This is a genomic window from Pseudomonas sp. MDT1-17, assembly GCF_054898105.1.
This window is the reverse complement of record NZ_JBUBVM010000001.1, coordinates 5372619-5603304: the sequence shown is the minus strand read 5'-3', so window position 1 is coordinate 5603304 and position 230686 is coordinate 5372619. Positions and strand designations below refer to the sequence as shown.

At 58.0% G+C, this 230686-nt stretch carries 200 protein-coding genes, 1 tRNA gene and 8 pseudogenes (2 of these 209 only partly in view); 109 read left to right on the top strand and 100 right to left on the bottom strand.

Going from position 1 to position 230686, the window contains the following annotated elements:
- From ACYZTX_RS25915 to algW, 3 genes are all read right to left on the bottom strand, one after another.
- Nucleotides 1-504 carry the 5' portion of a DUF4198 domain-containing protein gene (locus ACYZTX_RS25915; RefSeq protein WP_462036435.1) on the bottom strand. 216 nt of this gene lie to the left of the window's left edge, so only the first 504 of its 720 coding nucleotides appear in the window; the start codon lies at nt 502-504; its stop codon lies off the left edge, out of view.
- 12 nt (nt 505-516) lie between these two features.
- Nucleotides 517-2622 carry a TonB-dependent siderophore receptor gene (locus ACYZTX_RS25910; protein WP_462036434.1) on the bottom strand — a complete coding sequence of 702 codons (2106 nt, stop codon included), beginning with the start codon at nt 2620-2622 and terminating at the stop codon, nt 517-519.
- A gap of 86 nt (nt 2623-2708) precedes the next feature.
- On the bottom strand, nt 2709-3875 hold the full coding sequence (gene algW, locus ACYZTX_RS25905) for a Do family serine endopeptidase AlgW (protein ID WP_462036433.1): 1167 nt from the start codon (nt 3873-3875) through the stop codon (nt 2709-2711).
- Between the two features lie 102 nt (nt 3876-3977).
- Between algW and ACYZTX_RS25900 the strand changes: the two genes are divergently transcribed.
- The 3 genes from ACYZTX_RS25900 to cysN all read left to right on the top strand — a co-directional run bounded on the left by ACYZTX_RS25900 (nt 3978) and on the right by cysN (nt 7696).
- On the top strand, nt 3978-4736 hold the full coding sequence (locus ACYZTX_RS25900) for a Nif3-like dinuclear metal center hexameric protein (protein ID WP_462036432.1): 759 nt from the start codon (nt 3978-3980) through the stop codon (nt 4734-4736).
- Nucleotides 4737-4870: 134 nt separating this feature from the next.
- Complete coding sequence (cysD, locus tag ACYZTX_RS25895; protein ID WP_283182974.1) at nt 4871-5788, top strand: sulfate adenylyltransferase subunit CysD; 918 nt, start codon at nt 4871-4873, stop codon at nt 5786-5788.
- A 9-nt stretch (nt 5789-5797) separates the two neighbouring features.
- On the top strand, nt 5798-7696 hold the full coding sequence (gene cysN, locus ACYZTX_RS25890) for a sulfate adenylyltransferase subunit CysN (protein ID WP_462036431.1): 1899 nt from the start codon (nt 5798-5800) through the stop codon (nt 7694-7696).
- A 182-nt stretch (nt 7697-7878) separates the two neighbouring features.
- Here the strand turns inward: cysN and ACYZTX_RS25885 are convergent, their stop codons facing one another.
- Genes ACYZTX_RS25885 through ACYZTX_RS25875 form a run of 3 tightly spaced genes read right to left on the bottom strand, consistent with a single transcriptional unit; the run spans nt 7879 to nt 11283 of the window.
- On the bottom strand, nt 7879-8784 hold the full coding sequence (locus ACYZTX_RS25885; RefSeq protein WP_462036430.1) for an acyltransferase: 906 nt from the start codon (nt 8782-8784) through the stop codon (nt 7879-7881).
- On the bottom strand, nt 8785-10884 hold the full coding sequence (gene pta, locus ACYZTX_RS25880) for a phosphate acetyltransferase (RefSeq protein WP_462036429.1): 2100 nt from the start codon (nt 10882-10884) through the stop codon (nt 8785-8787). It abuts the gene before it with no gap.
- Between the two features lie 60 nt (nt 10885-10944).
- The gene (locus ACYZTX_RS25875; protein ID WP_462036428.1) at nt 10945-11283 is read right to left on the bottom strand and encodes a DUF3565 domain-containing protein; all 339 of its coding nucleotides are present in this window, start codon (nt 11281-11283) and stop codon (nt 10945-10947) included.
- On the opposite strand from ACYZTX_RS25875, the gene ACYZTX_RS25870 reads away from it, so the two are divergent.
- The 3 genes from ACYZTX_RS25870 (at nt 11252) to ACYZTX_RS25860 (ending at nt 13649) form a co-directional block, all read left to right on the top strand.
- Nucleotides 11252-11737: an FKBP-type peptidyl-prolyl cis-trans isomerase gene (locus tag ACYZTX_RS25870; protein ID WP_008150718.1), complete on the top strand. Its 486-nt coding sequence runs from the start codon at nt 11252-11254 to the stop codon at nt 11735-11737. The genes ACYZTX_RS25875 and ACYZTX_RS25870 overlap by 32 nt on opposite strands.
- A 122-nt stretch (nt 11738-11859) precedes the next feature.
- Complete coding sequence (locus ACYZTX_RS25865; protein ID WP_462036427.1) at nt 11860-12342, top strand: glutathione peroxidase; 483 nt, start codon at nt 11860-11862, stop codon at nt 12340-12342.
- A gap of 203 nt (nt 12343-12545) precedes the next feature.
- Nucleotides 12546-13649, top strand: a complete 1104-nt coding sequence (locus ACYZTX_RS25860; RefSeq protein WP_462036426.1) for an NADH:flavin oxidoreductase — start codon at nt 12546-12548, stop codon at nt 13647-13649.
- A gap of 138 nt (nt 13650-13787) precedes the next feature.
- Here the strand turns inward: ACYZTX_RS25860 and ACYZTX_RS25855 are convergent, their stop codons facing one another.
- Together ACYZTX_RS25855 and cysZ are read right to left on the bottom strand one after the other, a co-directional pair.
- Nucleotides 13788-14987, bottom strand: a complete 1200-nt coding sequence (locus ACYZTX_RS25855) for a glycosyltransferase family 4 protein (protein WP_462036425.1) — start codon at nt 14985-14987, stop codon at nt 13788-13790.
- Nucleotides 14988-15027: 40 nt separating this feature from the next.
- Nucleotides 15028-15780: a sulfate transporter CysZ gene (cysZ, locus tag ACYZTX_RS25850; protein WP_462036424.1), complete on the bottom strand. Its 753-nt coding sequence runs from the start codon at nt 15778-15780 to the stop codon at nt 15028-15030.
- Nucleotides 15781-16095: 315 nt separating this feature from the next.
- Between cysZ and trxB the strand changes: the two genes are divergently transcribed.
- The gene (gene trxB, locus ACYZTX_RS25845; protein ID WP_462036423.1) at nt 16096-17058 is read left to right on the top strand and encodes a thioredoxin-disulfide reductase; all 963 of its coding nucleotides are present in this window, start codon (nt 16096-16098) and stop codon (nt 17056-17058) included.
- A 192-nt stretch (nt 17059-17250) separates the two neighbouring features.
- Here trxB and ACYZTX_RS25840 read toward each other — a convergent pair whose 3' ends face one another.
- The 11 genes from ACYZTX_RS25840 to ACYZTX_RS25790 all read right to left on the bottom strand — a co-directional run bounded on the left by ACYZTX_RS25840 (nt 17251) and on the right by ACYZTX_RS25790 (nt 25833).
- Entirely contained in the window at nt 17251-18534 is a 1284-nt protein-coding gene (locus tag ACYZTX_RS25840) for an NAD(P)/FAD-dependent oxidoreductase (RefSeq protein ID WP_462036422.1), read from the bottom strand.
- 128 nt (nt 18535-18662) lie between these two features.
- Nucleotides 18663-19490, bottom strand: coding sequence for a transporter substrate-binding domain-containing protein (locus tag ACYZTX_RS25835; RefSeq protein ID WP_462036421.1), 828 nt, complete (start codon nt 19488-19490; stop codon nt 18663-18665).
- Nucleotides 19491-19536: 46 nt separating this feature from the next.
- Nucleotides 19537-20265 (bottom strand): amino acid ABC transporter ATP-binding protein, encoded by a 729-nt coding sequence (locus tag ACYZTX_RS25830; RefSeq protein WP_462037109.1) that lies wholly within the window; start codon nt 20263-20265, stop codon nt 19537-19539.
- Between the two features lie 60 nt (nt 20266-20325).
- Nucleotides 20326-21300 carry an amino acid ABC transporter permease gene (locus ACYZTX_RS25825; protein WP_149630575.1) on the bottom strand — a complete coding sequence of 325 codons (975 nt, stop codon included), beginning with the start codon at nt 21298-21300 and terminating at the stop codon, nt 20326-20328.
- A gap of 130 nt (nt 21301-21430) precedes the next feature.
- Nucleotides 21431-22681 carry a 2-aminoadipate transaminase gene (locus ACYZTX_RS25820; RefSeq protein ID WP_462036420.1) on the bottom strand — a complete coding sequence of 417 codons (1251 nt, stop codon included), beginning with the start codon at nt 22679-22681 and terminating at the stop codon, nt 21431-21433.
- 132 nt (nt 22682-22813) lie between these two features.
- The gene (locus ACYZTX_RS25815) at nt 22814-23152 is read right to left on the bottom strand and encodes a HopJ type III effector protein (protein ID WP_462036419.1); all 339 of its coding nucleotides are present in this window, start codon (nt 23150-23152) and stop codon (nt 22814-22816) included.
- Nucleotides 23145-23441, bottom strand: a complete 297-nt coding sequence (locus ACYZTX_RS25810; protein ID WP_462036418.1) for a DUF1244 domain-containing protein — start codon at nt 23439-23441, stop codon at nt 23145-23147. The genes ACYZTX_RS25815 and ACYZTX_RS25810 overlap by 8 nt, the downstream gene beginning before the upstream one ends.
- Before the next feature lie 69 nt (nt 23442-23510).
- Entirely contained in the window at nt 23511-23882 is a 372-nt protein-coding gene (gene folX, locus ACYZTX_RS25805; protein WP_462036417.1) for a dihydroneopterin triphosphate 2'-epimerase, read from the bottom strand.
- A 2-nt stretch (nt 23883-23884) separates the two neighbouring features.
- Nucleotides 23885-24460: a GTP cyclohydrolase I FolE gene (gene folE / locus ACYZTX_RS25800; protein ID WP_462036416.1), complete on the bottom strand. Its 576-nt coding sequence runs from the start codon at nt 24458-24460 to the stop codon at nt 23885-23887.
- A gap of 21 nt (nt 24461-24481) precedes the next feature.
- A complete protein-coding gene (gene folM, locus ACYZTX_RS25795) occupies nt 24482-25192 on the bottom strand; it encodes a dihydromonapterin reductase (RefSeq protein WP_462036415.1) in 711 nt (236 codons plus the stop codon).
- A gap of 71 nt (nt 25193-25263) precedes the next feature.
- Nucleotides 25264-25833, bottom strand: coding sequence for an antibiotic biosynthesis monooxygenase (locus tag ACYZTX_RS25790; protein ID WP_462036414.1), 570 nt, complete (start codon nt 25831-25833; stop codon nt 25264-25266).
- Between the two features lie 211 nt (nt 25834-26044).
- Between ACYZTX_RS25790 and ACYZTX_RS25785 the strand changes: the two genes are divergently transcribed.
- Nucleotides 26045-27004: a MerR family transcriptional regulator gene (locus tag ACYZTX_RS25785; RefSeq protein WP_462036413.1), complete on the top strand. Its 960-nt coding sequence runs from the start codon at nt 26045-26047 to the stop codon at nt 27002-27004.
- Nucleotide 27005: 1 nt separating this feature from the next.
- On the opposite strand, the gene ACYZTX_RS25780 is transcribed toward ACYZTX_RS25785, so the two are convergent.
- Complete coding sequence (locus ACYZTX_RS25780; protein ID WP_462036411.1) at nt 27006-27611, bottom strand: hypothetical protein; 606 nt, start codon at nt 27609-27611, stop codon at nt 27006-27008.
- Between the two features lie 54 nt (nt 27612-27665).
- Nucleotides 27666-28142 (bottom strand): PAS domain-containing protein, encoded by a 477-nt coding sequence (locus ACYZTX_RS25775; protein WP_462036410.1) that lies wholly within the window; start codon nt 28140-28142, stop codon nt 27666-27668.
- Between the two features lie 153 nt (nt 28143-28295).
- Here ACYZTX_RS25775 and ACYZTX_RS25770 point away from each other — a divergent pair, with 153 nt between their 5' ends.
- From ACYZTX_RS25770 to ACYZTX_RS25750, 5 genes and pseudogenes are all read left to right on the top strand, one after another.
- Complete coding sequence (locus ACYZTX_RS25770; RefSeq protein WP_462036409.1) at nt 28296-28751, top strand: flavodoxin; 456 nt, start codon at nt 28296-28298, stop codon at nt 28749-28751.
- Between the two features lie 210 nt (nt 28752-28961).
- Nucleotides 28962-29078 (top strand): annotated as a pseudogene (locus tag ACYZTX_RS25765) (LrgB family protein); the annotation flags it as partial.
- 147 nt (nt 29079-29225) lie between these two features.
- A complete protein-coding gene (locus tag ACYZTX_RS25760; protein WP_462036408.1) occupies nt 29226-30008 on the top strand; it encodes a class II aldolase/adducin family protein in 783 nt (260 codons plus the stop codon).
- Nucleotides 30008-30910 (top strand): alpha/beta fold hydrolase, encoded by a 903-nt coding sequence (locus tag ACYZTX_RS25755; protein ID WP_462036407.1) that lies wholly within the window; start codon nt 30008-30010, stop codon nt 30908-30910. The genes ACYZTX_RS25760 and ACYZTX_RS25755 overlap by 1 nt, the downstream gene beginning before the upstream one ends.
- A gap of 112 nt (nt 30911-31022) precedes the next feature.
- Entirely contained in the window at nt 31023-31934 is a 912-nt protein-coding gene (locus ACYZTX_RS25750; RefSeq protein WP_462036406.1) for an SDR family oxidoreductase, read from the top strand.
- A gap of 77 nt (nt 31935-32011) precedes the next feature.
- Here the strand turns inward: ACYZTX_RS25750 and ACYZTX_RS25745 are convergent.
- The 3 genes and pseudogenes from ACYZTX_RS25745 to ACYZTX_RS25735 form a co-directional block, all read right to left on the bottom strand.
- Nucleotides 32012-32715: pseudogene (locus ACYZTX_RS25745) on the bottom strand (N-acetylmuramoyl-L-alanine amidase).
- 149 nt (nt 32716-32864) lie between these two features.
- On the bottom strand, nt 32865-33077 hold the full coding sequence (locus ACYZTX_RS25740) for a hypothetical protein (RefSeq protein ID WP_462036405.1): 213 nt from the start codon (nt 33075-33077) through the stop codon (nt 32865-32867).
- Between the two features lie 320 nt (nt 33078-33397).
- The gene (locus tag ACYZTX_RS25735) at nt 33398-34456 is read right to left on the bottom strand and encodes an IS110 family RNA-guided transposase (protein WP_461972970.1); all 1059 of its coding nucleotides are present in this window, start codon (nt 34454-34456) and stop codon (nt 33398-33400) included.
- A 321-nt stretch (nt 34457-34777) separates the two neighbouring features.
- Between ACYZTX_RS25735 and ACYZTX_RS25730 the strand changes: the two genes are divergently transcribed.
- The 3 genes from ACYZTX_RS25730 (at nt 34778) to ACYZTX_RS25720 (ending at nt 40656) form a co-directional block, all read left to right on the top strand.
- Nucleotides 34778-36571 carry a DUF1302 domain-containing protein gene (locus ACYZTX_RS25730; protein WP_462036404.1) on the top strand — a complete coding sequence of 598 codons (1794 nt, stop codon included), beginning with the start codon at nt 34778-34780 and terminating at the stop codon, nt 36569-36571.
- A 23-nt stretch (nt 36572-36594) separates the two neighbouring features.
- Complete coding sequence (locus ACYZTX_RS25725) at nt 36595-37962, top strand: DUF1329 domain-containing protein (protein WP_462036403.1); 1368 nt, start codon at nt 36595-36597, stop codon at nt 37960-37962.
- A 141-nt stretch (nt 37963-38103) separates the two neighbouring features.
- Complete coding sequence (locus ACYZTX_RS25720; RefSeq protein WP_462036402.1) at nt 38104-40656, top strand: LuxR C-terminal-related transcriptional regulator; 2553 nt, start codon at nt 38104-38106, stop codon at nt 40654-40656.
- Here the strand turns inward: ACYZTX_RS25720 and ACYZTX_RS25715 are convergent.
- Nucleotides 40645-41448, bottom strand: coding sequence for an IclR family transcriptional regulator (locus tag ACYZTX_RS25715; RefSeq protein ID WP_462036401.1), 804 nt, complete (start codon nt 41446-41448; stop codon nt 40645-40647). The two genes, ACYZTX_RS25720 and ACYZTX_RS25715, sit on opposite strands and share 12 nt — an antisense overlap.
- 165 nt (nt 41449-41613) lie before the next feature.
- Between ACYZTX_RS25715 and hmgA the strand changes: the two genes are divergently transcribed.
- From hmgA to maiA, 3 genes are read left to right on the top strand one after another with little or no spacing between them, the layout of a single operon-like run.
- Complete coding sequence (gene hmgA / locus ACYZTX_RS25710; protein WP_462036400.1) at nt 41614-42918, top strand: homogentisate 1,2-dioxygenase; 1305 nt, start codon at nt 41614-41616, stop codon at nt 42916-42918.
- Between the two features lie 3 nt (nt 42919-42921).
- Nucleotides 42922-44226, top strand: coding sequence for a fumarylacetoacetase (gene fahA / locus ACYZTX_RS25705; RefSeq protein ID WP_462036399.1), 1305 nt, complete (start codon nt 42922-42924; stop codon nt 44224-44226).
- A 12-nt stretch (nt 44227-44238) separates the two neighbouring features.
- Nucleotides 44239-44874 (top strand): maleylacetoacetate isomerase, encoded by a 636-nt coding sequence (maiA, locus tag ACYZTX_RS25700; RefSeq protein WP_462036398.1) that lies wholly within the window; start codon nt 44239-44241, stop codon nt 44872-44874.
- Nucleotides 44875-44981: 107 nt separating this feature from the next.
- Here maiA and ACYZTX_RS25695 read toward each other — a convergent pair whose 3' ends face one another.
- Nucleotides 44982-45785, bottom strand: a complete 804-nt coding sequence (locus ACYZTX_RS25695; protein ID WP_462036397.1) for a SirB1 family protein — start codon at nt 45783-45785, stop codon at nt 44982-44984.
- Between the two features lie 183 nt (nt 45786-45968).
- Here ACYZTX_RS25695 and ACYZTX_RS25690 point away from each other — a divergent pair, with 183 nt between their 5' ends.
- From ACYZTX_RS25690 to ACYZTX_RS25675, 4 genes are all read left to right on the top strand, one after another.
- Nucleotides 45969-46988, top strand: a complete 1020-nt coding sequence (locus ACYZTX_RS25690; RefSeq protein ID WP_462036396.1) for a Glu/Leu/Phe/Val dehydrogenase family protein — start codon at nt 45969-45971, stop codon at nt 46986-46988.
- A gap of 114 nt (nt 46989-47102) precedes the next feature.
- Nucleotides 47103-48197, top strand: a complete 1095-nt coding sequence (gene pdhA, locus ACYZTX_RS25685) for a pyruvate dehydrogenase (acetyl-transferring) E1 component subunit alpha (RefSeq protein WP_462036395.1) — start codon at nt 47103-47105, stop codon at nt 48195-48197.
- Entirely contained in the window at nt 48190-49176 is a 987-nt protein-coding gene (locus ACYZTX_RS25680) for an alpha-ketoacid dehydrogenase subunit beta (protein ID WP_462036394.1), read from the top strand. The genes pdhA and ACYZTX_RS25680 overlap by 8 nt, the downstream gene beginning before the upstream one ends.
- A 21-nt stretch (nt 49177-49197) precedes the next feature.
- Nucleotides 49198-50307: a dihydrolipoamide acetyltransferase family protein gene (locus tag ACYZTX_RS25675; RefSeq protein ID WP_462036392.1), complete on the top strand. Its 1110-nt coding sequence runs from the start codon at nt 49198-49200 to the stop codon at nt 50305-50307.
- Nucleotides 50308-50475: 168 nt separating this feature from the next.
- Here ACYZTX_RS25675 and ACYZTX_RS25670 read toward each other — a convergent pair.
- Nucleotides 50476-50730, bottom strand: a pseudogene (locus ACYZTX_RS25670) (YebG family protein); the annotation flags it as partial.
- Between the two features lie 290 nt (nt 50731-51020).
- Here ACYZTX_RS25670 and ACYZTX_RS25665 point away from each other — a divergent pair.
- Complete coding sequence (locus tag ACYZTX_RS25665) at nt 51021-51521, top strand: phosphate-starvation-inducible protein PsiE (protein ID WP_462036391.1); 501 nt, start codon at nt 51021-51023, stop codon at nt 51519-51521.
- Here ACYZTX_RS25665 and ACYZTX_RS25660 read toward each other — a convergent pair.
- The 3 genes from ACYZTX_RS25660 to ACYZTX_RS25650 form a co-directional block, all read right to left on the bottom strand.
- On the bottom strand, nt 51518-51835 hold the full coding sequence (locus tag ACYZTX_RS25660; RefSeq protein WP_462036390.1) for a DUF3509 domain-containing protein: 318 nt from the start codon (nt 51833-51835) through the stop codon (nt 51518-51520). The genes ACYZTX_RS25665 and ACYZTX_RS25660 overlap by 4 nt on opposite strands.
- A gap of 289 nt (nt 51836-52124) precedes the next feature.
- On the bottom strand, nt 52125-53426 hold the full coding sequence (locus ACYZTX_RS25655; protein ID WP_462036389.1) for a serine/threonine transporter: 1302 nt from the start codon (nt 53424-53426) through the stop codon (nt 52125-52127).
- A gap of 60 nt (nt 53427-53486) precedes the next feature.
- The gene (locus tag ACYZTX_RS25650; protein WP_462036388.1) at nt 53487-54863 is read right to left on the bottom strand and encodes an L-serine ammonia-lyase; all 1377 of its coding nucleotides are present in this window, start codon (nt 54861-54863) and stop codon (nt 53487-53489) included.
- Nucleotides 54864-54998: 135 nt separating this feature from the next.
- Here ACYZTX_RS25650 and ACYZTX_RS25645 point away from each other — a divergent pair, with 135 nt between their 5' ends.
- From ACYZTX_RS25645 to ACYZTX_RS25610, 8 genes are all read left to right on the top strand, one after another.
- Nucleotides 54999-55946, top strand: a complete 948-nt coding sequence (locus tag ACYZTX_RS25645) for a LysR substrate-binding domain-containing protein (RefSeq protein WP_123365330.1) — start codon at nt 54999-55001, stop codon at nt 55944-55946.
- Nucleotides 55947-56160: 214 nt separating this feature from the next.
- Complete coding sequence (locus ACYZTX_RS25640) at nt 56161-56568, top strand: HPF/RaiA family ribosome-associated protein (RefSeq protein WP_462036387.1); 408 nt, start codon at nt 56161-56163, stop codon at nt 56566-56568.
- 210 nt (nt 56569-56778) lie between these two features.
- Nucleotides 56779-57084 carry a DUF3649 domain-containing protein gene (locus ACYZTX_RS25635; RefSeq protein WP_462036386.1) on the top strand — a complete coding sequence of 102 codons (306 nt, stop codon included), beginning with the start codon at nt 56779-56781 and terminating at the stop codon, nt 57082-57084.
- Nucleotides 57081-58661 (top strand): PepSY-associated TM helix domain-containing protein, encoded by a 1581-nt coding sequence (locus tag ACYZTX_RS25630; protein ID WP_462036385.1) that lies wholly within the window; start codon nt 57081-57083, stop codon nt 58659-58661. Before ACYZTX_RS25635 ends, ACYZTX_RS25630 begins: the two co-directional genes overlap by 4 nt.
- Nucleotides 58662-58988, top strand: coding sequence for a DUF3325 domain-containing protein (locus tag ACYZTX_RS25625; RefSeq protein ID WP_462036384.1), 327 nt, complete (start codon nt 58662-58664; stop codon nt 58986-58988).
- A 4-nt stretch (nt 58989-58992) separates the two neighbouring features.
- Complete coding sequence (locus tag ACYZTX_RS25620) at nt 58993-59556, top strand: RNA polymerase sigma factor (protein ID WP_462036383.1); 564 nt, start codon at nt 58993-58995, stop codon at nt 59554-59556.
- Nucleotides 59553-60542, top strand: coding sequence for a FecR family protein (locus tag ACYZTX_RS25615; RefSeq protein ID WP_462036382.1), 990 nt, complete (start codon nt 59553-59555; stop codon nt 60540-60542). Before ACYZTX_RS25620 ends, ACYZTX_RS25615 begins: the two co-directional genes overlap by 4 nt.
- Before the next feature lie 231 nt (nt 60543-60773).
- Nucleotides 60774-63203, top strand: coding sequence for a TonB-dependent siderophore receptor (locus ACYZTX_RS25610; protein ID WP_462036381.1), 2430 nt, complete (start codon nt 60774-60776; stop codon nt 63201-63203).
- 93 nt (nt 63204-63296) lie between these two features.
- Here ACYZTX_RS25610 and ACYZTX_RS25605 read toward each other — a convergent pair whose 3' ends face one another.
- A complete protein-coding gene (locus tag ACYZTX_RS25605) occupies nt 63297-64172 on the bottom strand; it encodes a helix-turn-helix domain-containing protein (RefSeq protein WP_462036380.1) in 876 nt (291 codons plus the stop codon).
- A 138-nt stretch (nt 64173-64310) separates the two neighbouring features.
- On the opposite strand from ACYZTX_RS25605, the gene ACYZTX_RS25600 reads away from it, so the two are divergent.
- Nucleotides 64311-65213, top strand: a complete 903-nt coding sequence (locus tag ACYZTX_RS25600) for a DMT family transporter (RefSeq protein ID WP_462036379.1) — start codon at nt 64311-64313, stop codon at nt 65211-65213.
- 29 nt (nt 65214-65242) lie between these two features.
- Here ACYZTX_RS25600 and ACYZTX_RS25595 read toward each other — a convergent pair whose 3' ends face one another.
- From ACYZTX_RS25595 to ACYZTX_RS25580, 4 genes and pseudogenes are all read right to left on the bottom strand, one after another.
- Entirely contained in the window at nt 65243-65752 is a 510-nt protein-coding gene (locus tag ACYZTX_RS25595; protein WP_462036378.1) for a DUF2165 family protein, read from the bottom strand.
- Between the two features lie 140 nt (nt 65753-65892).
- Nucleotides 65893-66867: a 2-hydroxyacid dehydrogenase gene (locus ACYZTX_RS25590; protein WP_462036377.1), complete on the bottom strand. Its 975-nt coding sequence runs from the start codon at nt 66865-66867 to the stop codon at nt 65893-65895.
- Nucleotides 66868-67039: 172 nt separating this feature from the next.
- Nucleotides 67040-68450: pseudogene (locus ACYZTX_RS25585) on the bottom strand (IS3 family transposase).
- Nucleotides 68451-68973: 523 nt separating this feature from the next.
- Nucleotides 68974-69351 carry a DUF6124 family protein gene (locus tag ACYZTX_RS25580; protein WP_462036376.1) on the bottom strand — a complete coding sequence of 126 codons (378 nt, stop codon included), beginning with the start codon at nt 69349-69351 and terminating at the stop codon, nt 68974-68976.
- Between the two features lie 460 nt (nt 69352-69811).
- Between ACYZTX_RS25580 and ACYZTX_RS25575 the strand changes: the two genes are divergently transcribed.
- Both ACYZTX_RS25575 and ACYZTX_RS25570 read left to right on the top strand, forming a co-directional pair.
- On the top strand, nt 69812-71155 hold the full coding sequence (locus ACYZTX_RS25575; RefSeq protein ID WP_462036375.1) for a hypothetical protein: 1344 nt from the start codon (nt 69812-69814) through the stop codon (nt 71153-71155).
- The gene (locus tag ACYZTX_RS25570; RefSeq protein ID WP_462036374.1) at nt 71152-71940 is read left to right on the top strand and encodes a hypothetical protein; all 789 of its coding nucleotides are present in this window, start codon (nt 71152-71154) and stop codon (nt 71938-71940) included. Before ACYZTX_RS25575 ends, ACYZTX_RS25570 begins: the two co-directional genes overlap by 4 nt.
- Nucleotides 71941-71957: 17 nt before the next feature.
- Here the strand turns inward: ACYZTX_RS25570 and ACYZTX_RS25565 are convergent, their stop codons facing one another.
- The gene (locus tag ACYZTX_RS25565; protein ID WP_462036373.1) at nt 71958-72926 is read right to left on the bottom strand and encodes a LysR family transcriptional regulator; all 969 of its coding nucleotides are present in this window, start codon (nt 72924-72926) and stop codon (nt 71958-71960) included.
- Nucleotides 72927-73209: 283 nt separating this feature from the next.
- Here ACYZTX_RS25565 and ACYZTX_RS25560 point away from each other — a divergent pair, with 283 nt between their 5' ends.
- The 4 genes from ACYZTX_RS25560 to ACYZTX_RS25545 all read left to right on the top strand — a co-directional run bounded on the left by ACYZTX_RS25560 (nt 73210) and on the right by ACYZTX_RS25545 (nt 78137).
- A complete protein-coding gene (locus ACYZTX_RS25560; RefSeq protein WP_462036372.1) occupies nt 73210-74721 on the top strand; it encodes an efflux transporter outer membrane subunit in 1512 nt (503 codons plus the stop codon).
- Between the two features lie 162 nt (nt 74722-74883).
- Nucleotides 74884-77088, top strand: coding sequence for an FUSC family protein (locus ACYZTX_RS25555; RefSeq protein ID WP_462036371.1), 2205 nt, complete (start codon nt 74884-74886; stop codon nt 77086-77088).
- A complete protein-coding gene (locus ACYZTX_RS25550; RefSeq protein WP_024617598.1) occupies nt 77078-77278 on the top strand; it encodes a DUF1656 domain-containing protein in 201 nt (66 codons plus the stop codon). The genes ACYZTX_RS25555 and ACYZTX_RS25550 overlap by 11 nt, the downstream gene beginning before the upstream one ends.
- Nucleotides 77279-77288: 10 nt before the next feature.
- Nucleotides 77289-78137: an efflux RND transporter periplasmic adaptor subunit gene (locus ACYZTX_RS25545; RefSeq protein WP_462036370.1), complete on the top strand. Its 849-nt coding sequence runs from the start codon at nt 77289-77291 to the stop codon at nt 78135-78137.
- 21 nt (nt 78138-78158) lie between these two features.
- Here the strand turns inward: ACYZTX_RS25545 and ACYZTX_RS25540 are convergent, their stop codons facing one another.
- The 16 genes from ACYZTX_RS25540 to yaaA form a co-directional block, all read right to left on the bottom strand.
- Nucleotides 78159-78557, bottom strand: coding sequence for a DUF4440 domain-containing protein (locus tag ACYZTX_RS25540; protein ID WP_462036369.1), 399 nt, complete (start codon nt 78555-78557; stop codon nt 78159-78161).
- Nucleotides 78554-79381: an SDR family oxidoreductase gene (locus ACYZTX_RS25535; RefSeq protein ID WP_462036368.1), complete on the bottom strand. Its 828-nt coding sequence runs from the start codon at nt 79379-79381 to the stop codon at nt 78554-78556. Before ACYZTX_RS25535 ends, ACYZTX_RS25540 begins: the two co-directional genes overlap by 4 nt.
- Before the next feature lie 34 nt (nt 79382-79415).
- Nucleotides 79416-79880: a multidrug transporter gene (locus ACYZTX_RS25530; protein WP_462036367.1), complete on the bottom strand. Its 465-nt coding sequence runs from the start codon at nt 79878-79880 to the stop codon at nt 79416-79418.
- Between the two features lie 278 nt (nt 79881-80158).
- On the bottom strand, nt 80159-81610 hold the full coding sequence (locus ACYZTX_RS25525) for a mannose-1-phosphate guanylyltransferase/mannose-6-phosphate isomerase (protein WP_462036366.1): 1452 nt from the start codon (nt 81608-81610) through the stop codon (nt 80159-80161).
- A 259-nt stretch (nt 81611-81869) separates the two neighbouring features.
- Nucleotides 81870-82535 carry an alginate O-acetyltransferase AlgF gene (locus ACYZTX_RS25520; protein WP_462036365.1) on the bottom strand — a complete coding sequence of 222 codons (666 nt, stop codon included), beginning with the start codon at nt 82533-82535 and terminating at the stop codon, nt 81870-81872.
- 14 nt (nt 82536-82549) lie between these two features.
- Nucleotides 82550-83725, bottom strand: a complete 1176-nt coding sequence (locus ACYZTX_RS25515; protein WP_462036364.1) for an alginate O-acetyltransferase — start codon at nt 83723-83725, stop codon at nt 82550-82552.
- Between the two features lie 11 nt (nt 83726-83736).
- On the bottom strand, nt 83737-85302 hold the full coding sequence (locus ACYZTX_RS25510) for an MBOAT family O-acyltransferase (protein ID WP_462036363.1): 1566 nt from the start codon (nt 85300-85302) through the stop codon (nt 83737-83739).
- Between the two features lie 212 nt (nt 85303-85514).
- On the bottom strand, nt 85515-86639 hold the full coding sequence (locus tag ACYZTX_RS25505) for a mannuronate-specific alginate lyase (RefSeq protein WP_462036362.1): 1125 nt from the start codon (nt 86637-86639) through the stop codon (nt 85515-85517).
- A 7-nt stretch (nt 86640-86646) separates the two neighbouring features.
- A complete protein-coding gene (locus tag ACYZTX_RS25500) occupies nt 86647-88107 on the bottom strand; it encodes an alginate O-acetyltransferase (RefSeq protein ID WP_462036361.1) in 1461 nt (486 codons plus the stop codon).
- 10 nt (nt 88108-88117) lie between these two features.
- The gene (algG, locus tag ACYZTX_RS25495) at nt 88118-89707 is read right to left on the bottom strand and encodes a mannuronan 5-epimerase AlgG (RefSeq protein ID WP_462036360.1); all 1590 of its coding nucleotides are present in this window, start codon (nt 89705-89707) and stop codon (nt 88118-88120) included.
- Between the two features lie 26 nt (nt 89708-89733).
- On the bottom strand, nt 89734-91221 hold the full coding sequence (locus ACYZTX_RS25490; protein ID WP_462036359.1) for an alginate export family protein: 1488 nt from the start codon (nt 91219-91221) through the stop codon (nt 89734-89736).
- Complete coding sequence (gene algK / locus ACYZTX_RS25485; RefSeq protein WP_462036358.1) at nt 91218-92624, bottom strand: alginate biosynthesis TPR repeat lipoprotein AlgK; 1407 nt, start codon at nt 92622-92624, stop codon at nt 91218-91220. The genes ACYZTX_RS25490 and algK overlap by 4 nt, the downstream gene beginning before the upstream one ends.
- Nucleotides 92625-92635: 11 nt before the next feature.
- Nucleotides 92636-93805: a PilZ domain-containing protein gene (locus ACYZTX_RS25480; RefSeq protein WP_462036357.1), complete on the bottom strand. Its 1170-nt coding sequence runs from the start codon at nt 93803-93805 to the stop codon at nt 92636-92638.
- Between the two features lie 35 nt (nt 93806-93840).
- The gene (gene alg8 / locus ACYZTX_RS25475) at nt 93841-95322 is read right to left on the bottom strand and encodes a mannuronan synthase (RefSeq protein ID WP_462036356.1); all 1482 of its coding nucleotides are present in this window, start codon (nt 95320-95322) and stop codon (nt 93841-93843) included.
- A 210-nt stretch (nt 95323-95532) separates the two neighbouring features.
- Nucleotides 95533-96849 carry a nucleotide sugar dehydrogenase gene (locus ACYZTX_RS25470; protein WP_462036355.1) on the bottom strand — a complete coding sequence of 439 codons (1317 nt, stop codon included), beginning with the start codon at nt 96847-96849 and terminating at the stop codon, nt 95533-95535.
- An 809-nt stretch (nt 96850-97658) separates the two neighbouring features.
- A complete protein-coding gene (gene yaaA / locus ACYZTX_RS25465) occupies nt 97659-98438 on the bottom strand; it encodes a peroxide stress protein YaaA (RefSeq protein WP_462036354.1) in 780 nt (259 codons plus the stop codon).
- A 232-nt stretch (nt 98439-98670) separates the two neighbouring features.
- Here yaaA and ACYZTX_RS25460 point away from each other — a divergent pair, with 232 nt between their 5' ends.
- Both ACYZTX_RS25460 and ACYZTX_RS25455 read left to right on the top strand, forming a co-directional pair.
- Nucleotides 98671-99795 (top strand): polysaccharide deacetylase family protein, encoded by a 1125-nt coding sequence (locus ACYZTX_RS25460; protein ID WP_462036353.1) that lies wholly within the window; start codon nt 98671-98673, stop codon nt 99793-99795.
- A 338-nt stretch (nt 99796-100133) separates the two neighbouring features.
- A complete protein-coding gene (locus tag ACYZTX_RS25455; protein WP_462036352.1) occupies nt 100134-101528 on the top strand; it encodes a PhoH family protein in 1395 nt (464 codons plus the stop codon).
- Between the two features lie 194 nt (nt 101529-101722).
- Here ACYZTX_RS25455 and ACYZTX_RS25450 read toward each other — a convergent pair whose 3' ends face one another.
- The 4 genes from ACYZTX_RS25450 to ACYZTX_RS25435 are packed head-to-tail and all read right to left on the bottom strand — an operon-like array spanning nt 101723 to nt 107471.
- A complete protein-coding gene (locus tag ACYZTX_RS25450) occupies nt 101723-102946 on the bottom strand; it encodes an MFS transporter (protein WP_282375217.1) in 1224 nt (407 codons plus the stop codon).
- On the bottom strand, nt 102943-104505 hold the full coding sequence (locus tag ACYZTX_RS25445) for a carbamoyltransferase C-terminal domain-containing protein (RefSeq protein ID WP_462036351.1): 1563 nt from the start codon (nt 104503-104505) through the stop codon (nt 102943-102945). The genes ACYZTX_RS25450 and ACYZTX_RS25445 overlap by 4 nt, the downstream gene beginning before the upstream one ends.
- A gap of 2 nt (nt 104506-104507) precedes the next feature.
- Nucleotides 104508-106334 carry a class I SAM-dependent methyltransferase gene (locus ACYZTX_RS25440; protein ID WP_462036350.1) on the bottom strand — a complete coding sequence of 609 codons (1827 nt, stop codon included), beginning with the start codon at nt 106332-106334 and terminating at the stop codon, nt 104508-104510.
- Between the two features lie 24 nt (nt 106335-106358).
- On the bottom strand, nt 106359-107471 hold the full coding sequence (locus ACYZTX_RS25435; RefSeq protein ID WP_462036349.1) for a SagB/ThcOx family dehydrogenase: 1113 nt from the start codon (nt 107469-107471) through the stop codon (nt 106359-106361).
- Between the two features lie 473 nt (nt 107472-107944).
- Between ACYZTX_RS25435 and ACYZTX_RS25430 the strand changes: the two are divergent.
- The 12 genes and pseudogenes from ACYZTX_RS25430 to ACYZTX_RS25375 all read left to right on the top strand — a co-directional run.
- Nucleotides 107945-108193, top strand: a pseudogene (locus ACYZTX_RS25430) (PhoH family protein); the annotation flags it as partial.
- Between the two features lie 103 nt (nt 108194-108296).
- Nucleotides 108297-108770: a cyclic pyranopterin monophosphate synthase MoaC gene (gene moaC / locus ACYZTX_RS25425; protein ID WP_462036348.1), complete on the top strand. Its 474-nt coding sequence runs from the start codon at nt 108297-108299 to the stop codon at nt 108768-108770.
- Complete coding sequence (locus ACYZTX_RS25420) at nt 108767-109009, top strand: MoaD/ThiS family protein (protein ID WP_462036347.1); 243 nt, start codon at nt 108767-108769, stop codon at nt 109007-109009. Before moaC ends, ACYZTX_RS25420 begins: the two co-directional genes overlap by 4 nt.
- A 3-nt stretch (nt 109010-109012) precedes the next feature.
- The gene (gene moaE, locus ACYZTX_RS25415) at nt 109013-109465 is read left to right on the top strand and encodes a molybdopterin synthase catalytic subunit MoaE (protein ID WP_462036345.1); all 453 of its coding nucleotides are present in this window, start codon (nt 109013-109015) and stop codon (nt 109463-109465) included.
- Nucleotides 109466-109773: 308 nt separating this feature from the next.
- Nucleotides 109774-110550, top strand: coding sequence for an ABC transporter substrate-binding protein (locus tag ACYZTX_RS25410; protein WP_462036344.1), 777 nt, complete (start codon nt 109774-109776; stop codon nt 110548-110550).
- Between the two features lie 190 nt (nt 110551-110740).
- A complete protein-coding gene (locus ACYZTX_RS25405; protein ID WP_462036343.1) occupies nt 110741-111250 on the top strand; it encodes a disulfide bond formation protein B in 510 nt (169 codons plus the stop codon).
- Between the two features lie 817 nt (nt 111251-112067).
- A complete protein-coding gene (gene cyoA / locus ACYZTX_RS25400; protein ID WP_462036342.1) occupies nt 112068-113012 on the top strand; it encodes a ubiquinol oxidase subunit II in 945 nt (314 codons plus the stop codon).
- 3 nt (nt 113013-113015) lie between these two features.
- Nucleotides 113016-115046: a cytochrome o ubiquinol oxidase subunit I gene (gene cyoB / locus ACYZTX_RS25395; protein WP_462036341.1), complete on the top strand. Its 2031-nt coding sequence runs from the start codon at nt 113016-113018 to the stop codon at nt 115044-115046.
- Nucleotides 115047-115049: 3 nt separating this feature from the next.
- Nucleotides 115050-115676, top strand: coding sequence for a cytochrome o ubiquinol oxidase subunit III (locus tag ACYZTX_RS25390; protein ID WP_462036340.1), 627 nt, complete (start codon nt 115050-115052; stop codon nt 115674-115676).
- Nucleotides 115677-116012 (top strand): cytochrome o ubiquinol oxidase subunit IV, encoded by a 336-nt coding sequence (cyoD, locus tag ACYZTX_RS25385; protein ID WP_462036339.1) that lies wholly within the window; start codon nt 115677-115679, stop codon nt 116010-116012.
- Nucleotides 116013-116023: 11 nt separating this feature from the next.
- Nucleotides 116024-116911, top strand: a complete 888-nt coding sequence (gene cyoE / locus ACYZTX_RS25380) for a heme o synthase (protein WP_095132943.1) — start codon at nt 116024-116026, stop codon at nt 116909-116911.
- A 166-nt stretch (nt 116912-117077) separates the two neighbouring features.
- Entirely contained in the window at nt 117078-117572 is a 495-nt protein-coding gene (locus tag ACYZTX_RS25375; RefSeq protein WP_462036338.1) for a RidA family protein, read from the top strand.
- A gap of 76 nt (nt 117573-117648) precedes the next feature.
- Here ACYZTX_RS25375 and ACYZTX_RS25370 read toward each other — a convergent pair whose 3' ends face one another.
- From ACYZTX_RS25370 to ACYZTX_RS25360, 3 genes are all read right to left on the bottom strand, one after another.
- Nucleotides 117649-118353, bottom strand: a complete 705-nt coding sequence (locus ACYZTX_RS25370) for a hypothetical protein (RefSeq protein WP_462036337.1) — start codon at nt 118351-118353, stop codon at nt 117649-117651.
- Between the two features lie 90 nt (nt 118354-118443).
- Nucleotides 118444-119964 carry a sensor histidine kinase gene (locus ACYZTX_RS25365; protein ID WP_462036336.1) on the bottom strand — a complete coding sequence of 507 codons (1521 nt, stop codon included), beginning with the start codon at nt 119962-119964 and terminating at the stop codon, nt 118444-118446.
- Nucleotides 119961-120677: a response regulator transcription factor gene (locus tag ACYZTX_RS25360; protein ID WP_462036335.1), complete on the bottom strand. Its 717-nt coding sequence runs from the start codon at nt 120675-120677 to the stop codon at nt 119961-119963. The genes ACYZTX_RS25365 and ACYZTX_RS25360 overlap by 4 nt, the downstream gene beginning before the upstream one ends.
- Nucleotides 120678-120828: 151 nt before the next feature.
- Between ACYZTX_RS25360 and msrB the strand changes: the two genes are divergently transcribed.
- Nucleotides 120829-121347, top strand: a complete 519-nt coding sequence (msrB, locus tag ACYZTX_RS25355; RefSeq protein ID WP_462036334.1) for a peptide-methionine (R)-S-oxide reductase MsrB — start codon at nt 120829-120831, stop codon at nt 121345-121347.
- Between the two features lie 68 nt (nt 121348-121415).
- The gene (gene msrA, locus ACYZTX_RS25350) at nt 121416-122120 is read left to right on the top strand and encodes a peptide-methionine (S)-S-oxide reductase MsrA (RefSeq protein ID WP_462036333.1); all 705 of its coding nucleotides are present in this window, start codon (nt 121416-121418) and stop codon (nt 122118-122120) included.
- Nucleotides 122121-122139: 19 nt separating this feature from the next.
- On the opposite strand, the gene ACYZTX_RS25345 is transcribed toward msrA, so the two are convergent.
- Together ACYZTX_RS25345 and ACYZTX_RS25340 are read right to left on the bottom strand one after the other, a co-directional pair.
- On the bottom strand, nt 122140-123153 hold the full coding sequence (locus ACYZTX_RS25345) for a sensor domain-containing diguanylate cyclase (protein ID WP_462036332.1): 1014 nt from the start codon (nt 123151-123153) through the stop codon (nt 122140-122142).
- 75 nt (nt 123154-123228) lie between these two features.
- Nucleotides 123229-123459: pseudogene (locus ACYZTX_RS25340) on the bottom strand (LysR substrate-binding domain-containing protein); the annotation flags it as partial.
- Nucleotides 123460-123522: 63 nt separating this feature from the next.
- Here ACYZTX_RS25340 and ACYZTX_RS25335 point away from each other — a divergent pair.
- A pseudogene (locus ACYZTX_RS25335) lies at nt 123523-124131 on the top strand (aminotransferase class III-fold pyridoxal phosphate-dependent enzyme); the annotation flags it as partial.
- Here the strand turns inward: ACYZTX_RS25335 and ACYZTX_RS25330 are convergent.
- The 17 genes from ACYZTX_RS25330 to ACYZTX_RS25250 all read right to left on the bottom strand — a co-directional run bounded on the left by ACYZTX_RS25330 (nt 124125) and on the right by ACYZTX_RS25250 (nt 142778).
- On the bottom strand, nt 124125-124379 hold the full coding sequence (locus ACYZTX_RS25330) for a Txe/YoeB family addiction module toxin (protein ID WP_462036331.1): 255 nt from the start codon (nt 124377-124379) through the stop codon (nt 124125-124127). The pseudogene ACYZTX_RS25335 and the gene ACYZTX_RS25330 overlap by 7 nt on opposite strands.
- Nucleotides 124376-124630 (bottom strand): type II toxin-antitoxin system prevent-host-death family antitoxin, encoded by a 255-nt coding sequence (locus tag ACYZTX_RS25325; RefSeq protein WP_462036330.1) that lies wholly within the window; start codon nt 124628-124630, stop codon nt 124376-124378. Before ACYZTX_RS25325 ends, ACYZTX_RS25330 begins: the two co-directional genes overlap by 4 nt.
- Before the next feature lie 259 nt (nt 124631-124889).
- A complete protein-coding gene (locus ACYZTX_RS25320) occupies nt 124890-125390 on the bottom strand; it encodes a P-loop NTPase family protein (protein WP_462036329.1) in 501 nt (166 codons plus the stop codon).
- 14 nt (nt 125391-125404) lie between these two features.
- Complete coding sequence (locus tag ACYZTX_RS25315) at nt 125405-127339, bottom strand: alkaline phosphatase D family protein (protein ID WP_462036328.1); 1935 nt, start codon at nt 127337-127339, stop codon at nt 125405-125407.
- Between the two features lie 988 nt (nt 127340-128327).
- Nucleotides 128328-128549: a formate dehydrogenase subunit delta gene (locus ACYZTX_RS25310; RefSeq protein WP_462036327.1), complete on the bottom strand. Its 222-nt coding sequence runs from the start codon at nt 128547-128549 to the stop codon at nt 128328-128330.
- The gene (fdhF, locus tag ACYZTX_RS25305) at nt 128546-131428 is read right to left on the bottom strand and encodes a formate dehydrogenase subunit alpha (RefSeq protein ID WP_462036326.1); all 2883 of its coding nucleotides are present in this window, start codon (nt 131426-131428) and stop codon (nt 128546-128548) included. The genes ACYZTX_RS25310 and fdhF overlap by 4 nt, the downstream gene beginning before the upstream one ends.
- Nucleotides 131425-132981, bottom strand: a complete 1557-nt coding sequence (locus tag ACYZTX_RS25300; RefSeq protein WP_462036325.1) for a formate dehydrogenase beta subunit — start codon at nt 132979-132981, stop codon at nt 131425-131427. The genes fdhF and ACYZTX_RS25300 overlap by 4 nt, the downstream gene beginning before the upstream one ends.
- Complete coding sequence (locus tag ACYZTX_RS25295) at nt 132978-133454, bottom strand: formate dehydrogenase subunit gamma (RefSeq protein WP_461977244.1); 477 nt, start codon at nt 133452-133454, stop codon at nt 132978-132980. Before ACYZTX_RS25295 ends, ACYZTX_RS25300 begins: the two co-directional genes overlap by 4 nt.
- Before the next feature lie 680 nt (nt 133455-134134).
- Entirely contained in the window at nt 134135-135688 is a 1554-nt protein-coding gene (tnpC, locus tag ACYZTX_RS25290) for an IS66 family transposase (RefSeq protein WP_462033115.1), read from the bottom strand.
- Between the two features lie 17 nt (nt 135689-135705).
- Nucleotides 135706-136065, bottom strand: coding sequence for an IS66 family insertion sequence element accessory protein TnpB (gene tnpB, locus ACYZTX_RS25285; protein ID WP_412041168.1), 360 nt, complete (start codon nt 136063-136065; stop codon nt 135706-135708).
- A gap of 167 nt (nt 136066-136232) precedes the next feature.
- On the bottom strand, nt 136233-136544 hold the full coding sequence (locus ACYZTX_RS25280; protein WP_462036324.1) for a DUF3077 domain-containing protein: 312 nt from the start codon (nt 136542-136544) through the stop codon (nt 136233-136235).
- A gap of 406 nt (nt 136545-136950) precedes the next feature.
- Nucleotides 136951-138900, bottom strand: coding sequence for a hypothetical protein (locus ACYZTX_RS25275; RefSeq protein WP_462036323.1), 1950 nt, complete (start codon nt 138898-138900; stop codon nt 136951-136953).
- Between the two features lie 32 nt (nt 138901-138932).
- A complete protein-coding gene (locus ACYZTX_RS25270; RefSeq protein WP_462036322.1) occupies nt 138933-139784 on the bottom strand; it encodes a hypothetical protein in 852 nt (283 codons plus the stop codon).
- 163 nt (nt 139785-139947) lie between these two features.
- Nucleotides 139948-140448: a DUF3916 domain-containing protein gene (locus ACYZTX_RS25265; protein ID WP_462036321.1), complete on the bottom strand. Its 501-nt coding sequence runs from the start codon at nt 140446-140448 to the stop codon at nt 139948-139950.
- Between the two features lie 148 nt (nt 140449-140596).
- Nucleotides 140597-140926 carry a hypothetical protein gene (locus ACYZTX_RS25260; RefSeq protein ID WP_462036320.1) on the bottom strand — a complete coding sequence of 110 codons (330 nt, stop codon included), beginning with the start codon at nt 140924-140926 and terminating at the stop codon, nt 140597-140599.
- 587 nt (nt 140927-141513) lie between these two features.
- Nucleotides 141514-142386 carry a GTP pyrophosphokinase gene (locus ACYZTX_RS25255; RefSeq protein WP_462036319.1) on the bottom strand — a complete coding sequence of 291 codons (873 nt, stop codon included), beginning with the start codon at nt 142384-142386 and terminating at the stop codon, nt 141514-141516.
- Between the two features lie 307 nt (nt 142387-142693).
- A tRNA-Leu gene (locus ACYZTX_RS25250) sits at nt 142694-142778 on the bottom strand.
- A gap of 107 nt (nt 142779-142885) precedes the next feature.
- Between ACYZTX_RS25250 and queA the strand changes: the two genes are divergently transcribed.
- The 6 genes from queA (at nt 142886) to ACYZTX_RS25220 (ending at nt 148976) form a co-directional block, all read left to right on the top strand.
- On the top strand, nt 142886-143950 hold the full coding sequence (queA, locus tag ACYZTX_RS25245) for a tRNA preQ1(34) S-adenosylmethionine ribosyltransferase-isomerase QueA (protein WP_462036318.1): 1065 nt from the start codon (nt 142886-142888) through the stop codon (nt 143948-143950).
- Nucleotides 143951-143955: 5 nt separating this feature from the next.
- On the top strand, nt 143956-145071 hold the full coding sequence (gene tgt / locus ACYZTX_RS25240; RefSeq protein ID WP_282375333.1) for a tRNA guanosine(34) transglycosylase Tgt: 1116 nt from the start codon (nt 143956-143958) through the stop codon (nt 145069-145071).
- 43 nt (nt 145072-145114) lie between these two features.
- Nucleotides 145115-145450 (top strand): preprotein translocase subunit YajC, encoded by a 336-nt coding sequence (gene yajC, locus ACYZTX_RS25235; protein WP_046046023.1) that lies wholly within the window; start codon nt 145115-145117, stop codon nt 145448-145450.
- 63 nt (nt 145451-145513) lie between these two features.
- Nucleotides 145514-147382: a protein translocase subunit SecD gene (secD, locus tag ACYZTX_RS25230; protein ID WP_462036317.1), complete on the top strand. Its 1869-nt coding sequence runs from the start codon at nt 145514-145516 to the stop codon at nt 147380-147382.
- 9 nt (nt 147383-147391) lie between these two features.
- Nucleotides 147392-148306 (top strand): protein translocase subunit SecF, encoded by a 915-nt coding sequence (secF, locus tag ACYZTX_RS25225; RefSeq protein WP_462036316.1) that lies wholly within the window; start codon nt 147392-147394, stop codon nt 148304-148306.
- A 121-nt stretch (nt 148307-148427) separates the two neighbouring features.
- Entirely contained in the window at nt 148428-148976 is a 549-nt protein-coding gene (locus ACYZTX_RS25220) for a glycine zipper 2TM domain-containing protein (protein WP_462036315.1), read from the top strand.
- A 253-nt stretch (nt 148977-149229) separates the two neighbouring features.
- On the opposite strand, the gene suhB is transcribed toward ACYZTX_RS25220, so the two are convergent.
- Nucleotides 149230-150045, bottom strand: a complete 816-nt coding sequence (gene suhB, locus ACYZTX_RS25215; RefSeq protein WP_008147729.1) for a type III secretion system regulator SuhB — start codon at nt 150043-150045, stop codon at nt 149230-149232.
- A gap of 146 nt (nt 150046-150191) precedes the next feature.
- Here suhB and trmJ point away from each other — a divergent pair, with 146 nt between their 5' ends.
- From trmJ to ACYZTX_RS25110, 21 genes are all read left to right on the top strand, one after another.
- Nucleotides 150192-150962: a tRNA (cytosine(32)/uridine(32)-2'-O)-methyltransferase TrmJ gene (gene trmJ, locus ACYZTX_RS25210; RefSeq protein ID WP_462036314.1), complete on the top strand. Its 771-nt coding sequence runs from the start codon at nt 150192-150194 to the stop codon at nt 150960-150962.
- 2 nt (nt 150963-150964) lie between these two features.
- Nucleotides 150965-151741, top strand: coding sequence for a serine O-acetyltransferase (gene cysE, locus ACYZTX_RS25205; RefSeq protein WP_462036313.1), 777 nt, complete (start codon nt 150965-150967; stop codon nt 151739-151741).
- Between the two features lie 237 nt (nt 151742-151978).
- Entirely contained in the window at nt 151979-152470 is a 492-nt protein-coding gene (iscR, locus tag ACYZTX_RS25200) for a Fe-S cluster assembly transcriptional regulator IscR (RefSeq protein ID WP_008042436.1), read from the top strand.
- Between the two features lie 50 nt (nt 152471-152520).
- A complete protein-coding gene (locus tag ACYZTX_RS25195; RefSeq protein ID WP_462036312.1) occupies nt 152521-153735 on the top strand; it encodes an IscS subfamily cysteine desulfurase in 1215 nt (404 codons plus the stop codon).
- An 84-nt stretch (nt 153736-153819) separates the two neighbouring features.
- Entirely contained in the window at nt 153820-154206 is a 387-nt protein-coding gene (gene iscU / locus ACYZTX_RS25190; RefSeq protein WP_003443374.1) for a Fe-S cluster assembly scaffold IscU, read from the top strand.
- A gap of 34 nt (nt 154207-154240) precedes the next feature.
- Complete coding sequence (iscA, locus tag ACYZTX_RS25185) at nt 154241-154564, top strand: iron-sulfur cluster assembly protein IscA (RefSeq protein ID WP_093426158.1); 324 nt, start codon at nt 154241-154243, stop codon at nt 154562-154564.
- Between the two features lie 8 nt (nt 154565-154572).
- A complete protein-coding gene (hscB, locus tag ACYZTX_RS25180) occupies nt 154573-155094 on the top strand; it encodes a co-chaperone HscB (protein WP_462037108.1) in 522 nt (173 codons plus the stop codon).
- A gap of 51 nt (nt 155095-155145) precedes the next feature.
- On the top strand, nt 155146-157008 hold the full coding sequence (gene hscA, locus ACYZTX_RS25175; RefSeq protein WP_462036311.1) for a Fe-S protein assembly chaperone HscA: 1863 nt from the start codon (nt 155146-155148) through the stop codon (nt 157006-157008).
- A gap of 2 nt (nt 157009-157010) precedes the next feature.
- Entirely contained in the window at nt 157011-157352 is a 342-nt protein-coding gene (gene fdx / locus ACYZTX_RS25170; RefSeq protein WP_462036310.1) for an ISC system 2Fe-2S type ferredoxin, read from the top strand.
- A 14-nt stretch (nt 157353-157366) separates the two neighbouring features.
- Nucleotides 157367-157567, top strand: coding sequence for a Fe-S cluster assembly protein IscX (gene iscX, locus ACYZTX_RS25165; protein WP_201193717.1), 201 nt, complete (start codon nt 157367-157369; stop codon nt 157565-157567).
- A 195-nt stretch (nt 157568-157762) separates the two neighbouring features.
- The gene (gene ndk / locus ACYZTX_RS25160; RefSeq protein WP_007916882.1) at nt 157763-158188 is read left to right on the top strand and encodes a nucleoside-diphosphate kinase; all 426 of its coding nucleotides are present in this window, start codon (nt 157763-157765) and stop codon (nt 158186-158188) included.
- A gap of 28 nt (nt 158189-158216) precedes the next feature.
- Complete coding sequence (gene rlmN / locus ACYZTX_RS25155; protein WP_033061468.1) at nt 158217-159365, top strand: dual-specificity RNA methyltransferase RlmN; 1149 nt, start codon at nt 158217-158219, stop codon at nt 159363-159365.
- 12 nt (nt 159366-159377) lie between these two features.
- Complete coding sequence (gene pilW / locus ACYZTX_RS25150; protein ID WP_462036309.1) at nt 159378-160136, top strand: type IV pilus biogenesis/stability protein PilW; 759 nt, start codon at nt 159378-159380, stop codon at nt 160134-160136.
- On the top strand, nt 160136-161167 hold the full coding sequence (locus ACYZTX_RS25145) for a RodZ domain-containing protein (protein WP_462036308.1): 1032 nt from the start codon (nt 160136-160138) through the stop codon (nt 161165-161167). Before pilW ends, ACYZTX_RS25145 begins: the two co-directional genes overlap by 1 nt.
- A 3-nt stretch (nt 161168-161170) precedes the next feature.
- On the top strand, nt 161171-162280 hold the full coding sequence (ispG, locus tag ACYZTX_RS25140; RefSeq protein ID WP_008147751.1) for a flavodoxin-dependent (E)-4-hydroxy-3-methylbut-2-enyl-diphosphate synthase: 1110 nt from the start codon (nt 161171-161173) through the stop codon (nt 162278-162280).
- Nucleotides 162281-162303: 23 nt separating this feature from the next.
- On the top strand, nt 162304-163593 hold the full coding sequence (gene hisS / locus ACYZTX_RS25135; protein WP_436274722.1) for a histidine--tRNA ligase: 1290 nt from the start codon (nt 162304-162306) through the stop codon (nt 163591-163593).
- A gap of 42 nt (nt 163594-163635) precedes the next feature.
- Nucleotides 163636-164277 carry a tetratricopeptide repeat protein gene (locus ACYZTX_RS25130; protein ID WP_462036306.1) on the top strand — a complete coding sequence of 214 codons (642 nt, stop codon included), beginning with the start codon at nt 163636-163638 and terminating at the stop codon, nt 164275-164277.
- Nucleotides 164270-165421, top strand: coding sequence for an outer membrane protein assembly factor BamB (gene bamB / locus ACYZTX_RS25125; RefSeq protein ID WP_462036305.1), 1152 nt, complete (start codon nt 164270-164272; stop codon nt 165419-165421). The genes ACYZTX_RS25130 and bamB overlap by 8 nt, the downstream gene beginning before the upstream one ends.
- A 140-nt stretch (nt 165422-165561) precedes the next feature.
- Nucleotides 165562-167031 (top strand): ribosome biogenesis GTPase Der, encoded by a 1470-nt coding sequence (gene der / locus ACYZTX_RS25120; RefSeq protein WP_462036304.1) that lies wholly within the window; start codon nt 165562-165564, stop codon nt 167029-167031.
- A gap of 120 nt (nt 167032-167151) precedes the next feature.
- Nucleotides 167152-168300 carry a pyridoxal phosphate-dependent aminotransferase gene (locus tag ACYZTX_RS25115; RefSeq protein ID WP_462036303.1) on the top strand — a complete coding sequence of 383 codons (1149 nt, stop codon included), beginning with the start codon at nt 167152-167154 and terminating at the stop codon, nt 168298-168300.
- Nucleotides 168288-169079, top strand: coding sequence for an amidohydrolase (locus ACYZTX_RS25110; protein WP_462036302.1), 792 nt, complete (start codon nt 168288-168290; stop codon nt 169077-169079). Before ACYZTX_RS25115 ends, ACYZTX_RS25110 begins: the two co-directional genes overlap by 13 nt.
- A 205-nt stretch (nt 169080-169284) precedes the next feature.
- Here the strand turns inward: ACYZTX_RS25110 and leuA are convergent, their stop codons facing one another.
- Entirely contained in the window at nt 169285-170964 is a 1680-nt protein-coding gene (gene leuA / locus ACYZTX_RS25105; RefSeq protein ID WP_462036301.1) for a 2-isopropylmalate synthase, read from the bottom strand.
- Between leuA and ACYZTX_RS25100 the strand changes: the two genes are divergently transcribed.
- Together ACYZTX_RS25100 and ACYZTX_RS25095 are read left to right on the top strand one after the other, a co-directional pair.
- Nucleotides 170957-171187: a hypothetical protein gene (locus ACYZTX_RS25100; RefSeq protein WP_462036300.1), complete on the top strand. Its 231-nt coding sequence runs from the start codon at nt 170957-170959 to the stop codon at nt 171185-171187. The two genes, leuA and ACYZTX_RS25100, sit on opposite strands and share 8 nt — an antisense overlap.
- 174 nt (nt 171188-171361) lie before the next feature.
- The gene (locus ACYZTX_RS25095; RefSeq protein ID WP_462036299.1) at nt 171362-171718 is read left to right on the top strand and encodes a hypothetical protein; all 357 of its coding nucleotides are present in this window, start codon (nt 171362-171364) and stop codon (nt 171716-171718) included.
- Nucleotides 171719-171838: 120 nt separating this feature from the next.
- On the opposite strand, the gene ACYZTX_RS25090 is transcribed toward ACYZTX_RS25095, so the two are convergent.
- Both ACYZTX_RS25090 and xseA read right to left on the bottom strand, forming a co-directional pair.
- Nucleotides 171839-172660 (bottom strand): peptidoglycan DD-metalloendopeptidase family protein, encoded by an 822-nt coding sequence (locus tag ACYZTX_RS25090; protein ID WP_462036298.1) that lies wholly within the window; start codon nt 172658-172660, stop codon nt 171839-171841.
- A 3-nt stretch (nt 172661-172663) separates the two neighbouring features.
- A complete protein-coding gene (xseA, locus tag ACYZTX_RS25085; protein ID WP_462037107.1) occupies nt 172664-174043 on the bottom strand; it encodes an exodeoxyribonuclease VII large subunit in 1380 nt (459 codons plus the stop codon).
- Between the two features lie 155 nt (nt 174044-174198).
- Here xseA and ACYZTX_RS25080 point away from each other — a divergent pair, with 155 nt between their 5' ends.
- From ACYZTX_RS25080 to guaA, 4 genes are all read left to right on the top strand, one after another.
- Nucleotides 174199-174966, top strand: a complete 768-nt coding sequence (locus tag ACYZTX_RS25080) for a sulfite exporter TauE/SafE family protein (protein ID WP_462036297.1) — start codon at nt 174199-174201, stop codon at nt 174964-174966.
- A 60-nt stretch (nt 174967-175026) separates the two neighbouring features.
- Nucleotides 175027-175575, top strand: a complete 549-nt coding sequence (locus ACYZTX_RS25075; RefSeq protein WP_462036296.1) for a sugar ABC transporter ATPase — start codon at nt 175027-175029, stop codon at nt 175573-175575.
- Nucleotides 175576-175692: 117 nt separating this feature from the next.
- The gene (gene guaB, locus ACYZTX_RS25070) at nt 175693-177162 is read left to right on the top strand and encodes an IMP dehydrogenase (RefSeq protein WP_053123503.1); all 1470 of its coding nucleotides are present in this window, start codon (nt 175693-175695) and stop codon (nt 177160-177162) included.
- Between the two features lie 100 nt (nt 177163-177262).
- A complete protein-coding gene (gene guaA / locus ACYZTX_RS25065) occupies nt 177263-178840 on the top strand; it encodes a glutamine-hydrolyzing GMP synthase (RefSeq protein WP_462036295.1) in 1578 nt (525 codons plus the stop codon).
- 74 nt (nt 178841-178914) lie between these two features.
- On the opposite strand, the gene ACYZTX_RS25060 is transcribed toward guaA, so the two are convergent.
- Entirely contained in the window at nt 178915-181881 is a 2967-nt protein-coding gene (locus tag ACYZTX_RS25060; RefSeq protein WP_462036294.1) for a membrane-targeted effector domain-containing toxin, read from the bottom strand.
- A 101-nt stretch (nt 181882-181982) separates the two neighbouring features.
- Nucleotides 181983-182687 carry a trehalose operon repressor gene (gene treR / locus ACYZTX_RS25055; RefSeq protein ID WP_462036293.1) on the bottom strand — a complete coding sequence of 235 codons (705 nt, stop codon included), beginning with the start codon at nt 182685-182687 and terminating at the stop codon, nt 181983-181985.
- Nucleotides 182688-182924: 237 nt separating this feature from the next.
- Between treR and treP the strand changes: the two are divergent.
- The 7 genes and pseudogenes from treP to tadA all read left to right on the top strand — a co-directional run bounded on the left by treP (nt 182925) and on the right by tadA (nt 192346).
- Nucleotides 182925-184365, top strand: a pseudogene (gene treP, locus ACYZTX_RS25050) (PTS system trehalose-specific EIIBC component).
- 34 nt (nt 184366-184399) lie between these two features.
- The gene (gene treC, locus ACYZTX_RS25045; RefSeq protein ID WP_462036292.1) at nt 184400-186046 is read left to right on the top strand and encodes an alpha,alpha-phosphotrehalase; all 1647 of its coding nucleotides are present in this window, start codon (nt 184400-184402) and stop codon (nt 186044-186046) included.
- A 106-nt stretch (nt 186047-186152) separates the two neighbouring features.
- Nucleotides 186153-187376, top strand: a complete 1224-nt coding sequence (locus ACYZTX_RS25040; protein ID WP_462036291.1) for a carbohydrate porin — start codon at nt 186153-186155, stop codon at nt 187374-187376.
- 62 nt (nt 187377-187438) lie between these two features.
- On the top strand, nt 187439-189967 hold the full coding sequence (ptsP, locus tag ACYZTX_RS25035) for a phosphoenolpyruvate--protein phosphotransferase (protein WP_462036290.1): 2529 nt from the start codon (nt 187439-187441) through the stop codon (nt 189965-189967).
- A gap of 2 nt (nt 189968-189969) precedes the next feature.
- The gene (locus ACYZTX_RS25030; protein ID WP_462036289.1) at nt 189970-190260 is read left to right on the top strand and encodes a PTS transporter subunit EIIB; all 291 of its coding nucleotides are present in this window, start codon (nt 189970-189972) and stop codon (nt 190258-190260) included.
- A 212-nt stretch (nt 190261-190472) separates the two neighbouring features.
- Nucleotides 190473-191849: a multicopper oxidase family protein gene (locus ACYZTX_RS25025; RefSeq protein WP_462036288.1), complete on the top strand. Its 1377-nt coding sequence runs from the start codon at nt 190473-190475 to the stop codon at nt 191847-191849.
- A complete protein-coding gene (gene tadA, locus ACYZTX_RS25020) occupies nt 191849-192346 on the top strand; it encodes a tRNA adenosine(34) deaminase TadA (protein ID WP_462036287.1) in 498 nt (165 codons plus the stop codon). The genes ACYZTX_RS25025 and tadA overlap by 1 nt, the downstream gene beginning before the upstream one ends.
- Before the next feature lie 132 nt (nt 192347-192478).
- Here the strand turns inward: tadA and cmoB are convergent, their stop codons facing one another.
- The 9 genes from cmoB to ACYZTX_RS24975 form a co-directional block, all read right to left on the bottom strand.
- Nucleotides 192479-193435 carry a tRNA 5-methoxyuridine(34)/uridine 5-oxyacetic acid(34) synthase CmoB gene (gene cmoB / locus ACYZTX_RS25015; protein WP_462036286.1) on the bottom strand — a complete coding sequence of 319 codons (957 nt, stop codon included), beginning with the start codon at nt 193433-193435 and terminating at the stop codon, nt 192479-192481.
- Nucleotides 193432-194211 carry a carboxy-S-adenosyl-L-methionine synthase CmoA gene (gene cmoA / locus ACYZTX_RS25010; protein WP_462036285.1) on the bottom strand — a complete coding sequence of 260 codons (780 nt, stop codon included), beginning with the start codon at nt 194209-194211 and terminating at the stop codon, nt 193432-193434. The genes cmoB and cmoA overlap by 4 nt, the downstream gene beginning before the upstream one ends.
- A 153-nt stretch (nt 194212-194364) precedes the next feature.
- Complete coding sequence (locus tag ACYZTX_RS25005; RefSeq protein WP_462036284.1) at nt 194365-195000, bottom strand: lysoplasmalogenase; 636 nt, start codon at nt 194998-195000, stop codon at nt 194365-194367.
- 2 nt (nt 195001-195002) lie between these two features.
- Nucleotides 195003-195395: a protease inhibitor I42 family protein gene (locus ACYZTX_RS25000; protein ID WP_462036283.1), complete on the bottom strand. Its 393-nt coding sequence runs from the start codon at nt 195393-195395 to the stop codon at nt 195003-195005.
- 159 nt (nt 195396-195554) lie between these two features.
- Nucleotides 195555-196016, bottom strand: a complete 462-nt coding sequence (locus ACYZTX_RS24995) for a hypothetical protein (protein WP_462036282.1) — start codon at nt 196014-196016, stop codon at nt 195555-195557.
- Nucleotides 196017-196195: 179 nt separating this feature from the next.
- Nucleotides 196196-198613: an endopeptidase La gene (gene lon / locus ACYZTX_RS24990; RefSeq protein WP_462036281.1), complete on the bottom strand. Its 2418-nt coding sequence runs from the start codon at nt 198611-198613 to the stop codon at nt 196196-196198.
- 664 nt (nt 198614-199277) lie between these two features.
- On the bottom strand, nt 199278-199655 hold the full coding sequence (locus ACYZTX_RS24985; RefSeq protein ID WP_462036280.1) for a DUF6124 family protein: 378 nt from the start codon (nt 199653-199655) through the stop codon (nt 199278-199280).
- 502 nt (nt 199656-200157) lie between these two features.
- Nucleotides 200158-202569, bottom strand: coding sequence for a glucose/quinate/shikimate family membrane-bound PQQ-dependent dehydrogenase (locus ACYZTX_RS24980; protein ID WP_462036279.1), 2412 nt, complete (start codon nt 202567-202569; stop codon nt 200158-200160).
- A gap of 90 nt (nt 202570-202659) precedes the next feature.
- Nucleotides 202660-204042 carry a carbohydrate porin gene (locus ACYZTX_RS24975; RefSeq protein WP_462036278.1) on the bottom strand — a complete coding sequence of 461 codons (1383 nt, stop codon included), beginning with the start codon at nt 204040-204042 and terminating at the stop codon, nt 202660-202662.
- A 366-nt stretch (nt 204043-204408) separates the two neighbouring features.
- Between ACYZTX_RS24975 and ACYZTX_RS24970 the strand changes: the two genes are divergently transcribed.
- The gene (locus ACYZTX_RS24970) at nt 204409-204639 is read left to right on the top strand and encodes a VF530 family protein (protein WP_282375289.1); all 231 of its coding nucleotides are present in this window, start codon (nt 204409-204411) and stop codon (nt 204637-204639) included.
- 2 nt (nt 204640-204641) lie between these two features.
- The gene (locus ACYZTX_RS24965) at nt 204642-205316 is read left to right on the top strand and encodes a Pr6Pr family membrane protein (protein WP_462036277.1); all 675 of its coding nucleotides are present in this window, start codon (nt 204642-204644) and stop codon (nt 205314-205316) included.
- On the opposite strand, the gene ACYZTX_RS24960 is transcribed toward ACYZTX_RS24965, so the two are convergent.
- Both ACYZTX_RS24960 and ACYZTX_RS24955 read right to left on the bottom strand, forming a co-directional pair.
- Nucleotides 205317-206102, bottom strand: a complete 786-nt coding sequence (locus ACYZTX_RS24960; RefSeq protein WP_462036276.1) for a siderophore-interacting protein — start codon at nt 206100-206102, stop codon at nt 205317-205319.
- Nucleotides 206099-206674: a PadR family transcriptional regulator gene (locus ACYZTX_RS24955; RefSeq protein WP_462036275.1), complete on the bottom strand. Its 576-nt coding sequence runs from the start codon at nt 206672-206674 to the stop codon at nt 206099-206101. Before ACYZTX_RS24955 ends, ACYZTX_RS24960 begins: the two co-directional genes overlap by 4 nt.
- A 505-nt stretch (nt 206675-207179) precedes the next feature.
- Between ACYZTX_RS24955 and ACYZTX_RS24950 the strand changes: the two genes are divergently transcribed.
- The 5 genes from ACYZTX_RS24950 to ACYZTX_RS24930 all read left to right on the top strand — a co-directional run bounded on the left by ACYZTX_RS24950 (nt 207180) and on the right by ACYZTX_RS24930 (nt 212956).
- A complete protein-coding gene (locus tag ACYZTX_RS24950) occupies nt 207180-207671 on the top strand; it encodes a CS1 type fimbrial major subunit (protein WP_462036274.1) in 492 nt (163 codons plus the stop codon).
- Between the two features lie 111 nt (nt 207672-207782).
- Nucleotides 207783-210308 carry a CS1-pili formation C-terminal domain-containing protein gene (locus tag ACYZTX_RS24945; protein ID WP_462036273.1) on the top strand — a complete coding sequence of 842 codons (2526 nt, stop codon included), beginning with the start codon at nt 207783-207785 and terminating at the stop codon, nt 210306-210308.
- 97 nt (nt 210309-210405) lie between these two features.
- On the top strand, nt 210406-211149 hold the full coding sequence (locus tag ACYZTX_RS24940; RefSeq protein ID WP_462036272.1) for a molecular chaperone: 744 nt from the start codon (nt 210406-210408) through the stop codon (nt 211147-211149).
- 33 nt (nt 211150-211182) lie between these two features.
- Nucleotides 211183-211683 (top strand): CS1 type fimbrial major subunit, encoded by a 501-nt coding sequence (locus tag ACYZTX_RS24935; RefSeq protein WP_462036271.1) that lies wholly within the window; start codon nt 211183-211185, stop codon nt 211681-211683.
- A gap of 46 nt (nt 211684-211729) precedes the next feature.
- Nucleotides 211730-212956: a hypothetical protein gene (locus tag ACYZTX_RS24930; protein ID WP_462036270.1), complete on the top strand. Its 1227-nt coding sequence runs from the start codon at nt 211730-211732 to the stop codon at nt 212954-212956.
- Nucleotides 212957-213041: 85 nt separating this feature from the next.
- Here the strand turns inward: ACYZTX_RS24930 and ACYZTX_RS24925 are convergent, their stop codons facing one another.
- The gene (locus ACYZTX_RS24925) at nt 213042-218168 is read right to left on the bottom strand and encodes an NEL-type E3 ubiquitin ligase domain-containing protein (protein WP_462036269.1); all 5127 of its coding nucleotides are present in this window, start codon (nt 218166-218168) and stop codon (nt 213042-213044) included.
- A gap of 156 nt (nt 218169-218324) precedes the next feature.
- A complete protein-coding gene (locus ACYZTX_RS24920; RefSeq protein WP_462036268.1) occupies nt 218325-221468 on the bottom strand; it encodes a transglycosylase domain-containing protein in 3144 nt (1047 codons plus the stop codon).
- 101 nt (nt 221469-221569) lie between these two features.
- Here ACYZTX_RS24920 and ACYZTX_RS24915 point away from each other — a divergent pair, with 101 nt between their 5' ends.
- Nucleotides 221570-221911, top strand: coding sequence for a hypothetical protein (locus ACYZTX_RS24915; RefSeq protein WP_462036267.1), 342 nt, complete (start codon nt 221570-221572; stop codon nt 221909-221911).
- A 130-nt stretch (nt 221912-222041) separates the two neighbouring features.
- On the top strand, nt 222042-223463 hold the full coding sequence (locus ACYZTX_RS24910) for an amino acid permease (protein WP_462036266.1): 1422 nt from the start codon (nt 222042-222044) through the stop codon (nt 223461-223463).
- Nucleotides 223464-223656: 193 nt separating this feature from the next.
- On the opposite strand, the gene ACYZTX_RS24905 is transcribed toward ACYZTX_RS24910, so the two are convergent.
- Nucleotides 223657-224781, bottom strand: a complete 1125-nt coding sequence (locus ACYZTX_RS24905) for an OpgC family protein (protein WP_462036265.1) — start codon at nt 224779-224781, stop codon at nt 223657-223659.
- A 258-nt stretch (nt 224782-225039) separates the two neighbouring features.
- Here ACYZTX_RS24905 and ACYZTX_RS24900 point away from each other — a divergent pair, with 258 nt between their 5' ends.
- The 3 genes from ACYZTX_RS24900 to ACYZTX_RS24890 are packed head-to-tail and all read left to right on the top strand — an operon-like array spanning nt 225040 to nt 227862.
- On the top strand, nt 225040-225414 hold the full coding sequence (locus ACYZTX_RS24900; protein WP_462036264.1) for a GtrA family protein: 375 nt from the start codon (nt 225040-225042) through the stop codon (nt 225412-225414).
- On the top strand, nt 225411-226352 hold the full coding sequence (locus tag ACYZTX_RS24895) for a glycosyltransferase family 2 protein (protein WP_462036263.1): 942 nt from the start codon (nt 225411-225413) through the stop codon (nt 226350-226352). The genes ACYZTX_RS24900 and ACYZTX_RS24895 overlap by 4 nt, the downstream gene beginning before the upstream one ends.
- A gap of 1 nt (nt 226353) precedes the next feature.
- Nucleotides 226354-227862: a glucosyltransferase domain-containing protein gene (locus tag ACYZTX_RS24890; RefSeq protein WP_462036262.1), complete on the top strand. Its 1509-nt coding sequence runs from the start codon at nt 226354-226356 to the stop codon at nt 227860-227862.
- A 24-nt stretch (nt 227863-227886) separates the two neighbouring features.
- On the opposite strand, the gene ACYZTX_RS24885 is transcribed toward ACYZTX_RS24890, so the two are convergent.
- A complete protein-coding gene (locus ACYZTX_RS24885; RefSeq protein WP_462036261.1) occupies nt 227887-229506 on the bottom strand; it encodes an FMN-binding glutamate synthase family protein in 1620 nt (539 codons plus the stop codon).
- 175 nt (nt 229507-229681) lie between these two features.
- Nucleotides 229682-230482: a helix-turn-helix transcriptional regulator gene (locus ACYZTX_RS24880; RefSeq protein ID WP_462036260.1), complete on the bottom strand. Its 801-nt coding sequence runs from the start codon at nt 230480-230482 to the stop codon at nt 229682-229684.
- Nucleotides 230483-230605: 123 nt separating this feature from the next.
- Here ACYZTX_RS24880 and ACYZTX_RS24875 point away from each other — a divergent pair, with 123 nt between their 5' ends.
- A protein-coding gene (locus ACYZTX_RS24875; protein ID WP_462036259.1) for a carbon-nitrogen hydrolase family protein crosses the window boundary here: on the top strand, nt 230606-230686 show its 5' end (the start). 741 nt of this gene lie beyond the right edge of the window; only the first 81 of its 822 coding nucleotides appear in the window; its start codon is at nt 230606-230608; its stop codon lies beyond the right edge, outside the window.

Below are 230686 nucleotides of genomic sequence, written 5' to 3'. Positions count from 1 at the left end.
CGGTTTCCCATCCAGTAGCACCCGCACTGGCAGCAACTTGCCCGGCCCGACCGTCAGCGGATCAATCTCCGGCAGAATTAGCAGTTTCATCTGATCAAGCTTCGGCAACTTCGCCCCCGGCTGATAAATCGCCAGGCTGTACTTGAAGGTCTGGGTCGACTCGATCGCTCCCGGCACTTTGCTGCGTCCCTCGTTGATCCATTTTTTGTCGGTGGTCTGCGACCACATGCCGTTATCCAGTGCCACCGCCAATACAGCTGGCGGTTTCAACGGTTGCAGGCGTGCGTGGTCGGCCAGGCGCTGCACGGTCACCGGGATCATTTTACCGTTGACGTCATAAGCCCAGGCGCCGCTGATTTTCTGCGCCTTGAAGGCGTTGTCTTCGGCACCGTGGCCGTAAATCACTTCGATATTGCCGCGACGTTGTTCGGTCCAGAGGCCATGGGCTGAGACCTGGGTGGCGAAAAACAGGCCGAACAGTGCCAGAGGTTTGAGGTGTTGCATGGGAACTTCCTTTTACAGATTGAGTGTCAGGCTGACGGTGAAATTGCGCGGCTCGCCGGGGTTGACCCAGTAGTTGCTGTAGGAGCGCTCGTAGTATTTCTCGTCGAAAAGGTTGTTCAGATTCAGGCCCACGGTGACATTTTCGCTGGCCTTGTAATGGGCCAGCAGGTCGACGGTGTGGTAAGCCGGCAATTCGAATTCGCCGCCGGCTTCACCCGAACGATCGCCGACATAAGTGAAGGAGGCACCGACGTCCGAGCCGCGCAAACGACCATCCTGGAACTCATAAACTCCCAGCAGACTGCCGCTGCGTTTGGCCACGCCGAGGATTCGGCTGCCAGCTGGAATGACCTTGTCGCCCTCGGTGACTTCGGCATCGATGTAGGCGAAGGCACCGATCACCCGCGCGGCGTCAGTCACTTGCCCGGTGACTTGCAGGTCGAATCCCTGGCTGCGGGCCTTGCCCATGGCGCGACTGCTGTCCGTGCCCGGGTCGAGTGCGAGGACGTTTTCCTTTTCGATATGAAAGGCGGCGAGGGTGGTGCTCAAGCGGTCGTCGAACAGCTCGCTCTTGATCCCGACTTCATAGCCGACACCTTCTTCCGGGTCGAAGGATTTACCGGCGAAGTCCAGGCCGTTGTTCGGTTTGAACGAGGTGGAGGCGTTGGCGAATACCCCGACCTCAGGCGTCAGTTGGTAGAGCAGGCCGGCGCGTTGAGTCAGGGCTTCGTGGCGCTGGCGGCTGGTGGAGCCACGGTTGTGATCGTCGATGCGTTGCTCAAAATGTTCGAAGCGCGCACCGAGCATGCCTCGCAGCTTGTCGGTGAAGACGATCTGGTCCTGCAGGTTCAGCGCGTGGCTTTCGAGGTGTTCAAAGAAATCACTGCCCGAGCGCGCACCATTGGGTTTCGGTTGGCCGTAGACCGGCTGATAAATATCGATGGCGTAGGGGCCGCCGGCAATGGTCGTGACCCGTTCGTTTTTGCGGAAGCTCTCGTACTCGCTGCCAATCAGCAGTTCGTGTTGCCAGCTACCGAGGTCGAACAGACCGCGCAATTCGAGTTGGGTGATGCTGTCGTGCCAATTGGTATCGCGCTCGCGATATCGTCGATTGACGGTGCGACCGTCGGCATTCAGCGGGCGATTTTCCGAGGCGTAACCCCAGAGTTGGCCTTCCTTGTAATGGCTGGCCAGACGCAATTTCCAGCTGTCGTTGAGATGATGTTCGAGCGCAGCTTGCAGACTGTTGTTGTGGTTATCAATGTCGCCATCGTTAGGTTCGCCTAGGAAAGTCGAGCGAGAAACGCCACTCCATTTATTGTTAGGCGCGACGATGCCGCGATCGAACGTGGAACTGTGACGCACGAATTCGCTCTCCACCAAGAGGCTGGTGTCCGGGTTCAGTTGCCAACTGAAGGAGGGCGCGACGAACACTCGCTGGCTGTTCACATGATCACGAAAGCTGTGGTTGTCCTCGACGGCCAGGTTGATTCGAGACAACACGTTGGCGTCGTCATCCAGCGGCGTGTTGATGTCCAGCGCAGTGCGATAACGATCCCAACTGCCGGCGCTGGTTTGCAGGGTGGTGAAGGCTTCGGGCTGGGGTTTCTTGGTGACGATGTTTACCGTGCCGCCCGGATCGCCACGTCCATAGAGACTGGCGGCGGGGCCTTTGAGCACTTCGATGCGCTCGATGTTGGCCACGTCCGGCGTACTCGGGTAACCACGGTTGGCGCTGAAGCCATCCTTGTAGAACTCCGACGTGGTGAAGCCGCGCACGCTGTATTCATAAAGCGTCAGGCCGCCGAAGTTGTTCTGCTTCGACACACCGCCGGCAAAATCGAGGGCACGCTCGACGCTGGTGCTGCCTAGATCGTTAAGCACGCTGACGGGAATGACGCTGATGGATTGCGGTATATCGCGGATCGCGGTGTCGGTTTTGGTCGCGCTGGAAGAGCGCGTAGCGCGGTAACCCTTGACCGGGCCGGTGGGCGATTCGTAGTCGGAGGTGACGCTGATGGCGTCCAGTTCGAGGGTGCCGGACTCTTCGGCGAAGACCGGATCCCCCAGCAGGCCGAGGGCAATACTTGCCACGGAAGCCATTGTTCGAGACGACATGTTATGTTGTTCCAATTTAGATATTGAAACAATATAACATGTCTAATGAGAATGTCTGCTGTTAGCCCGAGAGTCTCGGGCCAGCGTTAGTCTTCTTCTTTCTCTTTGGCCTGCACTGGCGCAGGTGGCGGACGCAAACCGATCTCGGCGGTCAGCTTGAGCTCTTTGCCGTTGCGCATCACCTGGATCGTGACCTTGTCGGTCGGTTTGATCCGCGCGACCTGGTTCATCGAGCGGCGACCATCGCCAGCCGGCTCGCCGTCGATGCTGAGGATCACGTCACCCAATTGCAGACCGGCCTTCTGCGCCGGACCGTCGCGGAAAATTCCCGCGACCACAATGCCCGGACGCCCCGACAGACCAAACGATTCCGCCAGTTCCTGAGTCAACGGCTGCACTTCGATACCGAGCCAGCCACGAATGACCTGGCCGTGTTCGATGATCGACTTCATCACTTCCATGGCCAGTTTCACCGGGATCGCGAAACCGATGCCCTGGGAGCCGCCGGACTTGGAGAAGATCGCCGTGTTGATGCCTGTCAGGTTGCCGTTGGCATCCACCAGCGCACCGCCGGAGTTGCCTGGGTTGATCGCGGCGTCGGTCTGGATGAAGTCTTCGTAGTTGTTCAGGCCCAGCTGATTGCGCCCGGTGGCACTGATGATGCCCATGGTCACGGTCTGGCCGACGCCGAACGGGTTACCAATGGCCAGGGCGACGTCGCCGATGCGGATGTTGTCGGAACGCCCGACCGTGATCGATGGCAAGTTCTTCAGATCAATTTTCAATACGGCAAGGTCGGTTTCCGGGTCGCTGCCGATTACACGGGCGAGGGTTTCACGACCGTCCTTGAGCGCCACCACGATCTGGTCGGCGCCGCTGGTCACATGGTTATTGGTCAGCAGGTAACCTTCCGGGCTCATGATCACGCCGGAGCCGAGGCTCGATTCCATGCGCTTCTGTTTGGGCGAGTTGTCGCCGAAGAAGCGGCGGAACTGCGGGTCCTCGAACAATGGATGGTTCGGTTTGTTGATGACTTTGGTGGTGTACAGGTTGACCACCGACGGCGCCGCCGTGGTCACCGCGTCGGCATAGGACACGGGGCCCTGTTGCATGGTGGTTGTTTGCGGGGCTTGCTGCATGTTGACGTCGAGGCTCGGAAGCCCGACCCACTCCGGGTAACGCTGGATTATCAATAGAGCGATAAGCACGCCGGCCAATAGCGGCCAGCCGGAAAAACGCAGCGCCTTGAGCATTAAGCACGTCCTGAGAGGTTGCAGGCGGTATGAGACCGCCCATAATGTCGCGCATTATACGAGGCGAAGCATGCCTCTGAACGGGATATTTAGGAGTCTTTTATGGCCGTCGCCTTGAGCACCCTGGTCGAAGAAGCCGACCGTTACCTTAACAGTGCAAAGATTGCCGACTACTGCCCCAACGGGTTGCAGGTCGAAGGCCGGCCGCAGGTGATGCGCATCGTCAGTGGCGTCACCGCCAGCCAGGCGTTGCTCGACGCTGCTGTGGAAGCCAACGCCGACCTGGTGCTGGTGCATCACGGCTATTTCTGGAAGGGCGAGAATCCGTGCATCACCGGCATGAAGCAGCGTCGGTTGAAAACCCTGCTCAAGCACGATATCAGCCTGTTGTCCTACCATCTGCCGCTGGATCTGCACCCAGAAGTCGGCAATAACGTGCAGCTGGCACGTCAGTTGGACATCACCGTTGAAGGCCCGCTGGACCCGGACAACCTCAAAGTGGTCGGCCTGGTCGGTTCATTGAGCGAGCCAGTGACGCCCCGCGATTTTGCCCGTCGCGTGCAAGAAGTCATGGGACGCGAGCCGTTGCTGATTGAAGGCAGCGAGATGATCCGCCGTGTTGGCTGGTGTACCGGTGGCGGTCAGGGCTATATCGATCAGGCCGTGCTGGCTGGCGTTGACTTGTACCTCAGCGGTGAGGCGTCCGAGCAGACCTTCCACAGCGCCCGGGAAAACAACATCAGCTTCATCGCCGCCGGCCACCACGCCACCGAGCGCTATGGTGTTCAGGCGCTGGGGGATTATCTGGCGCGGCGTTTTGCCCTTGAACACATCTTCATCGATTGCCCGAACCCCATCTGAGGGCCAAACGAGGGGGTATATTCATATACCCTTTCGATCTAGTCGGTGTCCTGATTAGAAGAGGTCGCTGTGCTAGGATTCCCCGCTCGAACACGGCCCGCTGGCCGTCCATAAGATCGTTTTCGTGAGTAGCCATGGTCGACAAACTGACGCATCTGAAACAGCTGGAGGCCGAAAGCATCCACATCATCCGCGAGGTCGCCGCCGAGTTCGATAACCCGGTGATGCTGTACTCCGTCGGTAAAGACTCCGCCGTGATGCTGCACCTTGCGCGCAAAGCATTCTTCCCGGGCAAACTGCCGTTCCCGGTGATGCACGTCGACACCCGGTGGAAGTTCAAGGAAATGTACGCGTTCCGCGACCGCATGGTCGAAGAACTCGGCCTGGACCTGATCGTGCACGTGAACCCCGATGGCGTCGCGCAGGGCATCAACCCGCTGACCCACGGCAGCGCCAAGCACACCGACATCATGAAAACCGAAGGCCTCAAGCAGGCCCTCGACAAGTATGGTTTCGATGCCGCTTTCGGTGGTGCCCGTCGTGACGAAGAGAAATCCCGTGCCAAAGAGCGCGTGTATTCCTTCCGCGACACCAAGCACCGCTGGGACCCGAAAAACCAGCGTCCCGAGTTGTGGAACGTCTACAACGGCAAGGTCAACAAGGGCGAATCGATCCGCGTGTTCCCTTTGTCGAACTGGACCGAACTGGACATCTGGCAGTACATCTACCTCGAAGGCATCCCGATTGTGCCGCTGTATTTCGCCGCCGAGCGCGACGTCATCGAGATGAATGGCACCTGGATCATGATTGACGACGAACGTCTGCTCAATCACCTGAGCGATGAAGACAAGGCGCGTATCGTCAAGAAGAAGGTCCGTTTCCGTACACTCGGCGACTACCCGTTGACCGGTGCGGTCGAGTCCGAGGCCATCAGCCTGACCGACATCATTCAGGAAATGCTCCTGACGCGAACTTCCGAACGCCAGGGCCGGGTCATCGATCACGATGGCGCCGGCTCGATGGAAGAAAAGAAACGTCAGGGTTATTTCTAAGGGGTTGTCATGTCGCATCAATCTGAGTTGATCAGCGAGGACATCCTCGCCTATCTGGGCCAGCACGAACGCAAGGAAATGCTGCGCTTTCTTACCTGTGGCAACGTCGACGACGGCAAGAGCACCCTGATCGGGCGCCTGCTGCACGACTCCAAAATGATCTACGAAGATCACCTGGAAGCCATTACCCGCGACTCGAAAAAAGTCGGCACCACTGGCGATGACATCGACCTGGCATTACTGGTCGACGGCCTGCAGGCCGAGCGGGAGCAGGGCATCACCATCGATGTCGCTTACCGTTATTTCTCCACCGCCAAGCGCAAATTCATCATCGCCGACACCCCTGGCCATGAGCAGTACACGCGCAACATGGCCACCGGTGCGTCCACCTGTGACCTGGCGATCATCCTGGTCGATGCCCGTTACGGCGTGCAGACCCAGACCCGTCGCCACAGCTTCATTGCCTCGTTGCTCGGCATCAAACACATCGTTGTCGCCATCAACAAGATGGACCTCAACGGCTTCGACGAAACCGTCTTCGAGTCGATCAAGGCCGATTACCTGAAGTTCGCCGAAGGCATCGCGTTCAAGCCGACCACCATGGCGTTCGTGCCGATGTCTGCCCTCAAGGGTGACAACGTGGTGAACAAGTCCGAGCGCTCGCCGTGGTACACCGGCCAGTCGCTGATGGAAATTCTTGAAACCGTCGAAATCGCCAACGACCGCAACTACACCGACCTGCGTTTCCCGGTGCAGTACGTCAACCGCCCGAACCTGAACTTCCGTGGTTTTGCCGGTACCCTGGCCAGCGGCGTCGTGCACAAAGGTGACGAAGTCGTTGTGCTGCCGTCGGGCAAGAGCAGCCGCGTGAAATCCATCGTCACCTTCGAAGGTGAGCTGGAGCACGCCGGCCCAGGTCAGGCTGTCACGCTGACCATGGAAGACGAGATCGACATCTCTCGCGGCGACTTGCTGGTGCACGCCGATAACCAGCCGCAAGTGACTGACGCGTTTGACGCCATGCTGGTGTGGATGGCTGAAGAGCCGATGCTGCCGGGCAAGAAATACGACATCAAACGCGCCACCACTTATGTGCCGGGTTCGATCACCAGCATCGTCAACCGCGTTGACGTGAACACCCTGGAAGAAGGTGCGGCCAGTTCGTTGCATCTGAACGAGATCGGTCGGGTCAAGATCAGCCTCGACGCGGCCATCGCGCTGGACGGTTACGCGAGCAACCGCACCACCGGTTCGTTCATCGTCATCGATCGTTTGACCAATGGCACCGTTGCGGCCGGCATGATCATCGCTCAGCCGTTGAGCCATGGCACCCGCACGCATCACGGTAAACTGGCTCACGTTGCCACCGAAGAACGTGCCCAGCGCTTCGGCCAGCAACCGGCCACCGTGTTGTTCAGCGGTTTGTCGGGCGCGGGCAAAAGCACCCTGGCTTACGCGGTTGAACGCAAGCTGTTCGACATGGGCCGTGCGGTGTTTGTACTCGATGGTCAGAACTTGCGTCACGACCTGAACAAAGGTCTGCCACAGGACCGCGCCGGGCGTACCGAGAACTGGCGTCGCGCGGCGCACGTTGCGCGTCAGTTCAACGAAGCCGGTCTGCTGACCTTGGCAGCCTTCGTTGCTCCGAGTGCCGAAGGTCGTGAGCAAGCCAGGGAGCTGATCGGCAAGGAGCGTCTGCTGACGGTCTACGTCCAGGCCTCTCCGACGGTCTGTGCCGAGCGTGATCCGCAAGGCTTGTACGCAGCGGCCGGGGATAACATCCCGGGCGATTCCTTCCCGTACGACGTGCCGCTGGACGCCGACCTTGTGGTCGACACCCAGTCGCTGTCGCTGGAAGAAAGCGTCAAGCAAGTGCTGGATCTGCTGCGTCAACGTGGCGCGATCTAAGCGTTAGCCGTTAATAAAAAACCCGCCGATGAGTGATCATCGGCGGGTTTTTTTGTGTCCTTGAAACCGCCTTCGCGAGCAGGCTCGCTCCCACAGGATTTATGTCAGTCACAGAGTTTGTGTACCAACCAGATCACTGTGGGAGCGAGCCTGCTCGCGAAGGGGCCGGTACAGTCACCTGATTACTTGCCTGGATACTCGCGATGCATCTGCGCAAGCAGCGCATCCTTGTCTTCCCACAACTGATTGATCCAGCCCTGAAACTGCAGTCGGTATTCCCCATCCTGATCGTAGTTCTTGCCAATGAACTGCGGCGGAATCTTCAGTTCCTGAAAGTGCACCACCACATCCTTCACATTCCCGCAGAGCAGATCCCAGTAACCGGGACGCCCGGCCGGATAGTGAATGGTCACGTTGACGATGGCTTCCAGCTGCTCACCCATGGCATCCAGCACAAACGCAATACCGCCCGCTTTCGGTTTGAGCAAGTGGCGCAATGGTGATTTCTGCTGGGCATGCTTGCCTTTGGTGAAGCGTGTGCCTTCGACGAAGTTGAAAATCCCCACCGGGTTATTGCGGAACTTGTCGCAGGTCTTGCGGGTGGTTTCCAGGTCTTTGCCTTTCTTCTCCGGGTGCTTTTCCAGGTAGGCCTTGGAGTAGCGCTTCATGAACGGAAAACCGAGCGCCCACCACGCCAGGCCAATCACCGGCACCCAGATCAGTTCCTGTTTGAGGAAGAACTTCAGCGGGCGAATTTTCCGGTTCAGCACGTACTGCAGCACCATGATGTCGACCCAGCTCTGGTGGTTGCTGGTGATCAAATACGAGTGCTGATAGTCCAGGCCTTCGAGGCCGCTGAGCGTCCAGCGCGTGTGCCCCAGCAAGTCCATCCAGGCTTTGTTGTTGCTGATCCAGGCTTCGTGGATGTGGCCCATCAGCCAATCGGTAAAACGCTGGGCGGCGGGGAAGGGCAGCAGCAGTTTGAAGATCGCCACGATGAACAGCGGGGTGCAGCAGGCAATCGTGTTCAATGCCAACAACAACGAGGCAATGACGCCTCGCAGCGGTGCAGGTAGGGAATCCAGCATTTAAAGATCCAAAGGTCGGTTGGCAGCTTGAATCGCGGTCAACGCGATGGTGTAGACGATGTCGTCGACTTGCGCGCCGCGCGGCAGGTCGTTCACCGGTTTGCGCAGGCCTTGCAGCATCGGCCCGAGGCTGACGCAGTCGGCGCTGCGCTGTACGGCTTTGTGGGTGGTGTTGCCGGTGTTCAGGTCGGGGAATACGAACACTGTGGCGCGACCGGCGACCTGACTGTTCGGCGCCAGTTGCCGGGCGACGGTTTCGTTGGCGGCGGCGTCGTATTGCAATGGGCCGTCGATCAACAGCGAGTGCTGTTGTTCGTGGGCGAGCAATGTCGCTTCGCGAACCTTCTCGACTTCTTCGCCGCTGGCCGATTCTCCGCTGGAGTAGCTGATCATCGCCACGCGTGGGGTGATGCCGAATGCAGCTGCCGAGTCGGCGCTTTGCAGCGCGATCTCGGCCAGTTCGCTGGCGCTCGGGTGCGGGTTCATCACGCAGTCGCCGTAGACCAGCACTTCTTCGGGAAAGAGCATGAAGAACACCGACGACACCAACGTGCAGCCCGGCGCCGTTTTAATCAACTGCAACGCCGGGCGGATGGTGTTGGCGGTGGAGTGAATGACCCCGGACACGAGGCCGTCGACCTCATCCAGCGCCAGCATCATGGTGCCGATCACCACGGTGTCTTCCAGTTGCTGCTCGGCCATCGGCGCGTTGAGGCTTTTGCTTTTGCGCAGGGCGACCATCGGCTCGACGTAGCGCTCGCGAATCAGGTCCGGGTCAAGAATCTCCAGCCCCGGCGGCAACTCGATGCCTTGGGCGCGGGCGACGGCTTCGACGTCCTCCGGCTTCGCCAGCAACACACAACGGGCGATACCGCGTGCCTGACAGATCGCTGCGGCTTGCACCGTCAGCGGCTCGCTGCCTTCGGGCAGAACGATGCGCTTGTTGGCGGCCTGGGCATGCTGAATCAATTGATAGCGGAACACCGCTGGCGACAGGCGCATTTCCCGTGGCGTACCGCAGCGCTGGTGCAGCCAGTTCGCGTCCAGATGGCTGGCGACGAAATCGGTGATGATCTCCGCGCGCTCGCGGTCGTCGATCGGTATTTCCTTGTTCAAGCCGTTCAACTGGTTGGCAGTGTCGTAGGAGCCAGTGCTAACCGACAACACCGGCAGGCCAGCCTGCAAGGCGCCACGGCACAGGTCCATGATGCGCGGGTCGGGCAGGGTGTCGCTGGTCAGCAACAGGCCGGCCAGAGGCACGCCGTTCATGGCAGCGAGGCTGACGGCGAGGATGATGTCGTCGCGATCGCCGGGTGTCACCACCAACACGCCGGGTTTGAGCAGTTCCACGGTGTTGCGCATGGTGCGGGCGCAGATGATGATTTTGGTCATGCGCCGGGTTTCGTAGTCACCGGCATTGAGAATTTGCGCGCCCATCAGGTCGGCGACGTCGCGGGTCCGCGGGGCGTTCAATTCCGGCTGGAACGGGATGCAACCCAGCAGACGGAAATCGCCACTGCGCAGCAACGGCGAATGCTCTTTCAAGCGCGAAGCGAAGGCCTCCATGCTCTCGTCGGTTTTGACTTTGTTGAGGATCACGCCGAGGACTTTCGGGTCTTTCGGGCCGCCGAACAATTGCGCCTGCAATTCCACGCGGCCGGACAGTTCGGTCAACACTTCATTTTCCGGCGCCGAGACCAGGATCACTTCGGCATCGAGGCTCTTGGCCAAATGCAGATTGACCCGCGCGGCGTAGCTGGCGCTGCGGGTCGGGACCATGCCTTCGACGATCAGCACGTCTTTGCCGACGGCCGCCTGCTGATAGAGGGTGATGATTTCTTCGAGCAGCTCATCCAGCTGACCGTCGCCGAGCATGCGCTCGACATGGGCCAGGCCGAGCGGCTGAGGCGGCTTGAGGCCGTGGGTGCGCGCCACCAGTTCGGTCGACCGTTCAGGCCCGGTGTCGCCCGGATGCGGCTGGGCAATCGGCTTGAAAAAGCCGACTTTGAGGCCGGCCCGCTCAAGGGTACGTACCAGCCCGAGGCTGATGGAGGTCAGACCCACACCAAAATCGGTGGGTGCGATAAAAAAAGTTTGCATGCGAATTCTCTAAGGGAGCATGGCAAAGGCGATCATCTATGACTGACGACCTACCGAAATTCAGTCGCCAAGGTTATCGCTAACCGAGCCTTGTGCGCACCAACCGCAATCAAAGGGCTGGCCTATTTTTTCAATACGTTGCGCGGGGTCAAGCACCCAGGCGCGCGATTGCCACGGCGGCTGGTGGCGCAGGTGCTGGGTGTGACCGCAGGAAAGCTCGGCCACCCAGTGCCCGTCCTCATCCTGATGGAAACCTGTGACCGTCGAGCCTTTCGCCGCGGCCCGTCTGTCCGGGTTGTGTTCGCTTTCGGGCGATTGCTTCGCTAAACTTGGCCATTCTTCATTCTTATGCAAAAGGTCTCGCCCCATGCTGATCGCCGCCAATAAGGCTGTCTCCATCGACTATACCCTGACCAACGACGCTGGTGAGGTCATCGACAGCTCCGCCGGCGGCGCGCCGCTGGTCTACCTGCAAGGCGCAGGTAACATCATTCCAGGCCTGGAAAAGGCGCTGGAAGGCAAAACAGTCGGTGACGAACTGACAGTTGCCGTAGAACCTGAAGATGCCTACGGCGAATACGCTGCCGAATTGGTCAGCACGTTGAGCCGCAGCATGTTCGAAGGCGTCGATGAGCTGGAAGTGGGCATGCAGTTCCACGCATCCGCTCCGGACGGCCAAATGCAAATCGTCACCATTCGTGACCTGGACGGCGACGATGTCACCGTCGACGGCAACCACCCGTTGGCCGGTCAGCGCCTGAATTTCCAGGTCAAGATCATCGACATCCGTGATGCCAGCCAGGAAGAAATCGCTCATGGTCACGTCCATGGCGAAGGTGGCCATCACCACTGATTTTCTGCGCTAAGCTCAGAGTACTGGAGAGGCGCCCGAGGGCGCCTTTTTAGTCCGCGGCTGTCCATGGTGACACCGCCAAGTGGCTGTTTAGAGAAGAACACGGGAATTTGGAGTTCGTCATGAGTGCTTTTCACGACCTTAAATTGACAGGCCTGGATGGTCAGGAACTACCTCTGGCGCCCTTCAAGGGGCACGTCGTGCTGGTGGTCAACGTCGCCTCCAAATGCGGCTTGACCCCACAGTACGCGGCGCTGGAAAACCTCTACCAGCAATACAAGGACAAAGGCTTCAGCGTGCTGGGCCTGCCGTGCAACCAGTTTGCCGGGCAGGAACCGGGTACCGAGCAAGAAATCCAGGAGTTTTGCAGCCTCAACTATGGCGTGACCTTTCCGTTGTCCAGCAAGCTGGAAGTCAACGGTCATGATCGTCATCAGTTGTACCGTCTGCTGGCGGGCGAGGGTGCTGAGTTTCCCGGTGACATTACCTGGAACTTCGAAAAATTCCTGCTCGGCAAGGATGGTCGCGTGCTGGCGCGGTTCTCGCCGCGCACGCCGCCGGATGATCCGTCTGTCATTCAGGCGATCGAAAAAGCGCTGAGCTAATAAAGATCAAAAGATCGCAGCCTTCGGCAGCTCCTACAGGTGTACACGTTCCCACGTAGGAGCTGCCGAAGGCTGCGATCTTTTGATTCTCTCTTTTGATCCTAAATCACCGAAATCAATAGTGCTGGGCATCGCTTGAGCTTCCACATATTATCGCCGTCATAAAATTATACCCCGTCGATATCGTTTCCGTGGAGCGCCACATGCCCGTCAAAGCCCTGTTCAAACCGTTCCACCTCGGCACCCTTGAATTGCCGACTCGCGTCGTCATGGCGCCGATGACCCGCTCGTTTTCGCCGGGTGGCGTTCCCAACTCCAAAGTGATCGAGTACTACCGTCGTCGCGCTGCTGCAGGCGTCGGCCTGATCATCACCGAAGGCACCACCGTCGGCCACAAGGCTTCCAACGGCTACCCGAACGTGCCGCACTTCTACGGTGAAGCAGCGCTGGCCGGCTGGAAGAAAGTGGTCGACGCGGTTCATGCTGAAGGCGGCAAGATCGTTCCGCAGCTGTGGCATGTCGGCAGCGTGCGCCGCATCGGCACCGAGCCGGACGCCAGCGTGCCGGGTTATGGCCCGTCGGAGAAATTGAAGGACGGTCAGGTCGTGGTTCACGGCATGACTAAACAAGATATCCAGGACGTGATCGCCGCGTTCGCCCAGGCCGCCAAAGATGCCCAGAGCATCGGCATGGACGGCGTGGAAATTCACGGTGCCCATGGCTACCTCGTGGACCAGTTCTTCTGGGAAGGCAGCAATCAGCGCACCGACGAATACGGCGGTAGCCTGGCCAACCGTTCGCGTTTCGCCATCGAACTGATTCAGGCGGTGCGTGCGGCGGTCGGTGAAGGCTTCCCGATTATTTTCCGTTTCTCCCAATGGAAGCAGCAGGATTACACCGCGCGTCTGGTGCAAACACCCGAAGCGTTGGGCGAATTCCTCAAACCATTGTCCGACGCCGGCGTGGATATTTTCCACTGCTCGACGCGCCGTTTCTGGGAGCCGGAATTCGACGGTTCCGAGCTGAACCTGGCAGGCTGGGCCCGCAAGCTCACTGGCAAGCCGACCATCACGGTGGGCAGTGTCGGCCTGGACGGCGAGTTCCTGCAGTTCATGGTCAACACCGACAAGATCGCGCAGCCGGCCAGCCTGGAAAAACTGCTGGAGCGTTTGAACAATGATGAGTTCGACCTGGTGGCGGTAGGTCGTGCGCTGCTGGTGGACCCGGACTGGGCGCAGAAAGTGCGTGATGGCCGCGAAGAAGACATCCTGCCGTTCAGCCGTGAGGCGTTGATGACCCTGGTTTAAGCGCTGTCCTCTGATCAATCTTCAGAATAAAAGACATCAAGACAGTTGCTCCCACATTCGACCGCATTTCTCTGGAAGAACACGGTCACCTGTGGGAGCGAGCTTGCTCGCGAAGACTGACTGACAGTCTCCGAAAAACTAGGGTACTGTCGATGCATTCGGCACCACCTGCTCCCCAACACAAGCCCCGCGCAACTGCCCTTCAAACTGTTCGATAATCGCCGCCCAGCCCTGGCGACTCGCATGCTGACGCGCATTAAGCCGTACGCAGCGCAAGGTTTCGCGCTTTTCCAGCAGCCAACACGCCGCATCGCAGAACGCCTCTTCGTCCCCCGGCATCGCCAGTACACCGTTGTAGCCATGGCGGATGTGCTGAGCCGCCGCCGCTTGATCGTAAGCCACCACACCCAAACCCGAAGCCAGCGCCTCAAGCACCACGTTGCCGAAAGTCTCGGTCAGGCTCGGAAACAGAAACACATCCCCCGATGCATAGTGACTGGCCAGGGCTTCGCCGCGTTGTGAACCACAGAAAATCGCCTCGGGCAGTTCCTTCTCAAGTGCCGCTCGTTGCGGACCGTCGCCGACCACGATCAATTTTATTGTTCGCTGTGGATAAATTGCTTTCAGCGCATCGAAACTGCGCTTGAGCAGCCCGAGATTTTTCTCCGGTGCCAGACGTCCTACGTGGATGACAGCAATGTCGTCGTTACCCACTCCCCAACTCTCACGCAGGGCGTTAATCCGCTTGGTCGGGTGAAACAATTGGCTGTCGACCCCTCGCGACAGCAACGCCAGACGCTCGAAATGCCGGCGCTCCAGTTCCAGCCGCTGGCTGACGCTGGGCACCAGGGTCAGGGTCGAGCGATTGTGAAACCAGCGCAGGTAATGCGTCAGCAAACGTGTCAGCAACCCGAGCCCATATTGGCTGGAGTACTGCTGGAAATTGGTGTGAAAACCGCTGACCACCGAAATCCCCAAGCGCCGTGCCGCGCGCAACGCCGACAATCCCAGCGGTCCTTCCGTGGCGATGTACAGCACGTCCGGCCGATGACGCTTCCAGCGCCGCAGCAGTTTGTGCATCGACGACTGGCCCCATTGCAAGCCGGGGTAGCCCGGCAGTGGCCAGCCCCGACACAGCAACAACGCATCGTCGCTGCCCAGCTGCTGGTCGCAACCCTGACGCGGTCGCACCAATTCCACCTGATGCCCGCGCGCGCGCAAGCCGTCGCACAAGCGGCCAAGGGTATTGGCTACGCCGTTGATTTCCGGAGGGAAGGTTTCGGTGATCAGAGTGATATGCAGAGCTGTCGTCATGACCTCAGTGTCGGCTGAGGCCATGTCGTCAGTGTGACGGTGGGATGATGGATTTGTGACCGGGTCAGCGCTGGGTCACCAGGTTTTCAGCGCCGCGCTCGCGCACCCAGAACAAGGTCGCTCCCGCCACGGCGGCCGGCATCATCAGGATGTTGACCACCGGAATCAGCAGCACCAGATAAACACTCCCGCCGAAGCTCATGCTCTGCCAGCGCTTCTCGCGCAACCAGGCGAGCATCTCGTTCCAGCCCAGTTTGTGGTTATCCGCCGGGTAGTCGATGTACTGGATCGCCATCATCCACACCCCGAACAGCAACCACAGTGGCGCAGCGATGATGTTCACTACCGGAATGAACGAGAGGATGAACAACCCGATGGCGCGCGGCAGAAAGTAACCGAGTTTGCGCATCTCCCGGGCCAGGGTGCGCGGGACCATGGCAATCAGTTCGCCCCAGCTGAAGGCCGGGAAGTCGTCGGTGCCCCGCACCACGACTTCGACTTTTTCCGCCAGAAAGCCGTTGAATGGCGCGGCGATGATGTTGGCCAGCATGGTGAAGGTAAAGAACACCATCAACACCACCAGCACCACAAACAATGGCCAGAGGACATAACCGAGAAAACTCAACCAGTCGGGCAGGGACGGCATCAATGTATCGACCCACAGGCTGAATTGATGGCTGGCCAGGTAGATCAATCCGACGAACAGCACCAGGTTGATCACCAGGGGCAACAATACGAACAAGCGCAGGCTTGGGCTCAGGACCAGCTTGAGGCCTTCGCGCAGGTATTGCGGGCCGGACAGAACGGGGGCGGGCATAACGTGCTCCGAGCAAAGGGGAAACGCGCCGACCTTACCGGCTTTGCCTGACGGGCGAAAGCGCGGTAGCAGCATCGACATTAACTGTAACAAAGGCGCCTATCTCTCCCTCGTGATGGGATAGAGACCGCCTATGAGCTGGATTGTTAAACCGTATTTCCTTAATCTTCGCCCCCTCGATACGCTGCACCCAATCTTTTTACAGGACTGTCGAACTCAAGCCTTCCCCAAGTGCTTTCAACGGTCCTTTTTTATTCCCGCCGGCAACCCGGCGTTCCGCGCCAGAAGTTTCGGGCCGGTCAACAGGAGCAGGTCATGTCTGAAGTCCGTCATTCGCGAGTGATTATTCTCGGTTCCGGCCCTGCCGGTTACAGCGCCGCGGTCTACGCCGCCCGTGCCAACCTCAAGCCACTGCTGATCACCGGCATGCAAGCCGGCGGTCAACTGACCACCACCACCGAAGTCGACAACTGGCCGGGCGACGTCCACGGCCTGACCGGCCCGGCATTGATGGAACGCATGAAAGAGCACGCCGAGCGCTTTGAAACCGAGATCGTCTTCGATCACATCAATGCCGTCGACTTCGCTGCCAAGCCTTACACCCTGACCGGCGACAGCGCGACTTACACCTGCGACGCACTGATCATCGCCACCGGCGCCAGCGCTCGTTACCTGGGCCTGCCGTCGGAAGAAGCGTTCATGGGCAAAGGCGTTTCGGCCTGCGCAACCTGCGACGGCTTCTTCTACCGCAACAAGCCAGTGGCTGTGGTCGGTGGCGGTAACACCGCTGTTGAAGAAGCGCTGTACCTGGCCAACATCGCCAGCACCGTGACCCTGATCCACCGTCGCGAAACTTTCCGCGCCGAGAAGATCCTGATCGACAAGCTCAATGCCCGGGTTGCCGAAGGCAAGATCGTCTTGAAGCTGAACTCGACCCTGGACGAAGTGTTGGGCGACAAGATGGGCGTGACCGGTGCCCGCCTGAAGAACAACGACGGCAGCTTCGACGAGCTGACAGTCGACGGCGTGTTCATCGCCATCGGCCACACCCCGAACACCTCGTTGTTCGAAGGTCAGCTGACGTTGAAAGACGGCTACCTGGTGGTGCAGGGCGGCCGTGACGGCAACGCCACTGCCACCAGCCTCGAAGGCATCTTCGCCGCCGGTGACGTGGCTGACCACGTTTACCGTCAGGCCATCACCTCGGCCGGCGCTGGCTGCATGGCGGCATTGGACGCCGAGCGTTACCTCGACGACCTGCAGAACGCTTCGTTCTGATTGCATGGCAATGAAAAAACCGGCCTCGGCCGGTTTTTTTGTACTCACGATTTGGTGGTCGATCAAAAAACCTGTGGGAGCGAGCTTGCTCGCGATAGCCATTTATCATTCAACATTGATGTCGACTGATACACCGCTATCGCGAGCAAGCTCGCTCCCACAGGTTTTTGCATTGGCCGAAGTCGATTGCGATCAGCCGCGAATCCGTTCCTGGACAAAATCCATGAGCTTCAGCGATTGATAGATCGCATTGGCGGCAACGCGTCCGAACGGCCCGCCATTCCAGTCCAGCAGGTACGGTTTGAACAGCTGATACCGCGCACTTTCCCCGCACACCGCTTCAGCGATGACCCTGCCGCCAATCGAGCCGGTATTCAAACCGTGACCACCAAACGAGGTGCAAGCCCAGACGCCCGGTTCCAGCAGTCCAAGGTTGGGCATTTTGTTGGTGGAGTAACCCATCAGGCCGGACCAGGCGAGTTCGATGTTGACCGGGGCCAGTTGCGGATAGACCGAGACCATATCCGCCTTGAGCATCGTCGCCAGGGCTTTCTCGTTCTGTTCGTTGCGAGTGGTGATGCGTCCGCCCCAGAGCAGGCGGTCGCCTTCGACCACGCGGTAATAGTCCGAGGCGCGGCGGTCGTCGGAGAACGCGGCGCCGGAGTCGAGGACGTTTTTGATCGAGTCGCCCAAATGCTCGGTCAACACCACATAGGTGGCGATGGGCAGGTAGGCGCGGCTGAGTTTTTGCAGCTCCGGACCTCCGTAACCGCCGGCGCAGAACACCAGGTCCTTGCAGCACACGGTGCCATTGGCGGTCTGGACAATTTTGTCGGCGCCGTCGCGCCGCCGGGCCAGCATTTTTGATTGTTCGAAAATCCGGCCTCCCGCGGCTTCGATGGCGAGGGCCAGCCCCAGGCAATAATTCAGCGGGTGAAAGTGCAGCGCCTTCGGATCCTCGATGCCCTGGAAATAGCGCAGGGTGTGAGCCCGTTCGCGGACCTGAGGGGTGTCGAGGAAGTTGAGCTCATAGCCGAAGTCGCGGCGCATCGTGTCGATGTGGATTTTCACACCAGCACTGTCGTCGTAACGCTTGACCTGAATCGTACCGGCGGATGGATCGCAGCCAGTCAGTGCCAGTTCGGCGATGTTGCGGCGGACAATTTCCACGCCCTCGACCGACATTTGAAAGAGCGCCCTGGCCTGTTCCAGTCCAAGTTTTTTGCGGATCGCCCCCGACCCTTCAGCCCAGCCCGGCGAGACCACGCCGCCATTGCGACCGGACGCGCCCCAGGCGACGTGCTGGGCTTCGAGGATGATCACGCGTTTGCCGCGCCGGGTCAGTTCCAGCGCGGCGGTAAGACCCGCGATGCCTGCGCCGATGATGCAAACGTCGCAGGTTTCATCGTTGCTCAATTCGGACCTGGCCGCGCGAGGCAGCGAGGTTTGGGAATACCAGGTGGCTGGGTAGGACATACTCGATCCTTGAAGAGTTAGCTTTTGTGGGAGCGAGCCTGCTCGCGAATGCGGAGGATCAGTCGACATCAATATTGACTGGCACACCGCTTTCGCGAGCAGGCTCGCTCCCACAGGGAGGGCAGCGTTTACTTGATGGTCGAGTAGTCGACGCCGTACCACTTGTCCGACAGCTTGGTCAGCGTGCCGTCCTTGTGCATCGCGCCAACGATCTCACTGAGTTTGGCGCTCAGCTCCGGGTCACCCTTGTCGGTGGCAATGGCCAGCGGTTCGTAGAACGCCACGGCATTGTCGACGGCGCGCAGCGGGTAACCTTTCTTGACGGCCGCATCCAGTGTGCTGCGTTGAGTGAGGATTGCGTCGAGCCGTGCGCCGTCGCCCAGACGCAGGTCGTCCAGCGGTCCGACGGAACCGGAGTAGGTCTTCATTTTTTTGGTCTTTACGTCATACACGACGGGTGGCACGTCAGTGGTTTCAATGGCCAGCGCCTGGCTGAAATAGTCCTCGGACGTGGTGCCGCCTTCGACGCCGATGGTCTTGCCATTGAGGGTCTTGTGGTCGGTTACCGTGGATTTGTTGTGAACCGCAAACACGTAGGGCACGTAGTAATAGGTCGCGGGGAAATCGAGGATTCGCGCGCGACTTTTGGTGGCGGTCATCGAGCCCACGGACATGTCCCAGCGCCCGTTCCATTTGCCCGCAGTGATCACGTCCCAATCGGGGGTGATGAATTTGACCTCGACGCCGAGACGCTTGGCGATCTCCTTGGAAACGTCGATATCAAACCCGTCGATTTCATTCTTGTCGTTGATAAAACCCTGGGGTGGCCAGGTCGCCGACGTGGCGACGGTCATTGTTTTGCTGCTCTTGATTTTATCCAGGACGGCACCGGCGTTGGCGGCGCCGACGAACACCAGCGACATTGCGGCTGCGATTACGTGTTTTTTGCTGACCATGTCCATCTCCACTTATCGTTATTGTTATGAAGGGGCAAAGCGGTACTCAGTGACCAATGATCTGTGACAGGAATTTCTGTGCGCGTTCGGTTTGCGGGTTGTTGAAAAACTCGGCAGGGGTGGCTTGTTCGATCACCTGGCCCTGGTCCATGAACAGCACGCGGTCGGCGACCTTGCTGGCAAAACCCATCTCGTGGGTCACGCAAATCATGGTCATGCCGTCGGTGGCCAACTCGCCCATCACGTCCAGTACTTCGTGGACCATTTCCGGATCGAGGGCTGAAGTGGGTTCGTCGAACAGCATTACTTTGGGGTTCATGCACAGCGCCCGGGCAATCGCCACGCGTTGCTGCTGGCCACCGGAGAGTTGCGACGGGTACTTGTGTGCATGCTCGGCAATGCGCACTCGTTCCAGGTAAACCTGAGCGCGTTTTTTCGCCTCGGCGCTCGACACGCCTTGCACCAGTTGCGGCGCCAGGGTCAGGTTGTCCATCACGCTCAAATGCGGGAACAGGTTGAAGCTCTGGAACACCATGCCGATTTCCCGGCGCACGGCGCTGACACTTTCTGCCTCGCTGGTGAGGGTGATGCCGTTGACCTGGATGTGGCCTTTCTGGAAGTTTTCCAGGTGATTGATGCAGCGAATCATCGTCGATTTTCCTGAGCCCGACGGTCCGCACACCACCAGAATTTCGCCCGTGGTAACGTTCAGATCGACATCGCGCAAGGCGTGAAAATCGCCGTACCACTTGTTCAAACCGATGATGGAAATCATCGAGGGGCTGGCCTGCGCAACAGGTGCCAGGTCGATTCGTTCTGCCGTAGTCATCACGCATCAGCCCCTTGCGATGGATCGATTGACCCGTTTTTCGATCCGCGCCTGCACCCGTTCGAGGATGAACGACAGGGCCCAGTAAATCATCGCGGCGGTGATCAGCATTTCCAGGTGGCGGAAGTCCGCACGACCCTGGGTCTTGGCCAGGTACATCAATTCCCAGACGCCGATCACCGACACCAGCGAACTGTCCTTGAGCATGGCGATGAACTGGTTGCCGGTGGGCGGGATGATCACCCGTAAGGCTTGCGGCATGATCACCCGGCTCAGGGTCTTGAACGGGCTGATGCCCAGGGCTCGTGAAGCTTCCCACTGGCCCACCGGAATGCTCTGGATGCCCGCACGGAAAATCTCGGTCATGTAAGCGCCGTAACACAGGGATAACGCGAGGATGCCGGCGGGCACCGCGTCCACCACATAACCCAGTTGCGGCAGCCCGAGGTAAATCAGGTAGATCTGGATCAGCAGCGGAACACCGCGAAAGAACGAGGTGTAGAACGAGGCGATGGCATTGGCCAGGCCGTTGTTCGACAGCTTGGCCACGGCACCGATCAACGCCAGCACGAAGGCAATCACGATCGCCACGGCGGAGATGTACAGCGTGGTCGCGGCGCCCTGGATGATCAGGAAACCGATTTTGTCGAGGATGAAGCTGTAGGAAAGGTCGAAGGTGTCGAAGAACGCCAGGAACAGGATCAGCAGTTCGATCCAGACCACGGTGGTCTGCACCTTGAACTTCAGCCGTCCGAGGACGTGAAAGTTCAGCGTGCCCAGTGCGGCAATCGCCAGGCCGATGGCGATATTGCGAGCGGTCAGGCTGTCTGGGGCGTTGCCCAGCAGCGGATGCAGGAAATGACTGAGGGCGCTGTTACCCAGGTTCATCAGGTAGGAGCCGAGAAACAGCACCACGGCTACGCCAAGCAGGAATTGAGGATCATTGGACTTTTTTTTATAAATTATATTGTCGTGATACATGAATGCCTCAGGCTTGTAGGTAGTTGTGATCTCGCTTGGTAAAGGGGTATTTGGTCAGTATTGCGACGCAAAATCAGGGACTACAAGCGAACATAATTCGCTATGTCAGTCCCTGATCGTAGTTTGCTTTTCAGGAAAGCTTCGCGAGGCATGCTTCAAGAATGTCTAGCCCTTCCTCCAGCACCGCCGCCTCGGTGGTCAACGGCGCCAACAGCCGAATGATGTGGCGCGCTTTGCCGCTGGGCATCAGCAGCAAACCTGCGTCGCGTGCCAACGCCAGAAGCTGCGTCAACTGCGCTGAGGCAGGTGTGCCGTCGGCATTGATCGACTCGATGCCCCGCATTGCGCCCACGCCGGTCAAGCGGCCCAGATAGGGCGACAGCTCACTGGTGCGCCAGGATTCGTAGCGGCTGACAATCGCCTCTTCCTGTTGTGCGCCCCAGGCTTGCAGGTGCGCGTCAGTCATTTCGTCCAGGGTCGCCAACGCTGCGGCGCAGGCGATGGGATTGCCTGAATAGGTGCCGCCCAGCCCGCCCTTTGGCAAGGTGTCGAGCAGCGCCTTACGCCCGACAACCGCACCCAGCGGCACGCCGCCGGCAATGCTTTTGCCCAGCAGGATCAGGTCCGGCTCAATGCCCAGTCGCGAGAACGCAAAGCGCTGGCCGGTGCGGCCGAAGCCGGACTGGATTTCGTCGACGATCAGCACAATGCCCTTCTCATCGCAGAAGCGTCGCAGCGCCTGGGCGAACTCCACGTCCATCGCCAGGAAGCCGGCTTCACCCTGCACCGGTTCGACGATAAAACAGGCGACGTCGTCGACGTCGATCTCGACGCTGAACAGTCGCTCCATGGCGTTCAGGGCCTCGGCGCAGGTCACACCGTTGTCTTTGCTTGGGTACGGCAAATGGAACACTGGCCCCGGCAGCACGCCGACTTTCTGTTTGTAAGGCGCGACTTTGCCGTTTAGGTTGAGCGTGGCGAGCGTGCGGCCGTGGAAGGCCCCGTCGAAGGCGATGACGGCTGTGCGACCGGTCGCGCCACGAACGATCTTCAGGGCATTTTCCGCCGCTTCCGCACCACTGTTGGTGAGCATGCCGCTGACCGGGTAATCCACCGGAATAAACGCCGTCAGGCGATTCATCAGTTCGATGTAGGGCGCATGCGGGGCGGCGTTGAACGCGTAGTGGGTCAGGCGCGTGGCTTGTTCGCGAATGGCCTCGACGATGCGTGGATGGCAATGGCCGAGGTTCAGTACGCCGATGCCACCGACGAAGTCGATGTAGCGTTTGCCATCGGTGTCCCAGACCTCGGCATTTTTGCCGTGGCTAAGCGTGACGGGATGAACGACGTTGATCGACTGGCTGATGTTTTCGCTGCTCATGGATACCTGACTCAGAAGAAGGGATGCTTCTTTTTATCTAAGCCGTGAGCAGCGGTGCCCGGCAAACGAAATAAAGTCGCCGGGTCAATCTTAAAAGTCGGGATGTGCGCTGGAAGATCTTTTGATTTTGAATCAGCGACGAGTCAGCGGCTGTTGAGTGAACTTCACACCGGCCAATCCATGCGCAATCAACGCGCGGATATTGCCGTGATCGCTGCCTTCAGGCGTCGCCACCACCGAACGGTAATGCTCGCCGAACGCCAACAACGCTTCTTCATCGCTCAAGCCTTCCAGCAGCGCCAGACCCAAGGTCTTGCACGAGCCTTCGTTCTGCCCGGCTGCGTTCTCCACACCGCCATTGTTAAAGGCTTGGGGCTGGTAGTCGTAGCCGGCGGCGATGAAGGACAGGGTGTCGGCAAAAACGTGTTCGCCGCTCTTGAGGCGGGTGCGCAGGGTGTTCAAATCAAGCATTGGGTTTTCCTTTGGCGAACGCCGCTTGTTGTTCGGCGCTGGCTTCTTGCTGGTATTGGGCTTTCCACTCGGCGTACGGCATGCCGTAAACCACTTCGCGGGCGTCATCGAGGCTGACCTCGATCTGGCGTTCGTCAGCGGCGGCCTTGTACCACTTGGACAAGCAGTTGCGGCAGAAACCGGAGAGGTTCATCAGGTCGATGTTCTGCACATCCTTGCGGCTGTCCAGGTGGGCGACCAGTCGGCGAAAGGCGGCGGCTTCGAGTTCCAGGCGTTGTTGATCGTTCATGGCGGGGCTCTGTGCAATCAAATCGTGGCGCGAATGATAAAAGCCTGGCGAACAATGCGCCAGACGCGCTTAGCGGCTCGCCGCCAGGGTGATCGACACCGACTCGGCAAATCGCAGGGCGTGTGGTTTGTCGACTTCGACCTCGGCGTACAGCACCGATTCGTTGGCCATGACCAGATCGAGAATTTCCTGGGTCAGGCGCTCAAGCAGGGCGAACCGATTGCCTTCCACGTGGGCGATGATTGCCTTGGTGATGGTGCGGTAATTCAGCGCGTGATCGATATCGTTGTCACGCACCGCTTCTTGAGCGGCATACAGGATGGTCAGGTTGATCAGCACATCCTGCTTGTTGAGGATTTCATCCTCGTTGATGCCGATGAAGGTCCGCAGGCACAGGTCCTTGACCCGGATGCGTGCCGTTCCTGGTTGAAATTGTGGCATTGCTACTTGCTCCGTCCAATCAATTGCAGGAATTCCTGGCGGGTGTTGCTCGACTCGCGGAAGGCGCCGAGCATCACCGAGGTGTTCATGGTTGAATTCTGTTTCTCGACGCCGCGCATCATCATGCACATGTGCTTGGCTTCGATGACCACCGCGACGCCCGCCGCGCCGGTCACGTGCAGCACCGCGTCGGCGATTTGCCGGGTGAGGTTTTCCTGGATTTGCAGGCGACGGGCGAACATGTCCACCAGTCGCGCAATCTTCGACAGGCCCAGCACCTTGCCCGTTGGAATATAAGCCACATGCGCCTTGCCGATGAAGGGCAGCATGTGATGTTCGCAGAGCGAGTACAGCTCGATGTTGTCGACGATGATCATTTCATCGTTGTCAGAAGCGAACAGCGCGCCGTTGACGATCTCTTCGACGCTTTGCTCGTAACCATGGCAGAGGTACTGCATGGCTTTTGCCGCGCGGGCCGGGGTGTCTTGCAGGCCCTCGCGGTCGGGGTTTTCACCGAGGCCGATGAGGATCTCGCGGTAGCTCTGGGTCAGGGAGTTCTGGGGCAGGGATAACGTCATGGAACATCCTCGCGGGGCCGCTTATTTGATGTGCCGTCCGCCATTGACGGTCAGGGTCGTGCCGGTGACATAAGGGTTGTCGAGCAAATAGCGCAAGCTCTGGTAGATCACTTCGCTGCCGGGTTCGATACCCAGCGCGGACTTGGCCAGTGCCTTGGCGCGGTACGCCGCGTCGTCGTCGGGATTGAACATTAGCAGGGCTGGCGCGATCCCGTTGACCTTGATTGTCGGCGCGTATTTCGCGGCGAAGGACAAGGTGAGGCTGTCGAGCCCGGCTTTGCTGGCGCAGTAGCCGATGTGCTTGCTGCTGCCCTTGCGGGTCACGTCGTCGCCGATGTGCACGATGTCGGCGGGGCTTGAGCGTTGCAGCAAGTCGGCACAGTGCAGGTTGATCAGGTAAGGCGCCAGCATGTGTACGTTGAACATGCGGGTGAAGGCGGTGGCGTCGGTGTCCGGGGTTTCGGTCAGCCATTCGGAGGCGTTATGGACAATCGCCCGGAGGCTGTCGGTGTGGTTTTTCAGTTCGCTGATGAACGCGAAGATCCCCGCTTCAGTCGAGAAGTCTGCAAACACCGCGGTCGCCCCCAGGTCGCGCAGGATTTGCACGCCGGGGCGTTCACTGCGGTAGCTGAAGATCACCGGCTGGCCATCCTCGAGCAAACGCTGCGCGCAGTGCAGGCCAACACGTTGGCCGGCACCGGTGATGAGGATTGGGGCTACGGAAGAAGTCATGAACGGCTCGCGTCGCGGTAAGAGCAAAACTATACCAGCGACGGGAGGCGTACACCTATTGTGTGGAAGGCTTAGCGATTCTGCGTTGAAGGCTCGGCGGGCAGCGGCCGTTGCGGCGTGGTGCTCAGCCAGCTGGCCAGCAGGCGGGTCGACAGCGGAATGAAGAAGTAGACCATCAGCGGGGTCAGGCACAACGTGCTGATGAATACACGACTCAGCAGGCTCGTTTCCGCCAGCAACGGCCCCAGGACAAAGTTGAACAGCAGGGAAACCGGAAAGAATGCCAACCAGATTGCCACAGCCTGTTTCCAGCGTGGTGGGCGCTGGCCGGCCGCTCCGAACCAGCCTTCGATGCCGCTGACACGATGTTCCGTTGGATGGGCGAACAAGTCGCTGCCGCGGCCGAGCCAAGCGGTGCGCGACACAGAATGTTCCCAGGCGTGCAGGGTCTGCTCGTCGGCGAAGCGGAAGATAATCTGGAATTCGTCGTCGTCGGGTGGCGGAGCGAGCACGCCAGAGCCGAGATAGCCTTGGAAGTCAGTGGCCAGCTGTTCGCCCTCGCGCAACCAGGCGATCAGGTCTTGATAGCGCCCATCGGCGACGCGGCGCGCAACCATCAGCGTGACGGGTGAGGTAGACATTGTGTATCTCCGTATGACAATCGCGTCGCTCCGGATAGGAGTTTCGCCAGGCGCAGCGCCGGGGTGGTGGGCTGCGTCTCGGGACAAGCAAGGATTATTCCTGATTCTGCCTGATGAGTCAGTGACATTCGTCGCCATTAACGTCTTGAATGATAAGGGGGCAGGAGCGTTAGAATGGGATCCAATTTTATACATGGACATAGAGTTTAAAATGCCTGTCCTGACTGACACCGTCCCTGTATTGCAGTCCAGTCTTCCTCTCAAACAGGAAGAACTGTTTCCGATTCGCGAAGTGGCGCGCCTTACCGGGGTCAACCCGGTCACGCTACGCGCATGGGAACGCCGCTATGGGCTAATACAGCCCGCGCGCACCGAAAGTGGGCACCGCCTGTACTCGATGACCGATATCGATCGGGTCCGCAGCATCCTTGGCTGGATCGAACGCGGCGTTGCTGTCAGTAAAGTCGGCAAGATACTGGCCAGGATTGCTCCGCTTCAAACGCTGTCGCACATCATCCCGAATGAACTCGTGCACGCTGACTACACGCAATGGCAGCAACAAGTTCAGGCGGTGGTCAGTGCCTTTGACGAGGTTCAATTGGAGCAGGTCTATGGACAGATCTTTTCCAGTTACCCTCTGGCTGTCGTGTTTCAGGACATTTTGCTTCCACTCTGGAAGCAATTGCTGCAGCGCCATGAAGCATTCGGCCAGACCAGCGAGTGGCTTTTCCTGGATGGTTTTCTGCGTTCTCGAGTGTTGCAGCGCCTGCTACTGGTGCGTGTCATGCAGCCGCGACGGGTGATTGTCTGCGCCCTGAACGATCAGTGTCGTGAACTCGAACTGCTGGTAACCGCGCTGTTTCTGAGCAGTGTCGATTCGGCCATTCAAGTGCTGGCGATCGGTCAGCCATTCGATGAATTGACCTTGGTCTGCGAGAGAGTCAAACCCCAGGCGTTGGTGCTGTTTTCCAATCAAGTGCCTGCGCTCGAGTTGCCACGGCGTTTGAAGCGCCTGGCCTTGAGCCTGGATTGTCAGTTGATGCTGGCGGGGGATGCGTCCGATCTGGTGCAGGAGCACCTGACTGGATCGTCGATTGGATGTCTGGGTAACGAGGGAGTGGTCATGCGTCAGCGTCTGAAACAGTTCCTGACAGGCAACCTGGATACTTGAATCAGAGATGCATGGCCGGATGCGTCAGCCGATGCTGCTGAAGGATGTATTGGCGCAGACGCTCGGTTTCGTCCTTATCATCCTGACTCAACTGATAGGCATAGAAGCCGTTCTCGGTTTCTTTCTCGAAGGAGCCGCGTAACGCAATTCGCTCATAGCCGGACGGGCTGAACCACAAGGCGAAATGTTTTGGCGGTTTGGTCTTGTTGCGAACTTCCACCAAAACCCCTTTGAACGACACTTCGTGCACCCACATCGTACCGGGTTGGCCACTGGCATTCTCCAGCGCAACCGGTTCTTCGAGTACCAGGCGCCAGGGCCGGACCATCGGTCCGTCTTCATAGATGCTGGGGACGCCGAGGCGTAAATGCATCGCGTGAAACTCGTCTTCCACCAGGTGCAGCGGGAAGGTCATTTGCTGATTTTCGAAGTTGGCCTGGATGGTGACTTGCTCATGAGCGGCAAGGCGCGTGAGCAAATCACGGATTTGTGAACCACCGTTGACGAGCAGGCTCGACGTCGCATCCCGCATATTGAGTTGCGGGTTGTGTTGCATGGTCTGGATAAAATCCAGCTCATCCTGGGTCAGGAGTGTGTCGCGTTGCATGATTTGCTCGACAGAATTAGTTACAAAGTCATCGGTGATTGTAGTTAATGACAATCAATTCGTTGTTTTGTTTTCACCGTTCGTCGCTTTTAGTGCGGAAAGCTCGGCCTGGACCTCAGCCAACTGCGCCTCAAGCTGCGCGACTCGCTGCTGCGCCTTGACCTGAATGGTGACATCTTTCTGCACACCGACAAAATAAGTCTGCCCATCGTTCGGGTTCTTCACCGTCGAAAGGGACAGCTCGTTCCAGAACGGCGTACCGTCCTTACGGTAATTGCGAAGAATTTCCCGGCAGGAACCGCCACTGCTCAACGCCTCGCGAATCAACGGCAGAGCGTCCTGGTCGCGGTCTCCGGACTGAAGAAAACGGCAATCCTGGTAGAGGATTTCTTCGCTGGTATAACCCGTCAGGCGTTCGAATGCCGGGTTGACGTAAATCAGGATGTTGTCCTGCTCGCCTTCCTTTTCGGCGATCACGATGCCGTCGTTGGAAGCGTTGATGACCATTTGCAGCAGTTGGGCGTTAATCATCGGAAAATCCCTTCCAATTTGATTGTGGATGCATTTTAAAAGAACACTGAGCACTGTCTACTGACCATCGGCGTTAATTGAGAGTCAATCGCAGCTTTTTTGCCACGGCTGTTAATATCCCCCGTCTTTTTACTCAGCTTCAGGATCAGATTGATGAAAGTCGCCATCCTTTCCGGCTCGGTGTACGGCACGGCTGAAGAAGTCGCCCGCCACGCTGCTAATATTTTGAAAGCCGCGGGTTTTGAAGCCTGGCACAACCCGCGTGCGAGCCTCGCTGATGTTCAGGCCTTTGGCCCTGAAGCCTTCCTGGCGGTGACCTCGACCACCGGCATGGGCGAGTTGCCGGACAACCTGCAGCCGTTGTATTTCGCAATTCGCGACCAGTTGCCGGCTGCCTGGCGTGGCTTGCCGGGCGCGGTAATCGGCCTCGGCGATGCGAGCTATGGCGACACCTTCTGCGGCGGCGGTGAGCAGATGCGCGAATTGTTCGGCGAACTGGGCCTACGTGAAGTCCTGCCCATGCTGCGCCTGGACGCCAGTGAAAGCGTGACGCCGGAAACCGACGCCGAGCCTTGGCTGGCGGAGCTGGTCAGCGCTCTGCGGGGCTAACCGGCCGCTCGCTCAGCAAAGCGAGCCGGGCTTGCGCGGCGGCCACGAGCGTCGTTCAGGCTACCGCCCTCAAGTAATAAAAAGCTTGGCTCGACTGGCGACTGAATGGGCCGTGCTGCTGGCTATCTATCTGCTCGGCTGCCAGATGTCCGTGTCCGATTCTCGGTGGTGTCATCGGCATGGTGCTGTTGCTGCTGGCGTTCGCTTTGGGGGGTCAGTCGAGCGCATGAAGTGGGCGGTGAGGAGGGCTCGGTGGCGGGGTTAGTCATGGTTCTGACGGGGCTGCTGAACCTGTTCGCCGCACCGTTGTTGGCGGCAGTACTTTGACGTAAATCCAGCTTCGTTGGCGGACTGACTCGCTAGGCCATCAAGCTGGCTGCCAATGCAACTACACGATTCCCGGGGCGTGACTAGACTGCTGTAACGTCGGTAAACAATAGAAACCCCAAGAATAAAAATTAGAGGTTCCTTGCCGTGAACGTAGCGCCCGTCCAATCACCACACAGTGTCAAAGATCAGGTCAGCGCCGCCGAATGGCAGACCCGCGTCGACCTCGCTGCCTGCTATCGTCTGGTCGCCCTGCATGGTTGGGATGATCTGATTTTCACCCACATCTCGGCCAAGGTGCCCAATACCGAAAACTTTCTGATCAATCCGTTCGGGTTGATGTTCCACGAGATCACCGCGTCGAGCCTGGTCAAGGTCGATCAGGCCGGCAACAAGCTGATGGACAGCCCTTACGAGATCAACCCGGCGGGTTACACCATCCACAGCGCGGTGCACGAGGTTCGTCACGATGTTGTCTGCGTGCTGCACACGCATACCGCAGCGGGTGTCGCGGTATCGGCGCAGAAACAAGGCATTTTGCCGATCAGTCAACAGTCGTTGTTTGTCCTGTTCAGCCTGGCTTATCACGCCTACGAAGGTGTTGCGCTAAACCATGAAGAGAAGGCGCGACTGCAAGCCGACCTCGGCGAAAACAATTTCCTGATGCTGCACAACCATGGTCTGTTGACCTGTGGCGCTACCATCGCCGACACGTTCCTGATGATGTTTACCTTCCAGCGTGCCTGCGATATCCAGGTGCTGGCGCAGAACGGTGGCGCCGAACTGATCGCCATCGAACCGCAGATTCTGGCAGGCGCCAAGGCGATGATCGCTGGCGTCACCAAAAGCGCTCAAGGGATGGGCGGCGCACTGGCCTGGCCAGCGCTGCTGCGCAAACTCGATAAACAAGACCCGGGGTATAAACTCTAATGCCTCTCGCCGAGATCCCCCTGTGTGTTTGGCGCAAACGCGGCCAGACGTTCATATTCCGTGGCCAGGCCATCCGTTACTGGACAGCGGGGCAGGGTGAGCCACTGTTGCTCATTCATGGCTTCCCCACCGCCAGTTGGGACTGGCATTTCCTGTGGCAGCCGCTGACTCAGCGTTATCGGGTGATTGCCTGCGACATGCTCGGCTTCGGTGATTCCGCCAAACCGGTGGACCACGAATACCGCCTGCTGGAACAGGCCGATCTGCAGCAGGCCTTGCTGGCACACGTGAACGTCGAGCAGCCGGTGCACCTATTGGCTCACGATTATGGTGATAGCGTGGCCCAGGAACTGTTGGCCCGGCATTACGAAACGCGCATTCATATCGCCAGTTGTGTGTTCCTCAATGGCGGCCTCTTCCCCGAAACCCATCGCCCGATACTGATGCAAAAACTCCTGCTCAGCCCCTTGGGCTGGATGATCGGGCGAGCCTTCTCCCGTGACGGTCTGGTGAAGAGTTTTCGGCAGATCTTCGGTCCGCAGAGCCGTCCGACCGAGAGCGAAATGGATGATTTCTGGAGCCTGATCGAGAGCAATCACGGGCCACGGATCATGCACAAATTGATCGCTTACATCCCTGAGCGGCGTGCCCAGCGCGAGCGTTGGGTCGCCGCCATGCAGCGTGGTGAAGTGCCGTTGCGGGTGATCGATGGTGAAGTCGATCCGATCTCCGGCGCGCACATGGTCAAGCGCTATCGGGAACTGATCCCGAATCCGGACACGGTCTTGTTGCCCGGCATTGGCCACTACCCTCAGACCGAGGCGCCGGGGCAGGTGCTCAAGCACTATCTGGAGTTTCGTGATCAGCTGGTTTTGCCGCCGCGCAAGGTCGCCTGCTCCTGATTATCCCCCTGCCTTATTGCGCACCATTCAGCCTCACCCCAGTTCATTGTGACCCGCATCGCCGTGCCTGACACTCGGACTCATTGTCCCCTGGCCTGCTGGAGTCCCCCCAATGAATGAGTCTGTACGCTTCGAAGATAAAGTGGTGATCATCACGGGGGCAGGCGGCGGCCTGGGCCGGGCGCACGCGCTGCTGTTCGCCAAACAGGGCGCCAAAGTGCTGGTCAACGATCTCGGCGGCTCGGCTCAGGGCGAAGGCGCAAACGCATCCTCGGCAGACCGGGTGGTGGCCGAAATTCGCGAGGCAGGCGGCATCGCCGAGGCCAACCATGACTCCGTCACCGACGGCGACAAAATCGTTCAGAACGCCCTCGACACCTTTGGCCGTGTCGATGTGGTGGTCAACAACGCCGGGATCCTGCGGGACAAAACCTTCCACAAAATGGAAGACGGCGACTGGGACCTGGTTTACCGCGTCCACGTCGAAGGCGCCTACAAAGTCACCCGTGCCGCCTGGCCGCACCTGCGCGAGCAAAACTACGGCCGCATCATCTTCACCGCTTCGACCTCGGGCATTTACGGCAACTTCGGCCAGTCCAACTACGGTATGGCCAAACTCGGCCTCTACGGCCTGACCCGCACACTGGCCATCGAAGGCCGCAAGAACAACATCCTGGTCAACGCCATCGCCCCCACCGGCGGCACCCGTATGACCGAAGGCCTGATCCCGCCGCAGGTCTTTGAACAACTCAAACCGGAACTGGTCAGCCCGCTGGTGGTGTACCTCGCCAGCGAGAACTGCCAGGAAACCTCTGGGCTGTTTGAAGTCGGTGGCGGCTGGATGGGCAAGGTGCGCTGGGAACGAAGCCTGGGTGCCGGGTTCGATCCGCGGGTTGGTTTCTCGCCGGAGGATGTGGCGGCGCATTGGGAGCAGATTTGTGATTTCGAAGGGGCGGCGCATCCGAAGGACAATATTGAAGCGTTGAAGGAAATGATGGCGAATTTGCAGAAGTATTCGCTTTAATGGAAATCAGCAAGGTCACCGTTCTTGACCTTGCTGGTGCTTAACCTTCGGACCTGACGTCTGGTTTGCAGCGGCTATCAAGGAAAATACTTGTGAACCAATGCCGCCAGACTCGCTGCCGTTTGCGCATCCATGATCCCGTCGTAGTTTTCCGGACGAAAGTGCAGCTGAAATGCCCGAACAAGGGTGTGAAGCCTTGTTCGGTTGACGCGCCGGAAACGTCATACCCGTAAGTCTTGAGCAGTTTGAGCAACTCAGTTCGGGCTGGAATGCCGGTCTCGTTGGAGTGCTGCAGATAGGTGTCTCGGGTGGTCTCGTCGAACCAGGCACCGACGCCTTTCAAGTAAAGGGTATGCCAGGGAAATTTCGGCCCTGGGTCACTCTTGCGGCCAACCGCAATATCCGAGTGGCTTAGAACCTGGGTCGGGGTGATATCCGGGTAGCGTTCAAGGATGTTCATTGCCAGCTCTTCAATGGCGGCAATTTGTTCTGGCTGATACGGCGGAAAGTTGAAAACCCCTTGGCTAAACGTTGCAAGGTTGACGATTTCTACGCCGATAGACGTGTCGTTCAGACTACTTCGGTTGCCCCAGTGACTGACGCCCGCATGCCACGCTCGCTTGGTTTCGTCCACGAGATTGAAGATTTCCTGCCCGGTATAACCTGCTTTCAAGTAGCTCGGGTCGGTGATGTCGGGAACCAGATAGTGGGCGCTGACATTCGGGCCGGTCAGTGCATTGACCGAACTGGAGAAGTTTCCGGCTGTGTAGTGGAAGATCAGAAAACGTACTCATAAAAAAGGCCGCTGCAAAAGCAGCGGCCAAAGTAAGACGATTGATCAGGAGCTATAAATCAACGTCAGTGAACACGGGGGTGATGAGTCGAAAGTCTTCAATTCATCTGAAATCTGTCGCCAATGGCGTAGACGGATCACTTGCCATTGCTTCGTGCTTCCAGGCCGTTTGCCGTGAAAGCCCGGCAAGAATAAGCGTTTGAGCCCAAAGGAAAAATAGCAATTCCTGACATGAACTGTTGCAGTCTCAGCAACAGTTCTGTTCCTCCGTGGGAGATCACCTCTTTGTAGCAGCTGCCGAAGGCTGCGTTCGGCTGCGCAGCAGTCGTAAAACCTGCATGCACGATCATCCTGAAATATCGAGGTGGCTGATTTAACGACTGCTTCGCAGCCGAACGCAGCCTTCGGCAGCTGCTATGTATGGACTCGCCCCCACTGTCTACCCGCTTTTGAAAAAACCGTCGCCCCGTTGCATCTATGTATCAGGCCTATTCGTGGAAGCCGTCTTCGGCTTCTGGCCAAAATTGGAAAAGCTCGTGGTATGCCGATTACAGTCAGGCCTCGAAGGCCAGTAGCAGCTAAGGCATCAATCCACGCCGGTCTTACCTGGGGTCAATTTTCTTCAGCAAAGGGTCGGACAGTCAGTACCTCGGTGGCAGAACTCTGTCGCTCAGTGGCTCATCGTCGCTTGCTGGCCATCACCAGCGTGGCGACGATAAGTCTGGTCATTCTGTAGAAGCACCCAGACGATTCGCAGGTTGCGGTTGGCTAGCCTGATCGCAGCCTCCTTACGACCCAGCCGGCTCATCCAGCGCAACAAGCGGCGGTCATCGGGTTGCTGGGAATCAGGTCGTAGTTGTTGCAGCACCGCATGGGCTCCCTGGATCATCAGGCTGCGTAAATAAACATCGCCTCGCTTGGTCATGTCCCCCAGCCGGACCGTCTGCCCGCTGCTGTGCTGGTCAGGCACCATGCCAAAGTACGCGGCAAACTTGCGGGCATTGGGAAATCGCTCAGGCTTGGTTTCCTTGGCCACCAGTGCCGTGGCAGTGACTGGGCCGATGCCGCGCACAGTCATCAGTCGCTTCGCCGTCATGTCGGCGTTGGCGGCCACTTCCAGGCGTCCCGTCAGCACGCTGATGCGCTCGCCCAAATGGCGCCACTCGGCCAACAGTTCGTCGATCAGTTCACGCAGCAGGCCAGGCACCGGCTGGGTAGCATCTTCCAGTACCCGCGGAATTTTCTGGCTGATCGCAACATCGCCCTGCGCCAAGGCCACGCCGTGCTCGAGCAGCAGGCCGCGCATCTGATTACTTACCGCCGTGCGTCGACGCACATAGCCCTGACGGGCGCGATGCAGCGCCTGCATTGCCAGCGCCGCAACGCTTTTGACCGGTACTGCGCAGATTTTTTCATCGCGACCAGCCCGCAGAATCGCCAGCGCATCGTTGCGATCATTTTTAGGCCCGCTGCGGTGTGTGGCCACCAAACCGGCTGGAAGAATGCGCGCCAGATTGCCTTGGTCTTGCAGCTGCCGGGCCCAGGCTTGAGCGCCCGGACCGGTTTCCATCAAAACCACGACATGAGGCGGTAACTGTTGGAGAAACTCATAAAACGCCTCACGCGACTTGATCCGCTGCTCATAGCGCACCTGGCCGAGGACATCTTCACCGGCGACCTGAAAGACCTGCTTGGCCAGATCGACCGCCAAGGTTGTGCAGGCCGACAAATCGGAAGAAGACAGGGATTGATCAATCGAACTATGATTTTTCATGGACTCGCCCTCGCTGTCGTTGGCTGTTTAGACTGCCACCGTGGCGCATTGACGCCTCGGCTTGGGCGAGTCCATCCAATTACAGGTGTACGTTCACAGTGCCCTATGCATCTGACTGATAACCCTCCATCCAGCCGATCCATACTCTGCGCAAAACCCCGCGCCATGCGGCCATTCATCCTTTAGAGGTACACCGAGAATACCTCCTTGGTGCGCTTATCGCTCCCAGCGTGCGGCAGTAGGGTGTGGCCTTCTGTCACTCACCGGGGAAGACGCATGACAAAAACAACAATGCGCGCCATCTTCACGCCGCAAGCGCTGGCCGCTGCGGTTGCCTTGGGTTGCTGTGCCCAGGCGCAGGCTGTTTCATTCAACATTGGCGAAATCGAGGGGACATTTGACTCTTCGCTGTCCATCGGCGCGAGCTGGGGCATGCGCGATGCCGACAAATCCCTGGTGGGCGTCGTCAATGGCGGGACCGGCCAGTCTTCGACCGGGGATGACGGGCGGCTGAACTTCAAGAAGGGCGAAACCTTCTCCAAGATCTTCAAGGGCATTCACGACCTCGAACTGAAGTACGGCGACACCGGGGTGTTCGTGCGTGGCAAGTACTGGTACGACTTCGAACTCAAGGACGAGGACCGCGAGTTCAAACCGATCAGTGACAGCGGTCGTAAAGAAGGCGCCAAGTCCTCCGGTGCGCAGCTGCTCGACGCCTTCGTCTATCACAACTATTCCATCGCCGATCTGCCGGGCACTGTGCGCGCTGGCAAGCAGGTGGTCAGCTGGGGTGAAAGTACCTTCATCGGCAACTCGATCAACAGCATCAACCCGATCGACGTTTCAGCGTTCCGCCGTCCTGGCGCCGAAATCAAGGAAGGCCTGATTCCGGTGAACATGCTGTTCGCCTCTCAAAGCCTGACCGGCCAACTCTCGGTGGAAGGTTTCTATCAACTGGAGTGGGATCAGACCGTTCTCGATAACTGCGGCACCTTCTTCGGCGTCGATGTGGCGGCCGACGGCTGCAACAAGAACTACACCGTTGCCAGCCCGGCGATCGCACCGTTGCAACCGATCGCTGCAGCGTTTGGCCAAGGCTTCGAGGTCAGCAGGGAAGGCGTGATCGTCCCGCGCGGTGGTGACCGCGATGCCCGCGACTCCGGGCAGTGGGGGACGGCATTGCGCTGGCTCGGGGACGACACCGAGTACGGTCTGTACTTCATGAACTATCACAGCCGTACCCCGACGGTCGGCACCACCACTGCCGGCCTGACAACGCTGGCACGGATCCCGGCCATCGTCGGCACCGCCAACAGAATTGCGCCCGGCACCGGGTCGGCACTGGCCCAAAGCGTGATGCTCGGTCGCGGCCAGTATTACCTTGAGTACCCGGAAGACATTCGTCTCTACGGCGCGAGCTTTTCCACCACCTTGCCCACCGGCACGGCGTGGACCGGCGAGATCAGCTATCGCCCCAACGCTCCAGTGCAAGTCAGCACCAACGACCTGACCCTGGCGTTGCTCAACCCGATCGCAGGCGGCGCGGTATCGCCTATCGCTACCACGCCAGGTGCTGACAACAAAGGCTACCGCCGCAAGGAAGTGACCCAGATCCAGAGCACCCTGACGCACTTCGTCGACCAAGTGCTGGGTGCCCAACGGCTGACCCTGGTCGGCGAGGCGGCGGTGGTGCGAGTCGGTGGTCTGGAGTCGCGAACCAAACTGCGTTACGGCCGTGACTCGGTCTATGGCCAATACGGTTTTGGCGGCGATACCGACGGTTTTGTCACCTCGACCTCCTGGGGCTACCGTGCCCGAGCGATCCTCGACTACAACAACGTCATCGCCGGGATCAACCTCAAGCCCAACCTGTCCTGGTCCCACGACGTCGCCGGCTACGGCCCCAACGGGCTGTTCAACGAAGGCGCCAAGGCGGTCAGCGTCGGCGTCGATGCCGACTACCGCAATACCTATACCGCGAGCCTGAGTTACACCGACTTCTTCGGGGGTGACTACAACGTCCTGGAAGACCGCGATTTCCTGGCGCTGAGCTTCGGCGTGAACTTCTGATCTGGCTGAGAAGGATGACTTTAATGCGCAAGATGATTCTGCAATGCGGTGCCCTGGCCCTGAGCCTGTTGGCTGCCAACGTGATGGCGACGGTGTCGCCGGAAGAAGCGAACAAACTCGGCACCAGCCTTACGCCGTTGGGCGGCGAGAAGGCCGGCAATGCCGATGGCTCGATCCCGGCCTGGACCGGAGGCATCCCGAAAAACGCCGGTGCCGTGGACAGTAAAGGTTTCCTGGCTGACCCGTTTGCCAATGAAAAGCCGCTGTTCACCATCACCGCGGCGACGGTCGACAAATACAAGGACAAGCTCTCCGATGGCCAGATAGCGATGTTCAAGCGCTACCCCGAGACCTACAAGATCCCGGTTTATCCAACCCACCGTACCGTGGCCGTACCAGCGGACATCAATGAGTCGGCCAAGCGCAGCGCCCTGAATGTGACGCCGATCAACGACGGTAACGGTCTGGCCAATTTCACCGGCAACCGCTATTACGCCTTTCCTATTCCGAAGAACGGTGTCGAGGTGATCTGGAACCATATCACCCGTTATCACGGCGGGAACCTGCGTCGCACCATCACCCAGGCAACGCCTCAGTCCAATGGTGATTTCACCGTTATCCGATTCAAGGACGAGGTTGCGGTACCTTCGTTGCTCGGTGATTTTAAACCGGGCAGCGATGAAAATGTCCTCAGCTATTTCAAGCAGGAAGTCACCGCGCCTGCGCGCCTGGCGGGTAACGTGTTGCTGGTTCACGAGACCCTCGATCAGGTCAACGAACCGCGCAAGGCCTGGATTTACAACGCGGGCCAGCGACGTGTGCGCCGTGCGCCTCAAGTGGCCTATGACGGCGTGGGGACCTCGTCCGACGGGCTGCGCACCACCGACAACTTCGACATGTTTTCCGGCGCACCGGATCGCTACGACTGGAAGCTGGTCGGCAAGAAAGAAATGTACATCCCTTACAACAGCTACAAGCTTGACTCGCCCAACCTCAAGTACACCGATGTGATCAAGGCCGGGCATATCAATCAGGATCTGACCCGCTATGAGTTGCACCGGGTCTGGGAGATCGTGGCCACGGTCAAGCCGAACGAGCGGCACGTGTATGCCAAGCGTCACATGTACATCGACGAAGACAGCTGGCAGGTGGCGCTGGCCGATCACTACGACGGTCGCGGTCAGCTGTGGCGCGTCGCGGAAGGTCACGCTCAGTTCTACTACGATCACCAGGTTCCGGCCTATACGGTCGAAGCCCTGTATGACCTCATTGCCGGTCGCTACATTGCGTTGGGGATGAAGAACGAGGAGAGGCGCAGCTTCGAATTCAACATCGATGCCAAAGCAGGGGACTACACGCCGGCAGCCTTGCGGAGTACAGGGGTGAGGTAATCAGTCCTACAGGCTCCTACACAAAAAGGTGACCTCGTGGTCACCTTTTTTATAGGTGCCGATCAGTGTGTTGAATACTTCTTCAACAAGCTGCAAAGAGAGGGCTAGGGTGGCGCCACAACTATAAAAAGGCGCACCACTATGACCGCCACGACGCTGTGTCTGGATCGTCCTGGACACCTCCCCCGTCTGTCTTCCCACCACCTGTCTCGCGACCGGTTGATCGAACCGTTACTGGCATCGACGGCGCGGGTGAAATTGCTCTGTGCGCCTGCCGGTAGTGGCAAGAGTGCGCTGCTCGCCGAGTGCCTGTTGCAGGCGCCCGCGCAGTGTCAGGTCTGTTGGTTGCCGTTGGTGGGAGAGCCGATCAATGTGGTCGATTTTCGGCAGCGGTTGGCTCAGGCGCTGGGGCTGAACTCGTCGGATGAGCCCGCGTTGCTGGAGTATCTGGCGCGGTCACAGACGGCGACCTGGCTGTTTCTCGATGACTATTGCCGCGTCCCGAACCCCGAGTTGGACCTGCTGCTGGATCGCATGCTAACGGTCAGCAGCCCGATGTTGACCTGGTGGTTGGGCGCCCGCCGTCGCCCGCAATGCAACTGGCCGCGTTTGCTGCTCGATGATGAGTTGTACGAGTGCGAGCGCGCCACGCTGGCGTTCAATCAAGCTGAAGTCGCAAGGCTGTTGCACCACCTGCCACCCACGGATGCGAACACCGTCGCTGGCAAGATCATCCAGCGCAGTGGCGGCTGGTGCGCCGGTGTACGGATTGCGCTGCTGCAAAAATGTGACTGGTCAAACAACACGCTACGGGGGCGAACAAACACTTTGCTCGATTACCTGGAGCACGAACTGTTCACCACGCTCACCCCAGAGCAGGCGGAAGCCTGGCGCGTGCTCGCGCATTTGCCGCGCTTCAATGCAAGGCTTTGCGACCACCTGTTTGGCGCGGGTGAGGGGGCCCAATGCTTGCAGGCATTGCAGGAGCTGGGTTGCTTTATAGAGCCTTGGCAGGATTCGGCAGACTGGCTGCAGATTTTCCCCCCGCTTACTCAGTTGATGCGCGAAGAGCAATGGCCGGCGGGACGCTCATGGCATCGTCTTGCCTGCCAGTGGTTTGCGGCCGAACTCGATTGGAAAGCCGCCTTTGAACAAGCGCTGCTGGCTGAAGAGTTCGAGGTCGCGGTCAGCCTGTTGCAGCATTTCAGTTTCGAGCACTTGTTCGAGGAACAGACGGTAGTGCTGTTGTTGCGTTTGCATGAGCAACAGGGCGAGGAGCTGATGCTCGGGTCGCCACAACTGGTGGGACTGATCACCGCAGCCTTGCTGTTTGCCGGTCGATTCGAGCAAGCGGCCGATTGCATCGAACATCTGTCTCGATTCACCCCTCAGCCGTCGGCGTTCCTTCAGCAGCAATTGATCGCGCGCTGGCAGGCCCAGCAAGGCTGGTTACTGCATTTGCAGGGACGCATGGAGGGTTCGCGCGCGCATTTCCTCGAGGCGCTGATCGTGCTCGCTCCTGATCTCTGGCCCGTGCGCTTGATGTGCCAGTCGGGTTTGACGCAACAGGCTCTGTTACGGGGCGAACTCGATGTAGCGCAGGCCATTAACCGTGAGGCGTTGTGCCTGGCGCGAGCGCAAGGCTCGCTGGTATTCGAAGGGTTGCTGGAGCTTGATCACGCGCAATTGCTGGAGCAACGCGGGGCGCCTCAACGTGCCGAAAGCTTGCTCGCGAACATTTCTGAATTGCTGAGTCAGCATGCTCAGCGACCTGTTCCGTTGCTGGGGCGAATCGCGCTGCGTCGCGGTCGACTTGCCTTGTGTCAGGGGCACGACGAGCGCGCCGAGGCATTCTTTCAGACAGGGCTGGAGGATTGCCTGCGCAGCCACGACAAACGCGTGCTTTACGGTTTTCTCGGTCAAGCTCAACTGGCGGCTAATCGACGCGACTACGCCCAAGCGTTTGTCCATCTACGCGATGCCGAACGCTTGATGCAGCAGCGGCAGATTCCCGACACCGTTTACCGCGGTGTGCTGTTGCAAATCAGCAGTCAAATCTGGCTACAGCAGGGCCGCCCCGAACTGGCTCATGAAGCGCTCAGCCGGGTGCTGCGCCACTACCGTGGTCCACTGGCGCGGCTGGCACCACCGGCGACATTGATGTTGATTGCGCGGATTGAATACTTGCTGGTGTTGGCGCAGGTGTATCTGCACCAGGCCAAAGACCCGATGAGTCAACTCACACCTTTGCTCGAACAGTCGCAACGATCGGCCATGCTGGCATTGGAAGTCGAACTGCTGTTCGCCGGGGCCGAAATTGCATGGTTGAACGGCGATTCGGTGGGCGCCAAGGCGTCTTTAGTCAGGGGCTTGAGCCTGGTCGATCGCTGTGGCGTTCGACAGGCTCTTCGCGAGTTGCAACTGCGTCAGCCTGATTTGATGCCGGCTCTGGGCGTTACCGAACGTTGTCTTGAAAGCATTGAGCAGGCGGGTGATAACAACCCGCTCAGTCAGCGCGAAGTTGAAGTGCTCAAGTTGATTGCGCTGGGTAATTCCAATCAACAAATCGCCGAACAGCTGTTTATTTCGCTACACACCGTCAAAACGCATGCTCGGCGCATTCACGGGAAATTAGGCGTTGAACGCAGGACCCAGGCTGTCGCGAAGGCCAAGGGGATGGGGCTATTGGGATAGTTCAGCTGGGCTCGTCGATTGATACCCCATCCGCCAACTCACGGCCCGCGTCGCCGCCAGCAACCGCTGCGCCGCCGGGCCGTTTTCGTCTGCGTGAAACAATGAGGCCGGGCCAACAATGGTCATGACCGCCGCTACATTCCCGACCGCATTGAAAACGGGAGCCGATAACGCATCGACCCCCGGCATCAGCAAACCATGCACGTGATGCAGACCTCGTTCGCGGATCTGTTCGCACAACGCTGCATAGGCTTGATCGTCCGCCAGCGCATGGGGCAAGCTGCTTTGCAATTCCTGCTCGCGCAAGTCCACGGTTTCGCGTTTGGGCAAGTACGCGCCGAACACCAGACCTGTTGATGAACTGAGCAATGGCAACACCGAGCCCAATTGCGTCACCACCGTCACCGCGCGGACTGCCGGTTCGATATGCACCACGGTTGCGCCCTGATTCCCCCACACCGCCAAAAAGCAGGTTTCGTTCAGTTCATCGCGCAGCTCGGCCAGGGGCAGGGCGCCGACTTTCAGCACGTCCATACTGTTGAGTGCGGCGAGACCGACGCGCAAGGCCTCGCGGCCCAGACCGTAATGGTTGGTGGCAGCATTCTGTTCAGCGAAACCACTGGCAATCAGTGCCTGCAAATAGCGATGAACCTTACTGGCCGGCATCTGTACGTGTTCAGCCAGGCGCGACAGTGAAGTCGATGGTGACAACTCGGCCAAGGCCTTGAGGATGTCAGTGCCGACCTCGGCCGAGCGGACTTTCTGTTTATCGTTGCTGCGCGGCGTTTCCATGGAGGCGGTTTGATCCCGGGACGAATGGGCGTCTTTATAGCTTGACGGTCAATACCAATCAAATTACGTTATGCGTAATCTAATTACGATAAAAATAACCCGGGCGTGCCGAGACCTCTTGAATGGAGCGACAGGCCATTGCCTACTCCCTGTTCAGGAGGCTCCATGAACCTCGATTCAACGGCGCCCGCGCTGGCTTATCAGTCCGGCTTCGGCAACGAATTCAGCAGTGAAGCGTTGCCCGGTGCACTGCCCGTCGGCCAGAACTCCCCGCAAAAAGCCCCGTACGGTCTCTACACCGAATTGTTCTCTGGCACCGCGTTCACCATGGCCCGCAGTGAATCGCGGCGCACCTGGATGTACCGCATTCAGCCATCGGCCAATCACCCTGCATTCATCAAACTGGATCGGCAACTGGCCGGCGGCCCGTTGGGGGAAGTGACCCCCAATCGTCTACGCTGGAACCCGCTGGATATTCCGAGCGAACCCACCGATTTCATCGACGGGCTGGTGAGCATGGCCGCCAACTCGGGTGCGGAAAAACCGGCCGGGATCAGCATCTATAGCTACCGCGCCAACCGCTCCATGGAGCGCGTGTTTTTCAACGCTGACGGCGAACTGTTGCTGGTGCCGGAATTGGGGCGTCTGCGCATCGCCACCGAACTGGGCGTGCTTGAATTGGAGCCGTTGGAAATCGCCGTGCTGCCACGCGGTCTGAAATTTCGCGTTGAACTGCTCGACCCACAAGCCCGCGGCTACATCGCCGAAAACCACGGTGCGCCGCTGCGCCTGCCGGACTTGGGGCCGATCGGCAGCAACGGCCTGGCCAATGCGCGGGACTTTCTGACGCCGGTCGCCCATTACGAAAACCTCAAACAACCGACCACGCTGGTGCAGAAATTCCTCGGTCAGTTGTGGGGTTGCGAGCTCGATCATTCGCCGCTGAACGTGGTCGCCTGGCACGGCAATAACGTGCCGTACAAATATGACCTGCGTCGTTTCAATACCATCGGCACGGTCAGCTTCGATCACCCGGATCCGTCGATCTTCACCGTCCTGACCTCGCCAACCAGCGTCCACGGTCTGGCCAATCTGGACTTCGTGATCTTCCCGCCACGCTGGATGGTCGCCGAGAAAACCTTCCGTCCACCGTGGTTCCACCGCAACCTGATGAACGAATTCATGGGCCTGATCAAGGGCGAGTACGACGCCAAGGCCGAAGGCTTCGTGCCCGGCGGCGCGTCCTTGCACAGTTGCATGAGCGCCCACGGCCCGGACGGCGAAACCTGCACCAAGGCGATCAACGCCGAACTTTCGCCCGCGAAAATCGACAACACCATGGCCTTCATGTTCGAGACCAGCCAGGTGTTGCGCCCGAGCCGTTTCGCGCTCGATTGCCCGCAACTGCAAAACAACTACGATGCCTGCTGGGCCACGTTGCCCGCCACTTTCGACCCGACCCGGAGATAACCCATGACTCAGACTTCCATCACTCGTAGCTGGGTTGCCTCCGCCAACGGCCATACCGATTTCCCGCTGCAAAACCTGCCGCTGGGCGTGTTCAGCGTGAAGGGTTCGGCGCCGCGCAGTGGCGTGGCCATTGGCGAACATATCTTTGATCTGGAAGCAGCACTTGACGCGGGTTTGTTTGACGGTGCGGCAAAAGCGGCAGTCGAAGCCACCCGTGGCGGTCTGCTGAATGCGTTCTTCGAACTGGGCCGCGAGGCTCGCGTCGCCTTGCGCGAACGCTTGCTCGAACTGTTCAAAGAAGGCAGCACCCTGCACGGCAAAATCGAAGCCCAAGGCGCAAAACTGCTGCCACTGGCGGCGAATTGCGAGATGCACTTGCCGGCGAAAATCAACGACTACACCGACTTTTACGTCGGCATCGAGCACGCGCAGAACGTCGGTAAACTGTTCCGTCCGGACAACCCGCTGCTGCCGAACTACAAATACGTGCCAATCGGTTATCACGGTCGCGCCTCGACTATTCGCCCGTCCGGCACTGACGTTCGTCGTCCGAAAGGCCAGACCCTGCCTGCCGGCCAGACCGAGCCGACGTTTGGTCCGTGCGCACGTCTGGACTATGAGCTGGAACTGGGCATCTGGATCGGTCAGGGCAACGACATGGGCGACTCGATCGCCATCGGTGACGCCGCCGATCACATCGCCGGTTTCTGCCTGCTCAACGATTGGTCCGCGCGGGACATCCAGGCTTGGGAATACCAGCCGCTGGGGCCGTTCCTGTCGAAAAGCTTCATCACCAGCATCTCGCCGTGGGTGGTGACTGCCGAAGCGCTGGAGCCGTTCCGTCGTGCTCAACCGGCACGTCCGGAAGGCGATCCGCAGCCGCTGCCGTACCTGCTCGACAAACGCGATCAGGCCGCTGGTGCCTTCGACATCGAACTGGAAGTGCTGCTGCTCACCGAAACCATGCGCGAGCAGAACCTGCCGGCCCATCGCCTGACCCTGAGCAACACCCAACACATGTACTGGACCGTGGCGCAAATGGTCGCGCACCACAGCGTCAACGGCTGCCAGTTGCAGGCCGGCGACCTGTTCGGTTCGGGCACGTTGTCGGGCCCGCAAAACGGTCAGTTCGGCAGCCTGCTGGAAATCACCGAGGGCGGTAAAAAGCCGATCGAACTCGCATCGGGCGAGGTGCGTAAGTTCCTTGAGGACGGCGACGAAATCATCCTGCGCGCCCGTTGCAGCCGCGACGGATTTGCCTCCATCGGTTTTGGCGAATGCCGCGGCAAAGTATCGCCGGCGCGCTAAGAGGATCGGGTCATGGAACTCTATACCTACTACCGTTCGACGTCGTCCTATCGGGTGCGTATCGCGCTGGCGCTCAAGGGGCTGGATTACCAGGCGCTGCCGATCAACCTGATCGCGCCGCCAGGTGGCGAACATCGACAGCCGCCGTATCTCGCCGTTAACCCGCAAGGCCGGGTGCCTGCCTTGCGCACTGACGAGGGTGAACTGTTGATCCAGTCACCGGCGATCATCGAGTACCTGGAGGAACGTTATCCACAGGTGCCGCTGCTGTCCAAAGACCTCGCCGCTCGCGCTCGTGGGCGTGGCGTGGCGGCGGTGATCGGTTGCGATGTGCATCCGCTGCACAACGTCAGCGTGCTCAATAAGCTGCGGCAGTTGGGGCACGATGAACCGCACGTGGTGGAGTGGATCGGGCACTGGATCAGCCAAGGGTTGGCGACGGTGGAGCAGTTGATCGGCGATGAGGGGTATTGCCTTGGTCCGACGCCTGGGCTGGCGGATGTTTACCTGATCCCGCAGTTGTATGCGGCCGAGCGCTTCAGCCTTTCACTTGAGGCGTATCCACGGATTCGTCGAGTAGCGGCGTTGGCGGCCACACATCCGGCGTTCATCAAGGCGCATCCGGCGAACCAGCCAGATACCCCTTAAAAACATCAGATCAAAAGATCGCAGCCTCGTTTCACTCGACAGCTCCTACTGGGGGCGCGATTTCCTGTAGGAGCTGTCGAGTGAAACGAGGCTGCGATCTTTTGCTTTTAATGGACGATGGAGTTAGGCGGCAAATGCCCCAGCCGCTCAGTCAGGCGAATCCGCTGGATCGGGTCGTCACTGAGCAGCAATGCATGCTCCAGGTCAAAGCGCTCGGCGTTCGGGCAGTCCAGCCGTTGGTAGAGGCTGGCCCGGGCCAGGTAGTCGGCGGCACTGGCGTTGCCCAGTTCCAGCACCCGTTCGGCGTCGATCAGGGCGCCGATGTAGTCATCGTGAGAAACGTGCAACTGACGCAGATTGCGCGACAGCCGCTGCAGCATTTGCACCGGCTCGGCAGTGAGCAAATGCTCGGCGCCGAGCTTCACGTTCGGGCCGTATTGGCGTTGCAGCAATTCCCGACAATCGTTGGGGTACAACCGGCGTCCACCGCAGGGATCAAGCAAGTGATCGGCGCCCGGTACCCGCAGCAGGAAATGCCCGGGGAAGTTGACCCCGACCATGGGGATCTCCAGACCTTTGGCCAGTTCCAGGGCAATTATCCCCAGACTCAGCGGCTGCCCACGCCTGCGTTCCAGCACGTGATTGATCAGCGCGACTTGCGCACGTAATGGCGTGAAGTCGTCCTGGGCAAATCCCAGGTCATTCATACGACGTAACAATGGCTGGGCCAGTTCGCTCACCGGCAACATCGGCAAGCCATAACTGACGCGATGTTGCAGGCTCTTGAAGTCTGCCAGCGACGCCTCTGGATTCACCTCGGTGTCGTGCTCGACAGCAATCCACAGCGCCGCCTCGAACAGCGCGGGCGGTGTTCGTTGCAAGCAGTCGAAGAAGCGTTGGCGCGGGGTCATCAAATTCTCCGGGGGATGCCTCGTTTTAGCCCCGTCTTCGGCATTCGTCCAGTGCCGCACATAGGCGGTTACAGGTTATGTCTGAAAGTCTGCATGGCGGCGTCGCTTATTCCCGTGCGCTTCTGCAAATTTTGGGCGCAAGCCTATACTGGCGACTACAAGTCGTCATTCGGGAGCCCTGCAATGTTCGCTCTCATGCAAAGCACTCGCCTTGAATCGCTGCATCTGAGCGTCGACCCGGTCACCGGGTTGAAGGCGGTGATTGCCATCCATAACAGCCGTCTGGGACCTGCCCTGGGCGGGTGTCGTTACCTTGCCTATCCCAGCGACGAGTCCGCCGTCGAGGACGCGGTACGCCTTGCTCAAGGCATGAGTTACAAGGCGGCACTGGCCGGCCTGGCCCAGGGTGGCGGCGTTGCGGTGATTATTCGCCCGGTCCATGTGGAAAACCGTGCCGCACTGTTCGAAGCGTTCGGGCGCTGCATCAATCAGCTCGACGGCCGCTACATCACCGCCATCGACAGTGGCACCTCCGTGGCGGACATGGATTGCATCGCTCAACAAACCCAATACGTCACCAGCACCACCTCGGCGGGCGACCCTGCGCCGCACGCGGCGATGGGGGTGTTCACCGGCATTCGTGCCACCGCCATGGCCCGACTGGGCAGCGATAACCTCGAAGGCCTGCGCGTAGCGATTCAAGGGCTCGGCAACGTCGGCTTTGCCCTCGCCGAACAGCTGCACGCCGCCGGAGCCGAACTGCTGGTCAGTGACATCGATCACGGCAAAGTGCAACTGGCGATGGAGCAACTCGGCGCTCACCCGATTGCCAACGACGCGCTGCTCAGTACGCCCTGCGACATCCTCGCGCCCTGCGGTTTGGGTGGCGTGCTCAACAGCCACAGCGTGACGCAACTGCGCTGTGCAGCGGTGGCCGGTTCGGCGAACAACCAATTGACCCATCTGGAAGTCGCCGATCAATTGGAGCGGCGGGGCATTCTGTATGCGCCGGATTACGTGATCAATTCCGGCGGGCTGATCTACGTTTCGCTCAAACACCGCGGCGAAGAGCTCACGACCATCACCGCGCACCTGTCGAAAATCAGTTCACGGCTGACCGAAGTCTTCGCCCATGCTCAGGCGGAAAAACGCTCGCCGGCCCGAGTGGCAGACGAATTGGCGGAGAAAGTGTTGTATCGATGACGTGAACCGATGAAGGAGTGAGGGCCTATCCGGCAGACTTGCTCCCAAGGCCTGGCGCCACACGCATCAGGCTTGACTGACGCACGCTGACGAGGCGTGCCAGGAGCCCCAAGGATGCTTCACAAGGTTGAGCTGCCTTACACCCGATTTTTATCCCCTGACGGCCAATTGCTCGGTGATCTTCCTGCCTGGGCCGACGATTTCAATGTGCTGACGCGCCTCTATCGGCAGATGGTCCTGACCCGTCTTTTTGATCAGAAAGCTGTCGCCCTGCAACGCACCGGGCGCATCGGCACTTATGCGCCGACGTTGGGCCAGGAAGCCATTGGCGTTGCCGTCGGCAGCGTGATGCACGCCGAAGACGTGCTGGTGCCGTATTACCGTGACACCGCCGTGCAGTTGATGCGCGGGGTGCGCATGGAAGAAATCCTCCTGTACTGGGGTGGCGACGAGCGCGGCAGCGACTTTGCCGAACCGGCGGCGGCTCAGGACTTTCCGATCTGTGTACCGATTGCCACCCAGGCCTTGCATGCTTGCGGCGTCGCCAGCGCCTTTAAAATCCGCGGCGAACATCGGGTCGCCGTCACCACCTGTGGCGACGGCGCCACCAGCAAAGGCGATTTCCTCGAAGCCCTCAACGTTGCCGGTGCCTGGCAATTGCCGGTGGTGTTCGTGGTCAACAACAACCAATGGGCGATCTCGGTACCACGACGGATTCAGTGCGGCGCCCCGACCCTGGCGCAGAAAGCCATCGGCGCAGGGTTCCACGGCGAACAGGTCGACGGCAATGACATGCTCGCGGTTTACGACCGGGTACAAGCGGCCCTCGAACGGGCACGCCACGGTAAAGGCCCGGTATTGCTGGAATGCCTGAGCTACCGCCTCGGCGACCACACCACCGCCGACGATGCCACGCGCTACCGGCCGGCGGACGAGGTCAAGCAGGCCTGGCTCGAAGAACCGGTCAAACGCCTGCAACGCTTCATGGTCGGGCAGGGCGTCTGGGATGAAGGCCGCGAGCAGGCGCTGATCAGCGAATGCCAGGGCCTGGTGCAGCGTGCTGTGGATAACTTCGAAGCAGCGGGGACTCAGGCACCCGAATCGGTCATGGATTACGTCTACGCCCAATGGCCGGAGTCCCTCGCCGGGCAGCGTGAAGAATTGCTCGAAAGGGCGGCGCGCCGCGTGGGAGATTCGAGCCATGAGTAATGGCAAAGTCACGTTGCTGGAAGCGGTGAACCTGGCGCTGCATCGGGCCATGAGCGAAGACGAAAACGTCATCGTCCTCGGTGAAGATGTCGGGGTGAACGGCGGCGTGTTTCGCGCGACTCAAGGGCTGCGCGACAGCTTCGGCTTCAAGCGCGTGATTGACTCGCCGCTGGCCGAAACCATGCTCGGCGGACTGGTGGTCGGCATGGCCGCCCAAGGTCTGAAACCGGTGGTGGAAATCCAGTTCATGGGTTTCATCTATGCGGCCATGGAGCACCTGGTGTCCCACGCCAGCCGCATGCGTAATCGCACACGCGGGCGGATCACTTGCCCGATGGTCATGCGCACACCGATGGGCGCGGGGATTCGGGCGCCAGAACATCACAGCGAAAGCACTGAAGCACTGTTCGCGCACATTCCAGGTCTGCGGGTGGTGATTCCGTCATCGCCGGCCCGGGCCTATGGCTTGTTGCTCGCGGCCATCGATGACCCTGATCCGGTGGTGTTTCTCGAACCGACCCGGCTCTATCGCATGAACCCGCAAATTCTGTTGGACGATGGCAAACGCCTGCCGCTGGACAGCTGTTTCACCCTGCGCGAAGGCAGTGACATCACGTTGATCAGCTGGGGCGCCTGTGTGATGGAAACCCTGCAAGCCGCCACCGCATTGGCCGAACGGGGCGTCTCGGCGGAAGTGATCGATGTCGCGACTATCAAGCCACTGGACCTCGACACCCTGGAAGCCTCGGTGCGCAAGACCGGTCGCTGCGTGATCGTCCACGAGGCACCGCGCTCCTGTGGCGTCGGTGCGGAAATCGCTGCGAGTCTCTACGAGCGGGTGTTGCTGGACTTGCAGGCACCCATTCAGCGAGTCACCGCGCCGGACATTCCGCCGCCGCTGTATCGACTGGAATCGCTGTACATGCCCAACGTCGAGGACATTTTGCTGGCCTGCGATAACGCGCTGCATTTCGCTTGAACCCAATCCAAGGAGGCCGCGATGAAATATTTCAAACTGCCGGATCTGGGCGAAGGTTTGCAGGAGGCGGAAATCGTCCACTGGCACGTCAACGTTGGCGATGCCGTCAAGGCCGATCAACTGCTGGTGTCGGTGGAAACGGCCAAGGCGCTGGTGGATATCCCTGCACCCTATGACGGCGTGGTGGCAAAACTCTACGGCGGCGAGGGCGACATTATTCACGTCGGTGAACCGCTGCTCGGTTACGAAGGTGAAGCCGATGCGGGCACCGTGGTCGGGCGGCTCGAAGGCGGCGGCAGCCGTCAGGAGGATTCGTTTTTTATCGGTGCCGCACCTTCGACCCGAGAGCATCTGGCGACCCGCGCCACCCCGGCCGTGCGGCAACTGGCTCGGCAACTCGGGGTGGCGTTGAGCGGGTTGACGGGCTCCGGCCACGAGGGGCTGATCACCCGCAGTGATGTGGAAAACGCGGCTCACACTGAACGCGAGCGCTTCGGCGGCGAACGGTTGCGCGGGGTGCGGCGCAGCATGGCGCTGAACATGGCCCGGTCCCACGCCGAAGTCGTGCCGGTGACGATTTTCGGTGACGCCGATCTGCATCGCTGGGGTCAGGCACGCGAACCACTGATTCGACTCGCCAAGGCGATGGCGGCAGCGTGCGCCGTGGAGCCAGTGCTCAACAGCGCCTTCGACAGTAAAAGCCTGTCGCTCAAACAGCACGAACGGCTCGATCTGGGCATCGCCGTGGACACCCCGGACGGCCTGTTTGTGCCAGTGCTGCGCGATGTCGGTCATCGCACCGCGGCTGACTTGAAGGAAGGCGTCATGCGATTAAGAGCCGATGTGCAGGCGCGCTCGATTCCGCCCAAGGAAATGATGGGGGCGACCCTCACGTTGTCGAATTTCGGCACCTTGTTCGGTCGCTACGCCAACCCGGTGGTGGTACCGCCGCAAGTGGCAATCCTCGCCGCTGGCGCGATTCGTGACGAACCGGTGGCGGTCGATGGCGCGGTGGTGGTGCATCCGGTCTTGCCGCTGTCCCTGACTTTCGATCATCGCGTGGTGACGGGCGGTGAGGCGGCGCGGTTCTTCAAGGCGCTGGTCGAGGCGCTGGAACAACCTGAAGCTTAGGTTTTTCGCAGGCATGAAAAAGGCCCTGAGTCTTTTGACTCAGGGCCTATTCAATTCGGGTGTTGCTTACTTGGCAGCCTTGGGGGCTTTCGCTGGCTTGGTCGGCTCAGCGTCCGCCACTTCAACAGGTGCAGGCGCTTCAACAGGTACAGCTTTTTCAACGACTTCAGCAGGCGCATTGAGCAATTCGGACAACGCGTCCGGCTGGCTCTTGAACGCCTTGGCGAACACATCGCGATTCTTCGCCATGTAAATCCCGGCTTCTTCCACTTGCTGTTCGGTCAAGGACGGAACGGCTTTTTGCAACACTTCAGCCAGCAACTCGGCCAGTTCGAGCATTTTGTCATGACGGTCAGCTTCGGCTTTATCCATGAACAAGCGCTCCAGATCTCGGCTGCTGCGGTATACCACTTCGACGGCCATTCACCACCTCACATGCCTTCACATTAAGTTGTCTTATTCGACCACTGTATTTATATACAGCGAAAAGGATAAGCGAATCCCTGCGCTTTGGGTAGTGGCTTTTTAATGTAGACCGAAATCAGGGTTTGTCAGGCAGATCAGCCCCACCGGGTGCGACCAAACGCCACGGAGCGCGTTTTAGAGCACCTCGCCATCATGTGGCAGGCGCCTCTGGCCTTTTTTCTGCATGCAGAACAACCGTCACGTCAAACCCGCATCATCCGCTCGAACCGAGCTAAGGAAGAATCATCGTGAAAATCAACTGGGCCGAGAACCTGCGGCAGAACGTGCACCAACTGGCCGAGTCCCTGGGCAACCTGTTCGTCGAGACCTTCCACTACCTGGCGCTGTTCGCCATCGGTGCAGTCACCGCGTGGGCGGCGGTGATGGAGTTTTTGGGGATGATCGAAGAGGGGCACATCAAGATCGATGACATCTTGCTGCTGTTCATCTACCTGGAACTGGGGGCGATGGTCGGGATTTACTTCAAGACCAACCACATGCCGGTGCGCTTCCTGATCTACGTGGCGATTACGGCGCTGACGCGGCTGCTGATTTCCAACGTCTCGCACCACAACCCGCCGGATGTCGGGATCATCTACCTGTGTGGCGGGATATTGCTGCTGGCGTTTGCAATTCTGGTGGTGCGTTACGCCTCGTCGCAATTCCCTTCGGTGAAGATCGAGCACCCGCAACGCAAGGTCGGTGCGGGTTCCGGTGAGCATCCCGACGTGGAGAAGGGCGAGATTTAAAGCCTCATGGCTGGCCGGCTGTGGCCCTTGACGTGCGGCGGTGGCGGGGTGTGATTGTTGCCGTCGGTCATCGCTTCAAGGATGGCCACGGCGCTGTGGCCCTGTTCGATGGCGATGCCGAATTGAATGCTTTGCACCAGGCGTTTGAGGCGCTGGGGGTCATTACGTTGTTCGGCGCTGATCATCCGTTTGGCGACCACGCGGCCGCTGTTGGAGAGGGTCAGCATGATGCGGCCATCCAGACCCTGAATACTCAGGTTGATCTGATAATCCGGTGCAAAGGCATCGGTAATGAGCTGAAAAGGGTTGTCCATGATGCGTCACCGCCTGATTGAACGTGCAGTTGTTGACCGGCCATGATCGGGTTGGTTCGCAATACCAGACCATCGGCATTCCCTGTTCATTACTTTCTTGCGTATCGCGTAGGAGCTGCCGAAGGCTGCGATCTTTTGATGTTGCTTTTAAAAGCGCAGATCAAAAGATCGCAGCCTTCGGCAGCTCCTACGTGGGTCTAGCAAGGGGCGTGCCGGAAAAATGGTCGAACAATAGACGCGGCAAAAAACAGGCGGGCACCGATGCCCGCCTTCTTTTTGTCTGCCCGTTTCAGGGCATGAATGAGTAGATGATCGCAGACAGTGCAATCAAACCGATCAGCACCACGAACACGTTCGAGACCTGACCCGAGTACTGGCGCAAGGCCGGCACCCGGCGGATGGCGTACATCGGCATCAGGAACAAAAGGCACGCGATGATCGGCCCGCCAAGGGTTTCGATCATGCCGAGGATGCTCGGGTTGAAGGTTGCCACAGCCCAGCAGCTGAGGATCATGAACACTGCGGTCACGCGGTTCAGCGAACTGGCAGCCATTACCCGGCCACGGCCGCGCAGGCTTTTCACGATCAGGCCCTGAAAGCCTTCGCTGGCGCCGATGTAATGGCCGAGGAAGGATTTGGTGATCGCCACCAGCGCAATCAACGGTGCGGCGTAAGCGATGACCGGGGTCTGGAAGTGGTTGGCCAGGTACGACAGGATCGAGATGTTCTGCGCCTTCGCCGCGGCCAAATCAGCCGGGGACAGGGCCATCACGCAGCTGAAGCAGAAGAACATCACCGTCACCACCATCATCGCGTGGGCGATGGCGAGGATGCCGCTGCTCTTGGGTTCGGCCTGTTCGCCGTAGCGTTGTTTCTGATCGACGGCGAAGGCGGAAATGATCGGCGAATGGTTGAACGAGAACACCATCACCGGGATCGCCAGCCACAGCGTTTTGAAGAACAACGGCATCGGCATCCCTTCACTGGCGGTGGCGAGGAACGCGCCATTCCAGTTCGGGATCAGGCTGAAACCGAGCAGCAGCAACGCCGCGACGAACGGGTAAACCAGCACGCTCATGCATTTGACGATGACGCCCTGGCCGCAACGCACGATCGCCATCAGGCCGAGGATCAAGCCCAGCGACAGAATCGCCCGCGGAGGCGGTGCGATGTGCAGCTGATGCTCCATGAAGCTGCTCAAGGTGTTGGTCAGCGCCACGCTGTACACCAGCAGAATCGGGAAGATCGCGAAGAAATACAGCAGCGTGATCAGCTTGCCGGCGCCGATGCCGAAGTGTTCTTCCACCACTTCGGTGATGTCGCCGGAACGCCCGGACAACACGAAGCGGGTCAGGCCGCGGTGGGCGAAGAACGTCATCGGAAACGCCAGCACCGCCAGAATCAGCAATGGCCAGAAACCACCCACGCCGGCGTTGATCGGCAGGAACAGGGTGCCGGCGCCAATCGCTGTGCCGTAGAGGCCAAGCATCCAGGTGGTGTCGTGTTTGCTCCAGCCCTTGGTGGCTGTTGCAGTGTCGCGTTTGAGGTTTACAGCAGGATTATCGGCAGCGGGTGTACGTACATCGGTCATCGTTTTGGGCCTCGTTATTGTTCTTGCTCGGGCTCACGCGAAACGGTCAGAGAGTGCTCCTCAGCACTCCACCCAGCTCACCGCCAAGCCGCCCCGTGAAGTCTCTTTGTATTTGTCATGCATGTCGGCGCCGGTATCGCGCATGGTGCGGATCACCCGGTCCAGGGAAATGAAGTGTTTGCCGTCGCCGCGCAGGGCCATTTGCGTGGCATTGATCGCCTTCACGGCGGCGATTGCGTTGCGTTCGATACACGGCACTTGCACCAGCCCGCCGACCGGGTCGCAGGTCAGGCCGAGGTTGTGTTCCAGGCCGATTTCGGCGGCGTTCTCCAGTTGCTCCGGTGTGGCACCGAGGATGTCGGCCAGCCCGGCGGCGGCCATGGCACAGGCCGAGCCGACTTCGCCCTGACAGCCGACTTCGGCACCGGAGATAGAAGCGTTTTTCTTGCAGAGAATTCCTACGGCCGCAGCGCCTAAAAAGAACGCCACGACGTCATCGTCCGACGCGTCCGGGTTAAATTTCATGTAGTAGTGCAGCACTGCAGGAATGATCCCGGCCGCACCGTTTGTAGGCGCCGTAACCATTCGACCGCCCGCCGCGTTTTCTTCGTTCACGGCGAGGGCGAACAGGTTGACCCACTCCATGGCCGACAGCGTGGAGGTGATGACATTCGGCTTGCCGATTTCCAGCAGGCTGCGGTGCAATTTCGCGGCGCGGCGCGGAACATTCAGGCCGCCCGGCAGGATGCCTTCGTGGCGCATCCCTTGTTCGACGCACTCGCGCATCACCGACCAGATGTGCAGCAGGCCCTGGCGGATTTCGGCTTCGCTGCGCCAGGCCAATTCATTCGCCATCATCAACTCGGAAACGCGCAGGCTGTGCTGGTTGCAGAGCTTGAGTAATTCGGCGGCGCTCGAGAAATCGTACGGCAGCACCACATCGCTGGTGGGCGCGATGCCGGATTCGGCTTCGGCCGCTTCGATGATGAAACCACCGCCGATCGAGTAATACGTTTGCTCCGACAACTCACCGGTTTCGCCAAAGGCCGTCAGGGACATGGCGTTGGGGTGGTAGGGGAGGCTCTCGTCGAGTAGCAGAAGATCGCTCTGCCAGTTGAAGGCAATGGTGATTTTGCCTGCCAGGGACAGTTCGCCGGTTTCACGCAGGGTCTGGATTCGGCTGTCGATGGAAGTGGGATCGATGCTGTCCGGCCATTCGCCCATCAGGCCCATGACACACGCACGGTCGGTGGCGTGGCCGACGCCAGTGGCAGAAAGGGAACCATAAAGGCGGACTTCCACCCGACGTACGGCATCCAGTAAATCCTGGTCAATCAGTGCCTGGGCGAAGGTCGCAGCGGCGCGCATCGGGCCGACGGTATGGGAACTGGACGGACCGATGCCGACTTTGAAGAGATCGAAAACACTGATAGCCATGCTAAAGCCTATACAAGCAATGGAAGAGAAATCGCTGCCATTTTTGTAGGACAAGCGCAATGTCGGCGATACTGCCTATCTAGGTCCTACGTGACCAACGAAACTTCCTAAGACAGCCTTTAGCAGGACTAAACGATGAGTCGTCAATTGCATGCCCAGACTTACGTCTGGCTGCACGTGTTTTCCTGTGCCGCGCGGCACTTGTCGTTCACTCGATGCGCCGAAGAGCTGCACATCACGCCGGGTGCGGTCAGTCAGCAAATCCGACAGCTGGAAGAGCGTCTGGGGTTTCGACTTTTCCACCGTCGCGCTCGGGGTGTGGAATTGAGTGCCGAAGGCCAGCGACTGGCCATCACGGTCAACGAGGCTTACGGCAGCATCGACGCGGAATTGCGACGACTGGATGCGGGGATGATCAGCGGGATTCTACGGCTGCGCTCGATTCCGTCGTTCCTGAGCAAGTGGCTGACGCCGCGTCTTCCGCGTTTGCAGCAGCGCTTTCCGGACATTCAATTGCGCCTGGTGGCCGAGGACAGCAGCGTGCCATTGCACGAAGGCGACTTCGATTTGGCCATCGACCTGAACGATGGCAGTTACCCCGGATTGTTATCCACAACCTTGCTCGACGAGCAGATCTTCCCGGTGTGCGCCCCAAGCCTGCTGCGCGGCCGCCCGCCGCTGCATGGCCCGGCTGATCTGCTGCACTTCCCGTTGTTGCACGACATCACGGCCTGGCGCGGCAGTTACGAGTACGCGGAATGGGAGTTTTATCTCAATGCCATTGGCTTTGAAGGTGCGGACGTGCGGCGCGGGCATACCTTCAATCGCAATCACCTGACCATCGAAGCGGCGATTGCCGGGATGGGCGTGGCGATTGCGCGGCGAACGTTGCTCAACGATGAGCTGGAGCGGGGGACGTTGATCGTGCCGTTTGGCCTGGCGGTGCCCAATCACAAGCGCTACGTGCTGCTCTATGCGCCGGGTGCGCTGAGCCATCCGGGTGTGCGCGCGGTGCATGACTGGCTGGTAGAGGAAGCGGGGATTTTTCGTAGCCTGCACCCGCTGGCGGAGCGGCAGATGTGAGCAGCTTGGGACATCTGACAGGGGCGACCCAACTCCCGACCTTAACAGCGCTTTTACCGGTTGTCCGGCTTTTTTTGCGAATCCATATTTATCTTTTTTTAGGGGTTGAAATGTTCTGCACACAGACCGATTGTGTAAGTAAGAGGTCACGGTGATGACGCCCAAGGGCCAGCCGAAGTGCCTCTCGCTAGCTAGCTGAAATAAGGGATGAACTATGCAAATCCAAGTCAACAGCGATAACCATATTCAAAGCAGCATCCGACTGGAGGAGTGGGTACGTACTACCATTGAGAGCACGCTTGAACGTTATGAAGAGGACCTGACACGCGTCGAGGTTCATCTGCGGGACGAGAACGGCGACAAGCCCGGTCCCCATGACATGCGCTGCCAGCTGGAAGCGCGGCCAAAAGGCCACCAACCGATTTCTGTAACCCATAAAGCCGACTCCCTGGAACTGGCGATCGACGGGGCGGCCGAAAAACTTGAACATGCGCTTGAGCACCTGTTTGGCAAACTGCGGGGCAAACCACGTGCCGCTGTGGTGCCGTTCGAGAGGGTTTCTGCCGATGCGCTGCTGGAAGACGAGTTTCTCGAGAACGAACAGGCTGCACAAAACGGCTGAAGCCTGATTTAATTTTTACCTTTCCACTGACAACGGGTCTGCAATCGCAGGCCCGTTTTGGTTTGGGGTTTTGCTGATCCAGGCCCGAGTTTCAGGGGGTAGGCATCCTCCCATCGCAACTCTTTTGCATATGAGAATATTTATCATTAGTATTGCGACCTTGTTGGTCCCGTGACGTTCACGAGGCCTCACCCGTTTCAAGGTCGAAACATGAAAGGCAAAATCACCGCGCTCCCCGTTTCCTACCGGCTGGCCGTCACTTTCCGAGTGCTAGCCGCGGTATTGGGGGGTTACCTCGTCGCAGCATTGGCGAGTGTCAGCCTGACGATGTGGCTGCCCATGGCCCGCGCCGAAGCGGTGGTCACCGGGATGATGAGCTCGTTTCTGGTCTATCTGGTCGCCGTACTCTGGTGCTTTGCCTGTCGCAGTGCATGGCAAGCCTGGTTCGGAATGATCGTGCCAAGCGTGGTGTTGGCGGCGGTGTCGGGGTTGGCGTACTGGATGGGCCACTCATGAAAGAGGGCTTTCGTCAGGCCATGGCCTGGCTGCACACCTGGGCCGGGTTGATCTTCGGCTGGCTGCTGTTCGCGATCTTCCTGACCGGCACACTCGCCTATTTCAAGGATGAGATCAGCCACTGGATGCAGCCGGAAATTCCTGCCCGCGCAGTGTCCTCCGAAGCCAGCCTGACCCTGGCCCAGCACTATCTTCAGCAGCACGCGGCCGGTGCCTCGCGCTGGCTCATCGATTTGCCTGATGCCCGCGAACCCGCGCTGTCGGTACGGTGGCAGCAAGCACCGGCCAAGCCCGGCACGCGGGGTCAATTCACCGAAAAACTCCTCGACCCGCAAACCGGCGCGCAAGTGCAGGGCCGGGACACCCGCGGTGGCGAGTTCTTTTACCGCTTCCACTTTCAGTTACAGATGCCCTATCCGTGGGGTCGCTGGCTGTCGACCCTCGCAGCGATGGTGATGTTCGTCGCGCTGATCAGCGGGATCATCACCCACAAGAAAATCTTCAAGGACTTCTTCACCTTCCGCCCGCGAAAAGGCCAGCGCTCCTGGCTCGACGGGCACAACGTGGTGGGTGTGCTGGTGTTGCCGTTTCACCTGATGATCACTTACAGCAGCCTGGTGATTTTCATGTCGATGGTGATGCCGGCGAGCATCGTTGCCTCTTATGGCAGCGACAGCGATACCTTTTACGATGAAGTGTTTCCTGTTTCCACTACCCCCGAGCTTGCCGGTGAACCGGGCCAATTGGCGCCGTTGGCAGCGCTGCTGGAACGGGCCCGAGAGCAGTGGTCGGGCGGGCGAGCCGGGCGGCTGACGGTCAACAATCCGGGCGATGCGAATGCCTCGGTCGTCCTTGTGCGTGACGGCGCCGACCGCGTGGTCCACGACTTTGGCAGCGCGGTGACGTTCAACGGGGTGACCGGGCAATTGGTTGGTGTCACGGCGGAACAATCCTTGCCGATGGCCATTGCCGGCAGTTTCTACGGCTTGCACATGGGCCATTTCGCCGGTCCGGTGTTGCGCTGGCTGTACTTCATTTGTGGTTTGGCGGGCACCGCGATGATCGGTACCGGGCTGGTGCTCTGGCTTGGCAAACGTCAGCTCAAACATTCGAATAGCGGTGTGATGCCGTTCGAGTTGCGGCTGGTGGAAGTGCTGAACATCGCTGGCATGTCGGGGCTGATGGTCGCGGTGGCGGCGTACTTCTGGGCCAATCGATTGTTGCCGGTCGGGATGAACGGGCGGGCAGATTGGGAAGTGAACGGCTTCTTCATCGTCTGGGGCTTGAGTGTGTTGCATGCCATGGTCCGCCGTGGCCGCGCCGCGTGGGTCGAACAATTGGCGCTGGCGGCGTTGCTGTTCTGTGCGGTGCCGTTGCTGAACGCGCTGACCACGCCTTATCACTTGGGCGTCACACTGACGCAAGGCGATTGGGCCATGGCCGGTTTCGATCTGGCATGCCTGGGCAGTGGCCTGTTTTTCGCCTGGGCCGTGTGGAAAATGCAGCGCTCGGGGCAGGCTGGAATCGTCACCCGAGCGCGTGGAAAATCGATACTGCTTGAGCAAGAGGCGCACTGAATGTTCCTGGCCTTGCTGCTGTGCTACGGCGGTTTCACCGCGCTCTGTTTGTCCATGGATCGGCATCACGCCGAACTGCTGGGGCGCAAGCCCTCGGCCCGCCGCCGCCAAGGGATGAAACTCAGTGGCGGGCTGCTGCTGGCGTTGTCGTTGTGGGCCGCGGTGTCGTCGACGGGGTGGGGACTTGGATTGGTGGAGTGGTTTGCGGTGTTGATGCTCAGCGCTCTGGTGCTGGTGCTATTGATGCCGTATCGCCCGCGCCTGGCCTTGGTGTTGGCGGGTTTGAGCCTGCTCGCCAGCCCCGTTGCCGCGTTCGCGAAGGGCTGAGCCGATGATCACCAGTCCCCCGGAATCCCATGACGACGAACATCGCGGTGGGCGTGCGCATTTCCTGCAGGTGTTCCTTTCCCAGCGTTCACAAATGGAAGCGCTGGTGAGTCGTCGTGTCGGGTGTCGGGCGACGGCCGCGGACCTGGTACAGGACTTGTTCCTGCGCTTCTGGCGTCGGCCGCTGGTGCAGGTCGAAGAGCTCAGCACGTACCTGTTGCGCTGCGCCGGCAACATCGCCATCGACCATTTGCGCAGCGAAGGCACGCGGGTGCGGATCAATGAGGGCTGGATGCCGGATCAACCGGACAGCCACGGCAGCGAACCGCAAGCGGCGCTGGAGGCGGGCAACGATTTGCGTCATGTCGAAGCGGCGTTGCGCGCGTTGCCTGAGCGTACGCGGCAGATTTTTTTGCTCAACCGTATCCATGGGCGCAAATACGCCGAGATCGCGAAGGCCATGGGGTTGTCCCAAAGCGCCGTGGAAAAACATATGATGCGCGCCCTCGAGGCGTGCAAGGCCAGCCTGCGGGAACCCGAACCGAGCACGCCAGGGAAAGCATTGTGAACAACACCGATCGCGTCACCCCGACGCCCGCGCAGGAGCAGGCGGCCTTCGCCTGGCTGAGCCTGTTGCATGACCAGCCCAGCAGCGGCGATCAACTCACGTTCAGTCGCTGGTTGCAGGCCGACCCCGCCCATGCCGAGGCTTATGCCCAGGCGCAAGTGGTGTGGGAATTGAGCGAAGTACCGGCGCGCACCCTGGCCGATGAAGACGCGTTCGCCTTGCAGGGTTACCTCAATGCCATGAACCCGTCTCGGCGCAACAATGTGCGACGCTGGTCTGGCGCATTGGCCATGGCCGCGTGCCTGTTGTTGATGATCGGACTTGGCGCGGGTTGGCAGCCAACGCGCTGGGTCGATGATCTGGGGGCGGACTATGTGTCGGCACCGGGGGAAATTCGCACGGTCACGCTGGCCGATCAGTCGCAAGTCACCCTGGATGCCGACAGCGCGATTGCGGTGGATTTCAGTCGTGGCGAACGGCACGTTGAGCTGCGTCGCGGTGCCGGATTTTTCCGCGTGACCCACAACGGTGAGCCGTTCGTGGTGGACGCTGAACAGGGCCAGGTGCAGGTGCTGGGGACTCAGTTCGAAGTGCGCCTGCAACCGCACGGGGCGCAGGTCACGGTGTTGTCCGGGCGGGTCGGTGTGACGGCGGACAAGAACGCCGCGCAGCAAATCCTGACGGCTGGCCAGCAAGTGACCTATGGCGATGGTCTGGCGGAAAAACACCACAGCGTCGACAGCGAAGCGCAATTGGCGTGGCGTCAGGGTTGGCTCAATTACTACAAGGCGACACTCGCCGAGGTGGTGCAAGACCTGGGACGCTATTACCCGGGACGGATTGTGCTGCTCAGCGATGAACTGGCGGCGCGGCGGGTGAGTGGCAGTTTTCCGAGCAAGGATCCGCAAGCGGTGTTGAGTTCGTTGCAAGGGGTGTTGGGGTTTGAACAGCACCAGGTTTCGGGGCATCTGATTATTTTGCGCTGAGGCGACTGGCCTCTTCGCGAGCAAGCCCGCTCCCACATTCGACCGCATTCCCCTGAGAGAACTCGGTCGAATGTGGGAGCGGGCTTGCTCGCGAAGGCGTCAGATCAAACACCGCATGGCCCGAATGAAAATATTTTCAACTTTCTAGTGAGGTAAACCCCGGCGCCATCCGTGTAGTGACTGAAACTGCGAGTCATTCGCATCCCGTAGGTTCTACACAGGTCATGAGCAATGAAGTCCAGGGCAAAATCGGGTTCGGTCAAACAGTGGTTGGGTACGTGTGCATTGAGCTTTTCGGCGTTGGCGTTGCTGCCGTTGAGTGTGGCGGTGGCCGCTGAGGCGGGCACTGTTCGACAGAGTGCGCAGTTCAGCTTCGCGATGGCCGCCAAACCGCTGCCCCAGGCCTTGAGTGACTTCAGTCGGATCACTGGCATCAGCGTGGTTTACACCGATGAGGCGCCGTACGGTCTAACCGCCCCGGCGATCAATGGTCAGTTCAACGCCGAGCAAGCGATGCAGCGTTTGCTCAGCGGTTCGGGTTTCACCTTCCGTCGTACCGACGGCCACACGCTGGTCCTGGAGCCGTTGCCCACCGAAGGCACCTTGAACCTGGGCGCGACCACCATCACTTCGGTGGCCGATCAATCCATGAGCTATCAACCGCCGCCCACCAGCTCGGTGATGCGCTCCTCGGCCTTGCTCCAGGAAATCCCGCAGACCGTCAACGTCATCCCGGCTCAGGTCATTCGCGATCAGGCGCCGCGCAATCTGGACGATGCACTGGCCAACGTCAGCGGCATCACCCAAGGCAACACGCTGGCGAGCACCCAGGATTCGGTGATGACCCGCGGTTTCGGCGACAACCGTAACGGCTCGATCATGCGCGATGGCATGCCGATCGTGCAGGGCCGTGGCCTTAATGCGACCGTGGATCGGGTCGAAGTCCTCAAGGGCCCGGCATCCTTGCTTTACGGCATCCAGGACCCGGGCGGCGTGGTGAACATGGTCAGCAAAAAGCCTGAGCTTGAGCAGTACAACGCCTTGACCTTGCGCGGCTCGACCTACGGCGACGGCAAAAACGGCAGCGGTGGCGGCCTCGACAGTACCGGCGCACTGGGTACTTCCGGCCTCGCTTACCGCATGGTCCTGGACCACGAAGACGAAGATTACTGGCGCAACTTCGGCTCTCACCGCGAGACACTGGTGGCGCCGTCACTGGCCTGGTTCGGCGAAAGCACCCAGTTGTTGTTCGCCTACGAACACCGCGAGTTCCTGACCCCGTTCGACCGTGGCACGGTGATTGACCCGCGTGACAATCATCCGCTGGACATCTCCCGTGAGCGCCGTCTCGACGAACCCTTCAACAACATGGAAGGGCGCTCGGATCTGTATCACTTCGAGGCCGATCACGAACTCAACGACAACTGGAACGCCCACTTCGGCTACAGCTGGAATCGCGAAACCTACGATGCCAGCCAAGTGCGCATCACCGCCATCGACACCAACAAAGGCACCCTGACTCGCAGCATGGACGGCACTCAGAACGCGATCAGCACCGACCGTTTCACCACTGCCAGCCTCGAAGGCAAAGTCAACGTTCTGGGCCTGCAACACGAGCTGGTGTTCGGCATCGATGACGAGTACCGCAAGATCTACCGCGAAGACCTGATCCGCCAGAAAAGCCTGAGCACCTTCAGCTACCTCAACCCGGTCTACGGCCGCGAAGTCGCCGGCACCACCGTCAGCCCTGCAGACAGCGCGCAGACCGATGAACTGCGCAGCGATTCGGTGTTTTTGCAGGACTCGATCCACCTGACCGATCAATGGATTTTCGTCGCTGGCGGGCGTTTCCAGGAATACGACCAGTACGCCGGCAAAGGCGTGCCGTTCCAGGCCAACACCGACAGCAACGGCCAGAAATGGGTGCCTCGCGCCGGTCTGGTGTATCGCTACACCGATGAACTGTCGTTCTACGGCAGCTACACCGAGTCGTTCAAACCCAACTCGACCATCGCGCCGTTGAGCGGCAGCAGCACTGTGCTTGACGGCAGCATCGCGCCGGAAGAAGCCAAGTCCTGGGAAATCGGCGCCAAGCTCGATATGCCGGGTCGCGTGACCGGTAACGTCGCGCTGTTCGACATCAAGAAACGCAACGTGCTGGTGGCCAACTCCGAAGGCCCGGTGACGATTTACAGCGCCGCCGGCGAAGTGCGTTCCCGTGGACTGGAAGTGGATTTGACCGGTCAGTTGAGTGATCGCTGGAGCATGATCGGCAGCTATGCCTACACCGACGCCGAAGTCACTGAAGACCCGATCTACAAAGGCAAAAAACTGCAAAACGTCGCGAAGAACAGTGGCTCGCTGTCGGCGGTCTATGACTTCGGCACGATCGTCGGTGGTGATCAGCTGCGGGTCGGCGCGGGGGCGCGGTATGTCGGTGAGCGAGCGGGTAACGCCGTGAATGATTTCGACCTGCCGAGCTACACCGTGGCCGATGCATTCGCCACCTACGACACCAAAGTCGAAGGGCAGAAGGTCAAGTTTCAGCTCAACGTGAAGAACCTGTTTGATCGCACCTACTACACCTCGGCGGCGAGCCGGTTCTTTGTGTCGATGGGGGATTCGCGGCAGGTGTCGCTTTCGAGCACGCTTGAGTTCTGAGGCAACAGCAAAAAGATCGCAGCCTGCGGCAGCTCCTACAACGGACACGTACCCTGTAGGAGCTGGCGAAGCCTGCGATCTTTTGATCTTGCTTTACCGCAAAAACGCCTGCCGATACTCCCCAGGCGTTCCACCCAATGCCTGACGAAACCGATTGGTGAAATGACTCGCACTGGCAAACCCGCACGCCAACGCGATCTCCCCCAACGGCTGCGATGTCGAACGCAACAACTCCCGCGCCCGGCTCAGTCTGCGCGCCAACACATACTGATGTGGCGGCAAGCCAAAGCTCTCGCGAAACATCCGCGCAAAGTGGTATTCCGACAACGCACACAACGCAGCCAACTGCCCCAAGCTGATCGCCGCGGCCAATTGGTTGTCGATGAACTCCACCAACTGCCGGCGCTGATGCGCAGCCAATCCACCTTTAAGCCGCAAGCCCTCACGCATTCCGACCTGCCCGAGCAGTACGTGGCTGATCATTTCATGGGCCAGGCTACTGGTGAGCACGCGTTCGCCAGGTTCGTCCCAGTTGAGTGTGAGCATTTGCCGAAAGCGCCGGGCTTGCGCCGGGTCGTCCAGAAAAGTGGCTTCGCGCAACTGTAGTTCGCGAGGTTCGCGGTCCAGCAACGTCACGCAGCCGAGGGCAAATTGTTCGGGGCTGAAATACACTTGGGCCAGGCGAATGTCGCCATTGATCACCCAGCCCGATTGATGCTCGGCCGGCAGGATGCACAACTTGTCGGGGCCGCCCTTGGTGCCGGGCTGGTCGCGGCGAAAGGTCCCGGTGCCGCCCGCGATGTAGCAGGACAGAGTGTGATGGCTCGGCGCTTCGTAGTCCTGAGCATCGTGATGATTGCTCCACAAGGCTGCAGCCATGCCGTCACCGAGCTCGGCGCTGTGCTCCAGACGAGCATTGGGCGAGCGGTTGAGGGCTTGAAAGACTTGCAGGTTTTCCAGTGCGGGCATGATCGGTTCTCTCCAACGCTTTGCATCCTACTCCGTAGCCGTTGGCCTGCGAGCCCATCGACTGACAAAAGCGCAAGTTTATGCAAGTGCCGCGAGGCTTGGCGCGGGACACTGAGCCCCTATTAAGGAGCTTTTGCCATGAACCTGTCGTTGTACTTGCTGACCGTGCTGATCTGGGGCACCACCTGGATTGCCTTGAAATGGCAACTGGGCGTGGTGGCGATTCCGGTGTCGATCGTCTATCGCTTCGGCCTCGCAGCATTGGTGCTGTTCGTCATGCTGCTGCTGAGTCGCCGCCTGCAAGTGATGAACCGTCGAGGGCATCTGATCTGCCTGGCGCAGGGACTGTGCCTGTTCTGCATCAACTTCATGTGCTTCCTGACCGCCAGCCAATGGATCCCCAGCGGTCTGGTCGCCGTGGTGTTTTCCACTGCAACCTTGTGGAACGCGCTCAATGCGCGGGTGTTCTTCGGCCAGAAAATTGCGCGCAATGTGCTGATGGGTGGCGCGTTGGGCTTGTTTGGACTTGGCCTGTTGTTCTGGCCCGAATTGGCGGGCCATACCGCCAGCCCGGAAACCTTGCTCGGGTTAGGTCTGGCATTGCTCGGGACCTTGTGCTTCTCGGCGGGCAACATACTTTCGAGCCTGCAACAGAAGGCCGGGCTCAAACCCTTGACCACCAACGCCTGGGGCATGGCTTATGGCGCGGCGATGTTGTCGGTGTGGTGCCTGGTCAAGGGCATTCCTTTCGAAATGGAATGGAACGCGCGTTACATCGGCTCGCTGCTGTACCTGGTGATTCCGGGATCGGTCATCGGATTCACCGCTTACCTGACACTGGTCGGGCGTATGGGCCCGGAACGTGCGGCTTATTGCACCGTGCTGTTCCCGGTCGTGGCACTGAATGTCTCGGCATTTGCCGAAGGCTATCAATGGACCGCGCCTGCGTTGGTCGGGTTGGTGTTGGTGATGCTGGGCAACGTGCTGGTGTTCCGTAAACCCAAGGTGCGTGTGTTGCAGCGGACCGGCAACTTGGCCTGACATTTTTTGGAGGTCGAGTGCGATACTATTCAGCGCTCGATCTTTAACGCAATATACATAAGTAACGGCAACATAAAATCAACGATGTGCCGAGCCCAATCCTTGGCATTCCATGTTTGTGATTTATCCATGTTGAACCATTCGACGCCCACGACTTGCAAACAGACGTAATAGATGAATAAACCGATCAATAGACCAATTATCGAGAATTTTTTTGCTTCATGAAATTCGCGGGCTGACGCATTCAGTTTTTGATAGAGGTGGTAAGTGCCCATCATGCAATAAACGGTGTAGGTCACTTCGAGGGTGATCATGAGCCAGTAAATTCGGTGGTGCGCCATGGGCGAAGTAATGGCCCGGTAGCTTAATCTCTCATTGTCATGGGTTGTGTCCATGCTCAGGACATGGGCGACAAATTCGTAGTTGGTGGAGTAGTCGGTGAAGTTGCCAAACATCACCAGAAGTCCAAAAAAACTTATATAACTCATCAGCGCTACTTTGCTTATTCTGATGATTTTTTCGGTAGTAAAGTTGTTCAAGATAATCGTTCTCCATATACATCGTCCGGGGTTGGATAAGTAGGGGAGAGTCTAAATCGCTTAGCTTTTTTTCGTGGGTTGACTGAGTTGCAAGTTGTGTAACGAACGGGGAAGACATTAAAAATGTCTGCCCCGTTGAATCAGCCTTTCCAGACTTGCGGGTTGACCAGATCTTGTGGCCGCTCGCCCAGCAGTGCACTGCGCAGGTTAGCCAATGCGCGGTTGGCCATGGCCTCGCGGGTTTCATGGGTGGCGGAGCCGATGTGCGGCAATGTCACCGCGTTTTTCAGTTGGAACAGGGGGGACTCGGCCAGCGGTTCTTTCTCGTAGACATCCAGCCCGGCGCCGCGAATGCGGTTGTTTTGCAGCGCTTCGATCAGGGCGGGTTCATCGACGACCGGGCCACGGGCGATGTTGACCAGGATGGCGCTTGGCTTCATCAGTGCCAGTTCGCGGTGGCTGATCAGGTGTCTGGTTTTCTCGCTGAGCGGCACGACCAGGCAGACGAAATCGGCTTCGGCCAGCAATTGATCGAGGCTGCGGAACTGCGCGCCGAGTTCTTGCTCCAGCTCGGTCTTGCGGCTGTTACCGCTGTAGATGATCGGCATGTTGAAGCCCAGCCGCCCGCGACGGGCGATGGCTGCGCCGATGTTGCCCATGCCGACGATGCCCAGGGTTTTGCCGTGCACATCGCAACCGAACAATGGCGCACCGACGGTGGCTTGCCACTGGCCGGCCTTGGTCCAGGCGTCCAGTTCGGCCACGCGGCGGGCGCTGCTCATCAGCAAGGCGAAGGCCAGGTCGGCGGTGCTTTCGGTGAGGACGTCGGGGGTGTTGGTGAGCATGATGCCGCGTTCGTTGAAGTAGGCGACGTCGTAGTTGTCGTAGCCGACGGAGACGCTGGAGACAACTTCCAGTTTGGCGGCGTTTTCCAGCTGTGCGCGACCGAGTTTGCGACCGACGCCGATGAGGCCGTGGGCGTGGGGGAGCGCTTCGTTGAATTGGGCGTGGATGTCGCCGTTTTTCGGGTTGGGTACGATGACGTCGAAGTCTTGCTTCAGGCGTTCGACCATTTCGGGGGTGACGCGGCTGAAGGCGAGGACGGTCTTTTTCATGGGAGGAGGGCTCGTCGGGCTTGGAGATTGCCAAGCACGCTAACATTCTTCTGCTGATGGGGTACATATCCGTTTCTGCGGTAACGGCGGCTGGCGGTTTCGCCCTTACGGCGAGTCCCTTTTGGCAAACGCGGTACGTGTCAAGGTACCTGTCGCCTTGGTACTCCTGCTGCTATGCCATCGCGGCCTTAACATCAGGGCGTTCGGGGTTCAAATACACCGCATCTGCCAATTTCCAGTTGCGCGTTCTGGTACTCCAGCGGCTCGGATTAGCTTCCCTGGCGTCTTCATACAGTGCTGCTCTGGCTTGTAATAGAGCCGTTGCCTTGCCTTCGTGGCGCTCGTTCGGCGTCACGTATTTCAAGGCACTGTGACGGTGGTCTTCGTTGTACCACTCGATAAATTTTTGCACCCAAAGCCTTGCTTCAGTGAGCGTATCAAACGGTTGGTCCGGCCAGAGCGGGCAGTACTTTGCCGTACGAAAAAGTGCTTCGGCGTAGGCATTGTCGTTGCTTACTCGCGGGCGGCTAAATGAAGGCTCGACGCCCAGAGCAACCATGCTTTCGCGTAATAAAGAGCCTCTCATGACGTGGCCGTTGTCCGAGTGCAGCACCAAAGGACGTCCCGCCGTTTGCTCTCGTAGACAGCCCTTTTCAAGCAGCTCACATGCATGCTCGGCGCACTCCACTTCATGCACTTCATTGGCTACCAAAAAAAACGGCCCTTAACTGTGCTCGGCAACCAGGTGATATCCCAGCACCAAACCTGATTGGGGCCCTCAGCACGATGTGTCGTCAGCACTCTGCGTTTCGGGGCTTTGACCCGACCACGGCGAACGTTTTGATTGGCGGCTTTTAATACGCGATAAAAGGTCGATTCCGAAGCCAGATAAATACCTTCATCTGCCAGTTTGGGCACGATCTGGTGGGGTGTGAGGCTGGCGTAGCCAGCCTGATTAGCGGCATCAAGCACTGCTTGGCGTTCTGCCTCGCTGAGTTTATTTGACGGTGCTGTCCGCTGAGCTAGCAGGCGCCCGTCGCCGTCGGTGTGTCGCCAACGTTGAACCGTGCGCAGGCTCAGTCCCAGCTCATCACATGCTCGATATCGGCGAGCCCCACCCAAGCCGCTTCAGTAATCAACTTCATGGCTTGCGTGCGATCAGAGGCGCTGATCAGTCTTCCTTGTCCTTGCCCCAAATCGCATTGGCTTTTTTTCTGAGTTCCAGCAAAGCCTCCGCTTCGGCCCGACCAGCGTCTGATCGGATCAACTGACGCTCCAGCTCTTTGATCCGTCGTTGCTCGGCAGTTTTCTCTGCGCTGGGCTTCAGATCAGCCAAGGTGTTGGCGTTTTGGCAGGCTTCGCGCCATTGCTGGATTTGCTCCGGATAAATGCCCTTTATTCGGCAATATTGAGAGATCTCCGGGCACGATCAGACCTTTATCTCTAGCCATTTGTCTCCAGTTACGCAGTGACTGTGGCGTGAGTTTGAGCGCAATCGCGAGCTCTGCCACCGAGCGATTAAGGGGCGGCATCATCTGCAGGACAACCCAGTCTTTGAAGTTGTCGTCATAACGTTTGGGCATTGCTAAATACCTTCGCCCTCTTGAATGAATGAGTCAATCAACAAGGGCGACAGGTAGCCTGACACGGAGGGAACGCCCCAAAAGGAACCAAAAGGTCTCGCCCCGAGCGTCCGGCCCCTCGCCTAGGCTCGGCGTTCCTTCGTTCCGGCATTCATCTGGGGGCATCGCCTCCGGTCGGCTTCGCTTCGACCTCCTCTCGATGTGTTCGACTGCGTCGAACGGCGCTGCGCGCCTGCCCCCCAGATGAACGCCTCCACTCAGCCTCCCGAAGGGGCGGGTGGATCAAGATCACAAGCTGCAGGCGAGCTAACGCTCGGCCTGTTGAGTGGTGAGAAGCGAAAGGCGTACCTGATCCATTGTGGGAGCTGGCTTGCCTGCGATGGCGGCCTGACAGCCGACCAATACATTGCTGATGTACCAAATTCAATTGTGGGAGCGGGCTTGCTCGCGAATGCGGTTTGTCATTCAGCATTAATATCGACTGAAGCACCGCTTTCGCGAGCAAGCCCGCTCCCACAAGGGATTAGCTGTGCGGCGCAGGTTTTGGTACGTCGATGTTATCCAGCACCCGGTTGGCGGTGATCTCCGCCACCATGATGCTGTTTGAAATGCCCAGCAGGGCATAGCGCGACCCACCCTCTAGATGATCCACCAACTGATGGACCATCACATCGACCGAGGCCAGCGTCTCGACCAAAAAAACCACGAGGGTTTCGGTAGTCGCCTCGGGGTCCACGGTAAACAGGGAGCTGGGCGTGCGCGGCGTGGCTTTGATGTCGGCAATCGACGGGAAGTGGAAGTCGAGGGCGCGCTCGGCGGCATCGTTGAGCTTTTTGGAATCGAGGGATTCGTAGGGGGAAACGTCGTCGGTTTCCGGGGGATTCGGTGTTTCTTTGATCATGCGAAAGTTACTCATTGGCAGATGAAGTGGAACTGCCATCTTTCGTTTTCCAGACGAAAGGGTGGCAGCCATGCGCGGACTGGAAAAACCGGTACACCCACCAAAAACCGGTAGACCCGAAGGTCTCCCGCGCACAGCCGCCATAACAAGGATTTGCGTGCAGAAAAAGCGCCGCAGTATGCCATGGGGTGTGGTAAGTGTTCGCCAGGTTTTCCAGACCTGATCGCTGATTTTGCAGCGACCCACAAAGCCTACCCATTTCCCGTCCGAACCAACAACCGACAGAACCCGTCGGAAACATTCCCCAAAATCACCCCGTCTGTAGGACCTACCGAGTTTGGCCGTTGCAATACAAGCCCAGATGATTCGGAACATCCCTACACGTAAAGACGATTCGCCCGGCATCCACCCTTGAGCCCACTCGCCAAAGTCCCCCGTTTCCAAGGAACGGGACACGAGCGTGACCAGACTCATCCCCCAAAACCAACTCGCCGGCCAGCACGGCCAAGTACTCGACAGCCATCAAGCTGTCGCCGACCTGCGTCAGGCGATGAACTATCCCTACGACCTGAAAGGCTTCGACGACCTGCTAAGCGCGGTCGGCGCGAACCGCTCCAACTACATGCAGGCCGCCAACCAGCAAAAGCTCATCAACGCCGTGAGCAACGGCGACTGGGCGATGGTCACGCCACGAATCGAGCCCGATAACGGTGGCGCTTCCTGGAACGCCTTCAAACCCAAACCCGAGCCACCACCGGCGCAACACCTCGTCGAAGAGCACGCCTTCGCCCTGCCTAAACCCGTGGAGTCGGGATTCCACATCATCCAGCGCCCCATGACCCTCGAAGCGCTGGAACGCTCGCTGTATGAAAATCCGCCAAGCGACGCTTTGCGCCGGGAATTCCGCTCGCTCAATCAGCATCTCGGCGAACGGGTGAAACCGGGGCAAATGGTGATTTTTAGTGATTCACGGCATTACATGTGCCGCCGCGAAGAAGCGCAGATGATCATCGCAGCAGAGAAGGTCAACGAAGCGCTCAAGGATCTGAGCGATGAAGAGGCTTCTTTCATGGTCGAAAATCATGAGGTGATTGAGCCGTTTTTGGAGGTGTCGGCGGGGTCGTTGGGTGTGGCGTCTTTCATGGTGGGGCAGCACCTCGAAAACCTGAAAGCCACGCTCATCGAGTTAGAGAAACTGCACCAGCAACAATACCGTCAACACGGCCACTTGCGATCAAGGGATTTTTTCACCCATCGAAAACGGATGATGGCAAAAATTAATGCCAGCCTTGGCCCGCTGGTACGTAAATGCACTGGCATTGCGGATCATCCCAGGCTTAAACGCGCACTGGGTCTTTCTAGTAGCAGAACAATTCACCATTGGAACAAGGCTGGAGCGCCTACCCAACTACCGGGCTATGCGACAAATATTCAAGGCGTAACCAGAGCTGTGAAGTACTTGAAGGCAGGAGGGTATGTTGGCATTGGGTTGGCTATGGGCGCGGCAGCAATGAGAGTTGGTGAAACCTGTCGAAGTGGAAGTGAGGAGGAATGCTCCCAAGCAAGATTCGTGGAGGGAGGTAAGTTGGCAGGAAGTATCAGCGGAGGCGTTGCTGCCGGATACGTAGCGAGTAGCGTAGTGAAATATGGAATTTGCGCAGCAATAGGAGTGGAGACGATGGGTGTTGGTGGGCTCGTCTGTGCGCTACTGGTATCGGGTGCTGTCGCCAGCGCGACGGGAACCAAAGGCTCAGAAATTGGCGGAGAGATAGGTGAAAAAATATATGAGCTCACACAACCATGAGTGCTGCTGAGAATATCCCTCTGATGGGCTGGGCACTTATTTTCCTTTTGGTTTTTCTCAGCCAGACCATTCTGTTGTTTGCCGCCTACTTCAAGCTTGATCAGATTGAAGATCACTTCATCACATCACACCTGGTGAGTATCAATCGAAACACTGCGGGTAACGGCCCGTTCGGACGGATGAATAGACTTAGATTGATTGGCGCTTTAACGGGCAGTTTCTATCAACATCAAATGTTGGACCCGTATGCGTTTATGGAGGCTGAAATCTTGCCGGAGCGCCTGAAGAAATGGGCTGTAATTCCAAAAAAACTGATGCGGATTGCTTTGGTCAGCGGTGGGCTACTCATGCTATGGAGTGGCTTTGAGTCTTTGCGTACGACAATTTCAAACCCGATGAGCGACCTGAGACTTCTCTACACAGGCATCTTGATCGGCTTTTTTGCCCTGATTTTTATCGTTTCACTGCTGCGGGTGTACATCAGTTTTTTCAAACTCGAAGAACTCGAATCTCACTTCCACGACTCTTACTTCGTAGGCCGCAACCGTCGGGTCATGGGTGATGGCCTGTACGGGCGACATTACCGCTTGAGTCATCTCTCCACCATGCTTCGAGGGGATGATGCATTCCTATTGAGAAGTGACCCGAGTTGTATCGATGAAATAAAACGCTTCCCTTTACACCTGCGACGCTGGGTCGTCATTCCCAATCTGATATTTGCCTATTCAATCGTTGGCCTTTGTGCGTATTGGCTCTGCGGAAAGTACGCCGGGCTGCTGGGTTAACCCGCAGTCCACACACCTCAATTCGCCACCCGAACCCCACCCATGCTCCCGCTCAATTCATACGCCACCAATTCCGCCTGATGCGCCGCCAATATCTCCGGCAACGACCCGCGCAAATACTCGACCCACGTTTTAATCTTTGCGTCCAAATACTGCCGCGACGGATAAATCGCATACAGATTCAATTCCTGCGAACGGTAGTTCGGCATCACTCGCACCAGCGTGCCGCTGCGCAACCCTTCAATCGCCGCATACACCGGCAGCACGCCAACCCCCATGCCGCTGGTGATCGCTGTCTTCATCGCATCAGCAGAGTTCACCAGAAACGGCGAGCTATTAATGGTGACCATTTCCTGGCCTTCCGGGCCGTCGAAGGTCCATTTCTCCAGCGGAATCACCGGGCTTACCAGCCGCAGACAGGCGTGGTTCAGCAAATCGCTGGGCTTGTGCGCGCAGCCGTTGGCTTTTACGTAGGCGGGCGAGGCGCAAACGATGCTGTAGGTGATGCCCAAGCGCTGGGAGACGAAGCCCGAGTCCGGCAGTTCGCTGGCGAGCACGATGGACACGTCGTAGCCCTCGTCCAGCAGGTCCGGCACGCGGTTGGCCATGGTCAGGTCGAAGGTGACGTCGGGGTGGGTTTTGCGATAGCGGGCGATGGCGTCGATCACGAAGTGCTGACCGATGCCGGTCATGGTGTGCACCTTGAGTTGCCCGGTCGGGCGGGCGTGGGCGTCGCTGGCCTCGGCTTCGGCTTCTTCGACGTAGGCCAGGATCTGCTCGCAGCGCAATAGGTAGCGCTTGCCGGCTTCAGTCAGGGCGATGCGGCGGGTGGTGCGGTTGAGCAGGCGGGTTTGCAGGTGGGCTTCCAGGTTGGAGACCGCGCGCGAGACGTTGGCCGTGGTGGTGTCGAGTTGCACGGCGGCGGCGGTGAAGCTGCCGGCCTCGGCCACGTAACTGAAGGCGCGCATGTTTTGCAAAGTGTCCATGGGGTGCTCTCGAGGGCGATGGCAAATTGTGACACGAAGTTTCAGGGTCTGAGACCCCGACTAACGGATTATCGCGCTAACGGTAACAAAGATTCACAGGATTCCCAGCTTATCGCCATCAAAGCCGACCCCTAGAATTGCGCCCACCTCTGTAGGAGCTGTCGAGTGAAACGAGGCTGCGATCTTTTGATCCTTGCTTTTAAAGGCAACATCAAAAGATCGCAGCCTCGTTTCACTCGACAGCTCCTACAGGGGATCTCCCTCAGTTCAGGAAATCGCAGCAGTGCCGCGTCGCATCAGCAGAGCGCTTCAGACGCTCAGTGTTTTGGCTTTATCCCTGGCAATCAGCGGCTGCATCGGTACCGCAGGTTTGACCCCACAGGGCAAGGCACTCGAGGCCAATTCATTGGCCACCGACGAAGCCATCCAGAGCGCCGCGCAAGACGCTCACTGGCCTACCGCCCAATGGTGGCAGGCGTATGGCGACCGGCAATTGAACCGCTGGATCGACCTCGCCCTGCAAGGCAGCCCGACCATGGCCATGGCCGCCGCGAGGGTGCGTCAGGCCAAGTCCATGGCCGGCATTGCCGAGTCCGCCGAGTCGTTGCAGATCAATGGCGAATCCACGCTCAAACGCCACAACTGGCCCACCGATCAGTTCTACGGGCCGGGCGAGTTGGCGAACACAACGACTTGGGACAACAACGCCGCGCTGGGTTTCAGCTATGCCCTCGACCTCTGGGGCCGCGAAAGCAACGCCACCGAGCGCGCCGTGGACATGGCCCACATGACCGCTGCCGAAGCACGGCTGGCGCAGCTCGAATTGCAGAACAACATCGTGCGCGCCTACATCGAACTTTCGTTGCATTACGCGCAACGGGACATCGTCGCCGCGACCCTGAAACAGCAACAGCAAATTCTCGACCTGGCGCAAAAGCGTCTCAACGGCGGCATCGGCACCCATTTTGAAGTCAGCCAGGCCGAAACGCCGTTGCCGGAAACCCATCGTCAGATCGATGCGCTGGACGAAGAAATCGCCCTGAGCCGCAATCAACTCGCCGCGTTGGCAGGTTTTGGCCCGGGGGAGGGCGCGCAGTTGCTGCGGCCGACGCTGTCGTTGGGCGCGCCGCTGAAGTTGCCGTCGTCCTTGCCAGCGCAATTGCTCGGACAACGCCCGGACGTGGTTGCCAGTCGCTGGCAAGTGGCGGCCCAGGCGCGAGGCATTGATGTGGCTCACGCCGGGTTTTATCCCAACGTCGATCTGGTCGGCAGCCTGGGCTACATGGCCACGGGCGGTGGAGCGTTGGAGTTCCTGACCGGCAAGAAGCTCAACTACAGCGTCGGCCCGGCCATTTCGTTGCCGATCTTCGATGGCGGCCGTTTGCGTTCGGAGCTGGGCGAAGCCTCGGCCGGTTACGACATCGCCGTGGCCAAGTACAACCAGACGCTGGTCAACGCGCTGAAAAACATCTCCGACCAACTGATCCGCCGCAAATCCATGGACAAGCAGCAAACCTTCGCCGCCGAGTCGGTGGCCACCGCGCAGAAGACTTACGACATCGCGATGGTCGCCTATCAGCGCGGCCTCACCGATTACCTCAACGTGCTTAACGCCCAGACTTTGTTGTTCAAGCAGCAGCAGGTTCAGCAGCAGGTTCAGGCCGCACGCCTCAGTGCTCATGCCGAACTGGTGACCGCTTTGGGCGGTGGACTCGGTGCGGGTAACGACGTGCCAAGAGACAGCCAGACCCAGGCACCGAAAACCCTGGCCCTGCTTGAGAATCTCCCGAATTGAACACGGACCTTGTGGGAGCGGCGGTGCGGCGATCCGACTTGCTCGCGAAGAGGGCGTGTCAGTCAATGATGATGTCACCTGACACACCGCTTTCGCGAGCAAGCCCGCTCCCACAGGAACCGAGTTCTCGCCGCACAACTTCTGACCACTGAGCAGGATTTCATGACTCCCTTGCCCGCACCTCTGCGCTGGCTGTATTCCCTTGAATGGCGCCGGGGTTTCTTCGACTGGGCGCGCAGCGATGGCGTGACCTGGGTCTACATTTTCAAGGTGCTGTTCGCGGCGTTCCTGACCCTGTGGCTGGCCATGCGTCTGGAGTTGCCGCAGCCGCGCACGGCGATGATTACCGTGTTCATTGTCATGCAACCGCAGAGCGGGCACGTGTTGGCCAAGAGTTTCTATCGCTTCCTCGGCACGTTGGCCGGCTCGGCGGTGATGGTCGCGCTGATTGCCTTGTTCGCCCAAAACACTGAATTGTTCCTCGGTTCGCTGGCGATCTGGGTGGGCATCTGCTCGGCCGGCGCGGCGCGCTATCGCAACTTCCGCGCCTACGGTTTCGTGCTCGCCGGATATACCGCGGCGATGGTCGGTTTGCCCGCATTGGCGCACCCGGACGGCGCGTTCATGGCCGCCGTGTGGCGGGTGCTGGAAATCTCCCTGGGGATTATTTGCGCCACGCTGGTCAGTGTCGCGATCCTGCCGCAAACCGCCAGCGCCGCGATGCGCAACGCCTTGTATCAGCGCTTCGGCGTGTTCGCATTATTCGTCACCGATGGCTTGCGCGGTCGCAGCAAGCGGGAGGCTTTCGAGGCGAGCAACGTGCGTTTCATCGCAGAGGCGGTGGGGCTGGAAGGGTTGCGCAGCGTGACCGTGTTCGAGGACCCGCACATGCGTCGACGCAACGGTCGGCTCAGTCGACTGAACAGCGAGTTTATGGGCATCACTACACGCTTCAACGCCCTGCACCAATTGCTTGAACGCTTGCGCAGCAACGGCGCCGATCACGTGGTCGCGGCGATCAAACCGGGTTTGCAGGACCTCGCCGAACTGCTCGACGGCTTCAGCGGCCGTGCCCTGACCGACGCGGATGCGGGGCGTCTGGTGATCGCGTTGACCGCCTATAAAGAAGGTTTGCCGGCACGCGTTCGCAGCTTGCGGGCGACCTTTCAGGAGAGCAATCCGAGCGACGCCGAGCAACTGGATTTTCACACTGCATACGAATTGCTCTATCGCTTCGTCGATGACCTGCACAGTTATGCACAGACCCACGCGTCGCTGGCTGATCACAGCCATGCGCGCGAGCTTTGGGATGAGCCGTTCACCCCGCAAACCAACTGGATGGCGTCGGCCGCCTCGGGGATTCGCGCGGCATTCATTCTGGTTGTGCTGGGCAGCTATTGGGTCGCCACCGCGTGGCCGAGCGGAGCGACCATGACGCTGATCGCCGCCGCGACCGTGGGCCTTTCAGCGGCGACACCGAATCCAAAACGCATGGCATTCCAGATGGCTTGCGGGACGCTCCTCGGGGCCCTGATCGGCTTCGTCGAGATGTTTTTCATCTTCCCCTGGATCGATGGTTTTCCGTTGCTCTGCGTGATGCTTGCACCGGTGATCGTGCTCGGTTCGTTTCTGAATTCACGGCCACAATATGCGGGCGTAGGGCTCGGCCTGCTGATCTTTTTCAGCACCGGTTCGGTGCCGGACAACCTCACCGTTTACAACCCTTACGCCTTTATCAACGACTACATCGCCATGGTGCTTGGCATGCTGGTCTGCGCCGCCGCCGGGGCGATTATTCTGCCGCCCAACAGTCGCTGGTTGTGGCGTCGGCTGGAGCAGGATTTGCGCGGCCAGGTGGTGTACGCCATCAGCGGCAAACTCAAGGGCCTGGCGTCAAGTTTCGAAAGCCGCACCCGCGACCTGCTGCATCAGGCCTACGGTCTCGCGGCCGGGCAGCCGCAGGTACAACGGGACTTACTGCGCTGGATGTTCGTGGTGCTGGAAGTCGGTCACGCGATCATCGAGTTACGCAAGGAACAGGTGATCCTGCCGGTGCATCCGGCCTACGCCGAATCTCAGCCCTGGCGTCAGTCAATCAGGGTGATGGGCCGCTCGCTAGTGCGGCTGTTTCTGCAACCGAGCCAGAGCAATCTGGAGCGTGGACTGATCGCCGTCGATCACGCGATCAGCCGCGTACAAGCCACCGACGAACCTTTCGCACCGCACTTCGACACCTCGGCCCTGCGTCGGGTGAAGAGCTACCTGCACTTCATCCGCACCTCGTTGCTGGATCCGCAATCACCGCTCGCCGGCTACATAAATGCCACCGCCTCCGCCAAGCCCCAAGGACTTGAACATGCCTCGTGAAATCGCCTTCCACGGTGTGTACATGCCGACCATGACCCTGATGTTTTTCATCGCGGCGGCGCTGGCCTGGGCGCTGGACCGGTTCCTGTCCGGGCTCGATCTGTACCGCTTTTTCTGGCACCCGGCGCTGTTGCGCCTGAGTCTGTTTACCTGTCTGTTCGGCGCCCTGGCGCTGACTGTTTACCGTTGAGAACGCTCTGATGAAAAAGCTTTTCAGTCTGCTCGCCACTCTGCTGGTGCTGGCCCTCGCGATATGGATCGGCCGGACCCTCTGGGTGCATTACATGGACACGCCGTGGACCCGCGACGGCCGGGTGCGCGCCGACATCATCAACGTGGCGGCGGACGTTACCGGAGAAGTGGTGGACGTGCCGGTGCGTGATAACCAGTTGGTGAAGAAGGGCGATTTGCTGATGCGCATCGATCCCGAGCACTACCGCATTGCGGTCAAACAGGCACAGTCGCTGGTGGCCTCACGCAAGTCGACGTGGGAGATGCGCAAGGTCAATGCCCACCGCCGCGCCGACATGGACAACCTGGTGATCTCCAGGGAAAACCGCGACGACGCCAGCAACATCGCTGACTCGGCACTGGCCGATTACCAGCACGCTCAGGCGCAACTGGAAGCTGCCGAACTGAACCTCAAACGTACCGAGGTCCGCGCAGCGGTGGACGGTTACGTGACCAACCTCAATGTGCATCGCGGCGATTACGCGCGCATCGGCGAAGCGAAAATGGCCGTGGTCGACATGAACTCGTTCTGGGTCTACGGCTTCTTCGAAGAAACCAAATTGCCCCACGTGCGGGTCGGCGATAAAGCCGACATGCAGTTGATGAGCGGGGAAGTGCTGAAGGGGCATGTGGAGAGTATTTCTCGCGGTATCTACGACCGCGATAACCCGGAAAGCCGCGAGCTGATTGCGGACGTGAACCCGACATTTAACTGGGTGCGGCTGGCGCAGCGAGTGCCGGTGCGGATTCACATTGATGAAGTGCCGGAGGGTGTGCTGTTGGCGGCGGGGATAACGTGTACGGTGGTTGTTAACTGACCGTAAGACCGAGTCGCGGCCTTACTCCTTGCAAAGCGTCTCATGCAAATGCCGCCAGATCACCTTGCCATCCGCCTGCTTCTCAAACACCACCGTCGATCGCCGATCAGAGTGCAACCCCGTCGCATCCGTCTGCTGCTCGCGATAACTCACAGTCGCGCCACCGTCGTACAGAGCGATGCCACGCAATTCGCTGAGCTCAATTCTGAACCCGAGCTTCTTTCCGCCCGCCAGCAGAAATAACTCATTCAGCGCCTCAAAATCCAGCACCCGTCCCAATGGCGAGATCATGGAAAACTGTGGCGAAAAACGCGTCAGCAGTTGTTCAAGCTCTGACGCGTCTCGGTCCTCGGCCAGCCACTGCTCGATGGCAACGTGGGCCTGGATCACTTCGTCGAAGTATTCGGTGTAGTCGGTCATGGGAGCTGCCCCTTCAATCCAAACCGCTTCATTAATCCCGCTTCCAGCCAGGCTTTAGGCAACAACCCCGCCAGCAACGGCAGCGCCCGACTGCCATTGCCCAGACGAATCAGACGCGGTGGTTTGCTCTGCTGCACAGCCTTGAGCAAATCCTCTGCAAACTCCTTGGCGGGCGTCGGCTTGTCCTGGGAGGCCTTGGCCCGCGCGCGTATACCTTCACGTAGCGGAAACCACGGCGATTGTTCGGTGATCAACTGCTCAGCCTCATGACCGGCATTCTTGGCAAAACTGGAGGCGATGGCGCCCGGTTGGACTTCCATGACCCGTACGCCAAACGGCGCCAGTTCCATACGCAACGCATCGGTCAAGGCATGCACCGCCGCTTTCGAGGCGCAGTAGGCGCCGGCGAATGGCGTGACCAAAACCCCGGACACGCTGCCGATGTTCACCACCAGACCCTTGGCGCGGCGCAGCACCGGGAACAGGGCGCGGGTGACGCCGACTATGGCGAACACATTGGTTTCGAATTGCCGCTGCATGGCCGGCACACCGCCGTCGAGCAACGGCCCCATGGCGCCGTAACCGGCGTTGTTGATCAGCACGTCGAGGCCGCCATGTTGCTGGTTGATGCGCTCGCTCAAGTGTTCGAGTGCCGCACCGTCGTTGACGTCCAGTTGCACGGCGGTGAAACCGGCAGCGGCCAGCGCCACCACATCTTCAGCCTTGCGGGCGCTGGCCCAGACTTCGTATCCGGCACCTTTGAACACCTCGGCGAGGGCGCGGCCAATGCCGCTGGAACAACCGGTAATCAATGCAACGGGCATGGCGCGGTCCTTGTGCAAAAAGAGAAAGGGAAGATCAATCGGAGAAACTACCGTGCAAACGCTCGGCGCGAAACTCCAGCGTTTGCGGGCGATAACCAGGACGCAGCGGCGGCATCGGCAAACAGTCTTCCCAGTTTGCGCCGGCCTGCAGTTCGCCGGGGCCGCGATAGCGTGGTGCGGCGTATTGATTGTCGGCCAGATTGACCGTGTCGCCCGGCGCATAGGCTGCGATGCGCCAGCGCAGTTCGGTCAGCGGCACGTCGTTGCCGTTGCTCATTTTCAGTTGCAACGGGCGATCGGCCGGGCACTGTTCGGGCGCATAAGTGATGCGCAGCTCGAGACGTGCCAGTTGCTTGACCTCGCGGTTATCCAGCCAGATCACCCATGTTGCCACCAGGGCCAACCCAATGGCGGCTGCCACAGAGACGGGCAAGGCCTTGGTTGGGTAGCGCAGCAAAAGTATCAGCCAGGTAATGACCAGCAGGACGCCGATGAACATGACGCAAAACCTCGGGAGGGGAGAAGGTCATCCTACCTAAGCGTGGGTGCGGTTGGCGATGGGCTTGATGGGTGTGGTGGATATGATGGCCCTTTCGCGAGCAGGCTCGCTCCCACAGTGGATCTGCGGCGTGCACCAAACCCCTGTGGGAGCGAGCCTGCTCGCGAAGGGGCTAGCCGAGGCAACACAAAATCCAGACAAAAAAAGCCCCCACCCAACCCGCTGCGGATAGGGAAAACGCAGCGGGTCGGACGGGGGCTTCTGGTGTTACAGATCAATTACCGCGCGATGGTTTTCACCGATACGCCGCGGTCGATCGGGGTAGAGCGACCGTAGATATCTTCAAACCGCTCGATATCGTCTTCGCCCAGGTAGCTGCCCGATTGCACTTCGATGATTTCGAGTGGAATCTTGCCCGGGTTGCGCAGGCGGTGGACCGAGGCGATCGGGATGTAGGTCGACTGGTTTTCAGTGAGCAGGAACACGTTTTCGTCGCAGGTCACTTCAGCCGTGCCGCTGACCACGATCCAGTGTTCGGCTCGGTGGTGGTGCATCTGCAGCGACAGGCACGCGCCCGGTTTGACCGAGATGCGCTTGACCTGGAAGCGGCCGCCCATGTCCACCGAGTCGTAGGAGCCCCACGGACGATAGACTTCGCAGTGAGTCTGGGTTTCGCTGCGGCCCTGCTCGTTGAGGGTGTTGACCATCTGTTTCACGCCTTGGACCTTGTCCTTGTGGGCGATCATCATGGCGTCCTTGGTTTCGACGACCACGATGTTTTCCAGGCCAATCACCGACACCAGTTTGCCGTTGCCATGGATCATGCAGTTTTTGCTGTCCTGGATGACGACGTCGCCTTTGGTGACGTTGCCGTTGGCGTCTTTTTCATTCACTTCCCACAACGACGCCCAGCAGCCGACATCGCTCCAGCCCGCGGTCAGCGGTACGACGCAGGCGCGCTGGGTTTTTTCCATCACTGAGTAGTCGATGGAATTGTCCGGGCAGCAAGCGAAGGTGGCGGCGTCGAAGTCGACGGTGTCGGCATCCTGCTCGCTGCGTTCCAGGGTCAGCAGGCAGGTGTCGTAGATGTCCGGATCGTGTTTTTTCAGCTCTTCGAGGAAACGGCTGGCGCGGAACAGGAACATGCCGCTGTTCCAGAAATAACCGCCGGACTCGACGAACTCGGTGGCGCGCTTCACGTCCGGTTTTTCGACGAAGTGCGAGACGCGGCTGACGCCTTCCGGCAGCAGCGAATCATTGGTCGACTTGATGTAGCCATAGCCGGTTTCCGGTTTGGTGGCCGGTACGCCGAACAGCACCATTTCGCCGTTTTCTGCAGCGACGGTGGCCAGGGCCAGCGCGCGTTGCAGGGCTTTCTGATCTTCCAGCACGTGGTCGGCCGGCAGCACCAGCATCAACTCGTCGCGACCTTCGTTGACCAGCATCATTGCGGTCAAGGCCACGGCCGGTGAGGTATTGCGGCCGAACGGTTCCATCAGGATGCGCTGAACGTCCAGTTTACGGGCGGCCAGTTGCTCGTTGACGATGAAACGGTGTTCTTTGTTGCAGACCACGATCGGGGTGTCCATGCCTTCGAACACCAGGCGTTCCAGGGTTTGCTGGAACAGTGTTTGTTCGCCGGTCAGGGCGAGAAATTGCTTGGGGAATTGCTTACGCGAAAGCGGCCAAAGACGTGAGCCGCTACCACCTGACAAGATCACCGGAATCATGTTGTTACTCCTTGAAAATCGTATGGGTCAGAGCTACTGCGTTCTGTCGTTTCACTCTTGTTCTTATTCCGTTGCCAGGTCGTTTCACCGATCTCTGTAGCAGCTGCCGAGCCTGCGAGGCTGCGTTCGAGCGCGAAGCGGTCGTAAATCAGGCAACCGGGTCTTTCTGAAAGACCCTATTTGCCGGTTTTACGACTGCTGCGCAGCCGGACGCAGGCTTCGCCAGCTGCTACAGGGGATCACCGTCCTGACGAATTCATTAGCGCGTCGAAACTGGGCGTTTTACCCAGACTGGTGCCAGGCTGCTGCCGGTGCCGGTGACGTACAGCACGGCGGCTTCACCGCGTTCCAGGGCGACCGGTTTCACGTCGCCGACTTTCTTGTCGCCGTCGTACAGCGCCAGGCTGACTTTCACCGGGTTGATTTCACGCTCGCCACGGCCCTTGGCGGCCACGGTCGGGACCACTTCGGTCTTGCCGTCAGCGGTTTTCAGGGTCAGCGCCTTGTCGCTGAGGTTTTGTACGCGAACCAGGGATTTCTGCTTGTTCTTGAACGGCGGCTCTTCGATCAGTTGCGGTGCGCCGCTGGCGTTGCTGACCAGGGTGTAATAGTGATCACCGGCCAGTTTCACCGGCAGGGTCTGGCTGCCGACCTTGGCGCTGTAATCGCCGCCTGGCATGAAGCTGAAGTCAGTGCTGGACAGCGGCGCGACTTCGGCCAGGTTGGTGGTGCCGACGGTGGCGCTGACTTCAGCGTTACCGGCGTTGTAGACACGCACGAAGCTTGAGCCTTTCGGTGCGGTCGGGCCGTAGAGTGCGGCGTCGCCAGCGAAGGCGGACATCGACAACACGCTCATGCCTGCAACGAGTGCGACTGCTTTTAAGGAGCGAGCGGCGAGACGGCGAGGAGTAGTAGTGAAAGTCATGGTGTACCTCTCTTTCAGTTTTGCGCCCGGTCGGGCGTCTCGGATTTAGTGTTTGCGGCTACGTTTTGTTGGCGAGCGCCGGCTTCTTTGAGCTCTGCGACCCACTGTGGGTCGGCGTCACCGATTTCGTTGTTCACAGGCAGATAACGTTCAGGAAACTCCCAGATCAGCACCTGTGGCGGGCTGTTCTTGAAAGCATCGCTTTTCAGGTAGGTGAGCATCGGCAGAATCGGGCCGTGGCCGTCTTCGGCGTAATTGACCACGTCGCTGTTCAGCGCTTGTTTCAGCGCACCGACGAAGTTCCAGTTGGGGTTGGCGCTGTAGCTGGTGCCGATCAGGGCCACCGGCACTTCAGTGTTGGCGAACAGGGCGTCATCACCGGCAGGCTGGTCTTGCGCCGCAACGGTATTGCGCTTCTGCAACGGCTCAGGCTTGGGCATCAGGTTTTCGAACAGCGGGTCCAGCGGCAGGAACAACCGCAGGTCGCCCTTGTGAGTCACCTTCTCCGCAGGTTCAGTGACGAAGTGTTGCTGCTCGCCACTGAGCGGGTATTTGTCGGTAATGGATTTCGCCAGGGTCTCGGCGGCGATTTGTGCGCCTTCCGGGGTCCAGTGGGTGTCGGTGCGCAGGAACACTTGCTGACCGTTCAACTTGGCTTTCAGCATCGGGCCGAACAGGTCGGGAGCGAGGACCTTGTTGGACGCCACACGAGCGTGGAAGTCCTCATAGAGGTTGGCGTGGATGCTCGAAGGCTTCACATTACCCAGGTGTTCCGGGTACAGGCGAGTCTTGGCTGGCACGATCGCCATGACCAGTTTCACGCCTTTCGCTTTCAGTTCCTGGCGCACACCTTCTACGAGTGCGTAGTTGCCTTGCAGGTTCAGTTCTTCGTTGACGATCGGGTTGAATTCCTCATCGCTGTACAACCACTGATCGCGGCCGAGCACGACGCCCGGACGACCTTCGTTGAACAGTTTGAAATCCAGCGCAGCCCAAAGGTTGGTGCCCAGGCGCTTGATCGGGAACTCGTCGTCGTAGTGCGTCTCCACGGCTTTGGTCCAGCGGCCGTTGAGCACCGTTGTTTCGGCAGAGGTACTGAAGCCGAGGAAACTGCGCGTGGACCACACGCCCAGGACCAACAGCGTCACCATGAACAGGCTGATGTAGAGGATGCGTAATGAGCGGGTCATAGTCAGATCCCTCAGAACTGGAAGTAAAGGAACGGCGAGAAGCTTTGCGCCGAAAGTTTGAAAATCGAGGCGATGAACAACACCAGTACCAGCGTGCGCATCACGTAACGAGACCAGTCAGCGGTCCAGTAGGCCGGTTGCACAGTCGCTTCAACGCCGACGGTGTAGCCAGGTTCGTGGATGCTGCCCGGGTTGTCGCCCGGTACGGCTTTGATCATTCCAGGTGTCGCTGCGGCCGGGCCATCGGCCTCGACGTTCACCACAGGCTTGGTCTTCTCAGGCGGCAGGTTGGTGTAGAAGTCACGAATGCCGAAGAACGCCAGGGTCATGTAAGCCACCACCAGGGTCGCCACTTGCAGACCGGTGAGGCTGGCCGCGTTGAGTTCCGACAGTGACCATTCGCCGAAGCTGAACATCGCGCCGTACATACGACCGGCGACGTGCAGGTTTTCCGAGCGGAAGATCACCCAGCCCATGACCACGAGCAGGAAGGTCAGCGCCCAGCGGATCGGGTTGATGCTGCGCGGCGAGGTGTTCAGGCCGAGGGCCTTTTCGATCGCCAGCCACATGCCGTGCCAGGCGCCCCAGATGACGTACGTGATGTTCGCGCCGTGCCACAGACCACCGAGCAACATGGTCAGGAACAGGTTGCGATAGGTCATCAGCGTGCCTTTACGGTTACCGCCCAGCGTGATGTACAGGTAGTCACGCAGCCAGGTGGACAGGCTGATGTGCCAGCGACGCCAGAACTCGGTGATCGACTGGCTGATGTACGGCTGTTTGAAGTTTTCCATGAAGCGGAAACCCATCATCAAGCCCAGGCCGATCGCCATGTCGCTGTAACCGGAGAAGTCGAAATACAGCTGCGCGGTGTAGGCCAGCGCGCCGAGCCAGGCGTCGCCCGTAGTCGGATTCTGCAAGGCGAAACAATGGTCGGCCACCACCGCGAGGGTGTCGGCGATGAAGACCTTCTTGATGAAACCCTGCATGAACCGCGTGGCACCCTCGGAGAACTTGTCGAGGGTGTGAGTGCGGTTGTTGAACTGGTCGGCGAGATCGCGGAAACGCAACACGGGACCCGCGATCAGGTGCGGGAAGATCGCCACAAACGCTGCGAAGTCGATCAGGTTGCGGGTCGCCGGCGTGTCACCACGGTAGACGTCGATGATGTAGCTGATGGACTCGAAGATGTAGAACGAGATCCCGATCGGCAACAGCACGTGGGTCAGGATGAACGGCGACAGACCAACGGAGGTCATCATCGCGTTGATGCTGTCGACGCCGAAGTTGGCGTACTTGAAGTAGCCGAGAATGCACAGGTCGATGCCCACGCCCAGGAGCAGCCAGCGCTGTGCCGGTTTGGTCCGTACGCCTGCGGCACCGACTTTGAGGCCGATCCAGTAGTTCCACAACGTGACGGCTGCGAACAGCGCAAGGAAGTCCACACGCCACCAGGCATAGAACACGTAGCTGGCGAGCAGCAGCAGCAGGTTGCGATAGCGTATTCCGCTTAAGTAATACATGCCGAGAAAGATCGGCAAGAACAAAAACAGGAACACGTTGGATGAAAATACCATCCCGGTCTCTCCATGTTTAACCAACAGTCAAGGGCCAACGGCCCCCCCAAACCCCCCCACCAAAATCAGGGGGAATATCACTCAACTCAAATCTTGCACTGACCCTGTGGGAGCGAGCCTGCTCGCGAAAGCGGTGTATCAGTCGACATCATTGGTGGATGTCAGACCGCATTCGCGAGCAGGCTCGCTCCCACAGGGGGTTGCGTTTGGTTCTAGGAACCTTTTTTGCCTTTTTCACTCGCCGGGTCGTAGACCTTGGTCAAATCCCCACCGAGGCGGAAGGTCTTGAACGGCTGCATCTCGCGCTTTTTCTCAAGCACATCCGGCGAGCAGGTGTAGAGCGTGCAGAACGGTTCGAGCCAGGCAAATTTCGAGTCGATCTTGAGGTCGGTCATGTCCTGTTCTTTACCGTTCTTCTTCTCGAATTCTTCCGGGTCTTCGACCCCCGCGAGCACTCGATCACCCAGGCGCTTCAATGCGCCGTTGTTTTCCTGGCGCAAGTCCACACCGTTGACCTGAGCGAAACTGGCGATCATCGCCAGCGGCGGCAGGGCGTAGTTGTGATAGGAGAGGGCGCGTTGCTGGCGCTTGAGTTCGTTGGGCAGGAAACCCTGGGCGTCGATTTGATTGACGCCGACTTTGTATTCCTTCACCGACCAGTCGAACAGGTCGCGGCGGTTGGTGGCGATGGACGCTGCCATCACCGACCAGGCGGACCAGTACGAGTGGTTGTTGGTTTTTTCCAGCGGCAGGTTGTCCCAATCGCTGACGACCTGATCAGCCATCTTGCTGAACCAGGCCTCGATCAGTTGTGACTCTTGCTGATGGTTCGCCAACGGATGCGAGTCGGAGAATTTCAGACGGATATAGGACGAGGCCATGCTGCCCAACGCCCATTTGCGCATGGACTTGCCGGTGTGGTTGAAGTCCTTGGACATCAACGCATCGGCCTTGGCCCAGGCGGTCAACCAACTCAGGGTGCATTCCAGTTGTTCCGGGCGACCGTCACGCATGTACTGCATTACGCGCTTGCTGGTGCCGCGCTCAATCTTGGTGATGTCGGCCGTGGTGTCGCGGAAGGCTTTTTCCGATGCCTCGTTCAGGGTTGAACGGGCCTTGTCGGAACCTTCGTACTTGCTGCGAAATTGCAGGGAGCCGGTGTACGGCGTCGGAATCGCATCACAGCCTTCGCTCTTGTCGCCGGTTTTGACTTTTTCAATCGGCGCGAAGTAACCCTGTGGCGGACGCAGTGGCGCGGCGGCCTGGGTGGCACCGGCGAACATCGCCAGTGTCAGCAGGGAGGGCGCGAGTAACTTTTTCAAAGTTCGGGTTTGCATATGAACCTCATTGCCCGGCCTGAGCGGTACGCTGCTCAGCGCCTGGGAACACGTTGCGTTTGCAGATTTTCGCTTCGACTTTCTGTGGCGCGGCACCTGCTTCAGGGCCCTGGATTTCGACGGCCAGCAGATTCTGCGAGGCCCAGTCTTCGTCCGTGCGCAACTCAAAGGCGAAACGCCCGTCGGTATCGGAGGTTTCCGGTTTTTCGATTTTGATGTCCTCGTGGCGACCGTTCATGTACCAGAGGGTGGCTTGCAGATTTTTCACCGACGGATCGGCGAAGCGAATGTCAATCTGATGGCTGCGGTTTTGCAGATTCAGGTTCTTGCTGTTGACCATCAATTCGTTCTTGCCCGGTTTCAACGTGGTGCTGCCGGTCATCTGTGCATCCTTTCCTTCGCAACCGTTGTCCAGCAGCGCCATCATCTGGCGGAAGATGGTTTCCTGGTCGAGGCGATAGAGCGGCGAGAATTCCCAGATCAGAATCTTCGGCGGCTTGGTCTGGAACTCTTCGCTGCCCAGGTACTGCAGCATCGAACCTTCCAGGCCACCGCCGGGGAACGCCACGTTGAGGATGTCGGCGCCGATGGCCTCTTCGAGGAAACCGGCGAAGTTGTAGTTCTTGCCACTGTGGCTGGTGCCGACCAAGGTGACTTCCGGATTGCCGGAATCACTGAACAGATCGCCATCAGCTGCTTCGCCTTTCGGCTCGGTGGTGAACTGATCCATGTACTGGACCGCGTAGCTGGTGCCACAGAGTTGACCGGCCATATTGTGTAACGTTCCGGTCTTGCCCATGCGACCCGACTTATGGCTCTCGAATTCGCGTTTTGGCACGTCGGCAAAGGCCGGCATTTTCTTGATTTGCTCACCGACGATTTTCGCCGTGCGCTGGGCGCCATACGGCGTCCAGTGTTGGTCGCCGCGGAAGTAGAAGTCGTGGGCCTGCTGGGTCTCAGGCAGCGACTCGTTGGTCAGCGGCGTCAGGTCCGGCACGGTGTAGCCCATGGCGGCGAAACGCCCGAGCATGGTCTTGTAGTTCCTCAAGGCCTTGTCGAAATCGAACTTGGCTTTGTCTTCCGGGTTGAGCTTGTTGCGGTTCACCAGGCCGCGGGTCGGCTGGTAAACAACGACCAGTTCGACGCCTTTGCTCTTGAACGCGTCGTGCAGTTCTTTCATGCGTTTGTAGCCGGCGGGCGTGGTGTCGAACTCGGTGCGCAAGTCTTCTTGCGTACGGAATAGCCAATCGCCCTGAGCCTGCACCAGCGTGGTGAAGTTCTGCTGGTAACGCGTGGTGTAGTTTTTCGCGTCGTGCGCTGCCGGGCACAGGTTGCAGCACGGTTCAGCGTCGAAGCTGGGTGGCTTTATGTTGCCGGCAGCTGCATCGGCACGAGCGCCGGCGCTGGCCGCGAAAATGCCGACGGTCAGGGCCGACAGGCTGAGTAATTTGATCAAGTGTGAGTGCATAAAATTATCCTCAGTCCTGCATTTCGGTCTGGCGTTCGACAGGGTCGATCAGCACGGCTTTCTGCTGGCGTACCAGCAGGTCGAGAATTTCATCCTGGCGCTCGCCAAGAATTCCGTTGAAGCTGATGCCGCTGGATTTGGTCGGCGCAAGCATGGACACGCGATACAACTCGACGCTCAGCGGCGAGTCGATGGACAGTGGTCCGCTGCCGTTGCCGGCCAGTTCGCCACCGACGATGATCAGCGACACCTGGGCGTCGAACGGGTCGAGCTTGATGTCACGGTCGGTGTCGCTCAGGTCCTTGATGTGCCCGTAGACACCGGTCAGCCCGTTGGCCATGGACAGGTTTTCGTAGAGGCGGATGTTCACGCTGTTACGAATCCGGATGCCGTGACGACGGTTGCTGATCACCTTGTTGCCCCACAGCAGGTTGTCGCCACTCTCGTAGAGGGTGATGCCGTCGGTGTGGTTCTTGTAAATCTCGTTGTAGGCGATCAGGTTGTTCACGCTGTTACGGTCGATCACCAGGCCCGACAACTTGTTGTCGTAGCTGCGGTTGTTGAAGATGAAGCTGTCGTTGACCTCACGGGAAATAATGATCCCGTGCTTCTTCTTGGTCCCGTAAACGGTGTTGTCCGCGATGATCAGACCGTGGGAACGGTCATGCGGGTCGATGCCGTAGACGATGTTGTCTTTGTAGGTGTTGCCCTTGACCACAAAGTCGCGGGTTTCGTAGCAGTAGAAGCCGTACCACATGTCCGAGAACTCGGAATCGATGATCCAGCCGCTTGGGTCAGGACGCTTGAGCACCTTGGCCATGTTCGGCGTGTACTGGGAAATACTCACGCCGTAGGACTTACTGTTGGCATAACCGAAACTGGCGATCTTGCTGTTGGCGATGTAAGTCTCGGTGCCACCCCAGGACAACATGAACGGACGGAATTCCTTCGCCGACTTGAACATCGCCGGACCGTTTGCCTTCTCACTCCAACCGGTAATTTTGGTATCACGCACGAACAGCTGACCGTCGTTGACCAGGAACGAACCGGCCTCCTGAGACAGGCGCAGTTCCTGGGTCTGCTTGTCGATTTCCAGAATGCCCTTGTTACCCACCACGATCGGCAACTTCGCCAGGAACACGCCCGGCGAGGTTTCGCTGAAGTACTGCTTGGGCACCTTCTTGGCCAGATCCTTGAGGTTCATGTAGCCGTCGTCAATGAAGATGGCCTGCGGGATACCGTGCTGACGCACCACCCATTCAGCCATCTTGTTGTCGCCGCCGATGAAGTCCTTCAGGGCGTTTTCCTGCATCATCCGGCGCACACTGATTTTGCCGGGCTTGGTGCGCACGATTTTCGCGGCGATGGCTTCGGCGGTGTAGCCGGAGGTGTCCGGCAGTGTCGGTTTGGCCAGCTCCAGCGGCGCGGTCGGTGCGCTGCTGACGGTGTAGGTCTTGGCCTGTTGCAACCCTTTTGCAAGGGTCGCCGGTTGCCCTTTTTGAACGGGCGCGGTCGGCTCCACCGCGGCGAAGGCTGCCGTGCTGGCCAGCAGCATCGCGCCGGCCAGCAAGGTTATCGAGCCTCTCTTCGGACTGTTCATGTCAGGAACTCCCTTAGCGGTTCGCATCAGAAGCGCCAGATCACGTCGACAAACGCGCGGTGCATGTACGAGTCGACGCCTTTGCCATACGCATCACCGGGCTTGAACACACCGCCACGCAAACGCACCAGGGCCGAAGGCTCATCGATCGATTGGCTCAAGGATGCGGGCAGCAGGCCTTGCTTGAAGTACTTGGTGACGACCACGTCCATTTCCTGACCGAGGTCTTTGTTGCCATCTTCCAGCGGCAGGGACGTGCTGGAGAGCACCGCGCCGGTCACGTCGTCGGTGTCATTCTGGACGGCATTGATGCCGTTGCTGCCGACCGGCTTGTTGCCGTCGACGCGCCAGAATTTGTGGTAGATCACACTGGCGTCGTATTCGTCGTTGAGCATCCACGAACCGAACAAGGTCGCGGACTGCATGTTGTTCGTTTCGCCACGGAACGCTTCGCCGAAACGGTGAACCCGCGAGCGAGTACCGGTGTAGTTCGAACGGTTGCTTTGCAGGCCGTTCTGTTCGTAATCAGCGCTGGCACGGGCATAGGCTGCACCGACTTGCCATTGCGGATCCAGACGCAGACGCACGCCCAGGTCAGTGGCCCAGCCATCAACATTGCCACTGGTTTTGGCTTGTGCCGGAGCGGTGCCCTCGGCGGTCAGCGGGTTGACCGTGTCGCGATCGCCGCTCATGCCGGTGACGCTGCCCCAGTAATTGACGGTGTTGGTGTTGCGCCAGTTGTAGGCATCGCTGTCGGCGGTGAGGCCGAGCCAGCTGATGTCGCCATTCTCTTTTTTGTCCAGAGAATCGGCGGCAACGCCCGGGGTCGGGTAATCGAGTTTGCCGTTATCGCGGGTGTGATGACCGCGAATGCCGACCCAGTTGCCCGGGTTCCACTGGTACGCCGCGTCGGCGTAAGCGTGCAGGCGATCCTTGTCCTTGGGCGCGAGCTCGGTGAGGTCGGTGCGGTATTCGCTGAAGCGTTCGGCAACACCGGCGTTGGCGCGCAACAGGGTGGTGTCGAAGGTCCAGTTCAGGGCTTCGATGTTGGTGTCGCGCCATTGGCCGTCGTCATTGCGCAGGCGCTGGCGACCGAGTTTGAGCATCTCGCCGGGGTACGGCGTAAGGCCGCTGTAGCCGACCCAGAACTCGCGCATCGCCAGGTAGTTTTTCTTGCTCTTGCGATCACCGTTGTCGGTCGCCTGGGTGCCGTCGCTGTCGGACTGCTGCAGGGTGTCGGTCTCGATGATGTCAGTGGACGTCACGGCCTGACCCATGGCGTAGCCGCTCCACGCGCCGCTTTCGCCATAGATCCACGGACGCAGGTCGAGGCCGACGCCATTGACGTCGCCGCCGCTCTGCGTACCAAGGTCGGTGTCATCTTCGGACTGGGCGGTGACTTTCACGTCAAGGCCATAGTTCTGGTTTTCAGTCAGGGCCGCCAGGGTCGGGCACGACCACAAGAGGGCGAAAGACAGGCCAATACCGGCCTTAACAAATGGATTCAACTTCATAGGGATTCCTCGCCGTCTTCTTCTTCCAGGGCATGCAGTTCCAGCGTGTTCTGGCTCAAGGCACCACGAACGGCCTGTTCTTGTTTCAACAGGCGTTGGGCCTCGGCGAGCTGGGCAGGCGGCAGTTGGGTTTCGAGTGTTTGCGCAAGTTCAGTGGCTTGCGGGGTGTTCTGCGCCTTGGCCAATTGGCTGAAGACGTAAGCGTTCAGCGGGTCGGGCTTGGTGCCCTTGCCTTGGGAGAACAGTTGGGCAATGGCGAAGTCGGCGCTGCTCTGACCGTTACGCGCAGCCTTGAGCAGGTGATCCAGCGCTTTCTGCGAATAGACTTTGCCCAGGTAACCACGGCGGTAAATCTGGCCGAGGTAGTAATCGGCGGCCACTTCTCTGCCGGCGGCTTTCTTGAAGTGTTCTTCGGCGACCTTCGCGTCGGCCGGCACCATTTTGCCTTCGTAGTAGAGCTTGCCCAGCAACAGTTCGGCACGCGGTTGGTCAGCGGCGCGGCCGTTGTCCAGGTATTTCATCATCGTGTCGACGTCGCCGAGTTCCGGGAAGTCGTAGAGCAGTTGCGCCAGGCTGACCCAGGAAGCGGGGTAGCCGGGTGCGATGCCTTCGAGCAGCGACTGGGCGGTTTTTTCGTCGGTCGTGCCCAGGGTTGCATTACCCAGTACCCGGGCCACGCTGTCCACGCGCTGGGCGGAAACCGTGCCACGAGCCTGAGCGGCCTGCATCTGCTTGATCAGCTCGGCCTGTTGTTCCGGCTGGGCTTTTTTCTGATAGACCGTGGCCAGTTCGACATAGCAGATGTCGGTGGTGTTCAACGCGGCTTTGCAGATGGTTTCGACTTCGTCCAAGTGCTGGTCGTAAGTGCCCTGAGTGCGATAGAGCAGCACTTGGGCCAGGCCCGCTTCCGGTTTGCCTTCGGCGCGCCATTGGCTGATCTGCTGTTGCGCGTTGACGTTCGGGAAACTGTGGGGGTATTGCAGGTACAGCATCGCCAACGGGATCAGGGTGTTGCCTTCACCTGCGGCCGAGGCTTTTTTCAACAGGCCTTCGGCTTCGTGCTGTTCGGCTTCGGTGGAACCGGGTTTGGCCACCAACAGACGACCCAGGCGAGCCTGGGCCCGCGGCGAGACGCTGGCCGCGGCGCGGTAAGTCGCCTCGGCTTGTTTGATCTGCGCCGGGTCGCGGCTGTCGACCTGGATATCAGCCAGGCCAACCTGTGCTTCGCTGTAGCCCAGGTCTGCCAGTTGCTGGTAATTCTGCGCCGCCAGCGTGGTATCACCGCGCTTGAGGGCTTCGTTGGCCAGACGCTGGTCGGGCAGGCCGGCGCATCCGGCCAGGGCGATTGCCATGGCCAGAGTCAGCGGGACTGGCAGGATTCTGAGTGGGCTAGTCACGGGCATGTCCTCTGTTATTAACGACCGGCGGCCATGGCTTTATCGATCAGCCAGTTAAGGTTCGGACCACGGGTGCTGTTCACTTCAACCGGACGACCGGCGAATTTGCTGTCCAGCGGCTCGTCAGGCTTGATCAGCACGCGGATGTCGGACGACAGGTCGGCGCTTTTCAGGCTGGTGCTGCTGACGATCGTGCCGCTGCGGGTTTTGTCTTCGCCGGCGATCTGGAAGCTGACGGTGCTGCCTGGAAGCACATCGCCGAACTGGCGATAGGAAAAGCGCGCTTCAACGTTGGCTTCACTGTTACGCGGCACCAGTTGGAAGATCACGTCGCCCTTGTTGGCGTACTGGCCGTTGGCGACCATTTGCTGCGACACGGTGCAATCGCACGGCGACGTCAGGGTGCCGGTCATTTGTTTGCCGAACAGCTCTTCAACCTTGGCCGGTTGCAGTTGGTTATCGTCCAGATGGCCCTTGAGTACGTCGAGCATGCTGGTGCTGAACGTCGCCAACGGTGCGCCCTTGGCCGCAACGCCGTCGGTTTTCACCAGGCTCTGCACAGTGCCGTCGCGCGGCATGGTGATGTTCATGCCCGCCACGCTGACCAGGCCGGCCTGGGCGTGGCTTACGAAGTACATGCCGTACACCGACTTGAAAATGAAGCCGAATGCCGTCAGACCGACGAGGAAAATCGCGAAGCTGAAGGTCACTGCACGCAGACGACCGAAAGCGGTCATGCCGTGGCCGCCATCCTTGACCTTGCGCGCCTTGGTGAAGTTGTCGCGCTGCAGGGTTGCCAGCACTTCACCCATGCTGACGATGTCGCCGGCCAGGTGCGAGGTGATCAGGTGGCGCAGGGTGGAAATGTCCTGAGGTTCGAGGTTCTGGAACTCGCAACCGGTACGGCCGGTTTCGCGCTCGTGGGAGCGGACCAGTAGCTCGACGTCCATGGCCAGGCCGAGGTTATCGATGACGAACTGCAGGCGGGCCTTGTACTTGTCGCCGATCTTCAGTGGCAGCTGACCGGCGTTGAAGGCCAGGCCGCCAGCGGAGAGGTCGAGGACCCGAGCTTCTACCGGGGTCCGGTCAGGACCGTAGAAGCGCAGCTTGGCCGGGATTTTCACTCGGGCGTGCTGGCGCTGGGCTTCTGATTCATGCACTACGTTGGCGTTGACGGCGGTATTCATATGGACGATTTCCTAGTTAATTCAGGCGAGTTCGGTCAGACCATCATCAGCAGCACAGCAACAAAAATGCTGCCGGCGGAGAAGGTCATGGTCCGAGACGACCAAGTGTTGAACCAACGTTGAAAGCTGGCGAGATCACGGGTCAATTTGGTGTCCTGGCGAGTCCAGGATTGTTGGTCGAGGCGGAAGAACACGTAGATCTTCACCAGCGCGCCGACGATCTGGTTGTAATAGAGAATCGCCGGATAGGCCGGGCCGATCTTGTGACCGGAGCAGGACAGCAGCAGGGTCAGGATCAGGCGGGTAATGCCGATCCACAGCAGGTAAACCAGGATGAACGCGGCGCCGTACTTGACGGTGGCGAGGATCGCGACCGTCAGGCCCAACAGCGATGTCCACATCGATACACGCTGGTCGAACAGCACCACCGACGTGAACAGGCCAAGGCGTTTCATCCCCAGGCCCAGGGCGCGGGAGTTCTGGCGCAAGTTGTTGCCGTACCAGCGGAACATCAGTTTGCGACTGGCCTTGATGAAGCTTTTTTCCGGCGGGTGTTCCACAGTGTGAATGGCGGCGTCCGGCACGTAGAACGTGTCGTAGCCCAGGCGCATCAAGCTGAACCAGCTCGACTTGTCATCACCGGTGAGGAACTTGAAGCGGCCCAGGCGCCAGTGTTGCAGCGAGTCGCTTTCCACGTCGGCGATGAAGTCCGGGTCGGTCACCACGGTGGCGCGAAATACCGACATCCGCCCGGTCATGGTCAGCACGCGCTTGGACAGGGCCATCGAGCACATGTTGATGTGGCGTTGGGCGAATCGCAGTTTGTGCCACTCGCTCATGATGTAGCCGCCGCGCACTTCGCAGAACTCGTTGGTGGTCAGGCCGCCGACATTGCCGAACAGCTGGAACCACGGCACGGTCTTGAGCACGACGCCTTCGGCGAGCACGGTGTCGCCATCGATCACTGCAACCACTGCGCGGTCGTCCGGCAGGTGGCGGGAGATGGCGCGGAAACCGTAGGCCAGGCCATCGCGCTTGCCAGTGCCGGGAATGCGCACGAAGTCGAGCTTGACGCGAGCCGGTGGGTTCATCCGGGTCCACAGGCTTTTCACCAGCTTCTCATCGGACATTTCCACGATGGAGCAGACCATGGTGGTCGGCAGGCCGCAGTCGATCGCTTCGCGAATCACCGAGGCGTAAACCTGGGCGGTGGTCAGCGCGTCGATACGAAAACTGGTGACCATCAGGAACACATGGGACGGGTCTGCCGCTTTACCCAGCTTGCGCACTTTGCGCCGCAGGTGCGGGTAGACCACGTACAGAAACAGCATGCCGCGCAGAAAGTGCGTGGCACCCATCGAATAGCGCCAGATACCGACGATACCGATCAGGAGGATGAAGTCCTTCGACTCGGCGTCGAACGTGGACGCAGGCAACGCCATGGCGATGCCCATCAATAAACTTAGGTAAAACAGCCAACCGGCGACCTGAAGTAGGCCGTGCTTTAGCCTGTGCATAATCTGCATCCGTCTCTATCTCGGGCGAGCCTGTGGGGTGGCCCGATGGGGTTAAGGCAGGCTTACGAAAACTGGCGACACCCGGTCTGGATGACGCCAGAAATCCTGTAGGAGCTGGCGAAGCCTGCGATCTTTTGATCTTTCGCTTGAAACTCAAGTGGACCTGGAAAGATCGCAGCCTCGTTTCACTCGACAGCTCCTACGACCGCATTACCAGCAGATGCCTTCAGTCCGACCACTTGTGCTAGTGGCTTGGGACATGAAACCGACCAGGTCGATTACTTGCTTGCCGTGTGGAGCTTCTTGCGCCAGCGCGCGGAACTTCTCGTCACGGTTGCCGAGGATGATCACGTCAGAGTTGTTGATCACGTCGTCAAAATCGGAGTTGAGCAAGGACGAGACGTGAGGGATCTTCGACTCGATGTAATCCTTGTTCGCGCCGTGAACGCGGGCGTATTCGACGTTGGTGTCGTAGATGCTCAGGTCGTAGCCCTTGCCGATCAGCATTTCTGCCAGATCAACCAGCGGGCTTTCGCGCAGGTCGTCAGTACCGGCCTTGAAGCTCAGACCCAGCAGGGCGACTTTACGTTTTCCGTGGCTGGTGACGATGTCGAAGGCGTTCTGCACCTGGGACTCGTTACTGCGCATCAGCGAGTTCAGCAGCGGTGCTTCCACGTCCAGCGAACCGGCGCGGTAGGTCAGGGCGCGAACGTCTTTCGGCAGGCAGGAACCGCCGAACGCGAAACCAGGGCGCATGTAGTACTGGGACAGGTTCAACGTCTTGTCCTGGCAGACCACTTCCATCACTTCACGACCATCGACACCGACAGCCTTGGCGATGTTGCCGATCTCGTTGGCGAAGGTCACTTTGGTGGCGTGCCACACGTTGCAGGTGTACTTGATCATCTCGGCGACTGCGATGTCCTTGCGGATGATCGGAGCATCGAGCTCTTCGTACAGCGATTGCAGAACGTCGCCCGACGCCTTGTCGAACTCGCCGATGACGGTCATTGGCGGCAGGTCGTAATCGGCGATCGCGGTGCTTTCACGCAGGAACTCCGGGTTCACTGCTACGCCGAAATCGACGCCGGCTTTTTTGCCGGAGCAGTCTTCGAGGATCGGGATGACAACGTTTGCGACAGTGCCCGGCAGAACGGTGCTGCGAACCACGATGGTGTGGCGGGTCGTCTTGTCACGCAGGACAAAACCGATCTCGCGGCACACGGCTTCGATGTAGTTCAGTTCCAGATCGCCGTTCTTCTTGCTCGGCGTGCCAACGCAGATCATCGACAGGTCGGTGGCGCGAATCGCCTCGGCGAAGTCGGTCGTACCGCGCAGGCGGCCCGTCTCGATACCCTTCTGCAGAAGTTCGCCCAGACCCGGTTCAACGATCGGCGATTTACCGGCGTTGATCATATCTATTTTGTCTTTGGCAACATCGACGCCAACGACGTCATGGCCCCGTGCAGACAGGCAACCGGCACATACTGCGCCGACGTAACCCAAACCAAATATGCTGATGCGCATCGCAATTACCTCTGTGTTTATCAAGCCATTACATGGCCGGAGTTAATGGTGTTCAGCGGTCGAAGTGCACTCGGAAGTGCGCCTTAAAGGCGCGACAATGCCGCGTGCAGGCATACAAAGTTCCGAGTGACTAAATAAGTGCACTCAAGATGTGCGCAACTAGGCTTTATTGTTATGGCTTGCCCTGTTATGCAGCTGATCTTCTAATCAGAAGACATTCGTGCAAAGGTCTTGCGCGCTCAATGCCAGGCCAGAAGCCCGTAAATCAAGCGGTTCGGTGCTCAGGTGAGCACGTTTATAGGGGCGCTGCCTTCGCCTTGCAGGGGATATTTTTGATGATTATCTCCTGTCCTTCATGTGTTGCCCAAATCAGGGGGCACGTTCGCAAAAGTTAATGTGACAACTTTGCTACGTGAATCTCTTCTCTGCGTAAGTTATCTCGTACAGGCGCCGAGAGAATGGTTACCGGTGGTATGAGCTACGCATTTGGACATAGTTCCAGTCCGCCCATCGCGAATGCTGAAATTTTTTGAAATATTGGAAAAGATGGCACTGCTCTCATATTGATAGCAACGGCTGTTTGACCCTTGATACATAGGGTTATTATCGGGTTAGATAGTTATGTGCCACTACCGATAAAAAAATTAAGTGCCACTACTGAAAAAAATTATCAATGTCGAGTGAAACTAAAGTTAGAAAAGCGAATGATTGTTTTCTGACGCCAGTAAGGTGGCGAATTGAGCGGGGAATTGTTGGGCGATCGGACGTCGGCGCACGACCCGTTAATGGGGCGCGCACCGATTGGGTGCTTACTCCGGCGCGTGATCGCGCAGGAACACCAGATTGTCCGGTTTAGACTGCTCGGCGCTGTAGCGATAGCCTTGTACATCGAACTGCTTGAGGGCTGCCGGGTCATTGATGCGTTCTTCTATAACGAAGCGACTCATCATGCCGCGGGCCTTTTTCGCGTAGAAGCTGATGATTTTGTACTGGCCGTTCTTCAGGTCCTTGAATTCGGTATTGATGATGCGCGCGTTCAGGGCGTTGCGTTTGACCGCCGAGAAGTACTCGTTGGAGGCCAGGTTCAGCAGCACGTCATCGCCTTGATCGGCCAGGGCTTCGTTGAGCCATTCGCTGATCCGTGTGCCCCAGAAGGCATACAAGTCCTTGCCACGGGCATTCGCCAGTTTGGTCCCCATCTCCAGTCGATACGGCTGCATCAGGTCGAGTGGGCGCAGCAGGCCGTAAAGGCCGGACAACATGCGCAAGTGTTGCTGGGCGTAATCGAAATCGGCCTCGCTGAAGGTTTGAGCATTCAACCCGGTGTAGACGTCGCCCTTGAATGCGAGCAATGCCTGTTTGGCGTTGGCGGGGGTGAACGCCGGCGTCCAGCTGCCGAAACGCGCGGCGTTGAGCCCGCCGATCTTGTCGGAGACGTGCATCAACTCGCTGATCTGCGCAGGGGCCAGCTCGCGCAGCTGCAGGATCAGCTCTTGGGAATGGTCGAGGTATTGCGGCTGGGTGAAGCGCTGGGTCGCCGGCGGTGTTTCGTAATCGAGGGTCTTGGCGGGGGAAATCACCATCAGCATGAAGTCGTCTCCTTTAATCGTGGGGGCGATTCTAGGGGGTTGTCCGTGTTGACTCCAGCTATGGGTGTCATAGGTGATCGGTGGTCTCATGGAACAAGATCGCAGCCTCGCTTCGCTCGACAACTCCTACGGTGCGCGTACATCTGTAGGAGCTGTCGAGCGAAGCGAGGCTGCGATCTTTTGATCTACCCGCGATATAGTGCCGCGCGGGTTTTGTTATGGAGACATCCCATTGCGTATCGTTTTTCTAATCACGGCCTGGCTCTTGAGCTTCGGTGCCCTGGCCGGTCCGGGTGATGTGGCAACGCTTGATCGCAGCACGTGGCCCGAACAGCTCAGCAGCCCGACCCTGTTTGACGTTGCGTCACGGGCCGAGATCCTGATGTTCGCCCGTGTGCTGCTGGCCAGCGAATCCCTCGATGAAGTGAGCCTGGCCCAGCGCCTGGGGTTGCGCACGGTCAATCTGGAATCGATCAACAACCTGCGCCAGCGCATGTGGCAGCGCCTGCTGGCCAACTACAACTTCGCCCAGCGGAGCTGCGACCAGGATGCCTCCTTCTGTTTCCTGATCGAAGACATGGACACCCTGCGCCAGCAAGCCGCCAAGTTTCAGGTCAGCGATGAGAGCTACTACATAAAGTGGGCCGAGCCGAGCCGGTTGTTTCATGCCCAGTACCTGGACGAGCAATTGCGCAAGGCGGCGCTGTTGCCGCAAACCAGCAGTGAAGTTGATCGTTTTGGCGACTATGAACGCAATGGCGATGCGATGCATGACCGGCTGTTTTTGCTGACTTTCGACAGCGCCGCCAATGCCACGCCGGATAACACCGCCTGGGCCACGGAATACCTGCGCAAGTCGAACATGAGTGGCACGTTCTTCGTCCTCGGCAAAGACATCCAGGCCCGTCTGGCCGATCGGTCGGTGGCCAGCCTGCAAGCGACTTACTCAAAGCACTGCATCGGCGTGCAAGGCTGGGAGTTCCGCTCCCATAGCCACTGGCAAGACTGGCAGGATTCAGTGCGACGCAGTGTCGAGCTGGTTAAAAGCAAACTGCCCGAGAACTACGTGCCATTGTTTCGGCCGCCCGATGGTCAGCGTCGTTCTGATGCTGAAGGCTTCTTCAAGGCTCAGGGTTTGCAGGTGGCATTGTGGGACATCGATGCCCAGGACGGTGCCGGCAAGCTAAAGGGCAATCAGAGCGCGCAACGGGTGTTGACCCTGATGCTGTTGTGGCGGCACGGGGTGATCAACTTCAACGTGAAGCAGAATGCAGTGAAAACGGCGATGCCTTGGCTCATTACACAAACGGCGCCAAGCGGGATCGGTTGGGAAGACTGTCAGGATGCGTTTCGCTGAGAACGACGAAAGCCCGTAAACATTGGGGAAATGGCGTTTTTTGAAGAGGATTCGGTGCAGGCGGACTTCCGACTTTAACGGCACATTGCCTGCACGCCAAGGGCTATTCGTCACTGTGAAAAATAAACTTCAAAAAAACGTCAAAGTACTTTTTTCTGTCATGGGTTTTGGAGTATTACGAAGACAGACCGCCGAAACCTGCAACACAGGTGGCGTCTTCCAAGACCCAGTTGTTTGCAGTTCATCACTTGAGTCCCCGCAGGTGATTTCGGTGGCAACTTCGAGGCGCAGCACTGTAACGGTATTGCGTCGACTGGCTCCCACAAAGGTGACCGAGTATGGATGATCACGGACGTAGTTCTTCCTCCAACCAGCCAATCCTTTATGTACTCGATACCAACGTATTGATTCACGATCCAAACGCCCTGCTTAACTTCGAAGAACACCACGTCGCGATCCCTATGACCGTGCTTGAGGAGCTGGACAAGCTCAAGAGCGGGCATCACAGCGTGGCTGCAGAATGCCGTCAGGCGATTCGCCTGATCGACAAGACCTTGGGCGATGCCAGTCCTGAAGACGTCGAGCTCGGTGTGCCGATCCAGCGTGGCAAAAGTGGGCCCAAGGGTTTGCTGTCAATTCTGATGAGCAAGCGTGCCGAACCGAACATCATTCTTCCCGAACACCTGAACGACAACATCATCATCAACCAGCTGATCGACCTGCACGCGCGCGAGCCCAAGCTGCCTGTCGTGCTGGTCACCAAAGACATCAACATGCGCCTCAAGGCCCGGGCGTGCGGGATCGCGGCCGAGGACTACAGCACCGACCAACTGGTTGACGACGTTTCGCTGCTGCCCAACGGTTATCACAACATGACCGGTTCCTTCTGGGACCGCGTGAGGAATGTCGACACCCGTCAGGACCACGGCCGCACCTGGCACCAAGTGCAGTTGATAGACAATTTGCCAGCGGTGCACATCAACGAGTTCATCATCGACGAGCAGGGCTTTGTCGGCTGGATCAAGGAAATCCAGAGCGACAAATTGCTGATTCTCGACCTGCATCAGGAGCCCCTGTTGCACCAGGAAGCCTGGGGCCTGAAACCGCGTGATATCTATCAGAGCCTGGCGCTGTACGCCCTGCTTGATCCGGATATTCACCTGGTCAACCTGACCGGTGCGGCCGGTTCGGGTAAAACTATCCTCGCATTGGCGGCGGCGATCGAGCAGACCATGGTCAGCAAACGCTACCGGCGCATCATCGCTACCCGTAGCGTGCAGGGCCTGGACCAAGAGATCGGCTTCCTGCCGGGCACCGAAGCGGAAAAAATGGAGCCTTGGCTGGGCGCCATCACCGACAACCTCGAAGCCTTGCACATGGATGACGAAAACACACATGGCAGTGTCGATTACATCCTCAGCAAAGTGCCGTTGCAGTTCAAATCCCTCAACTACATTCGAGGCCGCAGCTTCCAGCAGAGCCTGATCCTGATCGATGAATGCCAGAACCTCACGCCGCACCAGATGAAAACCATCATCACCCGTGCTGGCGCCGGCTCCAAAGTGGTGTGCCTGGGCAACCTGGCACAGATCGACACGCCTTACCTGTCCGCGACCAGTTCCGGGCTGACGTACCTGACAGAGCGCTTCAAGGATTTCCCCAACGGTGTGCACATCACCCTGCAAGGGGTGCCACGTTCGATTCTGGCCGAATACGCCGAAACGCATTTGTAACCTTCACCAAAAAACCGGGCGGCCTAAAAGCCGCCCGGTTTTTATCTACCGCATTTATCTAGTATTAAACTTGATTGTGCGCCTAACGTCCTTCAAGCATTCCTTGTCTATCTTTTCTGAGATGAAATTTACACATCTCCATATTTCCTTGGCCAAGGCAGTAGGATTTAGAGCGAGTTATTTCGGGTGCTATTCTATTCGTTGGAGATGCGAATTGACTCTGAAGAAAAAATATCGCGGTACTTTATGTGTAATAGCGCACCAAAAAATACTGCGCTAGCCCCAGAGACAACAAGTACGCCTCCGATTGAAACGAATGTTGATAGCCATGCTCCAAAAATTGGCCCGCTAATCATAAATATCAACATTAAACTACGGGTGGTTGCTGATACTGTTCCTAAACTAGATAAAGGACAGTATTTCTGAAGGGTTACGCCAAACCCTAAAGATGTCAGACCATATGCGTAACCTGCAATGGAAAACAGTAGTATGAGTATTGCTAGTGTTGCCAGATTACCTGGTTCAGTTAATAACCCTGCCGTCGCTACCATTATACCGAATGCAAATAGGGAGAGCGTCGAGCAGAAGAAGATTCTTTGGGGGTAAACTAATTTGAAACTCAGACCCGCAATGATTCCACCTAATGCGGTAGAGCTAACGATGACTCCAAATGCGTATGCATCGAGCCCTATGTTTTTTATATGTAGACTGAGTAGCGAATCATAGCATCCCAGTACGGCAGTTTGGATCAAAGCACAGATAAAAAATAGTTGTGTGGATGGGCCGGTGCTTAATAATACTTGCAGGGCTTTTAAACTCCCAAAGGATCGTTTCTCAGGTTCGTGTATCTTCTTCTGCCGGTTACTCATGGAAAGCAAAATCACACAAAATATCCCTAGCAGTGAAAAAAGTGCAGAAATAAAAAAGCCGTAAGCCTTGTCTGACATGCTTGCAATAACACCCGCTATTAAAGGTGAACAGACCTTAATAAATTGATCCATTACCGTGAACAGTGAAATATTACTGACCAGATCTTTATTTGTAAGCAGTTTTCTCGTCAAGATTATTTCTGCCGCACCAGAGCCAAGGTTCGACATTCCCTTAAGGCAGACTAATGTTAAGAAAATAGATTCAGAGTTCGCTCCAAATAAAAGGCAGGCAATGATAAATCTAAAGGTGAAGCTTATTAATAAAAATTTTACTGGGCTACTGTGGTCTGCTAAAGCACCGATTAATGGTCCCAAGAAAAGTGTTGGTAATCCATACAGTGCCGCTGCATATCCCAAAGTTTGTGGCGAAGCGTCATATGCAAATGTAAGTACAGTAAAAATTAAAATGAAGTCTACCCAAAGTGTTACAGAGCTACTAAATCGTACTCCACATAAATAGCCGTACCCGTTTACCTGGGGGAAACTCACTGTTCTATCTCCTTCGTGTTATACATTACGTTATCTACAACAAATGTGGATATATTATTGGTTGAGCAAAATAACTCAAGATCTGAAAGTGTGTTTATAAATCCTTTTCCTTTAAAGTTTAATGAGGTGTTACAAAGAACGCTGACCCCTGCCTGCTTTTTGAATTCCAACAATAGCTCATACATTTTAATGTTGTCTTGACGGCTGATGGTTTGAACTCTTGCTGTTCCATCAATGTGAGTAATTGCTTTGAGTCGTTTGTCAATTACATGATAAAACGACAGCATGAATTTACTTTGAGTACAGTTCTCAAAGTAAAGCTTAGCATCCTCCTCTATGCAGATAGGAGCTACTGGACGATAGTGCTCTCTTTTTTTTATGGAGTTTAGTTTTTCAGTGGTGTTCACAGAAAATGGTGCCGCTATTATTGATCTATTACCCAGGGCCCTAGGTCCTATTTCGCAATTTCCCTGAACCCAACAAATAATCTCTCCGGCAAGAAGCGCTTTGCACACGCGTTCAAGTACCAATGGACTTGACGAAAATAAGAATTTCTTTGCGTGATTGAAAATAAAAGGTTGTCCTGAATAAACGGACCATTCAAGTTTGGATTTGCCAGTTAATAAATTTTGCGCAATGGCAGACGCCCCGATACCGACACCGGTATCATTTGTGCAGGGTGGAACAAAAATTCCTTCGAACAATTCGGAGATTTCCCATTTCTTGTTCCATTCACAGTTCAAGCCACAGCCGCCTGCTATTAAAAGTGGAAGCTTTTCGGTAATATTTGCACTGATGAAGTCATAGAACTCGTTAAAGAGTTTGTCTGATAGTTTTCTAGCTAAGTCGCAGAATTTCGTTGTGTTTACACCTATATTGTAATAGCCGCTATCCTTTAGGTCGAGTTTGTTGAGTGTGTCGATTGCTGAGTCGCAGTTTATTATGTAGTCAATAACCTTTGACTCGAATGCGTCTGGCTTACCGTTTTTTCCAAATGCAGCCAGCGCCATCATTTTTCCCGCGTCACCAAGCCTACAATAACCTTTTTTTAGATTGAAAGTTGGATCTGCCAAACCATAGGCAAATGCATATCGAAGACCTGGTCCTTGCATAATATTGCCTATAGTTTGAATCGTCATGTCTGGGTTGATTTTATAAAAGTTGCCTATAAAACCTTCCCAAAGTAATACATAGCAAGATGTTTTGTCCGCATAGGGGGATAGCGCGTAAGAGGCGAGTATGTGGGATATTTCATGGCTACAGTTAATCCACGCTATATTTTCCCCCCCGAAATTGCAGGTAGTTTGTTCGATGTTAAGGCCAAGGTAACCGCCTTCAGTTGGATGATTTCTGGGGTCTATACCTTCAGCCCATCCGCTTACAGCGATTGCGTCCAGATCTTCTATGTTTTGAACTGCGTGAATTATTGCTGAGCTCAGGGAAAGAGGGGCGTACCTATTGCCGCCATTCTTTTCCGATTCATAACTGAAAACTAATTTTCCATTTTCAATTAGACATACGTGGCCGTCATGACCAGTATTAATACCTAGTATTTTCATCGCTATTTCCTTATGGGTTTTAACCAAAATAGGTACATTTCGCTGAAAAAGTTTGGGTTGAAGTTTTCGAACAACTCCCAAGCGTAAAAAAGAGAATCCATGTTCGAACTATCGTTGAACTTTCTAACCGCAGGAGATTTTCTTTGCCCTCCATTTTCAAAACCTGCGAACTCACAATTTAAAGTTCTTGCAAGTGAGTGAATGTCTCGGGTTGTGAACGCTTTTTCTAGTGGGTTGAAAAGTAAATCCATACACCCACTTCTACTGAAGAAGTCTTGTGAGTTAACTATTTCATTTGTTCTTTTGTAATTGTAGTTTTGAACTGCCAGGTTTCGTATTTTTTCTAAATTGCTTGGTGTATAGGGGATTTCGTTTTCAGACGCAAGGTTAGTCAAGTCTGCTATAGGAGTTCGAGCGTATGCGCTATACAGCCCTATTTTTGCAATGCCACCATCTTCGAGGGCGGAAAGAATCGCTTGGCATCCTTTCAAAGGATTTTGTAAGTGATGCAAAACCCCAATGCACTCAATAAGGCTAAACCCCATATTTAAAGAGAGAATGTTGTTTAGATCTCCGCGGATGAATTCAAGATTTTGAATTTTATATTCGTCTCTCTTGGTCTTGGCATATTGCAAGCTTGCCTGACTAACATCCAGTCCTATAATTTTTGCGTGTGGGTAAGTTAAGGCAATTTGAATTGCGTGTCGTCCTGTTCCGCATCCTGCAACTAATATGTTGTTGTTTGGAGGTGCTTGCTTTAAGTTGAGTGTCTTGAAAAGTTGATCAAGTGTCGATTCGGAATGTTTTGGCTTGGATGTCCATGTTGGGTACGGATTTGATTCATAAAAATCCTGGATAAGCGTTTTGCTTTTCAAGAGAGCGGGCGGTGTGATTTCTTTTTTTTGTTTTGTGGGGGTCTGGCCGTCTAATTGGTATGGGCTTTTTAATGAGTTTATGATTTCCTCTTCTGAGTAAGACTCCAATATTAATCGAGCGTCAGTTTTTATTGCTGATGACTCTTTTAGATTTTTTGATTTTAGTTTTTCAACGTTAGACAGTTCTTTTTTATCGGCTAGGTAAATGAAGTCATTTAGCTTGCATTGCTTTTTTAAGGCGGTAAGGAACGCTTGGTGTGTTTTGTTGTAGTTGTTGCTGAGTATGGATGCTATGAATTTCTGTCTTATTGTTATAATGGCTTTCTCTATGGTGTGGTTCGAAATTAGGTTGTTGCTCAGGAGGTTTAGTGCAATCTGATCTGATTCGATAATGTCCAGCACAAGTGCGGGGTAGTCTTCCTGTGTATGTGTACTCTTTGTAGGTTTTAGTGCTAATTGTGAAAAATAAACTCTGGCTAGTGCATCATTATCTATTCCTTCGGTATTAAAAAGTGCCGCTAGGCTGGCGAATGTTGCGGCATCAAATGAGGTAAGGTGGATCGACTGAAGTAGGTCAAGATAGTTAAACGCAATGGTGCTTTTTGTGAAGCCTTCTATTTTTGTGGCTGATTGGTATGTCCAGATTGCTGCATTGATTTTCCCATTTTTTTCCTGAACTGATGCAAGGTTTTGATGAAATTTAAGTTTGTCCGCTGCTGAAGGTTCCGGTAGGTTGCAAGCCAACTTGTAAAGGCGCTCTGCTTTCTTATTGTCGCCCAGTTCCTCGGATAAAGCTGCCAAATTATTCAGTGCTTTTACGTTGTTTGAATTGTTTTTTATACTTAGTTCGTATAGCCGTGCCGCTTCTTGAAGATCGTTGTTCTTGAAGCTGGAATCCGCCATTCTTCTGGTTTTTTCGGAGTATTCTTCTTTTTTCAATGTGTCATCGTGCATGTGAGCACCTAATGATAATTTTGTTTATGTTGTTGCCTTCAACAGTTTTACGACACCAGGACTAAGAGGGTCTTGCAAGCCATGTCCTCCTGCTAAAACAAACAATGAATGCTCTTTGAATCCATCGATCTTTATAAGTTTATTCAGTAAGTCATCTATAAAGTATCCGGTTAACCAAGTGTTAAGATTATGAGCGGTGGCTACGAGGTTAAATGTCTGAGATAAATGTCCAACATCCATTAAAGCCGATCGGTAGGCGCGTGAGTGCGGGTATTTCCACCAAAGTTTATCAAAGCGCGAACTCATTACTATCAGGAAACCCGCGTCCACTGCGAAGCTTTGATGACATAAAATTTGTGATAGGTCGGCGTTTATTCCACTGTCCAATTTTGTTAACACATGTTGGTGGGACCTATAGTGATAGATGCCGCGCTCTAGGTTGCTAATATTTAAAGCAACCAAGTAGGCCTCGGTTGCTTGTAAACACCCTGCACTGGGTGAAGATCTACGATAACCAACGGTCAAAACGCCGCGCTCTGCGAGATTTTTTTTATGCGAGTCACCGTGGACTTTTCCGAATGTAGTGAAAAGTATGTTAGATACAATTTCCAGCGGAACAGGCTCCCCATTGAAATTTCGACTTGTAATCCTCTCCCATAACGCTTTTTTCAAGCTATAAGAATCGATTACGTTGCTGTTCCAAGGGGGGAGTTTTACTAATTCTCCTTCGCGCTCAATATCAAGATTTGGGGCGCTTTCGGCGATGCTTTCGCAAAAGCTCACATAGCCTGTCTCTTTATTTTCTTCTGTGTTTGCTAAGTCGTTCGGAAAATTATGCTTGCTTCCTAGATGAAATATTTTTGAAACAAGGTCCCAACCCCAAGGACCATTTGATTTTTGTATTTTTTGATGTTGCTCGGCTTTTTCGCCAATTAGTAATATTCCTGCTTCAATCAGTATTCCATCCTCGGGTTTTGATGTGTACGGCATACCAATTGATTCGTTTAGCTCGAAAATTCTGTCAAAATAACGTCGATCGAATATTTCGTACTGTTCACCTGTTTCCAGGTTCCATAATCCGAAGATTCCTTCGTTTAAGGTGATTGTTAGGTTTTCATTGACTTTAAACTCACTCATCTTCACATTCTCCGCGAAAGTTGTGCCGAGAGAGTGTGGTGGCTCCCTCGGCATTGGCCGAAATTAATTGACCAGTTTTGATTTCAGTTTCGCAGGCGTAATTAGAATGTTGTAAGCGTTGTTGGAAAGAGCAGTTAGTCGAGTTTGCAGATTTGCTTTGCGCATAATAAGAACCTCTTAGTTTTTTTGGGTTGAAGTCATTTGACTTCATTTGCGAAGCTATTCGCCTTGTAATTGGTAGTCAATAACGCGACTTGTAGGAGGGTTCGTGTTTGGTGGGTTTAAACGTCCTACGCCAAACTCCTACTTAAAGCAATTTTTTTAAGGTAATCAGCTTATTGCGGATATACACTTCAACCGCACTTGCTCCGATGTATTCTGAGAAGGTCTTAATTGGTAGCATTTAGTTACGTAATGGCCTCGTTGGGAGTTCAACCAATACCAGAAAAATATTGGCCAAGAAGAGGAGAAGAATCCCGATCGACGAATGCCAGAAGCTCACGCCGCACCAGATGAAAACCATCATCACCCGTGCTGGCGCCGGTTCCAAAGTGGTGTGCCTGGGCAACCTGGCACAGATCGACACGCCTTACCTGTCCGCGACCAGTTCCGGGCTGACGTACCTGACAGAGCGCTTCAAGGATTTCCCCAACGGTGTGCACATCACCCTGCAAGGGGTGCCACGTTCGATTCTGGCCGAATACGCCGAATCGCATTTGTAATCGCCTCAACAGAACCGGGCGGCCTGCACAGGCCGCCCGGTTTTTTATGGCCGAAATTTGACCCACAGGTTTACAATCGGTGCTCCTGATCAGGAGTATCCCTGTGCTAACTCATCTCGATTCCCAAGGTCGCGCCAATATGGTCGACGTCACTGAAAAAGCCGTGACGTTCCGTGAAGCAACGGCCCAAGCGCTGGTGCGCATGTTGCCCGAAACCCTGCAGATGATCGTCAGCGGCGGTCACCCCAAGGGTGATGTGTTCGCCGTGGCGCGTATTGCCGGCATTCAGGCGGCGAAGAAAACCAGCGATCTGATCCCTCTGTGCCATCCGCTGATGCTCACCGGCGTCAAGGTCGAGCTCACTGCCGAAGGCGATGACACCGTACGCATCGTCGCGCGCTGCAAGTTGTCCGGGCAGACCGGTGTCGAAATGGAAGCCCTGACCGCCGCCAGCGTCGCGGCGCTGACTATCTATGACATGTGCAAGGCCGTGGATCGCGGCATGACCATCGAGAGCGTGCGGTTGCTGGAGAAACTCGGTGGCAAGAGCGGCCATTTTCAGGCGGACCAGGCATGAACGTCACCGTAAAGTTTTTTGCCCGTTACCGTGAAGCGCTCGGCGTGGACTCGGTGAAGGTTGAAGGTGATTTCGCCACGGTCGACGATGTGCGTGCCCTGTTGGCCCTTCGCGATGGCGCCGACGTGCTGAGCGAACAGAACCTGATGTGTGCCCGCAATGAGGACCTGTGCCAGCTCGATGATCCGGTGAGCGATGGCGATGAAGTGGCCTTTTTTCCGACCGTGACCGGAGGCTGAGCCATGGCGATTCGCGTGCAGTCCACGGCGTTCGATCCGGGTGCTGAAGTCAATGCCATGCACGCCGCCAATGTGGGCGTCGGTGCGGTGGTGAGTTTTGTTGGCTATGTTCGCGACTTCAATGACGGGCTCGACGTCGCCGGGATGTTCCTGGAACACTACCCGGGCATGACCGAAAAGGCCCTCGCCAAGATCGCCGCAGAGGCTGAGCAGCGCTGGCCACTGCTCAAGCTTGAAGTGCTGCATCGCATCGGCGCCCTGGAACCGGGTGAGCCGATCGTCTTCGTTGGCGCCGCCAGCGCTCACCGCCAGGCCGCGTTCGATGCCTGCGCCTTTGTCATGGACTACCTGAAAACCCGCGCACCGTTCTGGAAGAAAGAAAACACCCGTGACGGGGCGCGTTGGGTAGAAGGGCGTGACAGTGATCATGCGGCGGCGGATCGCTGGAAGCAGTAAGTTCTTTTTGCGCCTGCAAATACGCCTTCGCGGGCAAGCCCGCTCCACAGTTGATCTTCATCTACACAAATACTGTGTACGACACAGATCCATGTGGGAGCGGGCTTGCCCGCGAAGAGGCCATCCGCAACACCCGATCTCCTCCTGATCCACCGCCCGACCACCGGCCGGCACATCTTCATTTGCCCTAATTGACGAGTCATACATAAAAGTCCAGTATGGAATTATATGTACAAAAAAAGGCCTTCCCCCGTTTTAGTTTTTTCTTCTGTCTTGCCAAACCAACAACAACCCGCGAGAGAACGAACATGAAGAAACTCCCCCTCATCACCGGTCTGGCTCTGAGCCTGTTGGCGTGCAGCTCCCTGTTCGCCGCCGATAAAACCCTGCGCATTGGCATCGAAGCCGCTTATCCACCGTTCGCCTCGAAAACCGATAAAGGCGAGATTGTCGGTTTCGACTACGACATCGGCAATGCCCTGTGCGCGCAGATGAAGGTCAAGTGCGTATGGGTCGAAGGTGAGTTTGACGGTCTGATTCCTTCCCTTAAAGTGAAGAAAATCGACATGGCGCTGTCGTCCATGACCATCAACGAAGACCGGAAGAAGTCGGTGGATTTCACCCACAAGTACTACTTCACCTCATCGCGTCTTGTGATGAAGGACGGCGCGGCAGTGGATGATCAGTACGCCAGCCTCAAGGGCAAGACTGTCGGCGTGCAGCGAGCAACCACCACGGACCGTTACGCCACCGAGGTTTTTGAACCGAAGGGTATCAACGTCAAGCGTTACGGCAACAACGAAGAGATCTATATGGACCTGGCGGCCGGTCGCCTCGATGCCATTTTTGCCGACACCATTCCACTGAATGACTTCCTGACGATGCCCCGTGGCAAAGGCTACGCGTTTGTCGGGCCGGAGCTCAAGGATCCGAAATACGTGGGCGAGGGCGCCGGGATTGCGGTGCGCAAGGGCAACACTGAGCTGGTCTCCGAACTGAATACTGCCATCGACGTCATTCGCACCAATGGCGAATACCAGAAGATTTCAGAGAAGTACTTCAAGTCTGATATCTACGGCGACTGATCAATCGCTTGCAGGGTGCTTTCTCTCGAAAGCCCCCTGCGCGGTCCGGATTCGTGAAAAATGCTTCAAGGTTAATCCCTTCTTAACCGGCTCATCGTCTATTCCCGATACCCAACTGCGCGTGCCGGACTCTCAAAGGTCAGGGCCAGCGTGTAGACTTCGGGCAATCGATATTCAGAAGGGAAACGCAATGAGCGAGGAAACAATGCGGTTGGGCCGTGAACGGCGCTATCTGGTGTTGCTGGGCATCATCTGCCTGGCGTTGATCGGCGGCGCGCTGTACATGCAAATTGTTCTGGGCGAGGCGCCATGCCCGCTGTGCATCCTGCAACGTTATGCGTTGCTGCTGATTGCGCTCTTCGCGTTCATCGGCGCGGCCATGCGCAGCCGCCCCAGCATCACGGTATTTGAAACCCTGGTGGTGATCTGCGCCCTGGCAGGCGTCGGGGTGGCCGGGCATCACGTCTATATCCAGTTTTATCCGGCAGTCAGCTGTGGCATCGATGTGCTGCAACCGATTGTCGACGGCCTGCCACTGGCGAAGATCTTCCCACTGGGCTTCCAGGTCGACGGCTTCTGCTCCACGCCGTACCCGCCGATCCTCGGTTTGTCCCTCGCTCAATGGGCGCTGCTCGCCTTTGTGCTGGTCGTAGTGCTGGTGCCGCTGCTCATTTCGCGTAACCGCAAAGCGCTGCGCTGAGGCTATCCGCCGCGTCGCTGCGTCACACCAAAAAACGCCCCGGTCCTCATTGCGAGGGCCGGGGCGTTTTGCATTTCAGGGCACAGCTAAAATGACCTTGATGCGCGACAAGTCTGGGTGCGACAAATGTGCGACATGTTGTCACAGCAGCAGTGTCGCAAGTCATTTCAGCTCGCCGATTTGGTAGCGTGTCGGGCAACAAAATTGCCCTTTTTCAGCGTCGGGGGACTTCAAGCCAAAAAATCTGGAACAGGCAGTTTTAACAGGCCTTGGCGAATGGCCAGAGCCCTTGTCACATAGGGGCTTGGGCGGGGTCGAGGAAGGGGGCAGAGCCTTCGATACTGTCTGAACTGCCTGAGGTAGGCCTACAAATTTTGGTGTTTTTGTTGAGAATGAATTTCGATACCATGGCGCACTTTTGCAAATACCGTTAATGATTGTTGCTGGAATGGATAAAAATTATTTCGGGATGAGACATGGTTTATAAAACGTTACATATCTACAATCGCCCGCACTGAATTCCCGGCACTGCTCATCCCTGAGCAGGAATAGGAAGTCGAGAGGCCAATAGGCTTCATGCGACTCCCAGGTGTCGGTGCCTACCAACTATCCGCACCAAATGGAATTGGTCTGTAACAAGGCCTTTGACCACGTATTCGAATAAGAACTCAACGCTAGCCCAGGATTTGTCGAACAGCGTCTGACGCGCGACGGGCAGCCACTTATTCAATCCAAGAAAAATGCCAACCCTTGGCAGGGTGAAGTGTTGGCGATCAAAACCCAACTGCATTGCGCAAGCTGCTTTAGAGGTCGTGAGATGAGTAAAAACAGGTACCCCAGACTACTAGGCTTATTGCCGCTGATCGGCACGTTGCTGCTGTCAGGCTGCAACATGACCTTGCTCAATCCAACGGGCCAGGTTGGCCTGGAGCAGCGAAACCTGATCATCACCGCAACGCTGCTGATGCTGTTGGTCGTGGTCCCGGTCATCGTCATGACCTTCCTGTTCGCCTGGAAATACCGCGCGACCAACACTAACGCCGTGTACACGCCGAAGTGGTCGCACTCCACCAAGATCGAAATCGCGGTGTGGGCTGTTCCAGTGCTGATCATCATTGCTCTGGGTTACGTCACCTACGTGTCGACCCACGCTCTGGACCCTTACAAGCCGCTGGAATCCGACGTCAAGCCGATCACCATCGAAGTGGTCTCGCTGGACTGGAAGTGGGTGTTCATCTATCCGGAGCAGGGCATCGCCACGGTCAACAAGATCGTGTTCCCGACGAATACCCCGGTCAACTTCAAGGTGACGTCGGACTCGGTAATGAACTCGTTCTTCATTCCGGGCCTGGGCGGCCAGATCTACGCGATGGCCGGCATGCAGACCAAGTTGCACCTGATTGCCAACCGTGACGCTGAAATGGAAGGCATCTCTGCCAACTACAGCGGCGCAGGTTTCACCGGCATGAAATTCAAAGCGATCTCAACTTCTCAGGAGAATTTCGACGCCTGGGTAAGCGAAGTCAAAAAGGCACCTAAACAGCTGGAAAAAGCTGAATACGAAGCCCTTACCAAGCCAAGCCAGAACAACCCAGTCGAGCTCTACTCCTCGGTTACGCCGAACCTGTTCCAGATCATCGTCGACAAGTACGAAGGGATGAAACCGGGCAAGCCGATGCACCACGAGAAGAAAGAGAAAGAAGTGGCCCATATGGAAGGGATGGACATGAGTTCGCATTCAGCCGCCGGGGCAGAGGAGTAAACGATGTTTGGTAAATTAAGTTGGGAAGCGGTCCCGTTCCACGAACCGATCGTGATGATAACCATCGCCATGATCGCGCTCGGCGGTCTGGCACTGTTCGCGGGTATCACCTACTTCAAGAAGTGGACCTACCTGTGGACCGAGTGGCTGACGTCGGTTGACCACAAGAAAATCGGCGTGATGTACATCATCGTCGCCATGATCATGCTGCTGCGTGGCTTTGCCGACGCCATCATGATGCGTACCCAGCTGGCCATGGCCACTGAGGGTTCGCCTGGCTACTTGCCGCCTGAACACTATGACCAGATCTTCACCGCTCACGGTGTGATCATGATCATCTTCATGGCGATGCCATTCTTCACCGGCCTGATGAACCTTGCAGTGCCGCTGCAGATCGGCGCGCGTGACGTGGCTTATCCGTTCCTGAACTCCCTGAGTTTCTGGCTGCTGGTTTCCGGCGTGGTGCTGATCAACCTGTCCCTGGGCGTTGGCGAATTCGCCAAGACCGGCTGGGTTGCCTATCCGCCGCTGTCGGGCCTGCAATACAGTCCGGGCGTAGGGATGGACTACTACATCTGGGCGCTACAGCTCTCCGGGCTAGGTACGACACTGACGGGGGTCAACTTCCTGGCCACCGTACTGAAAATGCGTACCCCGGGCATGAAGCTGATGGACATGCCGATCTTCACCTGGACCTGCACCTGGGCCAACGTTTTGATCGTCGCTTCGTTCCCGATCCTGACCGCTACCCTGGCTTTGCTGACGCTTGACCGTTACATGGATTTCCACATTTTCACCAATGAACTTGGTGGCAATCCAATGATGTACGTCAACCTGTTCTGGGCCTGGGGTCACCCCGAGGTTTACATCCTGATTCTGCCGGCGTTCGGGATCTTCTCCGAAGTCATCTCGACCTTCTCCGGCAAGAAACTGTTCGGCCACCACTCGATGATCTACGCCAGTGGCGCGATCTCGATCCTGGGCTTCATGGTCTGGCTGCACCACTTCTTCACCATGGGTTCGGGTGCCAGCGTCAACGCCTTCTTCGGTCTGGCGACGATGTTGATTTCGATCCCTACGGGGGTGAAGCTCTTCAACTGGCTGTTCACCATTTACCAAGGCCGTCTGCGCTTCACCAGCCAGGTTCTCTGGACCCTGGGCTTCATGGTGACCTTCGCCATCGGCGGCATGACCGGCGTACTGCTGGCCATTCCGGGTGCGGACTTCGTACTGCACAACAGCCTGTTCGTGATCGCGCACTTCCACAACGTGATCATCGGCGGCGCGGTATTCGGTTACATCGCAGGCTTCGCGTTCTACTTCCCTAAAGCGTTCGGCTTCAAGCTGCACGAAGGTTGGGGCAAGGCCGCATTCTGGTTCTGGATCACCGGCTTCTTCGTCGCGTTCATGCCGCTCTATGTACTGGGCTTCATGGGCATGACCCGTCGTCTGAACAGCTCCACCAACCCTGAGTGGGTGCCTTACCTGTACGTGGCACTGTTCGGTGCGGTAATGATCGCTGTCGGTATTGCCTGCCAGCTGATCCAGCTCTACGTGAGCGTGCGTGATCGCAAGCTGCCAGAGAACATGTGCGAACACGGCGACCCGTGGAATGCCCACACGCTGGAATGGTCGACGTCGTCGCCACCACCGTTCTACAACTTCGCGGTGCTGCCGAAAGCCGAAACCATCGACCCGTTCACCGAAGCCAAGGAAAACGGTACCGCGTACCAGGCTCCAGCCCGTTACGAGCCGATCCACATGCCAAACAACACCGCGACCGGTGTGGTCATGGGCGCTCTGCTGACCGTGTTCGGTTTCGCGATGATCTGGCACATCTGGTGGTTGGCCATCGTCGGTCTGGTCGGTACCGTCGTGTACTTCGTGATCCACGCTGCCCGTGATGATCAGGGCTACATGGTACCGGTCGATGTGATCGAGCGTATCGAAGCCGAGCAGCACAAACGTCTGGTAGCGGCCGGGAAAGTTCCAGCCACCGCCACCCGTGTTGAAACCTCGTTGGAACAGGCTTAAACCATGTCGAACTTAGTGACCACTGCTGGACACGCCCATGGCACGGACCATGGGCACGACGACCATCACCACGACTCGGGCGAGATGACCGTATTCGGTTTCTGGCTCTACCTGATGACCGACTGCATTCTGTTTGCGTCGATCTTCGCGGTGTACGCGGTTCTGGTTAACAACGTAGCGGGCGGCCCGTCGGGCGCCGACATTTTCGAACTGCCTTACGTGCTGGGCGAAACCGCTCTGCTGCTGTTCAGTTCGATCACCTACGGCTTCGCCATGCTGGCGTTGTTCAAGGGCAAGAAGAACCAGGTGCTGGGCTGGCTCGGCATGACGTTCCTGTTGGGCGCCGGCTTTATCGCCATGGAGATCAACGAGTTTCACATCCTGATCGCCGAAGGCTTCGGCCCTAGCCGCTCAGGCTTCCTGTCCGGGTTCTTCACCCTGGTCGGCACCCACGGTCTGCACGTGACCAGCGGTCTGATCTGGATGGCGATCATGATGTATCAGGTGCAGAAAAACGGCCTGACGGCGACCAACAAGACCCGTCTGAGCTGCCTGAGCCTGTTCTGGCACTTCCTGGACGTGGTGTGGATCTGCGTATTCACCGTTGTTTATCTGATGGGGACTATGTAAATGGCTAACGCACACTCCCACGATGGCCACGACGCCGGCCACGGCAGCGTCAAGTCCTACGCCATCGGCTTCATCCTGTCGGTGATCCTCACCGTCATTCCTTTCGGCCTGGTGATGTACCCATCGCTGCCGAAAGCCATGACCCTGTGGATCGTACTGATCTTCGCAGTGATCCAGGTGCTGGTGCACCTGGTGTACTTCCTCCACCTGGACCGCTCCGCCGCCCAGCGCAACAACGTGATCGCGTTTATTTTCGCTGCGCTGGTCATCGTCCTGCTGGTCGGCCTGTCGCTGTGGATCATGTTCAGCATCCACACCAACATGATGGCGCACTGAGGTAAATCCGGATGTCCTTTAAGCACTTTATCCAAATCACCAAACCGGGGATCATTTTCGGTAACGTGCTTTCTGTGGCAGGCGGATTTTTCCTGGCCTCGAAAGGGCATGTCGATCTGGCCATTTTCCTGGCAGCGATGATCGGCACGTCGCTGGTGGTGGCTTCCGGATGCGTGTTCAACAACTGCATCGACCGCGACATCGACCTGAAGATGGAACGCACCAAGAACCGGGCGCTGGTCCAGGGCTTGATCTCCCTGAAACTGGCCCTGGCTTTTGCGACCGTCCTGGGTGTTTTCGGCGTTGCACTGTTGTACAAAGTGGCCAACCCGTTGGCCGCTTTGTTCGCGGTGATCGGCTTTGTCATCTACGTCGGCTTCTACAGCCTGTACCTCAAGCGCAAGTCGGTTCACGGCACGCTGGTGGGCAGTCTGTCGGGCGCCATGCCGCCGGTGATTGGCTACGTGGCTGTGACGAACAGCTTCGACATGGCCGCACTGACGTTGCTGGTGATGTTCAGCCTGTGGCAGATGCCGCATTCCTACGCCATCGCGATCTTCCGCTTCAATGATTACCTGGCCGCATCGATTCCGGTGTTGCCCGTGAAGCGCGGCATTCAAGTGGCCAAGAAGCACATCCTGCTCTACATCCTGGCGTTCCTCGTGGCGACGTTGATGCTGACCTTCAGCGGCTACGCTGGCATGAGCTACCTCGCCGTGGCCGCGGCCATGGGCATGTACTGGTTGTACATGGCCTGGACCGGTTACAAGGCAGTGGATGACACGGTCTGGGCACGCAAGCTGTTCGTGTTCTCGATCTTCACCATTACCGCGTTGAGCGTGATGATGTCGTTGGACTTTAAAGTGCCGAGTGAGTTGTTGCTGACTTACGCGCCTTAAGGTTCAGATGCTGTAAAGAAAAACCCCGCCTTCGAGAGAAGCGCGGGGTTTTTTGTTGGGGGCATCAATTTGATCCGGACTGATTCTCATAGACCAATCCCCGAGTCGAGATCTTTGGGCTAATCTGTCAAAAAAAACGGATCCAATTTTTGATCGAGGAAGAGAGATGACTGAACACATGTCCTGCGATGCACGATTCATCGCGTTGGCAAAAGAGCTCGGCTTCGATATCTACGGCGAGAATACGGCCGGTGGGCATTACGCGCCGTTGGTGCGGCATCACGATGAGCTTTACATCAGCGGTCTCGTGCCGCGGATGAATGGTGAAGTTCAGTATCAGGGCAGGGTAGGCCTGGATCTGACGCTGGCGGATGCACAGAGCGCTGCCCGCATCAGTGCTTTGCGCGGTCTGGCATTGATTGTTGATTCCATCGGTTCGCTGGACAAGATCAAGTTGCTATTGCGCGTCACGGTTTACGTAAAGTCCACCGCGGATTTTGTCGATTTGAGCGAAGTGGCCAACGGTGCGTCAGACGTTTTCAGTCATGTACTGGGCGATGCCGGTAAACATACACGAACCACGATCGGTGTTTATCAACTGCCGAAAAACGCAGCCATTGAAGTTGACATGATCGTGGCGGTACGGCCATCAACACTCTAACGATGAACCTGCAGGCAATAGAAAGCCCCGCGCTGAATCTCAGTGCGGGGCTTTTCAGTCTTCGATGGCGAGTGTGTTACTGCGCGGCGATGCTGTAGCCATCGAACGCGGTTTGCTGTTGAAGTGCGGTGATGATGTTCTTGCGGTTAACCGCGTGTTCGGCCCCGGCATTGTCCAGGAACGTCTCGCTTTCCAACTCCGCTTCTTCGCCTTCGCCGACGAAAGTGAAGCCCAGGAACTCCAGCGCTTCTCGGTCAACGTTCAGCCGTGAACGCGGGGTGCGCAGTGGCAGCGTGACGCTGATGCCATCTTTGCTGATGGTGAACACTTCGACATCTTTCTTGGCGCGAGCAGCCTTGCTCTTGCCACTGCTCGGGTTGCTGATGGCTTGGTGAGTCTGGTTCAGCACCTTCAGTGCGAGGCCGTAGACCATTTCCTGAAATGCCGGATCGTCCTTGAAGCTGGAGAGAATCCGGCTGATCGGGAATTTGCTGCTCAAGTCTTCCAGGGCTGCAATGTCGGCAGTCTCAGCGTCCTTGAGTTGCTTGAGTTCGCCCATCAACTCGTAGGCTTTATCGTCGTCGAAGCTGTCGTGAGCCTGGCGAATCGCGGCGCGCAGCTCGCGGATCTGGTCGCTTTCCCGGGTGGACTGGAAAGCGTCCAAGACCATCTCGCTGATGGTCTTGGCCTGGGGCACGTGCTGTGAAAGATTGATGGAGTTTTCGTATTCCGCTTTGGACGACAAGGTGATTACGGATTCAGCGGTATTGGAATCGGACATTGAAATTTCACTACTTTTTAACTTTGGGTTGAGGCGAGAAAGCACTGGGCCTTTTCAGGCCGCCTAATCTATTGGACCGAGGCGGCATTGTCACGGATTCCCCATCGAATTCAGATTCATCGACCGAACTGCCCATTGCTCGGCCGTTTGCTGATCCACCGCCAACGAAAACCGGAAGGTCGCGCCGCGTCCGGGAACGTCAATCAGCTGGATCTCGCGGCCGTGCAATTGCAGGATCCGGTGCACGATCCGCAACCCCAGTCCGCCATCACGCCGTGCGCCGCCAATGTTGAACGGGCGCAGGAACAGACCTTCGCGCAATTCGGCGGCAATGCCGGGGCCCGTGTCGCTGACAGTGACTTCGATAAAGGGCCCTTGAGGGCGCAGGCCAAGTTCGATTTCTCCCCCTTGAGGGGTATGGCGCAGGGCGTTGTCGAACAGGTTGGTCAACACCCGCTCGATCAATCCAAGGTCGGCGCAGGCGGCCGAAACATTGGGCGCGAAAGTGGCCTTGAGTTCGACCTGGCGCGCCTCGGCCGTCAGTTCGAATTTCTGGAAGATGTCCTGCACCAGATCGGTCAGCGAGAAGCGCTCCAGCACCGGTTGTACAAAACCATGTTCCAGTCGCACCAGTTCCAGCAGCGATTGCGCCAGACCACCGACCTTGCGGCTTTGATCCAGCGCGATGCCCAGGTAACGGCGGCGGTCGGCGGGGGACAACGTGGCGTCCTTGAGCGACAAGGTTTCCAGGTAACCGTGCAGCGAAGCCAGAGGCGTGCGCAGGTCGTGGGAGATGTTTGCCACCAGTTCGCGGCGTTCCTGATCCTGGCGGGTCAACGAACGCCATTGCTCACCGAGGCGCGATTGCATCTGCCGGAAGGCGGCGTCGAGGATGGCAATTTCATCGTGGCTGGCGGCTTTTTCCACCGGGACTGATGCAGGTGGTGTTATCGGAACGCCATCAATGTCGAACTGGCTGACAGTTTCAGTCAAACGGCGCAAAGGGCGGGTGATGAGGGCAAATGCCGTGAGACCGGCAATCAGGCACAGCAACGCCACCAGCCCGATGGACAACAGTGCGGTATTCAGGGCCGCACTGGTGGCGCCGCGTTCGGCGAAGCGGTCGTGTTCTTCGCTGAGCAGCACCACATAGAGATAGCCCGCCGGTTTGCCGCTGACCTGTAATGGCGCGGCGCTGAATACTTTGCGGCCATCGACGCTGCGCGGGTCGTCGCCGAGAATCGGCAGGGTATCGCCCTTGATCAGGCGCTGGATGGGCGCCAGGTCGACCCGCTCCCGGCGTATCCGACCCTCGGGCGCAGCACTGCCGACAATCTTGCCCTCGGTGTCGAGCAGGTACACCTCGACACTGGGGTTGACCAGCATCAGCTGGCTGAACAGGTCGCGCACGGCGTCAGGCATCAGGCCCTTGGTGTCCATCAGCACGGTGTCATGGGCGATGTGTCGGGCCAGATCCCGCGACAGCCCTTGCACCACTTCCAGCTCATGCATCTGGTTGGCGCGCACCTGCATCCAGGCCGACGTGCCGCAGCACACCAGCAGCAACACGGCGAAAACCAGAGACAGGCGCTGAGTCAGGGTCAGTTTCACGGCTGCGGCTCCTTGGCCACGAATTTGTAGCCTCGTCCCCACACCGTGAGGATGCGCGCCGGTTGTGCCGGATCCGCTTCGATCTTTGCCCGCAGGCGGTTGATGTGTGTGTTGACCGTGTGCTCGTAGCCTTCATGGCTGTAGCCCCAGACCGCGTTGAGCAGGTCCATGCGCGAGAACACTTTGCCGGGCTGACGGGCGAAGAAATACAACAGGTCGAACTCCCGTGGCGTGAGGTCGAGACGACGTCCCTCAAGGGACACATCGCGAGTGATCGGGTCGATGCAAAGGCCGTCCGTGATCAGGCTGCCGGCGTCCATTTTCAGGTTGCGGGCCATGGCGTCGACCCGTCGCAACAGCGCTTTGACCCTGGCCACCAGTTCGAGCATGGAAAAGGGCTTGGCCAGGTAATCGTCGGCGCCAAGTTCAAGCCCGAGAATCCGATGCACTTCGCTGGAGCGCGCACTGGTAATGATGATCGGTGTGTAGCGGGCCATGGCGCGGGCGCGGCGGCAGATTTCCAGGCCGTCGACGCCGGGCAGCATCAGGTCGAGGATCAGTGCGTCCCAGCTTCCTTGCTGCAGCAGTCGCATGCCTTCATCGCCGTCGGCGCAGTGCACCACCTCGAACTGCTCATCGCGTAGATGCAGGCAGATCAGGTCGGCGATATGCAGGTCGTCCTCGACCACGAGGACGCGTTTGGTCTGTTCCATCAAGCTCAATCCTTCGGCGCAATGAGCGCATTGTGCGGGTTTTCCGGGGCCGGAGTTATCACGAATTGTTTAACTTCTCGTGAGGATTTGGCGATCAACCCAAGCCTAGGCTGTGTTCCATGTCAGGCACCTGGATTTTTCGGAGACGACCATGTTTTCACGGCGACAGTTTCTCGTAGCAGGCAGCGGGCTAGGCGCTGCAGCCCTGGTCATCGGTGTATTGCCAAAATTTTCCGCAAGCTCTGCTCTAGTCAGTGACGCCAGCGCGACGGAGGTATTCGAGGTGACTCACAGCGACAGCGAATGGCGCGCCATGCTCAGCGCCGAGCAGTACGAAATCCTCCGCGAAGAGGGCACCGAGCGGGCCTACAGCAGCGCGCTGAACAACGAGCACCGAGAAGGTACGTTTGCCTGTGCCGGTTGCAAACTGCCGCTGTTTTCTTCCGCGACCAAGTTCGACAGCCGTACCGGTTGGCCGAGCTTCTGGGCGCCGCTGGACAAGGCTGTGGCCACTCGCCAGGACCGCTCCTTCGGGGTGGTGCGCGAAGAAGTCCACTGTCGGCGGTGTGGCGGTCATTTGGGCCACGTCTTCGACGATGGGCCCAAACCCACTGGCTTGCGCTACTGCATGAACGGCCTGTCGATGACGTTCGAACCGCAGGCGACTTGATCCATGGGCACTCCTTTTCGCGTTTACGTTCGGTTGATCGTCATTCCATTTATTCAGGAGTCAGCCTCATGAAAACCCTATTCACCTGGCGCCGCACCCTGTTGGGCCTCGCCGCTGCCGGCGTCATCGGCCACTGCTCAGCGTTCTCTTTCGGTGCCGAAGACGCGGTCATCATTCCTCCCCCCGCCGTCGACGCAACCACCCAGGCTGACAGCGAAAGGGCGGTCTTTGCCGGCGGTTGTTTCTGGGGGGTCCAAGGCGTGTTCCAACATGTAAAAGGGGTGAAGAACGCTGTCTCCGGTTACGCCGGCGGTGCAGCCAACACTGCTCAGTACGAGCGGGTCAGTGATGGCGATACCGGCCATGCGGAATCCGTCGAAGTCACCTTCGATCCCCGTCAGGTCAGCTACGGCACCTTGTTGCAAATCTACTTCTCGGTGGCTCACAACCCTACCGAACTCAACCGTCAGGGACCTGACAGCGGCACTCAGTATCGCTCGGCGCTTTTCCCGGAAAACAGCGAACAGCAACGTGTCGCTCAGGCCTACATCGCCCAGCTCGACGCCGCCCATTCATTCAACAAACCCATTGTCACCAAGCTGGAAACCTACAACGGTTTCTACCCGGCGGAGGAGGAACATCAGGATTTTCTGACCGAGCATCCGACCTATCCCTACATCGTGATCAACGATCTACCGAAGGTCGCACAGTTGAAGAAGCTGTATCCGGATCGGTATCAGGAGAAACCGGTGTTGGTGAAGTCGGGGATGTGAGAGGTGAAGGGCATAGCCCTTAACCGGAAATCACATTCTTGCCCGCGAACTTCGACCGATACAGCGCTTGATCGGCCCTGGTCAGCAACCCGGTCTGTTGTTCTTCTTCAAAGCGCTGAACCACGCCAAAACTCATGGTCACTTGAAAGTCCCCGATCGGCAGCAAGCCTGCAAGCCCGTGACGGATTTTCTCGGCGAGGGTCCGGGCGTCGGCGAGTGGTGTATTGGGAAGGAGCATGATGAACTCGTCTCCGCCCCAACGCGCGAGCAGATCGCCTTCACGCACGCAGTGCTTCACGCTTTCTACCACTTGCACCAATGCCGCATCACCCAGCGCGTGGCCATAGTGATCGTTGATGCACTTGAAGTCGTCGATGTCCATGGCAATCAGCGACAGTGGCTGCCGAAAGCGCTGGGCGCGATCGCATTCCTGGGGCAGGACTTTTTCCAGGCGATAGCGATTGGCGATCGATGTCAGTGCGTCGGTTTCTGCCACTTCGCGGTTTTCTTCGAGTTGAAGTTGTAGCTGCAGATTGACTCTGGAAAGCTCCCGGGTGCGCTCTTCAACGATAGCTTCAAGGGATTGATTGCGCCGTTCAAGCGCTTCGAACAGGCGCTTCTTGTCATCGATGCTGCGGTGTGCGCCGACCATCCGCGCCACTGAGCCGTCGGCATTTCTTGCCAAGACGTAGCCACGGTCTTCGATCCAGATATAGCTGCCATCCTGCATGCGGCAGCGATACTCGGCCTGATAGCCGGGCGCTCGCTGACACAGGTAGTCATCGAACAACACCATGACTTGCCGGTAATCGTCGGGATGGATCACGTTTTCCCAAGTCAACACGTTGTTATCCAGGGAGTGAGGCGGGTAGCCGAGCATCTCGTACCACCTGGGGTTGCGATAGACGAACCCTGTGTTGGCGTTCCAGTCCCAGATGCCATCGCTGACCAGTTCCAGAATGGTGTGCAGCATGTCTTCGTTCAAATCCGACAGATTGAACTTCAACGGCTCGATATTCGACGCCTCACTCATCTCCGCTCTCCCTGTCGCCCAGATATCAACGTGACCCGCCAGTCGAGGAGATTAGTCGATGGCGTATTGAGCCGGCTAGTGCTTACCCCATCTCTGCAAGGCAAAGTCGACGAAACTAAGCAGTTTTGGCAAACGGTAGCGATCCTGGGCATACAACAGGTTCATCGGTCGGCTCGGCGGCAGGTAATCCTGCATCACTGCCACCAGTTTTCCGTCCTTGAGATCTTGCTCCATCAACGCATCAGGCAACACCACGATGCCCATACCGGTTCGCGCCGCTTGATGCAGTCCTGCCGAACTGTGAGGAGTGGGCGGGCTATCAAGTGGGTCTCCTCGGTATTGCCCAGGCGAAACGCCACGTCGAAACCGGCCCCGCCCGGTTACCTGAAAGCCATTCGCGAACTCTGCTGTCGGCGCTCGTGGCTGCTGATGCTCGACGAAATCCAGACTGGCATCGGCGGCACTGGCCAGTGGTTTGCTTTTCAGCACGAAGGCATCGTTCCGGACGTCATGACGCTGGCCAAAGGGCTGGGCAACGGCATTCCCATCGGCGCCTGCCTGGCTCGGGGCAAAGCCGCCGACCTCTTCACCCCCGGTAGTCACGGCAGCACCTTCGGCGGCAATCCACTGGCCTGCCGGGTCGGTTGCACCGTGCTGGAGATCATCGAAGAACAAGGGCTACTGGAAAACGCCAAACTTCAGGGCGAGCGCTTGCTCGCCAGATTGCGCATCGAATTGGCGGACGACCCGAACGTATTGGCGATCCGTGGACAGGGATTAATGATTGGCATCGAACTCAAACAGCCGATTCGCGACCTGACCCTGATCGGTGCACGGGATCACGGTTTGCTGATCAACGTGACACGTGGCAAGACCATTCGCTTGCTGCCACCGCTGACGATTGATGAGCGGGAAGTTGAGATGATTGTGAGAGGGGTTTGCCGGGCGGTGAGCATGGCCCGAGATTTATCTCAGTAGTGGTATCTACACATCACGACGCGAATGCCACCGTCCTCGACCGTGTAGACCAAGCGATGCTCGGCAGTGATTCGGCGTGACCAGAAGCCGCTCAAGTTGTGTTTGAGCGGTTCAGGTTTTCCGAGTCCATCGAACGGCTCGCGCTGGATTGATTTGATCAGCAGGTTGATTCGCTTGAGTCCTGCCTTATCGTTTTGTTGGAACCACAGATAGTCTTCCCAACCTTCAGGAGTAAACTCGATATTCATTCTTCGATGAGTTGCCTGGTTTTGGTTTTCCCTGCCCGCAGGTTGCCGATCGATTTTATCAGGCGTTCAGCATTAGCAGGGGAGCGAAGCAGATAGGCAGTCTCTTCGAGAGCGTTGTACTCCGCCAGAGACATCATCACCACGGGTTTGCCTTTCTGGCGAGTGACCAACAGTGGGGCGCGGTCTTCATTGACCCGATCCATGGTTTCGGCAAGGTGTGCACGTGCTGTGGTGTAGTTGATGGTTTGCATGTTGTAGTCCTCGCTCGATGCAAAGAACGTACAGAAATGAGTACAGGATGACAAGGTGATACCTACGAGTGGTCGTTACGCAGACGATGCATCTACCTTTGTACTGAGTATCGCCGAAGATTCTTCGAGACGTTTCCGTGATCGATGTAATCCCGATCCGATTCACACGCCATCCCCTGGCCCCCAAGTTTTTGGTGCTCGCATGGCTCAGGTTTGTGGGCGTGAAAAGGGAAGCGATAAAGTGCTTTCCACAGTGTGATTAGTCGGCGTGTAGCAGGGTGTTCGCAAATGTTGTGATTTCGGTTCGATCCCTGAGTTTGATTTTTGAACCGCTGAACCCTTCAAAAAGGCGTTGATGGGCGGAAAATCCACTGGAGTCTTCGCGGGTACGGTAACTGCCGGCCCATTCCAGCAACGCTATCAGCAACGTGTCGTCGTCCTGTTGGTGTTCTCGCTGGCGAATATTGGCGACGCAGTTTTCGTCTTCCACACACAGCCAAATCAATGTCGTAGAGCAATGGATAAGTTCGCTGACGATCCAGCCGTAAACACCCTCGATCACCCAACGCTCTTCACCTGCTGCGATCCGCGCCATTCCCAGTGCTTCGGCGCGTGGGCGGGCGATGCTGCATTCGTCTGACTCCCAATAAATCAAATCGAGATCGGTCCACGGAGTGTGAAGTTGTTCAGCCAATCGTTTAGCCAGCCAACTCTTGCCGGAGCCGGAATTGCCGATGATCAGGGTTCGAGTGAGGTTCATGGTGACTCGTCATTTCAGTCTTCGTTTTCAGGCGCAACCATCCGCGTCTTCGGCGAACCGTTTGAGTTGTGCTGATAAATTTCCTGCGGCTGTCCTTTTTCATTAAAGAACACCTGCCCGATCCCCGCCGAATTCCACAGCCGTTCACCCGCTTCAGCATGTTCCGGGACATGCGGAACAATGCGCATGCGCCGGCGTTTGGTCAGCCAGTTCAGCGGTGAACGCGGCGAGTAGAGCCAGCGATTGAGGCGGTCGAACCATTCGAGCAGCGCGGGCGGGAATTCGTTTTTGATGCCGCTGCTGGTGATCTGCCAGATTCGTGGGCCGGCCTTGCGGTGTCGGATCAGTACTTCGTAGACGAAGGAATAATGCACATCACCCGACAGCACCACGTAGTTACCGGGTGTGCGCGAGTGTCTGAAAATGTTCAGGATCACCTGGGCCGCTCCGCGATGGGCCATCCAGTTTTCGGCGTCCACCAGCAGAGGGTAGCCACACCAGCTGAAGACCCGCTGTATCGTTTCGATCAGTTTGACGCCGAAGATCGGCGCCGGTGAAACGATGATCGCCGACGGGTGATCGAGCAGATCCTGTTGCAGTTCGCTGAGGGCTTCCCAGTCCAGCAAACCCGAAGGCTGCTTGAGGGTCATCTCACTGCGCCAGCGCCGGGTGCGGGTATCGAGCACGACGATGGCCGGGCTAGTGGGCAGCACGTAATGCCAGTTCTGAAACCTCAGCAGCTCATCGATCAAGCCGTCCTGAACGTCGCTGTCGAGGTAATGGTCCTGCGCGGTGGCACTCAATAAACGGGTTTTTTCCAGCACACTGTCGAATGCATCCGGGTTGTTGCCCCAGCCCTGACACACCATATAAGCAATCAGCGCGTTGCCGATGATGCGCTTGGAGAACGGATGACCGTAGGCCGTTTCCTCCCATTGCGCGGAAAGATTCCAGTCATCGGTAATATCGTGATCATCGAAAATCATCAGGCACGGCAGATGCGCGAACGCTCGGGCGACACCACCCAGGCCGGCCTTGAAATCATCGATGCGCGTTTGCTCAAGCGCATAACGCTCGCGTCTTTCGGGAATCAATTTTGGCGGTTTTGGAGCGATCAACGTCCAGGGCGTCGGAGACCACACCAGCAGGTACATGGCCATGACCTCGGCGAACGTCACCAGATGATTGTCGGCACTGCTGCTGGTGAAAATCGGCTTACGCACCCCGCCGAAAAATCGCTCGCGCAGGGTTTCGTTGCTCTTCAGCGCCGGTAACAAATCCGCACGATGGTAATAACTGGCGGGATCCTCGTAGAGCTTGGCGCTGTCGCTGACCACCGCACCTTCGAGGTATTCGCCGAACAATCCCAGCCGCGCGATCAAGGCATGGATGGCCCGCAGCATGGGGCCTGCGACATCGTCGGCGTACACCTGATCGCCACTCATCATCAACAGCGCCGGACGTTTGTGCACGTCCGGTTCGGTCTCCAGCAAACGATCGACACACAGCAAGCCGTCCGGGACCGGATGGTGAGGTTTGCGGCAAGAACCATGCAGCAGTTGATCGACCTGTTTACGCAGGACGAAGTTTGGGCAACGGGCGTCGCCATACAACAAGTGCGGGGCCCAATCGGCGATGCCTGCGCCTGCGCCTGCGCCAGCGTCATCAATCAGCAGGTCGTATTCGATAAACGTGTCGCAGGGCAGGGCGACGTCCAGCGGCACATCGATCAAATGAACAAAGGCCTGGGTGCCCACCGCAATGATCGTGCACTGACTCGCGTCGAGGTGGATATCGTCGCGATCTTGCAGACGCAACGTCAGCGACAACGCCCGCGACCCCACCAGCCACATCACCAGACGCGAGGGCTCCAGCCGCCGCAACAACGGCCCGACCAGGACAGGAGGCAGGGATTGATGATCGTCTGGCATAGGCAAAGACATGGACATCCGGGTGCTTGGAACAGAGAGGCGCGGGATGATAACGCAGTTGATGTCAATGAATGGCAACTGGCTTGAATCCGACAGTCAAGGCGACAACCGGCCGCCCGTTCCGCCAAGCACTGCACCATTGAAAGCCCCGAAAGAGCTCGTAATGCTGTTCACTTAAGCTTGATGTTTCCAGGCACACACACACATATGCGTAGCGAGGGGGCGGTGGAGCAAGAGCAAAAGCGAGGCGGCCGACCGACCTGGCTTTTGTTGATCGTGTACATATCCGTTGCTGCGGTCACGACCGCCTATGGTTCCGCTTTTACAGCGGGTCACTTGGAAATACGGAATGCCGCCCAACCCCAAGTAACCAAGGGCTCTTGCCCCTGACGTTCGGTGCCTCGCTTAGGCTCGGCATGCCCTCGCTCCGGTCCTGCTCCGTGGGCCCGCCGCCATCGGCCATCCATGGCCGGGGGCGGCTAACCCGGCATCCATGCCGGGTTGCCCACTGCGCAGAACCTCCACTCGGCCTCTCGAGGGGGCGTGCACCGCAAAAGCCAAAGCAAGGCGGCCTACCGGCCGGCCTGGCTTCAAGTGACCGCATTTCCCTGTAGGAGCTGTCGAGCGAAGCGAGGCTGCGATCTTTTGATCTTGCCGTTGCTGTTGCTTTGCTTTGGCTCCAGATCTGCCGCCCCTTTCCCAGAGGCCGAACGCAGACGTTGTGCAGAGGGGCACCGCGGCAAGGATGCCGCGGTAGCCGCCCCCGGCCATGGATGGCCGATGGCGGCGGGTCCCCGGAGCAATGCCGGAGTGAGGGCATGCCGAGCCTAGGCGAGGCACCGAATGGCGGGGCAAAAGCCCTTGGTTACTTGGGGCTGTTCCAAGTGACTCGCTGTAAAAGCGAAACCGCTAACCGCCGTGAACGCAGAAACGGATATGTACCCAACCTTAAGTGAACAGCATTACGAAAGAGCTCGGGGCTTATCCCAAGGGATCGTGTGTGAACCTAAGCCTCCCAGCCCGCCCCACTGACCGCGGCCTGCGCCAAAGGGTGCAACTCTGCCCCCTGATGCTCTGTCTGCCAGGCCAGCAACTCCTTGCGCATGCCGGGCGTCCAGTACATCTGCAGATGATTACGCACGCCGAGCACGGCCTGTTGCTGGTCCGGTTCACTGGCGAAGTACTGAGCGATCTGGTTGACCATTTTGATCAGGTTGTCAGTGCTCATCGGCGCACCTCCGCTTTAACGCCACGCGCCTGGCGGCGGTCTTTGAGCAAACGGTCCTGTTCGTCGCTGAACGCCTGATAGCGTTTTTGCCACTCGGAAGGGTGGTAAACGCGGCTGACTTCCACGGCGGTGACCTTGTACTCCGGACAGTTGGTGGCCCAGTCGGAGTTGTCGGTGGTGATGACGTTAGCCCCCGATTCAGGGAAGTGGAAGGTGGTGTACACCACGCCCGGGGCGACCCGTTCGGTGACCCGCGCACGCAGTACGGTCTGGCCGGCGCGGCTGCCGATGCCGACCCAGTCACCTTCGTTGATGCCACGGCTCTCGGCGTCGGTCGGGTGGATTTCCAGGCGGTCTTCATCGTGCCAGGCGACGTTTTCGGTACGCCGGGTCTGGGCGCCGACGTTGTACTGGCTGAGGATGCGCCCGGTGGTCAGCAGCAGCGGATAGCGATTGTTGACCTTTTCTTCGGTGGGCACGTAGCCGGTGAGCATGAAACGCCCCTTGCCGCGCACGAATTCGTCGATGTGCATGGTCGGCGTGCCGTCCGGTGCCGCAGCGTTGCACGGCCATTGCAGGCTGCCGTGGCGATCCAGTTCGGCGTAGCTGACGTTGGTGAAGGTCGGCGTCAGGCTGGCAATTTCATCCATGATTTGCGACGGATGCGTGTAGTGCATCGGGTAGCCCAAAGCGTTGGCCAGGGCCACGGTGCCTTCCCAGTCGGCCTTGCCGCCCAGAGGCTCCATGACCTTGCGCACCCGGGAGATGCGCCGCTCGGCGTTGGTGAAGGTACCGTCTTTTTCCAGGAACGAGCTGCCCGGCAGAAACACGTGGGCGAACTTGGCGGTTTCGTTGAGGAAAATGTCCTGCACCACCACGCACTCCATGGCCGACAACGCTGCGGTGACGTGCTGGGTATTCGGATCGCTCTGGGCGATGTCTTCACCCTGACAATACAAGCCCTTGAAGCTGCCACCCAGCGCTGCTTCGAACATGTTGGGGATGCGCAGGCCCGGGTCAGGTTGCAGGGTGACGTTCCAGGCCTGTTCGAATTGCGCCCGTACCACCTCGTTGGAGATGTGCCGGTAGCCGGGCAGCTCGTGGGGGAAGGAGCCCATGTCGCAGGAGCCCTGAACGTTGTTCTGCCCCCGCAGCGGGTTCACGCCCACGCCTTCGCGGCCGATGTTGCCGGTGGCCATGGCCAGGTTGGCGATGCCCATGACCGCGGTGCTGCCCTGACTGTGCTCGGTAACGCCCAGACCGTAGTAGATCGCGGCATTGCCGCCGGTGGCATACAGGCGGGCGGCGGCACGGATGTCGGCAGGTTCTACGCCGCAGATCGGGCCAAGGGCTTCCGGCGAGTTTTCTGCGCGGCTGACGAGCTCGCTCCAGCGGGCGAAATCGCTGCCCTCGCAACGGGCGTCGATAAAGGCCTGGTCGAGCAGGCCTTCGGTGACGATGACGTGGGCCAGGGCGTTGAGCATGGCGACATTGGTGCCCGGGCGCAGCGCCAGGTGCAGTTCGGCGCGGGCATGCACCGAGTCCACCAGATCAATGCGTCGTGGGTCGATGACGATCAGCCGCGCGCCTTCACGCAGGCGGCGTTTGAGCTGGGAGGCGAACACCGGGTGGGCGTCGCTGGGGTTGGCGCCCATCACCAGGATCACGTCGGCCTGCATCACCGAGTCGAAACTTTGGGTGCCGGCGGACTCGCCCAGGGTTTGTTTCAGGCCATAGCCGGTCGGCGAGTGGCAGACTCGCGCACAGGTGTCGACGTTGTTGTTGCCGAAGGCGGCACGCACCAGTTTTTGCACCAGATAGGTTTCTTCGTTGGTGCAGCGGCTGGAGGTGATGCCGCCAATGGAGTCGCGGCCGTAGGTTTGCTGCAGTCGGCGGAATTCGCTGGCGGCGTAGGTCACCGCTTCATCCCAGCTGACTTCCTGCCAAGGGTCGTTGATGTGTTTGCGGATCATCGGTGTGGTGATGCGATCCGGGTGAGTCGCGTAGCCCCAGGCAAAGCGCCCTTTGACGCAGGAATGGCCGTGGTTGGCGTGGCCGTTCTTGTCCGGAACCATGCGCACCAGCTTGTCGCCTTTCATCTCGGCGCGGAACGAGCAACCCACGCCGCAATAGGCGCAGGTGGTGATCACGCTGCGTTCTGGCTGACCCAGTTCGACCACGCTTTTTTCCATCAGCGTCGCGGTGGGACAGGCTTGCACACAGGCGCCGCAGGACACGCATTCCGAGTCGAGGAAGTTCTCGCCACCGGCGGCCGCGACCCGGGATTCGAAACCGCGCCCGGTAATGGTCAGGGCAAAGGTGCCTTGGGTTTCTTCACAGGCGCGCACGCAGCGGTTGCAGACGATGCACTTGCTCGGGTCGAAGTCGAAGTAGGGGTTGGACGTGTCCTTCACGTCGGCCAGATGGTTGTCGCCTTCATAGCCGTAACGCACCTCCCGCAGGCCGACCTGACCGGCGACGGTTTGCAGCTCGCAGTTGCCGTTGGCCGAGCAAGTCAGGCAGTCCAGCGGGTGATCGGAGATGTACAGCTCCATGACGTTGCGACGCAGGGTGGCGAGCTTCGGCGTCTGGGTGTGCACGCTCATGCCTTCAGTGACCGGCGTGGTGCAGGAGGCCGGGTAGCCGCGCATGCCGTCGATCTCCACCAGGCACATGCGGCAGGAGCCGAAGGCTTCCAGGCTGTCGGTGGCGCACAGTTTGGGAATGGTGGTGCCCAGCAGCGCGGCGGCGCGCATCACCGAAGTGCCTTCGGGCACGCTGATGCTGCGGCCATCGATGTTCAGGGTGACTTGAACCTGACTCTCGCGGGCCGGGGTGCCCAGATCGATATCGGTTTTCGGGTCGAAGAGAGTGATCATTGGTCGGCCTCCGAGGCTTGCAGGCCGAAGTCGGCGGGGAAGTGCTTGAGGGCGCTGGCTACCGGAAAGGAGACCATGCCGCCCAACGCGCACAGCGAACCGTATTGCAGGGTGTCGCACAGGTCCTTGAGGATGATCACCTGCTCATCGCGACCGTTCTGGTCAGGCGCGGCCAGCAGACGGTCGATCACCTCAACGCCCCGGGTCGAGCCGATGCGGCAGGGGGTGCATTTGCCACAGGATTCCTCGGCGCAGAACTGCATGGCGAAGCGCGCCATGTGGGCCATGTCCAGGCTGTCGTCAGCCACCACCACACCACCGTGACCGAGCATCGCGCCGATGCCGGCGAAGGCTTCGTAATCCAGCGGCGTGTCGAATTGCGACGGCGGCACCCAGGCACCGAGCGGGCCGCCGACCTGAGCGGCTTTCAGCGGTCGGCCACTCGCGGTGCCACCACCGTAGTCTTCCACCAGTTCCCGCAGGGTCAGGCCAAAGGCCCGTTCCACCAAACCACCATGACGAATATTGCCCGCCAGCTGGAAGGGCATCGTGCCGAGGGAGCGTCCCATGCCGTAATCGCGATAGAACTGCGCGCCCTTGGCCAGAATCAGCGGCACCGAGGCCAGGGTCAGCACGTTGTGCACCAGCGTCGGCAGGCCAAACAAACCCTTCAAGGCAGGGATCGGCGGCTTGGCGCGGACAATCCCGCGCTTGCCTTCGAGCGAGTCCAGCAGCGCGGTTTCCTCACCACAGATGTAAGCGCCGGCACCGACGCGCACTTCCATATCGAAGGCCTGGCCGCTACCGCCGACATTCGCGCCGAGGTACCCGTTGGACCGGGCAATGTCCAGCGCCTCGCGCAACGTGGCCACAGCCTGTGGATATTCCGAGCGCACATAAATGTAGCCATAAGTGGCGCCGACGGTGATGCCGGCAATGGCCATGCCTTCTATCAGCAGGAAGGGGTCGCCTTCCATCAACATGCGGTCGGCGAAGGTGCCGGAGTCGCCTTCGTCGGCGTTGCACACAATGTATTTCTGCGCCGCCTGGGTAGCACGTACCGTGCGCCATTTGATCCCGGCGGGGAACGCCGCGCCGCCACGGCCACGCAGGCCCGAATCGAACACCGCGGTCGCGGTCTGCTCGCCGCCCAGCGCGACGGCCCGGGTCAATCCCTCGAAGCCGCCGTGGGCCCGGTAATCGTCCAGCGACAGCGGCCGGGTAATACCGGCGCGGGCGAACAGCAGGCGTTGCTGCGTCTTCAGATAAGGCAACTCCTCGACCAGCCCCAACGCCAGTGGATGAGCGGACGGCTCGCCTTGCAGCGCCTCGATCACGGACGGCACATCGGCAGCGGTCAGCGGGCCGAAACCGATACGACCTTGTGGGGTGTCCACTTCCAGCATCGGTTCCAGCCAATACAGGCCACGAGAACTCGTGCGTTGCAGGTCCAGATTGCTTTCCCTGGCTTGATTCGCAAGGGCCAAGGCCACCTCATCGGCACCCACGGCACGGGCCAGCGAATCAGCGGGCAAATAAAGAGCCGGCATCATGCGTCCTCCCGGCAAGCGTCGAGCAAGGCATCAAGACGCTCGGCACTCAGCCGCGCATGTACCTGACCATCCAGCTCCAGAGCCGGCGAGCAGGCACAAGCGCCGAGGCAATACACCGGACGCAAACTGATGCTGCCGTCGGCGCTACTGCCGTGATCGTCCAGTTGCAGACGTTCGCGCAACTGCGCCGCGAGCTGCTCGGCGCCGCGACTCTTGCAGGACTCAGCCCGGCACAGACGCAGAATATGCCGGGCCGGAGGCGCAGTACGAAAGTCATGGTAGAAGCTGATCACCCCGCGAATCTCGGCCTGACTCTGGTTGAGGGCGTGGGCAATCTCGGGGATGGCAGCATCGGGGATGTAACCGATGCCCGCCTGAATCTCATGAAGAATGGGCAATAGCGCGCCGGGGGAGCCCTTGTGGCGCTCCAGCAGACTGTTGACCATCGGCAGGTGCAACATCTCATCAGGCATTCAGCAATCCTCACGGTCACGGACAAACCAGGCGGTTGTCGGTCGTCCGAAAGTGTCGGCTGCGGCATTCACACCACGTCACGGTATCGTGGCAATTTCAGGCCGGTGGCCAGGGCACCCTTGGCGGGCATCTTGTTGTGCCCGGCGCGGTCTTCGCCGCACCTCTACTGGGCATAAAGGGCAGCTTGCCACGCTGCTTTTGATTGAACTGCACCAAAGCGACGTGTTCGGTTCTGCCTACGACTATCCATTAAGTCTAGATGAGTGGGGTGCGGGCGTTCACTCACCGGCCTAATGCCCTGAGGGCCTGTCGATGGCTGATGTATAGCAAGCATTACAGGTCAGAAACAGCATCAGACTCGTGGGCAATTCAGGGTGCAGACGCGTTGATCTATCCCGCTGTAAACCGAAAGCCAATCACCCCGAGCCAAATAATAAAAAGCCCCAAAAAACCTCGGGCCAAATCCCAATCACCCCACAAAACCCCTGTGGGAGCGAGCCTGCTCGCGAAAGCGCCAGCCCAGCCACCATCAATGCTGAAGATGCACCGCAATGACAACCCAACCACCTAGTCGGGCGAAATAATGCCTGTCAGCTCACTGCAATCCCTGTGGGAGCGGGCTTGCCCGCGAAAGGTATCCGATCCATGAAGCACACCTATCGCCAGGTGGGCCTCTCGTTTACCGTGGCATTTCCGGTGAGCAGTTCCACGGCAGCAAGGCTTCGTAGTCTTCCACCGACGAGGCATGCGGCAAGCGCTCAAGTACGTGGCGCAGCCACGTATAGGGCTCTTGGCCGTTGACTTTGGCGGTCTCGACCAAGCTATAGATCTGCGCACTGGCGGTGGCGCCTTTGGGTGTATCGCTGAACAGCCAGGCCTTGCGCCCAATCACAAACGGCTTTATTGCACGCTCCGCCGCGTTGTTGTCGATAGGTAAAAAACCAGCTTCAACGTAACGCTCCAGCCGAAGCCAGTTGCTCGCCAGATAATTAACCGCTTTACCCAGCACGCTTTGCGGTGTCACTTGGGACTGCGTTTTATCCAGCCAGCTTTTCAACTGGGCGAGGATCGGCAAGCTCTTTTCCTGCCGACCGATAAATCGCTGCTCGTCGCTGACGTCTTTCAGCTCACGCTCGATGCCATACAGCTTGTTGATCATCGTCAGCCCGATATCGGCACGCCCGGTCTTGCCCTTGGGCTGCACTTTCTGTGCTTCCACGAACTTGCGACGTACATGAGCCATGCACGCCAGACGTTCCACGCCCGGCTGCAACGCCAGCGCGTTATAGCCTGCGTAATCGTCGGTCATGACGTAGCCGCGATAACTTTCCAGCAGACGCAGCGGTACGTCCTGCGCACGGCTGGAGGTGTAGTCGAACAGCACGACTTTGCGATCCGGCGGGCCGCTTGCTTGCACCCACATCCAGGATTGGCTGGTCGGGTCTCGATCCGGCTCTTTGAGTACCTGGACGCGGGTTTCATCGCAGTGGATGACCGGACTTTCCAGCAACCGCTCGCGCATCAGATTCAATAACGGTTGCAGATGTTCGCCGCACTGGATAATCCAGCGGGCCAGCGTTTGGCGCGGGATTTCTATGCCATGTCGGCTTAGCACCGTTTCAAAACGATGCAGCGGCAAGCCATCGACATACTTGGTGGTCAGCAGCATCGCCAACACGCTTGGACTGGCCATGCTCTTTTCGATTAATTGAGCGGGCTTGTCGGCGGTGACCGGCGCTGTTTCACAGCCACGGCAGCCGTAAACCTTGCGGATATGTTTGATCACGCGGATCTGCATCGGCACGATGTCCAGCTGTTCGCTGGTTTCTTCACTGATCACATGCTTGCGGCAACCGCAGGCACAGGTCAGTTCGTGTTCGGGCAGTTCGTGGATGACTTCGATACGCGGCAGATCAGCCGACAAGGGTTTGCGCTTACCACGGCGTAGAGTCGGAGCAACGACTTCTTCGTCAGCGTCGCCGACTGAAGGCATCGGCTCGCTTTCGGGCTCGTTGAACAGTGCCAGTTGCGGTGTGTTGGGCTCGACCGTCTGCTCGGATTTGCGCCCGAAGATACGGTCACGCAACAGCTTGATCTGTTCTTTCAGATCAACAATGTGGGTGGCGTAAGCGTCTTTGACTTCCTGCTCGCGCGAGCGTGCTTCGTAACTCTCAAGCAGCATCTGTTTGAGCAGTACAGGATCGTCAGGAAGGTTTTCGGGCAATGGTCGCATGCCCTGGATTATACCCGTCAGGCAACAAACCTTGGAGTCAAAACCTTGTGCGGCCGGTTGCGCCAGAGGTCAAACCCATCCAGTAACCAGTTCAGTTCTTGCACCGTCAGCACGATGGCCTCATCCAGTTCATCGGGTGAAGTTTTGAACCGCTCGGACTCCAGACGCTTGAGCCAAAGGCAGAAGCCGTTGCGCTCCCAATACAACACCTTGACGCGGTTGCGGTGGCGATTCAGAAAAACGAAAAGCACGGGGTCAAACACCGCGACTTTGATATCCAGTTCGACCAGCGCAGCCAGGCCGTCGATGGACTTTCGAAAGTCCACCGGTTTGGGGTAGAGGTACACTTTTTCAACACTGGCATTGGGACGCATCATGGTGATGGGCTCCTGATGGAAATCGGGAGTACAGCATCCGTTGTCAGCTATTCGCTTGGAATGTGGGGTTCGTGGAGCGGATACCGCGAAAGCGCCAGCCCAGTCAACATAAATGCTGAATCAGCTGCCACTATCGCAAGCCACCCACACCCCCCAGGCTTCAAACACTAAGCTTCAGCCTTCGCCCCCGCTCGCTTAGACGCCATCTCATTATCCCGATCCCGATTCAGCACCTTCACCGCATCATCCACCACCGCCTTACTCATCGCCGTCAAATAATGCGCGGCCCAAGCATGGCGGTCGGTGTCTCTGGCGTAAGCAGCATCTTCGGTCAGCTTCTTGGCGAGGAACAGAAAGTCAGAAGCCATTGATAACGCATCGCCGAGGGGAACGCCGCGAGTGACGTGGAAGAGTGGTTGATCCGCGCAGTAGATGGCGGGGGTTAGGCCGATGGTTTCGAGTTCTGGTTGATCGGTCATTTGCCACCTCCGATGACGGAGATGCGGTGGGAGAGGGTGAACGGTGGGGTGTTACGCGATAGGGAATTGCGTAGAGGGAAAAGCCAAGTTTTGTACGGATTGATGCTGCGCATTATCAGACTCCTTGATATGGGGAGCTGCCACATTCGTTTCCACACGAATGGGTGACAGCTGTGCGCAGGGTGGAAAACCGGGAATCAAGGAAACCGGCACGCCCGAAGACGTCCCACGCACAGCCGCCATAACTCACGCCGCAGGCATAAAAAAAGCGCCGGCAGACGTGATGGGGGCGCTGTTGCGCCTTGAATTACACGGGTTTCCACACCCGGTCGCTGAATTGGCAGCGACGGCCAAAGGTTATCGCGCAGACCCGCTTCATGCAACCTCGAAAGCTACGCTCATAAAACTAATAGCTTTTTTTTGCTGGAATATAGAGCCCGGCGACCCGGTAGTTTGCGAGCCACTCTTCAATATCAATAGGTAAATATAGTTCTTGTATCGCTCTGGAAATGGCCGTGTATAAAGTAGATATTCTTCGGTCCAGTTCATAACCATCTTTTGGTGGGCAGTCGGGCATCAAATCGTTTGCGATTATCACGCTGTTGAACTCCATGTTTCCGATTTCTTCAGCTAATGCCAATGTATATGAGTTTCCTAGGCTCTTGCCGGACTTGTTGAATGTGGTAGTTAGGTCTGCAACCTTATATCCATTTTGTAGTGTTCTTTCTACTGCGCGAAATGACTCGTCGCTGCTAAGATCTAAAGATAATAAGTTCCAGTTTGGATAATGGACTAAGTCTGAATGTGTGGATGGTGTGTCATCGCGGAAAAGACGAAGGCAATCATGGGCAAACTGAGAAAAATTAGCAGCGCTATCTCCCATAAAGGAAGCATAGTGCCCGGAATCGTTGAGTGACCAAAACCAAAGAAGCATACCCCATCGGCTAGCAACTAATATTGTAGTAGGGGGTGGTGGTAAATTAGCCATGTCATAGTGGTAAATATTTAATGTGGTATCTTTGGCTCCCTCAAAGGGCAGTTTCAGCTTGTTCGGGTGTGCGTAAATTAATGGGTTAAGAACTTGTTCCATCTTTTTCCCGGTTCTTACAGATTGCGTGGCTTCCTTTTGACGCACCTCTAGACCACGTTTTGTTGGTTTTCCGGTTAATCGCTGATATTCGTCGCCTAGAGTTATCAGGCATTGAGGACCACGTTCAAGTATTTTCAAAAGAGATGGAGGAAGGTCATGGCTTTCATCTATGAGTATGTGGGTAATGCTTGGGTGCACGGTGCATCCAAGCAAGGACGCTTTTTTTACTACGCTAAACCCGTTGAATGGTAAAGCCAACGGGCCGATATGAGATGGGTCAATGGCTTGCCAGATCCGGATAGAATACTCAAGTAGTGCTGTTCTGTCTATCTGTGAAAGATAGTTTTCAATGTTAGGTAAGTGCTTGTCTTTTAGGCTGTAGTCGTCAGATAAGCAATATGAGTTTATCGTTTCCATGCATATAGAAACTACCTGGTTTTCATTGAGTTCTTTTACGCTTGATATATTTAGATTTCTTGCGATCTCTGCGTTGGTATATTGTTTTGTCTCGTAAGCGTTGCGCAGAGAAGTACGATCAATTTTGTTTGAGATCAAACGAAATGAAAACTCTTCAAATGTATAAAGTTTGAATTTTTCAAGCTTTGAACGCTTTTTTAGCTCATTAAGTTTTTTGGTGTTTTTTACAAGAACTATAGTTTTGCTTAGGTTTAGAAAATTCAATAAAGACGAAATTAGGAAGCTCTTTCCTATACCTGCATAGCCCTGAATATGTAGATGTTCATGAGTGTTTGCCTGCAGAGTACGGACTATCATATTTTGCGCATCTGAAAGCCACAATTCCTGATTTCCTGGGGTGACTATTTGATGACGATAGGATGATGCTAAATTAAAGTACCTTCCTCTGAAGGTTGTATCCCAATCCCCGTTAGGAAGTAGATATGCTGCTTCTTCGACTAGGCTGTCTGAAAGCAACTCGATTTTTGCTTGGGAAAGAATACTAAGTCCGTTTTTAAGTTTTGGTAGGTCTAACAAGCGTCTGGTTTCACTTAGTAGTCGCTTTGTGTTTTTTTTGCTAGCGCTTTCGTTTCCCCATGCTATAAGTTTTTTTAGTATTTGTTCAGATGCGTGGTTTTTGCTGTTTTTATAGATTTCTGTGAGATTTTGAATTACTAGAATTGCAGAGAGTTCTGCATTGGAGAGAGTGTCCAATATGCTATTTTCGCCAGATGCTATTAGGCGATTGACAGTTTTTTCGCTAACTGGGAGATACAGGGCGTTATCGAAGTCGTAATGTTCAGGCTGCATTTTAATGCTCCCAGTCTAGTATAAATATTGAGTCAGAGAGGGGGCTCTTGGTTTAAGTCTTCGCCAAGATCAATATATACCCGTCGTGGTGCTTCGGCTTTTCTGTTTGTTTCTTTTTTCGGGTCGTCTACATAAGTTGACCAATTCTTGGGTTTGCGTGTCCGTGTGTCTTTTAATATTTCTAGTTCGGTAAGGCGGCTAATCGCAAAGTTGCTAGAGACGGACATGATGCTGCAAATATTGTTAATAATTTTTACATATTGAGTGTGGTTGCACTCTTGATAGTCTACGAATATCAGCCCATGGTTGTGGTCTTTTATGTCAAAGTCGCTCATGAGTTGGTCTACGAGCCTTTCTGTAAGTCGTCTGGGCATTAACAATGAATTTATGAATAAGCTGATTTGAGATTCGATTATACTTTTTGGTATGGAGTGATTTTTGGTTAGGGTGAGATCTATGATGTTCTTCAATACTGAGATGGATGAAATTTCATCTGAGTTAAATAATACTGCTGCGCCTAGGAGGTAGGAAAGGCAGTGCGTTGATGATGCATTAAGCTTTTGAAGTGGATGGATTATTATTGTGCGAGCTTTGAGATCTATATTGCCTGTGACTTCAGTGGTTAGCGCATTGTTCGTATAGGTAAAACCTATTTTTTGTAATTTTATGCTTGAAATTAAATCAAAATTTGAATTTAAGGTTTGGTCCGGCCTTATTTTATCGGCAAGCACTTGTATTTCTTCTTCAGATGTCAACATCCCAGTTTTCTCTCTGTGTGCGTTTAAGACTGTTAATAGATGGCTCACAATACTTTTGAACAGGCTTGCCTTAACAGGATACTGGCGATTAGGTTTTCCTCCAAGCTGGTCTCCTTCAATTGTCACCAATGCCTATGGTCCTGCTTGAAAGCCGTCGGAATGACGGGCGCAGAGGTACTACAATTTATTACAGGGAAGGGGACGGCAGATTTTTTACTCACGCACTCGGGTCAAGCGATGCCTATCAGCTCACCTCAATCCCTATGAGTGCGCCTGCTCGCCAAAGCTGTCAGGCCGGTTCCCCGATGCACCACCACTGTACTGCGACCTCATCGTCAGGTTGAGTTACGTCATGCCCGTGCTCGATGAAATTCGCTGGTGTGTGCAACGCAAGAGCATGACTGATCCGCTCTGGCATGAGAGCGTTCGTCTCACCGAGAAAACCCAGATAATAGTCTCGGTCATAGAAGACGGTGACCTCACTCTGATGAACCCATGGCCACACCAGCAGGCACGCAACCCTGTAATAGCCCTGTGAGTGGTTAGCAGCGTTGGACAGGTGGCTAGCGGCTTCGAGCAGTTGCTGAATGCAGAAGGCCTGAACTTCGATCCTGGCTTGAGGGCCTTGAACCAAGGCCGCGTGTACCGGGATCTTCCAATGTGTGTAGCACTCCATGTGTCCGGATCGCGGGTGAAACTCGTCGCGAAAACTGGAGGCCCAGCGTTCCAGAGCGCGAAGGCGGCGGGGAATGCCTCTGAGTTGCTTGTTGCTGAGGGCGATTTGCCGCATTGATACGTCCTTGTGATGCCGAAAAAGTCTTACGTTGTTGCCTGCTGGTGCAATGGAAAAGTGGACAGGTCCATTTTCATTTGAGCCAAAAACCTACCCAGTGTCAGTCGGGGTAAAGAGGCAGAAATCTCGCTCTCAACCCATTTATTCACTGAATAGCTTTCAAGTAATCCTTTAGTGCAGTGAGCGGCATATGTAGCTGCTCCGTTGCCTGCGCATTGCTGACATTAGCTGACAACCGTCGCAGCTCGCGCCCAAGCGGCGTATCAGCCCCGTCTATAGCGTCAAGCGCCAGACCTGCGCAGTGCGCGACTCTACACTGAATACCTTCGACGTCACCCCGGCGCACCAGTAAGCCAAATACCTCCCGCTCGTAATCGCTCATGATCGGATCACCCCGCAAAATCGGACTCGACCCCTCCGTCTCATACGCAAGCTTGAGACAGAACAGAGCAACAGTTTCCAGCAGCAGTTCCATGGGATGAATCCTTGAAAATTGTCGTACCAACCGAGAGCGCGAAGATCAAAAGAATCGGCAGCAAGCCAATTCCGACAGCTCGGCGGGGTATCAGGTGCTTTTTTGCAGGCGAAAAAAAGGCCTTGCAAAGCAAGACCTTTCTTAATTTTGGTGCCCCGAGGGGGGGCCAGCGGTCGAATTGCGACAGTAACGTACCACAGGCGGCAATCTCCTGCGATGCCCGGTTATGCTGGGGCTTGTCGGTCTTGATAGAAGACAGTAGGGAGGGTGTGGGTGATGCGCGGGCACTCAGGTTGGACTTGAGAAATCGGGGCTCTCAAACACGACTATCACCCGCTGGCCACCCTGGTCACATGGTTGTTGCTGCAGGAGCTTATGGTGCTGGGCAAGCTGTACCTTGATTGCCGCTGTCCCGAGCTCGAAAACGTCCCCCCAGAGTGTCCCCTATTGCGGTAGGGCAAGGCTTCAGATGAGCTGAAATCCTTAAAACTACTGGAGCGGGTGAATCGAACCCTCGTTATCAACTTGAGAGCTATAAGAAGCACCTGCGTGAAAATGTGATAACGAGGGAGCTGTCTGTGAAAACATTAGAGCTGGCTATCAGCTTGAATAAACGCGTTACTCCAATTACGTCCCCAGGGGAACTTACTTCGCCATTCAAGGGTGGCGGATATCGCGACAGCTATTTTAATCGGCCCCCAAATAAAGTCATCATCTTCTGGATTCTCTTCTCGACAGATGTTTATGTAAATTTCTGCAGCCAGATCAATAAATTTCTGGTTTTGCTCGAGTAAGAGTTCAATGTCTTTTAATGTTGATATGTCGATTTCATTCAGCGTGTCAAGTATTGTTGAGACGATTTCTCGGTCATCTTCATCGAGATTTTCGTTATAGCGCCACTGCACAAACTCAACAAGGCTGTCGTAGTTAAGTTCGTTCTCTAAGAAGTTGTCTGGTGCGTTTTTACTTTCTCGAACGCTGTCCAAATACATGTCACGCTGCATTCTGATGAATTCGAATTGATCGTCTACAGTTTCGAATAAACCCGCAAGTCCATTGAGTTTTCGTATTAGATTAGATGGGACTTGCGACTCTTTTTTGTACACCATGTGATGTTGGATTATGGACCATGCATCCTGTACGACGGTGCGAACTTGAATTTCGCATCTCAAAGTCCGCAGATCATCGTATCGCGCGCCCGAGTAATTATTGCCTAAGCGGATTATGAAATGATTTCCGATATATCCAAACTTATTTGTTTCAAGTTCTTCGCGCTTGTCGATCTCTTGGACTATTTCAAACTCAGTGCGTATTATCTCAGTGACTTTAGGTATGTCGCTATTGTATAGGCATACCACCCTGACTCCGGCTAAATCATCTAACTGGTTGAAAGGGTCCGTGTAGCTTTTACGGTTCAATTTTTCTAGAAAACTATTAAGGGTCTTAGCCCTAGATCCCAAAAATGAGGTCTCAATGTTGGCTGCTGAGACCTTTTTTTCAGAATGTATTCGACCTCGCTACACAGCTGCTCGAACTGCGGCCTGGCGTCCAGAAATTTCTTTATGACTGCAGGATTTTTCGTCCACATGTCATCCGTGCGGACCGAGAGGGAGGTCGTCACTTTTTTTTCCGCTAGTGCGCGGGGGGCGGCTTTCCTTCCCAAAACGGAACTCCTTAAAGGCAGCAGACGATGAGTGGTGAGGTGGTTACGCCACTTTTACGCCAGACGAAAAAAAAGGCCTTGCAAAGCAAGACCTTTCTTAATTTTGGTGCCCCGAGGGAGACTCGAACTCCCACTTCTTGCGAAAACGGATTTTGAATCCGCCGCGTCTACCAATTCCGCCATCAGGGCTCAATGGCGGCGAAGTATAGAGATGAGATTACCGTCGGTCAATCAGGTGCATAGAGAATTTTCACTATTTCGGCTAGACTTCCGGCCCCTGCTAGACGAACCCCATCATGCGCGTTGCTGACTTTACTTTCGAACTCCCTGATTCGCTGATTGCTCGCCACCCTTTGGCCGAGCGTCGCAACAGTCGCCTGTTGACCCTGGATGGGGTCAGCGGCGCCCTGGCACACCGTCAATTCACTGATTTGCTGGAGCATTTGCGCCCGGGCGATTTGATGGTGTTCAACAATACCCGGGTGATTCCGGCGCGGCTGTTTGGCCAGAAGGCTTCCGGCGGCAAGCTGGAAATCCTGGTGGAGCGGGTGCTCGACAGTCATCGCGTGCTGGCCCATGTGCGGTCCAGCAAGTCGCCGAAGCCGGGTTCGAAGATCCTGATCGACGGCGGCGGCGAGGCAGAAATGCTGGCGCGGCACGATACGTTGTTCGAATTGGGCTTCACCGAAGAGGTGTTGCCGCTGCTCGATCGCGTCGGTCACATGCCGTTGCCTCCTTATATAGACCGCCCGGATGAAGGCTCGGACCGCGAGCGTTATCAGACGGTCTACGCCGAGCGCCTGGGCGCGGTGGCGGCGCCGACGGCGGGGCTGCATTTCGATCAGCCGCTCATGGAGGCGATTGCCGCCAAAGGCGTCGAGACGGCGTTCGTGACGTTGCACGTCGGCGCTGGCACGTTCCAGCCGGTGCGGGTCGAGAAGATCGAAGACCACCACATGCACAGTGAATGGCTGGAAGTCGGTCAGGACGTGGTCGATGCCGTCGCCGCTTGCCGCGCTCGCGGTGGTCGTGTGGTGGCGGTGGGGACCACCAGCGTGCGGTCCCTGGAAAGCGCCGCCCGCGATGGCGTGCTCAAGCCGTTCAGTGGCGACACTGACATCTTTATCTACCCGGGCCGACCGTTTCATGTGGTCGATGCTCTGGTCACCAACTTCCATTTGCCCGAATCCACGCTGTTGATGCTGGTTTCGGCGTTCGCCGGTTATCCCGAAGCCATGGCTGCCTATAAAGCAGCGGTGGAGCATGGTTACCGCTTTTTCAGCTACGGTGATGCGATGTTCATCACCCGTAATCCTGCGCCGACTGCCCCTAAAGAATCGGGCCCTGAGGAAACTGTATGAGTCGTATGTCGTTTGAACTGCTGGCCACTGACGGCAAGGCTCGTCGCGGTCGTTTGACCTTCCCGCGCGGTACCGTCGAGACCCCGGCCTTCATGCCGGTGGGCACGTACGGCACGGTCAAGGGCATGCTGCCGCGGGATATCACCGCGACCGGCGCGGAAATCATTCTGGGCAACACCTTCCACTTGTGGCTGCGTCCTGGCACTGAAGTGATCAAGAAGCACGGCGACCTGCACGATTTCATGCAGTGGAAAGGCCCGATTCTTACCGACTCCGGTGGTTTTCAGGTGTTCAGCCTGGGCGCGATGCGCAAGATCAAGGAGGAGGGTGTGACCTTCGCTTCTCCGGTCGATGGCGCCAAAGTGTTCATGGGCCCTGAAGAGTCGATGCAGGTCCAGCGTGATCTGGGCTCGGACATCGTGATGATCTTTGACGAATGCACGCCGTACCCGGCTGATGAAGACGTCGCGCGTATTTCCATGGAGTTGTCGTTGCGCTGGGCCAAGCGTTCGAAAGAAGCCCATGGCGACAACACGGCGGCGCTGTTCGGCATCGTTCAGGGCGGTATGCACCAGGATTTGCGCATGCGTTCCCTGGAAGGCCTCGATCAAATCGGTTTCGATGGCCTGGCCATCGGCGGTCTGTCGGTGGGCGAGCCGAAACACGAGATGATCAAGGTGCTCGACTACCTGCCAGGTCAGATGCCGGCTGACAAACCTCGTTACCTTATGGGCGTTGGCAAACCGGAAGATCTGGTTGAGGGTGTGCGCCGCGGTGTGGACATGTTCGATTGCGTGATGCCAACCCGTAATGCCCGCAATGGGCATCTGTTCATTGATACAGGCGTGCTGAAGATCCGTAACGCGTTCCATCGCCATGATGATTCGCCGCTGGATCCGACCTGCGATTGCTACACCTGCCAGAACTTCTCCCGTGCTTATCTGCACCATCTGGACAAGTGCGGCGAAATGCTGGGTAGCATGTTGAATACCATCCACAATTTGCGCCATTACCAGGTGCTTATGGCTGGTTTGCGCGAGGCTATTCAACAGGGTACATTGGCCGCCTTTGTCGATGCCTTCTACGCCAAACGCGGGCTTGCTGTTCCGCCTTTGGACTGAGTTTTCTGACCCCAAGATTCAACATTTGCAACTGGAGTGCTAAATGAGCTTTTTTATCTCTAATGCCATGGCTGACGCTGCTGCACCTGCGGCAGGCCCAATGGGTGGTGGTTTTGAGTGGATTTTCCTGGTCGGTTTCCTGGTCATCTTCTACCTGATGATCTGGCGTCCACAGGCCAAGCGCGCCAAAGAGCAGAAGAACCTGCTCGGCAGCCTGCAGAAAGGCGACGAAGTTGTGACCACCGGTGGTATCGCCGGCAAGATCACTAAAGTGGCAGACGATTTCGTTGTTCTGGAAGTTTCCGACACCATCGAAATGAAGTTTCAGAAAGGCGCCATCGCGGCCACGCTGCCAAAAGGCACGCTAAAAGCGATCTAAGTTTCAACTTCTACTCAATCGACGGGGCGCGCAAGGCGCCCCGCGTCATAAGCGGGCGGCGTGATGCTGAACAAATACCCTCTGTGGAAATACATTCTGATCCTGGCGGTGCTGGCGGTCGGTCTGTTTTATTCCGCTCCTAATTTATATCCTGATGACCCGGCCATTCAGGTCAGCGGCGCAAGCACTGCGCTGCAAGTCAATCAGGCTGATCTGGATCGTGTGAGCGCAGCGCTCAAGGCATCCGGGATCGAAGTCAAGGCTGCCACTTTGGCAGAGAGCGGCAAGGGTGGTCTGATTCGCCTGACAAAGGCTGCCGATCAGCTGCCAGCCAAAGACGTCGTGCGCAAGGCATTGGGTGATGACTACGTCGTTGCACTGAACCTGGCGCAAACAACCCCGCAATGGCTGCGCAACCTCGGTGCGCACCCGATGAAGCTGGGTCTGGACTTGTCCGGTGGTGTGCACTTCCTGCTCGAAGTGGACATGGACAAAGCCCTCGACGCCCGCCTGAAAGTGTACGAAGGCGATGTGAAGAGCCTGTTGCGCAAAGAGAAACTGCGCTATCGCAGCCTGCCGCAAATCGACGGTGCCGTTCAGTTGGGCTTTACCGATGAAGCAGCCCGCGAGCAAGCCCGCACGCTGATCCGCAAGAACTTCAACGATTTCGACATTGTTCCGGCCGACCTCAATGGCCAACCGGTACTGCGTCTGGCGATGACCCCGGCCAAGCTGGCGGAAATCCGTGAATACTCCATCAAGCAGAACTTGACCACCGTACGTAACCGCGTCAACGAGCTGGGTGTTGCCGAACCAATCGTTCAGCGTCAGGGCGCCAACCGCATCGTGGTTGAGCTGCCGGGCGTGCAAGACACCGCCGAAGCCAAGCGTATCCTCGGCAAGACGGCCAACCTTGAGTTCCGCTTGGCGGCTGAGCCGGGCGCTTCGAAAGCCACTTCCGAAACCTTCGAGTTCCGTGAAGGCAATCGTCCGTCAGCGCAAATCGAGCGTGGCTTGATCATCACGGGTGACCAGGTCACCGATGCCAAGGCTGGCTTCGGCGAGCAAGGCACGCCGGAAGTGAACATCCGTCTGGATGGCCACGGTGGCGAGCTGATGAGTCGTGCGACCCGCAGCAACGTCGGTCGCAGCATGGCGGTGATCTTCATCGAGCAGCGTCCGGTCACCACTTACGTCAAAAAAATGGTTAACGGCGTCGAGAAAGACGTGCCGGTTCAAACGTTCAAGGAAGAGAAGAAGATCATCAGCCTGGCGACCATCCAGTCACCGCTGGGTGCTCAGTTCCGCATCACTGGCCTGAACGGCCAGGGCGAGTCGTCCGAACTGGCGCTGCTGCTGCGCGCCGGTGGTCTGGCTGCACCGATGTACTTCGCTGAAGAGCGCACCATCGGCCCGAGCCTGGGTGCCGACAACATCACCAAAGGTATCGATGCATCGTTGTGGGGCATGCTGTTTGTCTCGCTGTTCATCATGGCTATCTACCGCTTCTTCGGCATCATCGCCACTGTTGCACTGACGGTGAACATGGTGTTGCTGCTGGCTCTGATGTCGCTGTTGGGTGCAACGCTGACCCTGCCGGGTATCGCCGGTATCGTATTGACCATGGGGATGGCGGTCGACGCCAACGTTCTGATCTTCTCGCGGATTCGTGAAGAGATCGCGTCGGGCATGTCCGTACAGCGGGCAATCAATGAAGGCTTCGGCCGGGCATTCACCGCGATTCTCGACGCCAACCTGACAACGTTGTTGGTCGGCGGGATTCTCTTTGCGATGGGCACCGGCCCGGTCAAAGGCTTCGCAGTGACCATGTCCCTCGGGATCTTTACCTCGATGTTCACGGCCATTATGGTGACCCGCGCGATGGTCAACCTGATCTTCGGCGGTCGTGACTTCAAGAAGTTGTGGATTTAAGGGGCTGCCATGTTACGTACAATCAACTTCATGGGCGTTCGCAACGTTGCGTTCGGCGTCACATTGTTCCTTACTGCGCTGGCATTGTTCAGCGTCGCCACCAAGGGCATGAACTGGGGTCTGGACTTCACCGGCGGTACGCTCATCGAGCTGACCTACGAGCGTCCGGCCGATGTCACCAAGGTGCGTGAGCAGCTGGTTACGTCGGGTTACCACGAAGCCATCGTGCAGAGCTTCGGTGCAACTACCGATCTGCTGGTGCGGATGCCGGGTGAGGATCCGCAACTGGGTCATCAAGTCGCTGAAGCGCTGCAAAAAGTCGGTGGCGACAACCCGGCTGTGGTCAAGCGCGTCGAGTACGTGGGCCCGCAGGTCGGTGAAGAACTGCGCGACCAGGGCGGCCTCGGCATGCTGATGGCGCTGGGCGGTATTCTGATCTACCTGGCTTTCCGCTTTCAGTGGAAGTTCGCGGTTGGCGCCATTGTTTCGCTGATCCACGACGTGATCGTGACCATCGGTATCCTGTCGTTCTTCCAGATCACCTTCGACTTGACGGTGCTGGCGGCGGTACTGGCGATCATTGGTTACTCGCTCAACGACACTATTGTGGTATTCGACCGGGTTCGTGAGAACTTCCGAGTCCTGCGCAAGGCCAGTCTGATCGAGAACATCAACATCTCGACCACGCAAACCCTGCTGCGGACCATGGCGACCTCGATCTCTACCTTGCTGGCGATTGCGGCCCTGCTGTTCTTCGGTGGCGACAACCTGTTCGGCTTCTCCATCTCCCTGTTTATCGGTGTTCTGGCGGGTACCTACTCGTCGATCTACATCGCGAACGTGGTGTTGATCTGGCTGAACCTGACCACCGAGGATCTGATTCCTGCAGTGGCTACCGATCAGGAAGTCGACGACCGCCCGTAACGGCTATCTCGCTTTCCAGTTGTCTGCCAAAAAAGGCGCGAGTTGAACTCGCGCCTTTTTTTATGCTCCAAGGCTGGGAGAAGCGCGGGCTTGTCCCGCATGTGATGGTCAGGAGGTTCATGTGAACAAGTCGTTGCTGGTTGGTGCGGTATTGGGTGCTGTCGGTGTGACTGCCGGGGGTGCTGTTGCCACCTATAGCCTGGTTAAAAGCGGCCCTGAGTATGCGCAAGTTCTAGCCGTTGAACCGGTCAAGACACAAATCAAGACGCCACGTGAAGTGTGCAAGGATGTAGCAGTAACCCGGCAGGCGCCGGTGAAAGATCAACACCAGATCGCCGGTACCGTACTGGGTGCCGTGGCGGGTGGTTTGCTCGGTAATCAGATCGGCGGCGGCACGGGCAAGAAGATTGCCACCGTTGCAGGTGCGGTCGGCGGCGGTTATGCCGGCAACAAGGTTCAGGAAGGCATGCAGAATCGTGATACCTACACCACGACTCAGACTCGCTGTAACACAGTGAATGATATCAGTGACAAGGTTGTAGGTTACGACGTTCGTTATTCGCTGGATGGCAAGGAAGGCAAGGTGCGGATGGATCGCGATCCGGGTAACCAGATTCCGGTCGACAAGGAAGGCAAGCTGGTTCTGTCGCAGAACGAACCGGCTCAGTAAATAACTGAGTTTCAGATTCAAAAAGAAGCACTCGATTGGAGTGCTTTTTTTGTGCTCTGAATTTATGCATCACCACCAATCCCCTGTGGGAGCGGGCTTGCTCGCGAATGCGGTTTCACATTCAGCACTGATGGTGACTGACACACCGCTTTCGCGAGCAAGCCCGCTCCCACATTTGGTCGGTGGTGTTGTTGAACTCAAATTCCAGGCATAAAAAAAGCACCCCGAAGGGTGCTTTTTTGTGGCTGGTCGCTTAGCGTTTCAGCGAGGCCGGCAGGTGCGGCTGGATGGCCGTCAATACTGCTTTGAAGCACTTGGTGTTGCCGGCAACGACGTGGCCTTTCTCGAGGAAGTCGTGACCGCCGGTGAAGTCGCTCACCAAGCCGCCCGCTTCCTGGATCAGCAAGGCGCCTGCAGCCATGTCCCACTCGGACAGGCCCGATTCCCAGAAGGCGTCGAAACGGCCGGCAGCCACGTAGGCCAGGTCCAGGCTCGCCGAGCCGGCGCGGCGGATGCCGGCAGTCTGGCCAACCAGGGCACGGAACATGCCCAGGTAGTTGTCGAGGTTGTCCATCTGGTCATCGCGGAACGGGAAGCCGGTACCCAGCAAGGCGCCGTCCAGGCTGGTGCGGCCGCTGACGCGCAGACGACGACCGTTCAGTTGAGCGCCACGACCACGGCTGGCGGTGAATTCTTCCTGGCGAACCGGGTCCAGAACAACAGCGTGCTCCAGGCGACCGCGGTATTTGCAGGCGATGCTGACAGCGAAGTGAGGAATGCCGCGCAGGAAGTTGGTGGTGCCGTCCAGCGGATCGATGATCCACAGGTATTCTTCGCCTTCGCCGCTACCCGGGTGCATGCCGGTTTCTTCGCCGAGAATGCCGTGGGTAGGGTAGGCCTTGCGCAGCGCGTCGATGATTTTCTGTTCGGCGGCGCGATCCACCTCGGATACATAATCCTTGGCGTCTTTTTCGTCGACCTTGATGGTATCCAGGCGCTCGATGGAGCGGAAGATCAATTCACTGGCGCTGCGGGCGGCGCGCAGCGCGATATTCAGCATGGGCTGCATGGATGTGTCACCTAAGGTTGTTAAAGAAAGCCGGGCATTCTATCAGAAAGTTTCTACAGGTGAAGGTCGGTGTTCGCTTTCATAGCTTAACGGTAGGTTGAGCTGTAAGATTCTGCTCCCCATTAACGTGTTCGAGAGCGCCTCCCTTGCTGCATAACATTCGTGTCGTCCTGGTCAATACCAGCCATCCCGGCAACATCGGCGGGGCTGCGCGTGCCATGAAGAACATGGGCCTGTCGCGGCTGGTGCTGGTTGAACCGCGGTTGTTCCCGCATCACGAAGCCGATGCTCGTGCTTCCGGTGCCGGTGACATCCTTGAAAACGCGCAAGTCGTCGCCACTTTGGAGGATGCCTTGGTTGGCTGCAATCTGGTGCTCGGCACCAGCGCCCGTGACCGTCGCATTCCCTGGCCGTTGCTCGATCCCCGCGAATGCGGCGTGAAAGTGGTCGAGGAAGCCGGGCAGGGCGCCGAGATTGCGTTGGTGTTTGGTCGTGAAGATTCCGGCCTGACCAATGAAGAGCTGCAGCGATGTCATTATCACGTGCACATCCCATCAGACCCTGAGTTCAGTTCGCTGAACCTTGGGGCAGCGGTGCAGGTGTTGAGCTATGAAGTGCGCATGTCCTGGCTCGCGGCCCAAGGTCAGCCGAGCAAGGTCGAGAAGGATGAAGTGGCGTCCACCAAAAGTGGTGAGCTGGCGACCATGGATGAACTGGAGCGATTCTATGGGCACCTGGAGCAAACCCTGGTGGCCATCGAGTTCCTCGATCCGGAAAAGCCACGGCACTTGATGGCGCGCCTGCGCCGGTTGTACGGACGTAGCTCGGTCAGCCGGGCGGAAATGAATATATTGCGTGGCATCCTCACGGAAACCCAGAAAGCGGCCCGTGGCGAGCTTCTTAAGCGGAAGGATTAAAAATGTTCGAGCGTTTGCGTGAAGATATCCAGAGTGTTTTCCATCGTGATCCGGCAGCGCGCAACGCTTTTGAAGTTCTGACGTGCTACCCGGGCATGCACGCCATCTGGATCCACCGCTTGTCGTCGGCCCTGTGGGGTATGGGCTGGAAGTGGCTGGCGCGACTGGTGTCGAACTTCGGTCGCTGGTTGACCGGGATTGAGATCCATCCGGGCGCCAAGGTGGGTCGTCGTTTCTTTATCGACCATGGCATGGGCATCGTCATCGGTGAAACCGCTGAGATCGGTAATGACGTCACCCTTTATCAGGGCGTGACCCTGGGTGGTACCAGCTGGAACAAGGGCAAGCGTCACCCGACGCTTGAAGATGGCGTGGTGGTGGGGGCGGGGGCCAAGGTGCTGGGTCCGTTTACGGTCGGCGCCGGAGCCAAGGTCGGTTCCAACGCTGTGGTCACCAAAGCGGTTCCGGCCGGTGCAACGGTGGTGGGGATTCCTGGACGAATCATCATCAAATCCGATGACGAACAGGATGCCAAGCGTAAGGCCATGGCCGAGAAGATCGGTTTCGATGCCTACGGTGTCGGCGAAGACATGCCCGACCCGGTGGCTCGCGCCATTGGTCAGCTGCTCGATCACCTGCAGGCGGTCGATGGGCGTCTGGAAGGGATGTGCGGGGCGCTGAAGGATCTGGGCAGTAATTACTGTGCGAAAGATCTGCCTGAGCTGCGCGAAGAAGACTTCGCCTGTGTGAAGGACAAGGATCAGAGTCAGGCCAGTTAAACCGAGTTGGCCCCTTCGCGAGCAAGCCCGCTCCCACAGGATGCTCATCGTCCTTGTGGGAGCGGGCTTGCTCGCGAAGAACGATAACGCGCAATTGCTGGCTGTCACCGGTCCGCCTTTGCTATGATGCGGCCGCTCTTTTGCGGGTAATCCTGACTAAAGTACTAGGTCTTATAGTTGACTTAAATACTCGGGAATTGCATACTCGCCCCATTCTGAACTCCGTGGTAATTGTCCATGCGACTGACTACAAAAGGCCGATACGCCGTGACCGCCATGCTTGACCTGGCGTTGCATGCGCAGCACGGGCCGGTGTCCCTGGCCGATATCTCCGAGCGCCAAGGCATCTCCCTGTCCTACCTCGAACAGCTCTTCGCCAAATTGCGCCGCAGCAATCTGGTGTCCAGTGTTCGTGGCCCAGGCGGTGGCTACCAGCTGTCGCGCGACATGCAGGGCATCCAGGTTGCCCAGGTGATCGATGCGGTGAACGAATCGGTCGATGCAACCAAATGCCAGGGCCAGGGCGATTGCCATCAAGGCGACACCTGTCTGACCCACCACTTGTGGTGCGATCTGAGCCTGCAGATTCACGAATTTCTGAGCGGTATCAGCTTGGCTGACCTTGTCACTCGCCGTGAGGTGCAAGAAGTAGCCCAGCGTCAGGATCAGCGTCGTTGCAACAGCAAGACGCCACGCCTGGACAAGATTGAAGCGTCCGCCGTCGAATGACAGCCAAAGAGCTAGCGGCACGCCAGCCAGCCTGATTTAGGAGATAGTCCATGAAATTGCCGATTTACCTTGATTACTCTGCGACGACCCCGGTTGATCCACGTGTCGCGCAAAAGATGAGTGAGTGCTTGCTGGTTGACGGAAACTTCGGTAACCCGGCGTCCCGTTCCCACGTGTTCGGCTGGAAAGCTGAAGAGTCCGTCGAAAACGCTCGTCGTCAGGTCGCTGACCTGGTCAACGCCGACCCGCGTGAAATCGTCTGGACCTCCGGTGCCACCGAATCCGACAACCTGGCAATCAAGGGTGCGGCGCATTTCTATGCCACCAAAGGCAAACACCTGATCACCACCAAGATTGAGCACAAGGCTGTCCTCGACACCATGCGCCAACTGGAGCGTGAAGGCTTCGAAGTGACCTACCTCGAGCCGCGCACCGATGGTCTGGTTACGCCGGAGATGATCGAAGCTGCCCTGCGTGACGACACCATCCTGGTCTCGGTCATGCACGTGAACAACGAAATCGGCACCATCAACGACATCGAAGCTATCGGCGAACTGACCCGTTCCAAGGGCATTCTGTTCCACGTCGACGCTGCTCAGTCCACCGGCAAGGTCGAGATCGACCTGTCGAAGCTGAAAGTCGACATGATGTCGTTCTCTGCCCACAAAACCTATGGCCCTAAAGGCATCGGCGCGCTGTACGTCAGCCGCAAGCCGCGTGTTCGCATCGAAGCGACCATGCACGGCGGCGGTCACGAGCGTGGCATGCGTTCCGGCACCCTGGCGACCCACCAGATCGTCGGCATGGGTGAAGCTTTCCGTGTAGCCAAGGAAGACATGGTTGCCGAGAACGTGCGTATCAAAGCCCTGAGCGACCGTTTCTTCAAGCAGGTCGAAGACCTCGAAGAGCTGTACATCAACGGCAGCATGACCGCCCGCGTTCCGCACAACCTGAACCTGAGCTTCAACTACGTTGAAGGCGAGTCGCTGATCATGGCGCTCAAGGATCTGGCAGTTTCGTCCGGTTCGGCCTGCACCTCGGCATCGCTTGAGCCTTCGTATGTGCTGCGCGCCCTGGGCCGCAACGACGAACTGGCCCATAGCTCGATTCGCTTCACCTTCGGCCGTTTCACCACCGAAGAAGAAATCGACTACGCCGCGCAGAAAGTCTGCGAGGCCGTTACCAAGCTGCGCACTCTGTCGCCGCTGTGGGACATGTACAAAGACGGTGTCGACATTTCGAAAATCGAGTGGGCGGCACACTGATTTCAAGTCGCCGCAAACCGGCCCTGCAGGATTTCGGTTCGCAGGGCTCAAGAGCGACTCTCTGATGAGTGAGGATTAAGAATCATGGCTTACAGCGAAAAGGTCATCGACCACTACGAGAACCCGCGAAACGTCGGCAAGATGGACGCGGAAGACCCTGATGTCGGCACCGGCATGGTCGGCGCTCCAGCGTGCGGCGACGTGATGCGTCTGCAGATCAAGGTGAACGAGCAAGGCATCATCGAAGACGCCAAGTTCAAGACCTATGGTTGCGGTTCGGCTATCGCCTCCAGCTCCCTGGCGACCGAGTGGATGAAAGGCAAGACTCTGGATGAAGCAGAGACCATCAAGAACACTCAGCTGGCCGAAGAACTGGCCCTGCCGCCAGTAAAAATTCACTGCTCCGTACTTGCTGAAGACGCTATCAAAGCGGCCGTTCGCGACTACAAGCAGAAGAAAGGCTTGATCTGACTTTCAAGATTTGGCGACGAGTAAGGAGTCACCGATGGCTATCAGCATGACAGAAGCGGCTGCTCAACACGTGCGACGCTCCCTCGACGGGCGCGGCAAAGGTGAAGGGATTCGTCTGGGTGTTCGCACCACAGGCTGTTCTGGCCTTGCCTACGTGCTGGAGTTTGTCGACGAGGTAGTTGCAGAGGATCAGGTGTTCGAAAGTCACGGCGAGAAAGTGATCATCGACCCGAAAAGCCTGGCCTACCTGGACGGCACCGAGCTCGATTTCGTCAAGGAAGGGTTGAACGAAGGCTTCAAGTTCAACAACCCCAACGTACGCGGTGAATGTGGCTGCGGCGAAAGCTTCAATATCTGAGGCTACTCGTGGGTACTCCTTGTCATTTTGCTTTATTTGAGCTGCAACCGAGCTTCGATCTGGATCTCGAACAGCTGGCTACGCGCTACCGTGAGTTGGCGCGCGGCGTTCATCCGGACCGCTTTGCAGACGCTTCCGAGCGAGAGCAACGGCTGGCGCTAGAGCAATCCGCGAGCCTCAACGAGGCCTACCAGACGCTCAAAAATCCTCCCAAGCGCGCGCGATATCTGCTCGCCCTGGGTGGTCACGAGCTGCCGCTGGAGGTCACGGTGCATGATCCGGAGTTTCTTCTGCAGCAGATGGAGCTGCGTGAAGAGCTCGAAGACCTGCAAGACAGCGCCGACATGGCGGGTATTGCCGTGTTCAAGCGCCGTCTGAAGACGGCTCAGGATGAACTGAACCAAAGCTTCGCAGCCTGTTGGAATAATGCAGCGCAACGTGAACAGGCCGAACGCCTGATGCGGCGCATGCAGTTCCTCGACAAGCTCACTTACGAAGTGCGCCAGTTAGAAGAGCGCCTCGACGATTAACCCAGTGCCGCTCCGGTCGCACGCCTGATATACAGATAAGTCCTGATAACGATGGCCCTACTGCAGATCGCCGAACCCGGCCAAAGTCCTCAACCGCACCAGCGTCGTCTGGCTGTGGGGATCGACTTGGGCACTACCAATTCGCTGGTCGCTGCGTTGCGCAGTGGTCTTTCCGAACCTCTGGCTGACGCTGACGGGCAGGTCATCCTGCCGTCTGCCGTGCGCTACCACGCCGATCGTGTCGAGGTCGGCGAGTCGGCCAAACTGGCTGCCGCCACCGATCCTTTGAACACTGTGCTGTCGGTCAAGCGCTTGATGGGTCGTGGTCTGTCCGACGTCAAGCAATTGGGCGATCAACTGCCGTACCGCTTTGTCGGCGGCGAATCGCACATGCCGTTCATCGACACCATTCAGGGCCCGAAAAGCCCCGTCGAAGTCTCCGCCGATATCCTCAAGGTGCTGCGTCAGCGCGCCGAGGCCACGTTGGGCGGCGAACTGGTTGGCGCGGTGATCACGGTTCCGGCCTATTTCGATGACGCTCAGCGTCAAGCCACCAAGGATGCGGCCAAGTTGGCCGGTCTGAACGTGCTGCGGTTGCTCAATGAGCCGACTGCTGCCGCTGTGGCTTACGGTCTGGACCAGCATGCCGAAGGCCTGGTGGCTATTTATGACCTGGGTGGCGGCACATTCGATATTTCGATTCTGCGCCTGACCGGCGGTGTGTTTGAGGTGTTGGCTACCGGCGGCGACAGCGCTCTGGGTGGCGATGACTTCGACCACGCCATCGCTGGCTGGATCATCGAGAGCGCCGGTCTGTCCGCCGACCTTGATCCGGGTGCGCAACGCCATCTGTTGCAAACCGCTTGTGCAGCCAAAGAAGCCCTGACCAATGTCGCGGCTGTTGAAGTCGCTTATGGCGACTGGAAAGCCGAGCTGACTCGTGAGGCCTTCAATGCGCTGATCGAGCCGATGGTTGCGCGCAGCCTCAAAGCTTGCCGCCGTGCGGTGCGTGATTCCGGTATCGAACTGGACGAAGTGCACGCGGTGGTTATGGTTGGCGGCTCGACTCGCGTGCCTCGCGTTCGTGAAGCCGTCGCTGAAGCCTTCGGTCGTCAACCACTGACCGAAATCGATCCGGATCAAGTGGTGGCCATCGGTGCCGCGATCCAGGCCGATACCCTGGCCGGCAACAAGCGTGACGGCGGCGAGTTGTTGCTGCTTGACGTGATTCCGTTGTCCCTGGGGCTGGAAACCATGGGCGGCCTGATGGAGAAGGTGATTCCACGCAACACCACCATTCCCGTCGCCCGCGCTCAGGACTTCACCACTTACAAAGATGGCCAGTCGGCCATGGCGATCCATGTGTTGCAGGGCGAGCGCGAGCTGATCAGCGACTGTCGCTCCCTGGCACGCTTCGAATTGCGCGGTATTCCGGCGATGGTGGCGGGTGCGGCGAAAATTCGCGTGACCTTCCAGGTCGATGCCGACGGTCTGCTCAGTGTGTCTGCCCGCGAGTTGGGTTCGGGCGTCGAGGCCAGCATTCAGGTCAAACCGTCCTACGGCCTGACCGACGGCGAAATCGCCAAAATGCTCAAGGATTCGTTCCAGCACGCCAGCGACGACAAGGTTGCCCGTGTTCTGCGTGAGCAGCAAGTCGATGCCCAGCGCCTGATCGAAGCGGTGCAAGGCGCCCTCGATGTCGACGGCGAACGCCTGCTCGACGCTGAAGAGCGCATGGTTATCGAGTTGCAGATGCAGGAACTGACCGAACTGATGAAAGGTACCGATGGTTACGCCATCGAGCAGCAGACCAAGCGTCTGTCGCAAGTGACCGATGCCTTCGCTGCCCGCCGCCTGGACTCGACGGTGAAAGCCGCGCTGGCGGGGCGCAACCTGAATGAGATTGAGGAATAACGATGCCGCAGGTCATTTTTCTGCCACACGATAAGTTTTGCCCGGACGGCATGGTTGTGGAGGCTGCGCCCGGCACCTCCATCCTCGAGCTGGCTCATGAGCACCATATCGAGATGGAGAGTGCCTGTGGCGGCGTCTGCGCCTGCACCACCTGCCACTGCATCATCCGCGAAGGTTTCGACTCGCTGGAAGAGGCGGATGAGCTGGAAGAAGACTTTCTTGATCGGGCCTGGGGTTTGGAAGCGCAATCGCGTCTAGGCTGTCAGGCGATCGTCGGGACTGAAGACCTGACCGTCGAAATTCCGAAATACTCGCTCAACCATGCGGCCGAAGCGCCGCACTGATTCAAGGGGCTGAAATGAGTCTGAAATGGGTTGATGTGCTGGAAATCGCGATCCAACTGGCTGAATCCAAGCCGGATACGGACCCGCGTTACGTGAACTTCGTCGATCTGCACAAATGGGTGCTGGCATTGCCGGAGTTCAGTGATGATCCGACACGCGGTGGCGAGAAGGTGCTTGAAGCCATTCAGGCCGCCTGGATCGAAGAAGCAGAGTAGGAGCTGATGAGCGAAGCGAGGTTGCGATCTTTTCCAATTCCACTTGAATCTCAAGCGCAAGACCGAGATCAAGGGATCGCAGCCTTCGGCAGCTCCTACAGAGGCCGCGACCTTACTCAGTTAGGCAATACCAAAGAACCCGCGTATAATTCGCGGGTTTAATTTTTCACAAATTACCGTTTCTGGAGTTACACCATGGCTGTTCAACGTACTTTCTCCATCATCAAGCCTGACGCTGTTGCAAAAAACGTTATCGGCGAGATCACCACTCGTTTCGAAAAAGCTGGCCTGCGCGTTGTAGCTTCGAAACTGAAGCAACTGTCCAAAGCCGAAGCTGAAGGCTTCTATGCTGAGCACAGCGCTCGTGGTTTCTTCGGCGACCTGGTTGCTTTCATGATCTCCGGTCCGGTTGTCGTTCAGGTTCTGGAAGGCGAAAACGCTATCGCTCTGAACCGTGAGCTGATGGGCGCTACCAACCCTAAAGAAGCTGCTGCCGGCACCATCCGCGCTGACTTCGCTGATTCCATCGATGCCAACGCTGTGCACGGTTCGGACTCCGAAGCCGCTGCCGCTCGCGAAATCTCGTACTTCTTCGCAGCTACTGAAGTAACCACTCGCTAAGCATTAGCTTAAGAGTGAAGGTGAATCCATGACTACATCGACTGTAAAAACCAACCTGCTGGGTCTGACTCAGCTGGAAATGGAAAAATTCTTCGACTCAATCGGGGAGAAGCGTTTCCGTGCCGGTCAGGTAATGAAATGGATTCACCACCTTGGCGTCGATGATTTCGACGCCATGACGAACGTCAGCAAGGCCTTGCGCGACAAGCTCAAGGTCATTGCTGAAGTCCGCGGCCCCGAAGTGGTCAGCGAGGACATTTCCACCGACGGTACCCGTAAATGGGTGGTGCGCGTGGCGTCCGGCAGCTGCGTCGAGACCGTGTACATTCCCCAGGGCAAGCGCGGCACTTTGTGCGTTTCGTCCCAGGCAGGCTGTGCCCTGGATTGCAGTTTCTGCTCCACCGGCAAGCAAGGTTTCAACAGCAACCTCACCGCCGCCGAAGTCATCGGTCAGGTGTGGATTGCCAATAAATCGTTCGGCAGCATCCCGGCGACCGCCGACCGTGCCATCACCAACGTGGTGATGATGGGCATGGGTGAGCCGCTGCTGAACTTCGACAACGTCGTGGCCGCCATGCATCTGATGATGGATGACCTGGGCTACGGGATCTCCAAGCGCCGTGTAACCCTGTCTACATCGGGTGTGGTGCCGATGATCGATGAGCTGTCCAAGCACATCGACGTCTCCCTGGCGTTGTCCCTGCACGCACCCAACGACGCATTGCGTAACCAGTTGGTACCGATCAACAAGAAGTATCCGCTTAAGATGCTGCTCGAGTCGTGCCAGCGCTACATGTCGTCCCTGGGCGAGAAGCGCGTGCTGACCATTGAGTACACGTTGCTCAAGGACATCAACGACAAGGTTGAACACGCGGTCGAAATGATCGAGTTGCTCAAGAACATTCCGTGCAAGATCAACCTGATTCCGTTCAACCCGTTCCCGCATTCCGGTTACGAGCGCCCGAGCAACAACGCGATTCGCCGTTTCCAGGATCAGCTTCACCATGCTGGCTTCAATGTCACCGTACGCACCACCCGCGGTGAAGACATCGATGCCGCGTGTGGCCAATTGGTAGGGCAGGTGCTGGATCGCACCCGTCGCAGCGAACGTTATATCGCCGTGCGCGAGTTAAGCGCCGAAAACGATATCGCGCAGAACGCTGCGAACAATAATTAAGAGAGGATCTCTATGTCCCTGCGCTTCGCGCTGCTATTGCTGTTGGCCAGCCTGTGTGCTGGTTGTGTCCTGTCGGGCGATTTCAACCCGATGAAGACCAGCAAGGGCCGCGATGAAGCGCGTGCCGCCTATGTGCAGTTGGGCTTGGGCTACTTGCAACAAGGCATGACCGAACGGGCGAAAGTACCGTTGAAAAAAGCGTTGGACCTGAATGACTCGGATCCAGACGCCAATGCTGCGCTGGGCCTGGTGTTTCAAGCCGAGATGGAACCGGAGCTGGCGGACGAGCATTTTCGCAAGGCGCTGTCTTCCCGAACCAACGATGCGCGAATCCTGAACAACTACGGAAGTTTTCTTTTCGAAGAGAAACGCTACAAAGAGGCGTACGAGCGCTTTGAACAGGCTGCCGCCGATACCTTGTATCCTGAGCGTTCGCGGGTGTTCGAGAACCTCGGCATGACCGCTTCGAAGCTGGGGCAGCGCGATCTGGCGCAGCAGCAGCTGGAAAAATCCCTGCGTTTGAATCGCCAACAGCCTCGTGCATTGCTGGAAATGGCTGAGTTGTCCTTCGAAGACAGGCATTATGTGCCCGCGCGTGACTATTACGACCGTTTTAGCCTGCTCACCGAGCAAAATGCACGTAGTCTATTGCTCGGCGTTCGGCTGGCAAAAGTGTTTGAAGATCGCGACAAGGCCGCCAGTTTTGGCCTGCAACTAAAACGACTCTATCCCGGTACGCCGGAATATCAGCAATACCTGTCGGAGCAATGATGAAAGCGGCGCATCCCGAAGTTGTAGCAGCGAATCGCGTTAACCCCGGTGAGACCTTGCGCCAGGCCCGCGAAAGCAATGGCTGGTCGCTGGCTGAAGTGGCCCTCAAGCTCAACCTCACCGTCAATTCCCTGAGCAATCTGGAAGCCGGCGCTTTCGACAAGCTGCCTGGGCATACCTTTGCTCGCGGTTATATTCGCGCCTACGCGAAATTGCTGGGCATGGATCAAACCGTACTGGTCCAGCAGTTCGACCAATCCACCGGCACCGACTCCCAGGGCAGCAACGTTCATAGCCTGGGACGTATCGAAGAGCCGGTTCGGGTTTCCCACACCATTTTGCGAATTGTCAGCCTGCTGTTGCTGATCGCAGTGATTGGCGGTGGTTTTGTCTGGTGGCAGGATCAAACCTCACAGCGCACCAAGGACCAGGTCAGCCTGAGCCCGGAACACGTTGAAGTCGAAGGCGCTGACGGCACCACCCAGATCCATCCGCTGGACGAGCCGGAAGACCAGGCCGTCGCGCAAGGTCAGGCTGAAGGCGAAACCGCGCTGGCGCTGCCGCAAGCCGAAACCCCGACTGATGCGTCGACCGAAGCAGAATCCACCGTTCCGGCCACCGCACCGACTGCACCCGCGCCAACACCCGCTGCGCCGGCGCACAGCGCCGCACCGGTTGTCGCAACGCCGGCAACTCCAGCCCCAGCGGTTGCAACTGTACAGAAACAGCCTGCAACCGCTTCGGTTACACCGACCATTCCTGCGCCAGCGGCGGCTGCCCCGGTTGCTGGCCAAGGCCAGGTTCAACTGCAATTCACTGCTGATTGCTGGACGCAAGTGACCGACGGCACCGGCAAAGTGCTGTTGAGCGGCCTCAAGCGTAAAGGCGAAAACGTTTCTGTCAGCGGCAAACCACCCATTTCCGTGCGTCTGGGCTTCGCCCGTGGCGCGCAAGTCAGCTACAACGGGCAGGTGGTTGATGTCGCTCCGTTCACCAGTGGCGAGACTGCTCGCCTGAAGTTGGGTCAATAAGTCATGCACGGCGAATCTCCAATCAAACGTCGCGAGTCGCGCAAGATCTGGGTCGGTAACGTGCCCGTTGGCGGCGATGCGCCTATCGCTGTGCAGAGCATGACCAACAGCGACACCAATGACGTCGCTGCCACCGTTGCCCAGATCAATCGTCTGGAAGCCGCTGGCGTCGATATCGTGCGCATTTCCGTGCCGGACATGGACGCCGCCGAAGCCTTCGGCAAGATCAAGAAACTGGTCAAGGTTCCACTGGTTGCCGACATTCACTTCGACTACAAGATCGCTCTGCGCGTAGCCGAACTGGGCGTTGACTGCCTGCGGATCAACCCGGGCAATATCGGTCGCGAAGACCGCGTGCGTGCGGTAGTCGATGCCGCCCGTGATCGCGGGATTCCGATTCGCATCGGTGTGAACGCCGGTTCCCTGGAAAAAGACCTGCAAAAGAAATACGGCGAGCCGACCCCGGCTGCACTGGTTGAATCCGCCCTGCGTCACGTCGAGCACCTTGAACGCCTGAACTTCCAGGACTTCAAGGTCAGCGTCAAAGCCTCCGATGTGTTCATGGCCGTCGCCGCATACCGTTTGCTGGCCAAGGAAATCGTCCAGCCGCTGCACCTGGGCATCACCGAAGCCGGTGGTTTGCGTTCAGGCACGGTGAAATCCGCCGTGGGCCTCGGTATGCTGCTCGCCGAAGGGATTGGCGATACTATTCGCATCTCGTTGGCGGCCGACCCGGTCGAGGAAGTGAAAGTCGGCTACGACATTCTCAAATCCCTGCACCTGCGTTCCCGTGGCATCAACTTCATCGCCTGCCCGAGTTGCTCGCGGCAGAACTTCGATGTGGTCAAAACCATGAACGAGCTGGAAGGACGCCTCGAAGACCTGCTGGTGCCGCTGGATGTCGCGGTCATTGGTTGCGTGGTCAACGGGCCGGGCGAAGCCAAGGAAGCCCATATCGGCTTGACCGGCGGCACGCCAAACCTGATTTACATCGACGGCAAGCCGTCGCAGAAACTGACGAATGACAATCTGGTGGATGAGCTCGAACGCTTGATCCGTCAGAAAGCGGCCGAAAAGGTCGAAGCCGACGCAGCTGTAATCGCTCGCGGCTGATCGAACGAATTTAAGGATTTATAGTGAGCAAGTCTCTGCAAGCCATACGTGGCATGAACGACATCCTGCCCGAACAGACTCCCCTGTGGCGTCATTTCGAGGGCACAGTCTCGCGTTTGCTGGATAACTACGGTTACAAGCAGATCCGCATGCCGATTGTCGAGTTCACCGAGCTGTTCAAGCGCTCGATCGGTGAAGTAACCGACATCGTCGAAAAAGAGATGTACACCTTCGACGACCGCAACGGCGACTCCCTGACCCTGCGCCCTGAAGGCACGGCGGCCTGCGTGCGTGCGGTGCTTGAGCATGGCATCACCGGTGGTGGCCAGGTGCAGAAACTCTGGTACATCGGTCCGATGTTCCGCCACGAACGTCCGCAGAAAGGCCGTTATCGCCAGTTCCACCAGATCGGTTGCGAAGTCTTCAACCTCGACGGTCCGGACATCGATGCCGAGCTGATCGTACTGACCTGGCGCCTGTGGGGCGAGCTGGGCATCCGTGATGCGGTCAAGCTCGAACTCAACAGCCTGGGCACGGCCGAGTCCCGCGGTCGCTATCGCGAAGCGCTGGTCGAGTTCCTGTCAGCCCGCCTGGACAAGCTGGACGAAGACAGCCAGCGCCGGTTGAAGACCAACCCATTGCGGGTTCTAGATACCAAGAACGCTGACACTCAAGCCGTGCTGGTCGACGCGCCGAAAATGGCCGACTACCTCGACGAAGAATCCCGCGTGCACTTCGAGGGCCTCAAGGCTCGCCTGGACACCGCCGGCATTCCTTACGTGATCAACCCGAAGCTGGTTCGCGGGCTGGATTACTACAGCAAGACCGTTTTCGAATGGGTCACCGACAAGTTGGGCGCGCAGGGCACCGTGTGTGCCGGCGGTCGTTACGACGGTCTGGTCGAGCAGATGGGCGGCAAGCCAACCCCCGGCGTAGGTTTCGCCATGGGTATCGAACGCTTGGTGCTGCTGCTTGAAACCCTGGAGCAGATACCGGAAGAAATCTCCCGTCAGGTCGACGTCTATCTCTGCGCCTTCGGTGAAGCCGCCGAGCTGGCCGGACTGGCGCTGAGCGAACGTGTTCGTGATCAATTGCCCAACCTGCGCCTGCAAGTGAATGCCGGCGCCGGTAGCTTCAAAAGCCAGTTCAAGAAAGCCGACAAGAGCGGTGCGCTGTACGCGCTGATCCTCGGTGACGACGAAATGGCCCAGCAAGTGGTAGGTTTCAAACCCCTGCGTGGCCAGGGCGAACAACAAAGCATTGCCTGGGATGCGCTTGCTGCACACCTGGCCACCTGCGTCGTGCAGGGTTGAAGCTGTCATAAACAGCCGATTTAGCGATTAAGGAGTATTGGGGTGTCGAGTACCGAAGACGAAAACCTGGCGGATTTGAAGGACTGGTGGACACGCAACGGCAAGCCCCTGGTCACTGGCGGCCTGTTGGCGCTGGTCATCGTGTTCGGCTGGCAGGCCTTTCAAAAGTATCAGAGCAATCAATCGCAAGGCGCCTCGATGCTCTACCAGCAACTGCTGGAAACCACGCTGACGCCTGACGGCAAGCCTGATGCCGCCCGTGTTGCGGACCTGGCTGGCAAGCTCAACAGCGAGTTCGGCGGTACTGCTTACGCGCAATACGGCAGCCTGTTCGTGGCGAAAGTTGCGGTCGACAGCGGCAAGCTGGATGACGCAGCCACCGAGCTGAAAGCCATCGTCGCCAAACCGGCCAACCCGGCGCTGGGCGAAATTGCCCGTCAGCGTCTGGCGCAGGTACTGGCTGCGCAGAACAAGGCCGATGAAGCCCTGAAACTGCTCGAAGGCGATGCCGATAAAGCATTCCTGGCTACTCGCGAAGAACTCAAAGGCGACCTGCTTGTGCAGCTGGGTCGTACCGATGAAGCGAACTCGGCGTATCAAAAAGCCAAGGCGGCACTGTCGGATGAAGCGGCGGTCGGTGGCCTACAAATCAAGCTGGACGACCTGGCCAAAGGGGATGCGTGACGTGATTCGTTGGAAACATGCAGCATTGCTGGCTCTGGCCATATTGGCCGCGGGTTGCAGCAGCAACAGCAAAAAAGAATTGCCACCGGCCGAGTTGACCGACTTCAAAGAAGAAGTGGTTCTGCAAAAGCAGTGGAGTCGTTCGATCGGTGACGGTCAGGGCGGAACGTACAACATGCTGGTTCCGGCGATCGATGGCGATACCATCTATGCCGCCGACGTCACCGGTGTGGTGATGGCGATGGATCGCAGCAATGGCGACGTCAAATGGAAGAAAGATCTCGAGCTGCCTGTTTCCGGCGCCGTTGGCGTGGGTTACGGTCTGCTTGTGTTCGGTACGACCAAGGGCGAAATTGTTGCCCTGGACGCCAGCAGCGGTGAAGAGAAATGGCGCGCTCGCGTGTCCAGTGAAGTCCTCGCACCGCCGGCAAACAACGGCGACGTAGTGGTGGTTCAGACTCAGGATGACCGTCTGATCGGTCTGGATGCCGCTACCGGTAGCCAGCGCTGGTTGTATGACAGCACTCCAGCGCTATTGACCCTGCGCGGCACCAGTGCGCCGATCGTCACCAACCGCCTCGCGGTGGCTGGCCTGTCGACCGGTAAAGTGGTCGCTCTCGATATTTCCAACGGCGTGCCGGTATGGGAACAACGTGTAGCGATTCCACAAGGCCGTTCGGAACTGGAGCGCGTTGTCGATATCGACGGTGGCCTGCTGCTGTCCGGCGGTACGCTGTATGTTGCCAGCTATCAGGGTCGCGTTGCGGCACTGGATCTGGAAAGCGGTCGTCAGCTCTGGCAGCGTGATGCTTCCAGCTATGCCGGTGTCGCCCAGGGTTTTGGCAGCGTTTACGTGAGCCTGTCTTCGGGCACCGTTGAAGGCGTCGACGAACGTTCCACCACAGCCTTGTGGAGCAACGATTCGCTGGCCCGTCGTCAACTGTCGGCTCCAGAAGTGTACTCAAGCTATGTTGCAGTCGGTGATATGGAAGGCTACCTGCATCTGCTGAGCCAGGTTGACGGTCGTTTCGTCGGCCGCGAGCGCATCGACAGCGACGGCCTGCGTGCCCGTCCGCTGGTGGTGGGTGACACGATTTATCTGTATGGCAACAGCGGCAAACTGGAAGCCCTGACCATTAAGTAAAGGTTTGACTATGCTTGGGGTTAGTTCCCCAAGCGGCCCCGTTCTGCGGGGCTCGCAGCGCTTACAGGCGCTGCCCCGAGCACCAGCCGCTGCCTCGCAGCGGCTTTTGTATTTTCTGAAATAACGAAGTGGAGAGCCGCATGGTTCCCGTAATCGCCCTGGTGGGCCGACCGAACGTCGGCAAGTCCACCTTGTTCAACCGCCTGACCAGGACTCGCGACGCCATCGTCGGCGACTTGTCCGGTCTGACCCGTGATCGCCAATACGGTGAGGCCAAGTGGCAAGGGCGTTCCTACATTCTGGTCGACACCGGCGGTATCTCCGGTGACGAGCACGGTATGGACGAAAAAATGGCCGAGCAGTCGCTGCTGGCCATTGAAGAAGCGGATGTCGTTCTGTTCCTGGTAGATGCCAAGGCCGGTTTCACTGCCGCCGACCAGATGATCGCCGAGCATTTGCGTAAACGTAACAAGCGTTCCTACGTGGTTGCCAACAAGGTCGACAACATCGACCCTGAAATGGCCCGCGCCGAGTTTGCCCCGTTGGGCATGGGCCACGCGATTCCGATCGCGGGTGCCCACGGTCGTGGCATCACCCAGATGCTGGAAATCGCCCTTAGCAACTTCCCGAAAGACGATGACGAGCTGGAAGAAGGCGAGGAAGAGATCGTTGCCGAAGGCGAGGAAGCCAAGCGCATTCCTGGCCCTAGCGAAAAAGACGGGATCAAGATCGCCATCATCGGCCGCCCGAACGTCGGCAAGTCGACCCTGGTCAATCGCATGCTCGGTGAAGACCGGGTAATCGTCTATGACGAGCCCGGCACCACCCGCGACAGTATTTACATCCCGTTCGAGCGTAACGACGAGAAGTACACGCTGATCGACACCGCTGGTGTGCGCAAGCGCGGCAAGATCCACGAAGAAGTTGAAAAATTCTCCGTGGTCAAAACCCTGCAAGCCATCAAAGACGCCAACGTGGTGATCTTCGTGATGGACGCCCGCGAAGGCGTGGTCGATCACGACCTCAACCTGCTGGGCTTCGCCATTGAGTCGGGTCGTGCGCTGGTGATCGCGATCAACAAGTGGGACGGCATGACGCCGAGCGAGCGCGACTTCGTGAAGGTCGAGCTGCAACGTCGACTGTTCTTCGTTGACTACGCCGATATTCACTTCATCTCGGCCCTGCACGGCACGGGCGTGGGCAACCTCTACGCCTCCGTACAGAACTCGTTCAAGTCTGCGGTCACCCGCTGGCCAACCAACCGCCTGACCACGATTCTGGAAGATGCGGTTGGTGAGCACGCGCCGCCGATGGTTAACAACCGCCGGATCAAGCTGCGTTATGCCCACTTGGGTGGCGCGAACCCGCCGATCATCGTGATTCACGGTAACCAGATCGAGAAGGTGCCGAAGTCTTACGTGCGTTACCTGGAAAACACTTACCGTCGTGTCTTGAAGCTGGTCGGTACGCCGATCCGCATCGAGTTCAAAGGCGGCGAGAACCCGTACGAAGGCAACAAGACCTCGCTCACCGACCGACAGGTCAACAAGAAGCGTCGCATGATGTCGCACCACAAAAAGGCCGACAAGAAGCGTAGAGACAAGCGCTGATTCAGGTGAGCAATTAAAGAGGGGCGCCCATTGGCGCCCTTTTTTTATGGGCGCCGTTTGGGCTATCCTCGGGCTCTCCCGCGCCGCCGTCAGCGCCGGGTGTAGAGCAGGGAGTCACCGATGATCACCAGTAAGCTGCCGAATGTCGGCGTCACTATCTTCACTCAGATGTCTCAGCTCGCGGCGCAAACCGGGGCGCTGAATCTGTCCCAGGGTTTTCCTGATTTCGATGCTCCGCAGGCCCTGTGCGATGCAGTCGGGCGGCATATCGCCAATGGCCACAACCAGTATTCGCCGATGACCGGCCTTGCGACATTGCGTCAGCAGATTGCGGCGAAGATCGCCCGCAGCTACGGCGTCAATGTGGATGCCGACCATGAAGTGACCGTCACTCCCGGCGCAACCCAGGCGATCTTCTGCGCCATTCAGGCAGTTATCCACAGCGGCGACGAAGTGATCGTGTTCGATCCGGCCTACGACAGCTATGAACCCTCGGTCGAGCTGGCCGGAGGTCGCTGCGTCCATGTGCAGTTGGGCCTGAATGACTTCGCCATCGACTTCCAGAAGCTTGGCGAAGCGATTACGCCGCGCACACGGATGATCGTTCTCAACGCTCCACATAACCCAAGTGGCGCACTGATCAGTCGTGCCGAGCTGGACCAGTTAGCGGATTTGATTCGAGATCGAGATATCTACATCGTCAGCGACGAAGTCTACGAACACCTGGTCTTCGACGGCGTACCTCACGTCAGCGTGCTGAATCATGAAGAGTTGTATCAACGGGCATTCGTCGTCAGTTCCTTCGGCAAGACTTACCACGTCACTGGCTGGAAAACCGGCTACGTGGTCGCGCCGCCGGCGCTCACCGCCGAGCTGCGCAAGGTTCACCAGTACGTCAGTTTCTGCGGGGTGACGCCGCTGCAATACGCCTTGGCCGACTACATGGCCGAGCACCCGGAACACGTCGAGGAACTGCCGGCGTTCTATCAGGCCAAGCGCGACCTGTTCTGCGATCTGCTGACGCCGTCGCGCTTCAGCTTCACCCGAGTGACCGGCACGTATTTCCAGTTGGTCGATTACTCGCAGATCCGTCCGGATCTCAACGATGTCGAGATGGCGTTGTGGATGACCCGCGAACACGGCGTGGCGAGCATCCCGATCTCGGTGTTCTACCAGACTCCGCCCGAAGGCCAGCGCCTGGTGCGCCTGTGCTTCGCCAAACGCGAGGAGACCCTGCGTGATGCAGCGGCAAAACTATGCGTGATCTGAGCGCGTTACCCAATCTGAACATTGCACTGATCCAGACCACCCTGGCCTGGCACGATCGTCTGGCCAATCTGGAGCATTTCGAGCAGTTGCTGGAACAGGCTCGCGGTGCGGACCTGATCATTCTGCCGGAGATGTTCACCACCGGGTTTTCCATGGAGTCGGAAACGCTCGCCGAACCGGAAAATGGTCCGACCAGCAAATGGTTGCGGGTTCAGGCAGCGAAACTGGATGCGGTGATCACCGGCAGCGTGATCGTTCAGGCGGCTGACGGCAGCCATCGCAATCGCCTGTTGTGGGCGCGGCCGGACGGGGAGGTGTGGCACTACGACAAGCGCCATCTGTTCCGCATGGCCGGTGAGCACAACCACTACACGCCGGGTGAACGCCAGGTGCAGTTCGAGCTCAAGGGCTGGCGCGTGCGACCGCTGATTTGCTACGACCTGCGCTTCCCGGTCTGGAGCCGCGACGCTCAGGACACCGACCTGTTGTTGTACACCGCCAATTGGCCGGGTGCACGGCGCCAGCACTGGAACCGATTGCTGCCAGCGCGGGCGATCGAAAACCTCTGCTACGTGGCGGCGGTGAATCGCATTGGTACCGATGGCAAAGGCTTCGCGTATACCGGTGACAGTCAGGTACTGGATTTTCAAGGGGAGACATTGCTCAGCGCTGGCGAAGCGGATGGGGTGTTCAAGGTCGTTCTGGACGCAGCGGAACTGGCGGCTTACCGCACGCGCTTTCCAGCGAACCTGGATGCCGATACGTTCGAGTTCACCTGAGATCTTCGCTGTCTGAACCGGCCCCTTCGCGAGCAGGCTCGCTCCCACATTGGATCAGTGTGAATGCTGATTTTGTGACCACCCAAAGCCCACTGTGGGAGCGAGCCTGCTCGCGAAGGGGCCATAACAGACGAAGCAAAAACTCCAGGCAAACAAAAAGGCCCCAAGATTCTCACCCCGGGGCCTTTTGCATTTCAGCGAAGGCTTACGCCGCTTTCGCTTCCGGCTGGCTCAGCGAGCGGTTCAGTGCGCTGAACAGGGCCTTGAAGCTGGCAGTAGTGATGTTTTCATCGATACCGACGCCATGCACCGCACGTTCACCGTTCACGCGCAGTTCAATGTAGGCCGCAGCCTTGGCATTGGTACCGGAACCGATGGCGTGTTCGTTGTAGTCCATGATTTCCACCGGAATCGGCAGACCGGCCACCAGCGCTTCCAGGGCACCGTTGCCCTTGCCACGCCAGTGCAGGTTGGTTTCACCCTGACCTTTGCCAGAGACTTCCACTTCCACGGCGCTGTGACCGTTTTCTTCCTGCAGGCGATGGCTAACCAGCGCGTACGGCGTGTTGGCTTGCAAGTACTCACTGTGCAGCAGCGCGTGGATCTGCTGAGCCGTCATCTCGAGGCCCAGGCGATCGGTTTCCCGCTGCACAACCTGGCTGAATTCGATCTGCATGCGACGCGGCAAGTTGATGCCGTATTCCTGTTCCAGCAGGTAGGCGATACCGCCCTTGCCCGACTGGCTGTTGACGCGGATGACCGCCTCGTAGCTGCGGCCGATATCGGCCGGGTCGATCGGCAAGTACGGCACTTCCCACAAGGCATCTGGTTTCTGCTGGGCGAAGCCCTTGCGGATGGCGTCCTGGTGGGAGCCGGAGAACGCGGTGTGAACCAGGTCGCCGACGTACGGGTGACGTGGGTGCACTGGAAGCTGGTTGCACTCTTCGACGACTTTGCGCACGCCGTCGATGTCGGAGAAGTCCAGCTCAGGGTGAATGCCCTGGGTGTAGAGGTTCAGTGCCACGGTCACGAGGTCGACGTTGCCGGTGCGCTCGCCGTTGCCGAACAGGCAGCCTTCGACACGGTCCGCGCCAGCCATCAGGCCCAGCTCGGTGGCCGCAACACCAGTGCCACGGTCATTGTGGGTATGCAGACTGATGATCACGCTGTCACGACGATTGATGTGACGGCCGAACCATTCGATCTGGTCGGCATAGATGTTCGGGGTCGCGCATTCGACGGTGGCCGGCAGGTTGAGGATCACCTTGTGCTCAGGCGTCGGGTTCCACACTTCGATCACCGCGTCGCAGACTTCCTTGGCGAAATCCAGTTCGGTGGCGCTGAAGGTTTCCGGCGAGTACTCGAAGGTCCACTCGGTGTTCGGTTGCTGGGCGGCGTATTTGACGAACAGCTTGGCCGCGCTGACGGCGATTTCCTTGATTCCGTCCTTGTCCTGGTTGAAGACAATCCGGCGGAAGGAAGGGGAGGTCGCGTTGTACAGGTGAACGATGGCTTTCTTCGCCCCGCGCAGGGATTCGAAGGTGCGCTCGATCAAATCTTCACGGCCCTGGGTCAGCACCTGAATGGTGGTGTCGTCCGGGATGTGGTTGCCTTCAATCAGCGTACGCACGAAGTCGAAGTCGGTTTGCGAAGCGGCCGGGAACGACGCTTCGATTTCTTTCACGCCCACCGACACCAGGGTTTTCCAGAAGCGCAGCTTCTTGACCGCGTCCATTGGCTCGATCAGCGACTGGTTACCATCACGAAGGTCCGAGCTGCACCAGATCGGCGCGGCGGTAATCGTCTTCGACGGCCAGGTACGGTCCGGGATGTCGATGGTCGGGAACGCACGGTATTTCGAAGACGGGTCTTTGAGCATGCTCATCGGGAAATCCTTATTGTGTGGGCCGAAAAAAGGCGGCCTGCCGGTGGATCAAATGTTCTTGGGGAAAAGCGTAGGGCGAGGCACCGCAAATTCAGCCCGGCAGTCGTGCACTGACAAGGCACAGGCTGCGGTGCTGGCGAAGCTGAATGAGGGTGTGAGAGGTTTTCATGCCTTCAACCCTAACCGCGAGGGTGAAGGATGGCAAGCGGTCGAAAAAAATTGAGAGGAATCCTCTAAAAGTCTTCTTTATCGAGATTTAATTGCGGTGAAGGGTGGTGATTGTTTTTATGGTTGCGCGAGGTTTCAACGATGCGCAATTGAAAGTTGGCGGCTGCGGCTCGGTCAGGGCAGCTATTCTTAAACACTCAACAGGACTACTGGCAGGCAGGAGTCGGTGATGAACGAGTCAGATTGGAAGCTTTATAGCGCGTTGCGTCCGTTGGCCCATGAGCGCATGTGTATCCGCATCATGGAGGAGGTCGAGCGTACGGTGCTGGATAAAAGTCTGGTGCCTTATGAGCGGATAGAAGCCAGCGAAGAACTGCTGAAGGCCGGGCAAAAAGAGCTGTATTGGGCGTTTGGTGTCTTCAGGTTCTCACGACATGAGGCCCGCTCTCACTTGCTCGGGCTGTGTGCCCGAGAGTTGATCACGGCTGAGGAATTGGCTGGTTTCTCGCAAGAAACTCAAACCTGGATCAACCACTGTTTGGCAGACCGGGAAGTTCATGGAATTGAGGACTTGGAGGCTGAATAAGCGGCGACAGTGATGGCCTCTTCGCGAGCAGGCTCGCTCCCACAGTGGATCTTCGGTGCGACAAAGATCAAATGTGGGAGCGAGCCTGCTCGCGAAGAGGCCGGACGCCACAACGACTATTTATGGCTGGAAAGCCCCAATGAAAATCGCCGGATCAACCCGCGCATCATTCAGGCTGATGTTCCAGTGCATATGTGGCCCGGTTGCGCGTCCGGTGGAACCGACTTTTCCGACCACTCCACCACGGACCAATGGCTGGCCGACCTTCACGTCGATTTTCGACATATGGCAGAACATGCTGATAAAGCCCTGCCCGTGATCGACAAACACCGTGTTGCCGTTGAAAAAGTAGTTACCGATCAGGATCACCTTGCCGGCAGCCGGGGTCTTGATCGGCGTGCCGGCTGGCACGGCGAAGTCCAGGCCGGCGTGAGGATTGCGCTCTTCACCATTAAAGAACCGGCGCACACCGAACTTGCTCGACAGCGGCCCGTTGACCGGTTTGTCCAGCAGCAGGTTGCTCGGGGTGTTCAGGCTGAAGGTGCGGTAGGCCTGAATCTGCTCGGCCAGTTCGCCTTCGATGCGCTTGAGATTCTCCGGGTTCGGATTGACCTGCTGCGTATTCTTCAGGGTGATGTGCTGTTCCGGGTATTTCTTGCTGCCGACCGTGAAACTCAGATTACGACCGCCGCTACTGACTTGCTGCGTGCCCGGTTTAACCGTCAGCGGTACGCCGACAATAGCCAGCCAATTGTTCTGTTCCTTGACCACCAGCACCGGTTTTCCCTGATAACTGGCCTTCGGTGACTGCGCAGCGGCGCCCAGATCCACTACGGCCACACCGCCCGGCACCGGTTTGTTCAGCAGACGGGTGATGTAACTGTCGGCGTGGGCGTTGAAGGTCAGGCACAGCAACAGCAGCGGAGCAAAAAAAAGCGGCATGGATCAATCCAGTAAAGAAAGGGTGACGGGCGTCAGGTGATTGTCTTCAACCCGAACGTGTAGCTCGCCGTTGCAGAGTTTGGCTTTCAGGCGCTGACCCGTGTGGGTTTGCTCGGCGCTGCGAATCGCGTTGCCGCGTTCATCCAACAGAATGCTGTAGCCACGAGCAAGGGTTGCAAGAGGGCTGACCACATGCAGCGTCTGCATCTGGCTTTGCAGTTGCAGACGACGGGATTTCAGCCCTTCGCGTATGGCACGGGGCAGGCGTTCGGCAAGACTGTCGAGGCGCTGACGGAGCATCGCCAGTTGCCGCCCGGGATGTTGCCCGGCGAGGCGGGTTTCCAGACGGATCAAGCGTTCGCGGCGGGTATTGAGGCTGCGTTCGAACGCGCGGCGCATGCGCATGTCCAGGTCATCAAGGCGTTGCGCTTGCTGGCGCAGACGTTCGCCGGGATGACGAAGGCGACGAGACATGCCTTCCAGGCGCAGCCGATCACGCATCAAACGGTCGCGGATGCGCATCACCAGCCGTCGATGCAGGCTTTCGACTCGACGGACCAGATCGCTGGAATCGGGTGCGAGCAGTTCGGCGGCGGCGGAAGGCGTCGGGGCGCGAACGTCGGCCACGAAGTCGCTGATCGACACGTCGGTTTCATGGCCGACGGCGCTGACAATGGGCGTCACGCAAGCATCCACGGCGCGGGCCACGGCTTCTTCGTTGAAGCACCAGAGGTCTTCCAGCGAACCGCCGCCACGGGCCAGAATCAGTGCGTCGAAACCGCGGGCGTCCGCCAGTTTCAGTGCGCGGACAATCTGTGCGGTGGCTTCGCGGCCCTGCACGGCGGTGGGGATCAACGTCAGCTGCACTTGCGGCGCGCGGCGGCGGAAGACGCTGATGATGTCGCGGATCACCGCGCCGGTGGGCGAACTGATGATGCCGATGCGTTGCGGATGCGCCGGCAGCGGCACTTTGCGCTCGGCACTGAACAGGCCTTCGGCGTTGAGTTTTTCCTTCAACGCATCGAAGGCCAGACGTAGCGCACCGTCACCGGCCGGCTCCACCGTATCGAGGATCAACTGATAGTCGCCGCGGCCCTCGAACAGCGAAACCTTGCCGCGGACCTTGACCGCCAGGCCATCCTTCAACGCCTGACGAACCCGTGCCGCGTTCTGCCGGAACAGCGCGCAACGCACCTGGGCACCGCTGTCCTTGAGCGTGAAATACACATGGCCGGACGCCGGACGGGCGAGGTTGGAAATTTCGCCTTCAACCCAGATGTTGCTGAACACGTCTTCAAGCAACACCCGCGCGCGGCCGTTGAGCTGGCTGACAGTCAGGACTTCACGGTCCAGGCCGAGTCTTGCAAAGGGATCTTTAATCATGGGGCGCATGATAAAGGCAATCTCCAGCCGAATGCACGATTCCCCGGTAGGAGCTGCCGAAGGCTGCGATCTGTTGATCTTGATTTTTAAGATCAAAAGATCGCAGCCTTCGGCAGCTCCTACAGTGATCGCAGGTATTCAAGGAAGATGTTTAGATGAACGTGCTTGAGTTGTTGCACCAATGGCCATTCGGCGCTACGGATTGGCTGGTGATCGGGTTGGGCATCGCCCTGGCCTACATCGTGTTCGGTATCGCCGGGTTTGGTACCGCGTTGGTGGCGGGGCCGATTCTGATCCTGTTCATGCCGCTGTCGAAGATTGTGCCGTTGCTGGTGCTGCTGGATTTCGTCGCAGCCTTCGGCAATCTGCTGCCTTCGCGGCGGGAGGTGGCGCAGCCCGAGTTGCTGCGGCTGCTGCCCTGCATGGCGGTGGGCTGCACGCTGGGGGTGATCTTCCTGCTGAACATCAAATCCGATCTGTTGTTGCTGTTGATGGGGCTGTTTATCAGTGCCTATGCGATTTACAGCTTGTGGGTCAAAACCCGGCCGACGCAATTGTCCGCCGGTTGGGCGGTTCCGATGGGCACGGTGGGCGGGCTGTTCGGGGCGTTGTTTGGCAGTGGCGGCTTTTTATATGCGATCTATTTGAACAGTCGGTTACCCAAAGAGGCGGCGCGGGCGACCCAGAGTGCGCTGATCAGTTGCAGCACCGTGGTGCGCTTGAGCCTGTTTGCTGTCGCGGGTGTGTATGCCGAGCTACCCTTGTTGGTATTGGCGTTGTGTTTGTTGCCGGCCATGGCGGTGGGGCTGTGGATCGGTCGGCGGTTGACCATGAGATTGTCCCGCGAGGCGTTCGTGCGGCTGGTGACCTGGTTGGTGCTGGCGAGCGGGATTGCCTTGATCGGGCGTTATTTGAGTACTTGACCTCTGAAGCCGGGTGCTTATGCTGCCGGGCTTCGTTAAAGCGTTGCAGCAGGCCGCACCATGAATTCGCAAAGCATCATCGTCCCGAAGATCTCCACACTGCCGGTGCACGAACCCCGGGCCCGGGCGGTCGTGCGTTGGCTGGTGCGCAAAAACATCATTAAAGAAGAACTGACCACCTGCGGCCGCACCGGCAACCGCATGGCTCATGCCATCGGCGACGGTGCCCGCGCGGTAGTGCTGCATCCTGAAGCGCTGCCGTTCGGCGAGCCGATCAATGGCCTGGAAATCATCACCAGGCGCTGCATCTACACGCCGGCCAAGGGTTTCCTTGAAGAGGCGGGCTGCGCCGAGTGCCGCAAGGAAGTCGGTGAAGCGCTGTTCGACAGCCTGGAAGAGTGGATGCCGGGGCGTACCGATAACTTCACTTGTCCGGAATGCGGACATGAAGATGACATCAACGGCTTTCTTTTCCTGCAGGAATGCGGTTTTTCAAACCTGGGTTTTATCTTCAACAACTGGGCCGAGGCCGGATTCAAGCAAAGCTTTATCGACGAGTTTGCCGATTGGCTTGATCAGCCCGTTAGCTGGGTGAAAGTCGAGTTGTAGGAAGCGCCGATCCCCGTATATCAGTAATGCTAATAATAGACAGAGTTTTACATTGAACCCGAGGGGGTGTCTGACTATAATGGCGCGCTTCCATTTTCCCGCTCGGGAGCCCCCGCGATGCTGCGTATCAGCCAAGAAGCTCTGACATTCGACGACATTCTCCTAGTGCCCGGTTATTCCGAGGTGCTTCCTAACGAAGTCAGTCTCAAGACCCGCCTAACCCGTGGCATCGAGCTGAATATTCCTCTGGTTTCTGCCGCCATGGACACCGTCACTGAAGCCCGTCTGGCAATTGCCATGGCTCAGGAAGGTGGCATCGGCATCATCCACAAGAACATGACCATCGAGCAGCAAGCTGCCGAAGTGCGCAAGGTCAAGCGTTACGAGGCCGGCGTGGTCAAGGACCCGATCACCATCGAGGCTGACGCCACGGTTCGTGAACTGTTCGAACTGACCCGCCTGCACAACATTTCCGGCGTTCCCGTGCTGCACGATGGCGACCTGGTCGGTATCGTCACTTCCCGTGACGTGCGCTTCGAAAACCGTCTTGAAGCCACTGTCCGTGAAGTGATGACGCCTAAAGAGCGTCTGGTCACGGTCAAGGAAGGCGCCGACAAGAACGACGTCCGCGAGTTGTTGCACAAAAACCGCATTGAACGCGTGCTGATCGTCGACGACAAATTTGCCCTCAAAGGCATGATGACCGTCAACGACATCGAAAAAGCCAAGGCTTACCCGCTGGCCAGCAAGGACGATCAAGGTCGTCTGCGTGTTGGCGCTGCAGTCGGTACCGGTAAAGACACCGGTGATCGCGTCGCTGCCCTGGTCAACGCCGGCGTTGACGTGGTGGTGGTCGACACCGCTCACGGTCATTCCAAAGGTGTGATCGACCGCGTTCGCTGGGTCAAGCAGAACTTCCCTGAAGTGCAGGTCATCGGCGGCAACATCGCCACCGGCGCTGCCGCCAAGGCTCTGGCCGAAGCAGGCGCCGATGCAGTCAAGGTCGGTATCGGCCCAGGCTCGATCTGCACCACCCGTATCGTTGCCGGTGTCGGCGTCCCGCAAATCAGTGCCATCGCCAACGTCGCCGCTGCCCTTGAAGGCACTGGCGTTCCGTTGATCGCCGACGGCGGCATCCGTTTCTCCGGTGACCTGTCCAAGGCCATCGTTGCCGGTGCTTCCTGCGTGATGATGGGCTCGATGTTCGCCGGTACTGAAGAAGCGCCAGGCGAGATCGAACTGTTCCAGGGTCGTTCGTACAAGGCTTACCGCGGCATGGGTTCGCTGGGCGCCATGTCCCAGGCTCAAGGTTCATCCGATCGTTACTTCCAGGACTCCTCGGCAGGCGCCGAGAAGCTTGTACCTGAAGGGATCGAAGGGCGTGTTCCTTACAAGGGCACGCTGAGCGCCATCATTCATCAACTGATGGGCGGCCTGCGTTCCTCGATGGGTTACACCGGCAGCGCCGACATCGAAGAAATGCGCACCAAGCCAGAGTTCGTGCGGATCACCGGTGCCGGCATGGCCGAGTCCCACGTTCACGACGTACAAATCACCAAAGAAGCGCCAAACTACCGCGTAGGTTGAGGCTTCAAGCAAAAAGTTAAGTAACCGGGGCTGTTTTTATTCAGCCCCGAGTTGTTTCTGAATCACGACTGTTTCTGAATTACTTAGACGAGACTGAATCATGGCCCTCGACATTCACGCTCACCGCATCCTGATCCTCGACTTCGGTTCCCAGTACACCCAGCTGATTGCCCGCCGCGTGCGTGAAATCGGCGTGTACTGCGAACTGCATCCGTTCGACATGGACGACGAAGCGATTCGCGAATTCGCGCCGAAAGGGATCATCCTCGCCGGCGGCCCCGAGTCCGTACACGTCGCCGACAGCCCGCGCTGCCCGCAAGCGGTGTTCGACCTGGGCGTACCGGTCTTCGGTATCTGCTACGGCATGCAGACCATGGCTGAACAGCTGGGTGGCAAGGTTGAAGGTTCCGAGCTGCGTGAGTTCGGTTACGCCCGTGTCGACGTGGTCGGCAAGAGCCGCCTGCTCGACGGCATCGAAGACCACATCGACGCCGACGGCCTGTTCGGCCTCGACGTGTGGATGAGCCACGGTGACAAAGTCACCAGGATGCCGCAGGAATTCCACATCCTGGCCAGCACCCCGAGCTGCCCGATTGCCGGTATGTTCGACGACGCTCGCGGCTACTACGGCGTGCAGTTCCACCCGGAAGTGACCCACACCAAGCAGGGCGGTCGCATCCTGTCGCGCTTCATCCTCGACATCTGTGGCTGCGAAGCCTTGTGGACGCCTTCGAAAATTGCTGAAGACGCCATCGCCAACATTCGCGCCCAGGTCGGCACTGACAACGTGTTGCTCGGCCTGTCCGGCGGCGTTGACTCCTCGGTAGTTGCCGCGCTGCTGCACAAAGCCATTGGCGACCAACTGACCTGCGTGTTCGTCGACAACGGCCTGCTGCGTCTGCACGAAGGCGAGCAAGTGATGGCCATGTTCGCCGAGAACATGGGCGTCAAGGTGATCCGCGCCAATGCTGCCGACCAGTTCCTCGATAACCTGGCAGGCGAGTCGGACCCCGAGAAGAAGCGCAAGATCATCGGCCGTACGTTCATCGACGTGTTTGACGCCGAATCCTGCAAGCTGGACAACATCAAGTACCTGGCCCAAGGCACCATCTATCCGGACGTGATCGAGTCGGCTGGCGCCAAGAGCGGCAAGGCCCACGTGATCAAGTCGCACCACAACGTGGGTGGCCTGCCGGAAGAAATGAACCTCAAGCTGGTTGAACCCCTGCGCGAGCTGTTCAAGGACGAAGTTCGTCGTCTGGGCCTGGAACTGGGTCTGCCGTACGACATGGTCTACCGTCACCCGTTCCCGGGCCCAGGCCTGGGCGTGCGGATCCTCGGTGAAGTGAAGAAGGAATACGCCGACCTGCTGCGTCGCGCCGACCACATCTTCATCGAAGAACTGCGCAAGGCCGACTGGTACCACAAGGTCAGCCAGGCCTTCGTGGTGTTCCAGCCAGTGAAATCGGTTGGCGTGGTAGGTGATGGCCGTCGTTACGCCTGGGTCGTTGCCCTGCGTGCGGTGGAAACCATCGACTTCATGACCGCGCGTTGGGCACACCTGCCTTACGAACTGCTGGAAACCGTCAGCGGCCGGATCATCAACGAAATCGAAGGCATCTCCCGCGTCACCTACGACGTGTCGAGCAAGCCGCCAGCGACCATTGAGTGGGAATGATCCCTGCCTGATTGATCGTCCGTGACTAAAAGGCCGTGTGAACTCAAATTCACACGGCCTTTTTTGTTTGGGTGTTATAGCAAGGGTTTCGACCAGCCAGCCAGTTTCAATCCCATTCGGTCGAGACCTTTAAGAAGGGCAGGGATGCTGTTGAAGCGTTGTTTGTTCATCGAGACCCATGACGGACGCTCGATGTAAAAACGCCCCCCCGATTCTTCTATGAGTGTTCGTACGATTGAATGGTCTTTGCTGCGATGGACCAGAAATAGATGGCGTAGCTCCTGCTTCAAGGTGTACATGCCGGGACGGCTCAGCAGGCTCTCAATCTCGGGGAGCGATTTCGCCGCCCACGGAATTTCGACTTGCAACACGAAGTCGCTTTTTACCAGGCTTGATGATGAATCGATGTTTCCGTCTGACAATGTTCTGCCTGGATCGACTTCAATCCCCTTTGAAGTGCCTTCGGCGACATCCTCGATCCGTATGCCGATGGCTTCTTCCATCTCACTGACGCCCGCGACACCTTCAAAGGTGTTGGCATGGCTATTCCCCATCAGGGCTACCCATTTATGCGTACCGCGGGCCGCCTGGTCAGCGCGGATAACCTCCCTGGAATAAAAATTCATCATTTTCTGTCGAGCTGTGCTGCCAGCATGAAATTCGCCAGGCGCAAACCTCATGCCGTTGACCCGATAACTGGCCATGCAATCGATTGCCTGGACCCTGACCCCGTTTTTATTTGCTGCTTTGACCAACTCAAGAAATGTGTAGCGTTTTAGCGGGTCGGTGATATGGCCGGCGTCGAGGCCTTCCAGATACTTTTCAAGCGATGCAGGCATCACTTTGTTATCGAAGAAAGAATCAAGATCAACCTGATGGAAGTCTGTCAGCAAGTGCTCCATATAAAGTGTTTTCACGTTTCGTCGAGCTAATGTTTCCATGTTGTCGATGAGGAACTGTTTACTGCCGATCTCGCTATGGCTTTCGCCGACGACCAGACCGCGCGCGTCTTCAAGGACGGAGTGGATAATGGTTTTACCGTCGGAGGCGGGGGCCAGTTCGGGCATCGGTGGCCTCGTTGGTAATTGAGGGGCTTCGTAAAATCGGCTGGCATCCTGATACAGACGTTTCCTGATGGCCTTGAATTCCCTGTAGGGGTCACCCTCTTTCAACGAGTCAAAAACATCCATAAGAGCCCGATCTTCGGAGCCTTGCGCAGCATTGGACAGTTCTTCCCTTAGTTGCAAAGGCACCTCATAAGACGATAAACGCGGCGGGGGGCTGCCGGTCCCGACGGGTTTTCCTCCACCCATCAGGCCGTTTCGAGGCACCGTTTCCCAATGACCTTCCTCATTAAGACGTACCGGAATCGACTCCGAGAAAGCATGAGGGTTTTCCGGATTGATGATGGCCCAATGGCCTGAGCCATTGACGTCATTTTCATAGCGTACGTAATAGGCGGTGTCGTTCATCATGATCGCAGTCGAGGGGTTCGACGGCAGTTGGTAGATCCCCTGGAATTTCCCGGCCTCCCTCGTGGGCGTTTCGCCTTCGAGCAGCTCATTGGTCTGCCAGGTGTCCGGCACTTGGGGACGCTGACCGGACTCCGGCACAGAGGGGACTTTTTCCACCAAGACACCTGCTGCCTCCGTTTCGCCGGTGTTTTCTGATTCGGGCAACGATTCTGCAGACGATACCGTGTCAATCAATTCGTCCACTTCCCCACCCGCTTCAGCCAGGCTGCCCGCGCCTCTGAGAAACGGCAGGTTGAACAGTGCGTCGATGGCACTGAAAATCGCGCCGATCACCCCGGCCTTGCGCTCGGAGGAGGTTTTACCGTTGACCGCCTGGTCTATGTTCAGCCCCATGTTGGCAAGACTTGCCCCGATCACCAGTAAGGCTACCGGCCAGCCAATCATCGCCATTGGCCCGAATATTTTCACGCCTGCACTCAGGTAACCAATCCATAAGCCTTTGCGCAGGTCGCCATTGGAGGTCAACGACAGGTCGGCTTCGGCATCCATTGCGTCCCTGACAGCATTTCGCAGCCAAGTGAATGCATCTCCTGTCACCCGTTGGTCTTTCTGGTTGATCAAATGATGATCGCCGTGACCCCAGGTGCTCACCAGCCGATTCATTAGATCGGTGATGTTCTGGTTTATTGCCTGGCGATCGGCCAGCGGAAAATGATTGAGGAACGCCTGAAGGTTGGTTGAATCGTTCATTTGACCGAGCACCCACCAGTGCATGTCCGTCGGCGTTTCGAGCACCTGGAAGGCTTGGGCTTCTCCCGGAAGGTAGAGTATTTGTCGGCCGTTCCTGTCGACGATGCGCAGAATGTCGGTGGCTACATGGCCGGCAACGTCCAGGGTGCAGACGCGCAGACCGGCGTCGCTAGAGGCCTCGGTGCGTAATGTCTGCAAACTGATCGGCCAGGACAGGGGGCCGATGACGGCTGCGATGGCTGATTGAAAGTCAGCGTTACTCAACTGCCCGCTGTCGCGGGCCTCCACGGCATTAGCGAGAAAATTGCATTTGGCCAGAGAGCGAAAGTCGTCCGAATAGTCGGCCCAGAATGTTCGCAGCTTATTGCGATAGTAATCGCTGAAACTGATGGTCCAGAAGTCCTCCAACACCTCGTTGCCATGCAAGCGAACTTCATTGCGCTCGTCGAAGATATCGGTTTCCGGGCCGGCCGAGTAGAAACCACCGTAAAGATCCAGCAGGTCCGCGTTGTCCTGATCCGTCACGCGAAAACGGTGGATCATCAGTTGCGTCAACGTCAGCGATTCATAGGGTTTTTCGAAAGTATGTTCCCAGCCCGTGAAAGACCGCGAGTTGCTCTGGGCAGTTTTGAATCGATGGTAATAAACGTGATCCGGATCGAGATCCACCAGGCCATGCTTGTTCAGAACGTCCTTGGCGACCTCGTGAGCGGTGTCCTGCAGGCTCGGGCAGTTGAGCACCACTGGGTTGGCAATGGCTTTGAGGGTCGCCTTGTCTGCGGCATTCGGCAGCGGGCGGTTTTCGGTCGATGTCATGTGCTCTCTTTCCTTGAGAAATGGGCGTCCAAAATGACGCGTTTGCTCAAGGAATGTGCACTACATAGTTATGCCCAAACGAGGTCCCGAAGCGTGTAGGGTCAGCGACGGGCTACATCCGAAAAGTAGAACTTGTCCAGGGTATGCCGCGATTCGGTGTATTCGAACTGGCGGCCGTCCTGCAGGAAAGTCTGATTGCTGACGACGATTACATGGCTCTGACCGTCGAGGTCTAGATGCTGTTGGTCGTCCTTGCTGCGCGGAACGGCTTCGATAGTGCGTTGGGCATAGGCGATTTGCAGTTGCAGCGTCTGCTCGATGAAGGCGTAGATCGAGTGTTCGGCAATGTCGCGGGACAGCCCGGGGATCACGTCGCTGACAAAATGGTTGACGTCCAGGATCACGCGTTTGCCGTCAATCCGTCGTACGCGCTTGATTCGCGTGATCAAGCTGCCTTCTTCAGCCTTGATGTGTGCGATCAAGGAACCTTCGAGGGGGAGTTGAGTGAACTCGACCACTTCGGTGCTGACGTCGTTACCCAGGCGTGGATAAGTTTCCTGAAAGCTGACGATGCCGCCGAGCTGGAATTCGATCGGGTTGGTCGCCAGCACGAACGTGCCTTTGCCGTGGACCTTCTGAGCGAAACCGCGCTCCTGCAATTGCTCGATGGCCTTGCGCACGGTGCCGCGGCTGGCCTGGTAGCTGTCCATCAATTCGGTTTCGGAAGGCAACCGGGCGCCGCGTTCCAGACGTTCGGTCGTGATGCTGGCAAGCAGATCGCTGTAGATCTGGTTGTATTTACTCATGGGGATGGCTCTGTGCCGCGATGTACTCAAGGTTTCGAACCTTAAGGGCAGGGTAGGGGTTTGTCCATGCGGCTTTAGGTTTCATCGACTTCAGAGGTAGGAAATGTCGCTACCGGTCGGGTTCAGAATAAACAAATGCAAACTCGTCTGTACGAGTTGTTGCTTTAACTCGTACAGACGAGTACTTTTCGCTTCGGCGTGCTGCCAATAACAAAAAACTACAGCGGAAGATCAAGCATGAGCCACGACTATCCGAACATCGCCAGCGAGCTACTGCAAAGCCTCGGTGGCAGTGACAACCTCGAGCAGGCGGCGCATTGCGACGCGGCTGCGCCTTGCCCTCAAGGACCCGAGCCTGGTCAACAGCGGCACCTTGAATCAGATCGATTTGGTCAAAGGCTCGTTCTTCACCGGCGGCCTGTTCCAGGTCGTTATCGGCCCTGGTGACGTCGAAAAGGTCTACGCGGAACTTCGCCGTCAAACCGGTCTGGCCGCCTCAACCATCGCCGACGTTAAACAAAAAAGCGCCGACAAGATCAACGCCATGCAGCGTCTGGTGCGGGTGTTTTCCGACGTGTTCATGCCGATCCTGCCGGCGCTGATCATTGCGGGGCTGTTGATGGGCATCAACAACCTGATCGGTGCGAAAGGCATGTTCATCGAAGGCAAGACACTGCTTGAGGCTTATCCAGCCCTCGACGGTCTCTGGAGCCTGATCAACCTGATGGCCAACACTTCTTTCGTGTTTCTCCCGGCCCTGGTGGGCTGGTCGGCGGCCAAGCGTTTTGGTGGCAGCGAAATCCTCGGCATCGTGCTTGGTCTGATGCTCGTTCACCCCGATCTGCTCAATGCCTGGAACTACGGCAAGGCAGTTGCGGGTCTCGACGGCCAGAGCCTGCCGTACTTCGACATCCTCGGTTTATTCCAGATTGAAAAGGTCGGTTATCAGGGCCAGATTCTGCCGATCCTGATGGCGGCCTACGTGATGAGCGTCATCGAGAAATGGCTGCGGGCGCGGGTGCCGAACGCGGTGCAATTGCTGGTGGTGCCGATCACCACCATCGTCGTCACCGGCGTGTTGGCGCTGGCGGTGATCGGCCCGGTGACCCGGCATCTGGGGATTCTCATCACCGAAGGCGTGGTCATGCTGTTCGACCTGGCGCCGATGGTCGGCGGTGCGATTTTCGGTTTGCTCTACGCGCCGCTGGTGATCACCGGCATGCACCACATGTTCCTCGCGGTCGACTTGCAGCTGATTTCCACCCAGGGCGGCACATTCATCTGGCCGATGATCGTCATGTCCAACCTTGCCCAGGGCAGTGCAGCACTGGCGGTGTTCTACATGACCCGTAACGTGCGGGATAAAAGCATGGCCTCGACCTCGGCGATTTCCGCTTACTTCGGCATCACTGAGCCGGCGATGTTCGGGGTCAACCTACGCTACAAATTTCCGTTCTACGCAGCCCTGATTGGTTCGGCCCTGGGCTGCATCTTCCTGTCGCTGAACAAGGTCCAGGCATCGGCGATCGGCGTCGGTGGCTTGCCCGGTTTTATCTCGATCATTCCGCAGTTCATCCCGATGTTCGTGATCGGGATGGTCATTGCGATGGTTGTGCCGTTTGTTCTGACCTGCGGATTGAGCATGAAGATTGTTCGGCCCGGGTATCGGGTCGCCTGAGGGGCGCCACATTAATTTGTTGAAGGAATCCGCCATGCAAGACTGGCAACGTTCGGTGATCTACCAGATCTACCCGAAGAGTTTTCACAGCCACGCCGGCAACCCCACGGGTGATTTGCTTGGTGTTGTGGCCAAGCTCGATTACCTGCACTGGCTGGGCGTCGATTGCCTGTGGATCACGCCGTTCCTGCGCTCGCCCCAGCGCGACAACGGTTACGACATCAGCGACTACTACGCCATCGACCCGAGCTACGGGACCATGGCCGATTGCGAGTTGCTGATTGCCGAGGCCGGCAAGCGCGGGATCAAATTGATGCTCGACATCGTGGTCAATCACACCTCGGTCGAGCACACCTGGTTCCAGCAGGCGCGCAGCAGCCTGGACAACCCTTACCGTGACTTCTACATCTGGCGCGATCAGCCGAACAACTGGGAATCCAAGTTCGGCGGTTCGGCCTGGGAGTACGAAGCCCAGACCGGCCAGTACTTCCTGCACCTGTTCGACCACACTCAGGCCGACCTGAACTGGGACAACCCCAAGGTACGCGCTGAAGTCTTCAAGATGATGCGGTTCTGGCGCGACAAAGGCGTGGGCGGTTTCCGACTGGACGTGATCAACCTGATCTCCAAACCGCCGGACTTTCCCGAGGACAACACCGACGGTCGACGTTTCTACACCGACGGCCCGAACGTCCACGAATACCTGCAGCAAATGCACCGCGAAGTCTTCGAAGGCCATGACCTGATCAACGTCGGCGAGATGTCCTCCACCAGCCTGGAACATTGCATTCGCTACTCGCGTCCGGAGTCGAAGGAGTTGTCGATGACCTTCAATTTCCATCACCTGAAGGTCGATTACCCGAACCTGCAGAAGTGGATTCGCGCCGATTTCGACTTCCTCCAACTCAAGCGGATACTCTCCGATTGGCAAACCGGCATGCAGGCTGGCGGCGGCTGGAATGCGCTGTTCTGGTGTAACCACGACCAGCCACGGGTGGTCTCGCGGTTTGGCCATGACGGCGAGTATCGGGTGCTCTCGGCGAAGATGCTCGGCACCGCGCTGCACTTCCTTCAGGGCACGCCGTTCGTGTACCAGGGCGAGGAATTGGGTATGACCAATCCGGGCTTTGATCACATCGATCAGTACCGCGATGTCGAGACGCTGAACATCTTCCGGCTCAAGCGCGAGGCGGGTGCGAGCGACGCCGACAACATGGCGGCGATCATGCAGAAGTCCAGGGACAACGGCCGTACGCCGATGCACTGGAACGCCGAGCCTAACGCCGGTTTCAGCGCTGTCGAGCCGTGGATCGGGGTGCCAGCCAACGCCGCGCAGATCAACGTCGCCACCCAGCTCGACGACCCGGATTCCGTGTTGCATCACTACCGTCGGTTGATTGCCCTGCGTCGCACTGAGGCGCTGATGTCTGACGGTGTCTACCGGCAACTATTGCACGAGCACACGCAAATCTGGGCGTACGTGCGTGAAGGCAGTGGCGAACGGTTGTTGGTGCTGAACAACTTCTACGGCATGCCATGCGAAGTCGACCTGCCGGATGAAGTAATCAGCGAAACCATGGTTCAGCGTCTGGTCATTAGCAATTATCCGGACTGTCCAGCGCGAAATCGTCAGGTCCTCTTACGGCCTTATGAGTCATTCGTGTTGCATTTGACCGACTGACCCACCGCAAAAAAAACACCGACTCAAAAAACACGCAAGACGCTGCGCGGGGGAGTTTTGCGCGCCGATTTTGCCGCTGCACACAATAAAAATAATGGAGTAGCTCTTGAAAACAACAATAAATCGCAGCCTTGCGGTTGCAAGCGTATGCCTGGCGTTGCCACTGTCGGCACAAGCCCTGGAGTTCGGGGGGTACTTGCGTAGCGGCGTCGGCACCTCGGTCAACAGCAGTAAACAGCAGTGTTTCCAGCTGCCGGGCGCGCAGACCAAATATCGATTGGGCAACGAATGCGAGCAGTACGGGGAGCTGGAACTGCGGCAGGATTTGTACACGCTCGATGACGGTTCGGTATTCAGCGTCGACGGCATGGCTTCGTTGTACAACCAGTACGACAAGGACCTAACCTTTAACGGTGACAATGGCTCGGTGCGCCTGCCGCAGCTGTACGCGCAATGGTCGAACATGCCCGCCCTCAACGGCGGCTCACTGTGGGCCGGCCGGCGTTACTACAAACGGAACGATATTCATATTTCCGACTTCTACTATTGGAACCAGAGCGCCACCGGCGGCGGTATCGAAGACGTGCTGATCGGCGATCTGAAATACAGCTACGCCTTCTCGCGCAAGGACAACCTGTACCAGAAGGACTACATCAACCGACACGACTTCAACGTTGCCGGCTTCAACACCAACCCCGGCGGTGAACTGGAGTTCGGGCTGAGCTACATCGACAAACCCGACAGCCAAGAGGCTCACCGTGGCTGGGCGATCACCACCCAGCATGTGCAGAAAGGCTTTCTGGGCGGCAAGAACAAACTGGCCTTCCAGTACGGCGAAGGCCCCGGCACCGGGTTGGGCTATACCGGTAACGTGAAGCTCGACGACAGCAACAAAAGTTACCGGGTGGTGGAGTTCTTCGACTGGCAAGTGACGCCGCGCTTTGGCGGGCAAGTCGAGGCGGTTTACCAGAAAGACATTCGTGCGGACGGTACCGATCAGAACTGGATTTCCCTGGGTGTCCGCCCTGCCTATGCGATCACCGAGCAGTTCAAACTGGTGGCCGAACTGGGCCACGACCAAGTCGAAGCCACGGGCGGCACGCGCAAACTGAGCAAGTTCACCTTCGCCCCGACTTGGTCGCCCAAGGGCCCGGAATTCTGGGCGCGCCCCGAGGTGCGTCTGTATTACACCTATGCCAGCTGGAACGAGGCGGCCAAACGGGCGGCCAATGAACTGGCGGCGGGTTCGGCGTTGTCCGACACCGGAGCGTTCGGCACCGCGCGACACGGTTCAAATGTCGGATTGCAGGTCGAGTACTGGTGGAAATAAGCGATGCTGTCGGAGCCTCGCGCTCCATCGGCACTTCAAAGAACAAAACAGCAGGTGACGTCATGGCCACACCCCAACAATTGCAACTGCTGGCTCCTTTGTCCGGCGTGCTGATGCCGCTGGATCAGGTGCCGGACCCGGTGTTCTCCAGTCGCGTGATCGGCGATGGTCTGTGCATCGATCCGACCACGCAAACCCTGTGCGCACCGCTGGCCGGGGTTGTCAGCAATGTGCAGGCCAGTGGGCATGCCGTCAGCATCACTGACGACCACGGCGTTCAGGTGTTGATGCACATCGGGCTCGACACCGTGAACCTGGCCGGCCAGGGCTTTACCCGGTTGGTGGAGGAAGGCCAGCGGGTTGAAGCGGGGCAGGCCCTGATCGAGTTCGATGCCGATTTTATTGCATTGAATGCCCGCAGCCTGCTGACGTTGATGCTGGTGGTCAGCGGTGAGCCGTTCACTTGGCTGACGCCGGAAACGGGTTTGGTAGAAAGTGGTCAGCCGTTACTGAGCTTGAATGCCGCCCCGCGGACAACGGATGAGCCGGTGCCGGAAGAGGGCGAAGCACTGTTTTCCAAGCCGGTGACACTGGCCAACCCGAACGGCTTGCACGCCCGTCCGGCAGCGGTGTTCGCCCAGGCGGCGAAAGGTTTTTCGGCGAGCATTTACTTGCATAAACAGCAGGCGAGTGCGAACGCGAGATCCTTGGTGGCGATTATGGCGTTGCAGACGGCTCACGGTGACGTTGTGCAAGTCAGCGCGGCTGGCCCGGACGCTGAAGCGGCGATCAAGGCACTGACTGAATTGCTGACCGCCGGGTGTGGCGAGACGGTAGCCGTGGTGGCAGAGATTGAGACGATTGAAGCGTCATCGCTGAATGTTTTGCGCGGAGTCTGTGCCTCGGCGGGTTCGGCGTTTGGCCAGGTTGTGCAGGTCGCCGAGCAGACGCTTGAAGTGAGCGAGTTCGGAGTCGGTCCGCAGGTTGAGCGAAAACATCTGTCTCGGGCCTTGGCCGAAGCGGTGCTGGCCTTGCAGCAGCTGCGTGACAACGCCACCGGGGATGCCCAGGCCGAGATTTTCAAGGCGCACCAGGAACTGCTTGAAGACCCGAGTCTGCTGGATCAGGCCGAGGCGCTGATCATCGAAGGCAAAAGTGCCGGGTTCGCCTGGCGCGCAGCCACCGAGTCGACGGCAACCTTGTTCAAGCGCCTGGGCAACGCCTTGCTGGCGGAACGAGCCGCGGACCTGGCCGATGTCGGCCAGCGCGTACTCAAGCTGATCCTCGGCGTACAGGATCAGGCGATGGAGCTGCCGGAAGGGGCGATCCTGATCGCCGAACAACTGACGCCGTCACAGACCGTCGGGCTCGATACTCGCAAGGTACTGGGTTTCGCCACGGTCGGTGGCGGCGCTACCAGCCACGTCGCGATCCTCGCGCGTGCGTTCGGTTTGCCGGCGATCTGCGGGCTGCCCGTTCAGGTGCTGGCGCTGGCCAACGGCACCCAAGTGTTGCTCGACGCCGACAAGGGCGAGCTGCATCTGGACCCGGATCTGGTGGCTATCGAGCAGCTGCAAGCCAACCGTCAGCGTCAACAGAAGCGCCATCAACATGAACTGGCGCACGCTGCGCTGGCGGCGTGTACCCGCGATGGACACCACGTTGAAGTGACGGCCAACATCGCCTCGCTGGCTGAAGCGGAGCAGGCTGTGGCACTGGGAGGCGAGGGCGTCGGATTGCTGCGTTCGGAGTTTCTTTATCTGGATCGCAATCATGCGCCAAGCCATGACGAGCAAACATCCACCTACAGCGCCATCGCCAAAGCACTCGGGCCGGCGCGTAATCTGGTGGTGCGCACACTGGATGTCGGCGGCGACAAACCTCTGGCCTACGTGCCGATGGACAGCGAAACCAACCCGTTCCTGGGCATGCGCGGGATTCGTTTGTGTCTGGAGCGCCCGCAGCTGTTGCGTGATCAGTTCAAGGCGATTCTGAGCTGCGCCGGGCTGGCCCGTCTGCACATCATGCTGCCCATGGTCACGCAGCTGTCGGAGTTGCGACTGGCCCGGCAGCTGCTTGAGGAAGAGGCGCTGACATTGGGCCTTACTGAACTGCCGAAACTGGGGATCATGATCGAAGTGCCGGCAGCGGCCCTGATGGCCGACCTGTTTGCGCCCGAAGTGGATTTCTTCTCGATCGGCACCAATGACCTGACCCAATACACCCTGGCCATGGACCGCGATCATCCGCGCCTGGCCAGTCAGGCCGACAGCTTTCATCCGTCGGTGCTGCGGCTGATCGCCAGCACCGTGAAGGCTGCCCATGCCCATGGCAAATGGGTCGGTGTGTGCGGTGCCATGGCGTCCGAAAGGCTGGCGGTGCCGCTGCTGCTGGGACTTGGGGTGGATGAACTGTCGGTGAGTGTGCCGCTGATCCCTGCCATCAAAGCGGCGGTTCGCGAACTGGATCTGTTGAACTGCCAGGCCATCGCCCAGCAAGTGCTGGGCCTGGAAAGCGCCGAGCACGTGCGCGAGGCGTTGCGGCTGTATCACGAGGCGACGGTCGATACTTCACGGGTACTGGAGAACTGAGCATGTTCGAGAAAATGCAGCGGGCGTTCTGGAAAGCATTGACGCCGGATCTGATCGTGGATGAGCCGAAGGTGGTTGCTCAGCCTGTTTCTGGGCTGGCGCCGGATGTCGTAGCCGCACTGGGCGGTGTGGATAACCTCAAGTCGCAGCAGCCGGTGGCGCTGACCCGGGTTCGGGTGGAGTTGCGGGAGGTGGGGCGGGTGGATCGGCAGGGATTGAGTGCTGCGGGTGTGCCAGGGGTGATGCTGCTGAATGATGGGGTGGTGCATCTTTTATTACGACTCGAGAGGTAAGTGAGGCCTCAAAAGATCGCAGCCTTCGGCAGCTCCTACAGGGTGTACGACGTTCAAATGTAGGAGCTGCCGAAGGCTGCGATCTTTTTGGGGCCTTACAATCTGGTGTGATCAGTCGCCGCGCTGCCCTTACTGTTTCTCAACCGCAGGTGTATCGTATTCGCCTTTTACAGGCCCCGCGCCTGTCGCTGATACGTGAGGTAGTTGAGTTCATGTCCTTTACCCGTCGCCAAATCCTCGGTGGCCTGGCCGGTCTTGTTGTCGTTGGTGTCGGAGCGGGGGGCGCGTCGCGGTACTGGCTGGGCAAGATGGCCGACGCCGATGCGGGCCACGACTATGAGCTGATCGCCGCACCACTGGACGTTGAACTGGTGGCCGGGCACAAGACCCAAGCCTGGGCGTTCGGTCCGTCGGCGCCCGGTACCGAGTTGCGCGTGCGTCAGGGCGAATGGCTGCGGGTGCGCTTCATCAACCACCTGCCGGTCGCCACCACCATCCACTGGCATGGCATCCGCCTGCCGCTGGAAATGGACGGCGTGCCTTACGTCTCACAGCTTCCAGTGCTGCCGGGCGAATACTTCGACTACAAATTCCGCGTGCCGGACGCCGGCAGCTACTGGTATCACCCGCACGTGAACAGCAGTGAAGAACTCGGTCGCGGTCTGGTCGGCCCATTGATTATCGAAGAGCGCGAGCCCACCGGGTTCAAGTACGAAAAAACCCTGAGCCTCAAAAGCTGGCACGTGGATGAGGACGGCGCGTTTGTCGCGTTCAGCATTCCGCGCGAAGCAGCACGTGGCGGCACGGCGGGGCGCCTGTCGACGATCAATGGTGTCGCACAAGCGGTGATCGACTTGCCCGCCGGGCAGATCACCCGTGTGCGTTTGCTCAACCTGGATAACACGCTGACATATCGCCTCAACATTCCCGGCGTCGAAGCGCAGATCTACGCGCTGGATGGCAATCCCATTGAGCCACGGCCGCTCGGTAAGGAATACTGGCTCGGCCCAGGCATGCGCATCTGCCTGGCGATCAAGGCGCCGCCGGCGGGCGAAGAGCTCTCCTTGCGCAATGGCCCGGTGCGCTTGGGTACGCTGCGCTCGGTGGCGAACACCGATGCACCGACCCAGTGGCCGCCCGCACTGCCCGCCAACCCGGTGGCAGAACCGGACCTGGCCAATGCCGAGAAACTCAACTTCAATTTCGAATGGGTGGGTTCGGTGTCAGTCAACGTCGACAACGGCAAGCCACCGAGCCTGTGGCAGATCAACGGCAAGGCCTGGGACATCACCGACAAGACCTGCGCCGACCGCCCGATTGCCAAGCTCGAAAAGGGCAAAAGCTACATATTCGAATTGAAGAACATGACTCAGTATCAGCACCCGATTCACCTGCACGGCATGAGCTTCAAAGTTATTGCCTCGAACCGGCACAAGGTCATTCCGTACTTCACCGACACTTACCTGTTGGGCAAGAACGAACGCGCGCAAGTGGCGCTGGTGGCGGATAACCCGGGGATCTGGATGTTTCACTGCCATGTGATCGACCACATGGAAACCGGCCTGATGGCCGCCATCGAGGTGGCGTGATGCGTCAGATTCGTCCCGCCGCCATCATCGACCGCAGCCGTGATCGTGACTTCATGCGTGAAGCCCTGGCGCTGGCCGCCCAAGGCGCGGCCCTTGGCGAAGTGCCAGTGGGCGCGGTGCTGGTGCAGGACGGAGAAATCATCGGCCGGGGTTTCAATTGCCCGATCAGCGGCAATGACCCCAGTGCTCATGCCGAGATGGTTGCGATCCGTGCTGCCGCGTTGGCGGCCAGCAACTATCGTCTGCCCGGCAGTACGCTCTACGTGACGCTTGAGCCGTGCAGCATGTGCGCCGGGCTGATCGTGCATTCGCGGATTGCGCGGGTGGTGTATGGGGCGCTGGAGCCAAAGGCCGGGATTGTGCAGAGTCAGGGGCAGTTTTTCACTCAAGGATTTCTTAATCATCGAGTGCTGTTTGAGGGCGGGGTGTTGGCCGAGGAGTGTGGCGCGGTGCTAAGCGAATTCTTCAAGGCCCGCAGAGCCAAACTCGCAGAATAAACACAAACCAATGTGGGAGCGGGCTTGCTCGCGAATGCGGTTTAACATTCAGCAGAAATGTTGACTGATCTACCGCTTTCGCGAGCAAGCCCGCTCCCACATTTTTGATCTCCATTGGTAGGGAGATCGGGTTTACTTGCGAGCAACGATGACGGCGCGCATCGGCGCCGGCAGCCCTTCAACCGTCTTGCTGTGATCTTGCGGATCAAGGAAATCGCTCAGCGACTGATACTTCATCCATTCCGTACCGCGCTGTTCCTCGACCGTGGTCACGCTCACGTCCACGCAGCGAACATCTGTGAACCCGGCGCGACGCAGCCACAGTTCCAGCGCCGGCACCGACGGCAGGAACCAGACGTTGCGCATCTGCGCATAACGGTCTTCCGGCACCAATACCTGCTGCTGATCGCCCTCGATTACCAGGGTCTCCAACACCAGTTCGCCGCCCTTGACCAGGCAATCCTTCAGCGCCAGCAAATGCTCGATCGGCGAGCGGCGGTGATAGAACACACCCATGGAAAATACCGTGTCGAAGCCTTCCATGTTTGGCGGCAGGTCTTCGAACGGGAACGGCAAGTGCCAGGCATTGGGTTCGGACAGATAACGCTGTACCGCCTGGAACTGACAGAAGAACAGCCAGTTCGGGTCAACGCCAATCACGCTGTCGGCCCCGGCACCGAGCATGCGCCACATGTAGTAGCCATTGCCGCAGCCGACATCGAGGATGCGTTTGCCCTTCAGATCCAGATGCGGTGAAACCCGCGACCATTTCCAGTCCGATCGCCATTCGGTGTCGACATGCACGCCAAACAGATCGAACGGACCTTTGCGCCATGGCGACAGGCCCATCAGCGCGGTACGCATTTGCGCGCGGGTCTCAAAGTCGCAATCGGTGTCCAGCGTCAGACCGTTGAGCAAATCAACTTCGCTCGGCTGAATCTTCGGCAAAGCGTCCAGCGCACTCTGCCAGCGCTCCAGGTCGCCATGACCCTTTTCCATTTTCTTGTCGAGTTGCGCTTGCAGCGTGTTGGCCCATTCGGCCAGCGGCGTGCCGGCCAGACGGCGGGCGAGGGGGGACAGATCAATCATGGCAAGGCAATCAACGAGGCAAAGTTAAGACACTGGAACCACGGCACGACTTTCGAGAACCCGGCGGCCAGCAGGCGCTCGCGGTGTTCTTCGAGGCTGTCGGGCTTCATGACGTTTTCGATGGCGCTACGCTTCTGGGCAATCTCCAGTTCGCTATAGCCATTGGCGCGCTTGAACGCGACATGCAAGTCAGTGAGCAGCGCGTGTTCTTCGAGGTCGTTGAAGCGCAGCTTTTCCGACAGGATCAGTGCGCCACCGGGCAGCAACGATTGGTGGATACGCGAGAGCAACGCGGTGCGCTGCTCCGGGGCGATGAATTGCAGGGTGAAGTTCAGCGCGACCACTGAGGCTGGCTGGAATTGCAGGGCCAGAATGTCGCTTTCGATCACTTCCACCGGCAGCAGCTCCTGGAACATCGAGTCCTGACCGTTGAGGTATTCGCGGCAACGTTCGACCATCGCCGCAGAGTTATCCACAGCGATCACCCGGCAGCCGTCGGTGCGTACGTGACGGCGAAGGGCCTGAGTCACGGCGCCGAGCGACGAGCCCAGGTCGTAGAGCACGCTGTTGGGCTGGGCGAATTGCGCGGCGAGCACGCCAAGGTTTTCAACGATGGTCGGATAACCCGGCACCGAGCGCTTGATCATGTCCGGGAACACCCGCACCACGTCCTCGTTAAAGGCGAAGTCGGGCACCTGGGCCAAAGGCTGGGCGAAAAGGCGATCGGGTTCTTTGCTCACGGCGGTTCCAGCGGCGTTGGTGGAAAAGGCCGGCATTTTAGCCAAATTGACGGGGGGATGCGCGGGTTGTCTGATAAAGCGCCGGGGAAGGGCCTGGAATCTTCGCTGTCAGTGACATTGCTATCGCGAGCAGGCTCGCTCCCACAGGATGGCGCTGTACTTGTGGGAGCGAGCCTGCTCGCGATGGATTCAGCGCGGCTTCTGAGCGAACGCCGACGCCGCAATCCCCCATTGCCCCAGCCAATAGCTGAGGATGATCACATAAGGCGCGGCATTAAACGGCGCGACAAACCGATTGATGCCAATCACGCTGTCGGAAAACACAAACGCCACCGCACCTGCCGCCGCCAGCAACGCCGAGCGTTTGGGCACATCGGTGCCCAGTCGAGCCAGCGCCCGCCAAAGCATGGCGCTGATGGCCAGGCCGTAGACGATGACCGGGATCAGCAACGGACCCAGCCCATTGGAAATCAAGATCGCCAGCAATACCGCACCGACGCCCAAAGCGATGATCAGCGGCAACAACGCCAACCGCCGGCAATCACTCAAGTAAGCCTTCAGATAGGCCAGGTGGGCGACCAGAAAAGCCCCAAGACCAAACACAAACAAATCCCCCGGCCATGCCAGCAGCACATCGCCGAGCAGGGAGAAAATCAATCCAAGGCTGATCCAGCGCCGATACTCACTGGGCGATGCGTCATGCAACCAACCGAGCAGCGCCAATATTGGCAGCGGTTTGACCAGCAGGCAGAGCAGCGCGGCGTGCACGCTCACGCCGTAGAGAAAAGTTACCGCGCCCATCAGCGCCAGAATCAGCCAGCCCACGATCAGTTAACCGAGATGGCGCAGTCGAAGCTTTCCACCGCCGGTACTTCCGGTGCCCATGGCTGTGAGTAGGTCAGGCGCAAACGTCCCGTGCCTGCGGTGAAGGACTGAAAGCGCCAGGTCGAGATGCCGGCGCTGCCGACGATCCCCGCATCTTTCGGGTTGCTGTAAACCTCGGGGCTGAGCGCGCGCAATACGCCACCGGCCGAATCCTGGATTGCCCAGCGGTAACCCGTGGTCGGGTTGCTTGGCAGGGTCAGGATCAGGTTTTGCCCGCTGTACAGTTTCACCGGGCATTCGCTTTGTTTTTCCACGGTCACGTTCTGTTTCGGTTGCGTGGCGCAAGCGGCCAGCAAGGAGAGGGCGAGGGGGACAAACAGGCGGGTGGGGGACATAAGGTCAGTGGCTCCGGCATTCACGACGAACGGCGAGCATAACTGAAGATGAGACAAATTGTGACGCCATCCAAAACGGATAAATGTCAGGCATGTATGACGGGTCTTGGGTTGCCTGCGGAGCGAAGTTAAAGCGCTCCACAGGACAAGTTCCGAAGTCTAGCCCGGGAGCGAAAGATCATAGATGAACAGATGACCCCGGCCAGTAATCTCGCGCGTTTCGTTCCCTTGTCTGGACTTTGCCAGGATTCTGAAATCGGTTATCGCGTACCTGTGCTTGGTGGGCGTTATTTCTATTCGGTCGACGGTCGCTGAGGATTCGATCAATACGTAGTCATAAGGTCGGGGGCCACTTTCGGTGGTGAGAGTTTCATAGTAAGAGATGGCGACTCGATCTTCATCTGCGATAAATGAGAAATGAAGCTGTCGGTCGCTAGATGAACCCTTGTTTTTATAGTAAGTAATGCGAAAGCCCGGCCTGAAAAGGTCGGGAGCGTAATCCAGCTCTGTGGTGGTAAATGTTGTGAGGGGTAGTGGTGAGGTAGGGTCTGTTACATCTTTCGTTTCGACGGTTAATTGGCCGTCAACAAAAAGCGCTTTAATTTCATTGGTGCTTGCCATGGGGGACTTCCTGCGATGACTGAGAACTTTGAACAGGAAGAGTGACGGAGAATTTTGAACGGGGATACTGTCAGATATGACAGTTGTTAAGTCTGAATTGCTTGTCTTTAGTACCTGCTTATAGCGATTGCGCTCACTGCCCGGCGGATCGTCGCTAGGCAGCGGCGCATTCGAATCGCTTAAAATAAAATCTTCGCCACATCCGCAAAGCGCTTGGCGAAGTGCACGGTAATCCCTTCTTTCAGATAATCCGGCAACTCTTCAAAGCTTCCACGGTTTGGCTCCGGCAAGATCAACTCAAAGATTTTCTGCCGCCGCGCTGCAATCACCTTCTCGCGCACGCCGCCAATCGGCAGTACATGCCCGGTCAGCGTCAGTTCACCGGTCATGGCCACGCCTTTTTTCGGCGGCTGATTACGCGCGAGCGAGAGCAGGGCGCTGGCCATGGTCACGCCGGCGCTCGGGCCGTCTTTCGGGGTGGCGCCTTCCGGTACGTGCAAGTGTACGAAAGCTTCGTCGAAGAACTTCGGATCACCGCCAAACGACTTCAGATTGGAACTGACGTAGCTGTAGGCAATTTCCGCCGACTCTTTCATCACGTCACCCAATTGCCCGGTGAGTTTGAAACCCCGGTTGAGTGTGTGAATCCGCGTGGCTTCGATCGGGAGAGTCGCGCCGCCCATGCTGGTCCAGGCCAGCCCCGTGATGACGCCGGTGCCGGACAGTACCTGCTCGTTGCGGAATACCGGATGGCCGAGCGAGGCTTCGAGGTCTTTCGGCCCGATTTTGATCACTGCTTTTGGCTCGTCGATCAATTTCACCACGGCTTTGCGCACCAGTTTGCCCAGTTGTTTTTCCAGGTGGCGCACCCCGGCTTCACGGGCATATCCGTCGATCAAGGCTTTCAACGCGCTGTCGCTGATGCTCAGGCTGCCTTTGGATACACCGGCCTTTTCCAGTTGCTTGGGCCACAGATGACGCTTGGCGATGGCGATTTTTTCTTCGGTGATGTAACCCGACAGGCGAATCACTTCCATTCGGTCCAGCAACGGGCCGGGAATTGAGTCCAGGGTGTTGGCGGTGCAGATGAACAGCACTTTCGACAGGTCCAGACGCAAGTCCAGGTAGTGGTCGAGGAATTCAACGTTCTGTTCCGGGTCGAGGGTTTCCAGCAGCGCCGAGGCCGGGTCGCCCTGGTAGCTCTGGCCCATTTTGTCGATCTCGTCGAGCATGATCACCGGGTTCATCACTTCGACATCTTTCAACGCATGGACGAGTTTGCCCGGCTGCGCGCCGATGTAGGTGCGGCGGTGACCCTTGATCTCGGCTTCGTCGCGCATGCCGCCGAGGCTGAAGCGGTAGAACGGCCGGCCGAGGGATTCGGCGATGGATTTGCCGACACTGGTTTTACCCACACCCGGTGGACCGACCAGCAGCACAATGGAACCGCTGATCTCGCCTTTGTAGGCACCGACCGCGAGGAATTCGAGGATGCGGTCCTTGATGTCGTCGAGGCCGGCATGGTGTTTGTCCAACACCTTACGTGCGTGTTTGAGGTCGAGTTTGTCCTCGCCGAACACGCCCCACGGCACCGATGTCGCCCAGTCGAGGTAGTTGCGGGTGACCGCGTACTCCGGCGAACCGGTTTCGAGGATCGACAGTTTGTTCATTTCCTCTTCGATGCGTTTTTGCGCCTGAGGCGGCAGGACCTTGTCTTCCAGGCGCTGCTCGAATTGCTCGATGTCGGCGCTGCGGTCGTCCTTGGTCAACCCCAGCTCTTGCTGGATGACCTTGAGTTGTTCCTTGAGGAAGAACTCCCGTTGATGCTCGCCGATCTTGCGGTTTACTTCGGCGGAAATCTCTTTTTGCAGACGCGCGACTTCGACTTCCTTGCGCAGCATCGGCAGGACTTTTTCCATGCGTTTGAGCATCGGCACGCAGTCGAGCACTTCTTGCAGCTCGCTGCCGGTGGCCGAGGTCAGGGCCGCAGCAAAGTCGGTCAGCGGCGACGGGTCGTTGGGGCTGAAGCGGTTGAGGTAGTTCTTCAGTTCTTCGCTGTACAGCGGGTTGAGCGGCAGCAATTCTTTGATCGCGTTGATCAGCGCCATGCCGTAGGCCTTGACCTCGTCGGTCGGCTCGGTGGGCTGGTGCGGGTATTCGACTTCGACCAGGTACGGCGGGCGGTGGTGTTTGAGCCAGGTTTTGATGCGTACGCGGGTCAGGCCCTGGGCGACGAATTGCAGTTTGCCGTTTTCGCGACTGGCGTGGTGCACCTTGACCAAAGTGCCGTAGAGCGGCAGGGCCGAGGTGTCGAAATGACGCGGATCTTCCTGGGGCGTGTCCATGTAGAACAGGGCCAGGGAGTGGTGATCGGATTTGCTCACCAGGTCGAGGGTTTCGGCCCACGGTTCTTCATTGACGATGACCGGCAGCACTTGGGCCGGGAAGAACGGGCGGTTGTGGATCGGGATGATGTAGACCTTGTCCGGCAGGTTCTGGCCTGGCAGGGCGAGGCTTTTGCCGGTGGAGAGGTGTTCGGCGTTCTCTGGGTCGGCGTATTCGCTCGGGTCTTCGGGGAATTCTTGCTGGTCGCTCATGGGGCACCTGCACAATGGGGTATGGGTCTTAGATGGGGCAGGTGGGGGGTGGTTTCAATGGCTCGGGATATTTCTGGGTGTGTGTTCAGGGTTTGGACAGGTGTGTTTGACTTGGCGGCCTTTGGGCCGACCATGCTCTTGTTGATGGTGTACATATCCGTTTCTGCGGTAACGGCGGCTAGCGGTTTCGCCCTTACGGCGACTCCCTTTGGCAAACGCCCCAAAGGAAGCAAAGGTCTCGCCCCGAGCGTCCGGCCCCTCGCTTAGGCTCGGCGTTCCTTCGTTCCGGTATCCATCCGGGGACACTGCCCTCCGGTCTGCTTCGCGACGACCTACATGCAGCGTGTTCGACTGCGTCGAACGGCGCTGCGCGCCACTCCCCGGATGAACACCTCCACTCAGCCTCCCGAAGGGGCGGGTGGATCAAGATCAAGAGCTGCAGGCGAGCTAACGCTCGGCCTGTTGAGTGGTGAGGGGCGAAAGGCGTACCTGATCCATTGTGGGAGCTGGCTTGCCTGCGATGGCGGCCTGACAGCCGACCAATATATTGCTGATGTACCAAATTCAATTGTGGGAGCGGGCTTGCTCGCGAATGCGGTTTGTCATTCAGCATTAATATCGACTGAAGCACCGCTTTCGCGAGCAAGCCCGCTCCCACAAGGGATTAGCTGTGCGGCGCAGGTTTTGGTACGTCGATGTTATCCAGCACCCGGTTGGCGGTGATCTCCGCCACCATGATGCTGTTTGAAATGCCCAGCAGGGCATAGCGCGACCCACCCTCTAGATGATCCACCAACTGATGGACCATCACATCGACCGAGGCCAGCGTCTCGACCAAAAAAACCACGAGGGTTTCGGTAGTCGCCTCTGGGTCCACGGTAAACAGGGAGCTGGGTGTGCGCGGGGTAGCTTTGATGTCGGCAATCGACGGGAAGTGGAAGTCGAGGGCGCGTTCGGCGGCTTCGTTGAGTTTTTTTGAATCGACGGATTCGCAGGGGGATACGTCGTCGGTTTCGGGAGGATTTGGTGTTTCTTTGAACATGGTGAAGCTCCATTCGAGGACAGGGAGTTCGCCACGACTGCGACCAAGCAGTTGGGTGGCAAACCGTACGCAGGTTGGTCGACCAGGGAATGGAACCCGGCAGGGCCGAAGCCCTCCCACGCACAGCTCGCCATGAAGCAAGCACGAAAAGTGCGCCATTCTAAACCTGGGCGACCAAACCCGGTCGCTGAATTTGCAGCGACCCCGAAAGCCTATCGCCCGGACTTCCGATACGACAACCGATAGAACTTGTCGGAATCCTCCTCCAGCACAGCAATGGCTGTAGGACGCTCGCAGTATTTTTCAGGCCAACCTCGGCCAAATGTGGGAGCGAGCCTGCTCGCGAAGGCTGTTTAACATTCAACATTGATGGTGACTGACACTCCGTCATCGCGAGCAGGCTCGCTCCCACAGGGGATGTGTGGTGTGGCGGGAAATCCAGCGACCACAAAAAAAGGCGACCCCCCACAGGAGTCGCCTTTCCTTTAACCGCCGCTAAACCTTACTCGGACAGTTTGTACGCAATCACATAGTCACCTTGCTTGGTGCCCAGCGACCCATGACCGCCAGCAACGACGAGCACGTATTGCTTGCCGTCCTTGCCGGTGTAGGTCATCGGCGTGGTTTGCGCGCCGGCGGGCAGGCGGCCTTCCCACAGCTGCTTGCCGTTTTTCACGTCGTAGGCGCGCAGGTACTGGTCGAGGGTGCCGCTCAGGAAACCAACGCCACCGGCGGTGGTGAAGGTGCCGCCCAGGCTAGGCACGCCCATGCTCAGCGGGATCGGAACCGGAGAGCTGTCGCGTACGGTGCCGTTTTTGTGCATCCAGAGGGTTTTTTGGGTGGTCAGGTCGATCGCGGCCACGTAGCCCCATGCTGGCGCCTGGCACGGCAGGCCCATTGGCGAGAGCAGTGCTTCGAGGACCACGCCGTATGGCGCGCCTTTGTTTGGCTGCACGCCTTCGGTTTCGCTTTTGCGCGGGCCTTGGGCAGCGATTTCGGCGGACGGGATCATTTTCGATTTGAACGCCATGTAGCTCGGGTTCACGAAAGCGATCTGACGCACCGGATCTACCGAGATACCACCCCAGTCGAACACGCCGAAGTTGCCTGGATAAACGATCGAACCTTGCAGCGATGGCGGGGTGAACGGGCCGTCGTAGCGCATGGATTTGAAGTCGATCCGGCAGATCAGCTGATCAAACGGGGTGACGCCCCACATGTCGCGTTCCTGCAACGGCGGCGGCATGAGGTGCAGGTCGGATTTCGGTTGGGTCGGCGAGGTGCGATCCCCTTCGACCGTACCTTGCGGTACTGGCACTTCGTTGATCGGCACGATCGCCTGGCCGGTGCTGCGGTCCAGCACGTAGATGCTGCCTTGCTTGGTCGACACGAGTACCGCTGGCTTCACGCCGTCTGCGGTTTTCAGGTCCATCAGGGTTGGCTGGCCACCCACGTCCATGTCCCACAGATCATGGTGAGTTAACTGCATGTGCCAGCGCACTTTGCCGGTGCCGATGTCGAGGGCGGTGAGGCCGGCAGCGTGCAATTCCGATTCAGGTGTGCGAGCGCCACCGAACTGGTCCGGGGTCTGGTTGCCCATCGGCAAGTAGAGCATGCCGAGTTTTTCGTCGACGGCGAACATGGACCACATGTTCGGCGAGTTGCGGGTGTAGACCTTGCCTTCGGCAATCGGCGTGGTGTCGTCCGGGTTGCCGCTGTCCCAGTTCCACACCAGTTTGCCGGTGTGCACGTCGAACGCACGGATCACGCCGCTTGGCTCGTCGATGGAGACGTTATCGGTGACGTGGCCGCCAATCACCACCAGGTCTTTAGTGACCGCTGGAGGCGAGGTGGAGTAGTAACCACCGGCGTTGAAGCCCCCGATGTTGGCGCTCAGGTCGACCTGGCCACCGTTACCGAAGTCTTCGCACATCTTGCCGGTGTCGGCGTTCAGGGCGATCAGGCGGGTGTCGGCCGTTGGCAGGAAGATCCGGCGTGGGCAGACAGTGCTGACCGGTGCAGGGCTGGCAGTGCCCGTCGGGCTTTGCTCGGAAGCGTAAGCGGCGTCATCGTGATACGTCACGCCACGGCAGGTCATGTGCGCCCAGCCCTTGAAGTTCGCCGCGTTTTGCGTGGAGAGCTTCGGATCGAAACGCCAGAGTTCCTTGCCGGTGTCCGGGTCCAGCGCGATCACCTGGCTGTGCGGCGTGCACACGTAGAGCATGCCGTTGACTTTAAGCGGGGTGTTTTCGGCAGTGGTTTCGCCGGGGTCGTTCGGCCCTGGCAGGTCGCCGGTGCGGTAGGTCCAGGCCGGTACCAGTTTGTTGACGTTTTGCGGGGTGATCTGCGCCAGTGGCGAGTAACGATCGCCATGGGCGCTACGGCCGTAGGAGTTCCAGTCACCGTCGGGCATGGCCGGGGCGGTGTTGGTCATGCCCGGCACGCTGTCGCGGTCCAGTTGGCCTTTGATTTCACCGGGGTTGGTGAATTGGCTGGCCAGCGCAGCAACGCCAGCCAGTACGACGGCGACGCTCAGTGCGCCGGTGCCCATCGGTGCAGCACCTTCGCGTAGCAGCGGACGGCGCAACCACGGCAGCAACATGACGATGCCCAACGCAAACAGCATGGCCAGACGCGGCACCAGTTGCCACCAATCGAGACCGACTTCCCACAAGGCCCAAACGGTGCTGGCGAACAGCACCAGCGCGTAGAGGCCCAGTGCAGCGCGGCGAGCGGCAATCAGCAGCCCCCCGGTCAGCACCAGGCCAATACCGGCCAGCAGGTAATACAGCGAGCCGCCGAGCATGCTCAGCTTGATCCCCCCGGCCAGCATGGCCAAGCCCATTAGCAGAAGCAGGATACCGAGCAGGCTCGGCAGCAGACGGCTTCGACTCAAAGCACCATCAGTGCTCATAGTGTGGTTCTCCGTGACGTTTCAAGTAGTCCCGCGCAAGTTCACTGTAGATGACGATCCTGTGCGGGCAGGGTTCATTAAGAAACTGGGTTAGAAGGACGATTGCACTTTGATCCCGCCAATCAGCGCGTCATCGACCTTGTCCACGCCACCGGGGTGGCGGATGTATTGCAGGTTCGGGCGCACGGTCATCCAGTTCGTGACGTGCACGCCGTAATAGAGTTCGGCGCTGTATTCGGTGTCCTGCGGTGGTAGGAAGGACGGGTCGTCGTAGTCGAAGACCGCGCGAGCCTGATTGGTCGCCTCGGCGTTTTTGCGATAGGCCGGGTTGACGTGGACGCGAGCCAGGGCGAAACCGATGTCGTCCTTGGCGCGCGCATCGAACAAGCCTTTGTAGACGACGCCCCCCTGGACATAGTTGTCGATGGCGTTGGTCTTTTTGTCGTGCATCGTGCCGTTGGCGAACACGCTCAAGCCGCGGGAGTTGTCGCTGGCGCGGCTGGTCAGTTGCTGTTGCACACCCAGCCAAACGCCGTGCTTGCTCGAGGCGCTGCGGTAAGCCTCGCCACTGAGGGCGGCGGGCTGACCATTGCTGTCCTTGTAGGCATCCGTGGCCTTGGCGTTGCTGTAGTAATAACCGGCACGGTATTCGCCCGGCAGGCCGTTGAGCTTCGGCGACCACACCAGTTCCACCGGCAGGATCGCGCCTTGGGTGCCGCTGCCGCTGAGCTTGAAGCCATTGCTGCGATCGAGGTTCGACGGGTTCTGCTCATACGCGCCGATCTGCGCATACAGCTCTGGCGTCAGGTGATATTTGACCCGCATCGCCCACTGGCTGACCGGCCAGTTGTACCAGATGCCGCCCACCCAGTTGCCGACCTGCGAGCCGCAGAACGCCAGGTTCTGGAAGTCGCAGGGGAAGCTGTTGAAGTCTTCGCCTTCACCGAAGCGGCCGACTTTGATGTCGAGCTTCTGGTCGAAGAATTTTTGCTGATACCACATCTGCGTCAGGCGCCAGGTCTGGCCACGGCCCCAGACTTCCTGGGCCGAGGTGAAACCGCCGACCCGCGGGTCGTTGATCCGGTCGTTGCTGATGTTGTTGCCGTTGCGCTCAGTGATGGTCAGCTGAAACTCGGCGTCGTCCCAGCCCAGAATCTTCTGCAAGTCCAGATGGGTGCCGAGGCCGAACTGGTCGCTGTAGCGAGCGGTGCGGTCATGGTCGTAGCCGCCATGCAGATTGCTGCCCATTTCGCCGGTGTAATCGACTTTGAAGTCGTAGCCTTTTTCCGAAAGTTCGGTGCGCGTGCCGTTCCAGTCGCCGAGCATCCACGGCGACTCGCTGTCGAAGGCCGGAGCGGCCTGGGTGCAAGTGGCGAAGCCCAACGCGGTGAATCCGACGATCAGGTTCAGGGCTTTTCGGCGGGCAATAGCGGTGCAGACAGCGCTGTCTCGCGGAGTTTGAAAGTAGGGCATAGGAGAAGTAATTCTGGGTCTTTTTCTGGGAAGTGAACTGAAGCGGCAGTAAGTCGCGGGCAGCAGAAGCGTTTCAGCTTGACGGGCGCAAGGATAATGTCCTGTTACAAATAGAGAAAGCGCTTTTAACGAGATGAATTCTTTCGTATTCGGTAACAGTCCATGGGAAAAGATCGCAGCCTCGTTTCACTCGACAGCTCCTACAGGTGAACGCATTCCCATGTAGGAGCTGTCGAGTGAAACGAGGCTGCGATCTTTTGCGTTTCACCTACATTTAACGGACAGCACACAGATCGCTTTCCACCAACGAAGCCCTCGGCTAAGGTGCGCGGCTTCTTCACCCTTTTCTACGCTTAAAGGCCAGGCATGACCGAACAGAACAACAACCCACTGCACGGCGTGACGCTGGAGCAAATCCTCAACGCGCTGGTTGAACACTACGAATGGTCGGGGTTGGCCGAGCGCATCGACATCCGCTGCTTCAAGAGTGACCCGAGCATCAAGTCGAGCCTGACCTTCCTGCGCAAAACCCCGTGGGCACGGGAGAAGGTCGAGCACTTGTACGTGAAGTTGATGCGCACCAAGCGCCCGGTCTGACTATGGTCAACCCACCGACGCCAGGTTCTGCCGCGAGGCGTCGTTTTGTTGCTGTGGCAGCGGTGCTGGGCTGGGCTGGGCTGGCCATTCAGCTGTACCTGATTTTCTACTCACGCTGGACCCTGGCGGCCAGTCTGCTGGGTGGGTTGGTCAGCTTCTTCAGCTATTTCACAGTGCTGAGCAATACGCTGGTGGCGACCGTGCTGACCTGTGAACTGACGTCCCGCGAGTCGGCGGCGCGACGCTGGTTCTTGCAGTCGTGGGTGAGCAGCGGGATTGCCGTGAGCATTGCCGTGGTTGGCCTGGCGTATAACGTGTTGCTGCGCCATTTATGGCATCCGCAAGGTTGGCAATGGCTGGCCGATGAACTGATGCATGACGTCATGCCGCTGCTGTTTCTGGCTTATTGGTGGTTCTGTGTACCGAAAGGCACGTTGCGACTGCGGCATATCGCTGCGTGGGTGATCTATCCACTGGTGTACTTCGCGTATTCACTGCTGCGTGGGTACGAGTTGGCGGTTTATCCCTATCCGTTCATTGATGTCGCAAAGCTGGGTTATCCACAGGTGTTCGTGAATGCCGGGGGCTTATTGGTGGGGTTTGTGGTGATTGCGTTGGTGTTGATCGCTCTTGATAGATGGCACGCCCGACAAGCCCCCTCGCCACAAAAGCCTTGATCACTCACCAAGGCTGTCACCCAGCCGCCAGTAACCGACGGCTTTGACGAACTGCTCGTTCAGCCCATGCTCATCGAGTAACACCCGGCGGACCTGCCGCGACACTTTGGATTCGGTCGCCACCCACGCATACAGATTGCCACTCGGCACTTGCAGCTGTTTCACCGTTGTCAGCAGGTTGTCCTTGCCACCCTCGCGCAATACCCAGATCACATTGACCTGCGCGGCGCTTTCCAGACGTTGCTGCTCGGCGCCGTTCTCCACTTCCACGATTACCAATGCCCGGCGATTAGCCGCCAGGCCTTCCAGGCGTCGAGCGATGGCCGGCAGCGCGGTTTCGTCGCCGATCAGCAGATAACTGTCGAACACGTCCGGCACGATCATTGAGCCCCGAGGTCCGCCGATGTGCAGGTACTGGCCGGGTTTGGCCTGCTCGGCCCAGGTCGAGGCAGGACCATCGCCATGCAGCACGAAGTCGATGTCCAGCTCCATCTTTTGCAGGTCATAGCGTCGTGGGGTGTAGTCGCGCATCGCCGGCATCGGTCCGTTGTCTTTGCCGGCACCGAGCACCATTGTTTCCAGTGCCGCTTGCTCCGCAGCGTTCTGCGGGAACAGCAGTTTGACGTGGTCATCGGTGCCAAGGCTGACAAAACCGGCGAGTTCAGAACCCCCTAGCGTGATCCGGCGCATGCGCGGTGTCAGGTCGATTACGCGCAGCACTTCCAGGCGACGGCGTTTGATTTCATGCATCACACGGTGGATGGTTTGGGGGGCGGCTGCGGTCATTCAACATTCTCCTGAACAGCTTGAGTAGCGGGACCATCGACGATGGCTTTGGCGGCGTTGTTGAGCAGGTCGCGGACCCTCAGGATTTCTTCCGGGCTCCAGCGGCCATGATGCATTTGCAAGGCGTGACGCAGGTTGTGCACGGCTTCGTGGATCTCGGCCGGACGATCGTGACCTCGTAATGAACGCTTGCTGACGTCGATGCGCATGCGGACGCCGTCCAGGGCAACGGCTTGCTCGCTCAATGAACGGCGGCCGGCGTCGGTCACGCTGTAGCGTTTTTTCCCGTCCTTGGCATCGCCCTGAATCATTTCGCTTTCTTCCAGAAAGGTCAGGTTCGGATAGATCACGCCAGGGCTGGGGCTGTAGGCGCCGTCGAACATGTTCTCGATCTGCCGGATCAGGTCATAGCCGTGACACGGCTGCTCGGCGATCAGCGCCAGCAACAGCAGTTTCAGATCACCGGGGGCGAACACCCGGGGGCCACGGCCGCCGCGTTCCCGGCCGAGGCGCTTTTCAAAGCCGTCGCGGCCATCACCGTGTTCGCGGTGGGGAGAATGATGGTCTCTCATTTTTTGCTTCTCTCGTCATGTTTAGATACAACGTAAGATATATCTTTAGGAGCAGGCAAGGCGTTTTTGCGCATAGGCTTGCTGCATCTGACGAGTGGTGCCGACCTCGAATGAGGTTTTTTATCAGCGATCGGGATGTTTTTTTGCCGTCAGCCGCAGAGGTTCCGAAAGTTAATGCTAACGCCGGCATATTATTGAGCATATATTCTAATTCTTCGCGAAGTCCCCATTTATAAAGTCGAAACTGCTGTATGGTTTTTTAAGAAAAACTGTATGTAAGGCATAACTTACAGTCACCGTTTGGTATTTGACTTATTTGTTCTTTTTTCGTGCCGGTCATAAGGTTGTTGAACTACGCGATCATCGGAAGTTGCCTGCTTACTTTCCAGATCGCACAGTTGATCATGCCCCGGCGTTGGAAGCCAAAACCATTACTGCCTTTCGGGGGTATGCATTGTTTGAACTTCCAATGAACCGATCCTTTAAAGAAAACAGGTACTGAACGATGTTTAAGAAATTCGCGATCGCTGCCCCACTGGCTGTTCTGGCGCTAGGTTCTTCCATGGCATTTGCTGCGGGTGAAGCTCGTCACTCCATCAACCTCATCGCCCACGTGCCGACCAACGGTTTCTACGTCGTGCCGACTGATCCTGACCTGGTTAACAAGGACCAGGACATGAGCTATCTGCCGAGCACCGGCAAGATGGGCGAAGTCAATGGTTTCTTTGATGTGCGCAATAACAACGGTTCGGTTCATGCCAGCCTGGAAAGTGCGCCAAAGTTGATTTCCGGGTCTCAAGCCATTGATTTGAGCGTTGTGTTCAATAACAAGGAACTGACCCTGACTCCGCAACTGGTTGTGGGTGAAGCCGAGTCCGATGCCAACTATCGCGCACCGCTGAAAATCACGGCGAAGGGTACAAGCTTCCAGCCGGGCGACTACACCGGTGTCGTGGCAATGACCTTTGACGCTGTACCTCCAATCGTTACTCCTTGATCAAGGGTTCAAGCGACAAGCGCTGACTTTTTCAAGTGGCGTTCTCCGGTGGACAGTCAATACGGCTTGTTCGCCGGATTCCCACCCGTTCGTCATTCAGAGTAAGAGTTCATGTTCCCGATGACACCCATCGCGGCTGCGCTTGCGCTGTTGTTTTGTGCCAGTGCAATGGCGGCTCCCGTTTCTTCGGCCGGTACCACACCGCGCAGTCTGTTGGCGCAGGCCAAAGGTCTGCCGGCGGATTTCGAGGAACATTTTTTTGATGTGCCTCTGGCTGTTCGGGTAGAGCTCGATCAACAGCCGCTGGGGGAGGCCATGGTGGTGTTGTCCCGCGATGATCGCATCACCCTGCTCGAATTTACCGACACCAGCGAAAACCGCTTCGGCCCTGCCGAGCGGGAAAAGTGGGCAAGTTATCTCAAACCAGGCGTGCCGCTGGGCGCTTGCACCGGTTCGTGTCCGGATCAAGTGCTGGCCGTGCATTACAACCTGGAAAACTCGCTGGTATCGATCCTCACCGAAAACGCTGAACGCGACGTTGAGGCCAAGCGTTACTACGCACAGCCCGAGGGCGGCAGCAGCGGTTTGATGGTGCGCAACCAGCTCAACCTCAATGGCGGCCAGGAGCAGGATCTGGGCGGACGTTTTGGCCTTGAAGCCAGCGCCAGCCTGGGCAACTGGAGCCAGACATTCAACATGCAACTGGCCCGTCTCGGCGGCCCGGATGACAAGCTTTATCACGCAGTCCATGAGCTATACACCCAGCGCGAATTGCAGGGCAATTTTTTTCGCCTGGGCTATTTCACCCCCAATTCCGAAGGACTGACCCGTCAACCGCGCACGTTTGGCACCAGTCCAGACACGGCCGTCGGCGTCATGTACGGCAGCTCCGACAGCCTGGCCATCAGCAGTCCGATGCCCAGCGTGTATCCGATCTACGTCACGGCCAATCGCCAGGGATCGGTGGAGATCTATCGCGACGGTCTGTTGATCAATACCCAGTCGGTGCCCGCCGGTTTGCAGACCCTCGATACACGACCGTTGCCGGGTGGCATCTACGAAGTCGAAGTGCGCCTGATCGAAGACGGCCAGATCACCTCGAGCACTCAGGAATTGGTGTACAAGCCCAACAACTGGCGCAACCTCGACGAACGCTGGCGCTACAACCTGTTCGCCGGGGAAGAAAGCAAACTGTTGAGTAACTGGGATCAGCAGTCCAGCGGCAGTGCCACGGCTGGGGCCGCGGTCAACTACCTGATGCACCCGCGAGTGATCCTCGGGCTGTCGGCGCGCCAGGTTCGCGAAAAACTGCAATACGGCAGTTCCATCGACTGGACCCTGGCCAATCACATCAGCCTCTACGCCAACGTTTACCAGACGCAGGATCACGGCACCGGTCTCGATCTGCAAAGCCTCTACAACTATGGGGCCGGCAGTGTGGTGGTCAGCCACAACCGCAGCTGGCTGGACACCACCAATCTTTACGAAACCCTGCCGGATGGAACGCGAGTGCGCCAACGCAATGTGTTCAAAGGCGAGACCAGCAATTCGTCGCTGGCACTTAACCATCGGCTCAGCAGCAAAAATTCGATCAATGCCAGGGTGTCGCACAGCGAGGGCAATGTTGAAGGTTTCGGCGTGGACCTGGGATGGAACCAGCGCACCCAGCTGTTTGGCAGCGATGGCAATTGGCGCCTGTCGCTGTTCGACCGGCCGGGCAGTTTCAGCAGCGGCAATGCGCGCAATCGCGGCGTCGACCTCAGCGTCAACCTGGCACTCGGTGCGCCAGGCCAGCAGATTACCGGCAGCATCGGTTCACGCACGGCCCGGGACGGCAGCCGCGACAACAATGCTTCCCTCGGATGGCGCAAAGACCTGAAAGATCACGTACTGCAAAACGTCTCGGTGACGGCGCTCACCGACACCTACGGCGTCGGCGTGTCCAGCCTGGCGAACTTTCGCACCGACGCGATCAATGGCGATGGCTTCGTCCAGCGTTCGTCCTTTAACGGCAATTTCACCGGTGGCCTGAACCTGGATAGCACGCTGGTCATCGGCGGTCAGCAGATGGTGTTGACCAGTCAGCATGAGATGCGCGGTGCCGGGCTGATCGTCGATGTGGAATCGGACATCGACGACATTGCCTTGCGCGCTGACGATTACAGCGGCGGCAGCGCGGCGTTGAAGCCGGGGCGCAACTTCATCCCGATCACCGCCTACCAGAACAGCTCGGTCAGTTTCGACTTCGAAGGCAACCACGTCCCGGCGGCCACCATCGAACCGTCCCGCACCCGTTATCACCTGAACAAGGGCGGGGTGGAGTACCGCAAGATCCGCGTGATGAAAACCCTGACGGTGCTCGGCCGGCTGGTTGACGCAAAGGGACAGCCGCTCAAGGGCCACCACGTGATCAATCACGCCAGTCGCGGGGTGACGGAAGTCGACGGTTTCTTCTCCATGGAAATGAACGCCGGCTCGCCGACGCTGGAAGTGCGTCAGGGTAATCAGCTGTTGTGCCAGTTCCGTCTCGAGGCCGACCGGCATCGCAGCGAAAACAATGTGTTGATGATCGGCGATCTGCGCTGCACCCCGGACACGCTGGCCGATATCAATATCACCGAACAGAAGGCGGGCTGACCGTATGAACAGGTCAGCCGCCACATCACCGTTACCTGGAATGCGGGAGTTTGAGCGTCCGGAACCGGCCATTTTCATTTCATGTGGGGTTGAGACGATGACACGTCTGTTTTTGCTATCAGTACTCAGTGTGTTTTGCATGACGGCAAACGCCGGGCCGCAAATCAATGTCGGCACCGTGTATGACTACCTGGATGCTGACAAGAGTACTTACCTGAAACGGGTCTTCAACAGCGGCGACAGCACCGCTTTCGTCAAGGTCAACGTGCTGGAAATCGTTTATGACACCGACGGTACGCCTCGGGAAATTCCGGTCCGGACCGCTGCTGACAACGCTTCGCGCAATGGCCTCATGGCCAGCCCGGCGCGGCTGATCGTACCGGCCCAGGGCATGCAGGGCACTCGCCTGCTGTACATGGGCGAGCGTGAGCGCGAGCGCTATTTCCGTGTGCGTTTCGTGCCGGTGGTGCCGGAGAAGGAAGACGAATTCGTGGTCAGCAGCGAGGAACGCGAAGACTACAAGAAGACCTTGAGCGCCGGGGTCAACGTGATGACGGGGTTCGGTACGATTTTTTTCGTGCGGCCCAAAGACGCCCGTTTCGAGACGGCCATCAATGAAACTGACAGCCGCTACGAGTTGCGCAACAACGGCAACACGGTGCTCGTCGTCGATGAATTCAAAAGCTGCTCATTGAGCAAGGAGACCGACTGTGGAGCGACCACCAAGCACCATGTACTGGCAGGCAAGTCCTATGGCTTCGACAAGGAAAAGGGCCGTGAATACCGTTTCAAGTTGATCGAAGGCGAGCGCAAGCAGGACATGAAGGTGGTGAGCCGCTAACGGCTGCCTCCAATGACGCGGTAGGTAATCAATATGAACAAGCAATGCGCCGTCGTCTTACTGATGGCAATCACCGGACTGATGAGCGCCATGAGTTGGGCCGCTCGCGAAGAACACACGTTCGAAGTGTCGCTGGCGGTCCCGAGTCGGGGTTTTTACGTCATTCCGGCCGAACCGGACTGGATCCACCGGCCCCAGCAACTGCTCTGGAACTACCCCACTTCATCCTTGGGCAGTGTTCGAAAAAATTTCGATGTGCGACATGACACCAGCGCGATTGAAGCACGTCTGGAAAGCGCAGCCTACCTGTCGAACGGCAGGCCGGACGACGACATTGTGTTGCGAGTCAGTTTCAACGGCGTCGAGTTGAGTGCCGACCCCAACCCGCGAGAGGTGGTGTCCAGGGCTGAAGCGTCGGCGGGAAAACGGGCTTTGCTGGAAATAGAACCGGTGAAACCGAGCGGTGGTTATCGGTCCGGGGAGTACGCGGGCAACGTGATGTTGCTGTTCAACGCCAAGGCACCAGGGGAATGAAGGCGAATGGTGCAACCTCCATGGGACATAAGGCGGAATTGACGGTATGAAAAATTTTGCAGTGACATTGGGCTTGCTGGCAGCACTTTGCGTGCCGTCGGTGGAGGCGGCGAATCAGGAAGTCCGCGCGTTGTTCCAGCCGGATCCGGCACAGCCGAACAAGAATGAATTCATCAACAAGACGCCGAATAGCGGTTACTGTGCGATCAATCCGAGTGAGTGCGCCGATAACAGGATGTTCAGCATACGGGTACCGATTGGATTCCAGTCCTTTCGCGCTATCAGGCCCGGTGAAGGTGTGGCAGTGAATGTGCCAGCCAATTGGCGGCAATTGACCGTAACCAATCAGGATACGCAGGAAACGGAAACCGTCGAAATACGCATCACCGGTCTCGGCTCCAGATATGTCCTGAGCGATTCAGCCGCCAATCTGGTGGGAGTGACCGACATGCTCGAAGGCCATCAGAAGTTATGGGGCGGCAGCAGTTGGGTCAATGCTCCGTCGCCCTGTCAGTACAGCGGCATTGGCGGATACAGTGCCGCCGCCTATGAGTTTTTCTGGAAGACGCCTCTTGAGGCGGCCTGTACCAAACTCGCCGAGTACACAATCCCGAGCATGTCTTTGCAATACCTGGATATCGCCTATGAGCTGCGGACCCCGAACCCCTTGGGCATGTCGTCCGGCCTTTACAACGGGTCTATGTCTTACTTTGTTGGTCCAGCGGGTGATTTCAGCATGGGACCGATGATGACACCGAATGATTGGATGCTCACCCTCGATTTCGTGCTGGACGTGCAACACACCCTCAAGGTCGACCTGCCGCCGGGCGGCAACAAGGTGGTGCTGGAGCCGGAAGGGGGGTGGCGCAGCTGGATCGAAAGCGGTCGCAAGCCGACCCGGATCTACCGCGATCAACCGTTTTACCTCTCGGCCTCGTCGCGTTTCAAGGTCATGTTGCAGTGCGACTCGCTGGGCGGTGATATCTGCTATCTGCGCGGACGGGGGACCAGCATCGGGGTGAAAACATTAATGACCCTGCCAACGGGGATCCACTTCGGCGACACCCCTGGCCCCGGCGACGGGCAAGTCAAGCTTTTCACATTGGCGCACAACAGTTGGCGAGGACCTTTTCAGCCTGGACGTTACGTGGATCGCAAAGCAGGATCGCTGCGTTTCGAGATATCGGCACGCGATATCGACTCTCTGCTCCGGCCAGGATTCAGTGACACCTTGAGCGGCAACATCACCGTTATCTGGGACTCGGAAGTTTGAGCGTGAGCGGGAGCGAACCAGAGTTTCAGATATGATCGTGAATTCCCTGAAAGCGGCGCGAGCGCCGACTTCCAGGGATCAGTCATTAAATACCGGCTCTCGCCATTGCTTCACGGGTCAATCTTCTGGCCAACTCGTTTCGTTCATAGTTCAACTCAGACAACAGTCGCTCATACAGCTGTCGGCTCTTTTCTTCATCGGTAAAAACGTCGGCTTCGGCGATGTTCAGTTGCCCGGCCAGTTTTTCCAGTGTTCGTTTGCGCGAGGCATTTTCCTTGGCGTCCTCGGCGTTCAACCAGTCTCTTTGGGCTATGCGTAGATCTTCCAGCAGATTCTGTTTCGATTCGCAAAGGCGATCATTCGCGTCGAATTCGGTTGGGTGAGTGTCTTTCAAGTGTTTTTCCCAGAAAGGATTCTCGAATGAATCAATCATTGCGTTGACTAATCCGTCACCTTGTTCCATCTCGATAACCGTCTCGTAGGCGGCGTCGATCATTTTCTGTTCCACACGTGATCTGCGTGCGTACCGCATGCCTTCGGACTGCCAGGGCAATTCCAACCGTTTGGCCAAACCTGTCTCATACGCCAAGTGGACTTCCACATCATCCGGAGCCTCGTAATCCGGGTCGCCACGACTTTTTTCGAGCTGGGCGCGAATTTCGACTCTGGCAATCTCTCCTACCTTTTCGAGACGCGCTGCACTTCTGGCCAGTTTGACCAGGTCCTTTTCCAGATCCTGTGCAGACGTCGCCTCCGCGTGCGCCTTTGACACCAGCACTTTGATACCCATGTTGTTGAACAGTTGGGAGCCGGCGTCAGCGCAGGTCTCCGGGTGGGCGGCCTGTATGAAAAGTTCCTCGCGCAGTTCGCTGTCCAGTGTGATGGCATCGATCATTTGCCAGACCCGCCTGGTCAGCAATGCGCGTGAGCGCGGATTACGATAATCCTCGCTTGTTCGCTGCTTGCGGATAACTTTGAAAAAGTCTGCGGATTCGGGTTCTGAGGCTACGTCGTGCCATGATTCTTCTCTGTACGTGCCGACCCCTGTCGAGGAACTGGACATCAGCGAGTCGTCCGGTATCGACCTCCAATGGATTAATTCGTCAGAGGCAACCTTTGCATAGACTTGTTGAGGCGCAAAACCGACGGACTGGCGGTAATGTTCAAAACGAATCCGGTCGTTATCGGAAAGTTTCAGGGTGTCGAGACGAGTACGAGCCACGATGAACGCATGATCGGAGCCAGGCACGATATCGGGAACGGTTGTAATCGGACTGCCCCGCAGATCAAGGGAGAAACCGCGAGGGCGACGTTTCGCGTGAATCCCATCCTTGAAGAGATGTTCCGGCCAGGTGTCGATACCGGTCGTTCTCAAGCTCAATACTTTCAATCTGGGCATGCGTCCGACATCCAGCGGCTGCATCAGCGGATTGTCGTCCAGTCTCAGCGTTTCCATGCGCGTGAGATCTCTCAACTGCCCGGCTGACTCTGGCGTCAATCGGATGCGGTTGTTGGTCAGGCGCAAGGTTTCGAGCAAACGCATCTTGCCGATACCATTCGGTAACCCGGTCAGGTCGCTATAGCGTGCGCTCAAGTGCCGGACATTGGAAAAATCGCTCAACAGACCGTTGGCGTCGGCAGAGAAACGCGCATTGTCCAGATTCAGCACGGTCACCTGATCAAGGTAGTTTTCAACGTTGGGTTGCAAACGCAACTGCGCCCACCAACGCCCGAGATTCGGACCCATGACGTCGGACGACAAGTTCAGTGTATAGCCGCCTTCCGGATGGGTGCTGCGTTCACCAAAGGCCTCGCTTTTGCGTTCAAAACATTCAAGCAGCCGGTCGTGGATGAGCCGCCCGCCGTTGAAGTTGAAATCTTGAAGGCCATAAAAGGAGTCCTGTACGTCCGGGCTATCCATAGGGGGAAGCTGATCCTGACGCCACTTTTCCAACATATCGCGCAATGCTTTAAGCTCGTCCCGGAGACGGTCAATGGCCTGGTCGGGATCACCTTTGGCGCGCAAGGCCTCGACGAAGGATTGCAGCTGCTGTTCGCTCAGTGTCGGATACAGGTTTCTAACCCTGTCTTGCGGGGTCTTCGGGTTTTTTGACAGCGCCGGGCCGCGCACCAGGTTGACGGTTTCAATGTCGGCCACCGGGCGGATGGGAGGCCGTGCCAGCAATCTCCGGCGTTCGGCAGGGGGCTGGCTTTTCTCCATGATCCACAGTTTGAACAGTCGGCCTTGACTGGGCAGGTAACCCAATGCCGCACGCTTGTCTTCTGGCAAGGCGCGCAGAATCGATGTGTAGAAATCGTCGGCTTCGTGGAGCCTGTTGCCGGTTCCTTCGAATACGTCGTACTTCCCATCTGCATGCCTGACCAGATGACGAATCGTCGAGGCGTCATCCGGGCCCGCGCTGCAGCGCAGCGTACCGTCATGGGCCCCTTCGCGCACTTCGATGCGCAGGTCGCCAAAGCTGTCGGTGTAGAATTTCAAGGTGTTGAGCGCCAGCCGCTCCGTATCAGGCACCAGCAGTTCATCCCGATAAAAGCCGTCGTAGGCTCGAGCAGTCACGGCTTCGAAATTGAGTTCGCGCGCTTGGGTTTTAATCCGCAGCGGCAAGCGATGCTCATCCGCCATTCGTTGACGCTCGGCAGCTTTGGCTTGCGCGAGGACTTTTTCAGTCAGGACAAGTGGCATGTCCGGAAACGATTGTTTCAACAAGCGGACCCCAGCCTTGTTTGACCTTTCTCCTGCCTGGTAAATGTATGTTGATATCTCGCCTTTGCGGGCATCGACGGCATCCGCCAGTTGCTTGCGCAGCGCTTGAACGCGGTCGGCACCTGGAACATCGGAACCCAGAAGACTCTCAAGCTCCGTCTCGTTCAGAAACTTCACGATTCGCTCGGGCAGTTGCCCCGACGTGACATCGGTGAGGCTCACGTTCAACGTATTTGCGGCCGTGGCACTGGCATTGCCGTACTTGCGCGCCGATCCGGTCAGGTCGGCATGTTCATACACGTTCATCGCTCGTTCGGCAGGCCAGCCGGGGAGTGCCGTTATCATCGATTCAAACCAGACGGACATCGGATCGAGCGGTTTCCCGCTACGGATATTCGCGCTCGCTGTCTGCGCGTCCTCACAGGCGCTGAAACGCCTGATAGTGTCGGCCAGCACCGGTGGGGGTGGAGCATTGTCGACGTATATCCGGCGCAGTGCGTCTTCTTCCGTGCCGCTACTGATACGGATCTGCTCCCGTTCGACAGGAGAGAAACGATCAACGCTGTGCCCGAGTCGACGCATCAAGGTTTCACCTTCCCAGTCAGCCGGATTCTCCGCTTCGTGGACCCAGGCGCCTTGACCGTTATGCTCCACTTTGGGGGCGTAGGCATTTGGGCGAGTGGGATGTTGTATGCGGTGCGTCCTGGACGTCGGCTCCGTCGATGCTTTTTCGACGCTGTAGAGCTTGCCTTCCAATGGCAGGAGGAGTTGTCCGGTGTGTGAATGCAGGCCATGGTGGTCCGGTTTCGAATCGTCCGGCAGGCGCAGGTTTTGCTGTTCGTAAGGTTCAAGGTCTGGATGCCAAAGCGTTTGCTTGCCATCGGTCAATGTGACGGGCTTCATGCCCTCGACCAATGGCGACAGTTTGACCCGCAACACGTTGCCAATGGCAGCACCCACCCCGAATGCCGCCAGTTGAATCACATCCGTCACGACGCTGATCACGTGCCCGGCTGCCTCCACACCGAGGCCTTCAGCCAGATCGACGACGCCCTCGATGACGTCAGTGGTCAATTGGTAGGCGGTATAGGCCATCATCAGCTCGCCCAGACCCGGGACGAATGGTGTGGCGACCAACAGCGCGACGTTGAAAATATCCGAAAGGATTTTCTTGAAGTTGTCCCACCAGGCCCATCGTTGCCTGGTGTCCGTATCGGCGGTGGACACGGCGATCATACGTGCATCGTTGAGGATCTTGTTGAGCTGTTGCTGGTACGCGTTTTCCCAATAATCCTTATGAGCCGGTAAACGCTCGAATTGCAGGTGAGGGCGCGTGCGGGGTTCTTTGCGCCATGCCGGACGCGCATCGGTCGGGTCGTTTTTCGTGTGGTGTATGACTTCAAACAGACGCTCCTCCAGGTCCGCAAAAAAGTGCCCGCGTTCCTGGTGATCGACAAACTGGCTGAAGAATTGGCGATAACTGATCCGCGTCGACGGGCTGACGATATTTTCGCGCAACTGTCTCGCCAATTCGGTCATGAACGCGTCTGGAGATGGGTATTCCTTTAGCGGGTGATCAGGGTCATGCGGGATATACACAACAATTCGGGCAATACCTTGGTTGTCCAGTTTTGCAGGCGTGATCAGCATGACGCCGCTCACATCTGTTCCCATCATGGAGAGGCCGCCGCAGCCCATGGCTTTTCCATCGAGCAGCAGCTCGGGAGTGTCTTTAACCAGCGCTTGCACCAACTCGTAGGCGTCGTACTGAATATCGCCGGTCATCAATGCCAGCTGCGCGGCGACCCTGAGCGCGTCTTTCTGACTCGCAGTGACTCTGATTTCCAGGAGCGCTTTCGATACGGGCTCAGTGGGAAGCAAATAGGTTTCAAGGTGTTCTTTGTAAAGCGCACCGATATCCAGTTCCCGACAGAGTTGCTGGAATTGCCTGATGCTCATTTTCGGTTTGATGGGTAAGACGTCGAAGTTCCCGCGCGCGTCAGGGCGGGTAATGTAATCCGAGTCAGCATCGGCCTCTTCGTTCGTCGCGAAGTTATGCAGGGCGGCATCCAGTAACGACACGGTTCGGGCGGTGACGCCCGGCAGGATGTCGACTGCGTACCACGGCAAGTCTTTGGGCATGTACAGATGCAGGAAGGTCGTCTTGACGTCATGCTCGATGCCGTATTGCTCTTTCAGTTTTTTCTGTAGCAGCGGGGCGGCAAACGAATAGACGTCTTGCAGGTCTTTCAGATGTTTATCGACCTGGTTCTGCGAGGTCCACGCCGCGAGATTGGCGACCTTGAGTTGGTCGTGCTGGTCGGCAGTGACCGTGGCGTACCAGGGTTCGATTTTTAAGCGAGTGCCCGCGAGTTCTTTGCCTCGGCTTACTGCCGCGGTTTTGAACGGTTGGCTGAGGGTGTTCTTGATGAACTCGTAGTGCCGGCCCTTATAGGTGTTATCGGCGGACGCGGAGGTGGCAAACATGGCAATCATCCTTGATTGATTTAAGAATGATCAGCCTACTGGTCAGGGCTCAAAAAAAAAGTCGAATCATTGGTGCTCAATCGGTGGGTTTTGCCGGCAAACCGTTGAGTACTTGAATCTAAAAAATAACTAAATACCACCCGTGGTGATGTGCATTCAGCGTTGCGATATGGATTGGCCTGCCGCCACAGCCGGACCTTCCACCGGGTGACATTGAGACGTGCTGCCGGGTTGCAGATACGGCGTCAGTATCGGCGCCATACCCTTGAGCACTTGCACCGGCAGTGCCGAAGTGAATTTGAACGCCTCGGCCGTGCGCCCGGGCACGAACGCGGTCATGGTGCCGAAGTGGCTGTCGCCGATAAAAAACACAAAGGTGGCCGTGCGGTTGATCGATTTCGAGCTCAGGATTCGACCGCCGGAACCAATGGCTTCGATGCGGTTGTCTCCGGTACCGGTTTTGCCGCCCATGCCCAACGGTTTGCCATCGGGTGTCATGAAGCTGCCGGAAACGCGTTTCGCTGTACCGGCGTCCACCACTTGTGACAAGGCCTCGCGCAAAGCCGCGGCGACCTCGGAAGGCATCACCCGTTTGCCGACATCCGGGTCATTGATCAGCTTGGTTTCATACGGTGTATTCGCCGCAAAGTGCAAGCTGTCGATGCGCAGCGTCGGCATGCGCACGCCGTCGTTGAGAATGGTGCCGATCAACTCGGCCAACGCTGCCGGACGGTCGCCGGAACTGCCGATGGCGGTGGCCAGTGACGGCACCAGATGATCGAATGGATAGCCGACTTTCTGCCAGCGTGCGTGAATGTCGAGAAACGCTTCGATCTCCAGCATGGTGCGAATGCGGCCATCGCGGGCACCCTTATGTTTGCTTTTGAATAGCCAGCTATAGACTTCCTGGCGTTCAAACTGGCTGGCCTTGACGATATCGCTCCACTTGGCGTCAGGATGATTCAACAAATAACCTATCAGCCACAGATCCAGCGGGTGCACCTTGGCGATGAAGCCCTGATCCGGCAGGTCGTAAATGCCGGGGCTGTAATTCTCGTAAAGCCTTTGGAGACGTTCGTCCGTGAGTTTTTCGGTGAGCTTGGCGCCTGTGAGGTGCGAGCGCACGAAGGTGTTGAAGCTGTCCTGGCTGGCTTGCGGTAGCAGATAGCGATGCACCGCGGCCATGCGAATCGGTGTCGGGCGCATGCTGTCGAGGAACGTTTCGAGGCGTGCCTGGGTGTCCTTGTTCTTGTACCTTTTCCAGAACTTGAGCAGGAACGAAGTGCCCTCGCGGTCGGCGAACTCGGCCAGGTATTCCTGACGCCGAGGATCGCGGTCGTCCCCGAGCAGCGCAGCGCTGTTGTTCGGGCCGGAGTAGGTGGTATAGCGCACCAGATCACGCATCAGCCGAATGAACGGCAGGTTGATCGATTCGCGCAGGGCGTCGCGCAGGGTCGGAATGCGACCGTTGTCTTCCTTGCGGAAGTTGACGAACGTGTGCAACCCGCCGCCGGTAAAAAAGGCTTCGCCGGGGCTGGCGGAGTATTTGCGGTCCAGTGCGGCGCTCAGCATGGCCGGCAGGTTGCGGTCCTGGTTCTGGATCAGGTAGTCGACGGCCCAGCGGCTCAGGCGATCCTGGTCCGGGACCTCGGCTTTCTTCAATTCCGGTACGGTCATCTCGGCGTACTTATCGTGCAGCTCGGCGATGATTTGCAGATAAGTGGTGAGCACGCGCATTTTCGCGGTGGAGCCCAGTTCCAGCTTGCTGCCTTCATTGATGTCGAATGGCTGATCGGTGCTGTCGGTCTGCACCCGTACCCGCGAGCCGTCAGGGGTCAGTTCGAACAGCGTGAAGCTGTAGCGCACTTGCGTGGTGCTGGTGGGCGTGAGCAAACGTTCGCCCATCAGGCCGATTTGCGTTGCAAAGACCGGGTCGGCCAGATGCTTGAGGTATTCGGTGGCCTGGGTCTGCAAGTCGCCTTGCAGGGTGGTGGTAGCCGACAGGTCGAGACGATCGAGGTCGTACAGCGGACGATTGAGCAAGCTGCCCAGGCGACTGCGCGCCACGCTGATGCCTTTGTTGGTTTCGATCGGTTGAATGGTCGGCTGGGTCTGCCAGTCACGGTAGGTCACTTTGCTGGCCAGTGCGGCGGCGGCGAACGGCGCATCGATCACATTGTTCTGTGCCAACAGGCGAATGTGGCTGTCGGTGAGGTCGGCCAATTCGTCACGGCCCTTGGTCAGGTAGTGGGAAGGGCGGCGCTGGGCGATCATCAACGACAGCATTTCACGCAAGGTCAGACCTTTTTCCGCCATGCTCTTTGGATCCGTGTCGGTACTGGCCAGCCGTTCATTGGCCTGTGTGAAATCGGCGCCGTACCAGACACGCAAACCTTCGGCCATGCCATGCACTTCACCGTGCCCCGGCACGGCCGAGAGCGGCACGCTGTTGAGGTAGTCGCGCACCACGTTTTTGCGCGCCTCAAGGGTTTCCGGCCCGGCCTGATAGGCGCGCACGGTGGCGGAAATCATCTGGCGGATTTTTTCTCCGCCCGACATCGTCAAGCCATCCGGTGAGTGGCGGTACTTTTCAAGTTGCGTCGCCAGGGTACTGCCGCCCGCCGATTGGCCGGGAATGTGCAGCAACTTGGCAACCTGCGACCACGCGGCCAGGCCGAACCGTGGCCAATCCACGGCGGGGTTGGCCCGGGGTTGACGAGGGTCGAGCAGGAAGCGGTTTTCGATGAACAACAAACTGTTGACCACCACGGGCGGGATCGCATCGAAACTTGAATAGAGTTGTTGCGGATATTTGTATTGATACAACGGTGCCGCCCGGCAATCGGTGATCACCAACCCGGCCTGGATCTTCTCTGGATAGGGCACGAAAAGGCCCTTGTCGCTGTAGTCCATCAGCGCCTTGGAAAATCGGGTCTGGGCCGAGATGACGTAATCACGCTTGAGCAATCTCGGCAGGAATTCACCCATCGAACTGTAGCCCAGACGCAGATCGAACGGCCCGTCGCCGGGGTAGCGAATGGCGTCGCTGGGGCCGGGTTGTACATCATATTTCAGGGTCGCAGCAAATTTGCTGACTTCCAGGGATTGAAACTTTGAGGTGCGCATTTCCTTGGCGGCAGCCAGACCCACCACAATCGCGATGATCAACAGCAACAACCAGAAGGCTCCCCAGCCGTGTTTCGTGCGACTACGGCGAGGTTTTTCAGGTAAAGGCGCTTCATCCACACGTTCAGTCGGAACCACAGTTTTACTCGAATCGGTTTGCCACAAAGCACCCATAGTCGACTGATCCATTCACGCAGATTGATCGGACTTGTCTGAAGCTTAGTCGGTGGTTGGCGATGGGGAAAAAATTGTGGAGTAGTAAATGATGCGTGGAAGTGTCGTTATTTTTTGGCAAGGCGGAGCCGTTGTGGCGCGGGGATTTATTGTGGCGAGGGGACAAATCCCCTCGCCACAAAGGCACCTTTACCAAAAAGGCAGCGAAACGGTCTGAAATGGTTGAGCCAGAGAGGTCGGCGGGTAAATGCTGCGTAGGTAGGGGCATGACGCTGCACCAATACCGTGCAATACTCGGCGGCGTGTTTAATGGCGAAAAATCCTACAAAATTCAGACAATCTATCTCCTGAAATCGCATTTTTATCGAGATGTACGCCTGAATTTCGTTATTTATAGAGTGAAAATCTCTGCCGTCAGCTTTTTATACTGCACGCCCCGCTGATCTTGGAGGTTTTGTCCTACAAGACGGGTCTGCCCACGAAGCAGGCCCGGTTTCAGGCAAGCGATGGCTTATCAGCCAGCGCTTCGACACTCGGTGGTCATATCCAATAACAAGACGAGGTTTTACCCCTATGCCAGTCGGCAATCACCTGCCTCACGGCGAGACCGCTCAAGGCGGCCCGCTCAAACGCGAACTCGGCGAACGGCATATTCGCTTGATGGCGCTCGGTGCCTGTATCGGCGTCGGCCTGTTCCTCGGTTCGGCCAAGGCCATTGAAATGGCCGGTCCGGCCATCATGCTTTCCTACATCATCGGCGGCCTGGCGATCCTGGTGATCATGCGCGCCCTCGGCGAGATGGCGGTGCACAACCCCGTCGCAGGCTCCTTCAGCCGTTATGCTCAAGACTACCTCGGCCCATTGGCGGGCTTCCTGACCGGCTGGAACTACTGGTTCCTGTGGCTGGTGACCTGCGTTGCAGAAATCACCGCGGTGGCGGTGTACATGGGCGTCTGGTTCCCCGATGTGCCGCGCTGGATCTGGGCACTGGCGGCGTTGGTCAGCATGGGTTCGATCAACCTGATCGCGGTGAAAGCCTTCGGTGAGTTCGAATTCTGGTTCGCCCTGATCAAGATCGTCACCATCATTGCGATGGTCGTCGGCGGCATCGGTGTGATCGCGTTCGGTTTCGGCAACGACGGAGTGGCGCTGGGGGTTTCCAATCTCTGGGCTCACGGCGGCTTCATGCCCAACGGCGTGCAAGGCGTGTTGATGTCCCTGCAAATGGTGATGTTCGCCTACCTCGGTGTCGAGATGATCGGCCTGACCGCCGGTGAAGCGAAGAATCCGCAGAAGACTATTCCCAATGCGATCGGCTCGGTGTTCTGGCGGATTCTGCTATTTTACGTCGGCGCGCTGTTCGTGATTCTGTCGATTTACCCGTGGAACGAAATCGGCACTCAAGGCAGTCCGTTCGTGATGACCTTCGAGCGTCTGGGTATCAAGACCGCCGCCGGCATCATCAACTTCGTGGTGATCACCGCGGCACTGTCGTCCTGCAACGGCGGCATCTTCAGCACCGGTCGCATGCTATACAGCCTGGCGCAGAACGGCCAGGCCCCGGCCGGCTTCGCCAAGACCTCGAACAACGGCGTGCCACGTCGTGCGCTGCTGCTGTCGATCGGCGCGTTGTTGTTGGGCGTATTGCTCAACTATCTGGTGCCTGAGAAAGTCTTCGTCTGGGTGACGGCGATTGCCACCTTCGGCGCGATCTGGACCTGGGTGATGATCCTGCTGGCCCAGCTCAAGTTCCGCAAAGGCCTGAGCGCCAGCGAACGTGCCGGCCTGAAATACAAGATGTGGCTGTACCCGGTCAGCTCGTACCTGGCGCTGGCGTTTTTGGTGCTGGTGGTCGGCCTGATGGCGTACTTCCCGGAAACCCGCGTGGCGCTGTATGTCGGCCCTGCGTTCCTGGTATTGCTGACGGTGTTGTTCTACGTGTTCAAGCTGCAACCGACCAATGTGTCGCAAGGTGCGGTGGGTTCGGCTTCGTAAGGCGTAACGCCTGAAATGAAAAAGCCCCGGTCGTGATGATCGGGGCTTTTGCGTTTGGAGGGTCAAAAGATCGCAGCCTCGTTTCACTCGACAGCTCCTACAGGAATTGCAATTGACGAACGTACACGGAGGATCGGCAAACACATTTCCCTGTAGGAGCTGTCGAGTGAAACGAGGCTGCGATCTTTTGATCTTAAGCGGCCGCCACCGACATTTGCCGATTCAGGCGTTTGTTGAAATCCAGCCACGCCCCCAGCAACGCCATCACCCCGGCGCCCACCAATGCTGTGAAAACCTGCATGGCAAACGCATCGTCGGTCAGGGCGTTGAGCATGTCCGCCAAGGGCGCCAACAGCACGCCGAGGCAGAAAACTTCCAGTGAGTAGCGCCCCATGCGGCAGCATTGCTGCGCCAGCCAGTTTTGCGTCCAGCCGTTGCCGGGCAATAGCCTGGCGGTGACATAGGCCAGCGCCAGGAAGTGCAGCAGACGGACCGGTGACAGATCGGTCTTGCTGATCGGGTACAGCAAGTTGCTCAGGCTGGCTGGCATCACGGCATCGTGTATTTCCGGCCAGCGCCAGGAGACCGTAATCACGCCGGTAACCACCACGTACACCGCCGCGCTGACAAACAAGGGCTGGCGCAACAGCGGGCGAGTGTCAGGCAACCGCGGCCGCTGCCCGTGAATTGCAGCAAAGCCGCCGAGGACAAACAACAGTTGCCAGGTGACGGGGTTGAAGTACCACACACCGTCCTTGATTGCCGCCAGGTTCCAGCCAAACCGCGGTGCCAGCAGGTACACCGCCAATGACACCGCTACGACTGCCCACGGCTTGCGCATCAACAACGGCAGGACCAATGGCAATCCCGCCAGCAGCACGATGTACAGCGGCAATGGGTCCATCAGGTTCGGTTTAAAGCGCAGCAGTAACTCATCCGTCAACGCTTGCTGGGGATTGGTGACGAAGTGATGCAGGCCCATTTCCTCCACCAGATCGCGGGTTTCCACATGGCTGTTGGCGAAGAACACGATGCCCATCAGCATGGCCAGCAGGAAAATGTGGACCACGTAGAGCACCCAGGCGCGCCGCAGAATCTTCACGCAGGCGATCAGGTAACCCTCGCGCGCAAGGATTTTGCCGTAGGCCAGAACGGCCGCGTAGCCGGCGAGAAACACGAAGATTTCTGCGGCATCGCTGAAACCGACGTTGCGCAGGGTAATTTGGCCAAGGGGGTTGTGAGGCACGTGATCCCAAAAGATGAAGATCAGTGCCAGTCCGCGAAAAAAGTCGATTCGGTGATCGCGCTCAAACGTCATGACGGCGGGCTCGTGAACAGGTGTTGAAATAAGGAGTAGCCGAAAACGTGCAAAGGTTGCGCGCCGCACATCGGCGGCGCGAAGGGTAGGCGTGATTCGCAGGTAATTGCAAAACCGGGGTATTACGGGATGTCTCCTGGCAGGGCGTTGGCCTTAACCGCCAGTCACCAGGAACCGCTGGTCTGAAAGGCCGTCAGACCTGTGATTTCTGACAGTAGACAGGTTCAAAGTTTTATGACGTGAAACGGGAGAGTCATCATGAGGCTCTTGTGGAAAGCATTTTCCAGCTACACGGTGGTCGGGGTCGCCAACACGCTGATCCACTGGCAAATTTTTTTCCTGCTGAGCGTGGGGGCCGGCTTCAGTCAGGCTATCAGCAACCTGGTTGCCTTCTGCGTTGCCGCCTCGTTTTCCTTCTACATGAACGCGCTGTATACCTTCGATGCCAAGGCGTCAGTCGGTGGTTATCTTCTATTCTTGGGAGCCATGGGGGCGCTGAGTCTGGGCGTCGGCCATGCAGGAGACGTGTGGAGACTTCACGGTCTGCTGACGGTGGCTATTTTTTCGGCGTTGAGCCTGGTGCTTGGCTTTCTGTTTTCAAAGTACGTGGTCTTTCGCGAGCGTAAGGCATGAAAGTCTCGTTGATCGTTCCGGTATTCAATGAAGAACAGGCGATCAACCTGTTTTATCAAGCAGTGCGTCGCGAGTTGAGGCTTGACCAGGCAGAGGTCGAGATCGTGTTCATCAACGATGGCAGTACCGACCGCACGGCCGAGGAGGTCAAGGCCCTGGCGCAGGTCGATGAACAGGTATTGCTGATCAACTTCTCGCGCAATTTCGGCAAGGAACCGGCGTTGTTCGCCGGCCTGGAATATGCCACTGGCGATGCAGTGATTCCCATGGATGTGGATTTGCAGGACCCGATCAGCGTCATCCCGCGGTTGATCGACCAATGGCAAAAAGGCGCGGACGTGGTGCTCGCCAAGCGCCGGGATCGCACCGCCGATGGTTACCTTAAACGCCACAGCGCGTCGCTGTTCTACCGTGTGCTTAACCGTATCGCGTACACCCGGATCGAAGAAAACGTCGGGGATTTCCGGCTGATGGATCGCAAGGTGGTCGACGTTATACGTGCGCTCCCCGAGCACCAACTGTTCATGAAAGGCGTGCTGTCATGGGCCGGTTTCACCACCGTGGTGGTGGAATACCAGCGAGCTGAGCGAGTGGCGGGCACCAGCAAGTTCAATGGCTGGAAGCTCTGGAACCTGGCACTGGAAGGCGTGACCTCATTCAGTACGGTGCCGTTGCGTTTATGGACTTACGTCGGTGGCGGTATTTCGATCTTCGCGGTGCTCTACGCGGTGTACATGGTGCTGGACAAGGTTTTCTTCGGCAACAGCGTCCCCGGTTACCCATCGTTGATGACCGCGATTTTGTTTCTCGGCGGCGTACAGCTGATCGGCATCGGCATCCTCGGTGAATACGTCGGCCGAATCTACATCGAAGCCAAGCATCGGCCGCGCTACATCGTCAAAGATGTCGTCGGCGGCAAAGACCGGCTCGGGTTTTAGCATGGGCAGGTTCAGCGACTTTTTCAGCAAGGAACTCGGGCGCCGCCAAGTCTGGCTGTTTTTCCTGTGGGCGACCTTTGTGTATGTCGTTCCGCTCATCCTTGCGGACTATCCGTACATCGATGACAACTGGCGAGCGTTGTCGGCCGGTACAGCCTGGGCGGGGCAGGGGCGGCTATTCACCGAGCTGTTCTACAACGCGCTAACCTTCAGCGATGCCGCACCGAACATTTTCCCGTTGCCGCTATTGATCGCCACGCTGGCCATGGCCGCAGCGTTGACGAGCTTGACGTTTCTTTACTATCCGCAACCGACGATTGCCTGCTGCCTGGTGTCGTTGCCGCTCTGGTATAACCCGTTCTTTCTGCAAAACCTGTCCTATCAATACGACGGCCCCGCCATGGCCTTGAGCCTGGTGGCGGTCATCTACGCGATCACCTTTCGTCATCCCTCACGCATTGTTCATTGGCTGGTGCCCTCATTCCTGATTGCGCTGGCGCTGGGGCTCTATCAGGTGAGCCTCAATGTGTTTCTGGGCCTGTGTTGCCTGGAACTGCTCAGGAGCGCGAATGACAAACTGGCCTGGCCGCAATGGCGCGAGTTGATCGGCTGGAAACTATCGCAGGCGATCCTGGGCTGGTTGATTTATAGCGTCAGTGCTTATCCGTTCATGAATGGAAATCGCACCGTGTTGTTGAACTGGACGGCGCAACCCCTGCTGCAACTTCAAATCAACATCGCCCGGGTACTGGAAAAAGTCGTGCTGTTGTTTCACGGCGGATTTGCCTGGGTGTTCGCCGCACTGCTGCTGTGTGCCATTGCCGGCAGTGTCCGGCTGGGGCTGAACGTGCGGGAACGTCAGGACACAGGGCTGAAGAAAATCCTGATCGGCCTGGTGTGTTTGCTGACATTGCCGGTCGTGACGCTGTTGGTGTCGGGTGTTGCGCTGATTTTCCGCGACTTCAATGAAGGGGCCAGGACGCTGATGGGCTTCGCGGTCCTGTTGATGCTGTTGTTCTATTTGAGTCATCTGGCGCTGGCACGAATCCACGAGCGGCTGCAGCTGTTGCTGGTGGTTCCATTGCTGGCGATGCTTTCGCTGTCGTACGCCTATGGGCGGGTGCTGACGGTGCAGAAAGCCTTCGCGTCCAGCGCACTCTTCAGTCTTGAGCACGACATCGCGTCGAATCGACAGCTGCGCGAGGCCAGGCGCATTTACATGTCGGTGACTTATTCCGATCACTGGCTGCTGGGGGCGGCGGGCTCGTTCAAGCAGATGCCGGTGTTGCACTATCTGCTGAACATCGACTTTTTCATGCTGGCCGAGAACCTGCCAACAGTGGGCATCACCAATGTCGTTGCGGAGAAGGAGCGACGTAACGCGACCCGGGTGGGTTATCAAGGTTATCCACCGGTGGTGGATAACCCGTACTACCGGATTTATCTACTGGGTGATTACGGTTTTATCGTCATGAAAGAGCCGGCCCCGATCAAGGCGCTTCGCTGGTGAAGCGCGATGACAGGGCCGTGTGGTTCAGGCTGCAGCGACTTCGTTCGGCTCAAAACTGTCCGCCCGCGCCATCTGCCACATCCGCGAGTAAAACTCGCCATTCACTTCACCGGTCAGCAATTCCCCCGGTTTCAAGAACACATGCAACTGCGAGAACAGTTTGATCTCGGTCGCCGACATGCGTCGTACCAGGTGTTTGGCTGACAGCTGCGAAGGATGTTCCAGTCCCGCAGCGGCAAGCATTTCCGCCAGGGCCTTGAGGGTGTTGCGGTGAAAGTTGAAGACGCGCTGGGCCTTGTCCGGAACCACTAACGCGCGTTGGCGCAGAGCGTCCTGAGTAGCAACGCCGGTCGGGCATTTGTTGGTGTGGCAGCTTTGCGACTGAATGCAGCCGATGGCGAACATAAAGCCGCGCGCCGAGTTGGCCCAGTCCGCGCCAATGGCCAGGACGCTGGCGATGTCGAAGGCGCTGACGATCTTGCCGCTGGCACCGAGTTTGATTTTGTCTCGCAGGTTCAGGCCGACCAGGGTGTTGTGCACGAACAGCAGGCCTTCGCGCATCGGTACGCCGATGTGGTCGGTGAATTCCACAGGCGCAGCACCGGTGCCGCCTTCCTTGCCATCGACAACGATGAAGTCCGGGAGGATGCCGGTTTCCAGCATGGCCTTGGCGATGCCCATGAATTCCCACGGGTGACCGAGGCAGAACTTGAAGCCCACCGGTTTGCCGCCGGACAGTTCGCGTAACCGCTGGATGAAGTGCATCAGTTCGATCGGTGTGGAAAACGCACTGTGCCGCGATGGCGAGATGCAGTCTTCACCCATCAGGATGCCGCGGGTTTCGGCGATTTCCTGGGTGACTTTGTGCTTGGGCAGAATCCCGCCATGACCGGGTTTGGCGCCTTGGCTCATCTTGATTTCGATCATCCGCACTTGGGGCGTTTGCGCTTGTGCGGCGAAGCGTTCCGGGTCGAAGCGGCCGTCAGCGGTGCGGCAGCCGAAGTAGCCGCTACCCAGTTCCCACGTCAGGTCGCCGCCGTTTTCCCGGTGATAGGCACTGATGCTGCCTTCGCCGGTGTCGTGGGCAAAGTTGCCGAGTTTCGCCCCCTGGTTCAATGCGCGAATGGCGTTGGCGCTGAGGGAGCCAAAACTCATGGCCGAAATGTTGAACACCGACGCCGAGTACGGTTGCGTGCACTGCGGGCCGCCGACGATCACCCGGAAACTGCTCGGGTCGCTCAATGGCGCCGGGCGCATCGAGTGGCCGATGAATTCGAAGCCTGATTGATACACGTCGATCAGCGTGCCGAAGGGTTTGTCGGCGCTTTCGTTTTTGGCGCGCGAATAGACCAGCGAACGCTGGGCCCGGGAGAAGGGCAGGGCGTCGCTGTCGGATTCGAGCAGGTACTGGCGGATCTCCGGGCGAATGCCCTCTACCAGATAGCGAATACTGCCGAGGATCGGGTAATTACGGCGTACGGCGTGAGGGCTTTGCAGCAGGTCGAACAGGCCCACTAGGCTGAGAATGCCGGTGACGGCGGTGATCGGCCAGAGCCAGTCATGTGCCAGAAAGGGCAGGCTGGCGAGGGTAAACATCACACAGACGGCAAAGAAGGCGTAGCGGCTCAGGAGTGACAGGCTCATACGGTTTCCTTGGGTTCGGACTCGGTAGTTGTAGCGCAATGGTTGTGGAGGATATGGAGACCCCTGTGGGAGCGGGCTTGCTCGCGAAGACGGAGTGTCAGTCGACATCAATGTTGATTGTGAAACCGCTTTCGCGAGCAAGCCCGCTCCCACATAAAAGCGCTTTAGCGCTGAGTCAGGCGTTCTGTGCCTGGAGAAATATCGAAAACAGCTCGGACTGGGATTTGATCCCCAGTTTGCTGTACATGTGTTTCTTATGGACTTTCACGGTTTCGACAGAGATTTCCAGCTTGCGGGCGATTTCTTTACTGGAGCAACCGCTGAGCATCAAGCGCCCGACATCCAGCTCCCGCGCGGTCAATTGCGCGCCTTTGAGTTGTTGCACCGACGCTTCCAGCTGGACTCGCCAGTCAGTTTGCGGCGGTGCTGGCGCGAGGGCCACGGCTTCGTTTATTTCGTAGGGCAGGCGCTGGCGCAACAGGCCGAGCACCCAGGGCTGGATCAGCGACAGCAAGGCGATCTGCTGGCCGCTGAAATGCTGCTTGCTGCCCAGTGACAGGCACAGCGTGCGGTCACCTTCGAGCTGGCAATTGAACTGGATTTCATCGGCCACCACATTCAGACGAAAGTAGCGCTGGTAATACTCGGTCAGCTCGAAATGCTCCGGCGCCACTTCCGACAGGCGATAGAGCCCGGTGCGCGACTGCTCGCGACAGGCGATGTAGAACGGATCGAGCAGATACAAACCGCGCAAATAGTCCTGGAACAACTGATCGGGACTGCCGTCCGCGCCCGGGCATTCGGCGAACACTTGCGGGTGCTGATCGGCGCTGAAAAGCAGCGCCACCCAGCTGTCGAAGGTCACGTACTGATCCAGCAACCGTACAAGCTGCGTCCAGAAATTGGGCTTGTCGAGGGCGTCGATCAGTTGCCCGACCGAGCGATGCCAAGCGATGTCGTCTAACGAGAGTGTCATGCCTCTACCCCTATCGGGTTACCCCAGCGGCGTGATTCCCCGGCCGGTGGCTTGCTGCGCATACTGGCGCACAGACACCGACCGGGCAATCTTTCTGCCAGGCGTCAAGAACAAGGAATACCCATGAAAGTCGAACTCGCCCAGTTGGCGGGCCGTGACAACGACACGGCATACAACCTCGAACGCGCCCTGAAGGCGATTGCT

What these genes read in the sequence shown, in the direction of transcription:
- ACYZTX_RS24925 (WP_462036269.1), bottom strand. Translation starts at nt 218,168, where the DNA reads ATGTTTGCCACCTCCGCGTCCGCCGATAACACCTATAAGGGCCGGCAC.
- ACYZTX_RS25315 (WP_462036328.1), bottom strand. Translation starts at nt 127,339, where the DNA reads ATGTCCATGTCTTTGCCTATGCCAGACGATCATCAATCCCTGCCTCCT.
- ACYZTX_RS25110 (WP_462036302.1), top strand. Translation starts at nt 168,288, where the DNA reads ATGCGTGATCTGAGCGCGTTACCCAATCTGAACATTGCACTGATCCAG.
- ACYZTX_RS25720 (WP_462036402.1), top strand. Translation starts at nt 38,104, where the DNA reads ATGACCGCCACGACGCTGTGTCTGGATCGTCCTGGACACCTCCCCCGT.
- ACYZTX_RS25115 (WP_462036303.1), top strand. Translation starts at nt 167,152, where the DNA reads ATGATCACCAGTAAGCTGCCGAATGTCGGCGTCACTATCTTCACTCAG.
- queA (WP_462036318.1), top strand. Translation starts at nt 142,886, where the DNA reads ATGCGCGTTGCTGACTTTACTTTCGAACTCCCTGATTCGCTGATTGCT.
- ACYZTX_RS25650 (WP_462036388.1), bottom strand. Translation starts at nt 54,863, where the DNA reads ATGGCTATCAGTGTTTTCGATCTCTTCAAAGTCGGCATCGGTCCGTCC.
- ACYZTX_RS25755 (WP_462036407.1), top strand. Translation starts at nt 30,008, where the DNA reads ATGCCTCTCGCCGAGATCCCCCTGTGTGTTTGGCGCAAACGCGGCCAG.
- ACYZTX_RS25470 (WP_462036355.1), bottom strand. Translation starts at nt 96,849, where the DNA reads ATGCGCATCAGCATATTTGGTTTGGGTTACGTCGGCGCAGTATGTGCC.
- treR (WP_462036293.1), bottom strand. Translation starts at nt 182,687, where the DNA reads ATGAGTAAATACAACCAGATCTACAGCGATCTGCTTGCCAGCATCACG.
- ACYZTX_RS25675 (WP_462036392.1), top strand. Translation starts at nt 49,198, where the DNA reads ATGAAATATTTCAAACTGCCGGATCTGGGCGAAGGTTTGCAGGAGGCG.
- ACYZTX_RS25515 (WP_462036364.1), bottom strand. Translation starts at nt 83,725, where the DNA reads ATGACCCGCTCATTACGCATCCTCTACATCAGCCTGTTCATGGTGACG.
- ACYZTX_RS25835 (WP_462036421.1), bottom strand. Translation starts at nt 19,490, where the DNA reads ATGGTCAGCAAAAAACACGTAATCGCAGCCGCAATGTCGCTGGTGTTC.
- ACYZTX_RS25635 (WP_462036386.1), top strand. Translation starts at nt 56,779, where the DNA reads ATGAAAGGCAAAATCACCGCGCTCCCCGTTTCCTACCGGCTGGCCGTC.
- ACYZTX_RS25775 (WP_462036410.1), bottom strand. Translation starts at nt 28,142, where the DNA reads ATGATTAACGCCCAACTGCTGCAAATGGTCATCAACGCTTCCAACGAC.
- cyoD (WP_462036339.1), top strand. Translation starts at nt 115,677, where the DNA reads ATGGCTAACGCACACTCCCACGATGGCCACGACGCCGGCCACGGCAGC.
- ACYZTX_RS25030 (WP_462036289.1), top strand. Translation starts at nt 189,970, where the DNA reads ATGTTCGAGAAAATGCAGCGGGCGTTCTGGAAAGCATTGACGCCGGAT.
- ACYZTX_RS25555 (WP_462036371.1), top strand. Translation starts at nt 74,884, where the DNA reads ATGACTCCCTTGCCCGCACCTCTGCGCTGGCTGTATTCCCTTGAATGG.
- ACYZTX_RS25545 (WP_462036370.1), top strand. Translation starts at nt 77,289, where the DNA reads ATGAAAAAGCTTTTCAGTCTGCTCGCCACTCTGCTGGTGCTGGCCCTC.
- ACYZTX_RS25600 (WP_462036379.1), top strand. Translation starts at nt 64,311, where the DNA reads ATGAACCTGTCGTTGTACTTGCTGACCGTGCTGATCTGGGGCACCACC.
- iscU (WP_003443374.1), top strand. Translation starts at nt 153,820, where the DNA reads ATGGCTTACAGCGAAAAGGTCATCGACCACTACGAGAACCCGCGAAAC.
- ACYZTX_RS24930 (WP_462036270.1), top strand. Translation starts at nt 211,730, where the DNA reads ATGAAAAATTTTGCAGTGACATTGGGCTTGCTGGCAGCACTTTGCGTG.
- ACYZTX_RS25520 (WP_462036365.1), bottom strand. Translation starts at nt 82,535, where the DNA reads ATGACTTTCACTACTACTCCTCGCCGTCTCGCCGCTCGCTCCTTAAAA.
- folE (WP_462036416.1), bottom strand. Translation starts at nt 24,460, where the DNA reads ATGACGTTATCCCTGCCCCAGAACTCCCTGACCCAGAGCTACCGCGAG.
- xseA (WP_462037107.1), bottom strand. Translation starts at nt 174,043, where the DNA reads ATGATTAAAGATCCCTTTGCAAGACTCGGCCTGGACCGTGAAGTCCTG.
- treC (WP_462036292.1), top strand. Translation starts at nt 184,400, where the DNA reads ATGCAAGACTGGCAACGTTCGGTGATCTACCAGATCTACCCGAAGAGT.
- ACYZTX_RS25590 (WP_462036377.1), bottom strand. Translation starts at nt 66,867, where the DNA reads ATGAAAAAGACCGTCCTCGCCTTCAGCCGCGTCACCCCCGAAATGGTC.
- pdhA (WP_462036395.1), top strand. Translation starts at nt 47,103, where the DNA reads ATGCTTCACAAGGTTGAGCTGCCTTACACCCGATTTTTATCCCCTGAC.
- iscA (WP_093426158.1), top strand. Translation starts at nt 154,241, where the DNA reads ATGGCTATCAGCATGACAGAAGCGGCTGCTCAACACGTGCGACGCTCC.
- ACYZTX_RS25145 (WP_462036308.1), top strand. Translation starts at nt 160,136, where the DNA reads ATGAAAGCGGCGCATCCCGAAGTTGTAGCAGCGAATCGCGTTAACCCC.
- ACYZTX_RS24950 (WP_462036274.1), top strand. Translation starts at nt 207,180, where the DNA reads ATGTTTAAGAAATTCGCGATCGCTGCCCCACTGGCTGTTCTGGCGCTA.
- trxB (WP_462036423.1), top strand. Translation starts at nt 16,096, where the DNA reads ATGTCTGAAGTCCGTCATTCGCGAGTGATTATTCTCGGTTCCGGCCCT.
- tnpB (WP_412041168.1), bottom strand. Translation starts at nt 136,065, where the DNA reads ATGATGCGTCCCAATGCCAGTGTTGAAAAAGTGTACCTCTACCCCAAA.
- iscX (WP_201193717.1), top strand. Translation starts at nt 157,367, where the DNA reads ATGAGTCTGAAATGGGTTGATGTGCTGGAAATCGCGATCCAACTGGCT.
- ACYZTX_RS25000 (WP_462036283.1), bottom strand. Translation starts at nt 195,395, where the DNA reads ATGTCCCCCACCCGCCTGTTTGTCCCCCTCGCCCTCTCCTTGCTGGCC.
- ACYZTX_RS25265 (WP_462036321.1), bottom strand. Translation starts at nt 140,448, where the DNA reads ATGCGGCAAATCGCCCTCAGCAACAAGCAACTCAGAGGCATTCCCCGC.
- cysN (WP_462036431.1), top strand. Translation starts at nt 5,798, where the DNA reads ATGTCGCATCAATCTGAGTTGATCAGCGAGGACATCCTCGCCTATCTG.
- ACYZTX_RS25025 (WP_462036288.1), top strand. Translation starts at nt 190,473, where the DNA reads ATGTCCTTTACCCGTCGCCAAATCCTCGGTGGCCTGGCCGGTCTTGTT.
- ACYZTX_RS25870 (WP_008150718.1), top strand. Translation starts at nt 11,252, where the DNA reads ATGCTGATCGCCGCCAATAAGGCTGTCTCCATCGACTATACCCTGACC.
- cysD (WP_283182974.1), top strand. Translation starts at nt 4,871, where the DNA reads ATGGTCGACAAACTGACGCATCTGAAACAGCTGGAGGCCGAAAGCATC.
- ACYZTX_RS25375 (WP_462036338.1), top strand. Translation starts at nt 117,078, where the DNA reads ATGACTGAACACATGTCCTGCGATGCACGATTCATCGCGTTGGCAAAA.
- fdx (WP_462036310.1), top strand. Translation starts at nt 157,011, where the DNA reads ATGCCGCAGGTCATTTTTCTGCCACACGATAAGTTTTGCCCGGACGGC.
- ACYZTX_RS25820 (WP_462036420.1), bottom strand. Translation starts at nt 22,681, where the DNA reads ATGAGCAGCGAAAACATCAGCCAGTCGATCAACGTCGTTCATCCCGTC.
- ACYZTX_RS25780 (WP_462036411.1), bottom strand. Translation starts at nt 27,611, where the DNA reads ATGCAACGCGACACACTCCTGACCCAGGATGAGCTGGATTTTATCCAG.
- ACYZTX_RS24910 (WP_462036266.1), top strand. Translation starts at nt 222,042, where the DNA reads ATGCCAGTCGGCAATCACCTGCCTCACGGCGAGACCGCTCAAGGCGGC.
- ACYZTX_RS24920 (WP_462036268.1), bottom strand. Translation starts at nt 221,468, where the DNA reads ATGGGTGCTTTGTGGCAAACCGATTCGAGTAAAACTGTGGTTCCGACT.
- ACYZTX_RS25525 (WP_462036366.1), bottom strand. Translation starts at nt 81,610, where the DNA reads ATGATTCCGGTGATCTTGTCAGGTGGTAGCGGCTCACGTCTTTGGCCG.
- ACYZTX_RS25500 (WP_462036361.1), bottom strand. Translation starts at nt 88,107, where the DNA reads ATGCACTCACACTTGATCAAATTACTCAGCCTGTCGGCCCTGACCGTC.
- ACYZTX_RS25860 (WP_462036426.1), top strand. Translation starts at nt 12,546, where the DNA reads ATGCCCGTCAAAGCCCTGTTCAAACCGTTCCACCTCGGCACCCTTGAA.
- ACYZTX_RS24895 (WP_462036263.1), top strand. Translation starts at nt 225,411, where the DNA reads ATGAAAGTCTCGTTGATCGTTCCGGTATTCAATGAAGAACAGGCGATC.
- ACYZTX_RS25830 (WP_462037109.1), bottom strand. Translation starts at nt 20,265, where the DNA reads ATGATTTCCATCATCGGTTTGAACAAGTGGTACGGCGATTTTCACGCC.
- yajC (WP_046046023.1), top strand. Translation starts at nt 145,115, where the DNA reads ATGAGCTTTTTTATCTCTAATGCCATGGCTGACGCTGCTGCACCTGCG.
- ACYZTX_RS25410 (WP_462036344.1), top strand. Translation starts at nt 109,774, where the DNA reads ATGAAGAAACTCCCCCTCATCACCGGTCTGGCTCTGAGCCTGTTGGCG.
- ACYZTX_RS25840 (WP_462036422.1), bottom strand. Translation starts at nt 18,534, where the DNA reads ATGTCCTACCCAGCCACCTGGTATTCCCAAACCTCGCTGCCTCGCGCG.
- ACYZTX_RS25810 (WP_462036418.1), bottom strand. Translation starts at nt 23,441, where the DNA reads ATGAACGATCAACAACGCCTGGAACTCGAAGCCGCCGCCTTTCGCCGA.
- ACYZTX_RS25345 (WP_462036332.1), bottom strand. Translation starts at nt 123,153, where the DNA reads ATGAGTGAGGCGTCGAATATCGAGCCGTTGAAGTTCAATCTGTCGGAT.
- ACYZTX_RS25605 (WP_462036380.1), bottom strand. Translation starts at nt 64,172, where the DNA reads ATGCCCGCACTGGAAAACCTGCAAGTCTTTCAAGCCCTCAACCGCTCG.
- secF (WP_462036316.1), top strand. Translation starts at nt 147,392, where the DNA reads ATGTTACGTACAATCAACTTCATGGGCGTTCGCAACGTTGCGTTCGGC.
- algG (WP_462036360.1), bottom strand. Translation starts at nt 89,707, where the DNA reads ATGAACAGTCCGAAGAGAGGCTCGATAACCTTGCTGGCCGGCGCGATG.
- cmoB (WP_462036286.1), bottom strand. Translation starts at nt 193,435, where the DNA reads ATGATTGATCTGTCCCCCCTCGCCCGCCGTCTGGCCGGCACGCCGCTG.
- ptsP (WP_462036290.1), top strand. Translation starts at nt 187,439, where the DNA reads ATGGCCACACCCCAACAATTGCAACTGCTGGCTCCTTTGTCCGGCGTG.
- ACYZTX_RS24985 (WP_462036280.1), bottom strand. Translation starts at nt 199,655, where the DNA reads ATGTTCAAAGAAACACCAAATCCTCCCGAAACCGACGACGTATCCCCC.
- msrB (WP_462036334.1), top strand. Translation starts at nt 120,829, where the DNA reads ATGTTTTCACGGCGACAGTTTCTCGTAGCAGGCAGCGGGCTAGGCGCT.
- ACYZTX_RS25060 (WP_462036294.1), bottom strand. Translation starts at nt 181,881, where the DNA reads ATGACATCGACCGAAAACCGCCCGCTGCCGAATGCCGCAGACAAGGCG.
- ACYZTX_RS24885 (WP_462036261.1), bottom strand. Translation starts at nt 229,506, where the DNA reads ATGAGCCTGTCACTCCTGAGCCGCTACGCCTTCTTTGCCGTCTGTGTG.
- ispG (WP_008147751.1), top strand. Translation starts at nt 161,171, where the DNA reads ATGCACGGCGAATCTCCAATCAAACGTCGCGAGTCGCGCAAGATCTGG.
- ACYZTX_RS24940 (WP_462036272.1), top strand. Translation starts at nt 210,406, where the DNA reads ATGACACGTCTGTTTTTGCTATCAGTACTCAGTGTGTTTTGCATGACG.
- cyoE (WP_095132943.1), top strand. Translation starts at nt 116,024, where the DNA reads ATGTCCTTTAAGCACTTTATCCAAATCACCAAACCGGGGATCATTTTC.
- ACYZTX_RS25815 (WP_462036419.1), bottom strand. Translation starts at nt 23,152, where the DNA reads ATGCTTGATTTGAACACCCTGCGCACCCGCCTCAAGAGCGGCGAACAC.
- ACYZTX_RS25740 (WP_462036405.1), bottom strand. Translation starts at nt 33,077, where the DNA reads ATGATCGTGCATGCAGGTTTTACGACTGCTGCGCAGCCGAACGCAGCC.
- ACYZTX_RS25325 (WP_462036330.1), bottom strand. Translation starts at nt 124,630, where the DNA reads ATGCAAACCATCAACTACACCACAGCACGTGCACACCTTGCCGAAACC.
- cysE (WP_462036313.1), top strand. Translation starts at nt 150,965, where the DNA reads ATGTTCGAGCGTTTGCGTGAAGATATCCAGAGTGTTTTCCATCGTGAT.
- ACYZTX_RS25420 (WP_462036347.1), top strand. Translation starts at nt 108,767, where the DNA reads ATGAACGTCACCGTAAAGTTTTTTGCCCGTTACCGTGAAGCGCTCGGC.
- ACYZTX_RS25910 (WP_462036434.1), bottom strand. Translation starts at nt 2,622, where the DNA reads ATGTCGTCTCGAACAATGGCTTCCGTGGCAAGTATTGCCCTCGGCCTG.
- ACYZTX_RS25900 (WP_462036432.1), top strand. Translation starts at nt 3,978, where the DNA reads ATGGCCGTCGCCTTGAGCACCCTGGTCGAAGAAGCCGACCGTTACCTT.
- tgt (WP_282375333.1), top strand. Translation starts at nt 143,956, where the DNA reads ATGTCGTTTGAACTGCTGGCCACTGACGGCAAGGCTCGTCGCGGTCGT.
- ACYZTX_RS24995 (WP_462036282.1), bottom strand. Translation starts at nt 196,016, where the DNA reads ATGGCAAGCACCAATGAAATTAAAGCGCTTTTTGTTGACGGCCAATTA.
- suhB (WP_008147729.1), bottom strand. Translation starts at nt 150,045, where the DNA reads ATGCAGCCCATGCTGAATATCGCGCTGCGCGCCGCCCGCAGCGCCAGT.
- guaA (WP_462036295.1), top strand. Translation starts at nt 177,263, where the DNA reads ATGGCCCTCGACATTCACGCTCACCGCATCCTGATCCTCGACTTCGGT.
- guaB (WP_053123503.1), top strand. Translation starts at nt 175,693, where the DNA reads ATGCTGCGTATCAGCCAAGAAGCTCTGACATTCGACGACATTCTCCTA.
- ACYZTX_RS25320 (WP_462036329.1), bottom strand. Translation starts at nt 125,390, where the DNA reads ATGAACCTCACTCGAACCCTGATCATCGGCAATTCCGGCTCCGGCAAG.
- ACYZTX_RS25580 (WP_462036376.1), bottom strand. Translation starts at nt 69,351, where the DNA reads ATGATCAAAGAAACACCGAATCCCCCGGAAACCGACGACGTTTCCCCC.
- cyoB (WP_462036341.1), top strand. Translation starts at nt 113,016, where the DNA reads ATGTTTGGTAAATTAAGTTGGGAAGCGGTCCCGTTCCACGAACCGATC.
- algW (WP_462036433.1), bottom strand. Translation starts at nt 3,875, where the DNA reads ATGCTCAAGGCGCTGCGTTTTTCCGGCTGGCCGCTATTGGCCGGCGTG.
- moaE (WP_462036345.1), top strand. Translation starts at nt 109,013, where the DNA reads ATGGCGATTCGCGTGCAGTCCACGGCGTTCGATCCGGGTGCTGAAGTC.
- bamB (WP_462036305.1), top strand. Translation starts at nt 164,270, where the DNA reads ATGCGTGACGTGATTCGTTGGAAACATGCAGCATTGCTGGCTCTGGCC.
- ACYZTX_RS24890 (WP_462036262.1), top strand. Translation starts at nt 226,354, where the DNA reads ATGGGCAGGTTCAGCGACTTTTTCAGCAAGGAACTCGGGCGCCGCCAA.
- ACYZTX_RS25785 (WP_462036413.1), top strand. Translation starts at nt 26,045, where the DNA reads ATGCCTGTCCTGACTGACACCGTCCCTGTATTGCAGTCCAGTCTTCCT.
- ACYZTX_RS24965 (WP_462036277.1), top strand. Translation starts at nt 204,642, where the DNA reads ATGGTCAACCCACCGACGCCAGGTTCTGCCGCGAGGCGTCGTTTTGTT.
- ACYZTX_RS25640 (WP_462036387.1), top strand. Translation starts at nt 56,161, where the DNA reads ATGCAAATCCAAGTCAACAGCGATAACCATATTCAAAGCAGCATCCGA.
- fahA (WP_462036399.1), top strand. Translation starts at nt 42,922, where the DNA reads ATGACTCAGACTTCCATCACTCGTAGCTGGGTTGCCTCCGCCAACGGC.
- ACYZTX_RS25875 (WP_462036428.1), bottom strand. Translation starts at nt 11,283, where the DNA reads ATGGAGACAGCCTTATTGGCGGCGATCAGCATGGGGCGAGACCTTTTG.
- ACYZTX_RS25715 (WP_462036401.1), bottom strand. Translation starts at nt 41,448, where the DNA reads ATGGAAACGCCGCGCAGCAACGATAAACAGAAAGTCCGCTCGGCCGAG.
- ACYZTX_RS25565 (WP_462036373.1), bottom strand. Translation starts at nt 72,926, where the DNA reads ATGGACACTTTGCAAAACATGCGCGCCTTCAGTTACGTGGCCGAGGCC.
- ACYZTX_RS25730 (WP_462036404.1), top strand. Translation starts at nt 34,778, where the DNA reads ATGACAAAAACAACAATGCGCGCCATCTTCACGCCGCAAGCGCTGGCC.
- alg8 (WP_462036356.1), bottom strand. Translation starts at nt 95,322, where the DNA reads ATGCACAGGCTAAAGCACGGCCTACTTCAGGTCGCCGGTTGGCTGTTT.
- ACYZTX_RS25490 (WP_462036359.1), bottom strand. Translation starts at nt 91,221, where the DNA reads ATGAAGTTGAATCCATTTGTTAAGGCCGGTATTGGCCTGTCTTTCGCC.
- ACYZTX_RS24960 (WP_462036276.1), bottom strand. Translation starts at nt 206,102, where the DNA reads ATGACCGCAGCCGCCCCCCAAACCATCCACCGTGTGATGCATGAAATC.
- der (WP_462036304.1), top strand. Translation starts at nt 165,562, where the DNA reads ATGGTTCCCGTAATCGCCCTGGTGGGCCGACCGAACGTCGGCAAGTCC.
- ACYZTX_RS25405 (WP_462036343.1), top strand. Translation starts at nt 110,741, where the DNA reads ATGAGCGAGGAAACAATGCGGTTGGGCCGTGAACGGCGCTATCTGGTG.
- ACYZTX_RS24905 (WP_462036265.1), bottom strand. Translation starts at nt 224,781, where the DNA reads ATGACGTTTGAGCGCGATCACCGAATCGACTTTTTTCGCGGACTGGCA.
- lon (WP_462036281.1), bottom strand. Translation starts at nt 198,613, where the DNA reads ATGAGCGACCAGCAAGAATTCCCCGAAGACCCGAGCGAATACGCCGAC.
- folM (WP_462036415.1), bottom strand. Translation starts at nt 25,192, where the DNA reads ATGACTTCTTCCGTAGCCCCAATCCTCATCACCGGTGCCGGCCAACGT.
- ACYZTX_RS25855 (WP_462036425.1), bottom strand. Translation starts at nt 14,987, where the DNA reads ATGGCCTCAGCCGACACTGAGGTCATGACGACAGCTCTGCATATCACT.
- ACYZTX_RS25295 (WP_461977244.1), bottom strand. Translation starts at nt 133,454, where the DNA reads ATGCCTGATGAGATGTTGCACCTGCCGATGGTCAACAGTCTGCTGGAG.
- ACYZTX_RS25630 (WP_462036385.1), top strand. Translation starts at nt 57,081, where the DNA reads ATGAAAGAGGGCTTTCGTCAGGCCATGGCCTGGCTGCACACCTGGGCC.
- ACYZTX_RS25510 (WP_462036363.1), bottom strand. Translation starts at nt 85,302, where the DNA reads ATGGTATTTTCATCCAACGTGTTCCTGTTTTTGTTCTTGCCGATCTTT.
- tadA (WP_462036287.1), top strand. Translation starts at nt 191,849, where the DNA reads ATGCGTCAGATTCGTCCCGCCGCCATCATCGACCGCAGCCGTGATCGT.
- ACYZTX_RS24880 (WP_462036260.1), bottom strand. Translation starts at nt 230,482, where the DNA reads ATGACACTCTCGTTAGACGACATCGCTTGGCATCGCTCGGTCGGGCAA.
- msrA (WP_462036333.1), top strand. Translation starts at nt 121,416, where the DNA reads ATGAAAACCCTATTCACCTGGCGCCGCACCCTGTTGGGCCTCGCCGCT.
- ACYZTX_RS25695 (WP_462036397.1), bottom strand. Translation starts at nt 45,785, where the DNA reads ATGACCCCGCGCCAACGCTTCTTCGACTGCTTGCAACGAACACCGCCC.
- ACYZTX_RS24980 (WP_462036279.1), bottom strand. Translation starts at nt 202,569, where the DNA reads ATGAGCACTGATGGTGCTTTGAGTCGAAGCCGTCTGCTGCCGAGCCTG.
- ACYZTX_RS25535 (WP_462036368.1), bottom strand. Translation starts at nt 79,381, where the DNA reads ATGCCCGTTGCATTGATTACCGGTTGTTCCAGCGGCATTGGCCGCGCC.
- ACYZTX_RS25790 (WP_462036414.1), bottom strand. Translation starts at nt 25,833, where the DNA reads ATGTCTACCTCACCCGTCACGCTGATGGTTGCGCGCCGCGTCGCCGAT.
- hmgA (WP_462036400.1), top strand. Translation starts at nt 41,614, where the DNA reads ATGAACCTCGATTCAACGGCGCCCGCGCTGGCTTATCAGTCCGGCTTC.
- ACYZTX_RS24935 (WP_462036271.1), top strand. Translation starts at nt 211,183, where the DNA reads ATGAACAAGCAATGCGCCGTCGTCTTACTGATGGCAATCACCGGACTG.
- ACYZTX_RS24955 (WP_462036275.1), bottom strand. Translation starts at nt 206,674, where the DNA reads ATGAGAGACCATCATTCTCCCCACCGCGAACACGGTGATGGCCGCGAC.
- ACYZTX_RS25310 (WP_462036327.1), bottom strand. Translation starts at nt 128,549, where the DNA reads ATGAGCACTGACAACCTGATCAAAATGGTCAACCAGATCGCTCAGTAC.
- ACYZTX_RS25080 (WP_462036297.1), top strand. Translation starts at nt 174,199, where the DNA reads ATGAACGTGCTTGAGTTGTTGCACCAATGGCCATTCGGCGCTACGGAT.
- ACYZTX_RS24945 (WP_462036273.1), top strand. Translation starts at nt 207,783, where the DNA reads ATGTTCCCGATGACACCCATCGCGGCTGCGCTTGCGCTGTTGTTTTGT.
- ACYZTX_RS25570 (WP_462036374.1), top strand. Translation starts at nt 71,152, where the DNA reads ATGAGTGCTGCTGAGAATATCCCTCTGATGGGCTGGGCACTTATTTTC.
- ACYZTX_RS25540 (WP_462036369.1), bottom strand. Translation starts at nt 78,557, where the DNA reads ATGACCGACTACACCGAATACTTCGACGAAGTGATCCAGGCCCACGTT.
- ACYZTX_RS25195 (WP_462036312.1), top strand. Translation starts at nt 152,521, where the DNA reads ATGAAATTGCCGATTTACCTTGATTACTCTGCGACGACCCCGGTTGAT.
- ACYZTX_RS25330 (WP_462036331.1), bottom strand. Translation starts at nt 124,379, where the DNA reads ATGAATATCGAGTTTACTCCTGAAGGTTGGGAAGACTATCTGTGGTTC.
- leuA (WP_462036301.1), bottom strand. Translation starts at nt 170,964, where the DNA reads ATGAGCATGCTCAAAGACCCGTCTTCGAAATACCGTGCGTTCCCGACC.
- secD (WP_462036317.1), top strand. Translation starts at nt 145,514, where the DNA reads ATGCTGAACAAATACCCTCTGTGGAAATACATTCTGATCCTGGCGGTG.
- ACYZTX_RS25300 (WP_462036325.1), bottom strand. Translation starts at nt 132,981, where the DNA reads ATGATGCCGGCTCTTTATTTGCCCGCTGATTCGCTGGCCCGTGCCGTG.
- cyoA (WP_462036342.1), top strand. Translation starts at nt 112,068, where the DNA reads ATGAGTAAAAACAGGTACCCCAGACTACTAGGCTTATTGCCGCTGATC.
- ACYZTX_RS25370 (WP_462036337.1), bottom strand. Translation starts at nt 118,353, where the DNA reads ATGTCCGATTCCAATACCGCTGAATCCGTAATCACCTTGTCGTCCAAA.
- hscA (WP_462036311.1), top strand. Translation starts at nt 155,146, where the DNA reads ATGGCCCTACTGCAGATCGCCGAACCCGGCCAAAGTCCTCAACCGCAC.
- ACYZTX_RS25440 (WP_462036350.1), bottom strand. Translation starts at nt 106,334, where the DNA reads ATGCACGATGACACATTGAAAAAAGAAGAATACTCCGAAAAAACCAGA.
- ACYZTX_RS25655 (WP_462036389.1), bottom strand. Translation starts at nt 53,426, where the DNA reads ATGACCGATGTACGTACACCCGCTGCCGATAATCCTGCTGTAAACCTC.
- ACYZTX_RS25480 (WP_462036357.1), bottom strand. Translation starts at nt 93,805, where the DNA reads ATGAATACCGCCGTCAACGCCAACGTAGTGCATGAATCAGAAGCCCAG.
- ACYZTX_RS24900 (WP_462036264.1), top strand. Translation starts at nt 225,040, where the DNA reads ATGAGGCTCTTGTGGAAAGCATTTTCCAGCTACACGGTGGTCGGGGTC.
- ACYZTX_RS25260 (WP_462036320.1), bottom strand. Translation starts at nt 140,926, where the DNA reads ATGGAACTGCTGCTGGAAACTGTTGCTCTGTTCTGTCTCAAGCTTGCG.
- ACYZTX_RS25660 (WP_462036390.1), bottom strand. Translation starts at nt 51,835, where the DNA reads ATGGACAACCCTTTTCAGCTCATTACCGATGCCTTTGCACCGGATTAT.
- cmoA (WP_462036285.1), bottom strand. Translation starts at nt 194,211, where the DNA reads ATGCCGGCCTTTTCCACCAACGCCGCTGGAACCGCCGTGAGCAAAGAA.
- yaaA (WP_462036354.1), bottom strand. Translation starts at nt 98,438, where the DNA reads ATGCTGATGGTGATTTCCCCCGCCAAGACCCTCGATTACGAAACACCG.
- ACYZTX_RS25725 (WP_462036403.1), top strand. Translation starts at nt 36,595, where the DNA reads ATGCGCAAGATGATTCTGCAATGCGGTGCCCTGGCCCTGAGCCTGTTG.
- ACYZTX_RS24970 (WP_282375289.1), top strand. Translation starts at nt 204,409, where the DNA reads ATGACCGAACAGAACAACAACCCACTGCACGGCGTGACGCTGGAGCAA.
- ACYZTX_RS25620 (WP_462036383.1), top strand. Translation starts at nt 58,993, where the DNA reads ATGATCACCAGTCCCCCGGAATCCCATGACGACGAACATCGCGGTGGG.
- ACYZTX_RS25865 (WP_462036427.1), top strand. Translation starts at nt 11,860, where the DNA reads ATGAGTGCTTTTCACGACCTTAAATTGACAGGCCTGGATGGTCAGGAA.
- ACYZTX_RS25275 (WP_462036323.1), bottom strand. Translation starts at nt 138,900, where the DNA reads ATGCAGCCTGAACATTACGACTTCGATAACGCCCTGTATCTCCCAGTT.
- pta (WP_462036429.1), bottom strand. Translation starts at nt 10,884, where the DNA reads ATGCAAACTTTTTTTATCGCACCCACCGATTTTGGTGTGGGTCTGACC.
- iscR (WP_008042436.1), top strand. Translation starts at nt 151,979, where the DNA reads ATGCGACTGACTACAAAAGGCCGATACGCCGTGACCGCCATGCTTGAC.
- ACYZTX_RS25680 (WP_462036394.1), top strand. Translation starts at nt 48,190, where the DNA reads ATGAGTAATGGCAAAGTCACGTTGCTGGAAGCGGTGAACCTGGCGCTG.
- ACYZTX_RS25435 (WP_462036349.1), bottom strand. Translation starts at nt 107,471, where the DNA reads ATGAGTGAGTTTAAAGTCAATGAAAACCTAACAATCACCTTAAACGAA.
- ACYZTX_RS25610 (WP_462036381.1), top strand. Translation starts at nt 60,774, where the DNA reads ATGAAGTCCAGGGCAAAATCGGGTTCGGTCAAACAGTGGTTGGGTACG.
- folX (WP_462036417.1), bottom strand. Translation starts at nt 23,882, where the DNA reads ATGCCACAATTTCAACCAGGAACGGCACGCATCCGGGTCAAGGACCTG.
- ACYZTX_RS25505 (WP_462036362.1), bottom strand. Translation starts at nt 86,639, where the DNA reads ATGCAAACCCGAACTTTGAAAAAGTTACTCGCGCCCTCCCTGCTGACA.
- ACYZTX_RS25770 (WP_462036409.1), top strand. Translation starts at nt 28,296, where the DNA reads ATGAAAGTCGCCATCCTTTCCGGCTCGGTGTACGGCACGGCTGAAGAA.
- maiA (WP_462036398.1), top strand. Translation starts at nt 44,239, where the DNA reads ATGGAACTCTATACCTACTACCGTTCGACGTCGTCCTATCGGGTGCGT.
- ACYZTX_RS25390 (WP_462036340.1), top strand. Translation starts at nt 115,050, where the DNA reads ATGTCGAACTTAGTGACCACTGCTGGACACGCCCATGGCACGGACCAT.
- ACYZTX_RS25280 (WP_462036324.1), bottom strand. Translation starts at nt 136,544, where the DNA reads ATGACCGATCAACCAGAACTCGAAACCATCGGCCTAACCCCCGCCATC.
- algK (WP_462036358.1), bottom strand. Translation starts at nt 92,624, where the DNA reads ATGCCCGTGACTAGCCCACTCAGAATCCTGCCAGTCCCGCTGACTCTG.
- ACYZTX_RS25825 (WP_149630575.1), bottom strand. Translation starts at nt 21,300, where the DNA reads ATGTATCACGACAATATAATTTATAAAAAAAAGTCCAATGATCCTCAA.
- ACYZTX_RS25625 (WP_462036384.1), top strand. Translation starts at nt 58,662, where the DNA reads ATGTTCCTGGCCTTGCTGCTGTGCTACGGCGGTTTCACCGCGCTCTGT.
- ACYZTX_RS25095 (WP_462036299.1), top strand. Translation starts at nt 171,362, where the DNA reads ATGAACGAGTCAGATTGGAAGCTTTATAGCGCGTTGCGTCCGTTGGCC.
- ACYZTX_RS25360 (WP_462036335.1), bottom strand. Translation starts at nt 120,677, where the DNA reads ATGGAACAGACCAAACGCGTCCTCGTGGTCGAGGACGACCTGCATATC.
- ACYZTX_RS25090 (WP_462036298.1), bottom strand. Translation starts at nt 172,660, where the DNA reads ATGCCGCTTTTTTTTGCTCCGCTGCTGTTGCTGTGCCTGACCTTCAAC.
- ACYZTX_RS25690 (WP_462036396.1), top strand. Translation starts at nt 45,969, where the DNA reads ATGTTCGCTCTCATGCAAAGCACTCGCCTTGAATCGCTGCATCTGAGC.
- pilW (WP_462036309.1), top strand. Translation starts at nt 159,378, where the DNA reads ATGTCCCTGCGCTTCGCGCTGCTATTGCTGTTGGCCAGCCTGTGTGCT.
- cysZ (WP_462036424.1), bottom strand. Translation starts at nt 15,780, where the DNA reads ATGCCCGCCCCCGTTCTGTCCGGCCCGCAATACCTGCGCGAAGGCCTC.
- ACYZTX_RS25455 (WP_462036352.1), top strand. Translation starts at nt 100,134, where the DNA reads ATGGATGATCACGGACGTAGTTCTTCCTCCAACCAGCCAATCCTTTAT.
- rlmN (WP_033061468.1), top strand. Translation starts at nt 158,217, where the DNA reads ATGACTACATCGACTGTAAAAACCAACCTGCTGGGTCTGACTCAGCTG.
- ndk (WP_007916882.1), top strand. Translation starts at nt 157,763, where the DNA reads ATGGCTGTTCAACGTACTTTCTCCATCATCAAGCCTGACGCTGTTGCA.
- ACYZTX_RS25075 (WP_462036296.1), top strand. Translation starts at nt 175,027, where the DNA reads ATGAATTCGCAAAGCATCATCGTCCCGAAGATCTCCACACTGCCGGTG.
- ACYZTX_RS24975 (WP_462036278.1), bottom strand. Translation starts at nt 204,042, where the DNA reads ATGCCCTACTTTCAAACTCCGCGAGACAGCGCTGTCTGCACCGCTATT.
- ACYZTX_RS25530 (WP_462036367.1), bottom strand. Translation starts at nt 79,880, where the DNA reads ATGTTCATCGGCGTCCTGCTGGTCATTACCTGGCTGATACTTTTGCTG.
- ACYZTX_RS25550 (WP_024617598.1), top strand. Translation starts at nt 77,078, where the DNA reads ATGCCTCGTGAAATCGCCTTCCACGGTGTGTACATGCCGACCATGACC.
- ACYZTX_RS25100 (WP_462036300.1), top strand. Translation starts at nt 170,957, where the DNA reads ATGCTCATCGGGAAATCCTTATTGTGTGGGCCGAAAAAAGGCGGCCTG.
- ACYZTX_RS25750 (WP_462036406.1), top strand. Translation starts at nt 31,023, where the DNA reads ATGAATGAGTCTGTACGCTTCGAAGATAAAGTGGTGATCATCACGGGG.
- fdhF (WP_462036326.1), bottom strand. Translation starts at nt 131,428, where the DNA reads ATGATCACTCTCTTCGACCCGAAAACCGATATCGATCTGGGCACCCCG.
- ACYZTX_RS25645 (WP_123365330.1), top strand. Translation starts at nt 54,999, where the DNA reads ATGAGTCGTCAATTGCATGCCCAGACTTACGTCTGGCTGCACGTGTTT.
- tnpC (WP_462033115.1), bottom strand. Translation starts at nt 135,688, where the DNA reads ATGCGACCATTGCCCGAAAACCTTCCTGACGATCCTGTACTGCTCAAA.
- ACYZTX_RS25885 (WP_462036430.1), bottom strand. Translation starts at nt 8,784, where the DNA reads ATGCTGGATTCCCTACCTGCACCGCTGCGAGGCGTCATTGCCTCGTTG.
- ACYZTX_RS25445 (WP_462036351.1), bottom strand. Translation starts at nt 104,505, where the DNA reads ATGAAAATACTAGGTATTAATACTGGTCATGACGGCCACGTATGTCTA.